225 protein-coding genes, 2 tRNA genes and 2 pseudogenes (1 of these 229 cut by a window edge) are annotated in these 230,686 nt (G+C 42.0%); 93 read left to right on the forward strand and 136 right to left on the reverse strand.

Annotated features, from left to right (window positions below; translation table 11 throughout):
• The 3 genes from G496_RS18705 to G496_RS0103240 form a co-directional block, all read right to left on the reverse strand.
• Window positions 1-268, reverse strand: a 268-nt coding sequence (locus tag G496_RS18705; protein ID WP_169725733.1) for a transposase, incomplete at its 3' end; no start/stop codon positions are given.
• Window positions 269-359: 91 nt separating this feature from the next.
• Entirely contained in the window at window positions 360-560 is a 201-nt protein-coding gene (locus tag G496_RS0103235; RefSeq protein WP_027178007.1) for a hypothetical protein, read from the reverse strand.
• A 10-nt stretch (window positions 561-570) separates the two neighbouring features.
• Window positions 571-1,245 carry a hypothetical protein gene (locus G496_RS0103240; RefSeq protein WP_027178008.1) on the reverse strand — a complete coding sequence of 225 codons (675 nt, stop codon included), beginning with the start codon at window positions 1,243-1,245 and terminating at the stop codon, window positions 571-573.
• 208 nt (window positions 1,246-1,453) lie between these two features.
• Between G496_RS0103240 and G496_RS0103245 the strand changes: the two genes are divergently transcribed.
• From G496_RS0103245 to G496_RS18710, 3 genes are all read left to right on the forward strand, one after another.
• Entirely contained in the window at window positions 1,454-2,593 is a 1,140-nt protein-coding gene (locus G496_RS0103245; RefSeq protein ID WP_027178009.1) for a histidine kinase dimerization/phosphoacceptor domain -containing protein, read from the forward strand.
• Window positions 2,594-2,680: 87 nt separating this feature from the next.
• Window positions 2,681-3,025, forward strand: a complete 345-nt coding sequence (locus G496_RS0103250; protein WP_027178010.1) for an STAS domain-containing protein — start codon at window positions 2,681-2,683, stop codon at window positions 3,023-3,025.
• A 105-nt stretch (window positions 3,026-3,130) separates the two neighbouring features.
• Window positions 3,131-4,138, forward strand: coding sequence for a hypothetical protein (locus G496_RS18710; protein WP_051294805.1), 1,008 nt, complete (start codon window positions 3,131-3,133; stop codon window positions 4,136-4,138).
• 241 nt (window positions 4,139-4,379) lie between these two features.
• On the opposite strand, the gene G496_RS0103260 is transcribed toward G496_RS18710, so the two are convergent.
• Genes G496_RS0103260 through G496_RS0103270 form a run of 3 tightly spaced genes read right to left on the reverse strand, consistent with a single transcriptional unit; the run spans window position 4,380 to window position 8,202 of the window.
• Window positions 4,380-5,945, reverse strand: coding sequence for a c-type cytochrome (locus G496_RS0103260; protein ID WP_245577855.1), 1,566 nt, complete (start codon window positions 5,943-5,945; stop codon window positions 4,380-4,382).
• Window positions 5,942-7,297 (reverse strand): c-type cytochrome, encoded by a 1,356-nt coding sequence (locus G496_RS0103265; RefSeq protein WP_027178012.1) that lies wholly within the window; start codon window positions 7,295-7,297, stop codon window positions 5,942-5,944. Before G496_RS0103265 ends, G496_RS0103260 begins: the two co-directional genes overlap by 4 nt.
• On the reverse strand, window positions 7,294-8,202 hold the full coding sequence (locus G496_RS0103270; protein ID WP_034632261.1) for a c-type cytochrome: 909 nt from the start codon (window positions 8,200-8,202) through the stop codon (window positions 7,294-7,296). Before G496_RS0103270 ends, G496_RS0103265 begins: the two co-directional genes overlap by 4 nt.
• 1,126 nt (window positions 8,203-9,328) lie before the next feature.
• On the opposite strand from G496_RS0103270, the gene G496_RS0103275 reads away from it, so the two are divergent.
• The 4 genes from G496_RS0103275 to G496_RS0103290 all read left to right on the forward strand — a co-directional run bounded on the left by G496_RS0103275 (window position 9,329) and on the right by G496_RS0103290 (window position 12,827).
• Window positions 9,329-9,781: a tRNA (cytidine(34)-2'-O)-methyltransferase gene (locus tag G496_RS0103275; RefSeq protein WP_027178014.1), complete on the forward strand. Its 453-nt coding sequence runs from the start codon at window positions 9,329-9,331 to the stop codon at window positions 9,779-9,781.
• Between the two features lie 169 nt (window positions 9,782-9,950).
• The gene (rfbB, locus tag G496_RS0103280) at window positions 9,951-10,967 is read left to right on the forward strand and encodes a dTDP-glucose 4,6-dehydratase (protein ID WP_027178015.1); all 1,017 of its coding nucleotides are present in this window, start codon (window positions 9,951-9,953) and stop codon (window positions 10,965-10,967) included.
• Complete coding sequence (rfbD, locus tag G496_RS0103285) at window positions 10,964-11,842, forward strand: dTDP-4-dehydrorhamnose reductase (RefSeq protein WP_034632264.1); 879 nt, start codon at window positions 10,964-10,966, stop codon at window positions 11,840-11,842. The genes rfbB and rfbD overlap by 4 nt, the downstream gene beginning before the upstream one ends.
• Window positions 11,843-11,972: 130 nt before the next feature.
• Window positions 11,973-12,827 carry a 4Fe-4S binding protein gene (locus G496_RS0103290; RefSeq protein WP_245577856.1) on the forward strand — a complete coding sequence of 285 codons (855 nt, stop codon included), beginning with the start codon at window positions 11,973-11,975 and terminating at the stop codon, window positions 12,825-12,827.
• Window positions 12,828-12,910: 83 nt separating this feature from the next.
• On the opposite strand, the gene G496_RS0103295 is transcribed toward G496_RS0103290, so the two are convergent.
• The gene (locus G496_RS0103295; RefSeq protein WP_027178018.1) at window positions 12,911-14,638 is read right to left on the reverse strand and encodes an aldehyde ferredoxin oxidoreductase family protein; all 1,728 of its coding nucleotides are present in this window, start codon (window positions 14,636-14,638) and stop codon (window positions 12,911-12,913) included.
• 182 nt (window positions 14,639-14,820) lie between these two features.
• Between G496_RS0103295 and G496_RS20375 the strand changes: the two genes are divergently transcribed.
• Window positions 14,821-15,423, forward strand: a complete 603-nt coding sequence (locus G496_RS20375) for a hypothetical protein (protein WP_051294806.1) — start codon at window positions 14,821-14,823, stop codon at window positions 15,421-15,423.
• Window positions 15,424-15,566: 143 nt separating this feature from the next.
• Here G496_RS20375 and secF read toward each other — a convergent pair whose 3' ends face one another.
• From secF to glgP, 8 genes are all read right to left on the reverse strand, one after another.
• Complete coding sequence (secF, locus tag G496_RS0103305; protein ID WP_027178019.1) at window positions 15,567-16,637, reverse strand: protein translocase subunit SecF; 1,071 nt, start codon at window positions 16,635-16,637, stop codon at window positions 15,567-15,569.
• A gap of 12 nt (window positions 16,638-16,649) precedes the next feature.
• Window positions 16,650-18,254, reverse strand: a complete 1,605-nt coding sequence (gene secD, locus G496_RS0103310) for a protein translocase subunit SecD (protein ID WP_027178020.1) — start codon at window positions 18,252-18,254, stop codon at window positions 16,650-16,652.
• A gap of 188 nt (window positions 18,255-18,442) precedes the next feature.
• Window positions 18,443-18,793 (reverse strand): preprotein translocase subunit YajC, encoded by a 351-nt coding sequence (yajC, locus tag G496_RS0103315; protein ID WP_027178021.1) that lies wholly within the window; start codon window positions 18,791-18,793, stop codon window positions 18,443-18,445.
• A 384-nt stretch (window positions 18,794-19,177) separates the two neighbouring features.
• On the reverse strand, window positions 19,178-20,410 hold the full coding sequence (locus G496_RS0103320) for an NAD(P)/FAD-dependent oxidoreductase (protein ID WP_027178022.1): 1,233 nt from the start codon (window positions 20,408-20,410) through the stop codon (window positions 19,178-19,180).
• 3 nt (window positions 20,411-20,413) lie between these two features.
• Complete coding sequence (locus G496_RS0103325) at window positions 20,414-20,857, reverse strand: 4Fe-4S dicluster domain-containing protein (RefSeq protein WP_027178023.1); 444 nt, start codon at window positions 20,855-20,857, stop codon at window positions 20,414-20,416.
• A 37-nt stretch (window positions 20,858-20,894) separates the two neighbouring features.
• Window positions 20,895-21,965, reverse strand: a complete 1,071-nt coding sequence (locus G496_RS0103330) for a glutamate synthase-related protein (protein ID WP_027178024.1) — start codon at window positions 21,963-21,965, stop codon at window positions 20,895-20,897.
• 15 nt (window positions 21,966-21,980) lie between these two features.
• Window positions 21,981-22,607 (reverse strand): thermonuclease family protein, encoded by a 627-nt coding sequence (locus G496_RS0103335; RefSeq protein WP_245577857.1) that lies wholly within the window; start codon window positions 22,605-22,607, stop codon window positions 21,981-21,983.
• A gap of 71 nt (window positions 22,608-22,678) precedes the next feature.
• Window positions 22,679-25,246: an alpha-glucan family phosphorylase gene (gene glgP / locus G496_RS0103340; RefSeq protein ID WP_027178026.1), complete on the reverse strand. Its 2,568-nt coding sequence runs from the start codon at window positions 25,244-25,246 to the stop codon at window positions 22,679-22,681.
• Between the two features lie 193 nt (window positions 25,247-25,439).
• Here glgP and dut point away from each other — a divergent pair, with 193 nt between their 5' ends.
• The 13 genes from dut (at window position 25,440) to proC (ending at window position 37,083) form a co-directional block, all read left to right on the forward strand.
• Window positions 25,440-25,907: a dUTP diphosphatase gene (gene dut, locus G496_RS0103345; protein ID WP_027178027.1), complete on the forward strand. Its 468-nt coding sequence runs from the start codon at window positions 25,440-25,442 to the stop codon at window positions 25,905-25,907.
• A gap of 39 nt (window positions 25,908-25,946) precedes the next feature.
• A complete protein-coding gene (locus tag G496_RS0103350) occupies window positions 25,947-27,146 on the forward strand; it encodes an aspartate aminotransferase family protein (RefSeq protein ID WP_027178028.1) in 1,200 nt (399 codons plus the stop codon).
• Between the two features lie 175 nt (window positions 27,147-27,321).
• Window positions 27,322-27,531 carry a hypothetical protein gene (locus G496_RS0103355; protein ID WP_027178029.1) on the forward strand — a complete coding sequence of 70 codons (210 nt, stop codon included), beginning with the start codon at window positions 27,322-27,324 and terminating at the stop codon, window positions 27,529-27,531.
• Between the two features lie 112 nt (window positions 27,532-27,643).
• Window positions 27,644-28,495 (forward strand): 50S ribosomal protein L11 methyltransferase, encoded by an 852-nt coding sequence (prmA, locus tag G496_RS0103360; RefSeq protein ID WP_027178030.1) that lies wholly within the window; start codon window positions 27,644-27,646, stop codon window positions 28,493-28,495.
• Window positions 28,496-28,520: 25 nt separating this feature from the next.
• Window positions 28,521-29,174 (forward strand): endonuclease III domain-containing protein, encoded by a 654-nt coding sequence (locus G496_RS0103365; protein WP_027178031.1) that lies wholly within the window; start codon window positions 28,521-28,523, stop codon window positions 29,172-29,174.
• Between the two features lie 110 nt (window positions 29,175-29,284).
• A complete protein-coding gene (locus tag G496_RS0103370) occupies window positions 29,285-30,316 on the forward strand; it encodes a murein hydrolase activator EnvC family protein (RefSeq protein WP_245577858.1) in 1,032 nt (343 codons plus the stop codon).
• Window positions 30,317-30,373: 57 nt separating this feature from the next.
• Window positions 30,374-31,654: a S41 family peptidase gene (locus tag G496_RS0103375; protein WP_027178033.1), complete on the forward strand. Its 1,281-nt coding sequence runs from the start codon at window positions 30,374-30,376 to the stop codon at window positions 31,652-31,654.
• 14 nt (window positions 31,655-31,668) lie between these two features.
• Window positions 31,669-32,925, forward strand: coding sequence for a divergent polysaccharide deacetylase family protein (locus G496_RS0103380; protein ID WP_027178034.1), 1,257 nt, complete (start codon window positions 31,669-31,671; stop codon window positions 32,923-32,925).
• A 122-nt stretch (window positions 32,926-33,047) separates the two neighbouring features.
• Window positions 33,048-33,998 carry an ABC transporter substrate-binding protein gene (locus G496_RS0103385; RefSeq protein ID WP_027178035.1) on the forward strand — a complete coding sequence of 317 codons (951 nt, stop codon included), beginning with the start codon at window positions 33,048-33,050 and terminating at the stop codon, window positions 33,996-33,998.
• A 95-nt stretch (window positions 33,999-34,093) separates the two neighbouring features.
• Window positions 34,094-34,999 carry an ABC transporter permease gene (locus G496_RS0103390; protein WP_027178036.1) on the forward strand — a complete coding sequence of 302 codons (906 nt, stop codon included), beginning with the start codon at window positions 34,094-34,096 and terminating at the stop codon, window positions 34,997-34,999.
• Window positions 34,996-35,790, forward strand: coding sequence for an ABC transporter ATP-binding protein (locus G496_RS0103395; protein ID WP_027178037.1), 795 nt, complete (start codon window positions 34,996-34,998; stop codon window positions 35,788-35,790). The genes G496_RS0103390 and G496_RS0103395 overlap by 4 nt, the downstream gene beginning before the upstream one ends.
• A 67-nt stretch (window positions 35,791-35,857) precedes the next feature.
• Complete coding sequence (ndk, locus tag G496_RS0103400; protein ID WP_027178038.1) at window positions 35,858-36,277, forward strand: nucleoside-diphosphate kinase; 420 nt, start codon at window positions 35,858-35,860, stop codon at window positions 36,275-36,277.
• A 2-nt stretch (window positions 36,278-36,279) separates the two neighbouring features.
• Window positions 36,280-37,083 carry a pyrroline-5-carboxylate reductase gene (proC, locus tag G496_RS0103405; protein ID WP_027178039.1) on the forward strand — a complete coding sequence of 268 codons (804 nt, stop codon included), beginning with the start codon at window positions 36,280-36,282 and terminating at the stop codon, window positions 37,081-37,083.
• A gap of 116 nt (window positions 37,084-37,199) precedes the next feature.
• Here the strand turns inward: proC and cbiB are convergent, their stop codons facing one another.
• From cbiB to rsmA, 9 genes are all read right to left on the reverse strand, one after another.
• On the reverse strand, window positions 37,200-38,147 hold the full coding sequence (gene cbiB / locus G496_RS0103410; protein ID WP_027178040.1) for an adenosylcobinamide-phosphate synthase CbiB: 948 nt from the start codon (window positions 38,145-38,147) through the stop codon (window positions 37,200-37,202).
• A gap of 239 nt (window positions 38,148-38,386) precedes the next feature.
• Entirely contained in the window at window positions 38,387-40,156 is a 1,770-nt protein-coding gene (gene rpoD / locus G496_RS0103415; RefSeq protein WP_027178041.1) for an RNA polymerase sigma factor RpoD, read from the reverse strand.
• Window positions 40,143-41,876 carry a DNA primase gene (gene dnaG / locus G496_RS0103420; protein WP_027178042.1) on the reverse strand — a complete coding sequence of 578 codons (1,734 nt, stop codon included), beginning with the start codon at window positions 41,874-41,876 and terminating at the stop codon, window positions 40,143-40,145. Before dnaG ends, rpoD begins: the two co-directional genes overlap by 14 nt.
• Window positions 41,877-41,950: 74 nt before the next feature.
• The gene (locus G496_RS0103425) at window positions 41,951-44,263 is read right to left on the reverse strand and encodes an endonuclease MutS2 (protein WP_027178043.1); all 2,313 of its coding nucleotides are present in this window, start codon (window positions 44,261-44,263) and stop codon (window positions 41,951-41,953) included.
• Window positions 44,264-44,374: 111 nt separating this feature from the next.
• The gene (locus G496_RS0103430; RefSeq protein WP_027178044.1) at window positions 44,375-44,821 is read right to left on the reverse strand and encodes a GatB/YqeY domain-containing protein; all 447 of its coding nucleotides are present in this window, start codon (window positions 44,819-44,821) and stop codon (window positions 44,375-44,377) included.
• A gap of 3 nt (window positions 44,822-44,824) precedes the next feature.
• The gene (rpsU, locus tag G496_RS0103435; RefSeq protein WP_027178045.1) at window positions 44,825-45,022 is read right to left on the reverse strand and encodes a 30S ribosomal protein S21; all 198 of its coding nucleotides are present in this window, start codon (window positions 45,020-45,022) and stop codon (window positions 44,825-44,827) included.
• A gap of 156 nt (window positions 45,023-45,178) precedes the next feature.
• A complete protein-coding gene (locus G496_RS21255) occupies window positions 45,179-45,355 on the reverse strand; it encodes a hypothetical protein (protein ID WP_169725727.1) in 177 nt (58 codons plus the stop codon).
• A gap of 16 nt (window positions 45,356-45,371) precedes the next feature.
• Window positions 45,372-45,704, reverse strand: a complete 333-nt coding sequence (locus G496_RS0103445; RefSeq protein WP_220095989.1) for an HU family DNA-binding protein — start codon at window positions 45,702-45,704, stop codon at window positions 45,372-45,374.
• Between the two features lie 162 nt (window positions 45,705-45,866).
• Entirely contained in the window at window positions 45,867-46,664 is a 798-nt protein-coding gene (rsmA, locus tag G496_RS0103450; RefSeq protein WP_027178047.1) for a 16S rRNA (adenine(1518)-N(6)/adenine(1519)-N(6))-dimethyltransferase RsmA, read from the reverse strand.
• A 148-nt stretch (window positions 46,665-46,812) separates the two neighbouring features.
• Between rsmA and G496_RS0103455 the strand changes: the two genes are divergently transcribed.
• The 17 genes from G496_RS0103455 (at window position 46,813) to dapA (ending at window position 63,981) form a co-directional block, all read left to right on the forward strand.
• Entirely contained in the window at window positions 46,813-48,123 is a 1,311-nt protein-coding gene (locus G496_RS0103455) for an NCS2 family permease (protein ID WP_027178048.1), read from the forward strand.
• A gap of 134 nt (window positions 48,124-48,257) precedes the next feature.
• A complete protein-coding gene (locus G496_RS0103460; RefSeq protein ID WP_027178049.1) occupies window positions 48,258-48,695 on the forward strand; it encodes a hypothetical protein in 438 nt (145 codons plus the stop codon).
• 192 nt (window positions 48,696-48,887) lie between these two features.
• Complete coding sequence (locus G496_RS0103465; RefSeq protein ID WP_027178050.1) at window positions 48,888-49,400, forward strand: adenine phosphoribosyltransferase; 513 nt, start codon at window positions 48,888-48,890, stop codon at window positions 49,398-49,400.
• Window positions 49,401-49,412: 12 nt separating this feature from the next.
• Window positions 49,413-50,171, forward strand: coding sequence for an S-methyl-5'-thioadenosine phosphorylase (gene mtnP / locus G496_RS0103470; RefSeq protein ID WP_027178051.1), 759 nt, complete (start codon window positions 49,413-49,415; stop codon window positions 50,169-50,171).
• A gap of 69 nt (window positions 50,172-50,240) precedes the next feature.
• Window positions 50,241-51,560 (forward strand): amidohydrolase, encoded by a 1,320-nt coding sequence (locus G496_RS0103475; RefSeq protein WP_027178052.1) that lies wholly within the window; start codon window positions 50,241-50,243, stop codon window positions 51,558-51,560.
• A 149-nt stretch (window positions 51,561-51,709) separates the two neighbouring features.
• A complete protein-coding gene (locus tag G496_RS0103480; RefSeq protein ID WP_027178053.1) occupies window positions 51,710-52,000 on the forward strand; it encodes a PxxKW family cysteine-rich protein in 291 nt (96 codons plus the stop codon).
• A 181-nt stretch (window positions 52,001-52,181) separates the two neighbouring features.
• Window positions 52,182-53,411, forward strand: a complete 1,230-nt coding sequence (locus tag G496_RS0103485) for a M20 family metallo-hydrolase (protein ID WP_034632272.1) — start codon at window positions 52,182-52,184, stop codon at window positions 53,409-53,411.
• Between the two features lie 26 nt (window positions 53,412-53,437).
• Entirely contained in the window at window positions 53,438-55,321 is a 1,884-nt protein-coding gene (mnmG, locus tag G496_RS0103490; protein WP_027178055.1) for a tRNA uridine-5-carboxymethylaminomethyl(34) synthesis enzyme MnmG, read from the forward strand.
• A gap of 165 nt (window positions 55,322-55,486) precedes the next feature.
• Window positions 55,487-56,515: a PilZ domain-containing protein gene (locus G496_RS0103495; protein ID WP_027178056.1), complete on the forward strand. Its 1,029-nt coding sequence runs from the start codon at window positions 55,487-55,489 to the stop codon at window positions 56,513-56,515.
• A 136-nt stretch (window positions 56,516-56,651) separates the two neighbouring features.
• Window positions 56,652-57,476 carry a hemolysin family protein gene (locus G496_RS0103500; protein WP_027178057.1) on the forward strand — a complete coding sequence of 275 codons (825 nt, stop codon included), beginning with the start codon at window positions 56,652-56,654 and terminating at the stop codon, window positions 57,474-57,476.
• 2 nt (window positions 57,477-57,478) lie between these two features.
• Window positions 57,479-59,002 (forward strand): apolipoprotein N-acyltransferase, encoded by a 1,524-nt coding sequence (lnt, locus tag G496_RS18720; protein ID WP_034632276.1) that lies wholly within the window; start codon window positions 57,479-57,481, stop codon window positions 59,000-59,002.
• Between the two features lie 18 nt (window positions 59,003-59,020).
• Window positions 59,021-60,140, forward strand: a protein-coding gene (gene prfB / locus G496_RS0103510; RefSeq protein WP_211233826.1) for a peptide chain release factor 2 whose coding sequence is annotated in 2 segments (ribosomal slippage) — window positions 59,021-59,095 and window positions 59,097-60,140 — 1,119 coding nt in all. Because the reading frame shifts where the segments join, the coding sequence is not laid out codon by codon here.
• Window positions 60,130-60,981: a GGDEF domain-containing protein gene (locus tag G496_RS0103515; protein WP_027178059.1), complete on the forward strand. Its 852-nt coding sequence runs from the start codon at window positions 60,130-60,132 to the stop codon at window positions 60,979-60,981. The genes prfB and G496_RS0103515 overlap by 11 nt, the downstream gene beginning before the upstream one ends.
• Before the next feature lie 12 nt (window positions 60,982-60,993).
• Window positions 60,994-61,818: a MinD/ParA family protein gene (locus G496_RS0103520; RefSeq protein WP_027178060.1), complete on the forward strand. Its 825-nt coding sequence runs from the start codon at window positions 60,994-60,996 to the stop codon at window positions 61,816-61,818.
• Window positions 61,819-61,910: 92 nt separating this feature from the next.
• Window positions 61,911-62,186 (forward strand): HU family DNA-binding protein, encoded by a 276-nt coding sequence (locus G496_RS0103525; RefSeq protein WP_027178061.1) that lies wholly within the window; start codon window positions 61,911-61,913, stop codon window positions 62,184-62,186.
• Window positions 62,186-63,079: a UshA-like (seleno)protein family 2 gene (locus G496_RS0103530; RefSeq protein ID WP_420705253.1), complete on the forward strand. Its 894-nt coding sequence runs from the start codon at window positions 62,186-62,188 to the stop codon at window positions 63,077-63,079. The genes G496_RS0103525 and G496_RS0103530 overlap by 1 nt, the downstream gene beginning before the upstream one ends.
• Window positions 63,080-63,102: 23 nt before the next feature.
• Window positions 63,103-63,981, forward strand: a complete 879-nt coding sequence (gene dapA / locus G496_RS0103535; protein ID WP_027178063.1) for a 4-hydroxy-tetrahydrodipicolinate synthase — start codon at window positions 63,103-63,105, stop codon at window positions 63,979-63,981.
• 110 nt (window positions 63,982-64,091) lie between these two features.
• On the opposite strand, the gene gad is transcribed toward dapA, so the two are convergent.
• Together gad and trmFO are read right to left on the reverse strand one after the other, a co-directional pair.
• On the reverse strand, window positions 64,092-65,489 hold the full coding sequence (gene gad, locus G496_RS0103540; protein ID WP_027178064.1) for a glutamate decarboxylase: 1,398 nt from the start codon (window positions 65,487-65,489) through the stop codon (window positions 64,092-64,094).
• 163 nt (window positions 65,490-65,652) lie between these two features.
• The gene (gene trmFO, locus G496_RS0103545) at window positions 65,653-66,972 is read right to left on the reverse strand and encodes a methylenetetrahydrofolate--tRNA-(uracil(54)-C(5))-methyltransferase (FADH(2)-oxidizing) TrmFO (RefSeq protein WP_027178065.1); all 1,320 of its coding nucleotides are present in this window, start codon (window positions 66,970-66,972) and stop codon (window positions 65,653-65,655) included.
• Between the two features lie 104 nt (window positions 66,973-67,076).
• On the opposite strand from trmFO, the gene G496_RS0103550 reads away from it, so the two are divergent.
• The 3 genes from G496_RS0103550 to G496_RS0103560 are packed head-to-tail and all read left to right on the forward strand — an operon-like array spanning window position 67,077 to window position 69,592.
• A complete protein-coding gene (locus G496_RS0103550) occupies window positions 67,077-68,051 on the forward strand; it encodes an ABC transporter ATP-binding protein (protein WP_027178066.1) in 975 nt (324 codons plus the stop codon).
• Window positions 68,048-69,004 carry an ABC transporter ATP-binding protein gene (locus G496_RS0103555; protein ID WP_027178067.1) on the forward strand — a complete coding sequence of 319 codons (957 nt, stop codon included), beginning with the start codon at window positions 68,048-68,050 and terminating at the stop codon, window positions 69,002-69,004. Before G496_RS0103550 ends, G496_RS0103555 begins: the two co-directional genes overlap by 4 nt.
• A 30-nt stretch (window positions 69,005-69,034) precedes the next feature.
• Window positions 69,035-69,592 (forward strand): HDIG domain-containing metalloprotein, encoded by a 558-nt coding sequence (locus G496_RS0103560; protein WP_027178068.1) that lies wholly within the window; start codon window positions 69,035-69,037, stop codon window positions 69,590-69,592.
• Between the two features lie 61 nt (window positions 69,593-69,653).
• Here the strand turns inward: G496_RS0103560 and G496_RS0103565 are convergent, their stop codons facing one another.
• Window positions 69,654-70,058, reverse strand: coding sequence for a winged helix-turn-helix domain-containing protein (locus G496_RS0103565; protein WP_027178069.1), 405 nt, complete (start codon window positions 70,056-70,058; stop codon window positions 69,654-69,656).
• A 242-nt stretch (window positions 70,059-70,300) separates the two neighbouring features.
• Here G496_RS0103565 and G496_RS18725 point away from each other — a divergent pair, with 242 nt between their 5' ends.
• From G496_RS18725 to tsaA, 6 genes are all read left to right on the forward strand, one after another.
• The gene (locus G496_RS18725; protein ID WP_051294809.1) at window positions 70,301-71,734 is read left to right on the forward strand and encodes an MATE family efflux transporter; all 1,434 of its coding nucleotides are present in this window, start codon (window positions 70,301-70,303) and stop codon (window positions 71,732-71,734) included.
• The gene (locus G496_RS0103575) at window positions 71,682-72,563 is read left to right on the forward strand and encodes a DUF2156 domain-containing protein (RefSeq protein ID WP_027178070.1); all 882 of its coding nucleotides are present in this window, start codon (window positions 71,682-71,684) and stop codon (window positions 72,561-72,563) included. The genes G496_RS18725 and G496_RS0103575 overlap by 53 nt, the downstream gene beginning before the upstream one ends.
• Before the next feature lie 200 nt (window positions 72,564-72,763).
• A complete protein-coding gene (locus G496_RS0103580) occupies window positions 72,764-74,050 on the forward strand; it encodes an alkaline phosphatase family protein (protein ID WP_027178071.1) in 1,287 nt (428 codons plus the stop codon).
• A 37-nt stretch (window positions 74,051-74,087) separates the two neighbouring features.
• Window positions 74,088-76,253 (forward strand): ATP-dependent helicase, encoded by a 2,166-nt coding sequence (locus G496_RS0103585; RefSeq protein ID WP_027178072.1) that lies wholly within the window; start codon window positions 74,088-74,090, stop codon window positions 76,251-76,253.
• 9 nt (window positions 76,254-76,262) lie between these two features.
• Window positions 76,263-77,231, forward strand: coding sequence for a thiamine-phosphate kinase (gene thiL / locus G496_RS0103590; RefSeq protein WP_027178073.1), 969 nt, complete (start codon window positions 76,263-76,265; stop codon window positions 77,229-77,231).
• Window positions 77,232-77,235: 4 nt separating this feature from the next.
• Window positions 77,236-77,631: a tRNA (N6-threonylcarbamoyladenosine(37)-N6)-methyltransferase TrmO gene (gene tsaA / locus G496_RS0103595; RefSeq protein WP_027178074.1), complete on the forward strand. Its 396-nt coding sequence runs from the start codon at window positions 77,236-77,238 to the stop codon at window positions 77,629-77,631.
• Window positions 77,632-77,781: 150 nt separating this feature from the next.
• Here tsaA and infA read toward each other — a convergent pair whose 3' ends face one another.
• From infA to G496_RS0103650, 11 genes are all read right to left on the reverse strand, one after another.
• Entirely contained in the window at window positions 77,782-78,000 is a 219-nt protein-coding gene (gene infA / locus G496_RS0103600) for a translation initiation factor IF-1 (protein ID WP_027178075.1), read from the reverse strand.
• A 206-nt stretch (window positions 78,001-78,206) separates the two neighbouring features.
• Entirely contained in the window at window positions 78,207-78,473 is a 267-nt protein-coding gene (locus G496_RS0103605) for an RNA recognition motif domain-containing protein (RefSeq protein ID WP_027178076.1), read from the reverse strand.
• A 347-nt stretch (window positions 78,474-78,820) separates the two neighbouring features.
• A complete protein-coding gene (gene ilvC, locus G496_RS0103610; protein ID WP_027178077.1) occupies window positions 78,821-79,810 on the reverse strand; it encodes a ketol-acid reductoisomerase in 990 nt (329 codons plus the stop codon).
• Window positions 79,811-79,937: 127 nt separating this feature from the next.
• Window positions 79,938-80,420, reverse strand: coding sequence for an acetolactate synthase small subunit (gene ilvN / locus G496_RS0103615; RefSeq protein ID WP_027178078.1), 483 nt, complete (start codon window positions 80,418-80,420; stop codon window positions 79,938-79,940).
• 13 nt (window positions 80,421-80,433) lie between these two features.
• Window positions 80,434-82,125, reverse strand: coding sequence for a biosynthetic-type acetolactate synthase large subunit (gene ilvB / locus G496_RS0103620; protein WP_027178079.1), 1,692 nt, complete (start codon window positions 82,123-82,125; stop codon window positions 80,434-80,436).
• Between the two features lie 12 nt (window positions 82,126-82,137).
• The gene (locus G496_RS0103625; RefSeq protein WP_027178080.1) at window positions 82,138-82,356 is read right to left on the reverse strand and encodes a DUF465 domain-containing protein; all 219 of its coding nucleotides are present in this window, start codon (window positions 82,354-82,356) and stop codon (window positions 82,138-82,140) included.
• A 347-nt stretch (window positions 82,357-82,703) separates the two neighbouring features.
• Window positions 82,704-83,207, reverse strand: coding sequence for a DivIVA domain-containing protein (locus G496_RS0103630; RefSeq protein WP_027178081.1), 504 nt, complete (start codon window positions 83,205-83,207; stop codon window positions 82,704-82,706).
• 15 nt (window positions 83,208-83,222) lie between these two features.
• Window positions 83,223-83,513, reverse strand: a complete 291-nt coding sequence (locus tag G496_RS0103635; protein ID WP_027178082.1) for a YggT family protein — start codon at window positions 83,511-83,513, stop codon at window positions 83,223-83,225.
• 263 nt (window positions 83,514-83,776) lie between these two features.
• Window positions 83,777-84,433, reverse strand: coding sequence for an HAD family hydrolase (locus G496_RS0103640; RefSeq protein ID WP_027178083.1), 657 nt, complete (start codon window positions 84,431-84,433; stop codon window positions 83,777-83,779).
• Window positions 84,434-84,463: 30 nt separating this feature from the next.
• Window positions 84,464-85,243, reverse strand: a complete 780-nt coding sequence (locus tag G496_RS0103645; RefSeq protein WP_027178084.1) for a hypothetical protein — start codon at window positions 85,241-85,243, stop codon at window positions 84,464-84,466.
• Between the two features lie 58 nt (window positions 85,244-85,301).
• Window positions 85,302-85,661 (reverse strand): hypothetical protein, encoded by a 360-nt coding sequence (locus G496_RS0103650; RefSeq protein WP_027178085.1) that lies wholly within the window; start codon window positions 85,659-85,661, stop codon window positions 85,302-85,304.
• Between the two features lie 179 nt (window positions 85,662-85,840).
• Here G496_RS0103650 and G496_RS0103655 point away from each other — a divergent pair, with 179 nt between their 5' ends.
• A complete protein-coding gene (locus tag G496_RS0103655; protein WP_027178086.1) occupies window positions 85,841-86,035 on the forward strand; it encodes a twin-arginine translocase TatA/TatE family subunit in 195 nt (64 codons plus the stop codon).
• 87 nt (window positions 86,036-86,122) lie between these two features.
• On the opposite strand, the gene G496_RS0103660 is transcribed toward G496_RS0103655, so the two are convergent.
• The 6 genes from G496_RS0103660 to G496_RS0103685 all read right to left on the reverse strand — a co-directional run bounded on the left by G496_RS0103660 (window position 86,123) and on the right by G496_RS0103685 (window position 91,741).
• Window positions 86,123-87,043: a hypothetical protein gene (locus tag G496_RS0103660; protein ID WP_027178087.1), complete on the reverse strand. Its 921-nt coding sequence runs from the start codon at window positions 87,041-87,043 to the stop codon at window positions 86,123-86,125.
• Between the two features lie 25 nt (window positions 87,044-87,068).
• Window positions 87,069-88,094 carry a hypothetical protein gene (locus tag G496_RS18730; RefSeq protein ID WP_051294810.1) on the reverse strand — a complete coding sequence of 342 codons (1,026 nt, stop codon included), beginning with the start codon at window positions 88,092-88,094 and terminating at the stop codon, window positions 87,069-87,071.
• A 67-nt stretch (window positions 88,095-88,161) separates the two neighbouring features.
• Window positions 88,162-89,073, reverse strand: coding sequence for a tRNA (adenosine(37)-N6)-dimethylallyltransferase MiaA (gene miaA / locus G496_RS0103670; RefSeq protein WP_027178088.1), 912 nt, complete (start codon window positions 89,071-89,073; stop codon window positions 88,162-88,164).
• Between the two features lie 5 nt (window positions 89,074-89,078).
• Window positions 89,079-89,588 (reverse strand): pantetheine-phosphate adenylyltransferase, encoded by a 510-nt coding sequence (gene coaD / locus G496_RS0103675; RefSeq protein WP_027178089.1) that lies wholly within the window; start codon window positions 89,586-89,588, stop codon window positions 89,079-89,081.
• Window positions 89,576-90,133: a 16S rRNA (guanine(966)-N(2))-methyltransferase RsmD gene (gene rsmD / locus G496_RS0103680; protein WP_027178090.1), complete on the reverse strand. Its 558-nt coding sequence runs from the start codon at window positions 90,131-90,133 to the stop codon at window positions 89,576-89,578. The genes coaD and rsmD overlap by 13 nt, the downstream gene beginning before the upstream one ends.
• Window positions 90,134-91,741, reverse strand: a complete 1,608-nt coding sequence (locus G496_RS0103685) for an MBL fold metallo-hydrolase RNA specificity domain-containing protein (protein ID WP_027178091.1) — start codon at window positions 91,739-91,741, stop codon at window positions 90,134-90,136.
• A 348-nt stretch (window positions 91,742-92,089) separates the two neighbouring features.
• Here G496_RS0103685 and G496_RS0103690 point away from each other — a divergent pair, with 348 nt between their 5' ends.
• Both G496_RS0103690 and G496_RS0103695 read left to right on the forward strand, forming a co-directional pair.
• Window positions 92,090-92,983 (forward strand): DMT family transporter, encoded by an 894-nt coding sequence (locus G496_RS0103690; protein WP_027178092.1) that lies wholly within the window; start codon window positions 92,090-92,092, stop codon window positions 92,981-92,983.
• Between the two features lie 451 nt (window positions 92,984-93,434).
• Complete coding sequence (locus tag G496_RS0103695; protein WP_027178093.1) at window positions 93,435-93,662, forward strand: hypothetical protein; 228 nt, start codon at window positions 93,435-93,437, stop codon at window positions 93,660-93,662.
• A gap of 83 nt (window positions 93,663-93,745) precedes the next feature.
• On the opposite strand, the gene G496_RS0103700 is transcribed toward G496_RS0103695, so the two are convergent.
• From G496_RS0103700 to G496_RS0103765, 14 genes are all read right to left on the reverse strand, one after another.
• Window positions 93,746-94,999, reverse strand: coding sequence for a hypothetical protein (locus tag G496_RS0103700; protein ID WP_027178094.1), 1,254 nt, complete (start codon window positions 94,997-94,999; stop codon window positions 93,746-93,748).
• Entirely contained in the window at window positions 94,999-96,942 is a 1,944-nt protein-coding gene (locus G496_RS0103705) for a DUF4962 domain-containing protein (RefSeq protein ID WP_027178095.1), read from the reverse strand. Before G496_RS0103705 ends, G496_RS0103700 begins: the two co-directional genes overlap by 1 nt.
• Window positions 96,943-96,959: 17 nt before the next feature.
• Window positions 96,960-97,943, reverse strand: coding sequence for an ExeA family protein (locus G496_RS0103710; protein ID WP_027178096.1), 984 nt, complete (start codon window positions 97,941-97,943; stop codon window positions 96,960-96,962).
• A 13-nt stretch (window positions 97,944-97,956) separates the two neighbouring features.
• Window positions 97,957-98,841, reverse strand: coding sequence for a polysaccharide biosynthesis tyrosine autokinase (locus tag G496_RS0103715; protein ID WP_027178097.1), 885 nt, complete (start codon window positions 98,839-98,841; stop codon window positions 97,957-97,959).
• A 35-nt stretch (window positions 98,842-98,876) separates the two neighbouring features.
• On the reverse strand, window positions 98,877-100,628 hold the full coding sequence (locus tag G496_RS0103720) for a GumC family protein (protein ID WP_027178098.1): 1,752 nt from the start codon (window positions 100,626-100,628) through the stop codon (window positions 98,877-98,879).
• A 14-nt stretch (window positions 100,629-100,642) separates the two neighbouring features.
• The gene (locus tag G496_RS0103725) at window positions 100,643-102,256 is read right to left on the reverse strand and encodes a porin family protein (protein WP_027178099.1); all 1,614 of its coding nucleotides are present in this window, start codon (window positions 102,254-102,256) and stop codon (window positions 100,643-100,645) included.
• 24 nt (window positions 102,257-102,280) lie between these two features.
• Window positions 102,281-102,856 (reverse strand): polysaccharide biosynthesis/export family protein, encoded by a 576-nt coding sequence (locus tag G496_RS0103730; RefSeq protein WP_027178100.1) that lies wholly within the window; start codon window positions 102,854-102,856, stop codon window positions 102,281-102,283.
• Between the two features lie 36 nt (window positions 102,857-102,892).
• Window positions 102,893-104,287, reverse strand: coding sequence for an undecaprenyl-phosphate glucose phosphotransferase (locus tag G496_RS0103735; RefSeq protein ID WP_027178101.1), 1,395 nt, complete (start codon window positions 104,285-104,287; stop codon window positions 102,893-102,895).
• 475 nt (window positions 104,288-104,762) lie between these two features.
• Entirely contained in the window at window positions 104,763-107,150 is a 2,388-nt protein-coding gene (locus G496_RS0103740; protein WP_027178102.1) for a tetratricopeptide repeat protein, read from the reverse strand.
• Window positions 107,151-107,215: 65 nt separating this feature from the next.
• On the reverse strand, window positions 107,216-108,724 hold the full coding sequence (xrtD, locus tag G496_RS0103745) for a VPLPA-CTERM-specific exosortase XrtD (protein ID WP_027178103.1): 1,509 nt from the start codon (window positions 108,722-108,724) through the stop codon (window positions 107,216-107,218).
• A gap of 153 nt (window positions 108,725-108,877) precedes the next feature.
• On the reverse strand, window positions 108,878-110,872 hold the full coding sequence (locus G496_RS18735; RefSeq protein ID WP_051294811.1) for a heparinase II/III family protein: 1,995 nt from the start codon (window positions 110,870-110,872) through the stop codon (window positions 108,878-108,880).
• A 34-nt stretch (window positions 110,873-110,906) separates the two neighbouring features.
• Window positions 110,907-112,187, reverse strand: a complete 1,281-nt coding sequence (locus tag G496_RS18740; RefSeq protein ID WP_051294812.1) for an O-antigen ligase family protein — start codon at window positions 112,185-112,187, stop codon at window positions 110,907-110,909.
• A 4-nt stretch (window positions 112,188-112,191) separates the two neighbouring features.
• The gene (locus tag G496_RS0103760; protein ID WP_027178104.1) at window positions 112,192-113,202 is read right to left on the reverse strand and encodes a sulfotransferase family protein; all 1,011 of its coding nucleotides are present in this window, start codon (window positions 113,200-113,202) and stop codon (window positions 112,192-112,194) included.
• Window positions 113,199-114,299 (reverse strand): glycosyltransferase family 4 protein, encoded by a 1,101-nt coding sequence (locus G496_RS0103765; protein WP_169725728.1) that lies wholly within the window; start codon window positions 114,297-114,299, stop codon window positions 113,199-113,201. Before G496_RS0103765 ends, G496_RS0103760 begins: the two co-directional genes overlap by 4 nt.
• Window positions 114,300-114,588: 289 nt before the next feature.
• Here G496_RS0103765 and G496_RS0103770 point away from each other — a divergent pair, with 289 nt between their 5' ends.
• Window positions 114,589-116,859, forward strand: coding sequence for a GGDEF domain-containing protein (locus G496_RS0103770; RefSeq protein WP_027178106.1), 2,271 nt, complete (start codon window positions 114,589-114,591; stop codon window positions 116,857-116,859).
• Between the two features lie 23 nt (window positions 116,860-116,882).
• On the opposite strand, the gene recD2 is transcribed toward G496_RS0103770, so the two are convergent.
• From recD2 to G496_RS0103800, 6 genes are all read right to left on the reverse strand, one after another.
• The gene (gene recD2 / locus G496_RS0103775) at window positions 116,883-119,081 is read right to left on the reverse strand and encodes an SF1B family DNA helicase RecD2 (RefSeq protein WP_027178107.1); all 2,199 of its coding nucleotides are present in this window, start codon (window positions 119,079-119,081) and stop codon (window positions 116,883-116,885) included.
• Between the two features lie 14 nt (window positions 119,082-119,095).
• Window positions 119,096-119,701: a recombination mediator RecR gene (recR, locus tag G496_RS0103780; protein ID WP_027178108.1), complete on the reverse strand. Its 606-nt coding sequence runs from the start codon at window positions 119,699-119,701 to the stop codon at window positions 119,096-119,098.
• 181 nt (window positions 119,702-119,882) lie between these two features.
• A complete protein-coding gene (locus G496_RS0103785) occupies window positions 119,883-120,194 on the reverse strand; it encodes a YbaB/EbfC family nucleoid-associated protein (RefSeq protein WP_027178109.1) in 312 nt (103 codons plus the stop codon).
• A gap of 38 nt (window positions 120,195-120,232) precedes the next feature.
• Window positions 120,233-122,212, reverse strand: a complete 1,980-nt coding sequence (gene dnaX / locus G496_RS0103790) for a DNA polymerase III subunit gamma/tau (RefSeq protein ID WP_027178110.1) — start codon at window positions 122,210-122,212, stop codon at window positions 120,233-120,235.
• A gap of 94 nt (window positions 122,213-122,306) precedes the next feature.
• Entirely contained in the window at window positions 122,307-123,230 is a 924-nt protein-coding gene (locus G496_RS0103795; RefSeq protein ID WP_027178111.1) for a branched-chain amino acid transaminase, read from the reverse strand.
• A gap of 240 nt (window positions 123,231-123,470) precedes the next feature.
• Window positions 123,471-123,779 (reverse strand): isoamylase early set domain-containing protein, encoded by a 309-nt coding sequence (locus tag G496_RS0103800; protein WP_027178112.1) that lies wholly within the window; start codon window positions 123,777-123,779, stop codon window positions 123,471-123,473.
• 343 nt (window positions 123,780-124,122) lie between these two features.
• Here G496_RS0103800 and G496_RS0103805 point away from each other — a divergent pair, with 343 nt between their 5' ends.
• The 5 genes from G496_RS0103805 (at window position 124,123) to G496_RS0103825 (ending at window position 129,208) form a co-directional block, all read left to right on the forward strand.
• A complete protein-coding gene (locus G496_RS0103805; protein WP_027178113.1) occupies window positions 124,123-125,292 on the forward strand; it encodes an aminotransferase class I/II-fold pyridoxal phosphate-dependent enzyme in 1,170 nt (389 codons plus the stop codon).
• A gap of 75 nt (window positions 125,293-125,367) precedes the next feature.
• Window positions 125,368-126,651 (forward strand): homoserine dehydrogenase, encoded by a 1,284-nt coding sequence (locus tag G496_RS0103810; protein ID WP_027178114.1) that lies wholly within the window; start codon window positions 125,368-125,370, stop codon window positions 126,649-126,651.
• A gap of 50 nt (window positions 126,652-126,701) precedes the next feature.
• On the forward strand, window positions 126,702-127,880 hold the full coding sequence (locus G496_RS0103815) for a cofactor-independent phosphoglycerate mutase (RefSeq protein WP_027178115.1): 1,179 nt from the start codon (window positions 126,702-126,704) through the stop codon (window positions 127,878-127,880).
• A gap of 7 nt (window positions 127,881-127,887) precedes the next feature.
• Window positions 127,888-128,328 carry an acyl-CoA thioesterase gene (locus G496_RS0103820; protein ID WP_027178116.1) on the forward strand — a complete coding sequence of 147 codons (441 nt, stop codon included), beginning with the start codon at window positions 127,888-127,890 and terminating at the stop codon, window positions 128,326-128,328.
• 94 nt (window positions 128,329-128,422) lie between these two features.
• On the forward strand, window positions 128,423-129,208 hold the full coding sequence (locus G496_RS0103825; RefSeq protein ID WP_027178117.1) for an amidohydrolase family protein: 786 nt from the start codon (window positions 128,423-128,425) through the stop codon (window positions 129,206-129,208).
• Window positions 129,209-129,291: 83 nt separating this feature from the next.
• On the opposite strand, the gene G496_RS0103830 is transcribed toward G496_RS0103825, so the two are convergent.
• The 6 genes from G496_RS0103830 to gpt form a co-directional block, all read right to left on the reverse strand.
• Window positions 129,292-129,771 (reverse strand): cytochrome c3 family protein, encoded by a 480-nt coding sequence (locus G496_RS0103830; RefSeq protein ID WP_027178118.1) that lies wholly within the window; start codon window positions 129,769-129,771, stop codon window positions 129,292-129,294.
• A gap of 542 nt (window positions 129,772-130,313) precedes the next feature.
• Window positions 130,314-131,855, reverse strand: a complete 1,542-nt coding sequence (locus G496_RS0103835; RefSeq protein WP_027178119.1) for an ABC transporter ATP-binding protein — start codon at window positions 131,853-131,855, stop codon at window positions 130,314-130,316.
• Between the two features lie 8 nt (window positions 131,856-131,863).
• Entirely contained in the window at window positions 131,864-132,784 is a 921-nt protein-coding gene (locus G496_RS0103840) for an ABC transporter permease (RefSeq protein WP_027178120.1), read from the reverse strand.
• A 47-nt stretch (window positions 132,785-132,831) separates the two neighbouring features.
• Entirely contained in the window at window positions 132,832-133,890 is a 1,059-nt protein-coding gene (locus G496_RS0103845) for an ABC transporter permease (protein WP_027178121.1), read from the reverse strand.
• Window positions 133,891-133,899: 9 nt separating this feature from the next.
• Window positions 133,900-134,973: a BMP family ABC transporter substrate-binding protein gene (locus tag G496_RS0103850; protein WP_027178122.1), complete on the reverse strand. Its 1,074-nt coding sequence runs from the start codon at window positions 134,971-134,973 to the stop codon at window positions 133,900-133,902.
• Window positions 134,974-135,076: 103 nt separating this feature from the next.
• Window positions 135,077-135,565 (reverse strand): xanthine phosphoribosyltransferase, encoded by a 489-nt coding sequence (gene gpt / locus G496_RS0103855; RefSeq protein ID WP_027178123.1) that lies wholly within the window; start codon window positions 135,563-135,565, stop codon window positions 135,077-135,079.
• A 588-nt stretch (window positions 135,566-136,153) separates the two neighbouring features.
• Here gpt and G496_RS20380 point away from each other — a divergent pair.
• On the forward strand, window positions 136,154-137,062 hold the full coding sequence (locus tag G496_RS20380; protein ID WP_169725729.1) for a GGDEF domain-containing protein: 909 nt from the start codon (window positions 136,154-136,156) through the stop codon (window positions 137,060-137,062).
• A gap of 14 nt (window positions 137,063-137,076) precedes the next feature.
• The gene (locus G496_RS0103865; RefSeq protein ID WP_051294814.1) at window positions 137,077-139,038 is read left to right on the forward strand and encodes a S9 family peptidase; all 1,962 of its coding nucleotides are present in this window, start codon (window positions 137,077-137,079) and stop codon (window positions 139,036-139,038) included.
• Here the strand turns inward: G496_RS0103865 and G496_RS0103870 are convergent.
• The 4 genes from G496_RS0103870 to G496_RS0103885 form a co-directional block, all read right to left on the reverse strand.
• Entirely contained in the window at window positions 139,015-140,448 is a 1,434-nt protein-coding gene (locus tag G496_RS0103870; RefSeq protein WP_034632294.1) for an FAD-dependent oxidoreductase, read from the reverse strand. The genes G496_RS0103865 and G496_RS0103870 overlap by 24 nt on opposite strands.
• Before the next feature lie 2 nt (window positions 140,449-140,450).
• Window positions 140,451-141,410, reverse strand: a complete 960-nt coding sequence (locus tag G496_RS0103875; RefSeq protein WP_027178126.1) for a glucokinase — start codon at window positions 141,408-141,410, stop codon at window positions 140,451-140,453.
• Window positions 141,411-141,578: 168 nt separating this feature from the next.
• Entirely contained in the window at window positions 141,579-142,442 is an 864-nt protein-coding gene (locus G496_RS0103880; RefSeq protein WP_027178127.1) for a motility protein A, read from the reverse strand.
• 12 nt (window positions 142,443-142,454) lie between these two features.
• Window positions 142,455-143,180 carry an OmpA/MotB family protein gene (locus G496_RS0103885; RefSeq protein ID WP_027178128.1) on the reverse strand — a complete coding sequence of 242 codons (726 nt, stop codon included), beginning with the start codon at window positions 143,178-143,180 and terminating at the stop codon, window positions 142,455-142,457.
• 239 nt (window positions 143,181-143,419) lie between these two features.
• On the opposite strand from G496_RS0103885, the gene G496_RS0103890 reads away from it, so the two are divergent.
• The 3 genes from G496_RS0103890 to G496_RS18750 all read left to right on the forward strand — a co-directional run bounded on the left by G496_RS0103890 (window position 143,420) and on the right by G496_RS18750 (window position 144,905).
• Window positions 143,420-144,019 (forward strand): Maf family protein, encoded by a 600-nt coding sequence (locus G496_RS0103890; protein WP_027178129.1) that lies wholly within the window; start codon window positions 143,420-143,422, stop codon window positions 144,017-144,019.
• A gap of 239 nt (window positions 144,020-144,258) precedes the next feature.
• A complete protein-coding gene (locus tag G496_RS0103895) occupies window positions 144,259-144,600 on the forward strand; it encodes a hypothetical protein (RefSeq protein WP_027178130.1) in 342 nt (113 codons plus the stop codon).
• Between the two features lie 17 nt (window positions 144,601-144,617).
• Complete coding sequence (locus G496_RS18750; RefSeq protein ID WP_051294815.1) at window positions 144,618-144,905, forward strand: hypothetical protein; 288 nt, start codon at window positions 144,618-144,620, stop codon at window positions 144,903-144,905.
• 106 nt (window positions 144,906-145,011) lie between these two features.
• Here G496_RS18750 and G496_RS0103905 read toward each other — a convergent pair whose 3' ends face one another.
• Window positions 145,012-145,611, reverse strand: a complete 600-nt coding sequence (locus tag G496_RS0103905; protein WP_027178131.1) for a hypothetical protein — start codon at window positions 145,609-145,611, stop codon at window positions 145,012-145,014.
• Between the two features lie 573 nt (window positions 145,612-146,184).
• Between G496_RS0103905 and G496_RS21615 the strand changes: the two are divergent.
• Window positions 146,185-146,298: pseudogene (locus tag G496_RS21615) on the forward strand (hypothetical protein); the annotation flags it as partial.
• On the opposite strand, the gene G496_RS0103915 reads toward G496_RS21615, so the two are convergent.
• The 4 genes from G496_RS0103915 to G496_RS0103930 all read right to left on the reverse strand — a co-directional run bounded on the left by G496_RS0103915 (window position 146,289) and on the right by G496_RS0103930 (window position 150,029).
• Window positions 146,289-146,870 (reverse strand): transglutaminase-like domain-containing protein, encoded by a 582-nt coding sequence (locus G496_RS0103915; RefSeq protein WP_027178132.1) that lies wholly within the window; start codon window positions 146,868-146,870, stop codon window positions 146,289-146,291. The pseudogene G496_RS21615 and the gene G496_RS0103915 overlap by 10 nt on opposite strands.
• A gap of 151 nt (window positions 146,871-147,021) precedes the next feature.
• Window positions 147,022-147,825, reverse strand: a complete 804-nt coding sequence (locus tag G496_RS0103920) for a sulfotransferase family protein (protein WP_027178133.1) — start codon at window positions 147,823-147,825, stop codon at window positions 147,022-147,024.
• Window positions 147,826-148,159: 334 nt separating this feature from the next.
• Complete coding sequence (locus G496_RS0103925; RefSeq protein WP_027178134.1) at window positions 148,160-148,969, reverse strand: ZIP family metal transporter; 810 nt, start codon at window positions 148,967-148,969, stop codon at window positions 148,160-148,162.
• 772 nt (window positions 148,970-149,741) lie between these two features.
• Window positions 149,742-150,029 carry a Nif11-like leader peptide family natural product precursor gene (locus G496_RS0103930; protein ID WP_245577859.1) on the reverse strand — a complete coding sequence of 96 codons (288 nt, stop codon included), beginning with the start codon at window positions 150,027-150,029 and terminating at the stop codon, window positions 149,742-149,744.
• Between the two features lie 197 nt (window positions 150,030-150,226).
• Between G496_RS0103930 and G496_RS0103935 the strand changes: the two genes are divergently transcribed.
• The 4 genes from G496_RS0103935 to G496_RS0103950 all read left to right on the forward strand — a co-directional run bounded on the left by G496_RS0103935 (window position 150,227) and on the right by G496_RS0103950 (window position 152,864).
• Window positions 150,227-150,448 (forward strand): ferredoxin family protein, encoded by a 222-nt coding sequence (locus G496_RS0103935; protein ID WP_281171249.1) that lies wholly within the window; start codon window positions 150,227-150,229, stop codon window positions 150,446-150,448.
• A 561-nt stretch (window positions 150,449-151,009) separates the two neighbouring features.
• Window positions 151,010-151,435 (forward strand): MarR family transcriptional regulator, encoded by a 426-nt coding sequence (locus G496_RS18755; RefSeq protein WP_169725730.1) that lies wholly within the window; start codon window positions 151,010-151,012, stop codon window positions 151,433-151,435.
• A gap of 65 nt (window positions 151,436-151,500) precedes the next feature.
• A complete protein-coding gene (locus tag G496_RS0103945; RefSeq protein ID WP_027178137.1) occupies window positions 151,501-152,076 on the forward strand; it encodes a flavodoxin family protein in 576 nt (191 codons plus the stop codon).
• Between the two features lie 8 nt (window positions 152,077-152,084).
• On the forward strand, window positions 152,085-152,864 hold the full coding sequence (locus G496_RS0103950; protein WP_027178138.1) for an MBL fold metallo-hydrolase: 780 nt from the start codon (window positions 152,085-152,087) through the stop codon (window positions 152,862-152,864).
• 60 nt (window positions 152,865-152,924) lie between these two features.
• Here the strand turns inward: G496_RS0103950 and G496_RS0103955 are convergent, their stop codons facing one another.
• On the reverse strand, window positions 152,925-154,532 hold the full coding sequence (locus tag G496_RS0103955; RefSeq protein ID WP_027178139.1) for an autotransporter outer membrane beta-barrel domain-containing protein: 1,608 nt from the start codon (window positions 154,530-154,532) through the stop codon (window positions 152,925-152,927).
• A 449-nt stretch (window positions 154,533-154,981) separates the two neighbouring features.
• Here G496_RS0103955 and G496_RS0103960 point away from each other — a divergent pair, with 449 nt between their 5' ends.
• A complete protein-coding gene (locus G496_RS0103960; protein ID WP_027178140.1) occupies window positions 154,982-155,365 on the forward strand; it encodes a YybH family protein in 384 nt (127 codons plus the stop codon).
• Between the two features lie 156 nt (window positions 155,366-155,521).
• On the opposite strand, the gene G496_RS20385 is transcribed toward G496_RS0103960, so the two are convergent.
• From G496_RS20385 to G496_RS0103980, 3 genes are all read right to left on the reverse strand, one after another.
• Complete coding sequence (locus G496_RS20385) at window positions 155,522-156,436, reverse strand: glycosyltransferase family 2 protein (RefSeq protein WP_051294816.1); 915 nt, start codon at window positions 156,434-156,436, stop codon at window positions 155,522-155,524.
• Between the two features lie 54 nt (window positions 156,437-156,490).
• The gene (locus G496_RS20390) at window positions 156,491-157,702 is read right to left on the reverse strand and encodes a glycosyltransferase family 92 protein (RefSeq protein ID WP_051294817.1); all 1,212 of its coding nucleotides are present in this window, start codon (window positions 157,700-157,702) and stop codon (window positions 156,491-156,493) included.
• A 231-nt stretch (window positions 157,703-157,933) separates the two neighbouring features.
• On the reverse strand, window positions 157,934-158,638 hold the full coding sequence (locus G496_RS0103980; protein WP_027178142.1) for a hypothetical protein: 705 nt from the start codon (window positions 158,636-158,638) through the stop codon (window positions 157,934-157,936).
• Between the two features lie 310 nt (window positions 158,639-158,948).
• On the opposite strand from G496_RS0103980, the gene G496_RS0103985 reads away from it, so the two are divergent.
• From G496_RS0103985 to G496_RS18770, 3 genes are all read left to right on the forward strand, one after another.
• Complete coding sequence (locus G496_RS0103985; RefSeq protein WP_027178143.1) at window positions 158,949-159,371, forward strand: GNAT family N-acetyltransferase; 423 nt, start codon at window positions 158,949-158,951, stop codon at window positions 159,369-159,371.
• 178 nt (window positions 159,372-159,549) lie between these two features.
• A complete protein-coding gene (locus G496_RS20395; protein ID WP_027178144.1) occupies window positions 159,550-160,563 on the forward strand; it encodes a FecR family protein in 1,014 nt (337 codons plus the stop codon).
• Window positions 160,564-160,706: 143 nt separating this feature from the next.
• Window positions 160,707-161,330, forward strand: coding sequence for a class I SAM-dependent DNA methyltransferase (locus G496_RS18770; RefSeq protein WP_051294818.1), 624 nt, complete (start codon window positions 160,707-160,709; stop codon window positions 161,328-161,330).
• Window positions 161,331-161,373: 43 nt separating this feature from the next.
• On the opposite strand, the gene G496_RS0104000 is transcribed toward G496_RS18770, so the two are convergent.
• The gene (locus tag G496_RS0104000) at window positions 161,374-162,312 is read right to left on the reverse strand and encodes a hypothetical protein (RefSeq protein ID WP_027178145.1); all 939 of its coding nucleotides are present in this window, start codon (window positions 162,310-162,312) and stop codon (window positions 161,374-161,376) included.
• Window positions 162,313-162,466: 154 nt separating this feature from the next.
• Between G496_RS0104000 and G496_RS0104005 the strand changes: the two genes are divergently transcribed.
• On the forward strand, window positions 162,467-162,910 hold the full coding sequence (locus tag G496_RS0104005; protein WP_027178146.1) for a GNAT family N-acetyltransferase: 444 nt from the start codon (window positions 162,467-162,469) through the stop codon (window positions 162,908-162,910).
• Window positions 162,911-163,137: 227 nt separating this feature from the next.
• Entirely contained in the window at window positions 163,138-164,304 is a 1,167-nt protein-coding gene (locus G496_RS20400) for a GGDEF domain-containing protein (protein WP_051294819.1), read from the forward strand.
• A gap of 5 nt (window positions 164,305-164,309) precedes the next feature.
• Here G496_RS20400 and G496_RS0104015 read toward each other — a convergent pair whose 3' ends face one another.
• The gene (locus G496_RS0104015; protein WP_027178147.1) at window positions 164,310-166,391 is read right to left on the reverse strand and encodes a tetratricopeptide repeat protein; all 2,082 of its coding nucleotides are present in this window, start codon (window positions 166,389-166,391) and stop codon (window positions 164,310-164,312) included.
• Between the two features lie 74 nt (window positions 166,392-166,465).
• On the opposite strand from G496_RS0104015, the gene G496_RS20405 reads away from it, so the two are divergent.
• From G496_RS20405 to G496_RS0104045, 6 genes are all read left to right on the forward strand, one after another.
• Complete coding sequence (locus G496_RS20405; protein WP_051294820.1) at window positions 166,466-168,166, forward strand: adenylyltransferase/cytidyltransferase family protein; 1,701 nt, start codon at window positions 166,466-166,468, stop codon at window positions 168,164-168,166.
• A 399-nt stretch (window positions 168,167-168,565) separates the two neighbouring features.
• A complete protein-coding gene (locus G496_RS0104025) occupies window positions 168,566-169,438 on the forward strand; it encodes a hypothetical protein (RefSeq protein ID WP_027178148.1) in 873 nt (290 codons plus the stop codon).
• A gap of 83 nt (window positions 169,439-169,521) precedes the next feature.
• Complete coding sequence (locus G496_RS0104030; protein WP_027178149.1) at window positions 169,522-170,529, forward strand: hypothetical protein; 1,008 nt, start codon at window positions 169,522-169,524, stop codon at window positions 170,527-170,529.
• A gap of 16 nt (window positions 170,530-170,545) precedes the next feature.
• The gene (locus G496_RS0104035; protein ID WP_027178150.1) at window positions 170,546-171,790 is read left to right on the forward strand and encodes a hypothetical protein; all 1,245 of its coding nucleotides are present in this window, start codon (window positions 170,546-170,548) and stop codon (window positions 171,788-171,790) included.
• Window positions 171,791-173,215, forward strand: a complete 1,425-nt coding sequence (locus G496_RS0104040; protein ID WP_027178151.1) for a hypothetical protein — start codon at window positions 171,791-171,793, stop codon at window positions 173,213-173,215.
• Window positions 173,216-173,369: 154 nt separating this feature from the next.
• The gene (locus G496_RS0104045; protein ID WP_156900587.1) at window positions 173,370-174,482 is read left to right on the forward strand and encodes a hypothetical protein; all 1,113 of its coding nucleotides are present in this window, start codon (window positions 173,370-173,372) and stop codon (window positions 174,480-174,482) included.
• Between the two features lie 100 nt (window positions 174,483-174,582).
• On the opposite strand, the gene G496_RS0104050 is transcribed toward G496_RS0104045, so the two are convergent.
• Window positions 174,583-175,740: an MFS transporter gene (locus G496_RS0104050; RefSeq protein WP_027178153.1), complete on the reverse strand. Its 1,158-nt coding sequence runs from the start codon at window positions 175,738-175,740 to the stop codon at window positions 174,583-174,585.
• A gap of 331 nt (window positions 175,741-176,071) precedes the next feature.
• Here G496_RS0104050 and G496_RS0104055 point away from each other — a divergent pair, with 331 nt between their 5' ends.
• Window positions 176,072-176,332: a phage regulatory CII family protein gene (locus tag G496_RS0104055; RefSeq protein WP_027178154.1), complete on the forward strand. Its 261-nt coding sequence runs from the start codon at window positions 176,072-176,074 to the stop codon at window positions 176,330-176,332.
• Between the two features lie 192 nt (window positions 176,333-176,524).
• On the forward strand, window positions 176,525-177,001 hold the full coding sequence (locus G496_RS0104060; RefSeq protein WP_034632299.1) for a phosphatidylglycerophosphatase A family protein: 477 nt from the start codon (window positions 176,525-176,527) through the stop codon (window positions 176,999-177,001).
• Between the two features lie 116 nt (window positions 177,002-177,117).
• Here the strand turns inward: G496_RS0104060 and pal are convergent, their stop codons facing one another.
• From pal to G496_RS0104135, 15 genes are all read right to left on the reverse strand, one after another.
• Window positions 177,118-177,717 (reverse strand): peptidoglycan-associated lipoprotein Pal, encoded by a 600-nt coding sequence (gene pal / locus G496_RS0104065; protein ID WP_027178156.1) that lies wholly within the window; start codon window positions 177,715-177,717, stop codon window positions 177,118-177,120.
• A gap of 235 nt (window positions 177,718-177,952) precedes the next feature.
• Window positions 177,953-179,329 carry a TolB family protein gene (locus tag G496_RS0104070; RefSeq protein WP_245577860.1) on the reverse strand — a complete coding sequence of 459 codons (1,377 nt, stop codon included), beginning with the start codon at window positions 179,327-179,329 and terminating at the stop codon, window positions 177,953-177,955.
• 12 nt (window positions 179,330-179,341) lie between these two features.
• On the reverse strand, window positions 179,342-180,247 hold the full coding sequence (gene tolA / locus G496_RS0104075; protein ID WP_027178158.1) for a cell envelope integrity protein TolA: 906 nt from the start codon (window positions 180,245-180,247) through the stop codon (window positions 179,342-179,344).
• Between the two features lie 53 nt (window positions 180,248-180,300).
• The gene (tolR, locus tag G496_RS0104080; protein WP_027178159.1) at window positions 180,301-180,723 is read right to left on the reverse strand and encodes a protein TolR; all 423 of its coding nucleotides are present in this window, start codon (window positions 180,721-180,723) and stop codon (window positions 180,301-180,303) included.
• A 3-nt stretch (window positions 180,724-180,726) separates the two neighbouring features.
• Window positions 180,727-181,452, reverse strand: a complete 726-nt coding sequence (locus G496_RS0104085) for a MotA/TolQ/ExbB proton channel family protein (RefSeq protein ID WP_034632301.1) — start codon at window positions 181,450-181,452, stop codon at window positions 180,727-180,729.
• Between the two features lie 42 nt (window positions 181,453-181,494).
• Window positions 181,495-182,250 carry an SIR2 family NAD-dependent protein deacylase gene (locus tag G496_RS0104090; protein ID WP_027178161.1) on the reverse strand — a complete coding sequence of 252 codons (756 nt, stop codon included), beginning with the start codon at window positions 182,248-182,250 and terminating at the stop codon, window positions 181,495-181,497.
• 23 nt (window positions 182,251-182,273) lie between these two features.
• Window positions 182,274-182,936, reverse strand: coding sequence for a histidinol phosphate phosphatase domain-containing protein (locus G496_RS0104095; RefSeq protein WP_027178162.1), 663 nt, complete (start codon window positions 182,934-182,936; stop codon window positions 182,274-182,276).
• Window positions 182,937-182,943: 7 nt separating this feature from the next.
• A complete protein-coding gene (locus tag G496_RS0104100) occupies window positions 182,944-183,426 on the reverse strand; it encodes a bifunctional nuclease family protein (RefSeq protein WP_027178163.1) in 483 nt (160 codons plus the stop codon).
• Window positions 183,420-184,796: a tRNA (N6-isopentenyl adenosine(37)-C2)-methylthiotransferase MiaB gene (miaB, locus tag G496_RS0104105; RefSeq protein ID WP_027178164.1), complete on the reverse strand. Its 1,377-nt coding sequence runs from the start codon at window positions 184,794-184,796 to the stop codon at window positions 183,420-183,422. Before miaB ends, G496_RS0104100 begins: the two co-directional genes overlap by 7 nt.
• Window positions 184,797-184,899: 103 nt before the next feature.
• Window positions 184,900-185,370, reverse strand: a complete 471-nt coding sequence (locus tag G496_RS0104110; RefSeq protein WP_027178165.1) for a Cif family virulence factor — start codon at window positions 185,368-185,370, stop codon at window positions 184,900-184,902.
• A gap of 15 nt (window positions 185,371-185,385) precedes the next feature.
• Entirely contained in the window at window positions 185,386-185,994 is a 609-nt protein-coding gene (locus G496_RS0104115; RefSeq protein WP_027178166.1) for an adenylyl-sulfate kinase, read from the reverse strand.
• Entirely contained in the window at window positions 185,966-187,051 is a 1,086-nt protein-coding gene (locus G496_RS0104120; RefSeq protein ID WP_027178167.1) for a phosphotransferase family protein, read from the reverse strand. The genes G496_RS0104115 and G496_RS0104120 overlap by 29 nt, the downstream gene beginning before the upstream one ends.
• Window positions 187,052-187,142: 91 nt before the next feature.
• The gene (locus G496_RS0104125) at window positions 187,143-188,078 is read right to left on the reverse strand and encodes a carbohydrate kinase family protein (RefSeq protein ID WP_027178168.1); all 936 of its coding nucleotides are present in this window, start codon (window positions 188,076-188,078) and stop codon (window positions 187,143-187,145) included.
• 102 nt (window positions 188,079-188,180) lie between these two features.
• On the reverse strand, window positions 188,181-188,495 hold the full coding sequence (gene cutA, locus G496_RS0104130; protein ID WP_027178169.1) for a divalent-cation tolerance protein CutA: 315 nt from the start codon (window positions 188,493-188,495) through the stop codon (window positions 188,181-188,183).
• Between the two features lie 8 nt (window positions 188,496-188,503).
• On the reverse strand, window positions 188,504-188,791 hold the full coding sequence (locus tag G496_RS0104135; protein ID WP_034632303.1) for a cytochrome c family protein: 288 nt from the start codon (window positions 188,789-188,791) through the stop codon (window positions 188,504-188,506).
• A gap of 145 nt (window positions 188,792-188,936) precedes the next feature.
• On the opposite strand from G496_RS0104135, the gene nth reads away from it, so the two are divergent.
• Genes nth through G496_RS0104150 form a run of 3 tightly spaced genes read left to right on the forward strand, consistent with a single transcriptional unit; the run spans window position 188,937 to window position 191,369 of the window.
• Window positions 188,937-189,584: an endonuclease III gene (gene nth, locus G496_RS0104140; protein WP_027178171.1), complete on the forward strand. Its 648-nt coding sequence runs from the start codon at window positions 188,937-188,939 to the stop codon at window positions 189,582-189,584.
• 1 nt (window position 189,585) lies between these two features.
• On the forward strand, window positions 189,586-190,716 hold the full coding sequence (tgt, locus tag G496_RS0104145; RefSeq protein WP_027178172.1) for a tRNA guanosine(34) transglycosylase Tgt: 1,131 nt from the start codon (window positions 189,586-189,588) through the stop codon (window positions 190,714-190,716).
• Between the two features lie 41 nt (window positions 190,717-190,757).
• On the forward strand, window positions 190,758-191,369 hold the full coding sequence (locus G496_RS0104150; RefSeq protein ID WP_245577861.1) for a YdcF family protein: 612 nt from the start codon (window positions 190,758-190,760) through the stop codon (window positions 191,367-191,369).
• Between the two features lie 11 nt (window positions 191,370-191,380).
• Here G496_RS0104150 and G496_RS0104155 read toward each other — a convergent pair whose 3' ends face one another.
• The 3 genes from G496_RS0104155 to G496_RS0104165 form a co-directional block, all read right to left on the reverse strand.
• The gene (locus G496_RS0104155; RefSeq protein WP_034632306.1) at window positions 191,381-192,730 is read right to left on the reverse strand and encodes a YhjD/YihY/BrkB family envelope integrity protein; all 1,350 of its coding nucleotides are present in this window, start codon (window positions 192,728-192,730) and stop codon (window positions 191,381-191,383) included.
• 80 nt (window positions 192,731-192,810) lie between these two features.
• Window positions 192,811-196,038: an AsmA family protein gene (locus tag G496_RS0104160; RefSeq protein WP_027178175.1), complete on the reverse strand. Its 3,228-nt coding sequence runs from the start codon at window positions 196,036-196,038 to the stop codon at window positions 192,811-192,813.
• Between the two features lie 117 nt (window positions 196,039-196,155).
• Window positions 196,156-197,007 carry a damage-control phosphatase ARMT1 family protein gene (locus G496_RS0104165; RefSeq protein WP_027178176.1) on the reverse strand — a complete coding sequence of 284 codons (852 nt, stop codon included), beginning with the start codon at window positions 197,005-197,007 and terminating at the stop codon, window positions 196,156-196,158.
• A gap of 236 nt (window positions 197,008-197,243) precedes the next feature.
• Between G496_RS0104165 and G496_RS18785 the strand changes: the two genes are divergently transcribed.
• The 5 genes from G496_RS18785 (at window position 197,244) to G496_RS0104190 (ending at window position 200,073) form a co-directional block, all read left to right on the forward strand.
• Complete coding sequence (locus tag G496_RS18785) at window positions 197,244-197,546, forward strand: hypothetical protein (protein ID WP_051294821.1); 303 nt, start codon at window positions 197,244-197,246, stop codon at window positions 197,544-197,546.
• A gap of 148 nt (window positions 197,547-197,694) precedes the next feature.
• On the forward strand, window positions 197,695-198,555 hold the full coding sequence (locus G496_RS0104175; RefSeq protein ID WP_027178177.1) for a P-loop NTPase: 861 nt from the start codon (window positions 197,695-197,697) through the stop codon (window positions 198,553-198,555).
• Entirely contained in the window at window positions 198,555-199,412 is an 858-nt protein-coding gene (locus G496_RS0104180) for an ATP-binding protein (protein ID WP_027178178.1), read from the forward strand. Before G496_RS0104175 ends, G496_RS0104180 begins: the two co-directional genes overlap by 1 nt.
• Before the next feature lie 12 nt (window positions 199,413-199,424).
• Entirely contained in the window at window positions 199,425-199,796 is a 372-nt protein-coding gene (locus G496_RS0104185; protein ID WP_027178179.1) for a CGGC domain-containing protein, read from the forward strand.
• A 34-nt stretch (window positions 199,797-199,830) separates the two neighbouring features.
• Complete coding sequence (locus G496_RS0104190) at window positions 199,831-200,073, forward strand: FmdB family zinc ribbon protein (protein ID WP_027178180.1); 243 nt, start codon at window positions 199,831-199,833, stop codon at window positions 200,071-200,073.
• Window positions 200,074-200,199: 126 nt separating this feature from the next.
• On the opposite strand, the gene G496_RS0104195 is transcribed toward G496_RS0104190, so the two are convergent.
• The 9 genes from G496_RS0104195 to lysS form a co-directional block, all read right to left on the reverse strand.
• Window positions 200,200-201,045: an LpxI family protein gene (locus G496_RS0104195; RefSeq protein WP_027178181.1), complete on the reverse strand. Its 846-nt coding sequence runs from the start codon at window positions 201,043-201,045 to the stop codon at window positions 200,200-200,202.
• A 5-nt stretch (window positions 201,046-201,050) separates the two neighbouring features.
• Complete coding sequence (gene lpxA / locus G496_RS0104200) at window positions 201,051-201,857, reverse strand: acyl-ACP--UDP-N-acetylglucosamine O-acyltransferase (RefSeq protein ID WP_027178182.1); 807 nt, start codon at window positions 201,855-201,857, stop codon at window positions 201,051-201,053.
• Complete coding sequence (gene fabZ / locus G496_RS0104205; RefSeq protein WP_027178183.1) at window positions 201,857-202,321, reverse strand: 3-hydroxyacyl-ACP dehydratase FabZ; 465 nt, start codon at window positions 202,319-202,321, stop codon at window positions 201,857-201,859. The genes lpxA and fabZ overlap by 1 nt, the downstream gene beginning before the upstream one ends.
• Before the next feature lies 1 nt (window position 202,322).
• On the reverse strand, window positions 202,323-203,351 hold the full coding sequence (lpxD, locus tag G496_RS0104210) for a UDP-3-O-(3-hydroxymyristoyl)glucosamine N-acyltransferase (RefSeq protein ID WP_027178184.1): 1,029 nt from the start codon (window positions 203,349-203,351) through the stop codon (window positions 202,323-202,325).
• Window positions 203,352-203,355: 4 nt separating this feature from the next.
• Window positions 203,356-203,883, reverse strand: a complete 528-nt coding sequence (locus tag G496_RS0104215; RefSeq protein ID WP_027178185.1) for an OmpH/Skp family outer membrane protein — start codon at window positions 203,881-203,883, stop codon at window positions 203,356-203,358.
• A gap of 93 nt (window positions 203,884-203,976) precedes the next feature.
• On the reverse strand, window positions 203,977-206,694 hold the full coding sequence (gene bamA / locus G496_RS0104220; RefSeq protein WP_027178186.1) for an outer membrane protein assembly factor BamA: 2,718 nt from the start codon (window positions 206,692-206,694) through the stop codon (window positions 203,977-203,979).
• A complete protein-coding gene (locus G496_RS0104225) occupies window positions 206,681-207,367 on the reverse strand; it encodes an ABC transporter ATP-binding protein (RefSeq protein ID WP_027178187.1) in 687 nt (228 codons plus the stop codon). The genes bamA and G496_RS0104225 overlap by 14 nt, the downstream gene beginning before the upstream one ends.
• Window positions 207,360-208,589, reverse strand: coding sequence for a lipoprotein-releasing ABC transporter permease subunit (locus G496_RS0104230; protein ID WP_027178188.1), 1,230 nt, complete (start codon window positions 208,587-208,589; stop codon window positions 207,360-207,362). Before G496_RS0104230 ends, G496_RS0104225 begins: the two co-directional genes overlap by 8 nt.
• Complete coding sequence (gene lysS / locus G496_RS0104235) at window positions 208,586-210,112, reverse strand: lysine--tRNA ligase (RefSeq protein WP_034632375.1); 1,527 nt, start codon at window positions 210,110-210,112, stop codon at window positions 208,586-208,588. Before lysS ends, G496_RS0104230 begins: the two co-directional genes overlap by 4 nt.
• A 284-nt stretch (window positions 210,113-210,396) precedes the next feature.
• Here lysS and G496_RS0104240 point away from each other — a divergent pair.
• The 3 genes from G496_RS0104240 (at window position 210,397) to G496_RS0104250 (ending at window position 211,209) form a co-directional block, all read left to right on the forward strand.
• Window positions 210,397-210,472 (forward strand) — tRNA-Asn (locus G496_RS0104240).
• 157 nt (window positions 210,473-210,629) lie between these two features.
• Window positions 210,630-210,947, forward strand: a complete 318-nt coding sequence (locus tag G496_RS0104245; protein ID WP_027178190.1) for a putative quinol monooxygenase — start codon at window positions 210,630-210,632, stop codon at window positions 210,945-210,947.
• A gap of 186 nt (window positions 210,948-211,133) precedes the next feature.
• Window positions 211,134-211,209, forward strand: a tRNA-Asn gene (locus tag G496_RS0104250).
• A gap of 376 nt (window positions 211,210-211,585) precedes the next feature.
• Here the strand turns inward: G496_RS0104250 and G496_RS0104255 are convergent.
• The 6 genes and pseudogenes from G496_RS0104255 to G496_RS21620 all read right to left on the reverse strand — a co-directional run.
• Window positions 211,586-212,605 carry an SUMF1/EgtB/PvdO family nonheme iron enzyme gene (locus tag G496_RS0104255; RefSeq protein ID WP_034632310.1) on the reverse strand — a complete coding sequence of 340 codons (1,020 nt, stop codon included), beginning with the start codon at window positions 212,603-212,605 and terminating at the stop codon, window positions 211,586-211,588.
• Between the two features lie 3 nt (window positions 212,606-212,608).
• Window positions 212,609-212,977 carry a hypothetical protein gene (locus G496_RS0104260; RefSeq protein WP_027178192.1) on the reverse strand — a complete coding sequence of 123 codons (369 nt, stop codon included), beginning with the start codon at window positions 212,975-212,977 and terminating at the stop codon, window positions 212,609-212,611.
• Window positions 212,978-212,989: 12 nt separating this feature from the next.
• Window positions 212,990-213,919 carry a hypothetical protein gene (locus tag G496_RS0104265; RefSeq protein ID WP_027178193.1) on the reverse strand — a complete coding sequence of 310 codons (930 nt, stop codon included), beginning with the start codon at window positions 213,917-213,919 and terminating at the stop codon, window positions 212,990-212,992.
• A 12-nt stretch (window positions 213,920-213,931) separates the two neighbouring features.
• Window positions 213,932-214,309 (reverse strand): hypothetical protein, encoded by a 378-nt coding sequence (locus tag G496_RS0104270; protein WP_027178194.1) that lies wholly within the window; start codon window positions 214,307-214,309, stop codon window positions 213,932-213,934.
• Window positions 214,310-214,319: 10 nt separating this feature from the next.
• A complete protein-coding gene (locus G496_RS21400; RefSeq protein WP_245577862.1) occupies window positions 214,320-214,829 on the reverse strand; it encodes a hypothetical protein in 510 nt (169 codons plus the stop codon).
• 468 nt (window positions 214,830-215,297) lie between these two features.
• Window positions 215,298-215,600, reverse strand: a pseudogene (locus G496_RS21620) (phage tail protein); the annotation flags it as partial.
• Between G496_RS21620 and G496_RS21405 the strand changes: the two are divergent.
• Entirely contained in the window at window positions 215,515-215,751 is a 237-nt protein-coding gene (locus tag G496_RS21405; RefSeq protein WP_245577863.1) for a hypothetical protein, read from the forward strand. The pseudogene G496_RS21620 and the gene G496_RS21405 sit on opposite strands and share 86 nt — an antisense overlap.
• Before the next feature lie 18 nt (window positions 215,752-215,769).
• On the opposite strand, the gene G496_RS0104280 is transcribed toward G496_RS21405, so the two are convergent.
• The 16 genes from G496_RS0104280 to G496_RS20415 form a co-directional block, all read right to left on the reverse strand.
• Window positions 215,770-216,927: a baseplate J/gp47 family protein gene (locus G496_RS0104280; protein WP_027178195.1), complete on the reverse strand. Its 1,158-nt coding sequence runs from the start codon at window positions 216,925-216,927 to the stop codon at window positions 215,770-215,772.
• On the reverse strand, window positions 216,911-217,342 hold the full coding sequence (locus tag G496_RS0104285) for a hypothetical protein (protein ID WP_027178196.1): 432 nt from the start codon (window positions 217,340-217,342) through the stop codon (window positions 216,911-216,913). Before G496_RS0104285 ends, G496_RS0104280 begins: the two co-directional genes overlap by 17 nt.
• Window positions 217,342-218,061 carry a hypothetical protein gene (locus tag G496_RS0104290; RefSeq protein WP_027178197.1) on the reverse strand — a complete coding sequence of 240 codons (720 nt, stop codon included), beginning with the start codon at window positions 218,059-218,061 and terminating at the stop codon, window positions 217,342-217,344. Before G496_RS0104290 ends, G496_RS0104285 begins: the two co-directional genes overlap by 1 nt.
• On the reverse strand, window positions 218,048-218,356 hold the full coding sequence (locus G496_RS21320) for a hypothetical protein (RefSeq protein WP_211233827.1): 309 nt from the start codon (window positions 218,354-218,356) through the stop codon (window positions 218,048-218,050). Before G496_RS21320 ends, G496_RS0104290 begins: the two co-directional genes overlap by 14 nt.
• Before the next feature lie 497 nt (window positions 218,357-218,853).
• Entirely contained in the window at window positions 218,854-219,384 is a 531-nt protein-coding gene (locus G496_RS0104300) for a hypothetical protein (RefSeq protein WP_027178199.1), read from the reverse strand.
• Complete coding sequence (locus G496_RS0104305) at window positions 219,362-222,550, reverse strand: phage tail tape measure protein (RefSeq protein WP_027178200.1); 3,189 nt, start codon at window positions 222,548-222,550, stop codon at window positions 219,362-219,364. The genes G496_RS0104300 and G496_RS0104305 overlap by 23 nt, the downstream gene beginning before the upstream one ends.
• 169 nt (window positions 222,551-222,719) lie before the next feature.
• Complete coding sequence (locus G496_RS21600) at window positions 222,720-223,088, reverse strand: DUF6848 family protein (RefSeq protein ID WP_342665372.1); 369 nt, start codon at window positions 223,086-223,088, stop codon at window positions 222,720-222,722.
• The gene (locus tag G496_RS18795; RefSeq protein WP_051294823.1) at window positions 223,034-223,492 is read right to left on the reverse strand and encodes a hypothetical protein; all 459 of its coding nucleotides are present in this window, start codon (window positions 223,490-223,492) and stop codon (window positions 223,034-223,036) included. The genes G496_RS21600 and G496_RS18795 overlap by 55 nt, the downstream gene beginning before the upstream one ends.
• A gap of 9 nt (window positions 223,493-223,501) precedes the next feature.
• A complete protein-coding gene (locus tag G496_RS0104325) occupies window positions 223,502-225,187 on the reverse strand; it encodes a DUF2586 domain-containing protein (protein WP_027178202.1) in 1,686 nt (561 codons plus the stop codon).
• Window positions 225,188-225,190: 3 nt separating this feature from the next.
• Entirely contained in the window at window positions 225,191-225,451 is a 261-nt protein-coding gene (locus G496_RS18800) for a hypothetical protein (RefSeq protein ID WP_051294824.1), read from the reverse strand.
• Window position 225,452: 1 nt separating this feature from the next.
• Window positions 225,453-225,995 carry a hypothetical protein gene (locus G496_RS0104335; RefSeq protein ID WP_027178203.1) on the reverse strand — a complete coding sequence of 181 codons (543 nt, stop codon included), beginning with the start codon at window positions 225,993-225,995 and terminating at the stop codon, window positions 225,453-225,455.
• Between the two features lie 10 nt (window positions 225,996-226,005).
• Complete coding sequence (locus G496_RS0104340) at window positions 226,006-226,443, reverse strand: phage virion morphogenesis protein (RefSeq protein ID WP_051294825.1); 438 nt, start codon at window positions 226,441-226,443, stop codon at window positions 226,006-226,008.
• Window positions 226,443-226,871, reverse strand: coding sequence for a phage protein Gp36 family protein (locus G496_RS0104345; RefSeq protein ID WP_034632323.1), 429 nt, complete (start codon window positions 226,869-226,871; stop codon window positions 226,443-226,445). Before G496_RS0104345 ends, G496_RS0104340 begins: the two co-directional genes overlap by 1 nt.
• 106 nt (window positions 226,872-226,977) lie before the next feature.
• Window positions 226,978-227,982, reverse strand: coding sequence for a major capsid protein (locus tag G496_RS18805; protein WP_051294826.1), 1,005 nt, complete (start codon window positions 227,980-227,982; stop codon window positions 226,978-226,980).
• A gap of 10 nt (window positions 227,983-227,992) precedes the next feature.
• The gene (locus G496_RS0104355) at window positions 227,993-228,580 is read right to left on the reverse strand and encodes a hypothetical protein (protein ID WP_027178206.1); all 588 of its coding nucleotides are present in this window, start codon (window positions 228,578-228,580) and stop codon (window positions 227,993-227,995) included.
• Between the two features lie 22 nt (window positions 228,581-228,602).
• Window positions 228,603-229,511: a hypothetical protein gene (locus tag G496_RS20415; RefSeq protein WP_051294827.1), complete on the reverse strand. Its 909-nt coding sequence runs from the start codon at window positions 229,509-229,511 to the stop codon at window positions 228,603-228,605.
• A 42-nt stretch (window positions 229,512-229,553) separates the two neighbouring features.
• Here G496_RS20415 and G496_RS0104365 point away from each other — a divergent pair, with 42 nt between their 5' ends.
• On the forward strand, window positions 229,554-229,823 hold the full coding sequence (locus G496_RS0104365) for a hypothetical protein (protein WP_027178207.1): 270 nt from the start codon (window positions 229,554-229,556) through the stop codon (window positions 229,821-229,823).
• Here G496_RS0104365 and G496_RS20420 read toward each other — a convergent pair.
• Window positions 229,813-230,686: the 3' portion of a phage head morphogenesis protein gene (locus tag G496_RS20420; RefSeq protein WP_051294828.1), read on the reverse strand. 539 nt of this gene lie beyond the right edge of the window; only the last 874 of its 1,413 coding nucleotides appear in the window; the start codon falls outside the window, past its right edge; the stop codon is at window positions 229,813-229,815. The genes G496_RS0104365 and G496_RS20420 overlap by 11 nt on opposite strands.

The following is a 230,686-nucleotide window of genomic DNA, read 5'->3' on the forward strand; positions in this document are numbered from 1 at the left end:
GATAAGCCATATTGACTTGTATTTCTTTGACAAGACGCCTCTCACTGCGAATTCCAAATATATACCCAATAAATAACATCTTAAAAAGAACAACTGGATCAATTGCTGGACGACCATTGTTCTCACAGTAAAGATGCTTGGTCTTCTCTCGAATAAATGAAAAGTCGATAAACTTATTTATTTTTCGAAGTAAATGGTTTTCAGGAACCAGCTCTTCAATTGTTACTAGCTCAACAGTGACTTGCTTTTGATCAGATTTTTTTAACATGCAAATAATATAAAAAAGTCCCCGCCAAAAGGCGAGGACTTTGTCATCAATCTGAAACCCCGAATTTATTCGGGGTTTTTTGTTTGCATTTTTAATCTTCTTCTTTCTTTTCTCGAACATTTCTCATTGTGACTCCAGCCAGACAACCGACCAGCATCCCAAGCCCGAGGGCACGTTGAAAATCCATAAAAAACCAACCGGCAATAGCTCCAAGCGAGCCTCCTACCAGTATCCCGCGCGCCATACACTCCAAAGTCCCTTCAAATTTTTTATTATCTTTTTTCTCACTCATATAATCCGCCCTAAAACATCATTACAAATTCTTCTGATTGCTTTGAACTCATTTTTAAAAATCTTACCGCAATACCAGGAAACTGATTTTTAACACCCCATGGCACAACTCTCTGAATAATACTTTCTATAGGAGTATGGTCAGATAGTTCTTTAACAATTAACCAGACTTTTTCACCTTCTTCCCATGGAGAGGTTGAATATAAGAATGCACTGTCAGCTGAAAGGTCTGTAGTTATGGATTTCTCACCGGTTCCACGAGGCTGCGACTCGCTTCGTAAAAGAAGTATATTTAATTTTTTAGATATCCGTTTGCTGCCGCGAAGTGAACGTGAAGGAAAGGAATTACATTCTGTATTGATAAATTCTTCAACGGTCATCCCGTCTCCTGAGAATTTACCAAAAGGAAGTCCCTTAATTGAACCTCCTGAAGAATGATAATTAACCCTTAAAACTGGAAACCGTTCTATCAGATGATTGGCTTCAACCTTTTCACGCGACCCGGAACGGACAATTGTAGCCACATCGATCAAAAAGCCATTATACTTAACCTGATTGTAATCCCTTTTAATATGACTGAAATTATCAACAACATCATAATCTACACCGATGTTGTTCAATAACTCGGTGTATGCCTGCCGGGCTTTACCCGGGATGGAGACAAGCATTACCCTTATTTTACTCAACATGCACTCCTCAAACTCCGCCTTATATACTGAGATAAACATTAACAGGAAAAACTAATTAACAACAATATGGTAATAAATTTTTTTATATGCTAATTTTAGGGTTACTGTTAAACAAAACATTATAGCTTGGCAATTGATAACATCACAGCCACTTACCCATTTTTTTACGCGGTGAAGATTCTGACTGAAAGGACAGCTCTGACAAATGCCTGAACAAATTAAAATACTTACAATTGATGATGATGAAAGTGTTCGCATGTCTATAGCACACTTTCTTGAGGATTGCGGTTATCTCACAATACAGGCTGTAAACGGAGAAGAAGGATTGAGTGTTTTTCAAGAAGAAAAACCGGATGTGATTCTTCTAGATTTGAGAATGCCCGAAGTCGACGGCCTGACAGTTTTGAAAAGAATAGCTAAAGAATCCCCACAGACACCGGTTATTGTTGTTTCTGGGACCGGATCTTTTGATGACGTAATTGCAACAATCAGGCTCGGAGCATGGGACTATATTTCAAAGCCGATTTTAGATCTTAAAAATTTAAATGATGCTATCAACAGAGCTTTAAACAGAGTCAGGCTTCTGGTTGAAAATGAAAGTTACAGAAAAGAGCTTGAACTGCGCATCAACAAAAGAACGGAAGAACTAAATCAGCGGACAACACAGCTGCAGCTGATGAATAAAGCTCTTTCTGAAGAAATAAGAGCGAGAAAAGAAACTGAAAAACTGGTCAGAGCTTCCCTCAAAGAAAAGGAAGTTATGTTGCAGGAAATACACCATAGAGTAAAAAACAACCTTCAGGTTATCTCCAGCCTTCTCAACCTCCAAAGTGGTTATGCATCTGACAAGGAGACTCAGAATCTTTTTAGAGAATGCCAAAACAGAGTCAGATCAATGTCACTTCTGCACGAAAGACTGTACAGGTCATCGGACCTTTCTAAAGTCAATATGCATGAATATACGCAATCTCTGGTAAATTTCCTTCTCCATTCATATTCAATCTCAGAAACAATCACGACGAAGCTCAATATCAGTGACATCAGATTGACCATTGATACGGCAGTTCCCTGTGGACTTATAATTAATGAACTGGTTACAAACGCACTGCAACATGCTTTTCCGGAGAAAAGAATCGGGAACATGAGTGTAATCCTCATCAAAGAAGACGATAAAATAGTACTTACCGTTGCAGATGATGGAATCGGGCTTCCAGAAAATTTCAGCCCGGATCAAAGCCAGTCTCTCGGTATTACACTGATTGATACCCTAGTACATCAGCTGAACGGTAAACTGGATATAACTTCCGAGAATGGAACGACTTTTAAAATAAGCTTTCCAGCCTGAGACACTCTTGCAGGAACCACCAATGAAGTGTACTTATTCATACAACCAAGTTCTGCTAAAGCTAACTAAAAGGATCAAGGATACAATATGGAACTCAATTTCAGACAGAAAGATGAAATAACTATAGTCGATATCAATTGTCAGGAACTCAATCACTCAGTCAGCCATGAATTTCAAAGGCTCATTGCTCCAACATTGGAAAATAAAAACTTCATCCTTGCTCTGAATATGAGCAAAGTTGATTTTATGGACAGTATGGGGATTGGAACAATTATTACTTTGCGGAACAGATTAATGAAAGAAAAAGGCAACATAGCCATGTTCAATATCAATGACAGAGTAAAAAAAATTATTGATATTGCCGCATTAAATAAAATTTTTAAATTATATGACACAGAAGAAGATGCAATAGCAGGACTTCGTGAAGATTAATTTAATTCAATTTATGACTTTTTTACAGGGAGCGGACTTTCAGTTCGCTCCCTGCTTTTTATCGTGCAGATTTTATAAAAATTTTAAGTTAATAAAACCTGAAGTATGAAACAAACAGAAAAATTATTTAAAGAAACCGGCAAACTGATCAAAAATGCCGGAACTATATCCTTTGAGCTTTTTAAAATAATGATTCCTGTTGTTATTGCGGTAAAGATACTTCAGGAATTCGGGTTAATAGGTTATATAGCCGCTCCACTTGGTCCGATAATGAAAACTGTCGGGCTCCCCCCTGAAACTGGCTTGATCTGGGCCACAGCCCTTATAAACAATATTTACAGCGGGCTGATAGTTTTTCTATCCTTGTCAAAAGATCTTGCTCTGACCTCTGCTCAGGCAACAATTTTAGGAGCAATGATTCTGGTTGCCCACTCTTTGCCTGTAGAATTAAGAGTTGTGCAAAGCTCCGGACCAAGAATAATTTTTCAAGGATTAGCCAGATTATTCGGAGCGTTTGCACTTGGTTTTATCCTTCATTTTATTTTTTCTGAACTGAATGTGCTTAATAACACCGCAACAGTTCTGCTGACTCCTGATAAAACCAATATTGATGAAACAATTCTGCAATGGGCCATAGGGGAAGCCAGAAATCTAATATCAATTTACTTCGTCATTCTTGGGCTTTTGATCGTAATGAGAATACTTTCAGCACTCAAAATTCTGACTGCCATGGATTTTCTACTTCGCCCCGTGCTGAAACTAATGGGTATTGGACCTAAAGCTTCAGCATTAACCGTCGTGGGCTTGACTATGGGGCTTTCATACGGCGGAGGAATGATAATCCACGAGGTAAAATCTGGCAAAATAAGTCATAAAGATGTTTTCTACTCTCTAACTCTAATGAGCCTTTGTCACAGCCTCATCGAAGATACATTGCTTTTAATGATGATTGGTGGCCATATCTCCGGTCTTTTCTGGGGTCGGCTTGTTTTTTCAATGCTCTTTGTCGCAATTCTAGTGCAACTGACCAAAATATTACCGGAAAAATGGAATGACAAAATTTTCTGGGTTAATACAGGATTAACAAACTATGCAACTAAACAGCTTGATTAAATGTATCCAATACTGTTCAATTAAGCTGAAACAAAAACGTACAAAAATACCACTAATGATTTGCAGCAACTATTGAATATGGAATTAATTTCGTTCCAAGATAGGCAGATATTTGCAGCAACTAATTTTTTAAAACCTATTAAAACAGCCACCTGCTATTCGCGTAACAAAAGTTAAGCCCCCTGACCGAAACTTGGTCAAGGGGCTTTTTATCAGGTTTAAGTATCTGTCTAATTTAACTCTAATTCTGTGCTGACATGTCGCACAGGCTGGCAACTAAATCAACCAATCCTTGCCGCGTAGCAAGAGGTAGCTGGCGATAAGGCTGCATAACCGTACCGGGATAGCCGTTGGTGATTATTTCCATGGAACGCTCCGGGCTGAGAGAGTAATAACGCAAATCCGGTGGAATAGGATGGAGCGTGGAACCAAACTCTGTGACGGCGCCATTTTCACCATGACAGGTGACACATGTATTTGCCCAAATAGATTTAGCCGCAGCTTTATCTCCTTTCGGTCCAGAAGATGCTTTACTAAAGATAGCAAAACGAGATTGCATTTCTGCTAAAAGATCATCAATCTTGTTACCGTCGAACATCCGAAAATATGGCATTCCAGTTCCTTCCACTCCCTCCAGAACGAGTTTGCGTAAATATTTCCGGTTCGCGTGGACCGCGGCAAGAACTTCAGGTTTAATCAGCAGGCGTCGCCCAGAAGGACCATCACCCAGACCAGTTGTGCCGTGGCAAGAGCTACAGCTTCCATCATAAATGGTTGCTCCATTGTCATAAATAGTATTCAGCTTAGACTGATAAATTTTAAGTGCTTGAGACTTAAACTGCGCAAAATCTTTATCCTGCGCCCTTTGCAGAGCTATAACCTGATTATTCTGGACGATCATCGTGGAATCCTGAAGAAACTGCCGTGCTGCCAGCATGGCCACAAAGATTACAGGTAGAATCCAGAGTAGATTGCATGTTGTTCCCAGTTTGCTATCATAGCCGGAGAACATCATCCAAGCGGCGATCATTGCGGCGGCTGTGCCGACGGTAACAGCTGTGAGCACCTGCCAATTAAAAATACTTGATACTGAAATCAGCAATGGGACTCCCACGACAACTTGAAACAGTATACCACCCAATATCCAGCAGCGCATCCGGACTTTTTTATCCTGATCACCTTTTGCGGTGACAAAAAGATGGAAGGCTGCCCCGAAAACTATTGCCGCACCTAAGACGTGCAGATAACGGAACAACCAATGTGGTATATATAATTCACTCAGGCCCATTTTATGTGCTCCGAATACGGCCCAGTCTCCCGGACGTTCCATCAGAGACATAACTCCGGTAAAGATAGCAGGGACCGTAAGCAAGGCTCCAAGTCCAAGAACTCCAGCCGTCAGAGGCAGAAGTGTTCCTGTGGTCATGCGGTGTTCAAATAGCTCAATCAACAGAAACGCCACGATGAGTAGAGGAATTATGGCGAGCCACGAGTATGAATAAAGTCCTGTAGTTGTATAGAACCCGTAGGAATATATGATCTGCATTACCAGCAGTGGTCCTACTCCAAGTACTACGGCTATACTTTTAAGCCCAAGATGGGGCTTAATGAAACTCCGGTTCCAAGACAGGCCTACGCCATCCGATGACAGCTTATTTTGCAGATAGAAAATAAGGCTCATCATCGCGGTGCCAAGCATTAACAACACGAACAGCAAATGTAGGCCGAAAAGAACGAACAGTATAAAATGCAGCCAGCCATCCGGCATAGGCATACTTAAGAAGAGATCAGTAGTCTGGCCCATCATTTGCCCTCCTTCATAAGTCTCGGACGCAATACCACATCCTTATTTGCATAGTAATAGAGATAGGTTGACATGCTCAGTCGTTCCTGATCTGTGCCTGTAAACGGCGGCATAAACGGAGCCAGTTGCTGAGTAATTGCTGTAATTGCATTGACTCCTTCCAGCGTTCTACCACGAAGCCGCTGACTGATACTGTTCAGCCCGTCCAAAGTGTGACAGGCTCCGCAGTTTGCATCAAAAAGAGCTTTGCCCGCAACAGCTGCCGGGGCTTGCACATCATTTGCTGCAATCCACTTCATGGATTTCAACATGCTTCGGCCTTCTTTTCGTGCAGCGACCCATTGTTCCAACTTAATCTGATTGGCAAACATGTAACCGGGCAGTAAATATGGTCCGCGCACAAATTCACGTACGCGCTCGAATTCTGTGACCATACCAAGACAGAGTATAATAGTCGGTATAAATAAAAACATGCTTGTTCTACGCAGTCGCAGCATTGCGGTCACAGCTGTGAGCACAATAAACAGTACCGCCACGGCGTTGACCAGTGGCAACAGCCAAGTGAACTGTGCCAGCTTTGAGGTTGCGACAGCATAACGCCAATGGGTCAAAAAGGTTTCCGGCACACGGCTAAAATAGATTACTGCACTTGCTCCAGTAACTATACCTGCTATCAGCAGTACCAATCCGCACAAGCGTAAGGCTTGACCACGATTTTTATCAGCCCCGTGATAACGCCATCCGAGCCAGCCTATAGCAAACATTGCTCCCAGAGCTATACCTGCCGCGATGCGTAAAATACATTGGGGTAGGAATGTAGGATTAAAATACGCCTGAACAAAAGTTCCGTTCCAAGGCCAGCCGTCCGGGGTGAGCATAAAGCCGAGAATTCCTGAAATTAGTACGGCTGATATCAGAGCGGCAACCACATATCCCCAGCCTAAAAGCATCAGCGTATATGGTTTGGACTCGGCTAAACGATCCCAGTTATAATAGTATATTAACAAAATGATTACTTCGGTGGTGAAGGCAAGCCATTCAATAAACCACGGCCAGAAGAACAAATGAATGAGGGAACCGATGCCCCCCGGAGCAAGAGCTCCGGTAATGAACCAGATACCTACACCGGTTACCGCACCAACAGAAGTTGTAATAATGACTATCGGCAGGAGCAAGGAATGGGCAATATCGCCCCAGAAACGTCCTTTTCCTGTTGCATGGAGAGTTTGAAACAGTGCGACCATAATGGTCAGACCGATAGCAACTCCATGGCTGATGACCACATGCAATACAGCGTCAAGAGCGATGGTCATACCATCGCCTAACCAAGGAATGTGCAGCAGAGGAAAGTTCATCGTACACCCTCCTCCTCTAACGGTATAATCCTTTTGATCTTATTGGGATGTGTAGCTACAAAATGTGGCCGGGGCTGCGCATGAACATATCCGGCTACGTCCAGAGCCTGATCTTTGCTGAGGCCCGGGCTTGATTTAGGCATAAAGCGCCAGGTGAAAACGGAGAAAGTCCGCACCCGGTTCATGCCGGCTCCATCGTTGAAAGAATGCTCGCCCCACAAAGGTGGTGCTATTTCGGTTCCGTGGCCGTTATTACCATGGCAACGCGCACAAACGTCTTGAAATACTTTCTTACCTGCAATTACGTCCGGCTTCCTTTTAAGTTTCAGATCATGATCTATACCCAACCAAGGTACATTCTCATATATGGGAATACCTTTAGAAATCCAGTGGTAGTAAACCATAAGAGACTGGATTATCTGACTGTCCAGAGCAGGAGCTTTACCGTTCATACTGCGTTCAAAGCAGCCTTGTGTTCGCAGTCCCAGATCAGCAGTGTAAGCCCTGCGGCCCCGATATGCGGGATACTTGGCGGCAACTCCTACCAGCGATAAAGTTTCGCGTGCCCGGCCTCCATCAAAATGACAGTTAGTGCATGAGAGATTATCTCCGACATATTCCCCAGCATATTTTTTAGTTTCAGTCATGATCTTGTAGCCGAGCATGACTTCCTCACGAATTTTGGCCGGGGCATCCTCAGGGGCTGGCGGGTTGAAAACCACGCTTAAGGGTCGACCCTGATCACTTTGTATGCTTCCAGTCGCATTATTGACGGTTTCCGAGGACGCAGTTGTATTTATTGAGTTTTGGATCGTAGGAGAAGTCCATTGAAAAAAAGATACCAGCCAAGCTCCAAAAAGCAGCAGTAGCACAACCAACGAGAGTGAAAAATAAAGCTTTTTCATTGTTATCTCCATTCCATATTGCAAAGATTTTTTACAGCGCATAAGGACTCGCGCCATATGGACCAAGAAATGGTCGAAAAGAACAAAACTGAAGAAGGAAAAAGCCTATGTCAGCATTTAACCGGAGACAACGTAACCTAACCATTTTACTCCAGCTGTAGTAGCCTAATTTCTTCATTTTAATTTAGTGAGAGCATGATATCAAGTACAGACTGCTTATTGTGAGCTCAGACGTGTTCCATTTCTTATTAAGACGCATATATCTACAATAAATATAACTTATTGAAGAATATTTTAAAAAATCCGAGGAGGCATTGACTTTTACATCTGAAAGATCTCGCCAAGATCGTCTGAGTGTGCAGTGAATGATCCTGCTTGTTCAGCTAAATGTTTTCAGACGTTTCCGATAATAAAAATTGTCCGATCCACGAATAATTCAGGTTAAACGTTATCGGAGATAGCGTGTTAAGCAGACAGCATTCAAATGTACATTATTGAATGACACAATATTGACGTCTTAAACTAAAAATTTTCATTCAAAAGCAAAGATTCTTGCATGGCGCAGTCTCAACATTTTTTTTCGTGTATTAAATATGTATAAATTAAACTGGTTATAATCTTTTAAGCTCACTTTGACATCTTTATTAAAAAATAAACATCTTTTGGCACATTAGATGCAATATAACAAATTAGGAATTCAGATTTAAAATGAGAAACCAACACCATTATAATTAAAAGGCAAATGCCATTAAAACAGAGGGTTTCCCTATGAAAATCTGTTCCGACTCAGGAAATCCACTGAGCTGCCCGTGAAGAAATGGTTAGACCGAAACGACACTAAAAGAATAATTTTACAGACAGCGTTATCGGCAGCCTCCACGACAGTTCGGTGATTTCCTTTTTATGAACAACCAAAAACAGCCTTCTACTGCTCTATAAAATTATGATCAGAACAACCAGCTAAAATAATTACTACATTTAAAGAAATTTAAGCTGCATCTCTTTAAAGCAAAAATTTAAATTTTCATTTCCATCCTTTCAATTAAGAAATAGTACCGGATTTTTATGATTGCCCTGCCGGAAAAGTACTGATATCAATCTGCTTTTTATAAATGAGTAGAAGGATATGAATAAATTCAGCATTGTACTTTTCGAACCGGAAATACCCCCTAATACTGGTAACATAGCCCGCCTTTGTGCCGGTACAGATACACCGCTCCATTTGATTGAACCACTTGGATTTTCTCTATCTGACAAATATTTGAAAAGAGCGGGATTAGATTACTGGCCAAACGTAAACCTTACCGTATGGAAAAACTGGGAACAATTCAGACAGAACGGTCCTGAAGGACGATTGGTCTTCACCAGTGCAAAAAGAGGAACAAATATCTTCAAATTTAAATTTGAAGCAGGAGACTTAATAGTTTTTGGTCCTGAAACCCGCGGACTTCCAATAGAATTTTTCACCGATGATTCCTCTTCAATAAATATTCCTATCAATAAAAAAATAAGAAGTCTCAACCTGTCAACATCTGCAGGCATTGCACTGTATCAGGCTATGAGTCAGCTTTTCAGTTGAAATATATCTTTTTTATCAAATGTTACAGTCTAAAATCTGTTAATATTGTCATCCAGCATTAGTAATGCTGTTTGTTACAGACATTAATAAGCATTAAAGTTGCATAACAGACCTGTTGCGGCTATGTTGTCCGCTGCTGTTGCAGCCAGAATTACAGAATGGAGAATTTATGAATATATTAGTTACCGGAGGTTGTGGATTCATCGGGACAAATTTTATTTTCCTTATGAAAAAGCGCCATCCAGACTGGACAATAATCAATCTCGATAAACTTACCTACGCAGGCAACAGGTTAAACCTGATAGATCTCGAAAAAGATCCCGGATATCATTTTGTTCATGGTGATATCTGTGATCAGGAAACAGTCCTTTCAACACTGGAAGAATTCAAAATTGAAGCTGTTGTCAATTTTGCGGCAGAATCACATGTTGACCGGTCCATAAATGATCCATCACCTTTTATTTCAACAAATATCAGGGGTGCCCAAAATATGATGGAATGTGCTCGAAGGGCTGGAATAACCAGATTTGTCCATGTTTCAACTGATGAAGTTTATGGTACACTTTCAATGGATGAACCTGCTTTTACAGAAAAGACTCCACTAGCCCCCAACAGTCCATATTCAGCGTCTAAAGCCAGCGCTGATTTTTTTGCAAGAGCCTATTTTGAAACATATAATTTCCCCATCTGCATAACCAGATGCTCCAACAACTACGGACCATATCAATTCCCTGAAAAACTAATTCCTCTTATGTTCACCAAAGCAACCTCAAACGAAAAGCTCCCTGTATACGGTGACGGACTGAATGTTCGAGACTGGATTTATGTTGATGACCACTGCACAGGTGTTGAACTCACTTTGTTGAATGGAACTCCGGGCAATGCTTACAATTTTGGTGGAGCCAGCGAAGTTTCAAACATTGACCTCGTCCGCAGACTCTTGAAAATCCTCGGCAGAGATGAATCATTGATAACTTTTGTTAAAGACCGTCCCGGTCATGACCGCAGATATGCCATGAATTTTGATTTTGCTGCAAAAGAACTTGGATTTAAACCTGAATACAGTTTTGAAGAGGGCTTATCCAAAACAATCGAATGGTATCAAACCAACGATGATTGGCTGGAAAAAGTTCGCAGTGGAACCTATCTGGATTTCATGGATAAATGGTATGGAGAGCGAAAATGATTAACCTTGAAGGTAAAAAAGCTGTAATTTTCGGTGGTAAAAATGGTTTGCTGGGGCAATCTGTTACTACGGCTTTAAATAAAGCAGGAGTTTCAACCATTGCACTTTCACGCTCCGATTTTGATCCATTGGATGACACATCACTGAACTCATTTTTAGACAGAGAATCTCCAGACTATATCATAAACACAATCGCATACACAAAAGTGGATCAGGCTGAAGAAGAAACTTCTCAGGCACATCTATTAAACACAACTCTGCCGGTAATGCTTGCCAGAGCAGCAAAAACTCACAATGCAGCCTTTGTTCACTACTCAACAGACTTCGTTTTTGACGGAACTAAAGACCATCCGTATACAGAAAATGATACTACAAATCCTGTATCAGTTTATGGGCAGACCAAACTTGCAGGAGAAACAGAAATCTTCAAACTTGGTTATGAAAAAGTATTCATAATCAGGACAGCATGGCTGTTCGGCCCGCATAAAACAAATTTTGTCCACAAGATACTTAATTTGGCCAAAGACCGTGACAACTTAACCGTTGTGCATGATCAAAACGGCTCTCCGACCTATACTCCGGACCTTGCTTTGCACACTGTGCAATTACTTGAAAGCGATTGCCACGGGCTGTATCACATCGTGAACTCCGGTAAATCAAGCTGGTGCGAACTTGCTGATGAGGCCATTAACTGCGCGGGAATTGATTGCAGAGTAGAACCTGTGCCCAGCAGTGCTTATCCCACAATAGCCACAAGACCACCATACTCCGTCTTGGACACACAAAAATTCACCGAAGTTACAGGCATTACACCACGCCCGTGGGTTCAGGCTTTGAGGGATTACGTTTATAACGATTTCAAGGAACTCGACTAAAAAATCAATGATGAAAATAAGTCCTCGCTTATTAAGAACCGCTCTTCAAGGCGGTATGACTTTGTTTTGCCTTTTTATAGGTTATCGTTTCTATCAATTTTACTTATGGGCTACAGGGGCAACTGATGTTTTGGTAAAAAAACCGGGAGCAGTAGAAGGTTTTCTACCAATAAGTGCTCTTATGGGTTTCAAACGACTGTTCACTGACAGAGTTTATGATGAAGTCCATCCAGCAGGATTGACTATTTTCATAGCCATACTTGTTATGTCCCTTATTTTTCGTAAAGGTTTTTGCGGACACCTCTGCCCGGTGGGCTTTATCCACAACATAACCAATAGAATTGGAAAGAAACTCAAGCTGACACGCCAGATAAAAGGCAAAAAGGAAATTTTCTTTTTAATTCCTAAATATGTCTTAATGACCTTCTTTCTATTTGGAGTCATTATTAAAATGAATTCCAATGAAATTAATGGGTTTATAAGATCATCATTCAACATTACTTCAGATGCACGAATGCTTCAATTTTTCATGCATCCCGGCTTACTGGCAGGCCTTGTGATTGTTGCGATTGTATTAATCGGGATTATCATTCCATATTTCTGGTGCAGATTTTTATGTCCGTATGGAGCCCTGCTAGGACTTATAGCAAAGCTTTCTCCGGTCGCAGTAAAGAGAGATGAAGACACGTGCATTCATTGTGGCAAATGCACTAAAAATTGTCCTGCTGGAATTGAAGTTGATAAAAAAATAATAGTTAATTCCCCAGAATGCATAGGCTGTACTGAATGTGTAGCAACCTGTCCGGTTAACAACTGTATGAATGTTGTGGATAGAATAAGCAAAAAACCACTTCCCTATGCAACTATAGGAATAGGATGCCTGTGCATTCTGCTTTTATACTACACAGTTGCCAGATTTACGGGACACTGGGACTCAACCATACCTTCTGATATGATCAGAAGATATTACATGATGTTGGGTTGAACCTGATATTAATATATTGATTTAACAAAAAAACGGGCTGAAGATTTCAGCCCGTTTTTTATTTTAGCTATAAGTAAGAATTACTAAACCTTGGCAGCCTGCAATTCTTCGACTGTGTAATCCCAAACGGAGTTATGAGGTTCCAGCTTCTCTTTACTAAAGAATCTTGGAAGCTGATCGTCCTTTTTGGTAAATCCAGCCTTAACATTAAATTCAAGCTCGTTTTTCAATGTATCAACACCAAGAGCAATAAAGTCATTGGCTGTAAACTCAATTCCATGATTGGCTGAAACCATATCACAAATACACTGTACGGCATCCTCTGTATCCAGAACAGCAAAAGCAACGAAAAGACAAAGTCCTAAAGAATCAATCGCTGCAGTGGCAATCTGTAAGTTCTTGGACAATTCAATCTGCCCTTCTCTGCTTAGTGGATCGACATCACCACCAACTTTCAGAATATTTGTTGCAACGGCATATCCAGCGGTATGGTCTCCTCCCATAGGAGTTGTAGCATAAGTTACACCAACACCCTTAACGGAGCGCGGATCGTATGCAGGCAGACTTTGCCCCTTCACTGTAGGCAGCCTGTCCACACCAAAAGCCTGACCGGCAAAATCGGTACCGTTACCAATTATGCGTCCCATAGGATCATCTGAACCTATTTTTTTGAGCAACTCAATAGCGCCTTTGCTGTCACCCCATGGAAGTATGCCGCCATCCATAGCCACACCTATTGTGCAGCCCATTTCAATGGTGTCTACGCCCTTTTCATCACAAATACGATCCATCAGCGCAATATCATCAATATCGCTTACCAGACAATTTGCTCCGAAGCCCCAGACGGTTTCATATTCAAAACCGGAAGTAACATAGTTACCGTCTTTATCGTTATAACGCTGCGAACATTGAATTACACATCCGGTATGACATCCCTCTTTAGTCTTACCGTTGCGTGATTCAATAACTTCAGCAATCTTTTCACCTGAAATGTCAGCCACTTTGTCAAAACGGCCATATCTGAAATTCTTAGTTGGTAATGCTCCGGCTTCATTGATTATGTTAACCAGAATTGAAGTACCGTAAGCAGGAAGCCCTTCACTGGTCACGGGATGACCAGTCAAAATTTCTGTCCAGCGTTTACGCGCTGCTTTAAATTTTTCAGGATCAGCAGGATTGCCACGACCCTTGGCAGCAGGATCGAGTATAACTGCTTTAATCTTCTTTGATCCCATAACAGCTCCCAAACCGCCACGACCGGCAGAACGGGCTGGATTTTTATGGGGATCAGAAAATTGAATAGTTGATGCAGTCAGACACTTCTCTCCGGCAGGACCGGCCAGTGCGGTAACAGCTTTATCGCCGTAAATTTTTTTTAAATCCTCATGAGCAGCATAGTTGTCTTTACCCACAATATCAGCTGCATCCTTGAAAATTACTTTGTCACTGTAAATTTCAACAAGAGAAAATTCAGAACCATTCTCCGGTTTATCTTCAAAAACAATTGCAAGAAGATCAAGCCTAGGCATTACCTGAGCAAACTGTCCTCCTGAATTACTTTCCTTGATACCCTTTGTCAGTGGAGATTTGGCTCCGCATGAAAGACGACCTGAGTTTGCAGCTCCTGAATTAGCCAGCAAACCAGTAGCCCAAACCAGTTTATTGTCAGCCGAAAGAGGATGACAATCACCAGGAACTTCGTTGTTGACAAGGCGGGAAGTTAAAGCCCGACCGCCAAGACCGGAATAAATACCCGGCTCTTCAAAACGAAATTCTTTGGTTCTGGTGTTGATTCTTAGGATTCTTGACATTCAATCCCCCGTTCAGTTTAAAAGTTAACTTCAAACGCGGATAAATTCTATAATTGAAGTTTTAAATTTACACTTAGAGAAATTATACGTACTAAAAGTAAGTTGTCAAAATAATTAAATTATATCTTTTTTGACATATATAATTTTAGCAATACAATCTTATAGGTGCTGGAGGTTTAGTAATGGAAGAAAAAAATACTATTACATTATTTGTAAACAAAAAATTCAGTAAAATAATGGCTTCTACTTTCACAAAAGGCGTCACTATCCCATTATACACAGGAAAAAGCATCGAAGATATTTTAAAAAATCAAATTGGGATTCCTGAAAGCGACGTTAATAACCGCATAAAGACTGTCTTTATTGATGGTCATCCAGTAGATGATATCTCCAATATTATTGTCAGCCCGTTTTCAACACTGTCCCTTGCTGCCGCCATGCCCGGAATTGCCGGAATCTGTATGGGAAGAAACAGCCCTGTTGCGGCTTTCAGGTCTGATATTTCAGCCGCGACTGATAATAACAACCATAAAGCAGAATATTCTAACATTACACTGAAACTGTTTAATACAACTATTGATATTGCAGGAGAATATGTACTCAAACATGGCTTGATATTTAGTCCATCAGAATTAAAAAATCTGCTTGAAGAGAAAATGAAACTCTATTTAAATGAAGAAATTAAAGTAGAATTTCAAGGTCAGGCGATAAGCATTGAAGCTCTTCTTTCAATTTTAAATGAGCTTGATGAAGATGTTTTGTTCAAAAAATTCGATTTAAACTGATTTTTAATTAAGAAGCTTCATTTTTAGCCATAAATATTACAGAGTATATTTAGAATTTAAAAAAATATTTTCAGTACAAATACAAAAAAGCGTGCCCCATTATGAGGCACGCTTTTAATTTTAAATCAATTTTATATTTCAGCCTAAGCTGATTCTACCGGTATTTCAGCATCGCTTGATCCCGGTCCAAATCCTATAAGGACTGGACTTGCAACAAAGATGGAAGAATAAGTACCAACACCGATACCTATAAGCAGTGCAAGAGCAAAATCATGAATAACTCCACCACCAAGAACAAACAGGGCTATAACAACCAGGAGTGTTGTACCTGATGTCAGCAGTGTTCTGCTGAGAGTCTGGTTGATACTGATGTTGATGGAATCAGCAAAATTGTCACCTGTCTTACTGCGAATATTTTCACGGATACGGTCAAAAACAATAATTGTATCGTTAAGAGAGTAACCAATAATAGTCAGCAATGCGGCAATAATTGTCAGATCAAACTCCTTATCCAGCATGGAGAATATGCCCACGGTTATGAGTACGTCATGTATTAACGCAACAATTGCCCCTAGTGCATAATTCAATTTTAGATACCAGCAACAACCAAGAGTTATTACCAGTGCTGCAAAAATCAGATAAGTAGTCGGAACACCAAACAATTGAAGGACAAAAATTCCACCGGCAAGGACCGCAGCCATAATTGCTGCAGCAAACCAGCGTTGCTCGAATCGTCCAGATATATAAATCGCGATCAGCAAAACAGCATAATAAAGAGCTTCAATAGCCTTAGTACGCAAATCGGCACCAACTTTAGGACCGACCATTTCCAGTCGCTGTATATCGAAACCGGTATTTTTAAGATTAGTTTTCAGTGCGGAATTAAGCCTTTCTCTTAAAACACTGGAACTGATTCCGGATTCAGAAGTACGAATTAAAACTTCATTATCATCAGCCTGTCCGAAACTCTGAACAACCAGTCCCGGAAGATCAACACCCTGCAAAGCCGCTTTAAGTGTCTTTACAGTAACCTGCTGATCAAATTTAACCTGCACCACCATACCGCCGGCAAAGTCAATACCATACTTTGGTCCGCCCTTGATCATCAGAGAACCGATTCCAAGCAGTATAAGCACGGCAGATAATATAAATGCCTTACCTTTTGAACCAATAAAATCAATTCTGGTATCAGGTTTGATTATATGCAATCCCATGATTCAGTCTCCTTAAATGCTCAAGGGTGCATCAGCTGCACGCTTGGAGTTGTACAGATCAAACAGGATACGGGAGACAAAAATCGCTGTGAACATCGAAGAAACAATACCGAGAGTAAGTGTCACAGCAAAACCTCGTACAGGACCTGTTCCGAACTGATACAAAATAACAGCGGCGATAACCGTTGTCAGGTTGGCATCGAGAATTGTCAAAGTAGCTCTGGAATATCCTTCCCCGACAGCGGCTCTGGCTGTCAGTCCACGTCTGATTTCTTCTCGTATCCTTTCAAAAATAATAACGTTTGCATCAACAGCCATACCGATCGTCAAAATAATACCTGCAAGTCCCGGGAGGGTCAGTGTAGCCCCGAAGGCAGCCAGCCCGGCAAGGATTAACAGGACGTTTATAACCAGAACGATATCGGCAACAAGGCCGGCAAAACCGTAGTATACAAGCATAAAGATCAGAACCAGAGCACTACCTACAACCGCAGCTGTCACACCTTTACTGATGGACTCCTGTCCGAGAGAAGGTCCAACTGTTCTCTGCTCAAGGATTTTAACAGGAGCCGGAAGTGAACCTGCTCTAAGAACAATTGCAAGGTCATGGGCCTCATCTGTTGAGAAACTACCTGTAATGCTTGCTTTTCCTCCACTGATTCTATCCTGAATAACAGGAGCGGAGTAAACTTTACCATCCAGAACGATGGCCATACGCTTTTTAACATTTTCCCCGGTAATGCGTTCAAATATTTTACCACCGCGCCCATTGAAACTCATGGAAACATACGGCTGGTTGAACTGGTCAAAACGGGTTTGCGCATCAGTAATATAATCACCGGTTAAAACGGCTTCGGATCTAACAACGATAGGCTTTTCAGAATAAGAGCCGTCAGCAAGTCTGTGACGGATAACAGTCAGCTCACGTCCCGGAGGAATGAGCCCTTTTTCAGCTTTTGCCATATCAACACTGTCATCGACCATTTTAAATTCGAGATGAGCTGTTTTACCGATAATTTTGATTGCCCGCTCCGGATCGTTAAGGCCTGGCAGCTGCACAAGAATACGATTGCTGCTCTGCTGTTTACGGATGTCAGGTTCTGAAACACCGAACTCATCAATACGGTTACGAATGGTCTTTACAGCCTGATCAAGAGTCTGCTTGGCAAAAAATTTCTTATATTCCGGTGAGGGAGTGAAAACATATTTAATTTTACCGCCCTGGGCATCCACCTTGCTTTCAACATTCAAATAATTGAACTGTTTTTCAAGGATTTCTTCCAAAGCCTGCTGCTGCTCTTTCTTGAGAAGAATAGCTTCGAGCTTATCACCACCAAGGACTTTCGGTTTTAAAACCATAACGCCTTCATCACGTGCCACGGCTCTCAAATCATCACCGACACGAACAAGCGTATTATCGAGGGCTTTCTTGACGTCAACACCCAAAGTCAGATGAATTCCGCCTTTGAGGTCAAGACCAAGACTTATTTTGTCTTCAGGCAGAAAACGGCTTAATGCTGTTTTCTGAACAGAAGGCAATGACGGCAAAACGTAAGCCGCTCCAAGCAACAGGACAACCAGAGTCAGAATAATTCTCCAACGAAGACTCCCGTTCATCTCCTCTCCCTTATGAATTCAGTAAGTAGGAACTATTAACACACAAAAAGGCAAGTGCCTTACCGGACTTCACCGGATCAAGCATCTTGCCTTTCAGGCTGAAAAAAACTTAACCAAATGAAAATAAATTTCTAATTAAGAATAAGTCAGCCTGACTTATTAACTCGATCGATAGAAACAAAATAAATCTATTTAGATTTATTTTCCTGTTTCCTGACTGGGTTGGCAAGACCGGCAACATAACCTCTATCAACTTTAACGCTGAAGCCTTCTGCCAACTCTACAGTGAGTTCATCACCTTCAAGAGCAGTAATTCTGCCGTACATTCCTCCGCCTGTGAGAATGCGGTCACCCTTTTTAAGATCAGCAAGCATTTGTTTATGCTGTTTAGCCTTTTTCTGCTGAGGTCTGATGAGCAGGAAATAAAAAATAGCAAACATAAGGATAAGAGGCAGAAAGGCTCCAAGCTGACCTGCAGGCCCCTGAGCAGCACCTTGACCACCGGCACCCATAGCATGGGCAACATTATCAAAAAACATTACATCCTCCTAAAAAGACAGAGTAATTAATAATTAGCTTTTAAAAACCAGAACGTTAATAATTAAACGCTCTGAACTTCCGACATTAACACTACTATAGATAATGTATCCTCTAAAAACAAATTCAGACGAACCCTCAAAAAAGCATTCGCTAAATAAAAATCCACAGGAAATTCATCCCGAGTGAGGACAAAGAACCTGAGAGATATCATCGTCTATCAGAAAACATTTTCATAGGCAAAACCATTTAATGGTCAAACCCCGCATAAGATCTGATAAAATATAAATAAGCATCCCGAGGCAGGACACAAAAGTTATAGTTATGTAACCCTGTATAACTATATTGTCGAGAATGATTTTAATAGTGACAACTTTGCGACAACTTCAGCTTTTCAGCAGATCAGGATAAAGGTTGTTTTCCGCAAAAAAGGACATGACCCCTTCTTTCAATAAAAATAAGGCTGAAGACCTATCAAATTTCAGACCAGAGCGAAGCAATCCTGAGTAAAGGCCTGCAAATCCCCTGTCACCAACGATGCAATAACCATTCAACTCATTATTTTTTATAAATAATTTTCTGAAAAGACAATTATCTTTATCAATATACTCAAGTTTCTCAACTTTTGGGGAATCAACCTCAACGGCTCCGCCTGCACTTATATTGATACCGAAAACGTTAATAGATCTTACAGGCGACTTATATACATTCTTGATATCCATATCTACTGAAGCCATGGAGAGACCGGCACAAACTCCATAGTTATAAGAAGATGCAAAAAAACTGCTACTTTTGTTAATCAAATTTCCTGATAAAAAAACAGATGCGTCCTCTGAGCTCATTATAAATTTGTTTTCACTTCCATAGCTCACAATTTCATCAATCCCGGAAATTAAAACAGGTTTACCGGGTGCAGCATTCACGATGAAATCAGCTTCTCTGAAAAGCCCTGTTCCCAGAAGAACTCCCTTAAGTTTATCATCAGAAGATTTAACAACTTTTTTAATAGTTGAATCTGAAAAAACAGTAACGCCGAAACCGAGCATTCTCTTTTCCAAAATCTCACTACAGTTGTTATCAAACAGCTCAGGAAGTAGATGCCCCTGACAGAGAACAATTACCTCAATTCCATTTAATGACAAAACTTCAGCTATACTCAGGGCCTCAACTCCGTCTCCCAGAACTATAGCTCTTTTGGAAACAGATATCTTTTCTCTCAGATTCTCTATGTCCGTTAAAGAAAAAGCATCATAATAATTATCCTGCAAACAATTAGCAAAATTATGTTGTCGAGACCGGTTACCTGTAGCAAGCAGCAATGAGTCGTAGGATATCTCAGTTCCACTACTCAAAAAAACTACTTTTTTTTGAGTATCAACCAATTCAGCAGAACAGTCTAAACACAATTCAACACCGCGTTCAGTATAGTAATCAAAATTGCGTATTGATAACTTTTCATAACTCACCCGCCCACTCAAATAATAAGGAACCATAGCTCTACTGAATGCAGGAAATTTTTCTTTTCCTATAACGGTTATTGCACCGTCAAAATCATAGCGGCGAATTCCTTCTATGGCACCGACAGAGGCCGGTCCATTGCCTATAATAACATATTTCATGCCTCACCTTTCCTCATATACAAGAGCTGCATTGGGGCAGGCTTCAACGCAGGCAGGACCTTCCAATCTTTCTGAACATAAATTACAGACTGCCACATGGTCACCTGCTGGAGAAATAAACACAGCTCCATAAGGACAGGCCGCAACACAAGAGAAACAGCTTAGACACTTAGCTTTATCATATTCAACCGTTCCTAAGCTGAAATCACTTTTCAGCGCTCCCGAAATACACGATTTAACACACTCAGGATCGGCACAATGTCTACAGTTCACGGCTATACTTATTTCTTTATTATTAAAAACTTTAATTTTTGAAACTAAACCGGTCAGACGCTCAGAGCAATATGCTGTCTTTAAATCTCTCGATTCCGAATTCACGGTGAGACAGGCTATTTCGCAAAGCCTGCATCCCATGCAAAAGTTCTTTTGAGGATATATAAGTTTCATTTGTGGACCATTTTTATAAAATTAAAAATCGGACATTTTATTTTGGAAAAGAAAGCAGATCCATTCTACCTTTCAAAGAATGGATAGAGTCAATTTTAAGATTTTTTTTCAACCTTAAAACAGGTTTCATGAATTCGTAAGCAAGGGACTTGATTAGAGGAGTTTTTTGTTCCGGGTTCAACCTTTTGACCAAAGTATCATCAGTTGCAGCCAACCCCCAGGGACATAAATTTTCATTGCATCCCTGACAGCCAGTACACCCCAGCTCTTTTAAAACGGGAAATTCAAAATCAACGGCGTCAGCTCCAAGCAGAATCAATTTCAAAAAATCCGCAGGACTCTTTGCACCACAGCCGGTAGCAATAATTAAACACCTGTGTCTGATATTCAAAGTTGTAAGTTCCTTATGCAATTCGACAATAAAATCAACTTCAGAATAATCAGAATCAATTGAACTGCGGCATAGTACAGGCTCTGAACTTCGCTTTACGACTTCAACAATCTGTTCAATTGCTGAGCGCAAACAGGAGTCCTTAACAGTACGCAATATGTACTCCTGACCGCCGTCAGAACTAATTATCTTTCCATCCACCATGTATGGTAAACTCAAACTCTCCGCCGCTTTTTTTATGGACAAGCTGTAGTTGTAATTAGCAACACATTTTCCACTTAGTGAAAACAAGATAGGAATACTAAATAACGGATTATCTTTCATCAAATTTTTATTATATGAAGCGACGTTCTGTATGAAATCGTCTTGAAATATAACTTTTGCTAAATCATCTTTAAAATGAATTGAATCAAGATCTAAATTTAGCTTGTAATATTCACGAATAGAAATTCCAGAACAACTGGAATAAAAAGAATTATCACTTGCAGCTGTCATATGTTCATTATGCATTATAGATATTGCACCTTCCGGGCACATGGCTTCACATCTGCGACATCCTCTGCACAAAAGATTATTATGAACAAAACCGGAGTAATCCTTATGCTCATGAGCACCATAAGAACACTGCCCGATACAGACTCCGCACCCGATACAAAGATTAAGATCCCTATGTATACTGAACTCCGGTAGAGAATCAGCTAAATTTTTAAAAATCAAAATAACTCCGTACAATTACTTTTCATAAGGCCAAAATCCTGAATTACGTGCAGGAGAATATCCAGCAAGAACAGCCTGCTCAAGATTCTTAAAAAATTTCCGGTGATGCTTGCTTATTTTCCAAGCGATAGAAGATGACACAGGAAAACATCTCCAGCTTTTTGAATTACCGACCCATTTCTCTCTGGCAAGAGCAGCATTAAAAATTCCTGCCCATAAACCGCAACGGTCTTTAACGGCCTGGCACTGAGCCAAAAAAATTTTATTTTCAAGGACAGGAGAATTGCCTTTATGTTTATAAAAAAGTGCATTTCCTGTTCTAAGCATAACCTTGTTTACTAAATCTCCACCAGAAGTATATACCCAGCCAATGACTCTACCGTATCGGTCTGTTGTCTCAGTTTCAATGCGCACCATCTTTCGACTTATCAGCTCTTTCAAAGCCATCCATGACTTTTGGGCATAATAACCGTTAGGACTTTTGTTCTTTCCAGTTTCAGGGGCATCGATAGAAGCAAGCCTCACTTTAACACCTGAATCGAGAAGAAAAGTATCACCATCATAAACATAGGCGACCTTTCCCTCAATATCGGCACTTGCAACACTAACATGGCAAAAAAGCGCGCAAAGAATAAAAACCAAAAAAACGGAGCCCCGAAAGACTCCGATTTTTTTCATCATAATAGATAAAATTAAATTTATCTTTGTTCTCATTATTCGGTCCAATGTATGAGTCCAAGTGAATGAGGATCAAGAAGCAGAGGATGATGTGGAAGAACTCTGACAGTGAATCCGAACTTCCCGGCTTCCTGAGGCAGAACTTCACCCTGATACAGATACCAGCCTGATCCCATATCTTCTTCAGGAGTCATCTGTACCGTCTGCCTGCCGAGAAAATCATTATCCTGACCCACCGGACCAGAATATATCTCAACCTGTACGTCTTCTGTTTTTAAACCGTTTAAAAATACTTCAGCACTTACAATAATAGGTTCCTGAACATAAACTTCGGTATGAGCTTCCGCGGTTATGTTTCGAACTTTAAGGCTGGACCACTTTGTCATAAGATCCATGCGCCATGCAGCAAGGTCCTTGGCTGCTTTAAATCCATCCTTCTCCATAACTAGATAGTTGTTATGGGCAGGAAGATAGGCAGTATGTACATAATCTTCAACCATGCGGTTGGCATTGAAAACCGGACCTAAATTAGAAAAAGCCGTCTTAATTTTAGCAATCCAATTCCGTGGCAGATTTCCATGGCCGCGATCATAGAAATCCGGGATAATGTCATTTTCAAGAACTTTATATAGAGTCTGACTTTCAACAAAATCCTGATAGGCATGGTCCGTATAATCTTCTCCCCTGCCAATTGCCCAGCCGAGGCTGTTATCAGGTTCAAAGGCTTCATCCCACCATCCATCAAGAGTACTGAACTGCAAAACGCCATTGGCCATGGCTTTCATGCCACTAGTTCCACAGGCTTCCAGAGGTCGGCGTGGAGTATTCAGCCACACATCACATCCCTGAACCATATAACTTGCAATCCGCATATCATAATCTTCAAGAAATACCATATTCATACGGCATTCTTCCCTGCGGCAGAGCTGTATAAGATCCTGAATAAGCTTTTTACCTTCATTATCTTTGGGGTGGGCTTTACCTGCAAAAATAAACTGAATAGGACGTTTTTTATCAGACACTAGCTTTATCAGTCTTTCCTTGTCACTGAGGATAAGGTTAGCCCTTTTATAAGTAGCAAAGCGCCTTGCAAAACCTATTGTCAAAGCCTGAGGATCAAGAACTTCATCAGCAAGTTCCATATCTTTTCTGCGCGCCCCGATACTGGAAAGCTGTTTACGCAATCTTTTACGGACAAAATCAACCAGCCTTTCTCTTAAGCGCTCATGAGTTCGCCACAATTCAGCATCAGGAATGTTGGCTGCCTGCCGCCAGACTCTTTCACAATCAGGGTCTTCCCGCCAGTTTGTGCCGAGATAACGGTCAAAAATCTGCCCGAGATCAGAGGCTACAAATGTGGGCATGTGAACCCCATTAGTAATAGCACCGATAGGAACATCTTCTACCGGATATTGCGGCCAGACTCTTTTCCACATATTCCGTGAAACTTTTCCATGAAGCTTACTTACCCCGTTATTGAAACGGGAAAGTCTCAATGCCAGAACGGTCATGCAGAAAAGTTCTGAGTCATCTCTGGGATCTTCACGTCCTAAAGCCAGAAACACTTTGTAAGCAAGTCCCATTGTTGAAGCATAAGTTTCGAAATAAGGCCTCATCATTTCAGGCGGAAAACGGTCGTTGCCCGCAGGAACAGGAGTGTGCGTTGTAAAAATACTTGAAGAAGCCACAAGCTCCATCGCGGCTTCAAATGATAGGCCATGCTCAGTCATATATATTCTGATTCTTTCAAGTCCGGCAAAAGCTGAATGGCCTTCATTCATGTGGATTACTTTAGGCTCCAGTCCTAAAGCGGCCAAAGCTTTGATTCCTCCTATTCCAAGGAGAATTTCCTGCCAGAGCCTCATTTCCAGCTCGCCACCGTAAAGCTTTGAAGTGACTTCTTTAAAATACGGCGGGTTCTCAGAAATATTTGTATCAAGAAGATAAAGCTTAACTCTACCGACATTTACCTGCCAGATTCTGACATGTAACTGCTCACCTTTAAGGTCCACAGTGAACCTTACTTCTTCACCATTATCATCTTTCACAACCCTGATAGGCATCTCTTCAAAATCATGATTGGGATAACGTTCCTGCTGCCAGCCATCCTGAGTCATATACTGTCTGAAATAACCATGCTGATAGCATAATCCTATCCCCACCAGCGGGATATTCAGATCACTAGATGATTTTAAATGGTCTCCGGCCAGAATACCCAGTCCGCCGGAGTATATCGGTAGCGAAAGTCCTATTCCGTATTCAAAGCTGAAATATGCCACAACAGGCTGTGAAGTATCATCATCTTTAAAATCGAAAGAGCTTCCCTGTTTGGATAAATAATTTTTGTGGATACGTATTGCTTCATCAAGACGCTGCAAAAAGAATTCATCTGTAGAAAGTTCTTCGAGCTGCTGCTGTGGAAGATTATTTAAAAACGCTACAGGATTCTGCTGACAATCCCTCCAGAGCTTTTGATCTATAGAGGAAAAGATACTTGAAACATCACTGTTCCAGACAAAAAGAAAATTGTAGGCAAGGTCCCATAAAGGTTCCAGCTTTTTCGGCAGGCGAGGCACTACACTGTATACTCGAAGCGGCTGCATGATAATCTCCTTATTGTGACCGACAGTCCGGTCTATTAAAGTATTACCGCATTATTTGGCACTTAATTTATTTTAATGCCTTATCCTTCTGTTTTTTTCAAGACAGTATCACAATTTTTCAAATACAAAGTTGACACTTCAGGACCATTAGGAGCATTGTGCTCACTTCAAATCCCTAAAGGAGCCTGTAAGAATGGTTAGTGGTTTCAAAATAGATATGAAAGTCAAATACCTGCACAAGGTCGCAGCTGAATCTCCAATTGAATATTCGACACAAAGTTCAGCCGGAATAGACCTTCGTGCCTGTATGGAAAATGATTTTCAAGAAATAGCCCCGGGTGAAAGATTTGCCTTTCATACCGGTATCGCTATTGAAATCTGCTCCGAAGGAGTCGCCGGCTTTGTTTATTCACGAAGCGGACTCGGAACAAAAGAAGGCCTTACAGTCAGTCAGGGAGTCGGTGTAATCGACCCTGACTACAGAGGTGAAATAATCGTGTCACTACTTAATACATCTGATAAAAATCGACGAGTTGAGCGCGGACAGCGCATTGCACAGCTCGTTTTGATGCCCTACCATCACGCCCGCATTATCCCGGTGGAAGAACTTGATGAAACCGAAAGAGGCTGCGGTGGTTTCGGGCATACTGGCAAACAGTAACATTAATACCGCACAAATAAAACAATTCAGGTTAATAAAATGAGTAAACACGATAATCTTGTAAAAAAAGTTAATAATAATATCTGCAATACTTACGGAAGATATCCTGTCAGCATTTCCAAAGCAAAAGGGGCCAGACTTTATGACCTTGACGGAAATGAATATATTGACCTTCTCTCAGGGATTTCAGTCGCAAATCTGGGACATTGCCGTGAAGATCTTGCAAAAGTAATGGCTGAACAATCTCAAAAACTTGTTCAGGTCAGCAACCTTTTCTATCAGGAAGAACAGGCTGAATTAGCTGAAAAACTTCTTAAAACCAGTGATGCCGGAAAAGTTTTCTTCTGCAATTCCGGAGCCGAGGCAAACGAAGCAGCTATCAAACTTGCACGGCGGTACATGAGAAAGGTTAAAAATAAAGAAGCTTATGAAATAATTACCCTGCAGGGTTCATTCCACGGCAGGACTCTGGCCACACTGACAGCGACAGGACAGGACGGTCTTATCAAAGAAGGATTCGGCCCTCTTCCTGAAGGCTTCAAAAGTGTTCCAGCCGGTGATATTGAAGCCATGAGAAATGCCATCAGTGATAAAACTGCGGCAATTATGGTGGAAATGATACAGGGTGAAGGCGGAATTAGGCCTCTCGCACCGGAATATGTTACAGTTCTGGCAGCTCTGGCCAAAGAAAAAGATGTACTGCTTATTGCTGATGAAGTTCAATCAGGATTATGCAGAAGCGGTAAATGGTGGGCCTTTCAGCATTATGGAATAACACCTGACATTTTTACTTCGGCAAAATCTCTGGCAAACGGCCTCCCAATGGGAGCCATGTTTGCAACCGATACTGTTGCCACTGGTTTTGAACCCGGCAGCCATGCTACAACTTTCGGCGGTGGAGCTCTGGTTTCCAAAGTTGCTTCAAAAGTTGTGGACATCATGAACGATGAGAAAATTGCCGAGCGTGCAGCAAAGCTTGGTGAGCAGTTTAAAAAAGAAGCAGCAGAACTTATCACCAGACATCCTGATAAAGTGGAAACTGTAAGGGGACTGGGACTGATGCTGGGTATTCAGCTAAAAATTGACGGATCTTCAATTTTTGCTGCTTTAAGAGATAAAGGTTTCATACTCAACCTCACAAAAGGAACAATACTCAGGCTGCTGCCTCCACTGACGATTGATTTTGAAGACCTCAGAACTTTCCTGAAAACTCTTGATGGTATACTTTCTGAAAATTAAATCATTCTTAAATGATTTGTCTTCAAAACCTTAATCCCATAAAAACATGGCTATCCGTAAATTATTTTTTACGGATAGCCTTTTTGATTTTATTCAAGACAGCCTTGACCCCTGTTAACGGCAAAGTTATCTTAAAATGAATTTAAAATCACAATCCTTAACAAGGGATTTTTTTATGGATATTTCTACAATTCAGGAGTCAGCTCATATAGGACCGGAACCACCTTCGGCTTCACCGGCCAGTGATGAATCCAGAAATTCAGAGAGTATTGGCAATCTTGAGATCAGCCTCAGCAGGGCCCACGAAGCAGAAAGGGATTATACAACAAGTGTAATGCTTAATATGTATACGGGCAAAGGTTCTCTTATTGACGAGATTGCATAATTAACTTTTTTCTCATTATGCTGACATTCCTGCCGTAACCTGTTATTTAATTACGCACTTTTTGTTTTTCAACTCATAGTAAAGGTTCAAAAAATTTAAATCGGGAACTATAATGTCTCAACTACTGAAAATTGAATTTACCCTTCCGGAAAGTGAAATTGACTCCTGCTCTGTTTTTCTTGGCGAAAAAGCCGCCCATGGCTGGGAGGAAATTCCTCTCGATGACGACAGCATATACTACACAATCCACCTGAAAGATCACCCTCTGGCAATGAATATTGTAGATGAGATTAACAAAAGATGGCCTTATAGCGGATGCAAATTTGGCGAAATAGAAGAAGAAAACTGGGGACTGGCATGGAAAGATTTCTTTGTCCCACTTATGTGTGGAGAAGTTTTTGAGATTCTTCCTCCGTGGATGACAGACCAAAAGCATGAACACATGACTCATATCATTATTGAGCCGAAAATGGCTTTCGGTACCGGCAGTCATCCTACAACTTCGTTGTGTCTTGAACTTATCGGAGAGCTAAAAAACAAAGGTCGTATTAAAAAATCCATGAACTTTATGGACCTTGGTACAGGGTCTGGAATTCTGGCAATTGCAATGGCTAAAATTGGAATGAAAGGTTCAGGAGTGGATATTGACCCTCAAGCGGTTGTTTGCGCTCGTGAAAACATAAAAGCAAACAATGTCGAAGATAATATAACTCTGGCAGTAGGAAGTGCTGATGCTATTTCCACTGACGCAAAATATGATATTTTTGTTGCTAATATCTTATCAGGTCCCTTAATGGAATTATCGACAGATATAGTTCCTCATCTCAAAGAAAACGGGATACTGATACTCTCCGGCTTATTGGAGGAACAATCCGAAAAAGTTGCTGAAGCGTACATGAATCTGGGACTGCCTGAACCAGAACAATTTGTAGAAGGTGAATGGGCCGCTCTGCTCTGGTCATAAAACTAAAGAAATTAAATTCAAATTTATGAAAAGAGAAGTACTACTAAAACAATTTTATCAGGCTCTCCGGGACAGGCTTGGGGCTGGTCAATGGTGGCCAGCAGAAGATCCGTTTGAAATTGCAGTTGGGGCGATTCTAACTCAAAATACCAACTGGAATAATGTAGAAAAAGCTTTAAATAATCTAAAAAAGCAGGATGTTCTGAGCCCGAAAGGGATTAGAAGTCTGAATATTTCAGAACTGGAACAGCTGATCCGTCCATCTGGTTTTTATAGAATGAAGGCTTTAAGATTAATAAATCTGCTTGATTTCATGGATGAAAATAATATTTCCGATTTATCTGATCTGGCTGCTTATGACGTAACAAATTTACGCGAAAAGCTGTTGCAAGTTAAGGGAATAGGGCCTGAAACGGCTGATTCCATACTGCTGTATGCCCTTTCGATGCCTGTTTTTGTTGTAGACGCATATACCAAAAGAATTTTCAACAGACATGCTTTGATTCCTGAAGAAATAGAATATGCCGAGCTTCAGGATTTTTTTATGGATGTATTGGAAAGGGATTCTCAATTTTATTGTGAATTTCACTCATTAATAGTGCAAACTGCCAAAAAATGGTGCACCAAAAATAACCCAGACTGTGAGCACTGCCCGCTGGGATCTTTTTTGGATAACTGATCACTAATGGATTTTTTACCGCTTTGAGAATCAAAATATTCATCACTATACTCCTCTCCTGCTGCATTCTTGTCTCTCCGAAAATAACGGAGAAGGCTTTTTCCGATACCGTGGCAAGCAAATTAAAAGAGGAAATAAAAACCAGCAAATCAGTCGCTAAAAAAACCAAAAAAGAACTTTTGCGCCTTACCCGTAAAGAACGCTCTATGTTCGGTGAACTGGCTAAAATTGAAGATGATATACAGGATCTCCAGAAAAAACTGTTTAAACAGGAAGATAAATTACAAAACCTGAATGAACAGATTAAAACAACATCTCAAAAGCATCAGGTTCTTCAAACCGAAATGGATGTAATCACGTCCAACTTAAGCAAAATGCTTGAAGCTCTCTGGCCTGTTCATACTAAACGACTCGAAGACAAGCTGGGGCAAATGGAAGGCTGGGAGCAGGCTGACAGAAAATTTACCTGGCTCAGCTCACTCTACTCAGATGCCAGAACCCAACTTGAAAAAGCAGAGAACCAACAAAAACTAATTCTTAAAAATCTGGAAGAGCAACGCAATCTAAAAAATTCAGAAACTGAAGAGTTGCAGGAAATCAATAAAACAAATGACAACCTTCTGGAAAATAAGCTGGCTCTGCTGTCTGGTATCCGCAAAATAAGAGCGCAGAAAATTTCAAGAGAAGAAGAATTAAAAGACATACTTACAACCATCAACAAACTTAATTACAAGCTAAAAATATTATCCAGCAAAAAAATAGCTGCCCACAAAGGCAACCTGCCATGGCCTGTAAAAGGAACAAAAGCTGTCAGCTTTAACCCCTCTGCCAAACCGCCTGTGCGTGGAATAGGTTTAAAAACAGCTGGTAATATGGATGTAAAATCAATCTTCTGGGGAAAGGTTGTACACAACGACACCCTGAGAGGATTCGGAAGAGTTGTCATAATCTATCATGGCTATAACTACTATTCCCTCTATGCATACTTGTCGCAAAGTTTTGTTAAGCTTGGTCAGGAAGTTGAAAAAGATGAATTAATAGGTAAATCCGGCTATTATCCAGGCATAAAGGATACCGGCCTGTATTTTGAATTGCGTTTTCATCAGAAACCCGTTAACCCGCTAAAATGGTTAGCCCACTGATACTCTTTTAATTTGAGAACCGGTGGAAACAGTTCATACACCAGTTGGAGGCTATAGATGAGAATTACCATGTGGATGGCAACCATCCTCTGTCTTTTTATTCTTGCGGTTGCTCCGGAACCTACCCGCGCCGTAGATAACAGCCAGTTTCAGCCGCTGCGTAAATTCAGCCAGATTCTGGATTTAGTTGAATCCTATTATGTAAAGGATATCTCCAGAAAAGAACTTATCGATGATGCCATGAAAGGCATGCTTGAGCAGCTTGATCCTCATTCTGCGTATCTTGATAAAAAAGATTTCAAAGAGATGCAGGAAATAACAACCGGAGAGTTCAGCGGCATTGGAATAGAAATCAGTATGGAGCATGGTAAACTTATCGTGGTCTCCCCTATTGAAGATACACCGGCCTACAAAGCAGGACTCCTTGCCGGAGATATCATTATTGAAATAAACGGCAAGACCACCCAGAATATTTCTTTGCAGGAAGCCGTTGGAATGATTAGAGGAAAACGTGGAACTAAAGTAACCCTCACCATTCTGCATAAAGATTCCCGCAAACCTGAAAAGGTCGATATTGTCAGAGATTCAATTCCGCTTGTAAGCGTAAAAAGTGAAATGCTTGATAATGGAATAGCTTTCCTGCGCATCACCCGCTTCAACGACAATACGACAAAAGAATTACGTGAAGCACTTAAAAAGATACGCTCTAAAACTAAAATAAAAGGCGTAGTTCTGGATTTGCGTAATAACCCCGGAGGACTTCTGACTCAGGCAGTATCAGTTGCTGATACATTCCTTTCTGACGGACTTATTGTTTACATTCAGGGTCGTGAAAAGAGCTCCAGAAAAGATTTTAACGCAGCTTCACAATCAAATGATGTGACAGCTCCGATGGTAACTCTCATCAACGCCGGATCAGCTTCCGCATCTGAAATTGTTGCCGGAGCTCTTAAAGATCATAACCGCACACTTCTGATAGGCGAACGCTCATTCGGAAAAGGCTCTGTTCAGACCATATTCCCAATGCCTGACGGAGCTGGAATCAAGCTTACAACAGCTAGATATTATACTCCAAGCGGACGCTCAATTCAGGCTGAAGGAATCGACCCTGATATTGTCTACCCGTTTATTCCGCAAAAAGAGGATGAAGAAGACTCAAACCGTTTTATTGTCCGTGAGCAGGATCTTTCCAGACACCTGATTAACGGTAATGGAACAGTACAACATGGCCAGTTTACTTTGAGTGACAGGGCTAAAAAAATGCTTTCGCGAGACAACCAGCTCCGGCTTGCTCTACAACTGGTCAAACAGCTTCCAAGAATTAAACAGATTGATTAAATCAGGAGTTTAAAGTGGAAGAAAGCCACTTTGAAAAGAAAGATTCATATACTGAAATCCCGGCTGAAAAACAGCCGGGATTTCGGAATTTATTGGGACGACCGACAATTCTTGCCGCTTTGACTATTTTAATAGCAGCAATAATATGCTTTTCCATTGCAGTATTAATTTTTGGTCCTGACGCGGATTCAAAAGCTGATCTATCTAAAATTCCTAATGAAAAGATATCGCCAGCCAACAGCACACAACAATATGAAGAAGTCCAGAAAAACAACCTTGAAGATCTGGTAAAAAGAGCTGACCTTGCCCTCATAAGAACTCTTGAAGAAACTGGCGTGGATATGAAGCAACTCCAGTTGGAGGATGTTACTCTCAAGAGACATGAAGGAAGGGATTATCATTATCAGCAATTGAGATTCCCTGCAGTCAATAATCGAGATTCATTTATTCAGAGCGTAAAGAAAAAGCTGACCAGTCTTAATGCCGATGCAAAGCTTGATAAAATTGACTCTAATTGCTGGATGTTAAGCATTGAGGGAATTAATACTCACAAAATTTTCATGGATAAGGCCCGGAAAACTCCAAGCCTTTCATTTGCAGAAAGCCCAAAAATGGCAATTGTTATTGATGATATGGGTGAAGATGTACCCTTGGCAGAAGGATTAGCCGCAACAGGATTAAAAATTACTTTTTCGATATGGCCATCCAGCTCGCATGCAAAAAGAATCGCGGAACTGGCACGAAGGAACGGCAATGAAATAATGATCCATATGCCCATGCAGCCTCAGGGATATCCAAAAGTTAACCCCGGCAAAGATGCCCTGCTTGACGGGATGAAGCATGACAGAATCAAGGCTCTGGTAAATCAGGCAATTAAGAATATTCCCGGAGCAGTAGGCATGAACAATCATATGGGTTCCAGATTTACAGAGAACCTGTACGGAATGAAAGCCGTAATGCAAACATTGAAAAAGCATGGCATTTTCTTTCTGGACAGTAAAACAACGCCAAACAGTATCTGCCGAAAAGCCAGCGCAATTTATAAGCTGCCAATGTACGAAAGAAACATCTTTTTAGATAATGTCAAAGATGTCTCAGCAATTGAATTCCAATTGGAAAAAGCTGAAAAAATAGCTCTTAAACACGGGCAGTCAATTGCCATAGGACACCCCCATCACCAGACTCTGGAAGCAATAAAAAAATGGGCCAAAAATAAAGATGCCAGACTCTACATAGTCCCAGTAGACAAGCTGGTTCCTATAACCAATTAGTATTTAATTATAAATTTAATATTTTTAATAAATTCTAAATTTTGTCTAGAGACTTGACTTTTTTTTATATAAAAGTGCAAGTATTAGCTGTTTCGAATTCATATTTTAAGGAATGATCAAGGATGAAAAAAATACTTCTTTTCATGGTGCTGCTATTTATGGTCATGGTCCCTGTGATCCACTCTGCACAGACCCAAACAATTTCTATAAGCCAGATTGTCGAGCATCCATCGCTGGATGCCATGCGCAAAGGCTTTATGGACAGATTAAAACACGCCGATGTAAATGCAATTTATAATGTTCATATTGCTCAGGGAAATCAGGCCAATAATATTCAGATTGCCAATCAGATCAAAGGTGAAAAACCGGATCTCATTCTTGCCATAACCACTCCATCTTCTCAGGTTCTTGCACAAAAAATTAAGGATATACCGATACTCTTCACAGGAGTTACGGACCCGGTTGCTGCAGGACTTGTAAAAAGTTTAAAGCATCCCGGATCAAATATTTCAGGCATGACGGACTTAAGCCCGGTAAAAAGGCAGGTTGAACTGATCGAAGAATTCATTCCGAAATTAAAAACTATTGGAACCATTTATAATGCCGGAGAAGAAAATTCTGTTGTTCTGACAAAAATATTGAAAGATATTTGTGATAAAAAAGGAATAAAAGTCGAAGAGGCCACAATCGCAAACTCCAGCGCAGTATATCAGGCTGCCAAAAGTCTTGTGGGAAAATGTGATGCCATTTATATACCTGTAGATAATACTGTCGTTTCAGGACTTGAAGCCCTGATTAAAGTCTGTAGACGCAACAGACTGCCGCTGTTTTCCGCTGACACGGACTCTGTTAAGCGAGGTTCTGTAGCAGCTCTTGCTATTGACTATTACAGTATGGGAGAGCAGACAGCGGATATGGCGGTTAGAATTCTGCACGATAAAGCTGAAACTGCGGATATGCCGGTAGAAACATTAAAAAAATTACAGCTGTATGTTAATGCAGATGCTGCATCAAAAATGGGGATAGAAATTCCTGACTCTGTCCGTAACAGAGCAGATAAAATTTTTAAATAGCATTATTTGCCAATTATCATAATTAAGTGTAAAGGCGCGGAGGGTTCCGTGCCTTTCTTTTTTTTAAACATTAAAAAAACAAGCTGAAGTCAATGATAAGCTCATACGCTCTTTTCGGGGCTCTTGAACAGGGTTTCGCTTTTGGTTTAATGGTACTCGGTGTTTATCTAACATTCAGAGTCCTTGATTTCCCGGATCTTACTGTAGACGGCAGCCTCCCTCTTGGAGCCTGTGTAAGTGCCGTTGCCATTACCAACGGCTGGTCTCCGATAGTTTCTATTTTTTTTGCAATGTGTGCTGGTTTTGCAGCAGGAGCAGTTACCGGTATTTTAAATACTAAATTCAAAATACTACATCTTCTGGCTTCCATACTGACGATGATTTCACTATATTCTGTCAACATCCGTGTGATGGGAAGACCGAACATTGCCTTGCTTGGTAAAGATACCCTTATTGACGAATTTTTAAATTTCAGCGGATTACCTGCTTATCAGGCTACACCTATCCTGTTTGCAATAATTTCATTAATTGTTGTTACTATTCTCATCTGGTTTTTAAAAACTGAACTGGGTATCGCCCTGCTCGCTTCAGGCGACAACCCGCAAATGGCTGTCAGTATGGGAATTAATAAAGATTTGATGATAATTTTCGGGGTTGGCATTTCCAATGCTTTTGTTGCTGCATCAGGAGCACTTGTTGCCCAGAATCAGGGTGCAGCTGATGTAAATATGGGAATTGGAACAGTCATAGCAGGACTGGCCTCAGTTATCATAGGTGAGACCCTGTTCGGTAAGAAAAACATTTCTATGGCTATGATTTCAGCCCTGCTGGGATCTCTGGTTTATAGGGTCGCCATTGCACTGGCGCTCGGATTAAGGTTCGGGGATTTTGCTTTTACTCCAAGTGACCTGAACCTGGTCACGGCAGCCTTAGTTGTTCTGGCCTTAGTTTCCCCAAGATTGAAAAGTAAATTCGTAAGCAATAAAAGAGCAGCTCAATGATCTCTGTTAAAAATATCGAAAAAACATTCAATCCTGGAAGCATCAATCAGGTTAAAGCTTTGCGCGGTGTGAATATTGAAGTAAAATCCGGAGAATTTATCACCATCATAGGTTCAAACGGAGCTGGTAAATCAACCTTTCTGAATGCCATTGCAGGATGCTTTCCCATTGACAACGGAAGCATACTGATAAATCAAACCGATGTAACAAAATGGCCTGAGCATAAAAGAGCTGCATGCATGGGCAGAGTTTTTCAGGACCCGCTTCTGGGAACCAGCGCATCGCTTTCTATTGAACAAAATATGGCTCTGGCTATGAAGCGTGGAAAATTCAGGGGATTATCTTTAGGAGTAAAACGCGAAAACCGAATTAAATTTCGCGAAATGCTTTCCACCCTGAATCTGGGTCTGGAAGACAGACTGGAAGACAAAGTCGGGCTTCTTTCAGGTGGCCAGCGTCAGGCTTTAACGATGCTGATGGCCACGATCACCAACCCTGATGTACTGCTGCTCGACGAGCATACTGCTGCTCTTGACCCTAAAACAGGTAATAAAATTTTAGAAATTACTGACAGTGTCGTGCGTGAAAACAAACTGACGACACTCATGGTTACCCATAACCTGACTCAGGCCATATCTCTGGGGGATCGCCTGATTATGTTTCATATGGGTAAAATTATGATAGATATTTCCGGAGAAGAAAAAAAGAACCTTAAAGTCGAAACTCTGCTGGAACGGTTCTATACACTTCGGGGCGAAGATATGGCTACTGACAGGATGCTGTTTTCCTGATTGGTCATATCATCAGTAGGACTGCAACCTACTGACATTTTAACAACCTTATTGGAGGAATATTGCAATGTCTGAACTTACTTTTTCTATTATCAAACCCGATGCTGTTGAACGTGGACTTATAGGTGATATCCTTAAAATGATCACCGACAGCGGACTTAAAATCAAAGCTACAAAAATGATACGCCTTTCCAAAGAAGAAGCTGAAGGCTTTTATGCTGTCCATAAGGAACGCCCCTTCTTTGGTGAGCTTGTCGAATATATGACATCCGGTCCGGTTGTTGTTTCCGTGCTGGAAGGAGAAAATGCAATAGCCCGTTATCGTGAACTTATGGGCGCAACCAATCCTGAAGAAGCAGCAGAAGGCACAATTCGTAAAACATTCGGACTGAGTATTGAAGCTAACTCATGCCATGGTTCAGACGGAACTGACACCGCACAGATCGAAGTACCCTACTTCTTCAGTAATCTTGAAATGGTGAATTAATTATGAGCATCAAAGTCGGATTTATTGGAACCGGTAACATGGGCACTGCCATTATTAAAGGAATGGCAGGAAATAAAGATATTGAACTGCTTGGATTTGATCTGAACAGTGAAATTCTTGAAAAATTAAACAAAGAATGCGGGCTGAAAGCCAAAAGTTCTGCCCGTGAACTGGCAACCGAGTCAGACTTTGTTGTTTTAGCTGTAAAGCCACAATATGCTGAAAATGTGCTCGAAGACATTACTCAGGAATTAAACGATAAAAAATGCCTCATATCCATCGCAGCAGGACTTACTGTTGACCGTTTAAAAGAGTTCACCGGTAACTCATGTCCAGTGGTAAGAGTCATGCCCAATACCCCTGCACTGGTTAACGAAGGTGTTTTTGCAGTTTGTATAGACGATAAACACTTAACCGATGCTCAGAAAGAGTTTGCAGGTGTAATGTTTGAATCCCTCGGTGATGTTCACATTCTCAGTGAAAAACAGTTCGATGCTTTTACTGGAGTTATAGGCTCAGGACCAGCTTATATCTTCTACTTCATGGAAGCTCTTATTGAGTCCGGAGTTGAGCTTGGACTTACTCGTCCGCAGGCTACAAGCATGGTCTCAAAACTATTTGCAGGCTCTACCAAGCTCGCGATTGAAAGTGATAAACATATCAGTGAACTGCGAGAAATGGTCACATCACCGGCAGGAACAACAGTTGAAGCCCTTGTTCATCTGGATAGAACAGCCACCCGTGCCAACATCATAGACGCAGTCCACAAATGTTATGAGCGCAGTATTGAACTTGGTAAGAATTAATCTGGATTTATAACCGGCTAATTCAAACCAGCAATACCAGACAATTGAAAACAAAAAGCGAAGTTCTAATTTAGAACTTCGCTTTTTTTATTTACCAAACAAATTAAATTATAAAACTAGAGCATCCAGACTATGCTGAAATAGATGTAAAGCAGAACAGCACAAATCAATCCTGAAAAGCAGATTAATCTGAGTAACCTTTTAATTTTCAGAGAGCTCCACAATTCCCCTTCAGGGCCAAGAACTGGTTTCTCTTTTGCTTCTCCAAAATATACAGCTTTACCACCCATTGTGGCGCCAAGAAGCCATGCCGCACTGCTCATGGGCCATCCGGCGTTAGGGCTTTCAGTTTTAGCAGCGTCTTTAAGGACATTATCCCATGCTGCACGCCAGTTAAGTCCAAGTATACGTCCGGCACCCATCATAATCATGGCTGTGATTCTTGCAGGGATGAAAGCCAGAACATCGTCTGTTTTAGCGGCAAAAAAGCCAAAATCACGATATTCCTCAGTCTTGTAACCCCACATGGAATCCATAGTGCTTACTGTCTTATAGACCCACATTCCGGCTGGGCCTGTAACAACGAGGAAGAAAAATGGTGCAACAAAAGCATCATTGAGGTTTTCACTCGCAGTTTCAGCCAGCACTTTACGCATTTCATTTTCATCAAGTTCTGAAATGTCACGGCTGACCAGTTTGGCCAGTTCTGCACGGGCATTTTCGAAATTACCATCATCAAGCAATTTGGCTACCTTGTGGCAGTCTTTCAAAAGACATCCCAGCGCAAGACCTGAATATGCAAGATAAAGAGCAATAAGAACCCCTATAAAAGGAATTGAAACCAGAAGCTTTACAACTCCCCAGATAATGATGGCAAAACCGAGAACAGCCACACCACCCATTATTTTAGGAGAAAGCTTGGTTGACCTGGCCCATGCTTCATAGCTTTCGATCATCTTTCCGAGAAAACGTACCGGATGGGGAAACCACAATGGATCTCCAAGGAGATAATCAAGGACAAAGGCAATCACAGGAACAAAAAATACTACAGTAGAGTTGTCCATCGAACTGTTTTCCTTAGTTGGTTTTATCGTTAAACATTAGTCCATGTCTGATGGCTTTCCACCAATCATCAAACAGGCAATGACACCATTTGCTGAAAAAACCGGTCTGTCATGGTTATTTAAAAATGCAGGCAGGGATAATTCTTCAGCCGTATTCAAGTGAATAATTTCACTTGGACAGGTCGCAATGTAAAAAAAAACAGCGGCGCGGTCTAGAAAAACCGTGCCGCTGAATCATTCTAGTTTTCATAATAGGATTTTAACAATGCACTCCGGACAGGATGCCTCAACTTTCTTAAAGCTTTGGCTTCAATCTGTCTGATACGCTCACGGGTAACGTTAAAAAGCTTTCCGACCTCTTCGAGAGTATGATCGGACTTTTCACCAATACCGAACCGTTTACGCAGCACCTGCTCCTCACGAGGAGTCAAATCCGAAAGAACTGTGGCGATCTGCTCACCAAGTTTTGTGCATACAACTTCTTCTGCAGGAGCAGTAGCTTTTTTATCTTCAATAAAATCGCCAAGACTTGAATCTTCTTCGTCACCAATTGGTGTCTCCAGAGAAATAGGTTCTTTGGCAATTTTCAAAACTTTTTTAACTTTTTCAAGAGGATAATCCATACGTTCTGCAATTTCTTCAGGGGCCGGATCGCGTCCGAGTTCCTGAACCAGATAACGTGAAGTCCTGATGAGTTTGTTAATTGTCTCTATCATGTGGACAGGAATACGAATAGTTCTAGCCTGATCGGCAATAGCCCTTGTAATAGCCTGTCTTATCCACCATGTTGCGTATGTTGAGAACTTATAACCACGCTGATACTCAAACTTGTCTACAGCCTTCATCAGGCCGATATTACCTTCCTGAATAAGGTCAAGGAACTGCAAACCACGGTTTGTGTACTTTTTAGCAATAGAAACAACAAGACGAAGGTTCGCCCTGATCAGTTCCTGTTTTGCATCCATGGCAGCACGGTTACCACGTTTGATACGCCAGAGGACTTCTTCAAGATCATAAACATTATGACGGCATTTTTCCTGTAACCTCTCAAGAATTTCCATTTTACCGGAAATCATTTCCTTGAAAGAGAAAAATTCGTCCACTGTCAGGTTCAAAGAACCGGCGGCAGCAACAGGATTCATTTCTCTGGCATCAATCTGCCTGAAAATTTCACGAATCTCCTTCTGTGTCTTTCCTGTTGAAAGGATATATGCAGAAAGGTCTCTCTGGCAGTTATGCATCTGCCGGACATAGTCACCCATTGTTTCAATAATTCTATCAATGAGAGTTTTTTCCAGTTTAATATCACGAAGACGGTTAACTATATCTTCTTTGTACTGGACAATCTCATTTTGAATTTCAACAGACTCTTTGCCCGGATAACCAATCATATCAAGCTTGTCGTACAGTTCCTGCTTGCTGTCAAAAATACTTCTGATTTCTTCAAGCAAATGAATGACGCGCTGGCGCTGGTTCATTTCATCTTCTGAGGGATCGTCTTCTTCGATGGTTTTAACAACATCTTTCAACTTGATATGAGATTCGGAAAGATCTTCACCGACTCCGACAAGCTCTTCAATTGCAACCGGTATTTCAACAAGCGCATAAAGCACTTCCATTTCACCGTTTTCAATTTTTTTAGCAATCTTGACTTCGCCTTCACGATCAAGCAGTGGAACGGCACCCATTTCACGCAGATACATTCTGACAGGGTCAGTACTGCGCGTTGCATAATCGACCGAATCCTCATTGTCAGTTATGGTGATATCAACACTATCCAGATCGCCATCACCAACGGTGGTACCATCAAGGATATTCTTTTTATCATCATCATTATCAACAATTGCAATGTCGAGCTGATCGAAAATTTTAATTACATCTTCGAGCTGTTCAGAATCATTGAATTCAGCCGGAAGACTTTTGCTTAATTCTTCAAGAGTCAGAAAACCTTGTTTCTTACCCTTTGAAATCAGGGTCTTAATAGCCTGAATTTCCTTAATGTTGCTCATCATCCCTCCATACAGAGTCGTTCAGGGCTTTGAGGTATGCCTCAACACGTTCCCGGTCTCCCTGCGCCTGAGCCTGGCGTAGAGCATCCATGAGCTGCTTCCTGCCCACCGAGAACCTTTTCTTAGCAATTACCCGGCACAGATGGCGCCATTCATTTGAAAGTTCATCGCCTTCAAGTGAAGGTTGCATTCTGCACCCGGTCCAGAAGCTTTTTTCTGAATTATCAAGATAAGGCAGTATGTCCTCCCCGCTGTGAGCCGCTATTTTTGACCACAGTTTTTTGCCCCAGTGCGAGGACAGGACCTGACTGACACCTCTCTCAAATAATTCCTGCACAAATTCGGGATGCCTTACGGCAAACCTCAAGAAATACTTATCATCATTTTCATGTGAACCTACCGGAACAATCCGGAGTCCACTCTGACGCTCAGACTTCTTCTCAATAGAAGCTGAAGCGCCGGAACCGGAAAGAACAGATCTGAGCCCGATTTCAGCTACACCTAAACCGGACGCAAGTTTAGGCAGATAAAAAGCCTTTAAAGCATCTGTAGAAAGATGGCTTATAAACTTTTCCGCCCATGCCATTATCTCCTTGGGGGCATGCCCCGCTTTAAGAGTTGCGATACAGAAATCAAGTCCGTCACGCGCCTCATCAAGAAATTTTTGAAAACCTTCAGCACCTTTAGTCTGCAAAATGCTATCAACATCTTCACCGTCAGGAAGGACAACTACACCGCATGCCACTCCTTGAGCCAGAATCATTTCAGCACTTCGCAAGGCGGCTTTCATTCCGGCAGAATCTCCATCAAAAACAAGATCAACTCTGGAACAGAATCCTGAAAGCCTTTTAACCTGATCGGGTGTCAGTGCTGTTCCCAACACTCCGCAGGCATTTGTGTAACCGAACTGATGCAGTGAAAGAACATCCATATAGCCTTCAGTTAGTAAGGCCTTTTTTGTACGGGCAATGGTTGTCCGGGCCTGTGACAAGCCGTAAAGATGATCTCCTTTTTTATAAATAGGTGTATCACTGCTATTTAAATACTTCGGTTCTCCTTCAATAATTATTCTTCCGCCAAAAGCAATGATCTTTCCTGATAAACTTTGAATAGGAAAGATCAATCTACCTCGAAATCTGTCATAAGTGCGTCCCCTGTCATTTTTTGAAAGGAGTCCGCCCTTAACTGCATGATCAATAGTATATTTTTTTGATACTAAAAAATTTTGTAACCCCTGCCAGTCATCAGAGCTATAACCTAGTCTGAATTTTTCAATTATTTCAGAGTTTATACCTCTTTTTAACAAATACTCTCTGGCAGATCTTCCTTCTCTCATCTCAAGCATTCTTGAAAAATAAGAAGCTGAGATCTCGTGCATTTCAGTAATGATTCTGCGTTCAGAGCTTCTCTTGGCCGCATCAGGATCAACTTTTCCCGGTTTAAGCTCTATACCGGCTTCAGCTGCCAGCTGTTCAAGAGTTTCTGAAAAATCCAGCCCGTTTATACGCGAATAAAAATCAAAAACATCTCCGGAGGCCTGACATCCGAAACAATAAAAAAAACCTTCTTCACTGTTAACGCTCATTGAAGGTTTTGTTTCCTGATGAAATGGACAAGCCCCCATCCATCTTCCGGAGACCGGTTTTAATTCGACATACCTCCGCACGATATCGGCAATATCGAGCTTTTCCTTGATGGCTTGTATAACTCCTTTATCCAAAAAAAGCCTCCGCTTTTAACAAGGGATAATAAAAACTACAGCCATTCTTCCAGATAACACAACAATAAAATTCACTAATACAGTTCGACCTGAGTCATTCCATCACCACCCTGATCTTCAGGGGCAAGGGAATAACCGGAGACTGATGAATTATCTTTGAGGAAGGAATGAACCTCACGACGCAAAGCACCAGTGCCTCTGCCGTGAATAATTTCCAGATTTGTCGCTCCCCTCAACAGAGCCTGATCAAAAAACTTTTCGAGTTCACTTATTGCAATATCAGCACGCATTCCCCGAAGGTCAACCTTTAAAGTCATATCTCCTCTGGGGGCGGACTCTTTTTTTTGCTTTATATTTAGATTACCGGGTACCGGTTTCGAATTATCGCTTTCCACAGGGCCGACCTGAGAAGCAGGAATCCACATAGCAACTCCGTCCATGTCAATTTTAACTCTGTTTCTCCGATCATCTTTTTCTAAAACAGTGCCTTTGCGATTCCAGCCAAGGTTCATCACTTCTGAACCTTCAACAACCTCTTCAAATGAAAATGGTTTAACCTGTTTTTCATTATCAGTGTTATCACTTATACTTTCACGCAGCTGGGCCATTTTCTTCAAGGCCTGTTTTCTGCCAATCCTACCGTCCTGCCACTGTTTAAGCACGGACTGAGATGCAGCTTTGACCTCATCGAGGATAGCAACCTTTTCCCGGCGAAATTTTTCTTCAAGTCTGGATCTCTTGATTTTCAATTTTTCCAGCTCAATCTTCATATTATCAAGTTCTTTCTCACGTTCAACAGCAAGACTGTTCAGCCGGTCCATAACTCCACTGGTATCGGAGCCATCAAGTAATAAATACTGTTCAGCCTTTGAAAGAATAGAGCTTGGAAGTCCATGCTCTCTGGCAACATCTATAGCAATAGAAGCGCCCACCTGATCATAAGCAAGTCTGAAAAGAGGCTTTTTGGTTGCAGGATCAAAAAGAACACTTGCAGCCCTGACATGCTCTGTCGCAAGGGCATAAGCCTTTAAAGCCGGAAAATGGGTAGCTGCAAAACATGTTGCGCCTGTTCCCAGAAGACCGTCAACTACCGCCTGAGCCAGAGCAGCACCCTGAGTTGGATCAGTTCCGGCACCGAATTCATCCATTAGAAAAAGAGTGGAAGAATCTATCTCAGGCCATATTCTGCTGAAAGATCTTATTTGTGCTGTAAATGTGCTGACATGGTCTTCAAGAGACTGCTCATCACCCATTATAGCAAAAATGGATTTATAAAGTGGTATGGTGGAATTTTTTTCAACTGAAACAGGGAGCCCGCTATACGCCATAATAGCAATCAGTCCGGCTGTTTTGAGGGTAACTGTTTTACCTCCGGCATTACCACCGCTGATAATCAGAATCCGTTGTTCCTGATTCAATTCAATATTAACAGGCTCGGCATTTTCACCGGATGCTGCCAGCAGAGGATGCCTTGCACCAACTAATTTGATAGGAGATTCCGGTTCAACATCCAGCACAACTCCATCTGTATCCTGAGCAAAGGAATTTTTGGACTGGAGGACATCAAATTCAACAAGAAAATTATATGCGGCCAGAGTTTCATCAAACTCTGAACGCAGTAATCCTGTCAGATATTTAAGGACCTTATGCTCTTCTTCTTTTTCTTTCTGCTTTAGTTCCTGAAGAGTGTTATTCAACTCAACAAGAAACATCGGCTCAAAATAGCATGTTTCCCCGGTGTTGGAATAGTCGTGTATTATACCCGGAAAACGGCCTTTAAAGTTGGATTTTAGAGGAAGAACATATCTATCGGATGAAATAGTCATAAATTCATCCTGAAGATAATGGCTCAAATCTTCGCCGTGTATAAAATCTTTAACTTTTTTGGCACATCTCTGTTGCAGCTGACGCAATGAAATTCTTAAATCATAGAGTTCAGGAGTACTCTCATCTTTTATATTGCCATCAGGATCAATACAACGCTTTAACCCGGCAAAAGTCTTTTCCGGCCAAGAGATGTCTTCAGTTAAAGCTTCCAGTTCATCCCAGCCTCTTTTGGCGGAAATAGAAAGGGCATCTCTAACAAGAGAAGCCTGTTTTAAGGTATGAACAAGAGCAAAAAGAGCATCAACGTCAAGGACGGCTCCGGCTTTTTCAAGATATGCGAAAAGACCGTCAAGCTCGGTAAATCCACCAAGCCTGAACTCCGTTTCAGCAAAAAAAGAACTGACCTGACGAAAACGCCGGGCCATACGGTTAATTTGATCGACATCCTGTAAAGGAAAAATATTCAGACAGGCTTTTTTACCTGCTGAGGAGACACTGTAGTTGGAAAGAGCTGCCAGAACTTTTGGAAATTCGAGCAGTTGAAGGGATCTTGGCTCCATGTGAATCCGAGGTAATTTTTGATGCGGTTATGGAAATGTCCCTAAAAACAAAAGCAACAATCGCCCCGGAAAATCCGGGGCGTGCTGCTTATAAGACAAATCTATATACTGTCAGGATGCGAGACGGGAACGAACAAGGCCACTTAAAGCCTTTCCATCCACCTGTCCCTTGTAAGCCTGCATAATAGCCTGCATAACTTTACCCATATCCTGCATTGAAGAAGCTCCGACATCAGCAATAGCCTTATCAACAGCTGCTCCAAGCTCTTCAGGAGTAAGTTCAGGAGGCATATAATCCTGCAACGCTTCAACTTCAACAGCCTCGGTTTCAGCCAGATCCTGCCGGCCGGCACTCGTATACTGCTCAATTGAGTCTTTGCGCTGCTTTATCTGCTTGGCTACAAGTTCAAGAACCTCGTCGTCATTCAGCTCACGGCCTACTTCGACCATCTGGTTCTTGACCGCTGTCTTGAGGTGTCTCAACACAGCTTTTTTTACGTCATCCTTGGCTTTGTAAGCCACAATATAATCTTTTTCGATCTGCTCAAGGAGAGTCATTGGTTAACCCGCCATTTTACGCATTTTTTTAACAAGCCTTTTACGAGCTGCAGCTTTTTTCTTCTTGCGCTGAACGCTTGGCTTTTCATAGTGCTGACGTTTTTTAAGTTCAGAAAGCACGCCTGCCTTCTCTACCTGCTTTTTAAAGCGGCGGAGAGCTATTTCGAAATTATCTGAATCTTCAAGATATACTCCGGGCAAGGAAATCACCTCCCTTGGACAAATCTCGCTAATAGTATAAGCGGAAACAGAATTAACTATCCATGCATTTCAGGAATGTCAACCTGTTTTATAAAAATAAAAACAGTCCGCTTTCTAGCTAGAAAACGGACTGTTCGGGCACATGCCCAGCGAAAATTAGAAACCTTTGACTTCTTTTTTTGCGTCAATCCATGATTTGATAAAGCAATAAGCTAAGCCGACGCCCAAAATTCCAATTACGGCATAAAGAATTCCGAAAAAGATAAAATGATCAGGCATCCACCAGGGTAAATCCATGGGAAGAGGACTATGAACAGTTTCACCATGCAGCATTTTGAGCCTCCTTATTTTACTTTACAGCGTCTTTAAGAAGCTTTCCGGGACGGAATTTAACAACCTTGCATGCGGGAATCTTAATTTCTTCACCGGAACGGGGATTGCGGCCAACACGTTCTTTTCTTTCATCTACCTGAAAAGTTCCAAATCCGGTAAGAGTAAGCTTACCTTCATTAACCAGAGTTTCCTCGACGGTATCAAGAAAACAGTTAAGACAGCGTTCAGCATCAGCTTTTGTAATGTTTGCTTTCTCCGCAATCTTTACAACCAGTTCAGCCTTAGTCATCAGTCCTTCCTCCTTAAAACGGGAATAAGTTATAGCGGCGCAATAAAATGCGCCTGCCATTTATAAAGCCTGCTCTTCAGGCTGTTAACTTCAATTAGTTACGACAGACGCTCCGCCTTGGCGATCTTATCTCAGGGCACCGGTACCGACAATCTTTATATTGCCTCCGGCAAAATTACCGATTCCTCAACCCTGAATGGAAACCTAAAACAAAATTTTGCCCTACAAGTCAAGAGGGAAATCATTTTTAACGCAATTATATAAACCTTGAAACTGTAGAGGAGACAAGGCTTCCGGCCGATCAGAGAGCTTCAAACCCTCAGATTCGAACCATTCTTCAATATCAGAAGAAATATATGATTTCAATATGTTACCCAGCTGTTTACGCCTTTTTTGAAAGCAGAAACGTATAAGCATCGCAAGTCCCGAAGGATTCTCAGGTTTTTTATTTTCGGGCAATGAAATAAATCTTACCACACCGGAATCTATTTTGGGTCTCGGCACGAAAACGCTCGGTGGAACTTTAAAAAGATATTTAGTTTCGCAAAAACTCTGAACCCATGCTCCAAGACCACCATACTGCCTATTACCACATGAAGCTGTCAGCCTCTGGGCAACTTCATGCTGAACCATGAAAACGCACATATCAACTCCGCTCCGGCTGACAATATCCCAGATAAGTTTAGAAGCCACATTGTAAGGAAGATTGCCAACAATCTTCCAATTGCGGTCTTTCTCCAGACTGGTCCAGTCAAACTCAAGAGCATCAGCCTGAACAACTTCAGCTTCAGGAAATTTCATTTCAAGCTCAGGGGCCAGATTGTAATCTTTTTCTAAGAGCATTAATTCACGGGGTTCTGAAAGTCTTATGAATTCCGTCAGAGCTCCCTGACCGGGCCCTATTTCAAGGACTCTGTCTTCTTTTGAGATTAACAATGAATCAACAATCTTACGGGCAATATTTTTATTCTGCAAAAAATTCTGCCCTAAACTTTTTTTTGCTCTGAACTTCTGCGACACGCAGTCCTCCCGATTTATAACTGGTTCCCTCTGATATAAGCTGTATGAGATATCAGCCCAGTCGCTGTGGATACGGTAATCCAAGAGACTTGTAAATCTTACAATGACGACTTAAAGTTTTATCTAAATACACTTTACGGGGGAAACCATGAGCAACCTTATCTCGGACTTTTTTAAATTCGAAAAATATCAGACCAGCCTGTCTCGTGAAATGATCGCAGGTATGACGACTTTTGCAACAATGGCTTATATCATAGTCGTCAATCCAAAGATTCTAGAAGCCGCAGGAATACCATTCGGCCCGAGTATGGTTGCAACAATTTTAAGTGCTTTTTTTGGAACAATGGCAATGGGTCTTTATGCAAACCGTCCTTTTGCTCTGGCCCCCTACATGGGAGAAAACGCATTCATTGCGTTCACGGTTGTCAAAGTAATGGGCTACTCATGGCAGACAGCTCTCAGTGCAATTTTTATCGGTGGACTTCTCTTTGTAATTTTTACTGCATCAGGGATCAGATCATGGCTTATAACGGCCATACCTAAAAACCTGAAAAATGCTTTTGTCATCGGTATAGGATTATTTCTGGCCTTTATCGGACTGAATACAACAGGACTGGTCACACTGGGTGTTCCGGGAGCACCGGTACATCTTGGAAATGTTTCGGACCCATCTGTTATCTTAGCCGCAATATGCTTTATAGTGACTGTCATTCTTATGATCAGAAACGTTACCGGAGCAATAATAATAGGCATCCTTATCACTTCAATTGCCGCTTTTGCGACAGGAGTATCACCTGCCCCGGATAAAATTTTCAGCCTGCCGCCGTCCATTGCCCCAATCGCTTTTAAACTCGATCTTGCAGGCGCTTTCACCTGGGGATTTATATCCGTTATCCTGACCGTATTTGTCATGGATTTTCTGGATACCATGGGAACAGTATATGCAGTATCATACCGTGCAGGACTTTTAGATGAAAATGGAGACCTGCCACAAATAGAAAGACCACTTATGGTTGATGCCGTGACTACGGTTCTGGCTTCACTTTTAGGCACAACTACAACAGGGGTTTTCGTTGAATCTGCTACAGGGATTGAGGCCGGAGGAAGAACTGGAATGACTGCGGTGACAACAGCTGTTCTTTTTCTTGCAGCGTTGTTTCTTTCACCATTCTTTATTTCAATACCGGCCTGTGCATACGGCCCAAGTCTTATCGTTGTCGGAATGCTGATGATAGCACCATGCACCGATCTTGAAGTAAAAGATATGAGCGAACTTGTTCCGGCTTTTCTGGTCATTATCCTGATGAGTTTTACCTACAATCTTGGCATAGGTATGGTTGCCGGATTTATTGCTTACCCGATAATGAAAGCAACTACTGGAAGACTCAAAGAAGTCTCTATAGGAATGTGGGTTCTTGGACTTTTATCAGCTCTTTATATTGTCGCCTGCCCTCATTAATTAGAATTTAAGAAATTTATTCCAGATAAAAAACAGCCGTTTAATATTAAGTTTTTTAAACAACGGCCGATTTTTATATTTAAATATTCAGTTAATCTTAAATAACATTAAGTTAAATAAAAGAGGCATAGGCAATGAAAATCGGCAATACCCTTTCATCCGGCTCAGGCATAGGAACCATGCTTGTCGGCGGCAAAGACGAAGCCACTGACAAGCAATCCATGACTATCAAAAGCAAAGATACCGTTTCGATATCTGAGGAAGCCAAAAGTCTCTCCAAGGCTCTGGATGGAACCGGGGCTCTTGGTCAGGACAACGACTCATCCGATAATAAAGAAGCGCTGATTAAAAATCTTGAAAAACAGATTAAACAACTTCAGAAAGAAATTGAAAATATAAAACAGCAGAACCTGCCTGAAGAAGAAAAACAAAAACAAATTCAGTTAAAACAGCAGGAACTGAGCCAGATGCAGAGTGAACTTGCCGAAATACGTGAACAAATGTCTCAATCTTCAGGATCAGACATCATGGGGGGAACTTCGGCAAACGGATTCGCTAATTCGCTGACCTGATTAACAGTCTCAGCTCCTGATTAAATTAATGTGAACTGCCCACGGTGAAAACACCGTGGGCAGTTCTTTTTTCTTCTCCATAATGGCTGAATAAACCAGCTCTATACTGCCAAACCTCAAGGGTCACAGCTTTGACAAGTTCAATTAAACAAATTAATCACCTAAACAATATCAAAATTTGGAGGATTCAAGATGAATTTAAGAGAACATATCCGCGATATACCTGACTTTCCCAAAGAAGGAATTGTCTACTTTGACATAACCCCCCTTCTTGGTGACGCGGATGCTTTTAAATATACTATAGATCAAATGGCTGAAAAATTCAGTTCGTTCAATCCAGACAAAATAGCAGCTGCTGAGGCTCGCGGATTTATTTTCGGTGCTCCACTCGCATACAAAATGGGCATCGGATTTGTACCCATAAGAAAACCCGGCAAACTGCCCTATGAAACAATCTCTGTTGATTATGATCTTGAATATGGAACTGACACCCTTTGCATGCATGTCGATGCGATTAAGGAAGGAGAACGTGTTCTTCTGATTGATGATGTTCTGGCTACAGGCGGAACAGCACAGGGTATGGTCAGCCTTATTGAAAAAGCCGGTGGCAAACTTGCAGGAATCGGATTCCTTGTTGAACTCAACTTCCTTGAAGGACAAAAGAAACTCAACGGCGTATCACATAAGACACTGGTTGAAATATAAGCGGAGACAATCATGGCTGTAGTAGGCATTATCGGTGGAAGCGGACTGGATAATCCTGATATACTCAAAGATTCCAAAGACCGTATCTGTGAAAACAAATGGGGTTCTCCAAGCTCTCCTGTAAAATCAGGTACAATTGCCGGGCAGAAAGTCCACATAATAGGAAGGCATGGCAGAGAGCACACCATTCCACCTACTTTTGTTAACAACAGAGCCAATATTCAAGCTCTTAAAGACCTTGGATGTGATTGCATACTGGCAACAACTGCGGTTGGTTCACTTCGTGAAGAAATAAATCGGGGCCATCTTGTAATAATGGACCAGTTTATTGACTTCACAAGACATCGTCCAATTACATTCCATGAAAGCTTTGCTCCGGGAGCACCGGTTCATACACCAATGGCTGAACCATTTGCTGCGGATTTAAGAAAAACGCTCATTCAGTCATGTCTGAAAAACAATATCACCAAACATGACAGCGGTACTGTCATTACAATTGAGGGTCCAAGATTTTCCACAAGAGCTGAATCAATGATGTTCCGTTCATGGGGGGCAGACATTATCAACATGAGCACAGCCCCTGAGGTCATTCTGGCGAACGAAGCAGGAATCCCTTATGCAGCGGTGGCAATGTCTACGGACTATGATTGCTGGAAAACAGACGAAGCCCCTGTCACCTGGGAAGATATCCTTACTATCTTCAATAAAAATGCAGAAAATGTCACATCTGTACTTATTGAGGCCATCGCTAAGATTGGCAATAAAAACTAAGTCATGATGTTTTAAAAGACACAGCCGGAAACTTTGATTTCCGGCTGTAATTTTAAGGGGAATCAAATAGTGACTAAAGACTGCGATTTTCTGATATACGCCGAATTCATAGTTACAGCTAATAATAATGACGAACAGATAAGAAACGGATGTATCGCCGTAAAAGACAATACTATCGTTTATGCAGGAAAAGCTGAAAAAATTGAAAATATCTGGAAAGCAAAAAAAGATATAAAACTTGGTAACGCAATACTCCTGCCGGGACTTTTTAATTCTCATACTCACGTCCCTATGACACTCCTCAGGGGAGTAGCAGATGACCTTCCGCTGATGGACTGGCTAGTAAATCATATTTTTCCTGTAGAGGCTCAACTGACAACAGAGCTTATCACCCTTGGTTCCATGATTGGATGCGCTGAAATGATCGCCAGTGGAACCGTCGGCTTTTTAGATGGCTATATGTACGAAGACAGGGTTGGAAAAGTTGCCGAACAGGCAGGGATCAAATGTGTTCTCGGCGAAGGCTTTTTTGAATTTCCTTCTCCTTTTTTTAAAACTCCGCAGGAAGCATGGGAAACAATTCGCTCCCAGCATGAAATGTTTAAAGAATCTGATCTGGTTCAGACATCTGTTGCTCCACATTCAGTCTACACAACAACACCTGAGCAGCTTGAAGAAAGCTTTGAACTGGCTTCAGAACTCGGGATACTGTGGCAGACCCATTGTGCCGAATCCGAGTCCGAAACAGCAATGACCTTAGAGAAATACAAAGTCAGACCTATTGAGCTGCTCAAACGACACGGCTTGCTCAGTCCTAGAACAAGGCTGCACCATTGCGTTGAAACTACGGATGAAGAAATTGATATTTTAGCAGAATCAGGTACTAGAATTTCCCATAACCCACAGAGCAATCTAAAATTAGGCTCCGGTATATGCCCACTTAAAAAACATCTAGATGCAGGAACAGGTGTCGGGATAGGCACGGATGGAGCTGCCAGCAATAATGATCTTGATATGTTTGAAGAGCTGCGTACGGCTGCGCTCCTCCAAAAGGGCTATTTAAAAGACCCTACAGCCATCCCCGCTTCAACGGCTCTGTCGCTTGCGACATCAGGGAGTGCCGAGAATCTTGGTTTTAATGACAGTGGAAAAATTGAAGCAGGTATGAAAGCTGACATTATAGCTGTAGACGCCAAGAGACCACACATGATGCCTATTTTTAACCCAATGTCTCACCTTGTATACTCAGCAAAGGGAACAGATGTCATTTTCAGCATGTGCAACGGGAAAATTCTCTATGAACACGGGCAACATACAACACTTGATATGGATATTATAAGCAGGGAAGCTATTAAAGCTACCAAGTGGGTAGAAAAACACTTGCCCTGAATCCAATTGACAGGCATTATTTTGCACCTTGCTGACATTTTTCTTGACAAAACATACCAAGACTGCATAGGGAAATGTGCTTTTCGGTAATAATATGAGATTAAAAACGCTTTGAATGAAAAAGCGATCTGCCAAAGAGGAGGCGTTACATGTCCAAGACTAAAACCAAAATTACTGTGCTCGAAGGAGCTGAAATGACCGCTGACGGTCTTTCTTACAATGGAGCTATTCTCAGCCCTGTAGTTGAGAAGTGTGAAGGATGCGAACGCGCAGTACCCTTCGAAGACCAGAAATTCTGCCCCAGCTATGCACAGCCCGCTACCAAGTGGAAACACGGTGTATGCAACTTTGCAACACACGTTCGTGCTACAGTTGACAAGGAAGGAAAGGTAAAGGTCAACCCGCTGAAAGCTTCCAAGCGTGCAGCACGTGGACGTTAGTATCTTTTTTTCTCGCAAAAGCAGCCCCGGCTGTTTTTAAATGCGATTTTTCTAAAACAAAGAGCCGGAATATTCCGGCTCTTTGTTTTAGAAACCACACTGTGAAAATTCAGATATCTATCATTAATATTTTGAAATATTTCATAAACATCAAAAAAATGACCAAGTCCGGAGTCGAGATATGTCTGCCGAAACTGTTCTTAATCATATAGCAGATCTTGAAGATGCTGCTCTTGAACTACATACAAGTCTTGTGGCTATTCCAGCCATCGGCCCGGCAAATGGCGGCGATGGGGAAAAAGAAAAAGCAGACTTTCTGACTGAATATTTAAAAAGACACGGATTTGAAAATTTAAAATTTTTCAGTGTCCCTGATGATAGGGTAACATGTGGATATCGCCCGAATATCGCCGCAATTATTCCCGGAAAGGACACGTCTAAAACACTGTGGATAATTTCACACATGGACGTTGTTCCGGAAGGTGACCGTTCATTGTGGCACACCGATCCGTTCAAACTAGAACGTAAAAAAGATAAAATTTTCGGACGCGGTGTAGAAGACAATCATCAGGGTATGGTCAGCTCGATCATTGCCGGAAGAGCCTTTCTTGAAACAGAAACTGTTCCTGATGTAAATCTGGGCATATTAATTGTCTCCGATGAAGAAACAGGAAGCAAATATGGTCTTGCCAATATTGCGACCGAACATGCAGATATTTTTTCAAAGGACGATTTGATCCTTATCCCTGACTTTGGAACTGAAAATTCGAAACTTATCGAAGTTGCTGAAAAAAGTTCCCTCTGGCTTAAGGTGACTGTTGAAGGAAAACAGTGCCATGCTTCCAACCCTGAAGAAGGCATAAACTCACTCGTTGCAGCTTCTGCAATGATCGTGGAAATTCCTGAACTTCAATACTATTTTGATGATGAAGATGACCTTTTTTCACCACCTCATTCCACTTTTGTTCCAACCAAAAAAGAAGCAAATGTTTCAAGTGTGAACATTCTTCCCGGTAAAGACATTTTTTATGTAGACTGCCGCATTTTACCAAACTACAAGCTCAATCAGGTTATAGATAGAGTGATGAGTATGGGAGACTATGTTGGCGAAGAATACGGTGTAAATGTAACCGTTGAAGTTGAATCAAAAACTCAGGCCCCTGCTCCAACACCTACTGATGCGGAAATAATAACTAAGCTTAAAAAAGCCATCAAAGTTGTTTATGACGTTGACGCAGTTCCTGGTGGAATAGGCGGTAATACCGTAGCAGCATTTCTTAGAGATAAAGGTTTTAACTGCGCTGTATGGGCAACAATACTTAATCAGGCCCATCAGCCAAATGAAACAGGCTCCATATCCTGCACTCTTGACGATGCCAGAGTTATGAGCCTGCTCGCTTTGAACGACTAGTCTTATAGACAAAGACAATTACAAAAATGATAAGAAAACAGCCACCACCGGAAATATTCGACCTAATAGTTGTAGGAGCTGGACATGCAGGATGTGAAGCAGCAATGGCAGCTTCCAATCTTGGACTCAAAACACTCCTAATTACCATCAATATAGACCGTATAGGACACCTTTCCTGCAATCCAGCCATAGGCGGGCTTGCTAAAGGCCACATGGTCAAAGAAATTGATGCACTCGGTGGCTGCATAGGACGCTGGGCGGATGAAGCAGGAATTCAATTCAGAATTCTAAACACCAGAAAAGGACCTGCGGTAAGATCTACCAGAGCACAGATAGACAGAACCCAGTATATGAAGGTTGTTCAGAGAGATATTTTTGCTCAGGATAATCTATGGGTCCGTCAGGGAATGGCTGATTCGCTGATACTTGAAGATGGTAAAGTTACTGGAATTGTATCAGAAATCGGTGAAAAATTTAATTCACGCTCTGTTCTTCTTACTACCGGAACATTTCTTCAAGGCCTTATCCATATTGGTCTGGAACATTTTCATGCCGGACGTATGGGTGATCCCGCATCAGTCGGCATGTCCGCGAGCCTCAAAAAAGCAGGAATAGAGCTTGGAAGGCTTAAGACAGGCACTACACCCCGCCTTTTAAAAGATTCTGTGGACTTTGATAAACTAGAAGAACAGCCCGGAGACAATCCGCCGGTACCGTTCAGCTTCAGGACCAATAAAATCAGCATGCCGCAGGTTTCCTGCCATCTGACTTATACAAACGAAAAAGCTCATGAAGCTATCAGGTCCGGCTTTGAACGCTCTCCAATGTTCACTGGGATAATTAAAGGAACCGGAGCAAGATACTGCCCTTCAATTGAAGACAAGGTTGCACGCTTCCCGGAAAAAGATCGGCATCAGATTTTTATAGAACCGGAAGGACTTAACAGCCCTGAAGTCTATCCTAGTGGAATTCCTACCAGTCTGCCTCTCGATATCCAGAAAAAAATGGTTCATGCCATTACAGGACTGGAAAAAGCCCAGATAGTCAGACCGGGATATGCGATTGAATACGATTATGTTCCCCCGACCCAGCTTCTGCCGACCCTTGAAACAAAAGCTGTTTCAGGGCTTTATATGGCTGGCCAGATAAACGGAACCTCAGGTTATGAAGAGGCCGCCGCTCAGGGAATCTGGGCAGCGTTGAATGCATTCTGCTCCATTACAGGGAAAGATCCCTTTCTACTTTCACGAGATCAGGCCTACATCGCTGTTCTGGTTGATGATCTTGTTACTAAAGGAACTCTTGAACCGTATCGCATGTTTACTTCCAGAGCTGAATACAGGCTGTTGCTTCGTGAAGGCAATGCTGATTTGAGGCTGACAGAAATAGGCCGTGATTTGGGACTGGTAAAAGAGGAGCATTGGAACCTTTTCAAGCATAAAAAAGAAATGCTCGATACTATCGTAGCCAGTCTGAACAACATCAGCATTAAACCGGATACTCCGACCAGAGAAGCTATCAGGGAACTCGGTGGAACTCCTCCCGGAAAATCAGTTCCACTCGCATCAATTCTGCGCCAGCCGGAACTTGATATTCATGACATGAAAAAATTCTGGCCTGAGATTGAAAATTTCCCCGAAACAGTTTTATCGGAAGCTGAAACTCAGGTTAAATATGAAGGATATCTGGTCCGTCAGCAGGAAATGGTAGAAAAATTCCACCGCCTTGAATCAGTATCAATACCGGAAAATATTGTTTACAAAGAAGTATCAGGTCTAACTGCTGAAGCCGTTGAAAAACTTGAAAAAGTCAGACCGATGACTCTCGGACAGGCAAGCCGAATATCCGGCATAACTCCAGCTGCTGTTGCCGGCATAGAAATACATATGAAAAAGATGGGAGTGCTATAAGTTCTCTCATCTTAAACAGCTGACTTTATTAATCCAGCAAAGTAAACTTAACCAAAGTATGAGGAATTTTTAAATTGAAATTTAGGCAGACAGTATAGTAGCATACTGATAATTTCTTTTTTAGCTGCAAGCTTTTCCGGTAACATCAACCAGCGGATTTAAAAAGTGGATCAGGAATACGCCTATCAAGTTCTGGAAAGTTTCTCACGAAATGGACTGCCTCCGCATATATGGTATCTTCTTTTTGGAATCTTATTTGTTGTAGCCGTCCTGACAATAATAATCCTTTGGTTCAACAACAAAGAATTACGTAAAAAAGTAAAACAATTTCCTCCCAGCTGGATTACTGACCAGACTGAAATTCGCCAGATTCTGGATACGGCACTTTTAAGCCGCTCAAAAATAGATATAAGTTTCCATTCTGCATCAGAAAAGCGTAAAACAATTCCGTGTTCAATTCTTGAAAGTGATCCTGAACTAAAGCTGGAGTTGCCTGTTTCAGGAAAACAATCTGAAATAATGCTTGAAAAAAATGTTGATATTTTTTTTAGCATTCCCACAAGGCATAAGGGACAATATATTTTTTATAAATTTACCTCTCAGGTAATTGCTTGTGATAATACCGGCTCCCATATTTCCCAGTGTGTAATAAATACCCCGGACCATCTTGAACAGACTCAGCATAGAGAATACCTGCGAATCTCCCCTCCTTCCAGATTATATGACTATGTAAATATCCTTCCCGAAATGAATCCATTCACAAAAGAATGTATTGAGTATGTTACAACAAATGGTGAAATTGCCCCAGAAGACATCTTCGGTGAAGATTCGCAAATTATTTTAGGAGATATTTCAGGAGGAGGATTATCTCTTGAAATCACTAAATTTGAATCTTCAAAAGCCAAAGATTTTAATTTTGCCAGAGGAAAAAATTTTCTAATCCTGCTCGGATTGGTTGATACGGGGTCAAAAGGTATTTTGAGATATCTGTTTTTGTGCAAAATACGCAGATTCTATCTTGATCATGTTCAAAATAAAGCTCAAATCGGCTTATCTTTTGAGAACTTATTTTCAGGATTTGATGAAGAAACAGGAAACCCTAAATGGCTGAATCTTGAAGGTCAGGGATGTAAACAAATTGATGACTGGGCATATAATGTCTATCTTGAATTATACCGGGAAGGTCTGGATTAGATAAATATTACTCTTCCTGTTGACAGTTACCAAGATTGATCTTTATTTAAATATTAAAACCAACTGGAGTATCATTTTATTTTTATAATATACTCCGAAATCCGCAAATTAAACCTAAATAGTGAGGAATACTCTCTTGGACGAAGGCTCTGAGGGGCGATTATGGCCCAAATTTCTTAATATATTCAAAAAACATGATCCACGTCTCGAAGAACATATTCTCGAGGCAAGTGAAGATGGTGAAATCAGAAGCGAGGTTGTTTCCATCCTTTTGAATGTTCTTGAACTAAAGGACACTGAAGCACAGGAAATAATGGTTCCGCGAACTGATATAATAGGTGCTGAATATGAAGGTGGTATAAAAGAAGTAGCCCGCCAGATTATTACACACAGCCATTCCAGAATCCCTGTTTACAGGGACACCAAAGACAATATTCTCGGAATTGTTCACGCTAAGGACATAATCAGGCATCTTCTTGAAGATGAAACTGATTACGACCTCTCTGAATTGATGCGCGTTCCTTTTTTTGTTCCCGAGAACACCAAAGTCAAAAAACTTCTGACCGAATTTCAGTCTGGAAGAATACACATGGCTATTGTTCAGGACGAATATGGTGGAACATCCGGGCTTATAACGCTTGAAGATGTTCTTGAAGAAATTGTCGGTGATATTGAAGATGAATATGATGCGGAACGTCCCGATGAGATTCAGGAACTTGAAAATGGTAACCTGATAGTTTCAGGCCGGGTTCCTCTCTACGATATTTCAGAACGGCTTGATCTGCAGCTCGATTCCGAACATGTCGAAACAATAGGTGGCTATCTTTCACAATTAGCTGGAAGAATTCCCGCAAAAGGTGAATTCATTACCCTGTCTGGTTTCAAATTCACAATTCATGACGGGGATAATAAACAAGTCAGCTCAATTCTGATAGAACCGATAAATAAACTTCCCGAGTAAGAATGCTCCTTCCAATAATCATAACAGTTTTAAGTGCAGGTTTAGGGTACGCAAACCCTATCCTGCATTTTCCCATAGCTGTACTGCTTTTCCCTATAGTTTTAAGTTATCTCGGCATGAGAGCCGAGACTCCCGGCAGAGCCTTTAAACATGGTTGGATCTGCGGTAGCTTTGCATGCCTTGTCTGCATGTACTGGATAGCTGTTCCCATAGGTCTCTACGGGGGCATATCATGGCTGATAGCCTTCCCCTGCCCTGTACTTGTTTCAATGTTTGTAGGACTTTATTACGGCTTATTCTCATGGGCTATGTATCTGGCCTGTAGAAAAATGTCTCCCCTTCTCCTCTGCATTTTCAGCGGAATTTTCTGGGCGGCAATGGAAACAGCTCAGGGAGTTCTTTTTACAGGCTTCCCGTGGATGAATCTTTCCTCAGCTTTTTCATTCTGGCCGGAGACAATACAGGGTGCAGCATATATAGGGGCTTACGGGCTTTCCGGAGTTATGGTTATTTTAAGCACAAGCCTGCTGTTTATAAAAAGTTCCAAATCATCTGTCGCAATTTTTTTAATATGTCTGGCAGCGTTATCATCAGCTAGCTACCAACGCATATTTTCTTCCACGGCTAAAAACAGAGTGCAAAATGCAACTGAAGCTGTAGTAGGAGTTGTACAGGGTAACATTGATCAAAGTAAAAAATGGGATGAATCTTATCAGGAAGGAACTCTTGAAAAGTACATCAGATTATCTGAAAAAATTCAGAATAAAGTCGATGTTATTATCTGGCCTGAAACAGCAATGCCATTTTTTATTCAGGACCCCGGTAAATTGAGGTTCAAACTTTTTCAGTTTGCCAGAAAAATAAAAACACCTATTCTGACAGGCGCTCCGGGGTACATCATGCACCCTGACCAGAGAAACTACTCCCTGTATAACAGGGCTTATTTTATTGATACCAGACACCAAATTGTTGACTGGTATGATAAACACCACCTTGTTCCCTTTGGAGAATACGTTCCTTTAAAAGATTACCTTCCCATCGGTAAACTTGTAGAGGGAGCCGGTGATTTTATACCAGGTAATGAATGTGCCCCGATACTGACAGATCGTCTTGCTATGGGTATACTGATCTGTTACGAAGGTATCTTTCCTGAACTTGCCTGGAAAAGAGTTGAAAAAGGAGCAAACCTGCTCGTAAATATCAGTAATGATGCATGGTATGGTAAAACATCAGCACCATATCAACATCTTAGTCTGGTAGTTTTAAGAGCTGTAGAACAGGGGCGCACCCTTATCCGCGGAACAAATACAGGAATTTCATGTACCATTGATCCTCAAGGCATAATTAAAAATGCTTCTGAATTATTTGTAGAGGATCAATTTTCAGCCAAAGTAAAACTGTTCAATGAAAAAACATTTTATAATTTTCATTATGAATTCATAACATTATTCCCGCCTGTGGTGACTGTAATAATCATGATCTGGCTCATTGCAGTTTCCAGAAAGAAACGGGATAAAACATCATAACCGCAAATATAGAAAAATATGCTTCAGTATTCAGAACTAAAACACAACGCATTGGAACTTTTCACTAAATACGAAACTCTCTGGGGGCGTCTTTGACCATGAACAAAGCAGTGAACGCCTTCAGGAAATTGAACACGATCTAAGTAAACCCGGGGCATGGGATAAACCTGATGAACTGACCCCGGTACTTAAAGAAAAAAGTGAACTCACTGAAAAAATAGATTCATTTACAAAGCTGCAAGCAGCCAGAAATGACACTAAAGAATGGCTTACTCTGGCTGAAGAAGATCAGGAAGAAGAAATCCTACAGGCTTTCTCAGAAAATATAGATAAGTTACAAAAACTGATTAATCAGACAGAACTTGCTGCTCTGCTGTCTGGACCAGAAGATAAAAGTACTGCTATTTTTGAAATTCATCCAGGAGCTGGTGGCGTTGAAGCACAGGACTGGGCGGAGATGCTCCTTAGAATGTATCTGCGCTGGTGTGAAAAACGAAACTGGAAAACATCCTATCTAGACCTCCAACCTGGTGACGAAGCTGGAATAAAAAGTGTAACTGTTCAGGTCGAGGGACTTTATGCCTACGGTTTCCTCAAAAGTGAGTCAGGAATCCACCGTCTGATCAGAATTTCACCTTTTGATGCCTCTGGGCGCAGACATACTTCCTTTGCGTCAGTAGATGTGTATCCTGAAATAAGTCAGGACATTGAAATCGATGTCAAAGATGAAGATCTCAGAATAGATGTTTTCAGAGCAAGCGGTCCCGGCGGACAGCATGTTAACAAAACTAATTCAGCCGTCAGGATCACACATCTTCCGACAAAAACCGTAGTCCAGTGCCAGAACGAAAAGTCTCAGATTAAAAATAAAGAGACTGCGATGAAAGTTCTTAAATCCAGACTATATGAACTGGAGCTGAGAAAAATAGAAGAAAGCAAGCGTGCGGAATATTCTTCAAAAGACTCAATAGGTTGGGGCAGCCAGATCAGAACTTACACTATGCAACCATACAGGCTGGTAAAAGATCACCGTTGCGGAGCTGAAGACGGCAATGTCGAGGCTGTTCTTGATGGTGATCTGGACAACATAGTCCGCAGCTACATGCTTCATGCCTACGGTGGAGAGAATGAACGCTGAATACATAGCGGAAAATGAATCTTGTCTGCTGGAAGAAATGCTTTCCATCAGAGATCTATTCTGTACTTCAGATCAAATCGTCAACGGAATGGTCCAGCAAAAAGCTATGGGCATTCTCAGACTTTGCCCGGGAATGACTCTTGAGGCATGGGAAATTCTGGCCCAGCAGCATGGGCTTAATGACTGGATAACAGTACCAGTTGATGAAGACGCTCTTCCGCATCTCAGACATGTTCAATCTGTTCTGGCAAAGCTTTCTTACGAAACCGAACATGACCCATTGACCGGGCTTTCGAACAGGCGTGTTTTCGAAAGAATTCTTGATCAGGAAATAGAACGTTCTCAGCGAGGCAAGACATCAGTCAGTCTGGCGATTCTTGATCTTGATAATTTTAAAGCTGTAAATGACACCTACGGTCACCTTAAAGGTGATGAAGTACTGATAGATCTTGCTGATTTGATTTCACGAAACTCAAGACGCTATGACCTTGTTTCCAGAATTGGCGGCGAAGAGTTTGCGGTTATTATATCAGGAGTTGGAATTTTTAAAGCTGAACAAATGCTCGACAGGCTTCTTGCACAAATTAGAGAACTGGAATTTTCAACTCCGGACGGTACAGAAAAATTTGGAATCAGCTGCTCTGCCGGAGTAACATCTTATAAAGGTCTGGTTGAGATAAAACCGCATGAACTGATAGATGAAGCCGACAAGGCTCTTTATGAAGCTAAAAATGCAGGTAAAGACTGTGTAATGACTGCAGATCCTGTTGATCTTCAGGCGGTTACAAAACAAACGCTGGTTCATGCCAACGAGAAAAAATTCCTTTTTACGGGGAAATAGGATGGTATTTAAATGATCAACGCCAACAAGACGTTGAGTATGGCCATAATGAGCGGAAAAGGTGGAGTAGGAAAAACTAATATTTCACTTAACCTTTCTTACGCCCTGAATGCAGGTGGAAACAGTCTTCTTCTTATGGACTGTGACCTTGGGCTGGCCAATCTTGACGTCCTTCTGGGAATTTCCCCGGAAAGCAACCTTCAGGACCTGCTGACAAAAGGAACCGCCCCTTCGGACGTTGTTATTCCCATGGAACCGGGAAGAAAACTTGATATTCTCCCCGCGGCATCAGGTGTTCCTGAACTGGTTGAAATGGATGAAGATATGCAGGGTATGCTTTTCAAAAAGCTTACCAGCCTTGTAGGACGCTACCAGTATCTGATCATGGACCTCGGCGCAGGTATCAATAAAACTGTCATGTCATTTGCTTCGATGACCCAATTAAGACTTGTAGTCGTTACTCCTGAACCGACTTCACTGACAGACAGCTATGCTCTGATTAAGGTTCTGGCCACCCAGCACGGGGTCAAAGACTTTTTCATAGTAGTCAATCAGGCTTCTTCATCAAGTGAAGCAAAGGAAACATTCACCAGATTAAACCTTGCCTGTCAGAAATTTCTAGATATTACCCTGAAAAGTATTGGTTTTGTTCGTTATGACCAGAACGTGCCTGAAGCTGTGCGCCGGCAGACGCCATTAATTAAATTTGCTCCTAAATCAAATGCCAGCCGGGACATAATCAATATAGCAGTTAAAATTCAAAAATTACGCATGGATAATATGAATCTGATTGCCGAAAAGCCCATAATGAGTAATTTTCCTTTAGTTGGAAATTAATAAATTACTTGACGAAAAGGACAACTTTTCGGCAAGGTTGTGATAGTAATTAATCATAACTTGTCACACTCAACCTGACTTGGGAGAAGACAATGAACAAAAGTGAACTGATAAAAACTCTTGCCGAACAAAAAGGCCTCCATGTTGACGATTCAGCTGAAATTGTCGGAGCCTTTGTTGACTCTATCAAAGAAGCTCTTATCAGAGGAGACAGAGTTGAAATCAGAGGTTTCGGAAGTTTTAAAATTAAAGAATACAGGGGTTATGTAGGAAGGAATCCTAAAACAGGTTCCGTAGTGGATGTTACCCCTAAAAAACTTCCTTTCTTCCGTCCCGGTAAAGAACTTAAGGAATATCTTAACGATTAATGTTTTTTAGAATCTTTTTTCTGTGGTTAAGTGTCAGCCTGCTGTGGATATCTCCCGTGCAGGCTGACGATTATGTATTGTCTTTAGCTTTTACAGCCAATACCTTCGGTAAAGTGAACCCCTGCCCCACATGAGGCGGGAAAACCATTGGTGGACTGGCCCGGCGGGCTGGCTATCTTAATGATTTAAAGGCGACAACCAAGGACCACCCTTTATTGATCCTTGGCGGGTCTTATGAATTTCTGCTTCCGGAAGGAAAACCAGATCAAGATAAAAAGAGGGATGCTCTGGCAAAAATCTTTTCTTATCTTGATTATGATTTTGGCATGCTTTCGCCTGAAGAAAGCAGCTACCTTTCAAAATCACCATCTGGAATACCAGATGGGTGGAAATATTATTCTCAAATTACTTTCAAAAAATTTAAAATTGAGAATGGAAAAACCGTTGGTATAATTACATTTCCAACCATTGAGGATGATAAATCCAATCAAATTTCGGAAGCCCTTGCAGCCAGAATGGTGAGCTGCTTTAAAAAATTTAGAAAAGAGGCGGATATTCTTATCGGGATGAGTCCCTGGGGCTACTTTAAAGAAAAGTCGCTGCTTAAAAACAGTCAGTATCTGCAATGCCCTCTTGATATCCTTTTAGGAAGCGGTAAGGGACCGGGACTGACGGGACAGTTAGTTGCAGAAAACAGCACACTTTGGGTCAGATGTTATCCCACGGGAAAAGCTGTAAGCAGAGTGGATATAATTAAATTTCCAGATAAGAATTCGGATTTTAAATGGAAGTTTGGAGAAAATATTCGTTGCCTGATTCAAAGCCTATTGAAAAATACAAGAGAAGACCCTAAGGTTCTCAACTTACTTGTAGGAATTTCCGACGAAAAGTAATCCGTGACATTCAGGAGGAAAAAATGGATTTCCAAGGAGCATTTACTGCTCTAGTCACACCTTTCAAGAATGGTAAGATCGATGAGGAAGCTTACCGTGAACTGATTGAGTGGCAGATTGAACAGGGGATAGATGGTCTTGTTCCATGCGGCACAACAGGTGAAGCTGCAACAATGACCCATGAAGAACAGGGTGATGTTATAAGAATCTGTGTGGAACAGGTAGCCAAAAGAATACCTGTAATTGCCGGAGCTGGTTCCAACAATACCCGTGAAGCTGTAAACCTGACCCTGCTTGCAAAACAGGCCGGAGCGGATGCAGCGCTTCAGATTACTCCGTACTATAATAAACCCACTCCTGACGGACTGCTTGCACATTTTAAAGTTCTTGCTAAAGAATCTTCTATGCCGTTTATTCTTTATAATGTTCCGGGTAGAACAGGCCTTAACGCCAAACCGGCTACCATTGCCCGCATAGCCCGTGAAGTTCCGGAGGTTATAGGTGTAAAAGATGCCACGGCAAACATGATTCAGGCATCTGAGATGATTGAACAGTGTCCCGAAGGTTTCACCGTGCTTTCAGGTGATGACTTTACCGTACTACCTTTACTTTCGCTTGGTGGTCACGGTGTTATTTCGGTTGTCAGCAACATTGTTCCGGCAATGATGTCTGACATGTGCAGAGCTTACCGTGAAAAAGATACTGCAACAGCTATGGAGCTGCATTACAAAATGCAGCCACTCAGCCGCAGCATGTTTATTGAAACAAACCCAATCCCGGTAAAAACAGCATTGGGCATGATGGGCAAAATGGAAACATCTTTCAGATTGCCTCTTGTTCCGCTTGAACCTGAAAATGAAATCAAGCTGAAAAACGCCCTTTCCGAAAACGGAATTATCTAATTTTTATTTTGAAAAACCTTAAAACCCCCGACGGCACCAGCTGTCGGGGGTTTTATTTTGTTGCTTAAATTTACTGTATTAATTTAAGATTCTAAATTTCAAAAAGCTCGTCAACTGTGCGAATATCCACCACCCTCTTCCTCATCAAGAGAAACGCTCACGGGATGTTTCTTAAAGTGTTTAATACATCTTTTTATATCTTCTACCAGCAATTCAGCCATGTCCATACTGAATCCATGTCTGACTAGAATACGCATCACCACTGTATCCGTCATATCATCTGGCAGTGAATATGCGGCAATCTGCCAACCTCTTGATCTTATTTTATCCGACAAATCAAAAAGCGAAAAACCAGGGTCCACTCCTTCCTTTATAGTCCAGCATACAGCCGGTAACCCTTCGCTGCGTTCACCATTATATAAAATATCAAATAAATCTAATTTTTTAAGTTCCTTGCAAATATATTTAGCGGATTTATAGCAGGCTTCATGAATCCTTTCATAACCTTCTCTGCCAAGCCTCAATAAATTGTAATATTGTGCAATGATTTGTCCCCCAGGCCTTGAAAAATTCAGAGCAAATGTTGGCATTTTACCACCAAGGTAGTTCACATTGAAAATCAAGTCTTCAGGAAGCTCATCCTTATCACGCCAGATTGCCCAGCCAACACCCAATGGGGACAATCCATACTTGTGGCCGGAAGCATTGATTGATTTAACCCGCGGCAGCCTGAAATCCCATTTCAGATCAGGGTCCATAAAAGGAGCAACAAAGCCACCACTGGCGGCATCGACATGAACCGGAATATCCAATCCAGTATCTTTTTTTAATTGATCCAGAGCAACGCATACAGCCTCAACAGGCTCATACTGGCATGTAAAAGTAACACCTAAAGTAACAACAACTCCTATGGTATTTTCATCGCACCGTTTTAAAACTTCATCAGGAGACATAATAAGCCTCCCCTTCTCCATGGGGATCTCTCTAATCTCCACATCAAAATAACGGGCAAACTTATGCCAGCATATCTGAACCGGCCCGGTAACAATATTGGGTTTCCTTTTTTCCCAACCTTCTCCAATTTTTTCACGCCAGCGAAACTTCATTGCAAGCCCGCCCAGCATTGCTGCTTCACTTGATCCTGTGGTTGAGCAGCCGATTGTATTTTCAGCTTCAGGGGAGTTCCACAAATCAGCAATAATATGTACGCATCTTTCTTCAATCTCTGCTGTTTGAGGATATTCATCCTTATCAATCATATTCTTATCCAGACATTGATCCATCAGCTTATGGATTTCCTCATCCGCCCATGTCTGGCAAAAAGTAGCCAGATTCTGTTTTGCGTTACCATCAAGCATCAGTTCATCACTGATTATCTGATAAATATTGCGGGCTTCATGCTCACTGTCAGGTATCCTGTATTTAGGCAGACGCTGGGAAACATCATTTGATGCGTAAATATCATCAGTAATTTCATCCATAATCTTTTCTTTTTCATGCAAAGACATAATGTGTAACTCCTGATATATTCTAATTTAAGATGTGATAACTAGCTTATACATTATTTCTAAATAAAATTCTCTATACTTATTAAGAAATAAAAAAAGTGATTGCAGTACATCATTTTATACCACAATCACTTATGTTTTTTTAATATACTATATTAAACTGCTATAATTTATTTTCATTTTTCCACTTGTCAAAAGATTCAATAGCCCTCTTACCGTAGAGTTCTTTCCTGACCCTCTTGGGAGCTTTTTTATTAAGCGCCGGCATCAGTCCGAATTGAACATTTGATGGTTGGAAATTCTTTTTTTCTTCACGAAGATGTCCAAGTAAAGCACCTATTGATGTATCCTGAGGCGGAAGCGACGGTTCCAATCCTGTAATCCTGCGAGCAAGAAGGAGTCCTACCCACAACCCGCAGGCCGAAGATTCAAGATATCCTTCAACACCGGTGATCTGGCCAGCCAGATGAATTCTGCTGTCAGATTTTAACGACAGGTCTTCAGACAGTACCGAGGGGGCATTAACATAAGTATTACGATGAATACTTCCAAACCTCAAAAATTCTGCATCTTCAAGGCCCGGAATCATTCTGAAAATACGCTTCTGTTCGGGATATTTTAATTTGGTCTGAAAACCGACCATGTTAAAAGCAGTTTTATCACGATTCTCAGCCCTTAACTGCACAACAGCATAAGACTGTTCTTCAGTTCTGGGATCAATAAGCCCTACTGGTTTGAGCGGTCCAAAGGACAGAGTCATATCACCACGCTCAGCCATAGTTTCTATAGGAAGGCACCCCTCAAAATGAATTTCCTTTTCAAATTCACGGGGAACAACCTTTTCCCCTTTTTTCAACTCTTCCAGAAATGCGAAATACTGTTCCTCTGTCATCGGGCAGTTTAGATAGTCATCATCTTCAGGCTTATAGCGGGAACCGAAAAAAGCCACATCCATATTCACAGATTCACGACTTATTATCGGAGCGATTGCGTCATAAAAATAAAGCTTGTTATCCCCGATAAGATTGGAAAGACTTTCCACCAAACCAGCACTGGCCAACGGTCCGGCGGCTACAATAATATGCTGATAATCTTCAAAGCCCGGTTCATTCAAAGAAACAATTTCTTTACGAATTAAATTGATATTTTCCTGACCTTCTATAACTTCGGTCATTCTGGTGGAAAATAGTTCACGATCAACAGCAAGAGCTGATCCGGCAGGGACTTTAGTTTCTTCTGCAATCTCCATGACAATGGAACCGAGAGCAGACATTTCTCTTTTCAAAATACCAATAGCTGTACTCAGATCACCAGAACGAAGGGAATTGGAGCAGACAAGCTCAGCCAGCCCGGCTGAAGTATGTGCTTCAGAATAACGCTCCGGTTTCATTTCATACAAATCCACTGACACGCCTGCGCGCGCCAGCTGCATTGCACTTTCACATCCGGCAAGTCCTCCGCCGATTACAGCTACTTTATTCACATCTAGCTCCAGTCTGATTGTATTTTTACGACATCTAACTTAAGATACAGTATAAGTTAAGTTTCCATTACATTAAATTATTCGTGAGCGCGAGCCAGCAAAATATGACATCTCCCTTACTCAAAATAGAAGGTCTGACTACAAGCTTTGCAACCCCGGCCGGGGTCGTGAAAGCTGTGGATAATGCCACCCTTGAATTGAATCAAGAAGAAACTTTGGCAATTGTAGGAGAATCCGGTTGTGGTAAAACAGTTCTTTCCCTTTCAATAATGGGACTGATCGCCGATCCTCCGGGCAGAATTACTGCTGGTCAAATAACATATCAGGATAAAAATCTTACAGAACTATCCGAAAAAGAAATGCAAAAAATTCGTGGAAATCATATCTCAATGATTTTTCAGGAACCAATGACCTCACTAAACCCGGTATTTAAAGTTGGTGAGCAAATTGCTGAAGTGTTGCGCCAACACCGTGGTTTATCACGCAAGGAAGCCGCTAAAGAAGCCATAATAAGCCTTAAAAAAGTTGGAATACCCAATCCGGAAACAAGAGCGGAGAGTTTCCCGCATGAAATGAGTGGCGGGATGCGGCAGCGAGTTATGATTGCAATGGCCCTGGCTTGTAATCCCGAAATACTTATTGCTGATGAACCCACAACTGCACTTGATGTAACTATTCAGGCCCAGATTCTATCTTTGCTTGAAGAAATAAAAAATAAAACCAGAGGATCACTTATGCTGATCACTCATGATCTGGGGGTTGTTGCCCGCTATGCAGATAAAGTCGTGGTCATGTATACAGGTCAGATCATAGAATCTTCCAACAAAATTGAACTTTTTAAAAATCCCATGCACCCATACACCCAAGGACTTTTATCATCAGTACCTCGCCCCGGTCTTGATGAAGAACTAATCCCCATCCCCGGAGCTGTACCGTCTCTGGGAGACCTGCCACCCGGATGCCGTTTCCATCCCCGCTGCTCTAAAGCTATGGATCGCTGCAAAACGGAAGAGCCTCCAGTCTTCACAAAAGATAACAGACAGGTACGCTGCTGGTTGTATGAGGATTTCTCCAAATGAACAAAATGCTTCTCGAAATAAAAAATCTCTATAAATACTATCCCGTAAACTCAGGTTTACTGTCAGTTAAAAAATCGACCATAAAAGCTCTGAATGGAATATCCCTTAAGTTACGCAAAGGAGAAACCCTTGGACTGGTCGGAGAATCCGGTTGCGGGAAGTCTACACTTGCAAGAATAGTCACAGGTTTAGAATCACCTGATAAAGGTGAAGTTCTTTTTGAAGGGAAAAATATATCATCATGGCCGCGCAAAAAGCTGAGTTCTAAAATTCAGATGGTTTTTCAGGACCCCTATTCTTCTCTTAACCCCCGGCAGAAAATTTTTAATGTAATTGCCGAGGGTATGAAGATACACAAAACAGGGTCAGCTTCTGAAATTAAAGACAGGGTAAAAAATCTTCTTGAACAGGTTGGCCTTTTACCAGAACATTCCAAAAGATATCCGCATGAATTCTCCGGAGGCCAGCGGCAAAGAATAGCGATTGCCAGAGCCATTTCACTCAATCCTGATCTTATTGTGTGTGATGAACCTGTTTCCGCCCTTGATGTTTCTGTTCAGGCGCAAGTAATAAGACTGCTGAAAAAAATACAGACGGAGTATGAGTTAAGCTATCTTTTCATTTCTCACGATCTCTCTGTGGTCAGTTATATCAGCGACAGAATTGCTGTTATGTATTTGGGTAGATTGATGGAGACTTCACCGGCAGGATCATTATATTCAAATCCGTTGCATCCATACACAAGGACTCTGCTGGATGCTGTACCCATACCAGATCCTGACCATATTTATAAATCTGATGTCCTTTCAGGAGATATTCCCAGCCCTGTAGATCCACCAAAAGGCTGCCCTTTTCATCCCCGGTGCCGGGAATCAAAGCCGGAATGTTCTTTAAATTTTCCAGAATGGAAGGAAATTGAACCCGAACATTTTGTTTCCTGCCACTTATATTAAAACTATACTCACAACATAAGGAGTTTAATCATGATTTCCAGAGATGAAGCGTTCGATCTCTTAAAAGCGAACACCCCGGAAGAAAATTTAATCCACCACGCCCTTGAATCAGAAGCTGTGATGAAAGCTCTTGCTGCCCATCTTGGACAGGATGAAGAGCTCTGGTCGATCACAGGTTTACTGCATGACCTTGATTACAGCTCCACAAAAGATTCTCCTGAAAAACATGGACTGACCGGAGCAGAAATGCTCAAGGACAAACTTCCAGAGGAAGCTCTCTACGCCATTAAAGCACATAATGGAGAAATGACAGGGGCAGCTCCTAAATCTCAATTTGACTATGCGCTGAGATGTGGTGAAACTGTCACAGGTCTTATACACGCAAACGCACTCATAAGACCTGAAGGCATGCAGGGAATGGCTCCTAAAAGTCTAAAGAAAAAGATGAAAGCAAAAGCTTTTGCAGCCAGTGTTAATCGTGAAATTATCAAGGAATGCGAAAAACTTGGTCTCGATATTACTGAATTTTTTAAAATTTCAATCACAGCTATAGAAGACATAGCTGATCAGGTCTCACTGAAAGGATAAGATATTTTTTAATGCTTAATACATCCGGGGAACCCTGTTTTCTAATTGCAGGGTCTCCGGGTTAATCTTTATCATCCTGAGATTCTTCTTTTTCATCAAAGTCTTTGTATGGCTGAATATCCCAGGGAAAAAACTCTCTGGCTTTGACCAGAGCATAACTTTCCACATCAGCCTGCCATTTCTTATATTCATTCAAAATCATAATACCCAGAGGAGTTAGATTATAGCCGCTCCGTCCTCTTGATTTTTCAACAATATGATCTCCAAGAACTTCTTCAGTACTCTTGATTCTACCCCATGCGGCTCGATAAGACATGCCAAGCTTTTTGGCAGCCTTGTTGAGAGACCCAAGTTCATCAATAAGTTTTAAGAGCTGAGCCCTGCCGAGGCCGAACATTACACCTTCATCATTTTCAAGCCACAGATTCATACGGACGCGAGCGCGCAGGGATTCTTCTTCACTCATTGGAAATCCTCTAAAATGGTTACATATTGTCAACTAATCTATGCATTTTTTAACATAATTATTAAAAAATTTAAACCACGGGTTGCTTTTACTGTGATCATAACTAAGTTTTCAACTTCGGCTTCGATAATTACATTTGAAGATAAACACAGCTGTCAAATATAATCTTGCCTCTCTCACCGGACAATGGCATAGACTCGGGCCTACATTAAATTTGAACTGTTTATGGAGATAACTCCTCAATGAATCAAGAGTCTGTCAATATGTCCACTCATCCTTACAGGACGATCTGGACTCTTTCATGGCCGCAACTGATAATGATGGTATTCCATCTTCTCATCGGACTTGTCGATGTATGGGTTGCAGGTAGAATAAACAAAGATGTTCAAGCCTCAATGGGAATGATCAGCCAGTCTCTGGTATTCTTTCTCATTGTCGGAATGGCTGTTGCCAATGGTTCCGTAGCCGCAATAAGTCAATCCATAGGTGCAGGGCTGAATCTGAGAGCAAAACGCTATGTCGGGCTCAGTGTTCAGCTGGGTATTGTACTTGGAGCTATAATTCTGCTGATAGGATATCCTATCCGAAACAGCATTCTATATGTTTTACAGGTTCCGCCAGAACTTGACCATATAATGAGATATTTTATCAGGGTATTTTTATTTCTATTACCCTCTTACTATATGCTGATCGTATCAAATGCAATTTTCAGGGCTCATAAAAGAGTAATGCTTCCGCTCTACTGCATGATTATTGTGACAACTACAAATGCCATAGGCGACCTTGGATTCGGACTTGGAATGTGGGGTTTACCGAACTTCGGATATCAGGGACTGGCTTGGTCAACATTTTTCTCCATTTTAGCGGGAACAATTTTTGACATCATTGCCCTGTTTAAAACCGGGATGTTCAGTTTCAAACGGCTACCACCTTTTAAATGGGTAAAAAAAGCAGGACCGTATCTGATCAAAGTGGCATGGCCGAGCGGACTGATGCAGATTGTCTGGCACTCCGGGTATATGGTTCTTTATTCAATAACTGCAACCTTGCCCAATGACAATATTACAGCTTTAGCTGGTATGGCAGCCGGAATCAGAATTGAATCAATTCTTTTCCTTCCGGCATTTGCCTTCAGCTTCACATCGACAATTCTCATTGGCCATTACCTTGGAGAAGGAAGACCTGACGAAGCCAAAAAATTCGGGCTGCGGATACTCGGAATTGCAATAGTTTCTCTAAGTCTGTTATCATTGGGAATGTGGCAGATTGTTGAACCGGTTACGTCTTTGATAGCTCCGGACTCACTTGTTAGGGCCGAAGCAGTCAATTATCTGTTTTTCAACATGATAGCTATTCCATTTACAGTAACCTCAATGATTCTGGCCGGAACTTTCAACGGAGCCGGCGCAACTGTTTATAACCTCATAATATTTTCATTTACTATCTGGGCACTGAGGCTTCCGTTGGCCTACGTGTTAGGACATGAAATCATGAATTCCCCAACAGGAATCTGGATTGCAATGCTCGCCTCTCAGATTGTACAGTCCTCCACAATGTTCTATGCTTTTCTAACCAGAAACTGGCAGTCATATAGCATGATGAACGGAAAAAGAAGGAAAATTGATGCAGAAAGAATTCAAAAAGATATCTCTAAATTGTCAGGAAACATTCGCTAAAGTTCTATCTGATTGTCCGGAAAGAACTTCTGAATATACCTTTGCCAACATTCTTGGATGGACCGATTTTTATGGTCTGGAACTTGGATGCGGCGATGATATGGTATGGATCAGAGAAACTGAACCGGAACTTAAATATTGGGCTCCAATTGGAAACTGGGAAAACGTAAACTGGGAAGAATGTGAGCTTTTAAAAAAATCAGGAACTTCTTTTACAAGAGTCCCTGAAAAACTGGCACTCATGCTTCAGGAAAAATTGGGTGATTCCCTGAAGATAGAAGAAAATAGAGGCCATTTCGATTACATATATTCCGTTCATGATCTTATTGATCTCAAAGGGAATAAATTTCATAAAAAAAAGAATCTGTTCAACCAGTTTAAGAAAAAATACGATTACGAATATAAAGAAATCACTCCTGAATGCATTGAGGAAGTGTTAGAAATGCAGATGGAATGGTATCGCTGGCAGGAAGAAAACAATTACTCTGATGCTCTTGAAGCTGAAAATGATGCAATTTTCAAGGTTCTGAAAGAGATTGACACTATAAGTAATCTGACTGGCGGAACAATCAGAATAGATGGCAAAATCATAGCCTATACAGTAGCAGAAGCTCTTGATGATGAAACAATTGTCATCCATTTTGAAAAAGGAGACACTAGATATAAAGGTGTGTATCAGGCCATCAATCAAATGTTTTTAGCTAATAACGCAGCACATTTTAAATATGTTAACAGAGAGCAGGATCTCGGTGAACCGGGATTAAGGAAAGCCAAAGAATCCTACAATCCGGTTCATTTTAAAAAGAAATTTGAAATTACTGTACTCTGATTAAAAGATTCTATGCTCTGCTTTAATATCAGGGCATAATGCTGACAGTAAAAATGCTTGCAGGACTTCAATTATTAATTGAAGTCCTGCAAGCATTTAAAATATAAGCTGCAAATCAATTTTAAACCAAATTGACCTTGCGACCTTTGCCAGTTTACGACCTGTATTAATGATACAATAAAATATACTAATACGAATAAATGCTGCTTACATCTAAAAAGACACCCAAGATGGTTGTTTTAGGGCTGGACGGATTACCACTAACTCTTGCCAGAAAAATTGCTCCTGAACTACCTAATCTTAAAAAGATTATTGATCATGCTGTAGAAAACCATGCGGAAATTCCAGAGCTTTCACCTGTAAACTGGACTTCACTCTACACCGGGGTTGGTCCGGAGAAGCATGGTATATATGGTTTCACTGAAATTGATCATTTAAATTATAAACTTTCCATAACAGATTTCAGCAGGGTAAAATCGAGAACCATATTTGATAAACTGGATGAACGCGGACTCAGGACAAGATCAATTAATCTGCCGAATACGTATCCTGCACGCAAAATAAGAGGAATGATGATCTCAGGTTTTGTTGCACATGATATTGATAAGGCTGTTTATCCACATTTCCTTGCTTCAAGACTAAAAGAATCCGGGTATCTCCTTGAAGCTGATACAACCCGCGGAATAATGGACCCTTATTACCTGCTCAAACAGGTCTATGCCACTCTTGAATGTCGCATGAAAGCACTGGATATGCTGTTTGATGACCTTGGATGGGATCTATTCATTTTTGTACTGACTGAAACAGACAGGCTGTTTCATTTTTTTTATCCAGCCTTTGAAAATGCAGACCACAATCTTCATAAAGATTGTCTTGAATTTCTGAAAACATGGGATGCCGCAATTGGAATATTTCTAAAAAAATATGAAAATATCCCCGGCAAGAAAAGACTGCTTGTTCTAGCTGACCATGGGTTTACCTCCCTTGAAACAGAAATAGACATTAATGCATGGCTCAAGCAAAATGGATATCTAAGCCTTAAACACACCCCGGAAAACCAATGGGATGCATCAGCTATATCCGACAACTCTTCAGCTTTTGCTCTTGATCCTGGGCGCATATACATTCACACTAGAGAAAATTTTTCCAGAGGCTGCGTTGATAAAAGTAACGCAAATTTCATCGCAGAAAAAATACGCAGTGAGCTGATTAACCTGAGTTTTAACGGAACACCGGTTTTTGAGCACATATATACCGGAAAAGAATTATACGGTCCTGATGCAATTGGTGATGTTCCCGACCTTGTATGCCGAACAAAACCCGGATATGACCTGAAAGCCAAATTCGACCGAGACGAAATTTTTGGATTTTTCGGAAGAACCGGAACCCATACTGTAGGAGATGCATTCTTTTATGACTCCCAAGGAAATGTGCCTGAAAGAATGCGTGATACAGGGCAAATGATTTTAGACTGGTTCGGAATTTGATTTTTTCTAAATGACTAAAAAAAGATGTGCCTAAAATATGATAGATTTTAAAAATGAACTGAATGAGGCCCAATACGATGCCGCCACACATCCTCAAGGGCCTGTGCTTGTTATAGCAGGTGCTGGTAGCGGTAAAACAAGAACAATTGTTTATCGCCTTGCATGGCTTGTCGAACAGGGAGTAGCTCCGGACTCAATCCTGCTGATGACATTCACCCGTAAAGCCGCTCAGGAAATGCTTACCAGAGCTGAAACCATTCTAGGCAGATCACTGCACGGGACAAGCGGTGGAACATTTCATTCTTTTGCATACTCGGTTTTAAGGCAGAACGCCCTTACGGCTGGTTTTCCCAATGGGATGACCCTTATGGATCGCGGAGACTGCGAAGATATTATCCGGGATGTAAAATCAGAACTCGGCCTTGGTAAAAAGGACAGATCTTTTCCGAAAAAAAACACCCTGCTGGACATTATAACCAAGTCTCGCAACAAAGAACTTTCAATAGATCAGGTTGTAACAACAGAAGCATATCATCTCACCTGCTATTCACAGGAAATTGAAGAAATCGCAAACGCTTATAAAGTATACAAACAGCAGCACGCGCTTCTTGATTACGATGATCTGCTCTTTTTTCTGGAAAAACTTTTAGCTGAAAATGATGTAATCAAAGAGCAGCTCAGGGCCAGATTCAGATTTATAATGGTTGATGAATATCAGGATACGAACCTTGTTCAGGCTCGTATTGTCAGACTGCTTGCAGGTAAAAACGGAAATATCATGGCTGTTGGTGATGATGCACAGTCTATTTATGCCTTCCGTGGAGCTGATGTTTCAAATATTCTCAACTTTCCACAAATTTTTGAAAACGTTAAAATTGTCCGACTGGAACAGAATTACCGTTCTGTCCAGCCGGTTCTTGATCTCACTAATGCTATTCTTGAAGGGGCAGAGACCAAGTTTGACAAAAAGCTCTTCACCAACAGGACAGGTGGAAAAACACCTGAACTCATGGTTCCTTTAAGTGACTACACCCAATCTTCCAGAGTAGTCGACAAGATCATAAAATTACAAAAAAAATTTGGACCGGAAGGTGTCGCAGTCCTGTTCAGAGCTGGATACCAGAGTTATGGTCTTGAAGTGGCCTTAAAACGTATTGGAATTGAATATAAAAAATATGGTGGATTAAAATTTAACGAAGCAGCACATATCAAAGATGTCCTTGCTTTCATGCGTCTGGTATCAAATCCGATTGATATTATATCATGGCAGCGTTCTCTCGGACATATTAAAGGAGTTGGACCTAAGACAGCCAAAAAAATTGCTGATGCCGTCATATCTGCAAATCAGTCGGCAGTGGAAAAATTCAAGAAAAAATATGCACTGCTCGGGGAATTATTAACCGACCTTGACGGACTGCGCCAGAAAAATTCATCTCCATCAACGGCTCTTGAAGTACTTCTACCCCTGTATAATCCAATTTTGGTAACAGAATATCCAGACGATTATCCACGCAGACAGGCAGGACTTGAACAGCTATCACAAATAGCAGCAAACTATGAAAGCATGGAAAGCTTTCTGGCTGATTTATGTCTTGACCCTGAACCGCTATCTCAGGACAACGAAGAACAGAGAGAAGCTGTAACTCTCTCAACAATCCACTCTGCCAAAGGCCTTGAGTGGAATGCTGTAATTATACTAGATCTTGTTGAAGACCGTTTTCCTTCGCGCAAATCAATGCAGAAACCTGCTGAATTTGAAGAAGAAAGAAGGCTGCTTTATGTGGCCTGCACAAGGGCCAAAGATGAACTTTACATGAGTGCTCCTGCAAGTGTTTCACGACAGAATACCGATTTCAGGGATCCGGCCATACCGAGCCCATTTTTGCGTGAAATCAGCGACAGCCTCTACGAAGAATGGCAGGAATCATATTCCGGTGGATTGGCCAAGAAAAAAAGGACCCCAATTGACAACTATTCAGCCTCATACCCTTCTATGAATGGTTCTGCTGAATCGGAAATTGAAGCTGGAAGTTCTGCGCAAGCATCAGCTAAAAAGATATCTCCAGCTAAGCTTGGTTACTGCAATCACAAAATATTTGGCCGTGGTAAAATTGTTGAACGGGTGGAACCTGATAAATATAGAATTAATTTCCCCGGATTCGGTTTGAAAGTCATTGTGGAAGACTATCTTGAAATGCTGTAGGCCTTAATAATGAAAAAAATTACTTCTGAAAAAGATTTCCTGAAATTAATTGATTACCATTTTCCCTATGAGAATGGTCATGTCACTTTAGGCAGGGGCGATGACTGCTCGATAATCAGTACCGGAGGTACAGTATGCCTCAGCAAAGATCTATTTCTGGAAAACATACACTTCAGAAGATCATACTTCAGCCCTGAAGATATCGGTTATAAATCTCTTGCCGTAAATATAAGTGATATAGCCGCAATGGGTGGCACCCCGAAAGGATTTGAGCTGGGGCTGATTATTCCAGATAATCTTGAACCTGATTTTTTAAATGCTTTCCTGAAAGGAATGGCTGATCTGGCCAATGAATACAACATCATTCTGGCCGGAGGCGATCTCAGCAGAGGTCCTCTGCTTGGAATTTCCATAACCATATGGGGAGAACCTGAATCAGGATCAGAATTAATCAAGCGTGGTAACGCCCAACCCGGGGATATTCTTTTTACCCATGGCCCTGTAGGACTTGCATATTGCGGCCTCCATATACTTGAATCGAGACCAGATGATATTAAAAATTTCCCTGAATGTGTAAGAGCACATCTCCATCCTGAAATGCGTGTTCATACAGCCGTAAAGCTTGCTGCAAGCAAGGTTGTAAAAGGTATGATGGATATATCAGACGGACTGGCCCGAGATCTGCCAAGATTTCTAAATGCCAGCGGCCCTTACGGAGCAGACATAAAATTATCTGATACTGACATCCACCCTGAAATTAAAAAATTTGCACAGCTGAAAAATCAATTACCTCATGAGCTGGCTTTTATCGGCGGTGAAGACTATGCTTTATTGGCAGCTGCTTCAGCCGATAATTTTAAGAAATTAAAAAATAGTTTTAAAAACTTAGTTGAGATCGGTATAGTCAGCAGGACACCCGGAATAAGACTAAACGGTAATTCTTTTAATAAAGCTGGTTTTGACCACTTTTCGAGGTAATATCATGGAGATAACTCTTTCGCCGATTGCGTATATCAATTCTACTTTGAACGACAAGAAAGAATGCCCTAAGCAGGGACATGAAGGCGGGATAGAAGCTCAGGTTATAATAGAGCCTGAGTATCTTGATGCAATGAAAGGATTAAAAGAAGGGTCGGAAATAATTCTGCTGACATGGCTTCATAAAGCAGACAGAACTTGTTTGGAAGTTCATCCCAGAGGAGATTCATCACGCCCTAAACGAGGTGTTTTTGCAACCAGATCGCCAGACCGTCCCAACCCGATCGGAGTGCATAAAGTTACCATTAAAAAAATAACTGAAAACACCCTTACGGTTTATCCGCTGGAAACTCTTGATGGAACACCAATCGTGGATATTAAAGTCGCAATGAGAAAGTAATACACTTCCAATACCGGAGCAAAATTAAATATAATTTGCTCCGGTTGGAAATATCCGCCCTTTTATTTCAGCAGGAAAGTTAAGCAGAATCAAATTTTGAAAATTAACTTCAAGAGTTCAAACCTGCATTAATTTTGATAAAACAGAGTATTAGCGGGGGCGATATGTGATGCGACCACGAGTCAGGTCGTAAGGTGAAAGTTCAACTGTTACCTTGTCACCAGGCATGACTCTAATTCTGAATTTACGCATTTTTCCTGAAATATGCGCAAGCACAACATGTCCGTTTTCAAGATGAACTCTGAAAGTAGCATTAGGTAAAGCTTCTTCTACAACGCCATTAACTGCAATTCCTTCTTCTTTGGCCAAAGGATCTCCTTTTGTTTATGATCTAAAAGTCTGAAAGAGCCCGCAACGCAAAGCGCATACGGGCTCTTATGCCTATTCACAGAAAATATCCGCGAAAAAAAATAACTGCCGATATAACGAAAAACTGGTTTCAGCGTTTTGATTCGACTGTCAATAATTAAACTATCGCGAAAGCCCGTGAAGGCTTTATAACAAAATAGGACAAATTACCAGCGTCTAGGACGAGGCTGACGCGGACGGGCTTCATTCACTTTGATGTTACGTCCGCCGAAATCAGTGCCATCAAGAGATTCAATTGCGCTATCAGCACCCTGATCTTCCATCTCAACAAAACCAAATCCACGAGGACGTCCGGTTTCGCGATCGTTGATCAATTTAACAGATAGAACTTCTCCAAATGCAGCGAATGCATCACGAACTTCGTCTTCGGTCATGCTCCAAGGAAGGTTGCCGACATAAATGTTTTTCGACATTCTCAAAACTCCATAAAACTTTAAACTTTGAAATTCAGTCAGACAGCCGAACCCTGCTGGACCATTTACCCCCACCAACACATCGCGACACATTGATATCCAACAACGAAACCGTTTCCGCCGCTCCCAACCAATACAGCCCTTTACAGCCCTAGCAGGCCCACAATGACCTGGGTGTAGGAACTGATATCTGACTATCTAATAATGCACGATTACGCTGAAAATAATTACAGGTCAAGTACTATATAAAAAAAGGGCTGTAAAACAGCCCTTTTTTTCATTTTTATACTAATATTTCACAACTTCTGCATGCAATAAAAAATTGCAACAGTAATTATGAAAAGTTGTTACTTCTTAAGCCAGCTCATCATATTACGCAGGTTAGCACCTACTTCTTCAATCTTGTGTTCACGATTGATGCGGCGCAGTGCACTGAAATGAGCTTTACCAGACATATTCTCAACAATAAATTCTTTAGCAAAGTCACCCTGCTGGATTTCTTTAAGAATTTCTTTCATTTCCTTACGGCTTTCTTCGTTGATAACTCTGGGACCACGAGTAAGATCACCATATTCAGCAGTATCACTGATGGAATAACGCATATTGGAGATACCACCCTCATAAATGAGGTCAACGATCAGCTTCATTTCATGCAGGCATTCGAAATATGCCATTTCAGGCTGATAACCAGCTTCTACCAGAGTTTCAAAACCAGCCTTGATCAATTCGCTGAGACCACCGCAAAGAACGGCCTGTTCACCAAAAAGGTCAGTTTCGGTTTCTTCACGGAAAGAAGTTTCAATAACACCTGAACGTGTTGCACCGATGCCTTTTGCATATGCCATAGCAAGATCAAATGCCTTGCCGGAAGCATTCTGGTAAACAGCTACCAGAGAAGGTACAGCTCCACCTTCAGTATATGTACGACGAACAAGATGACCGGGACCCTTAGGAGCAATCATGATTACGTCAACATCTTCTTTAGGGATGATCTGTTCAAAATGGATGCAGAAACCATGAGCAAAAGCAAGAACATTGCCAGGCTTAAGATTCGGAAGAATGTCGTTTTTGTAAACAGCAGCCTGAACCTGATCAGGAAGCAGAATCATAATGATATCAGCAGCAGCGGCAGCTTCAGCAGCACTAACAGGTTCAAAACCATGTTCTTTAGCCAGATCATAGTTAGGACCGCCAGGACGCTGACCTACAATTACTTTAACACCTGAATCGCGCAGATTCTGAGCATGAGCATGCCCCTGACTTCCGTAACCGATGATGGCAACGGTTTTATCTTTAAGTAATCCTAAATCTGCATCCTGTTCGTAATAAACCTTCATTTTTTTCTCCTAATTAATACTTTAACATCCGGACACGAAACCTGAATAGTTTCCCGTATGATACAACCCGCAGAAGGCTGATCAGACGTAGTAGCATATCTAATGCCGGGATATTGATTGAAATTTATCAGCCCTGCATTGCGCGCTTCATAGCAACACTACCTGTGCGCGCAGTCTCTTTGATTCCAAAACGGACCAAAAGGTTGATTAAAGCCTCTATCTTGCCTCTGTCGCCGGTAACTTCGATGGTTAGTTCATCAACGCTGACATCCACAACTTTACAGCGGAAAATATCTACTATCCTCAAAATTTCCGCTCTTTTCGTATCTTCAGCATTCACTTTTATCAAAACCATTTCTCTGTCAACAGCTTTGTGCTCTGTCAGGTCGACCACCTTAATGACCGTTATCAGCTTTCGCAACTGTTTAACGATCTGTTCAATAATTTGTTCGTCACCGACAGTTGCAATAGTCATCAGCGAAACACCATCTTCAAGAGTAGGTGCAACATTAAGTGATTCAATGTTGAATCCCCTACCACTGAAAAGGCCGGCTACTCTCGACAGAACGCCGGGCTCGTTTTCAACAATGACAGAAAGAATATGTCTCATTTTGCCATCCTCCTTAAACGAGCAGCATTTCTGTTAAAGAACACCCTGCTGGAACCATTGGATATACATTTTCCTCAGGGTCAACAATAACGTCGATAATAGCAGGCTTTGGAGTAGCAAAAGCCTCCTTAAGAGTACTTTCAAGATCCTTTTCTTCAGTGATCCTGAATCCGGCTGCTCCATACGCTTCTGCCAGCTTAACAAAATCGGGCTGTGCGTCCATACAGGTTTCAGAATAATTTCTATCATAGAATAGTTCCTGCCACTGGCGGACCATCCCAAGATAGCGGTTATTCAAGATAACAATTTTAACAGGAAGATTATTTGCTACAGCTGTCATCATTTCCTGAATATTCATTTGAATAGAACCGTCTCCGGCAATATTCACCACAAGCCTGTCGGGATAAGCTATCTGAGCTCCGATTGCTGCCGGGAAACCATATCCCATAGTCCCCAGACCACCGGAAGACAAAAATGACTTGGGCTTTTTGAATTTATAAAATTGAGCCGCCCACATCTGATTCTGGCCGACTTCTGTAGCTATTATCGCCTCGCCTTTGCTGATCTCGTAGATCTTTTCAACAACATGCTGCGGTTTAATATATTCACCGCCCTTGTTATAATGCAAAGGATGTGCAGTACTCCAATCCTGAACCTGCTTTACCCATCCGGCATGGGCGACTTCAAAATCAGTTGCTCCGATAACCGGTTCAAGAGATTCCCTTAGTGCCATGAGGAAACTTTTACAGTCCGCGACGATGGGTACATGAACGTGAACGTTCTTCTGAATTGAAGTAGGATCAACATCAACATGAACAAAAGTTGCATTTGGTGCGAATTCCGAGACTTTGCCGGTAACACGGTCGTCGAACCTCGCTCCGATGGCCAGAACGAGGTCCGCCGTATTAACAGCCATATTTGCAGCATAAGTGCCGTGCATTCCCAGCATACCCAGCCAGAGCGGGTCATCGCCGGGAAAACCACCAAGACCCATAAGGGTGGCAGTCACCGGAATGTCCAGATTTTTGGCTAGCCAGATCAAATCTTCCTGTGCTCCGGAACTGATAACTCCACCACCTGCATAGATTAAAGGTCTCTCAGCTTTTCTAATAAGCTTGGAAACTTTTTTAATCTGACCGTAGTGCGGGTTCAGGTTGGGATTGTAGCTCCGTAGCGACACATCCTCAGGCCATTTGAATTCCGTAATCTGCTGCATAATATCTTTCGGCAGGTCGACCAGAACCGGTCCGGGTCTACCGGAACGGGCAAGATAGAAAGCCTGTCTTATAGTATACGCCAGATTATTAATATCTTTGACCAGATAATTGTGTTTGGTGCAGGGACGGGTAATTCCGACAATATCTACTTCCTGAAAGGCATCATTACCTATCAGTGCAGTCGGAACCTGACCGGTCAAAATGACGACCGGGATGGAATCCATATAAGCAGTAGCTATACCAGTAACGGTATTAGTTGCTCCGGGACCGGAAGTAACGAGGCATACGCCTACATCACCTGTTGCCCTGGCATAACCGTCCGCAGCATGAATAGCTCCCTGCTCATGACGGGCGAGAACATGCTTGAAAGGAAAATTTGGAAGTTCGTGATAAATGTCAAGAACAGCACCGCCAGGAAAGCCGAAAACGACATCTACCCCTTCTTTTTTCAGACATTCCAATAATATCTGAGCTCCGGTGAGCTCCATAGCTGACTCCTATTATTTATTCTTGTCGAGAAGAGCATGCAGTTTTGTTTTTCCTGCAAGTTTCTTCTTTTTCAATTCCTTAAGTTCTTGAGTTTCAGTTGCACTCAAATAAGGCTTGCTTTCCATTTTCTGTATAATGACATCATAGCTTTTATGTTGATCCCATAGAGCCTTAACTTCACTATCCTGATCCGCTAGCTGTTCAATCAGTTCTAGGTCCTTAGGTTCCATTTGCAACTCCTTTCCATAGGTTTGGTAGTTATCTATACCAAGTGCTTTCAGGATCTAAACCCTTCCAACACGAATTCGCTTGTCAGTTTATCAACAGAGTTTTTACGGCCTTGCATCCGTTAGAAAGCTCTTCATTGCCTTTTAACCGCTTTTAATTACGATAAAATCAATGACATTTAATCAGCATATGCAGCGTTTTTCAGACGCAGTTGTACACAAACGCAGTTCGCTCTTATATTCATCCTTAATAGAAAAACTAGCATACCGAGTACACCCCGGGACAAAATTTTTCCAATAAGGTCTTAATTTATTGAATAAAAGCACAAAAATCTGCGCCATGTTTATAATCACTTGGCCTTTTTAAAAAATTTAAGTTTTGATTCCAGAGCTTCAACTTTCTCCACATCAGGGTCACCTATTTCAAGCACCCTCAGATGTGATTCAAGCAGCCCTTTCAACTCAACCTCAAATCTGGTTCTCTGACGCTTCAATTCATTAATATCTTCATGAATCTGGGCCAGACGATTGTGAGCCTGTTGTAGAATGGTTTCAGCTCTAGAGTGAGCTTCGTTAATTATGACCTCAGCTTCCTTACGGGCAGTTTCTTTAAGGTCATCCACCATTTTCTGGGTTGTCATCAAAGTATCACGCAGTGTTTCTTCCCTCTGCCTGAACTCGGCAATAGTGGATTCCCTGCGGCTGATTTTCTTTAAAAGCTGCTTTTTATCGTCGGCCATACCACCAAGGACTTCGGCAACTTCAGCCATGAGCTGATCTACCTCAGACTTGGAATAGCCAAATAACGATTTTGAAAACTTAATATTGAGCAGGTCAATTTTGGAAAGGCTCATAAGACTCCCCTGACGTTACATTCCATACGCCAATCTTATAAGGTTGTTAATCAAGGCGATATTCACAACTTGAATAACTATGAGCACAATAATAGGAGAAAGGTCAAAACCACCTACAAAAACAAAAGGAAGATAATGTCTTACCTTTTTGTAAACAGGTTCAGTCAAACCGTATAGGAAGCGAACAATAGGATTATAGGGATCAGGATTTACCCAGGTAAGCAGGGCAGAAATAATAACCACCCACATGTAAAGATTGAGCACCATTCGAAGAACATTGGCAATAGCAAGAATTACATAATCCATTTAAAAAACTCCTGACAAGATCGCAGAATACCGACTTCCAGCCGACTTTTTCATCTGGTTTTAAATTGTCACACCAAGCCCCAAGAATCAACACTTTTTAACTTCCTGGAGAAAATCAATCACATAAAAATCACACGGATGGAAATCCTGAGACAAATTTGTACTTTTCGGCAACTGATATTTTTCGAATAATTGACAATTTCGCCTCAAAGAAACCAACTGTTTTTATTACATACTAAAAAAGCACAAATATATAAATTGCACTATGCCTTACAATTTGCAGTTTTAAACTGCTCCATTAAAATTCGATAATCTGTAATGTGCATATCTGAATCAAGATCAGCATTCCGGTAAGCCCAAAAAGCAACACCGGCAGCTTTAGCACATTCTTCATCAATCCATGTGTCACCGATATAAACAGCATTTTCGGGAGTTATCCCCCACTTTTCAAGGATGTAATAAACTCCATCAGGATGAGGTTTACTTTTCGGCAGCAGAGTTGAATTCACTTTCAGGTCAAAAAAATCCTGCAGCTCAAATTTATCCAGAATATAATCAAGAGAGTCCGTTCTGTTTGTATTTACAGCCATAAGGATAGAAGCTGATTTCAAATATTCCAGAAACGGTACAAGATCTTCAGCCAGTTTAATATAATCACTTGCCTTTTCAAACATAGGATCTTTTCGTATGGCAAGGGCTTCCTCATGAGACTCTTCGGGAATAATATACTTTATTGATTCAAAAACAGTATGAGCGTGAACATATTTAATTTCTTCGTCAGTCAACGGCTTTAAGCCGAATTTCTTTTTAAACTGGTTATAGTACCAGATATTAGAGTTGATAGAATCTATAAGAACCCCGTCACAATCAAAGATAATTCCTTTGATTTTTTTCAAATAATCCAAAGAGACTGATTCCATAATAACACGCCCTGTCTTTCAAATTTAACTTTATTCAGCAATAACGGCAATCCTGAGTTCACGATCCAGCCATGGTTTACCCTCTTCACTTTTTTCGTAACAGAGGAACTTATAAACAGGAGCATGAAATTCTATATCAGCACCATCAATTTCAGATTTCTCAAAAGGTATACCCCGATCTTCCCATATTGAAACAGCTTCATTATCAGAAGTTACAAGCACTGCTCCATCCGGGAGGTAGGCTGAAAATCCTTCTAAAGTTTTTTTCCATGGGAAAACAAAAGCTGCGCTGGCAACCACTGGAGCATTGGAAATAACTTCACCCAGCATTCTTTCTTCAGAATCAATTTCATCAGCTGCAAGACCAAGTTTTTCCCCGAATCCAGACCACGAACTATTAAGATTCTTCTCAATATTGGAAAGCTCGATAATTTTTTCTTCGTAAGCGTAAGATAAAGCAATGAGAAGCTGCGCTTGAATCAAAGCAGGCTTATAATCAACTTCCGGTTTAACGTTATCAAGCCTATCCATCAACTCAGCTTCAATACTTCTATCACTTTCAACATTTGCGCGAGCCGCAACCTGTCCGATATACGAAGCCATTTCTCCCGGTCTTTTAAAAAGCTCACCATACTGCATGAACTCATCGACCATTCGTTTACACAGATCAGGTTCCATTGGAAATCCTGAAGGTTTGAACGAAGTGCTATCAACATCCTTATCAGGCTCCATACCCGGATTAAAAAGAAGGATTCCTTCGATATTAGTATCAACAAGTTCTTTATGCATCTGCGGGAAGTAAACAAGCATATCCATTCTCCATGATAATTAGGGAAAAACTATTTTTAAATAAGCCAACAGCTCGATATCAATCATTTTCCTCTGGTGAATATTTACTGCATACGCCATCACACTCAGGCAAGGCAAGCATGCATATATCACCGTGTAGGGCAGAACATTCAGGATAAGAAGCATCACGTCCTGCACACGCCATGGAAATCAATCGTTGATCAGCAACTCTTTCATCCCAGATTCCGGATACAACTTTCTCGTCAAGTTTAAAAGCTTCAGCCTGACGAAGCAGTTTATCATACTCTTTTTCCATAAAAAGCAGAACTGAGCATCTCCAGCGTATTTCAAGTCCCGGATTTAAAAATTCTTCATATATGCACTTTCCCTGAATATAGAATTTGCAACCTATACCGGGAAGTCTCGATATTTTAGACACAGGCGATATTCCCTGCCGGTTCAACTTCCGGCTTTTTCATTTATTCAGAACTGCCTATTTAGGCTGGGACCTTTTGTAAAGAACAATTTCCCCCGCTACAAATGTGACTGAAGGGACTTCTTGACCTGCCATTGATGCGGATGTAAAAGGATTTCAACTATCTCTTTCTGGAGGAAAAAATGTTCGGATTAGGAATGTCGGAGATCCTGATAATATTGTTGATCGTTGTCTTTATATTCGGGTATAATAAACTGCCTGAAATAGGCAGCGGGTTGGGACGTGCTATTCAAAATTTCAAAAAGGCTTCCAACGAGCCGGATGAGATTGACGTTACTCCTGACAACGATAAAGAATCTAAAGAAAAAAAAGACTGATCAATTCAGTCAGAACATAAGCCCGGAACCTCTCAGTTCCGGGCTTAACTTTTATGTCCTAAAAATTTTCTATTTCCAAAAAACGGCCTAATTTTCATTAATACCGTTTATTGTATACGACAGTCCTCTTTGTGGAAGATAATCACCTAAATAACTTTTCAAAAGCCATTTATCTGCAATCTCCATGGTCCAGAAAGCAGAGACAGCTGTGGGTTTCATATCTAAACCACCAAGTTCAACTTCCTGAACTGCGGCATCCCATCCTCTTAAAACCCTGCCGAACTCTCTAACTCCTTCCGGCGAAAACCATCCAGTAATTTCAAGAGTGGCCCGGGGATTCATATCTGCAGAAGACTGGATTGAGCTGAAATAATTTTCCCATAGTTTGCTCCAGACCTTATCAAGATCGAGACCGTAAGATTTCCAGCTTTGTCCACCGGAGACAGAAAGTGAACCGCTCCAGCTTTTCTTGCCAGCTTTATTGATACTCACGGCAATATCCGCCCCTTCAGCAACTTTTTGAACACCGAAAACAATCATAAGCCTGTTAAGCTCATCCAGATCATCAGTCTGCTGGTCAGTTATAGAAGTCTGTAAAGATGCTTCAACTTTCTTGGAATAAGTTGAAAAAACACCAATTTTCTTTAAATATCCGCGTAAAGCCTTGCGGTTGACATCAACATTTACTCCAACAGAAACACCGTTTTCTTCCTGAGATACACTTTCATCACGATAACCGCTTACAAATGTATCCTTTCTGTCGCCCAACCACTTTTTAAGAACTTCGGACCTTGCGGGATCAAGCTCGCCGGGAATCATACGCAAAGCTTCAGACATAATAGCCTGAGCAAAAGCCAGATCAACAGCTTCATTCCTGATTTCAACTACAGTCTTTTCTTCTTCAGCAGGCTGAAAAACCTGCACCTTTACAGCATAGGCAGGGGCAACCATTAAAAAAACTAAAGCAGCAGAAACCAATAATTTTGATAATATATTTAAATAATTCATTACTTACTCTGTTCCGGTTAACTGTTTATTCAGGCTTGTTTTCCTGCACAAGAGGCTCTTCGATAATATTTGAATCAACAGAAGGCTGAACTGATGAACCTGTTCCAGAATTATCTATACCTGTTTCTTTAACTTCGGCATCTGAGACATTATTATTCTCTTCCGCCGGAGCAGTAACAAGCACAGCCACCGCACAATTTGAGGTAATCAATTCATTTTTTAGAGCCTGCCTGACTTTAAGACTGTCCTCGCGGGAGAGAATAAATCCGGTTCCATCATTTACAGGATTTCTTATAAGTTTCACAGTGACCGGGTTACTCCCTACACGGGTAAAAACATCTGTAGAGCTTGAGTCTGTATAATATCCAACTAACCCTTTTGATAAGACGTTCGAACGGCTTACCAAAAAAGCTCCGTAAACGCCTATTCCGTCAGAGTCATAAATAACTGGCAGTAAAGCTGGCGTAACAGCTACTGAACGGGCATCAATAATAATTCCGCTATATACCGCTCCCAGAGCATCCACGTCCGGAGAAAATAATCCGTTTTCCAAAGTTGAATTATTAGCAAAATTTAAAGAAGGAGCTATTCCGGAAAGAAAAGGGACTGACGCTGGATAAAGGACTGACGAAAATTTTCCACGCAAAGAAAGGGAAGCCTTGACCTCAACTACACCTTCATCGTCAACTTGAGTCTCCAGCAGAGAATTTTGAACAAATCCTCTTAGCTCCACAGATAATTTATAATCATCTTCTAAATTACTTCTGACGTTTTTTCTACCGTCAATGGAAGTATTGAGGATTGCACTCAACAGATTTCTACGAGCCTGCACTCCAGCCTGCCGCACAGCTAAAGCTTTAGTTCTGTGCGGGTCAATAGAATCCTGCATGGGAACAATTGATGACGATCCTGAGGCAGTGCCACTACCCCAATCAATCTGCCCTTTTCCAGACTCATAAATAAATCCCCCTCCGGCAATAGCCATTGAGGAAAACATCATCAAAAGTATTAAGCTAGCTAAAACCGTTGAAGAAAATTTTCTGATTTTCATATAAAATATTTCCGTTAGCGACCTGTTTTACTTAACTAAATAATAAGAATCAGCCATTCTGTAAATTTCAGACAAGCCAATTTTCAACTAAGTCAGATACTTCGTTAAGAGATCCCGGTGAAAACCAGTTGATTTCAGAATCACGTTTAAACCAGGTAATCTGCCTTTTGGCATAGGCTCTTGTGTTTGCCATCCATAACTTTTTTGCTTCTTCAAGAGATAAATCTCCCCTGAAATATGAAAGGACTTCAGAACAACCAATACCAGTCCAACCCGGTGCATCAGGGTCAGGACACTTTTCCCATGCTTTGCGGACTTCTTCAATGGCTCCAGCTTCAATCATCATATCAATCCGTTTAGCAAGCAAAGGAGTAAGTTCATCAAGATCAACAGCTATCCCCACCTTTAAGCTGTCGTAAGGAGAAGGAGGCTGAACCCGATTATGCCACCATGAAAAAGTTTTTCCGGTAGCCTCAAAGACTTCCAAAGCCCTTGCATTACGCTGACGATTATTTGGATGCGTTTTGGCCGCATATTCAGGATCGATACTTTCAAGCTCTTTAAAAAGAGCCGGTGATCCTTCAGCTTCAAGACGTCTGCGTATATTCTCACGCACCTCTTCCGGTATATCAGGAATAGGTGCAAGCCCGGAAGTAAGGGCCTGAAGATAAAGTCCGGTACCCCCGACAAGAAGTGGAAGTTCCGGTTTAACTTCCTCAATTACACTCTTTGCCATATCGACAAAAGAAGCGGCTGAAACCGCTTCAGTTGTTTCAAGCATACCATATAAATGGTGCGGGCATACAGCTTTATCCCGTTCATCAGGTTGAGCTGTTATAATCGGAAAATCTCTATACACCTGTCTGGAATCAAAATTAACTACCTGCGCAGAAAATTTTTCAGCCAGACCTAGCGAGACCGCCGTTTTACCAGCCCCAGTCGGCCCCAGAATACATACAATTTTAGCTGCTGATGACATATAACTTAATCAAAAGTCCCTGCTGGAACCAGCCTTTCTACAACTTCATCAAATATCTGCCTTGGAACAAGTCCCCTGATATCACCGCCATTCACGGCAACATCTTTTACAATAGTAGAGCTTAAATACATCCACTTATAATCTGTCATTAAAAATACTGTCTGAATTTCCCTGTTGAGCCTTCTATTCATAAGAGCCATCTGAAATTCATATTCAAAATCTGAAACAGCTCTCAAGCCGCGGATTATCACTGAAGCTTCACTATGCTCAACATAGTGAACCAGAAGCCCGGAAAAAGCTTCAACCGTAACCCGTGGTTCATTAGCAAAAATACGGGTTGCCATGTCAACTCTTTCTTCAAGATTGAAGCATGTATTTTTGGAAGTACTTCCGGCAACACCGACAATAACCCTGTCAAAAGTCTGCAATCCACGCATTACAAGACTGTAATGACCTCTTGTAAAAGGATCAAAAGTTCCCGGGAAAACAGCAATTGTCGGATCTACTTTTTCCATAATAATATCCTTGTCTGGCCATACAGCCTGTCAGTTAACAATTCCAGCCTGCCTGCCACGCATTCAGGAGGTTCAACCTGAGCTTCCACTTCGGCAAGAATGAAACCTCCCTCAGCAACCCAGCCGTTATCCAGAATTCCTTCCAGAGCTTTCGGCAGCAGATCGTGTCCATAAGGAGGATCTACAAAAATAAGTCCGTAAGGTTCTTTGGGCGAAGATGATAACAGCTTGAAAAGATCTGTTTTAAGAACCTTCCAGTTTTTTCTATCCTCTCCCAGATCAACGAGGTTTTCTTTAATTAAAGCGGCAGGGCGGGCACTCTTTTCAACAAAAAGAGCAAAAGCAGCTCCACGGCTTAAAGTTTCAATGGCAAGACTGCCGCTGCCGGCAAACATATCAGCAACTCTCAATCCGTCCCATTCAAGCCCTCTCGACTCAAGCATAGAAAAAACAGCATGCCGGACTTTGGAAGTTGCCGGACGATATCCCGGACCACTGGCAGTTTTAATTACCCTGCCACCATATTTTCCGCTGACTAATCTCATTTACATTTCCGATATCAATTCAATTATCTGCCGATTGATGTCCAACAGCTTCTCACGAAGATCGGACTGGTTCACATAAGGCTGTGCTTTTATTTTATCAAGCCTCTGTCTGAATTCTATAAATAAATTTTCAGAATCTTTAATAAGAAATTCCCAGTCCACTTTAGGATGTGCAATGGCTTCATCAATAATAGGTAACATTTCCTTGCCGGGTTTGAGCATAAGCTCTTCCTTGTACTCAGGAATATGTACTTTAAATCCGAATTCCTTCTTTATGAGCTGGGCAAGGGTTTTCTGGCTTTTAGGCTCACCATGGGTCAGGATTATGTTCATTGAAGGGCTGTTAAAATTTTTAAGCCATTCAATAATTTCAGTCTGACCTGCGTGACCGGAGAAACCGTTAATGGTAAAGATTTTGGCATTGACTTTAACTTTTTCACCAAAAATAGTTATATCTTCAGCTCCATTTACAATTCTACGCCCCGGTGTTCCAACACCCTGATAGCCTACAAAAACAACACTGGCTCCAGGACGCCACAGATTATGTCTAAGATGATGTTTTATACGTCCGGCGTTAGCCATCCCGCTTGCGGATATAACTACGGCAGGACCTTTGGTATTATTTATAGCTTGGGAATCAGCTGTACTCAGGGTAAATTTCAAATTAGGCAGATCCAATGGATTTTTACCGGACTCCAGAATCTTCGTTGTGTCAGTATCATAAAATTCAGGGTGCTTACGAAAGATTTCAGTGGCCTTGATCGCCAGAGGACTGTCTAAGTAGACTGGCATATCATCCGGCAAAAGCCCCTGCTCATGAAGGCAATGGAGTGAATAAATTATCTGCTGAGAACGTTCGACTGCAAATGCAGGAATTACGACCTTCTCTTTATTTTCATAACTGTATCTGATGGCTTCAGCCAATTCATTCTGACTGTTCGATGAATCTTTATGATCCCTGTCACCATAAGTAGACTCAAGAACCAGATAATCAGCTTTCTCAATGATGCTCGGGTCGTTGACAATCAACTGATCTTTATGACCTAGGTCTCCTGAAAAGACCAGTTTGGTTGCATCACCATTTTCTCTTATACTTAATTCTATCACCGCCGAGCCTAAGATGTGACCAGCGTCATTGTATCTTACACTAACACCTTCAGCAGGAGAAAATTCTTCCTTGTACTTAACTGTAGTCATCAGTGGAGTTGCGGCCTCAGCATCCTCCTGAGTATACAGAGGCTTAAGAGGAATTTGCCCTTTACGCAGCCTTTTTCTGTTACCCCACTCAGCTTCCATTTCCTGAATATGTGCACTGTCCAGCAGCATTATCTCAAGGAGTTCACGGGTTGGATCGGTCATATATATAGGGCCGCTGAATCCAGCACTTACCATTGCCGGGATAAGCCCCGAATGATCAATATGAGCGTGAGTTATCAGAATAAAATCTATGCCCTTGGGATCATAATCCGCAACATTGCGATTTCTTTTTTCAATCTCTGCGTTACCCTGATGAAGGCCGCAGTCAACTGCAAATCTTGAGCTTGCTGTCTCAATTATATAGCATGAACCTGTGACCGTTTTGGTCGCACCCATAAACGTGATCTTCATTCGGCAAATCTCCCTGCTGGAAAGACATAATATCCATACGGATAATGAAAAATATCCATTATCAAAAAAAATAAAACTGCACAGTTACATGCACCATAAATGAATAACCCGCAACCGACTCAACTGAATGGATTTAAATTTATCACGCACGCCAATTAGTATACGCAGTAAATCAGCACTAGATTATAATTTTGACCTGCAATTTAAATACGATTGGTACCTCCGTAAAGATTTACAGACTTTGTTTAGGTTAACTTATTCAAAAAATGTAGACATTCTTTTTTATTTGCTGCCTAGCCAGCCCCATAGTACATTTTATCAATAAAAACATTTACCAACTACATCTACATGAAAAATCAAAACAAAGCTTACCTTTTTGGGATATCAGCAGTACTAATCTGGTCTACAGTAGCTTCAGCGTTTAAAATATCTTTAACTTATCTCAATCCGATTCAACTTTTGCTATATGCAAGTGCAGCCTCTTTGCTGGCATTATTTGCAATAATAATGTCTCAGGGAAAACTTAACCTTATCTTAAAAACAAATAAAAAAGATGTACTGATCTGCTCTCTACTAGGAGTACTCAATCCATTCATTTATTATATAATTCTCTTTAAGGCTTATGACCTTCTTCCTGCACAGGAAGCTCAATCATTAAATTATACATGGGCTATCACTCTATCCATACTTTCAATTCCACTATTAAAGCAGAAGATGTCTTTAAAGGAATTACTTGCTATAATGGTGTGCTATTTAGGAGTACTGGTAATTTCAACAAAAGGTGAAATTACAAAAATGGAATTTGCAAATACAACAGGAGTAGTATTTGCATTACTAAGCACACTGATATGGTCCTTATACTGGATTTACAACACAAAAAGCAAAGCTGACCCTATTGTAGGATTATTTATTAGCTTCTGTGCAGCTCTGCCACTGATATTTATAAGCACGTTAATCTGGTCTGAATTACCTCCGGTCAACTTAAAAGCTATTGCCGGGGCATGCTATGTAGGGCTTTTCGAAATGGGAATAACCTTTGTATTATGGCTCAATGCTCTTAAGCTCACAGAAAAAGCTTCCAGAGTGAGTAATCTTATCTTTTTATCTCCATTCATCTCACTTATACTGATACATTTTATAGTTGGCGAAAAAATACTCGTATCAACTATCATCGGCCTGATGCTGATTATTGCAGGTAATGTAATCCAGATTTTAGGGAAAAAATCTAAAAAAGCTTATTAAACATGAAAGGCCGGGTTGGAGGATCCCGGCCTTTCATGTTTAAGGAGTGATGATGAGGAATGAAGACTGTATGTAATCCGGACGGCCACCAGTTTTCTTGGGGGGTAGGGAGGCAGGTAACCGCCCGGTTGATTTACTATTAGCACCAAGCGTGCCAAAACAATATTTACTATTATTTCAATATATTAAACGAATGACCACATATTAGTAAAATCCAAATGCACATAAAGGCTGGCTTTTGTGCAGATAAGTGCAATATTATGTGCAGTCATTGTGCACAAAAAATAATTTTTAATGCACCCATTAATTAATAAATTGATTTCTTAACCTCACCTTCACAGTTTTTTCATAAACCGCTTGTATATGAATAATTATTGTGTTTATTTAGAAGATAAGGTTTTTCAGAAAAAATTAATAATACTTTTTCATCACTATAAAAAAGGAGCAATTTATGAATAAACCTTTAAAGGACGTTTTCCTTCATCAGGAAGTAATGGAACGCATGGAAGATGCATGTAAAAAACTAGATGTCAGCAAAAGTCTATTCTTGAATGTATTACTAAGAGAACTTTTTCAAAAAGCAGACCCGGAAGATCTTTTTTATAACAGAGTAAAGTTGAGCACACCGGAAGATAAAATAGAAATAGACTTTAATTCCAAAGAAAGAATAACCCAATAATTTTTACTTACGCCATAACAGACAATATCAATTAATTTTTTTAAAATAAAATCAACTGATTTTTTATTACCCAAGCCCGCAATCTAACGGGCTTTTTTTGGTTCAATTCTTTTATAATTTCCTGACAACTTCACCAGCCATACCGATCTCAAAAGATTGGAAACCAAATATACGCTAAGAATTGAATATACTGATAACAGTGGAACAAAATTTAAAAAAACAACTCCAGCCATCATCAGCAACATAATGATGGAAGACCAAAAATTCACTTTCAACATTAAAAAGCTCAGTTCACGGACCATCAATGAATTAGCATCAGCGATGACAGCCTGATCAATAACCGTAGCTATCAGCATAATATAAAAAATGAATACAGCCCCATCAGCATGAAGCCTTACCCCGTAAGGAGTTAACCCTATAGCCCACCATCCAATAGCAGAAAACAGAAATATCAAAGTGAGCAGAGCTGAAACCTGTTTACGGAATTTAGAAACATATCCAATAAAACTGATTGAATCACCGTTCTTAACCAGACGCGACATTTCCGGAAGATGAAATTGAGATAATGTTCTTGGAAAAAGCTGCACCACCCCCAAGACACTATTAATAAGCCCAATAATCCCGCCGTAGATTTCACCTGCTATTTGGACAACAAGAGGGGTTAAAAGCAGCATTCTTCCACCGCTTACAAAATTATTAAGCCCAAACTCCAAACCGTGACGCATAACACCGGGCTGAGCATTAAAAAAGTTCAGTTTATTCTTTTTCAACAACCATGTTGTGAGGCAGATTGCTGTTAAGGTGACTACTGCACAAGGAACGGCATAACTAAAATATGGAGCAAATGGATACTTCCTACCGAACCATAAAATAACTGCGATGCCTGTAAGAACCAATAATTCAGCAGCAAAAAGTATGTGATATCTTTTTAAGGCCAGCATAAACCTTCTAAACAGCATAAATAAAGACCAACTGACCAAGACAAAAGAAGACAAATCAGGATTGAAAATAAACCCCAGATATCCAAGAAAATAAATAATTATGCAGGATGGAATCAGGCTGAAAAAAGAAAATTTCGCAATAGTGAATAGAGTCTGCAATTTCGCCAATCCATCAGTCTGTGGGACTCTTATCATGATCATGCTGGACCACCCGACGGCGGTGAAATAGCCAATCATAAAAATGATTGAAAGATCATTGGCGAAACGCCCCAGAAATTGAAGCCCGAAAAAATGCTCCACAAGGAAATACAAAAATATTCGCTGGGCACCGGGTAAAGCAGTTGATCCTAGAAGACTCAAGGTCTTAAAACAAAAAAGTCCGCTGAGCTTGGACATCAGCGATTTTCCTGCTCGAAACTGACTTTCATAGTTTTAAAATCAATACCATACCGACCATACTTATCTTCAACAACTGCATAATCTTTATCAGCATCATAGGATTTCAAAATATTGCTATCCACACATCCTTCAGCAGACTCGGCGATTGCCGAAATAAACTGAGCTGCTCGTGAATGGGGAGCTTTCATGGAAAGCAGCATTCCGGATTTAGGAATTTTCCTGCCCATTGGTATGGTCAGCACAAGATAACGCTTGAAATCAATTTCTGTCCCAGCAGAACTTTTAGTATTCATAACTAGATCAGACGAAAAATCCAGACAAATAGAGTTAGCGTATTTTCTGGCCTTTCTGGTTAAATGCAGCAGCGACATAATATCAGTATCAGACTTAGTACGAGCAATATCCCGTACCACAACAACTCTTCCATCAATTACAACAAAAACCCTGTTCCACGACCGGACTCCTGCCAATGACGGATAAAGAGATGCAAAGTCAGCGCTTATAATTTGAAATCTTTTTTTAAGTACTACGGTTGGAGCATTAAGATAGATCTTATCATCTTTCAGCGGTTGAATCCTAAACCACTCTCCTCCCTCTCCTGACTGCCCCAAGTCTCCAAAAGTCAACACATTATGACTGGATGAAAGTTTGGCTTTCACATACCCATCGTCCTGTACAATAGGCTGTCTTCCCAGCCACAAACTATAACTGCCGGCATCAGGATGTATATGTGATCCGGCATATACTTTTTTAGACTGAGCCAGAAAACCCTGAGGAGGGCCAGCCTTATAGAAACACATCTTCGCGTCATCTTTCCATGAAGATCTTGTAATTAGAAAGCCCAGATTATCAAACCACTTGAAGAGCGGAAGATCTTCAGGAGAAACAGATTTTATAGAAGGATCATACCAAATTATATCCTGCCATAACGCAGGACGTCCGTTGCGCTCCTCTTCAATCTTAGCGGCAAGCCACTGAGCGCGGCCATCTCTAAAGATTGAGGCCAGACAGCGTAAGATAGCTCCCGGACCTTTATAATCAACTATGGCTGAATCAGCATAGTCCAGATTATATTTAAATCCCGGAAGGGATGAATAAAGTCTGTAGATTGAAGTGTTTCTAAAAAAATCTGACGACTCAATCTTATCCAGACCAAGAGCCGGAGATACTGCCATATAATAATTTAAAAGCCAGAGAGTTCCATAGCTCCAATAACTGACGCCTTCATGTGAAGCTCCGTCAGGTGAAAGAAGAGATAGCACATTGTCAAAATTTTCTTTAGCAGCGGCAAGCCATTTAGCAGCTTTTGGGGTTTCGCCGTATAAAGCTATTCCGGCAACAGCGAGGGCTGCGGTGTTGACATAATTATGATTTTGAAGAGGGCTTCTGGTCCACCAGATACCATTAGTACGGATGAGATCGTAAAAAATACCAGCATGCTTTAAAATAGATGCTCGGACTGATTTTTTGAGAGATAAAGGCAGCTTGTCATATAGCCAGTCATAGGTAACAGATAAAGCAAACAGGCTGTGTGCAGCACCGATATCATTATCTGAGGCCCAATTTGGGGCTTCCACAAAAAGTTCCAACAAATGCTCTATATTGCTCAGCACAGTCGGATCTTCTGTCATCAAATAATAAAAAGCCTGATTTACAAGTGAATCAGCAGGACGGCGCAGTGTATTGCTAGTATACCTGATAAGTGTTGATGGAGTTCTGCCCCCTATCAACCCTTTGGATCTTAATTTTATATTATTCAGCCAGCTGGAATATGGTTCACCTTTAATGACTTTTCTCAAGCTGGAGATTTTTTCAGCAGTAACGTAAAGTCTGGGTCTCGTCTTAAAAATTTTATAAGGTGAAGCTGCATGCGAACTTGTAACATTGCAGAGCATAAAAAGAACTGCCACGGCTAAAACAAAATGAGAAAACAACCGCATGGTCACCTCTTAAACTATCAGGATTTTTTCATACCCTTAACCGCTTTAATCAGCTGTACCAAAGTTCGTTTAACGATATCCATGGACTTTTCAAGACTGGCAATTCTTTTCTCAAGAGCTTCAATATATTCCTTTGAATTATCAGTATAATACGGGTCGTCTTCATCCCCGTGACCTTCAAGCAGTCCGCTCTCAATTCTTTCCTTTGAAAAAGCTTCCACAACATCTGCTGTAATAGGATTCACATCATCAGCAAAGCCGTAAACAAGTGAACCTTCACAAATTAAATTTATATTGCGCGGGATGCCTTTTGAATACTCATACACTGCTTTCAGTGCATCATCTGTAAAAATAGCCTGAGGATCTTCAGCCCCACCCTGCCGCAGTCTATAGAAGATGTAATCAATAACTTCCTGCTCACGCAATCGTGAAAGATGAGCACTTACAACTATTCGTTGAACAATCTGACTGTATTTAGCTTTACGCAGTCTGGCTCTGAAACCTGACTGTCCGACCATTAAGACCGATAAGAGATTTTCTTTGCCAGAATGAATATTTGAAATCATTCGAACCTGTTCAAGAGCCACATTACTCAAGCTCTGGGCCTCATCAAGAACAAGCAGAACCTTTTTCTCACCTTTTGAATAAATTTTAAGCAGATATTCCTGCAAGGCTTCAAGACAAGAAGATGGAGTCGGATTATCAGGAACTGTTCCTTCAAATTCTCTAAGGATCATCTCGATAATTCTGTCTCCGGCAACAGCGGTATTAAAAAGGACTCCTACAATCGTATCATCACTTAATTCTGAGATAAGCTTATATATGATAGAAGTTTTACCCGTCCCGGCATCTCCGGTAAGAAGAATAAGACTGTCCCCGCTCATCAACCCGTACTCAATATGAGTCAGTGCCTGCTGATGCCACGGGCTTAAATAGAAATAATCCGGATCAGGGATTATCTTGAACGGCTTTTCCTTCAGTCTGTAGAAATCAAGATACATGCAGTAATCCGCCTTAATCGTTTTCGAGATTCTCTTTGTTTGCCTTGTTGAGAACAAGACCAATAATATTCCTTCCTTCAAGAAGATTCAAAGCTTTCATAACATTTTCTCTTGAAGTTTTCCCCGCTTCAACCACAAAGATAATACCGTCAACGTAAGTCGAGAAGACCAGAGCATCAGGTGCATGCAACAGATCAGGGCAGTCAAAAATTACATATCTGTCAGGATACCGCTGCTTCATCTCAACAATAAGTTCCTGAAGTTTTGGAGAACCCAGAATTTCCGTAGATCCTCTTATAGGTTCTCCGGCAGGAAGAAAAGTCAGTTTATCCAATCCCGGTTTTATAAATAACTCATGCACCGGTACATTTTTCATCAGATGATCACTGAGCCCGCGAGTCATTTCCATTCCGAGATACTTATGCAGAGACGGATTACGCATGTCAGTGTCCACCAGCAAAGCAAACTGGTCAAGCTCACGGGCAATACTTATGGCAAGATTCAAAGCTGTAAGAGACTTACCTTCACCCTGTGCCGCACTCGTCACCATGATGACGTTATGATGGTTCTTCTTAGTGCGGTGAAAAATTTGAGTTCTCAAAAGGTTATATATATCAGTAAATTCAGGTGAACTGCTGGAAGTCAAAACCCTGTTTTCGGTAAGACATCTGACATCAAGATCAAGATCACAACTCTGACCGGGTCTGGAACATGAAATATTAGCAGATTTACCGGCTTCGCTTGTTGTATCTGAATCTTCAGCTGCAACAGTGGTTACAATTGCGTTATCATCTGATTTCTCTTTTAAAGTATCACCCTCATTAAATGAAAATGCATTCTGAGAGTTGATTTCCCTATTTTTTTTGGCCTTCTCTACAGCCTTGAGCAGTTTGCTCATCTTGAAACCCCGCTATGGACTTTAGGTACTAACTCCTAAAAATTTAATGAAATCTTGCGAATAAGTTTAACTGCAAGAACATCCAAAGGCATATATAAAAAGTGAATTGCAGCCAGAGCCAGAATGAAAATTGCTATACACCCAAGCGTAATCAATATTTTTTTTCTGGACTGCTTTTTAAGTTCTTTAGCTGTCACCCAGTATGGGACTGTGGTCAAAACAGGTAAACCTGTAATCTGAGCCAGATCATCTGGACGTCTTACAGAACGATCCATAAATTCAAGAAAAGTTCCAACGCCAACGCCAACTCCGACTGACAGGACAAAACCCACCAGAATTAAAGCCAGCCTATTAGGACGTACAGGTTTTTCAGGAACAATAGGCGGATCAACAAGTGTAAATCTTTCAGCAAGCTGGCTCTGTTCAAGACCTTTAGCTTCTCTGGCAGCCAGCAGTCTGGTGTTTGTTTCCTGATATTTTGCCTGCGCATTATCATAATCGCGCAAGAGTATCTTATACTGCTGTTCAACCTGAGGAGTGTTTACAACTCTAAGGCGATATTTATCATACTGGGCTTTGATTTCAGCATAAACTCTTTTAGCCTCTCCTATTTCAAGTTCAGTAGAAGCTATCTGAGTTTCGATTTGAATGTACCCCGGATTATCCGGGACTTCTCCGGATTCCTGAAGATAAGGCTCCTGCATGGAAGCATCTTCCAGTCTTGCAGTGAGAGCATCAATTTCCTTGCGCAGAGCAATGACATCAGGATGTTTGTCTGAATACTTTTCTTTTAAAGCGGCGAGATCCTGTTCCTTAAGATCAATTTCCCTCTTGATGTTATCGTAACTTTCAGAACTCTGAACCTCAGCACCTAAAGCTTTGATCTGCCGTTTAATAGCTATCACTTCAGGATACTTATCAGAATACTTTGACGATAAGCTGAGATATTCCCGCCTAAGCTTCTCAAGTTCTTCTTTTGAAGTGACAAATCTTTTGCCTTCATTGGAAATAACCCTCAGATGAGGATCAATACTGGCAAGCTGTCCCTGAAGATACACTTTTCTGTTCCTCAAAGTTGCCAGCTGCTCCCTAGAATTATCCATCTCACGCTGAAGGCGTTCCATAGAATTCATGTTATGAACAAGAAGCTCAGGAAGTTCGTTAACATGCTTTTTCTTAAATTCAGCAATCTTGCGCTCAAGCTCAAGCACCTCGGACCGCAGCTCTGAAAGTTGTAGCTCAAGAAAATTAAAAGTGCTTTTAGCCTTCTGTTCACGCTCTTTCAAATTTTCTTTAAGGTAAAGAGAAGTGAGCACGTTGGCGACCTGTGCAACCTTCTGCGGTGTACGACCCTCATATGAGAGGACAAAAGCAATAGTTGCACTTCCGGGACGTCCTGAATACTGGTTGGTGACATCAGCGGTAATCGGTTCCATGATAATATCGTCACGCATCTTGGAAATAATTTCTTCCGTTGTGTACTTACCCACAAGCTCAGGATAAAGATCAAATTCTTTAATAATATTTAAAAGATTTCCATGACTTAAAACAACCTGAGTAATGGATTGCAATCTTTCTTCAACAAAACCAGTAACTGTGGTCTGCACCAGCTCCTGCGGAATCTCCTGATCCTCAATCAAAATAGTTGAAGAAGATTTATAAACAGGAGGAAGCAGGAAAGCCACAGCCCCTATAATAATAAAAAGTATAGCTCCCGGAAGGATAAACTGAAGTTTGCGCCTTCTTAATACATCGAAATAATAAGCTATATCCGAACTCTGTTGCATCTTATGCCATCCCTCTATCTAAGTTCAGTCGGAAAGGCATAAGAAATACCTATCCATGACTTAAAACGCTGACTAGTTTTTTCTGTTATTCTATTATAGTTGTCTGTAAAATTAAGCCCTAAGAATAGTCTCCAGTCTTTATCCATGTCCCAATTGGTGACGGACTGAAAAAAAGTTCCTCTGGATTTATGATCCTCGGTTGCTCCAATTCCCTCGCCTTCAAGCAACCAGTAGCTCGCTACAAAGCTTTGAACCACATCTTCAGTAAACTTGTAGCGGAAATAAATTTCTGCTTTATCCATAATCTCATTTTCACCATATCTTCCCGGGCGCACCAGCCTTTCAATGGAAGATCTAGCATTATACATGGGCCGATTGTATTCAAGCTCAGCTCGGAACTGGTACATAAAATCAGTACCATCATCTCTATCATTCTCGCTGGAATAATTTGAAAAAGTTATTCCGGGACCACCTTTTAAAGAAAATTTCCAGGATTCGGTGAAAGCATGCTCAACACCGAAAATAGCCTGATTTGAATACTGATCTCCATTAAGATCGTCCATTTCTCTGGTGTAATGGGTCAAAACATTCAACTGCCCAAGGAAAAATGAGGTTCTTTCATCTTTCAGGGCATGAGCCCATACGGTACTTAGTGAATGGTTTATATAGTCAGAATCAGAGGCCCGTTCATAGTCAGTTTTATCTATGCTGTAAACAAAGCGCACCTTATCTCTAGGCGTAATGACCCAGTTTAATTCAGGTGTAGCTACAGTTGAAAGTATTATGGACGGATCGAGATGAACAGCTCCGACTTCGGCAGTATTCTGGTCAAGGTTATGGCGTCTCCTATGTTCAACAGTCAGAGCACCATCCAGCACGGGGTTGAATCTGTACTCACCTGAAACAGCCAGATTGTAATCATACCTGTCGAGTCCACTGTGTTCCATAAAATCACGATAAATAAAGTCACCCCTGAAATGAATCTTTGAGTCTTCATTTTTAGCATCAAAAGTAAGTGCCGGTTTATAAGTGGTAACCAAATCACTTATATCCCTATAGTCAACGTTGCTGTCATAGGTTTCAACAATAGACAACGATGGTTTGAACCTTACCCGCTTTCCTGAAAGGCCGAGCATCCTCTTAGGAGTGGTAAAAAAGCCTCCATCTTCAGAAACACTTTCTTTACGAATATTTTCTTTGTCCCCAGGAAAAATGGAGACTCCACCGGAACTTGTTACAAATTCAGCAGGCTCATTATGAGCAGTCGAACTCTTTACATCGGGGGATTTATGATCTTCAGGTGTTTTATCTTCATAAACAGGCTCGGCTGCTTTTTTCTCCATAACCTGTGCAACCTGATGAGATGGCCTAGGTTCAACAAAAGCTTTATAGCTTGGCCCGTTGGATTCTTCTGAAACTATTTTATCAGCACTGAGCACAACATCCACAACATCTCTGCGCACGCTCTGCCCAACAGAGTATTTCGGTATGGATTTAAAATATACCGGATGAACAACAGGCATTGCAACACTGTACGTAGGGCGTGACTTACCGGCAATAACAGAGCACACAGGTATCAGCATCAGGCTGAATACTGTTATCAAAAATATTTTATATATGCCGGTCATGACTAAAATAAATTCCAATTCTGCTTAAGGGACAATTATAGTATCGCCTGGCTCAAGGTAGATGTTTGATTTAAGATTTTCACCATCGGCTATTTCGTCATAATCAAAATGAATGGCTTCCTGCCCTCCATTAGAAAGATGTCTGACCACAATAATGCTGCCCGATTCAGCAAACGGGGATAAACCTCCGGACATTGATAACGCTTGGACAACTGTCATTTTCTGGCCCAGTATAAAAACACCGGGGTTCTTTACTTTACCCATGACAAAAACTTTGGGGCTGATAACCTTGCTCAAGATGACTGTTACGGCAGCGTCAGGAACGTACTCAGAAATTCTTTTCTTAATTTCTTTTCTAACCTGAGCAACAGTCAGACCACCGGCTTTAAGGTCTCCCACAAGCGGAAAAGAAATATTACCATCAGGGCCGACCACGACCTCGCGAATCAGATCTTTGTCACCCCACACGGAAATCTCAATTACATCCTCAGGCCCTAACTTATATTCTGCAGCACTTCCGGTATCAGCACCGGCAATAGCCGGACTCAGAGCCAACAAAGATATAAATGTGCAGCAAACAAAAAATCTTAAAATTTTCATAACCTTACCCCTTTTCAGCGACAATATTTCCGACAATTACTTCTGACGCCACGCCCGTCTGAAAACTGTCTTGAAAATAATTTCAAAATCAAGAATCAAAGACCAATTACGCAGATAACTGATATCGAATTCAATTCGGTTTTCCATATCCTCTTCAGTCTGAACTTCACCCTTGTAACCACTGACCTGTGCCAGTCCGGTTATACCGGGCTTGGATATATGTCTGAGCATGTATCCCGGTATCCGTTTACGATATTCTTCATTCATTTTAACAGCATGTGGCCTTGGACCAACAATCGACATTCTACCTTGAAGAACATTTATAAACTGTGGAAGCTCATCCAGACTGTTTCTACGTAAAAAAGCTCCAAACTTTGTAACACGCGGGTCATCACGGGTTACCGGAACAAAATTATACCCGTCTTCCATAACTTTCATCGTTCTGAACTTGTATATTTTAAAAGGCTCTCCACCCAGACCGTATCTCCATTGCTGAAATAAAACCGGTCCCTTGGATGTCAATTTAATTCCGGCTGCAACAAAGAGCATAACCGGAGAAACCATTATAAGTATCAGCGACGATAAAATGACGTCTTCCAATCTTTTGACAATACCACTCACACCCTCAAAAGGTGACGACCGCATAATTATAGCGGTTCTTCCAGCTACATTGGCAACGTCACCACCCAACAGATGAGCAAAAATAGACATATCGGGAAAATAGTAAACCTGAGCTGCAGAATCTTCCATATCCGCCAGTATCAATTGAATTTTTTCTTCTTCACGCATGGGCATTGTCACAAAGACAACGTCTATGTTGTTTTCCCTTACATAATCTCCAAGGTCATCAACATGCCCGAGACACGAATCAACAGTTTCATCACTGGCACTTCCGCTTTCAAAAAAACCGGCAAATTTCATCCCCGACCATGGGTTTTCAGATATCCAGTTAGCAATATTAATACCAGTTTTACCTGTACCAGCTATAACAACCCTGCGAAAAGCCTCTGAATCAATCACCGCCGGTAAGACAATTTTTTTGACCAGAATACGCTCAAGACACATTACAGCAGGCCAGACCATCACCCATAGAAGTATTACACGGCGTGAGTAAACCTGCGAAACTTTAAACAGATAACCGGTAACAAGCATACATGTAAAAGCGATCAGAACACCAAAAACGATACGGTTACATTCAGTTACTGTTTCTGATCTTGCCCAATTTCTATAAACCCCGGCAACTTTCAGTCCGAATAAAGAAAAAATTGTTGCAACTATTATCAAAAGAGCTATTTGGGGGCTTTTGCTATCAATAGAATCAGGCCAGAAAAAACTATATAGACCAATCAAAAGACCGATACCAAGACAAATATCGAAGATACGATGTATATAAGTTAACAAAAAACCTGGCGATTTTGAAAATACACTCATAATATTACACTGTCCCCGTCAGCATTATATTTTCAAGACAACTTTTGCTAATTCCTTAACTCAAAACAGGGAAATCAAATTATGCAGATTAACTCTTTAAATTAAAGGCAGCAAACGAACTAAATGACTCTATATTCGGCTTGGACAAAGTCTATTATTTTTTAGACATTTTCTAAATTCAATTCCCCGAAAAGAATCGGTACTTTTCAAGTTGCTGACAAGTTTTTATTATATCATTTATCATTCGACTTTATAAGTAGTTAACAAGTAAAAATTTACTGGTTTTAATCCAAACAAGTAAAAAAACTGTTCCACTTACCCCTCTTGCGCCGTAAGAATATAAAATACAATTCTACAGCCCTTTCACAGTATTACGTAAAAAATAAAGGCAGCCGAGTAACAAGTAATTTCGTTACTCAGCTGCCTTATAAAGTCTTTTTTAAATCAAATAATAGTTTAACTTTCTAATGTGGAATTATTTGTCTCCATTAGAAATACTGTTGTATAAGTTTTGAGCAGCTTTCTTTTCAGGGAACTCAATATTCTTTTCAAGCAGCGATTTCAAGGTACTTTCAACCTGCTTATCTTTACCTTCTCTCAAATAAACTAGAGCCTTATGATACAAGGCTGATCCAAAATCAGAAGCAACCTGCAAGGCGGAGTTCAGCACATGCAACGCCTGCTTGTTATCTCCTTTAAGATAAAGAACATAACCCAGCGTATCTAAAGCTTCCGGGGTCTGTGATCTTGCTGCGATTCTGGCGAATTTTAAAGCTTCATCCATACTGGAGCTGTTTTCTGAATAATGGGTTGCCAGCAGATAAGCCAAATTATTTGCAGCAGGTTCAAAGTTAGGCTTGCGCTCAAGCAATTTTGAATATGCTTCACGAGCTGAATCATAATCAGCGGCCTGTTCATATAAAAGGCCAAGAATAAAACGCGGAGCCGGATTATCAGGAGTTTTAGCGACACTCTCACTGAATTTTTTAATTCCGCCATCAATATTTTTTGATTTCACATAGATATCACCTATGCGCATATAAGGAACCATCCATTCAGGAGATAAGCTGATAGCTTTTGAAAAAGCTGATTCAGCTTCATCAAGATCATCCCTTCTGAAATGGATATTACCCACTAATTCATAGAGTCTCGCATTATCGGGATATTTCTGGAGTAAGGAATCGCAGAACTTTAAAGCTGCTGTATACATATTGCGATCAAGCAGTACTCTAACCTTACCCTGAATAGCCATTAATGAATCAGGAGCTATCTTAAGGGATTTATTGTAGAATTTATCAGCACTAGCATAATCTTTTTCCTGCTCATAAAAGGAAGCAAGTTTCAGATATCCCAGAGGAGATTTTGGGAATTTCTTTATCATTTCTGCATAGGCATGCTGAGCAAGATTCAAATCCTTTTTTAACAGGTAAATGTCGCCTATAGCAGAAAAAACATTTATATCATCAGGACGTTTTTCTTTTATCCTCTTTAATTCTAAAATAGCCTGATGCCAGTCTTTACTTTCAAGATAAGCGTTAACAAGAGATTCACGGGCCGGAGCATATCCGGGATCAATGGAAATAGCCTTTTTAAGATTTTCAATCCCGATAGCGAGATCGTCATTTGCAATGTGTGCTTTAGCTAGAAGAACATATGCCGGTGCGCTCTCAGGGTTATCTCTGACAACCTGCCTGAATTCCGCAACTGCCGGCTGACCACTGCCTTCAAGCAGATAAATCTGTCCCAAAAGATAATGGGCTTCAGAATCCTTGGAATTAAGTTCAATAACTTTGTTAAGGACAGCAACGGCCTTGTCCGGCATATTTATGTCGAGATAGATTGTTGACAGTTTTTTCCTGAAAACAACAGAATTTGAGCCTTCCTGATCGAGATCAACTCCAGCATTTAAGATATCAATCGCTTTATCAAACATACCTCTGGACATATAGAAGTCGGCCAGAGCTGATCTGAGTTTTAATGAATTTTCATCAATCTGAAGACCTTCTTTTAAAAGATCCTCAGCCTCTTTCATTTTTTTATCTGACACAAGCAGTCTTGAATAAAAAATGCGATATTCTTCATTTTCTTTATTCTGCTCAAGCAGGCTTTTCATAAGTTTTTCTGACCGGTCAAACATATTATTTGAGGCAAAAAACTTGCTGGCAAATAATATATAGCGCGGGGTCTTGCTATCCAGTTCAAGAAGTCTGTCAACATATTTTACGGATTCATCTTTCTGATTATTCTCCGCAAAAAGTGTAGCCAACCTCATCAAAAGCACTTTACTTGAAGGAATAGCTTCAACACCTTCAATTAAAGCCTTTTCAGCAGTAGGAACATCACCCTTCAAAGAATAAAGCCGACTCAAAGCAAGATAAATATCGGCATTACCTGGATCATCATTTTTAGCTGAATCCAAAATATGCAAAGCTTCAGCGTAATTTTTTCTCTGAATCATGACAGAGGCCAAAACAAGGCGTCCGGAAATATTCTTTGAATCAGAAGCAAGAACAAGCCGGGCTTTTTCCTCTGCTTTATCAAATTCATGAGCTAAAAGATAAAGCCTGCCCATTTCGATCTGGGCTTCAATGAGCGCAGGATTGGAATCCGTAGCATATTTAAAATTGATGAAGGCATTCTGGAAATTACCTTCCTTTAAAAACAATTTTCCCATCAAAAGACGGCATTCTGCACACTCCGGATCTAATGCCAAGGCATTTTTCAATTCAAGCCTTGATTCCACCGTCTTGTTTTGTTTGTAATATCCAAGAGCTTTATTATAAAAATCTTCGCGCCGTTTCTCACAGCCGGTTGCAATAAGGATGCTGGCTACAGCACAAAAAAGCATTATTTTTTTAAACATTTAAGAACCCCTAAAAACTGAACTTATAATTTTTTAATAACAAAACAGGCCCGAATTTAATCATATCAGTCAGGAATATACGGATGCAGTCTCACTGAAAAATTTTTGATAAATCTATCAAGAATTTTCTGTGCATCGCTAACTTTTTCATTCTTACCAAGTAACATTTCCACCCTGACCAGACCTCCATCGGTCCTATTTTCATTAATCGAATCCAAAGCAAGATAACCTTTATTCATATATTCGTTAGTGATTATTCTGCCACGCTGTTGAAACCAGTATAAAGCCAGAAGTCTATAGCCGGATTTTTCCAGAAGCATCCGACGGACTTTAAAATTCCTTCCTGATTCAGGATCAGGTGGAAGGTCCTCAGATACAGATAATGCCCAGCCCCCACCGCCAAGGAGACAGCTTACAGGATTGTGGGCAGCCCTCTGTGGTTCCTGATAATTATACCATGATACAAGAACAAGGATATCCCGCCCGGTGCGCTCATCGGCAAAAACACCCGAGAAATAGTCATCAGCACCGAGTGATTCAATAATTTCTTTACTGAAAAATTCTCTTTTTCCTTTAAAATCATTAAAATGAAGGGGAAAAGAATCAAAAGACAATCTGCTCGGTACAATTCTGTTTCCCATGTAATGACTGTGAAGAAAAAATACACCGATAAGCAGAATGGCCACGGCCCAGATATGCAAAGGAACCTTTCTGATATTTCCTGAAAAAAACTTCCTGCGGCTTTTGTCTGAGACAGCCTGAGAAGACGAAAACAGGTTTAACAGCAAACTTAGACAGACCAGAATTATTATTGAAACAAGGTAAACAACAATACCTGAGGCTTCATGGAAAAAGTTAGTAGCGGTCTCAATAGAAACACTTCTTGCAAGAAAACCTACCAAAGCAATCCTAAGAGCGTTCGTTGCTATAGCCGTAGGAATAGTAGCGATTAGAACTATTATGCGCTGCCAGACTTTTGAATTGAACCAGTACCCCATGAGCAAGCCGAGAAGTATTGTCGGAAAAACATACCTCAGCCCACTGCATGCATCTACAACCTGCAGTTGTATAATACCCAGATCAATAACATTGCCCTCTCTGAAAACAGGGACATCAAAGAACTGCATGATTCTGACTGAAAGGTCCGAAGAAATCAGTCTTAGTTTGAAAGTCAGCAGGCGGTTTATGAACGGCGGCGGCGGAATTGCAAAAGCTAAAATAACAAATGGATAAAACATAGCCATTAAAGATTTCCAGCCCAGTATCAATAAAAACACTGCAACCAGCGACAGCCACATGGAAAGAAAAACAACAGCATCAACTGCCGCAGATTTTCCCAGAAAATATAATCCTATTGAAATAAATATAAAAATATAACCTGATTTAACTGCAGGATCTCTTGCAAAAAAGGCCTGTTCTCTTTTCTGCCACGCCACATATAAAGCAAGAGGAACAACCAGCCAGCAATATGAGTAGTCCCCACTCTCCCAGCGTCTTATAAGCGGAGAAAATGAATCAGAATAAACCAGTATCCAGGAAGCACAAAAAACTATGAAAGCTATAACAGAGCCCACAATCCGTCCTGTAAAGTTAGGTATGACCAAAAAAGGAGCAGAAATACAACTCAACCCCGGCCGTCAACGCATTTGAGTTTATTTAACAAATAACAAATCATTCAGAAACAATTAATTATCAATACATAAAACATACAGTTATAGAAGAGCTTATCATCTCTCAGAATCAGCTATCTTTTCAATTAAAAATTCTACCCTGAGAACAGATGAATTTTTAATTTCCTTTGTACAAACAACAACAGAGCATGGTTCCTTGGCTCCATAAGAACGTGATATCCATCCAAGCGGAGGGTCTTCCTGTCCAGAAATAATCTTTATATCTGAATTTTTTGGAAAGCTCATTGTCATTCTCCAACCGCCATTTTCAGCAACAACAATACCGTTTGAAGGATTTGATAAGCAGCATTTTTCACTGAAATGCCAGAACTGTTCAACAGTATGTGATGATGAACATTCAAGGCGGTCTTCAATTTTAACTATTGAATTTCTCCGCTCAAAAGAAATACTGCGTTCAACTGTCACAGGATCGGATAACCGGGAATATCCGTTATGCATTCCAGTGAAACTTTCAATCGCACCACCTAAAGAAATTTCCAAGGGTTTTGCTTCAGCTTTATCTCTCCATAGAAAATTACCACCAATGACACTCTGATCTTCACCATCCACTCTAATGGTGTTGTGCGCCGAAGTTCCTCTGAAATAATCCCTCCATTTTCTGTCTGTATGATAAGCGTATGTACCGGGATCAATTAAAAATTCATTTCCCCCGGCAGACAGATAAACGGATAAAGCATCAGCATGCCCGTGGGCAGCTAATGATCCCAACCCCAGAGGGCCGCAATCCACAAGAATAAAAATTTCATCCGCTTCATTGAAAGAACTTCCAAGAAGATAATATCCACCGTGTCTGAAACGTCTGCAACGGCTCATAGCACGGTCACCGGCTTTGCGTTTCTTTACAGCCGCAGGATTCCTTCCAAGCAGACTTCTGGTTTTTAAATCCTCTTTGCCCACTCTGGCTCTTAGTGATTTGCGGATAAATAAAATCCCACCGGTTGCAAGAAGGGATTTGTATGGGCATTCCCCGTAAGGGAGAAGTCCGGTTACAAACCCGTCATCGGCATCGCCTATCATCGGGACATTGCCTTTGCTGTCCATTATCGCACCGATAAACGAGATCATTTTTCTGACAACAGATAAATAGCCTTCTGAAAAGGACTCCCGGTGTGATGTCCATGCAACAAGCAGAAAATCAAGTACAAATTGCTGATAAGACACAGCTTGTTCCGCATCAATGCCATCAAGATGAATCTGTCTGCGGACCTCTACTTCAAGAATGTCTCTGGTCAGAATCCTCCACTGAGAGCAATCTTCCCAGTAAGGCCATGTCGCACACGCTGTAAATAATCCTGCAGCTTCACCTATCAGATGGTTATTCGCCGAAGATCCTTTTGAAAACCATCCGCGTATAAAATCCATGTGCCTGTATATGGATTCAAGCCATTCTTTTTTGAAAAATCTGCCGTCTTCGTCTTTAAAAATTTTCGAATCCTTGCCACCTATATACTGCCATGCCAGCGCCCAGTTTATAAGGCGGATAGCCAGCTCAAGAGAGCTGGACCACTGGGGACCGTATAAATAAGGGCACTGTTTTAGCCATGACCGAATCATTTTTTTTACAGCATCAAGATATTTATCATCTCCTGTAAGGCTGTAAGCCCGTGCAATAGGCACTACCTGCAAAAACCTTGAAGGCTCCCAGAGATACTTGCTGTCACCAACAATTGCTGTATCTCTGTAATCAAGAGTCTTACCGAATTTCAAAGGAGCTTTTATTCCAGTTAAAGGATCTGTATTCCAATCAGGCTCTATACACGGATAAAGATGCTCAAGCGAAAACAGGTGCATCCCTTTTTCAAGCAGATCATCCGCAATTTTAACACATTCTTCACGACTGTCTGCAAGAGCGTCAAAAGGAAGCCATCTTCCATCATCTTTATCTAGTTTAGGAGAAGCGACTCTTCTTACTCTAAAAAGACCTATTCTCTGTAATCTTGAATAAGCAAGATTTCTGAATCTCCAGCAAATTTCAGCCGGCCCCATTGCTCTCAACCGGTAAAAAAACCAGAGAGCTTTGGCAGAATTCATAAAACTCCCCTTTACTTTAAAAATACTAGGCTGGTTACCCTATCAAACGACTTTTTTTCGCCTTCATATCCAAAGCATGGGCTTCTTCAATCTGCATATCGGTCTGCTGTTGTTCATGGATGGGCAATTCAATATATGAAAGTACAATGTAGTACATCTGCCCGAGTCCAAATCTTACAACATAGCTGTTACTGACGCAGTTCATGAAAAATACGGCGAAAAACAGGGCAAGGAAAATATACTTTTCCCTACCCTCAAGTCGTCGAATTTTTTGAAACATAAAAAATTGCATCAGAATAAATATTATAAATCCGATAATTCCGGTCTGCATCAGAACTTCAAGCAGGTCATTATGGCTGTTCCAAACATCGTCACCGAGATTGCTGCTGTGGATATTTCTTCTGTTACCTATACCAGCACCTGCAAGTTTTCTATCAAGAGAAAAATTTGAAAATTCGGTGAGGTTATGCATCCAGATATAAGGACGCCCAGAACCGAATCTTTGAGCTGAAGTTTTACCTTCAGCAGCATCAACCATGTCGAAAAAGATTGTATATAATACAGCAGCAGACATTACACCGATAATTCCCACTGCCACAGTAATAATAATCAAAGCTTTTTTATTAATTCTAAATAGATAGTAGTAAACAAAAACAGCTAATCCCAAGAAGCACGTACGCACAAAACTGTTATACAGACAATATAATGCAAGCATGGATAAAACTGTAAAAAAGACTACAGTAAACTTTCTCTTTGACATGGGCTTAAGCTTTGGATCAACGGTACATATAACTGCGTATATGCATATAATCATAAGCAAAAATGTCATGCAATGGGCCATATTATGCGGGTTTACATACACACCTTGAAATCTGTGCAGACCAGTCCAGTACATAACTCTATCAAGTCCCTTACCCTGTACAATAAGAAAAGCACTTGAAAATACTGGAATTGCATAGCCAAGAATCATAATATACAATAATCGTGTATATTGTTGTCGATTTCTTACAATATTTTTCATTACAATATATGTAAAAAACGGCAGTGCAAATTTTGCAGAATCTTTTATATCAGCTTTATCAATATAAAGGACATAGACAAAGAGGCACCATATTATAAAAAAGACTATAAAAAAATCTATTACAGACACATTAATCTGTTTGGTGAATATTAAATTGAGAACATAAGCAGCTATAAGTATAGCGCTCGCAACAACAGCAAAAAATTCTGTTATGTTCAAACCTACTATTTTCCAGCCCAGATCAACAAACATGACGGGTCTGAAAAAGAAAAACAGTGTCAGTAATAAATTCATATTATCAGCAATCTTTTAAAAAGGGTTTCAATCTGCGTATCAGGTATGGCAAAAGTGGTCCACGCTTATGCCTGTTCAAAAACAAGCCTTTTGTCACGGCAAATGGAGCCGTTAAAAAGAGCCACAGGATCTTAAACTTCGAGCACGCTACTTTTTCAATTTCATAACCAGCCAATTCCATCTCTTTACCTGCAATAATCTGCATCACAGCTACGTCAATATACGAAAGCTGTTCTCTCCACTTACCAACAGAACTTGAAAAAATGCCCTTTTGCCCTGCGTTGAGAGATGATGAATTATTGCAAGAGACATTCAGCATCTCCGGATAAAATTTTTCCTTTAACCCCGCACAAAGATTTCTAACCATTTTCTCTGGTTCGGTTACGAGATCTTCATACTTCAATATGGTTAAATTTTCAGGCGGAACCTTTTTTTCAAGTCCGAGTATCTTTTCCATTGAAGACTTCCATTGCAATGAAGTTATCACCGGATGATAAAGACTTTTAAGCCTTACAGCTTCCATTCCCTTGCGCACTTTCCATTTCTCTTTATACGAAAGCATAAAGTCACGAGGATCGCGTACACATGCTATAATATGCGCATCAGGATAAAATGAAAGAATATCGTCAATATTGTAAAGGTCTCTCGGAGTATGATTTCCCCAGCGTAATTTTCCGGCCTCGCGAGTCTGAACATCCATAAAAACATTCAGCACATCTTTATAATCAGAACAATCGGAAAAGGCTTCAAAATCAAGTGGTCCTTTGGAAAGGTCTTCTACTCTTTCCTGATCTTCAAGCATGTTGTAGCGACCGTACATATCCATCAGCCGGTTATATATCTTTTTTAAGACATCAAGATCAGGCAATTCCCCTAATTCTTTCCTTGATGAATAAATATCATCAAAAAAATACCCTTCTCCGGGAATATAAATTTCCGGATGCCCCCCAACTATTCTAGCTGTTAAGGTTGTTCCTGAACGAGGTGCGCCAACTATGAAAACAGGTGCTTTCAATTTAAAAAATCCTCCGCAATAGCCATATATATCTTTTTAATTTCAAAGCAGACTTTATCGGCTTCATATTTTTCATAAGCTGTGTTTCTTGCATTCTTTGAAATCGCTAAATATTTTTTTTCATCTTCAAGAATACTTATAACACCTTCCGCAATTGCTTTAGCTGTAACTTCCGGGATAACTACAGCAGTCACTCCGGGTTCAACAACATCGGTTATCCCTCCGGCTGCGGGGACGACTGAAACCAGACCTGAAGCCATGGCCTCCAGAAGCGAGACCGGGCATCCTTCTGAAAATTTAGTGGGCAACACAAAAATATCAGCTTTTTCAAACAATTTCTTTTTTGCTTCGCCTGTAACATAACCTGCAAAATGGACATTTCTGAGATTAGCAGACTTTTTTTCAACAAAATCTTTATCTGGTCCATCACCGGCAAAAATCAAGGAGCTTTCAGGATATTTCTCATTAATGAGGCTAAAAGAATCTAAAAGCTCATAAACACCTTTACCTTCAACAATTCTGGACATGAATAGCAGTACAGGCCCTTGGGGGTACCGCTTAAGGCAATCAGAAACGGACTGCTGTTCAAACATTGAACTGAAGACAATTAATTTTTCGGAAGGAATTCCCATTTCAACCAGTGTATCTTTATAACCGGAGGAAAGAACTATTATTTTACCGGCAAGACCAAGCAGCCATTTAAAGAAAAAAGAACAGATTCTTATACTGCTTATTCTGGAGACAAACTCAGGCTTCCAGCCATGAAAAAAGACAAGCACATGACCTTTATAGCCAAAGCAGCGCAAAATGAATAATGGGCCGATTTCCCTCAAAAAAGATTTAGGGTTTAACGAAGGGTTTAAATGAACCAGATCAAAACGATTGAAGCATAACAGAAAAGTAAGGGAAACAAGATCAACCAACGGTTGCAGATAACCGACAATCCCTGTCTGCCACGGTTTTCTTCCGTAGGAAAAATGCCTGATGTCTATTGCACCATTTAGTTTATGTGAAAGCAGGCGGAGAGTATCAACTACCCCGCCATGATGGCCAAGATCTCTTGAGACCATCAACAACTTAAGATTTTCCCGACCCAAACTGATCTCCCGGTTAAACAGCTTTCTCCAACGGGCGCAACAGTAACCGAAAGAGTTAATTTCATCCATAGCAGCACTAAAATTATAACAAAATATTTCAGGCAATCATACCGATTAATAGAATAACCGTAAGAGTACGCACTTTAAAACCGCCATATTAATTTAAACCAAAAGTAACATCTCCGTAACATAAATGGAATTTTCCAGAGTAGGATTCAGCCCCACAGAATAAAACCGCACAGCAATTCAGCAACCAAAGTATATTTAATTTCAATTCAAGGAGCCGCAGATGCTTCAACTTATAAAAAAGACCGGATTTTCATTATCAGGGCACAAGGATTTGAAAAAAAATTCACTGACAGGCCCGGGAATAGGCAGCCTGATTCAAAACGCTAAGAAGCTAGATATACTATATTTTTCAATTAACGATTTTCCTATTTTTGAAAATATGTACGGCCATGAATGGGTAACAAGGGTGGAAAATGAGCTTTCCGAAATTCTTAACAGGGAAGGCTTAAAAAAATTAAAACATCAGAACTTCCACATATTCACCTTTAATCATGGCGAATTTTTTATTCTTAATCCGTTGGAGCATACTCATAGTTCAACTCTGGAACAACTCGCCTACGAAATTAAAGTAGCTATAGAAAATGCTCTAAAATCAGATCAAATAAGTAAAATTGGAAATACCGTAACCATTAATTCAGGATACAGTGTATACAAAGCATCACATTCTGATGATAGCTCATGGATAGGATTCCTTTCGGCAATAGGCGACGCCAGACTTGAGGCTCAGAAAAAAACAGATTTCGGGAACCTTGAACTGGGAGAAGAATTCCTGAAGGTACTCAAAGAAAAGAGCATAACCCCTTTATTTCAGCCAATTATTGATCTGCAAAATCAGGGAATTCTAGGTTGGGAGGCTTTGTCCAGAGGACCAAAAAACTCTCCGTTTCACTCTCCTCTCACCCTTTTTGATATGGCAGAAAATCTCGGAAAACTATTTCCACTTGAAAAAATATGCCGTGAACTGGCAATCACAGAATTCGGACAGGTTCTTCCACATCAGAAACTATTTCTAAATATTCACCCGAGAACAATTGGGGACCCTAATTTTTCTCCCGGTGAAACAATCAGACTCCTGAACAGATACGGGTTGCAACCCGAAAATATTGTTTTTGAAATAACAGAAAGGCACAGTGTAAAAGACTTTAAAAATTTTCATCAGACCATGGAGCACTATAGAAATCAGGGCTACAATATAGCTATTGATGATGCCGGGACAGGTTACTCCGGTTTATGCACCATAGCGGAAATCAAACCTGATTATATAAAATTAGATAAATCGTTCATTGATAACATTGATACAAATAAAGTCAGCCGTGCTCTGATTGAAACATTTACCGACTTTGCCAACAAAATAGGCGCAAGAGTCATCGTTGAAGGGATAGAAACAAAAAGTCAGGCTCTTGCTGTTACTGATATGGGAGTTCATCTGGGGCAGGGATATTTTTTTGCCAGACCGGGTAATCCCAGACCTTCAATACGAGAAGAAGCACTGCATATAGGGGCTTTTTCAAGAATAAAAACCGAAACAAATGTCTGCCGACTCCCTGTCTCAACCCTTGTCCGTAAGACTGACTCTGTAGAATATGACACTCCTGTTCCACTGGTTCAAAACATCTTTGATCAGACAGGCCCTGTCAGCAGTGTAGTGGTTGTTAATAACTCAACACCATTCGGGCTTGTAATGGATTACAACCTTAACCGACACCTTTCTGGAAAATTCGGAGTGGCCCTCTACTCAAACAGACCCATAACCGCTGTTATGGATAATAAACCTCTTATTGTAGATCACCTGTCACCTGTAGAGCAAGTTTCAAAGCAGGCAATGGCAAGAGAACGCCAGAAAGCTTATGATGATATAATTGTAACCCGCAATAACGAACTTATTGGAGTCGTGTCAGTTCAGAAACTTCTGGACACACTTGCCCATGCTCAGGTTGAAATGGCCAGAGGCACTAACCCCCTTACAGGGTTGCCTGGAAACCTTGATATCGAGCGTGAAGTTGAAAGGCGGATGAAACTGGATCAAAAGTATAGCATTATATACGCAGATCTAGACAACTTTAAAGTTTACAATGATACATACGGGTTCAAGAACGGCGATAAAATAATACTGCTGATTGCAAAAATTCTTGAATGGGGTGTTTGCAAGCATGGTTGCGAAGATGATTTTGTCGGCCACATAGGCGGAGATGATTTTGTAGTCATAACACATCCTGAAAAGGCTGAAAGAATCTGTCAGTCCATTACCAGATGTTTTAAACGCGCCGTAAAATCAAGCTATAATAAAGAGGACGCTTCAAGAGGCTGCATGGAAGGAAAAGGACGAGATGGTAAAGCAGCCAGATTTCCACTTGTTTCCGTTTCACTGGCCATTCTCGACTGTGATCAGAACCTGTCATTAAGCCATATTGCAGAACAGGCAGCATCCCTAAAAAAATGGGCTAAATCAATTGAAGGCAACTGTTTCGTCCGTGAACGCCGGAAAAGATAAAAAGCCCTTCAAGTTATCGGAGACTATAAAGAATTTTCTTCAAATATTCTCTTTATCCTGTAACGGAGATGTGTAAACCTTTTACCTGCGGTCACGTTATTAAGTCCTATCTGAAAAGCTTTATTGCCACCGACAAGAACTGCCAGCCTTCTGGCTCTTGTCAGAGCAGTATATAAGAGATTGCGCTGCAATAAAAGATAATGCTGGGTAACCACAGGCATAACAACCGCCGGATACTCACTTCCCTGCGACTTATGCACACTTACAGCATAAGCAAGTGAAAGTTCATCGAGCTCGGAGCTTTCATAATGAACAATATTGCCATCAAATTCAGCCGTTAGCTCTCCCTCTTCTTTATCAATATAAAAAACTCTTCCGAGATCACCGTTAAAGACTTCTTTTTCATAATTATTGCGAAGCTGAAGTATTCTGTCACCAACTCTAAATTCGGTATTGCCTCTGGTGAGCACAGCTCCTTTAGCAGGATTGAGTTTCTCCTGAAGGACCTGATTAAGTCTCTGGGTTCCGACCTCTCCTTTATGCATGGGAGTCAGAACCTGTATATCTGTCATTGGGTCAAGAAAATAACGTTCCGGAATCCTTTCACAAACACTCTGGACAATCATATCCTGTACTTTCTGCAGATTTTCCTGAGGTATCCAGTAGAAATCTGATTCAGGAGCTTCCTTGGGATGATTCAATGGGAACTCACCGTCATTGATGCGGTGAGCGTTGACAACAATATAGCTTTCCTGCGCCTGCCGGAAAATATGGTTTAAAACAGCACTTGGAACCTGCCCGCTCTGTAAAAGATCTGAAAGGACATTTCCCGGTCCGACTGACGGCAACTGATTTACATCGCCGACAAAGATAACCCTGCATGTAAGCGGAACAGCCCTCAACACAGCCAGACACAGCTGACAATCAAGCATTGAAGCTTCATCAACAACTAAAACATCAGCTTTAAGTTTCTGGTCTTCATTGTAAAAAAAACCTCCGGATTCCGGGGTAAACTGGAGCATGCGATGAATGGTTGTCGCCTGACGTCCGGTTGCTTCCGAAAGACGTTTAGCGGCCCTTCCGGTAGGTGCGGCAAGTTTGACTTTAAGCCCCAGCTCTCTGAGAGTGGTCACAACTGCTTTTGTGATGGTGGTTTTTCCAGTTCCCGGTCCACCGGTTATAATAAAAAATTTATTGATACAGGCATCAAAAACAGCTTCACGCTGCTCATCAGAAAGTTGAAAACCTAATTTTTCTTCAACTTCTGGCAAAACCTGTTCAACTTTTTCCCTGCTTACAGGTGAGGGATGGTTAACCAGACCATGAAGCCTTTTGCAGATTTCTTCTTCAAAGCGGTAGAAATGCATTAGAAAAACAGCCTGCTCAATATCCTGTTCTGGCAGGTCTTCTATGCGGATTCTCTTTTTGTTTTCGAGATTATCCAGACCATCTTCCACTCTTTCACAATCCACTCCGCCAAGTTTGCCGCAGACATCCGCCATGAGCTTATCCTTTGGATAAAACATGTGCCCGCCACGTTCACTGACAGAAAAAAGAGTGTAGATAATTGCAGCCTCGATCCTTTCAAAAGAATCAGGGGCAAAACCAAGCTTAAGAGCCATTGTATCAGCGGTTTTGAATCCTATGCCTCTGATATCATAGGCAAGTTCGTAAGGATTTTCGCTAATTCTGGCTACCGACTGTGAACCGTAAAGATTGAAAATTCTAGCTGCGTAAGTAGGTGAAACATCATGGGAATGCAAAAACAGAATAAGATTTTTAATTTCCCTCTGGGAACTCCATGATTCCTTTATAACATCAAGTTTTTTTTGAGATATACCTTTAACTTTGAGCAGTTTTTCAGGCTCATCATCTAAAATATCAAGCACATCAATACCAAAAGTGGAAACCATCTCAGTTGCAATGGCCTCTCCCACCCCTTTAATGGATGATGACTTTAAAAACCGTATAACACCGGCTTCAGTCGCCGGGCGTACTCTTTCATGATAATCAGCTTCAAACTGTCTTCCAAATTTTGGATGCTGCTTCCACCTTCCGTGAACAACGATGTTGTCACCAGCAGCAACACCGGGAAGTATCCCGACAACAGTTATCTGTGAAGATTCTTCCTTAGAAGCAATTCGACAAACTGTATAATTATTATCTTCATTATGGAAAATTACGTTACGAACTTCCCCGGTTAATGAATCTTCTTCAGCCATAGAGGCCACCTGCCCTAAAGTTTCTGGCGGTACTCCAAAGACTGCCGCAAAGTTTCCTTATCTGTATATTTTACCTCTGAACCTATGGGGATACCCTGCGCCAGACGAGTCAATTCAATATGCGGAAACCGCTCATCGAGCACATTTTTCAGGTAAGATACAGTTGCTTCAGCATCAACAGTGGCCCCGAGAGCAAGGATTAATTCCTTCACTTCTCCCTTTTCAAGTCGCTTAAAAAGCAGCTCGAATTCAAGATTCCCCGGCGAAACTCCGTCCAGAGGAGAAAGCAGGCCTCCAAGAACCAGATAATAGCCGCGGTAAAGGCCCATTTCTTCAATAGACAGCAAGGAATCCCATTCTGACACAAGACACAGCTGTTCACGGTTACGCTCAGGGTCAGAGCATATAGGGCACGGACAGGTTTCAGTAATGCTTGCGCATTCTTCACAGATGCAAAGTTTTTCACGCAAATCGATTATGCTTTGTCCAAGTCCCGTGACTTTTTCACGAGGCATCTTCAAAAGGGTCAGAGCTATACGCATAGCGGACTTAGGCCCTAATCCCGGCAAATGAGCAAGCTGCTGCGCAACTTCTCTCAAAGGAGCTGGTAGATTTTCCATTTTTCCCTGATTAATCAGCTTGAGAGCAGATTCAATGAAAAGATTTATACCCTATGGGAAATAACACATCCACAGGACATATTAAGAATCAGTAAAAAAACCGCACATCCGCCCCCATAAACGAGGCGGATGTGCAAAAAATGTAAGCATATATCGCAATAAAGCAACAGGTCGATATGAACTAAAACATACCCGGAATATTCAGACCACCGGTAATCTGGCCCATTTCAGATTCCATCATTGCTTTAGATTTTTTAAGAGCCTCATTAACCGCAGACAAAACCAGATCCTGAACCATTTCTACATCACCGGATTCAACAACTGTAGGGTCAATAGTGATTGAGCGTACTTCCTGAGCACCGGTAACCTTCGCGGTAACCATTCCTCCACCGGCAGTAGCTTCAACTTCGCGTTCTTTAAGTTCATCCTGAAGTTTAGTCATTTTGCGCTGCATAACCTGAGCCTGACGCAGCATATCGTTCATACCTTTCATTATATTCTCCTCCTGATAAAATTCAAATTACAATAAATTTACTTTTTCCTGCGTTCAACAGAAACAATTGAAGCTCCGAATGTATCAATCACCCTTGCTATATCCGGATGTTCCTCAACCTCTTTCCGCAAATCACTGCTGGATTTGCGTGCGGTCCCTTTTCGTATTTTAAACTCGATAACGATATCGGGTCCGAAATATTCTTTAGAAAACCTCTTGATTGCGGACAGGCTTTCACTGTCAGTAATCTGATCGTGATGGAAAGGATTAGTGCAGGTCAAAATAAGTTTATTGTCGACCAGCTTACCATTACATTTTTTTAACCCGATCAAAAAACCGTTTGCCCCGTTTTCAGCTGCATACTTTAAAAAACCATCAAAACTCTTCTCTCCTGAGATATCTGAAGAGACAGCTGGCCCTTTTACAACCCTACTGGTTTCTGATGCTTTTTCAGCTGAAAATTCATGCCCGGTATTATCAGGCATGGGAGAAAATTCTTTATTGTCTGCTGCATTATTTACAGCAGTAACAGAATTAGAATTTTGCAACGTGTTAGAATCATTTAAAACAACAGAACTATCACCCTCAGGATTATTTATATCTGCCGTTAGCCCACCCGTATTAGGCTCCGTTGAAGAGGAATCTGAAGATTCTCCTGCAGAAGAAGATGAACCTGATCCGTTTTCACGCTGAGCACCGGAAAAACCGCGCCCCTGCCCGGACATCATTCCGGGATTGACCGCATCCATGTTTCCGGAATGAGCAGCCTTGCCGTTCGGACTTCCCGACTGGGGTCTGGAAAGATTTCTTCTATGCCCCGGGGTTTCAGCATTGGAATTTCTCGGAGCTGCAGATCCGGGTCTGGCCTGATTCTGTTGCCCGGCTCCACGCGAAATCATGGAACCGCATTTCTCCATGGAAATGAGATCAGGAAGATTGGCCATGTTAAGAAGCAGAAGTTCCAGAGCCAGAGCAGGTTCAAGACTTGTTAAGACCTTTCTCTGTCCGTCTACGGTCATCTGCCAGCAGGCATGGACAAAAGAACGGTCAAAAATTTCAGCCCAGCGCATAAACTCCTGCGCTTCAGCTGAGGAAAGTTCAAGCAGAGGAACGGCTCTCTCCCCCGATTGTCCGATAAGAAAAAGATTGCGCCAGAATGAACCTAGCTCCCTTATGAAAAATCCAAGATCGAGTCCCTGATCAAGAACCTGTCGGACAACTTCTCCGACAAGGACAAGGTCACGATCGTGAATGGCCTGCATAAGAGTGAAAAAAACATCCTTTCCTGCAAGTCCCAGAATACTCCTGATGTCAGCTTCAACCAGACGGTCATTACCAAGAGCCAGAACCTGCCCAAGCAGAGACATGGAATCCCTGACACTGCCTGCTCCTCTTTTCGCAATAAGAGAAACAGCACCTTTCTCGTAGTCTATATTTTCCTTGTGCAGGATATTTTCCAGATGATCAGTCAGTTCCGGCATGCTCAGCATTTTAAAAGAGTAATGCTGGCAGCGGCTGATAATGGTGGCAGGAAACTTATGAGTCTCAGTAGTAGCCATTATAAATGTGGCATGCGGCGGTGGTTCTTCAAGAGTCTTGAGCAGAGCATTGAATGCCTGAGTCGTCAACATATGAGCTTCATCTATTATGAAGACTTTGTAGCGACATTCAATAGGAGCATAGCCTATATCCTCTTTCAGTCGTCTGGCATCTTCAACTTTACCGTGTGACGCAGCATCAATCTCGATAACATCAACGCCTATACCGGCAGTTATCTGTTTGCAGTGCACACATTCGTTGCATGGTTCAGCTGCAGGACCGTTGGCACAATTCAAAGCCTTGGCAAAAATTCTGGCTATTGTAGTTTTGCCGACCCCTCTGGTTCCGCTGAACAGATACGCCGGGGCAACTTTATCCTGCGCTGCTGCGCGGGAAAGTATTGTTTTAACGGCTTGCTGCCCCGCAACTTCAGCAAAAGTCTGGGGACGATATTTAGCGGTAAGGCTGGCTGTGCTCATAGGTAGCTCTGAAACTCCGGGAATTTATTAAAAAGTTCGTTCCGGAACGAAAACGTCCCGGAACGAAAACATATCTGAATCAAATTAATTAAAACTAAATTTCGTAATAATCGAGCCACTCGGAGTAATCGGAATTAGCACCTTTGACAATATCAAAAAACTCTTTCTGGAGTTTTTCAGCAACTGGACCGCGGCGTCCGGCACCGATTATCCTATTATCAACTTCACGGATAGGTGTAACTTCAGCAGCAGTACCGGAGAAGAAAGCTTCATCGGCTGTGTACAGTTCATCACGGGTGAAAAGCTGTTCCTGAACTTCATATCCCAATGATTTCATCAGCTTCATAAGGCTGTCACGAGTGATACCACGCAGAACCGAGGTCAAAGGAGTTGTCTTGATGACTCCATCTTTGACTATAAAAATATTTTCGCCTGTAGCTTCAGAAACGAATCCCTGCGGATCAAGCATCAATGCTTCATCATATCCGTCAGTTACAGCTTCCATCTTGGCAAGAACCGAGTTTACATAGTTACCGCAGGCTTTAGCTTTAGTCATCATAGCATTTACATGATGCCGGGTAAAAGAAGATGTTTTAATGCGGATACCTTTTTCAAGAGCATCTTCACCAAGGTAAGCACCCCAGTACCATGTTGCGATACAGACGCGTATAGGACAGGTTCCGGGATGTACTCCCATTGAACCTTCGCCGATGAAAACAAGAGGTCTGATGTAGGCTTCTTTATGACCATTTATACGCAGAGTTTCAATAATAGCGGTTTCAATCTCTTCCACGGAGAAAGGTATTTTTATTCCGAGAATTTTTGCCGAGTCAAACAGACGGACAACATGTTCCCTCAGTCTGAACACAGCCGACCTTCCATCAGCAGTGTTGTAGGCACGTATTCCTTCAAAGACACCAACACCGTAATGAAGAGTATGAGTCAGAACATGAACCTGAGCTTCATCCCACGGAACGAATTCACCATCAAACCAGATTTTTTCTGCTTTTTGTACCATCATATCCCCCTTTTAATACATCTCTATAATCTAGTGTGTAACCAATTTTACAGTCCGGATTATTTTTTTGATGAAGAGGATGAAGCTAAAAAAAAGAGTCGCCAAGGTCAAGAAGGATCAACTATAAAGCAGTCCAGATTCCAGATGAATTCATATAAAATTCAATAAGAACTTCCACAGCTGTCAGAAAATACAGCCATCAGCCCCTTAATTAACCAGTTCTGGCTGGTTATGGCTGAATCAGACTGAAACAACCGAATTATCGGTATCAGCGTATGGAGAAGGTTCATAACTGTCAGCGTCAGTATCATTAAGCCAGTTTTCATGACCAACCAGATACCGGAACTGATAATCCTGATTTGTAGCCAGATCCACTGTTACGGTATATTTACCGGACTTCAGTTTTTTCATGGGAGTTGTGCTTGTATCCCAGTTGTTAAAGTCACCAACAAGAAAAACAGACTCACCATTTTCCACTTCATCTTTCGGGAGTTCAAATTTAACTTTGCAGACGGGCTTTGTCTTAAGAAATTTCTTGGTTATTGCCATTTCTTCCTCCAAAAAGCAGTTCGTTGTATGGATCTAAACAACCTGTAGTTCATAAAGATTATTATTTTTATAGATACTCCATATTTTTTTTCAATGTCAACTAAAGCAGATATTTTTATAAAAATGTAACATCATACAAATTTGTTTATTATATTTTATGTGTCATCTATTTAAAAATAATCCTTTTTTTTCTAAAAAATACATTTTTGGCGTATAAAATACTTTTTCCGTAATAAATGGTGCTTAAAAATTTTTATAACCATCTACACATATTAACTTTGACAGCAAGATTAGGCATGGTTAAAAAGACGATTCAACAATCTAATTGTCAGGAGACATAACCATGGACAACTTCCCGAGAGTTCACCGGCTGCCCCCCTATGTATTTGCCACGGTGAACGAACTGAAGATGCAGATGCGCCACCAGGGCGAAGACATCATTGATCTGGGTATGGGCAACCCGGATATTCCCACACCTAAACACATTGTAGATAAACTGGTTGAGGCGGCGCAAAAGCCCGTAAACCACCGTTACAGCGCGTCCAAAGGTATTAAGGGACTGCGCAGGGAAATGGCCAAGTGGTATCGCAACAGATACGGCGTCGAACTTGATTATGACCAGGAAGTGGTTGTTACCATGGGCGCCAAAGAGGGGCTGGCGCACCTTGCACTTGTTATGCTTTCTCCGGGTGACGTTGTTTTCGCCCCGGATCCGTCATACCCCATCCACCCATACGCGTGTATTATCGCGGGTGCGGATGTAAGACGTATTCCGATGGCACATGACCGTGATTTTATTGAAGACCTCGAGCTTGCTATGCGCCAGACATGGCCCAAACCAAAGCTTTTAATAATAAACTTTCCGCATAACCCGACCGGCATAACCACCGATCTGGCCTTTTTCCAGCGGATTGTTGATTTTGCTAAAGAAAATGACCTGAAAGTAATTCATGATCTGGCTTACGCCGATTTTACCTTTGACGGATATGAAGCTCCAAGCTTCCTTCAGGCCAAAGGCGCAAAGGACGTAGGTGTTGAATTTTTCTCACTTTCCAAAAGCTACTCCATGCCCGGATGGCGCGTAGGGTTCTGCTGCGGTAATGTTGAGATGGTTCAGGCGTTGACAAGAATCAAGAGTTATCTTGACTATGGACTCTTCCAGCCTATTCAGATAGCCGCCAGCGTTGCTTTAAGCGGCCCTCAGGAATGCGTGAGAGAAATCATGGACGTCTATGAGGATCGCCGTGACGCCCTGTGCGAAGGACTGAACCGCATAGGATGGCCCGTAACACCACCGAAAGCCACACAATTTGTCTGGGCTGAAATTCCTGATGAATTTAAAAAACTCGGTTCGGTGGAATTCTCAAAGCTTATGCTCAGAGAATGCAAAGTCGCCGTTGCTCCGGGACTTGGTTTCGGACATTATGGAGACCACCATGTCCGTTTTGCTCTGGTTGAAAACCGCCAGCGCATCAATCAGGCGATAAGAGGAATGAAAAACCTGTTCGGTTAAACACAAATTAAACAAGGCGAAGTCCGGACCACGGGCTTCGCCTTTTCTCACTTAAAACCGCCATTTGAGGTGTAAATGCAGACCGTAAAGTTAGCCCTGGCAGGCTTCGGAACCGTAGGAACCGGAGTAGCCAGAATTCTTGAAGAGAACGAGGAACTTCTTTTAAAACGCAGTGGAATAAAATACGTCATCACATCCGTACTGGTGCGTGATACAGAAAAACAAAGAGATTATATTCCCGGACCGGAAACAAAATTCACCACAAATCCAGAAGACCTCACGGCTGACCCGGAAGTTGATGTTGTTGTAGAACTCATGGGCGGAATAACTTTAGCTAAAGAGATTGTTGTAAAAGCTATAAAATCCGGAAAACATGTAGTCACTGCGAATAAACATCTTCTTGCTGTACACGGCATAGAACTGTTCAAACTGGCAGAAGAATACGGCGTGGGGCTCTATTATGAAGCCAGTGTTGCCGGCGGTATTCCTATTGTTGAATCAATCAAAGAAAGTCTGTGCGTTAATAAAATCAAAAATATAGTCGGAATCCTTAACGGAACTGCAAACTATATTCTCTCCGAAATGACGACCAATGGTCTGGAATTTGATACAGCTCTTTCTCAGGCTCAGGAACTGGGCTATGCAGAAGCCGATCCTACTTTTGATATTGAAGGCATAGATGCAGCACACAAACTTGTAGTGCTTATAAGACTCGCTTACGGTGAAGACTACCCACTTGAGGAACTGCCAGTAGAAGGGATCAGCAAAATCACCGGGCTGGATATTAAACTTGCCCGTGAATTCGGTTACAGAATTAAATTAATCGGTCAGGTTCGTGATGTCTGCGGAAAACTGGAAGCCGGAATTTTCCCGGCACTTGTAAAATATACACTTCTTCTCGCCAGAGTCGGTGGAAATTACAACGCAATCAGGGTGGAAGGAAACGCAGTCGGTCCAGCTTTCTTTCATGGACAGGGAGCAGGAGCTCTGCCTACCGGAAGTGCTGTAGTCGCGGATATAATGACTCTCACTAAAATGGATAAGCCCAATAACACCGGATTCTACAGCTCCGATCTCAAAAAAGCAGATATACTCCCACCGGAGCACGCAACTTCCGAATATTATTTCAGATTCACTGTTGCAGATAAGGCCGGAGTCATGGCCGCAATTTCAAAAATACTGTCTGAGCACAATATTTCCATAGCTCAGGCTGTTCAGAAAGGTGATGCTTCAGGTGTTAACGTTCCTATAGTTTTTCTGACTCACAAGGCCAGAGCTAAAGACGTAAATGACGCCTTAAAGATAATAGATGATATGCCGTTCATAGCTCAAAGCACTATAAGTCTCAGAATTTTATAATTAATTTATTAAAAATATCAATCGAACAAAGAATAAATCGGAAGTTTAAAATGAAACTGCTTTTCCTTATTGAAGACGGAATGGGCGGATGGCCCCTTGATGAGCTGAATAACAAAACAACTCTCGAAGCCGCAAGAACTCCAAACATGGACAAGCTTGCCCGTAAATCCATCATGGGCAGATGTAAAACTGTTCCTGACGGAATGGCTCCGGGATCTGACATTGCCAATATGTCCCTGCTTGGTTTTGACCCGCTCAAATATCACACCGGACGTGGCCCCATTGAGGCTGCAGCTCAAGGTCTTGATCTGGATAAAGATGATCTCGTTTTCCGAATGAATCTGGTTAATCTTACATCACTGGATGAAAATGGGACAATGCTTGATTACTCTTCCGGGCACATCTCTTCTGAGGTCTCAATCCCGATTGTGGAGAAGCTTCAAAGAGAGCTTGGTTCAGAGCTTGTCAGATTCTATCCCGGCATCCAATACCGCCACCTTCTGGTTATAAAAGGCGGAGCTAAACTTGCTGAAAATGATATTGAAATAAGACCTCCTCATGATCTGACCAACAAATCGATCGCTGAAGATGTTGCGGCCTTCAAGGCCAGCAAAATTCTTGAGCCTATTATTTTTAAAGCACACGAAATTTTAAAAAACTCCGGCACAAAGGCAGTTTCAATCTGGCCATGGGGTCAGGGCAAGCCCTTGAACCTTCCTAATTTCAAAGACAAATTCAAAAGAACAGGGGCAGTAATATCTGCCGTAGACCTTGTAAAAGGTCTAGGACGTGCTTCCGGGCTTGAAGTAATTGAGATCGAAGGAGCCACCGGACTCGTAGACACTAACTATGAGGGAAAAATGAAAGCTGCTGTAGACTTTTTAAGTCGTGGAGATTTTGTTTTTCTTCATCTTGAAGGCCCTGATGAATCTGGTCACATGGGAAGTGTTAAAGATAAAATTGCTTCAATTGAAAGGTTTGATTCTCTGGTGTTGGGACCGCTATATGAAAAATTTGGTTCAGACTGTGCCTTTCTTATCGCCTGCGATCACTTTACTCCCATAAAAATTAGAACTCACGATGCTGAGCCTGTTCCTTTCATGCTTAATTACCCCGGAAGTGAGGACTCAGGTCTTGACAGCTTCAGTGAAAAGAACTCTGCTTCAACAGGGTTAAACATAAATAAAGGTGACGAACTCATGGAATGGGTTCTCAAAAGAATATCGTAATAATAAGATGAATAAAAAAAATGATTTTCCAACACCTGAGTCATGGTTGAACCATAGTGTATCCTATGGGGAAACAGATGCAATGGGTGTCGTGTATTATGCTGAATATCTGCATTTTTTTGAAAGGGCCAGAAGCCTTTTCATACGTGAAAGAGGTATGAGTTATTCCGATGTTGAAAAAAGGGGAATTTTTCTCCCTGTACGCGAAGCCAACTGCCGTTACCGGTTGCCGGCTCACTATGATGATCAGCTTCAGATTCGAGTTGGAATAAGTGAATGGAGAAGAGCCTCAGTACTTTTTGTCTACGAAATTTATAATTCAGATAGAACTAAAATCATCGCTACCGGAAGCACGGAGCATGCTTGTGTCGACCCTGAAAGCCGCCGACCGGTGAGAGTCCCTGACTGGCTTAAAGAAATATTCACAATACCTTCTCCGAGCAGTTAATTTAATTTAACATAATTTTTATACAGCCCTGAACAGGTTTGTTCAGGGCTGTAATTCGTTTTGCAATATAATTTATAAAATACGGAGGACTGCTATGCGTATTGATGTCCACACTCACGCTATGCACCCCAAAATATCGGCCAAAGTAGTTAACAAACTGGATGATTACTATCATATTCACCCAGTAGGAAACGGTCGTGTTGATGATCTTCTTAAAAGAGCTGAGAATGCAGGGCTGGACAAAGTTGTAATCCATACCGCGGCGACAGAACCAGCTCAGGTTATCCCGGCAAACAACTGGTCCATACAGATGATGGAATCTGATCCGCATATAATTTCATTTGGGACCATGCATCCTGATTATCAGGAACCGGAAAAAGAGTTCGCCAGACTTGAACGCCATGGCATTAAGGGATTAAAATTCCACCCTGATTTTCAAGGTTTCTGGATGAATGATCCTAAATTCTATGAAATTTTAGAGATGATTCAGGGAAGATTTATAGCAATGTTCCATGTTGGAGATAGAAAACCTCCTGAAAAAAATCCCTCATGCCCGATCAAGCTTGCAGAAATTCATCGTAACTTCCCGGACCTTACTATAATCGCGGCCCACATGGGTGGAATATTTCACTGGAAATGGTCAGCTGAATATCTGGCCGGTTCAAATGTTTACATGGATACATCAAGTGCAATGCCGTACATTGATGACGACTCTTTACAAACAATTCTAAAAAAACATCCGCATGAGAAGCTCCTATTCGGAAGCGACTACCCTCTTTTTGATCCGGGCGAATCAATGCGATTTTTACAACAGAAACTCCACCTGACTGACAGCCAGCTTGAAAGGCATCTCTGCTCTGCTGAAAAACTGTTCCAATAATATAAAACTCCCGCCGGCATCAGCCGGACGGGAGTTTTCTCGCCCCAATGATTCCCTGAGGAATCAAAGATTTTTCTACCTGCTTATTTTTTTACATGACAGATATTGTTTGCACACGGGGTGATCTGAAGATCTGTCTTTCCTTCCTTATTCAGCTTTCTGTGACAGCCACGACAGCTGCGATCACTTGTAGCTGTGTGGAAAGCCTTAAAGTATGAATTATCCTCTCCCTTGTGCTTGAGCTCATCATGACAGCCGGTACTAGCACAGCTCTTGATAGCACTCTTACCATCCCATGTATGGTGGCATTTCACACAGTTAAGACTCTGATGGTCAAAATGTGAAAAATTCACAAGAGGAAAACGTGTAACTCCAAGAGGAGCAGGACGTTTAAACTCAAGATTTACAGGAAAATTAACAACAAGCTTAGGGTTGGTGACTTCAACGCTTTCATCAGAGATGTGGGCTATTTCATCACTGATATGATTGTTGCCTGTAGCGTAAATCACAATCAAGACGGCAAAGACAACCGCCATGACCACATAAACAAAAGGCGTCTTCATAGAAATCCTCCTCATAAAAGTGGTCAATTTGTACTCAATTTCAGCTTTTTTTTCAATAAAAATGAATAGATGATAAATATCCGCAGAATGTATAGACGGAGTGCAAAGTTTCTATTAATATAACAATGCGAAAAAATTCACACAATGTAAAATTAAAGAAATACATTAATCCAGCAATACAACAATAAGAAAAACAATTGTAATGCAGGCACTATCAAAACATAGCAACTAAAAAATATCTTTTAAAAACAACTTTTCTAACGATGTTAAAATCCATATTTTGTGATTCAATTCACATACAACATCAAAGATGATGCAATACGCATCCAAGAAAAAGCTTCTTTTTAGATCACTTTATCATTATTATTTATGCTCAAACGTGCATATATATTTTTAATATAACTTTATTGAAAAAAAATAAGATTTACTGGCTGAAAAAAGACAATTTTGAATCTTTCCCCAATTTTTAAAAAGAGAGATGAGCAATAGCAATCCTGAAACTGAAGAAATAAGTTTTCAGGATTAAGAGATAGATTATAAAATTATTCCCTGACACCGGCCATCATTAGACCGACCTTATCCACTTTTTCAGTATCGTTAACAGAGAACTGATCCATAATCTCACCGCGATACATAACAGCTATACGGTCAGACAACTGCAAAGCTTCATTCAAATCACCGGTAACAAGCAGAACTCCAGCCATCTTGCGAGCTTCAAGAAGACGGTTCCAGACTTCTTCTGTTGCGGAAATATCCAGTCCCTGAGTTGGCTGCTCCGCAACAATCAAATGAGGCTCACGGTAAAGTTCACGCGCCAGAACAAGCTTTTGCAGATTACCGCCGGAGAGCTGCCAGGCTAAAGCCTGAATACGTCCGGGCCTTACGTCATGGTCCTCAACAAGTTTTTTAGCAACCTCTGCGGCTTTATCTCTATGCAAAACAGGACCGGAACAAAATCCCTGCCGGGTTGTAAGCAGTAAGTTATCAACAAGATCAAGCTCACGGGCGGTAGCCAGATCAAGTCTGTCTTCAGGAATATATGATAGAGAATGATTCCAGGTCATTTTAGCAAAAAATTCTCTCCACGCCTTGCCCATGATAAAGACAGAATCCTTGGGTGGCATTCTGAGTCCACAGACGCCTTCAACAAGAGCCTGCTGACCATTACCGGCAACACCGACAATACCCACTACCTCGCCACGGTGAACTTCAATATTTATATTCTTCAGTCCTAAGCCGTTTAATGATTTAACTTCTAGAACCTTATCACCGATTTCAACTTCATTTCTGTCTATTTCAAGAAGGACTTCTTTTCCCACCATTCGGCAGGCAAGATCAGCCTTTGATGTAATCTTTTCACGAGGAACTTCAGAATCCACACATCCGCGCCTCAAAATAGCTACTTCATCAGCAATGGCCATAACTTCTTCCAGCTTATGGCTGATAAAAACAATAGACTTTCCCTGCCTAGTCATAGCCCATAATGCTTCGAAGAGCCGGAATGTTTCGCGCGGAGTAAGGACAGCAGTAGGCTCGTCAAAAATAAGAACCCTGCTTTCACGATAAAGAAGTTTTAAAATTTCAACCCGCTGCTTCTCACCCATAGAAAGCTGGTTTATTCTGGCGTCAGGATCAATCTCAAGTTCGTAGTCTTCCGCTAGTTTTTTTACCCTGCGGCTCATTTCCTTAGGATTAACAAAAAAACCGCCTTCCTGCCCCAGCAAAACATTTTCAGTGACAGTCATGGAATCAACAAGCATAAAATGCTGATAGACCATACCTATACCGGCATTAATCGCATCCTTGGACGACGAAAAATCAACACGCTTCCCGTCAACCTCAATATGCCCTTCGTCTGGCTGAAAACGACCGGCAAGCATACTCATCAAAGTACTTTTACCAGCTCCGTTTTCACCGAGAAGAGCTTTAATACGCCCGGGATAAAGATCGAGTACGATTTTATTATTAGCAACAACTTTGCCGAACCTTTTGGTTATCCCTTTAAGCGAAACAATGGGTGAAGATGAAGCATATTCAGCAGGGGAACCGGATTCAGGACGAATAAATTTTGTGTTGTCAGTCATTTAAATACCTAACCTTCAGGCTCTATATTGATTCCGAGATGAGCCGGGGCATCCGAACCCCTTCCACGCCATGCTGAAAAAATGAGAACAAAAACAGTCAGAGCATAAGGAAGCATCAGAAGCAGTGAAGAAGGAATATGGGTTCCTATGGCTTGAAGCCTTAATTGGAAGGCCATAACACCACCGAAAAGATATGCGCCGAAAACAGCCCTTCCCGGTCTCCAGAAAGCAAAAATAACCAAAGCAACGGCTATCCAGCCTCTTCCTCCGGAAAGATTACTGGTCCATAAATGCGTATAAGCAAGACTGAGATAAGCACCGCCGAGACCAATAAGAAAACCACCGGCCAGCAGCGCCACCCAGCGCAAGCGGACTGATTTCAGCCCTGCTGCCGAAGCCGCCGCCGGCTTTTCACCCACAGCAGTGATGGCAAGACCAAGGCTGGTGCGGTTCATAAACAGCATGAAAGCGATAGGAATGATGAAAGAAATATAAACAAGGATGTCGTGGGAAAAAAAGATTTTACCTAAAATCGGAATGGATGAAAGCAAAGGAATGCTAAGAGCAGAGAATCCCGGAGCAGGCTGGCCGATAAAAGGTGTTCCGAAAAAGTCCGAAAGTCCAAGGCCGAAAATAGTCAGAGCAAGTCCTGAAACGACCTGATTTCCAAGACATGAAATGCAGACCACTCCGTGAACAGCGGCCATCAGCAGTCCGGCCAATCCTCCGCATAAAAAGCCGATCCATGGATTTCCAGTAGTCATACTGGCAAAAAAGGCCGCAAAAGCAGCTACACTCATCATGCCCTCAACACCTAGATTCAATATGCCGCCTTTCTCAGTCATTATCTCGCCAAGCGTGGCATAAAGAATAGGTGTCCCAGACTGTACTGTTGCCGCCAGCAATGGAACTATAAAACTTTCAAGCATGCTTATTACACCCGTATAGACTTTTCATTCACAGGGAAATCCGACCCTTAATTTTTCTTCACAAACTTATACGTAAGTATAAACTGTCCAGCCAGAACCGTCAGCAAAATCAACCCTTCCAGAATTGATCCGAAAGCCGCGGGGACCTGGAGTTCCAGTTGTAAATTTTCAACTCCGACCCTGAGAGCAGCCAAAAGATAGGCAGCCACACCGATGTATAGAGGTTTCAGCCTTGCAAGCCATGCAACAACAATAGCTGTATACCCATACCCGACCATAACACTGGGTTGAAGCCTGTTTACTACAGCGGAAGTTTCAATAAATCCTGCCCATCCGGCCAAAGCACCTGAGACAACCATTACTAAAACGGTCAATCCACCAAAATTCAGCCTTGAATACAAAGCAACTCTGAAACCTTCACCGGCAATTTTAATCTCATATCCCAGCCGTGAGAAACGAAGAAAAGCCCACATGGCAAAACCGGCAGCAATGCAGAAAACAAATCCCCAGTGAAGGCGGCTATCACCGATCTGACCTATTACAGCCGAAGGTGAAAACTCAGCAGTCATCGGGAAACCGTATCCGTTCGGGTCTTTCCATATTCCGAAAACAAGATAATCAAGCAGAAGTATAGCGATATAATTCAGCATGAGAGTGCTGATGATCTCGTTAACCTTCAATTTCAATTTTAAGACAGCAGGAATATATGCCCAGAATGCACTTAATAGTCCTGAGGCAATAAACATAAGGGGCAATAAAATATAAGCTGGCGAATCAGGAAAAGTCAGTGCAGCCCAGGTAGCTCCGATTGTTCCTAAAGCAAACTGTCCTTCGGCACCGATATTCCAGACCTGCATTCTGAACGCGATGGCTACACCAAGAGAACATAGAAAAATCGGAATAGATTTAAGAAGAGCATCTTCCAATGCCCATGAAGCACCAAAGGAACCCTGCCAGAGTACCATTAGCCCGTCCAATGCCGACTTGCCCTGAACTTTGAGTAACAGCGCGCTCAAACCTAAGGAAAAAACCAGAGCGCCCACGACAACTATCGGGGCGCCCCAGTTCCAAGGCTCATCGCGCTTCTGCAAACGATAACCTAACATATAAATTCACTATTCCGTGGTTCCGACAACGCCCTGAACAAACCAGGTCATGCCGAGAAGGTCTTTATCAGCCATAGTAGTTCCGGCCGGAACCTTAACCTTTCCATCCTGACCATTAATAGGTCCGGTAAAGACATGGAAAGAACCATCTACAATCTGCTTTTTAACAGCATTGACTTTATCCTTGACGGACTGCGGCACTGCAGAGCTCATAGGAGAAATACCTACAACACCCTTGTCCATTCCTTCCCACAGGGATTTTCCGCCTTTCCATGTTCCGGCACGAACCTGCTCAACAGCTTCCTTCATAAGCGGGCCCCAGTTCCATACAGCTGCTGTAAGGTGGGCTTTCGGAGCCATGGAGGACATATCTGAATTGTAGCCGATTGAATATTTGCCACGTTCCTGAGCTGCTTCCTGCGGTCCGGGGGAATCCTGATGCTGGGCAATTACGTCTGCATTCATATCAAGAAGGCTGATAGCGGCGTCTTTTTCAAGAGCCGGATCATACCATGTTTTACTCCAGACAACTCTTACTTCAGCTTTAGGATTAACTGACTGTACACCGAGGGTGAAAGCGTTAATACCGCGAATAACTTCAGGGATAGGATAAGCTGCAACATAACCGATAATATTGCTCTTGGTCATTGAACCTGCAACGATACCGGTAAGGTAGCGGGCCTGATACATGCGTCCGAAATATGTGCTCAAATTTTTTGTGGTCTTGTAACCGGAGCAATGCATGAAGGCTGTTTTAGGAAATTTTTTAGAAATTTTAACCATTGCATCCATGTAACCGAAACTGGTTGCAAAGATAATATCGAAGCCTTTACGTGCAAAATTCTGAATAACACGTTCAGCATCAGTTCCTTCATGTACGGATTCTACATAAGCTGTCTTGAGCCATGGCAATGGATCAATAGCTTTACGTCCGAGATCCTGTGCATAGGAATAGCCTGCATCTCCAACAGGAGAGACATAAACAAATCCTGCTTTAACTTCTTTTTTCTCTCCAGCAAAAGCTGCCGAAGCAAGTACTACTGATAAAATTGTCACAATGATGAAAAACATAAGTTTACGCATCATCTTACTCCTTGAAAATTGAACAAATTCGGCCCCTCCGGCCTGCCTCAATCCTCTTCGGGAAGGGCCAACCCCACCCCCGAATAAAAAAAACTTATGGATATCAGGACTCAGAGTTCTTGATTATCGGCTGCACAAACTGTGTTTCAGCATCCCATGGAAAAAGAATCCAGGTATCCTGACTGACTTCAGTTATATATGTGTCAACCAGCGGACGGCCTTCCGGCTTGGCATAGACAGTCGCAAAATGAGCATCGGGAACCATATCCCTGACAATTTTAGCAGTCTTTCCGGTATCGACAAGATCGTCCACAAGCAGCCAGTTTTTGCCGCTGCCTTCAAATCCTTTGAGAACCGTGGCTTTTTTAGTCTGCGTTTTCCAGTCGTATGTTGAAACGCAGATAGTGTCTATAGTTCTTATATCAAGTTCTCTGGCAAGAATTGCTGCCGGAACAAGTCCACCTCTGGTAATTGCCAGTATACCGTCAAAAGGACCTTTATCCAGCAATCGCCATGAAAGAACACGACAATCTCTTTGTAATTGTTCCCAGGAAACAGGGAATGTTTTTCTATACCTGTCAGCCCCTGACACACATTTCTCCTTCAGATGAATAAATATAAAAATTAACCTGTCGGGCAATTATCAGAACATCTTGAAAAGCTGTAAACACAAGCTTTGTTCAAAATTCAACATTCTATAAAAGAATGGTCCTGCCACTACTCATACCAAGCGGTCTTCCACCCGGCAGATTGTTGAAAAAAATTAATCAATCATTTTGAAGGACGAGACCCTATCTCAAGGATTCTGACAGGGCAACATAAAAATATACTCCAAAACAGTTCAGCCATTTTGTTCATACAACATTAACCCTATGCCGGTCAAAACCGGAAACATGATCCAGAGTTTAACATAATTAAAATCAGCATAAGCTTTTTATTAAAAATTCTGATTTATGTTTTGAAAGCAGTAGAAGCAAAATCATCATCGTGTTATAGACTGAATATGAATAATTATAAAACAAAAAAGAACTTTTCTGCCGTGACATTCAAACTTGCTTTATGCTTGTGCCTTGCAGCAATCTTTTTATTTCATAATTCAATTATAGAACAAAATAATTTCAACGTTTTTGAACATGATATCAATCTATTGCATATAGAAACATATAAAATAATGATTTCCATGATCAATAATACAGATAGTATTCAGGAAGAGGCTGACAACTTCAACAAAACTCTCCATGAAATTATGCTGACAGCTAAAAAGGAAGACTTTCTTAATAAAACTGTTTCAGAACAGACAGATTTGAATAAAGTTGCAGCAGACTTTCTTTCAAAAGTTTCAGCTATAGCCATTGGCACTGATAATTTCGAAAAATTAAAATTAAAACAGAATATTGAAGAAAAAATTGAAGAAGTACATCAAAATGCCAAAAATTCATTTACACGCCGAATAAAAATGACCGCAAAAGCAGGTTACGCAATACTCATTGCTATATGCCTTCTCATGGCTGTTCATTATTATTTTTCCTTTACTCCATTGCGTGACCGACTCAAAAAGCTGATAAATGATAAAGATAAAGCGATGAGAACAATGAGAGAAATGTCACATCGTGATCCACTGACAAATCTACCCGGAAGAACAAAATTTTATGAAGAGAGTCAAAGGGAAATTTCAGCTGTTGACCGTTATGGAACTGATCTGTCTATTCTTAAACTTGACATAAACGGTTTTAAAGAGATTAATCAGACCCATGGACAACAGGTCGGCGATAAAATTCTAAGTGAACTATCAAGGCTTCTGCGTAAGAACCTGAGGCGTATTGACAGTCTCTACAGATTGAGCGGAGACAAATTTATTATTCTTGCCCCTCATACCTCAGGAACAAACGCCCACAATCTGGCCGACAAACTAGGACAAATTATCGCTCAAAATGATTTCACAGGCAAAATCAACATTACTGCAAACTTCGGTATAGCCCATTGCCAGCCCGGAGATGATTCAGATGCTCTCTTAAAAAGAGTTGATTCTGCCCTAATAACCTCTAAACAAAATGGCCCCGGCAATATATCCTTTTCGATTGACACCTGAGCCAATACCCTAAAATGACAAATAAAAAAGACTTCTATCAACCTGCTTATACAGGAATGCTACTGCTTTTACTTGTCCTGCTGACATCATGTGCTGGACAAAATACAGCCACAGAAACCCCAAAAGAAAATGTACCGATAATTCCCCTGAAAACATTTTTTAAAAATCCGGGTAAAGCAGCATTTACCATCTCACCTGACGGAAGCACCATAGCATGGCTTGCCCCGTGGAAATCACGGATGAATATATTTGTTAAAACTCTTGGAGAGAGCAAAGCACATAGAATAACATCCAGCACCAATAGAGATATTTCCGGTTATTACTGGGTCGGAAACAAGCACATTGCCTATGCAAGAGATTTCGGCGGAGATGAAAATTTTCATACCTTCTGCGCGGCGATTGACGGATCTGAAACAAAAGACCTGACTCCTTTCAAGAATACCAGAACCGGACTGGTTGATGATCTTGAAAACGACGACAGTCATATTCTTATTGAAATGAACAAAAGAGATCCCAGAATATTTGACGTATACAAGGTCAACGTGTTGAACGGTAAAATAAAAATGGTTGCCAAAAATCCCGGCAACATCAGTGGCTGGATGACAGATAATGACGGCCGGGTAAGAATAGCAATTGCAATTGAGGGTACAAACAATGTTATTCTTTACAGAAAAAACGAAAATGAAAAATTCAAACCAATAATCAAAACGGACTTTAAAACATCTTTTGATCCCATCTTTTTCAGCTTCGACAACAAGGATTTATATGTCTCAACAAACATCGGTCGTGATAAGACCGCAATCTATCTTTTTAACCCAGATACAGCAAAGCTTGAGCACCTTATTTTTGAACACCCGGATGTAGATGCGGACATCCTGCTTCGCTCAAAAAAAAGGAAAGTCATAACCGGAGCAGGATATTATACCGACAAAATGCATCTGGTGCTGTTTGATAAAAAAAGGGAAGACATACAAAATTTTCTGGAAAAGAAGCTTAAAGGATACAGCGTAGTCCTAACCTCTCGCAATCGTGATGAAAATCGTTATATTGTCAGGACTTATTCCGATAAAAGCCACGGTGCAGCATACCTTCTGGATTATCCTTCCATGAAACTGACAAAGATAGCTGATGTCAGCCCTTGGATTAACGAAAAGATGATGTCTGACATGCAGCCAGTTTCTTTTGATGCCCGTGACGGTCTCAAAATTCATGGTTACCTTACATTGCCGCTATATGGCAGCCGCAAAAATATTCCTGTGGTAATTCTGCCTCACGGCGGTCCCAGTGCCAGAGACATGTGGGGATTCAACCCCGAAGTACAGTTTCTTGCCAACCGTGGAATGGCCGTTATGCAGGTCAACTACCGAGGCTCTACAGGATATGGTAAAAATTTCTGGAAAGCCGGCTTCAAGCAGTGGGGTCTGAAAATGCAGGATGACCTGACCGACGCAGCGCACTGGCTTATCAAGAAAGGAATTGCCGACCCTAAACGTGTCGCTATCTACGGGGCTTCATACGGTGGGTATGCAACTCTTGCAGGACTAGCTTTCACCCCGGATCTTTATGCCTGCGGAGTTGATTATGTGGGACCATCAAATCTATTCACCCTGCTCCAGACTATTCCTCCCTATTGGGAACCGGCAAGAATTCAAATGTACGAAATGATCGGTAACCCGGTGATAGATAAAAAACTTTTACGAAAAGTATCACCTGTTTTTCATGCCGATAAAATCAAGGCTCCACTTTTCATAGCACAGGGAGCAAAAGACCCCAGAGTAAAAAAGGATGAAGCAGATCAGATAGTCAACGCTCTAAAAAAACAGGGAATCAAAGTAAAATACATGGTCAAAAAAAATGAAGGGCATGGCTTCCACAACGAAGAAAACAGGTTTGATTTTTATCGGACTATGGAAAAATTCTTTGCGGCACACCTTGGAACAAGAAGTGAAGAATTATCTGCCCCTGTAGGAAAATAACAACTTTAAAATTTTACGGATACCGGGCGAGAAAATTTTCTCGCCCGGTAAAACACCGGCAATTTTCTTATTGATTTCAGAATAAGTAGGATACGGATGGATTGCCCCGGCAAGAGTTGAAAGACCAACCTTGCCATTTAAGGATGAAATCCATTCTCCAAGCAGTTCTCCTGCGTGATGCCCAAGAATCTGGACACCTAAAACTTTACCCCTGCGCCCTAGCAGAAGCTTTATTATTCCTTCATTGCGACCTTCTGTTACGGCCCTGTCATTCGATAAAAAATCTTCTGTTATAACTCGATATTTCAGTCCGTCTACTCCGGCCATTTTTTCATTGTATCCGATGCAGGACAGCTCCGGTTCACAATAGGTGCACCTTGGCATCCAATGATAATTAACTTTTCGTGGAATCCTGAAAACAGCATTCGCTATGACAATTCCTGCTTCATACCCCGCGGCATGAGTGAACATGTGCTTACCGACAACATCACCGGCAGCATATATATTCCTGCTGGATGTTCTCATGTAACTATCAGTGTCTACCCCGCTGCTCGAAAAACGCACTCCGGCATTATCCAGCCCAAGTCCGGAAGTGTTTGCAGTTCTGCCCATTGCTACAAGCAGAGAATCTCCAGAAATAACTTCAAGCCCGGCAGTTTTTTTTATAATAACTTCAACCAGCTGCCCGGAACTGCGTACAAGTTCAATATTTGAATCCAAGTGTAAATCAACACCTTCTGAGACAAGAATATCACCAACCATCCCGGCAATGTCCTCATCTTCCCTGCTCAGTATCTGCCTGCTGCGCTGAATAACTGAAACTTTGCTGCCAAGACGCACAAAAGACTGCGCCATTTCAACAGCAACAGGACCGCCACCAAGGATCAAAAGATGCTGTGGCAGTTTATTTAGAAAGAACATGTCTGAAGCAGTATTATACGATATATTTTCCAGACCGGGTATACTGGGAATTTTCGGAGAGCTTCCTGTTGCAATCAGCCATTTTGCAGAACTGAACGTCTTATTTTCAACCTGCACATTATTCCTGTCCAAAAAAGAAGCATTTCCGGCAAACACATCCACCCCAAGAGAGGTGAACCTTTCCACTGAATCATGCAGCTGTATTTTTCCGATAACATCTGAAATTCTCTGCCTGACGGCGTTGAAATCAACGGGTAACTGCTCAACTTCCGGCAGGCCCAACTTATGGGCCTCAGTAATCAACTTTCGGGCATTAGCCGTTGCTATCAAAGTTTTACTGGGGACACATCCACCGTGAAGACAGTCTCTGCCAAGCTGCTCCTCTTTATTAATAAGAAGAGTCTTAACTCCAAGCTTTGCAGCCCCTGCGGCAGCAGTCAGGCCGGCCGCCCCAGCACCGATAATTCCAAGATCATAGTCAAATGACATAATCACAAACCACGGCAGAGCCTTAGGTAGCCTCTATAAGCCGCACCATAAACTCCACTGTTCTGGTTATCGTTTAAAAATACAGGAATAGTGCATAAGAAGTCATACATTTTTTCAGCGTTCCTGAACTCTTTTAAAAATTCGGGATGCTCACATACATAAGGATTTTTAGCCGCAATTCCTCCGGAGATAAAAAGTCCTCCTGTGGACATCACGGACAAAGCGTAATTCCGGCAACTTCTGGCATAAAGTCTTGAATACCATTCCAGCGTTTCACCGCCGGCCGCCATTTTTAGACCGATTTCTTTAGGGGATAAATCCTCTCCGGTTAAAAAAAGATGAAGAAGCTGGAGTCCTGTTCCGGTCAGCACAACGTCTCCATAACAATATGAAATATTTTTTTTGATGCGTATAAATTTTCCAAAATCAATTTCATCTTTACCTTCAAAAGCAAATGAAGCATGCCCAGCCTCCGAAGGTACTGCAATATATCCACCGTTTGAGACCGGAACCAGCGCACAATGCCCAAGGCCTGTTCCGGCTCCGACAACACCTACAGCACCGGAATAATCCACTTCCGCATCCTGCACGGACTTTATATTTTCAACGGCAGCAGTTCTACAGGCATAAGCCTGTGCCACAAAATCATTAATTACAATTGCCGTGGCGAAGCCATAATTTTTATTAACAATTGTATCCACTCCCCAATCCAGATTTGTGGCTTTGCAGACGGCCTCATTTTTTACCGGCCCGGCTATGGCAATAACCAGAGCATCAAAGTCACCCCCGGAACAGGGGAAATTCTTAGATTTCAATTCAAGAAGAAGTTCGTCGAACGATTGAACCGCAAGGCTTGAAAGCCACAAACTATCTTTTAAGTGCAGATCCCCATCATTCTCGGCTTCAAAGACAGCAAATCTGCTGTTTGTGCCGCCGATATCAACTACAAAAATTTTTTTCATCCCCTACCCGCATTGCTTAATATAAATTTGTTTATTTATAATTTAAAAGTACACCAGATTTTTTTCAAGCGCATCAACTAAAGGTCATCTTTCACAGGTATGACACAAAAAGCGGCACCTGAAATTCAGATGCCGCTTTTACTAAATTTAAAAAGATACAGCTATTGACTATGAGGCCTTAACCAGTGGAACCTCATGCAGGATTGTATCCTTCTCAGCTTTCTCTTTCTTTTTCATTTTTATGTAACGTCTGGTCAGCTTTCTGAGTTCTTCAGATTTCTGCTCACGATCCTCAGGACTAAGGAAAGCAATAAGCTTGCGCTCCAGTTTAAAAGGATTCTGTTCCTGCTTAATGGCCAGAATTCCTTCAAGAATCATTTTTTGGTTTATAAGCTCATTTCTGGTCCTGTGCCTGATATTTTCAGCAATCGGAGCAAAAATCATATTGCTTAATATTACACCATAAAGAGTTGAAATAAAAGCAATTGGGATATGTTTTAATATCACTTGAGGATTTTCTATACCCATCAACAACCCAATAAGACCTATAACCGATCCGGCCACACCGAATGCCGGAGCAAATCTGGCCATTGTGTTGAAAATCCTTTCACAACCCATTCTGCGCATATACAAAAAGGACATTTCCGTCTTGAGGCAGTCTTTAATTTCTTTTTCATCAAAATTATCAACAAGCAGCATCAACGCATTTTTAAGAAATGGTAACTCTGTTTCCTTTCCGGCCTTCTCAAGGGAAAGCATTCCATCCATTCTGGATTTAACGCTTAAACCTATCAGGCTGCTCACAACCTCATCACGACTAATTTCCTCGTCAGCATAGCATACTTTGGCTGTTTTAACTGCGGAGGCAATCTCTTCATAAGGATAACTGAGCAATAAGGAAGCAGCCACACCGGAAAGGACAATGGCGAGTGCGGCAAAATTCCAATACATAGCCAGCCCGCCGCTAATCCAGAAACTACCGGCGAAAACCAGACCTGCTGCCAATATTCCAATTAAATTCTTTTTATTCATAGCCGGTCTCCTCTAAGAATCTTTGTTTCCGGTATTTAAAATATATATTTCCACCCTACGGTTGTTTCCTGACACTTTCTGAACAGCTGACGGTAACTCCGGCTTTGTGGCCCCCCTGCCGCTCACCATAAACCGTCCGGGGTCAATTCCCCCGAATCCTATTAAATATTCAGCAACCTTTGCAGCCCGATCTGCTGAAAGCTCAAATGCTGCGGTTCGTCCGATTTTTGAAATATCAGTGTCATCACAATGACCAATGACATGTATAGCGTGTCGATTAGTTTCCAGAATGCCAACTATTTCATCAAGATACTTGCGTGAGATACCATCGAGTTCAACTTTTCCGGGTGCAAAAAAAGTATCGCCGCGCATGACGATTTTTACTTCACCGTCATCACCTGTATTTACGCTGACCGCACCGGAACTACTGCGAAAGAGCGATTGCTGTGGAGGAAGCTCAACCTTGCTGTCCGGTGAAGCCCCGGCTCTATGCATGGAAATACTGTCAATAAGACTGTCCACGGGACTGCTCGAGACACCACTTTCAGCGTTACCGCTGAATATGACTTTAATGTTCTCTTTGGACTGGCTGTAAATAAACAGCACAACAAAAAGAACAAACATAACCATCATCAAGTCAGACCATGGCACTGACCAGTCATTTATACCGCCAGAAGAAGATTCAGATGAATCCAGTTCTGCAAGGCCGAGTTCTTCTAAAAATTTATCATCACGCATCATATTCTCCGCACAACCTGTATGCTGTTTGATGTTATTGACAATCATACAGCAAAGCATGTGCCATGCACGATAACTTTAGTTAATAACTATATTTTTTGGTTTAATAAGAGTGGAAATCTAAAGAAAGCGTCAAAAAAATGATAAGAAATTCCCGAGAATTTACAGTTGTTCCATGGAGACAAATAATCTACTTATCGAAATACAAAAACACATGAATAATTAAAGGTGACAACTATATGATATTTAAGACAATGAAACCTTTCATCCTAGCTTCCGGTTCACCAAGAAGGAAAGAACTGCTGGAAAACACTGGAATAGTCTTCACAATCCACCCTTCCACAGAAGCAGAACCGGAACCGCAACAAGGTCAGCTCCCCGAAGAATATGCCAAGAGCCTAGCTCAAGCCAAAGCTGAAAGCATTTTCTCGCAAATGCCCGGAAACTATGTTCTGGGTGCGGATACTGTCGTGGTTGAAGGTCAAAATATTCTAGGAAAACCCACAGATAAAAATGATGCCCTCAGAATGGTTTCCTCATTACTGGGGAAAACACATAAAGTTATAACCGGATGCGCAATCATAACGCCTGACGGAGAAATAAATAAATTCCATGCGATAACAGAAGTTGATTTCATCAACTGTGATACAAAAATTATAGAAGCCTATGTAGCAACTGGAGAATCATACGACAAAGCAGGAGCCTATGCGATTCAGGGAAAGGGAGCCTTTCTGGTAAAAGAAGTCAGAGGCTCATACTCCAACGTAGTTGGGTTGCCTTTGGCGAAAGTAATAGAAACCTTAGTATCTTACGGAGTTATCGTTCCGGGAGATGGATAAAGATTGTACATTCGGGGTGTGTTACTGCGGTGGGTATCAAGGAATGCACACAATTAAAACTCAAGATTACATGAGCCAACGAACTTATTCCGATGGAACCTTGTAGTCATTCATAAATTTTCTTTGGTAAAAAAACATTTTTGCACTTCAATCTCATTCGTTTAGATGTTGACCTTTTTTTGTATATAGATTTATTATTTTTTCAGTAAAACCACCACACATATTCCCTAGAGGTAAAAGTGAAAAAAATAATATTTTTGGCTTGCTTATTACTAATAATATCTCTCTTTGGATGTTCAACTCTAGCATTAAAATCTAAAAGCCAAGACATGCATAATATGACAAATGATCAGTTAGTTGAGTTTTATTATGAACTTAATGATGCTATAGCAGATTTAGATCGAGACTTAGATTCAGTTCATAGCACTCCTCACCGTGTCACATTTTCGCAAGCAGAAGCTACTGGACAGGCAGTTGGTGATGGTGCTGTATCTGGATACTATAAAGGACAAATTAATAATTTAACCCGTGTCAGACGTAATGTTTTAATGGAAATGCGAAAACGAAACATCCAACCTTAATCTATTAGGATTTCTTAATGTTTGGCATAGGTGGACCTGAACTCAAAGCTCTTTTCGCTCTATTACTTTATTTTATTCCAGCCATATGGTCATCAAAAGTAGCTAAAGCTAAAGGTCGTAGTGGATTTGTTTGGTTTTTTATTGGATTACTGTTTTGTCCTTTGGGTGTAATCGCTGTGTACTTAGTACCAGCCAAAGCTGGTGGTGATTATATAGACTGTCCATATTGCGCTGAAACAATCAAAAAACAAGCAATCGTCTGTAAACATTGCCATAGAAATCTTGTCGATGCTTCACAGGATTAAATATATCTGATAGATAGCCCCAAATAATAATGCCTATTTTTATGATCTGTTTTAGGTCACTCGTTTTTATCTAGCATCAAAGATAACTGGCTGAATATATTTTTATTCAGTATGCATTTTTAACATAAATATACTTTTGCATTGCATAGTCATGTGGATATTTACGGACTGCTTTATTTTTTGCTGCATTATTTGGAATTTGTGACATATAATTTTTTGCAGCTACTTGTTTATCATATTCATATTTTTGCATTGTATAGTCATACGGATGTTCTCTAAATGATATTCCCTTAACTTCTTCGTCACGTGTTGTTTTCATATAATTTTTTGCAGCTACTTGTTTATCATATTCATATTTTTGCATTGTGTAGTCATACGGATGTTCTCTAACTGAGAATACCTTAACTTCCTGGTCACGTGTTGTTTTCATATATTTTTTTGCAGCTACTTGTTTGTCATATTCATATTTTTGCATTGTATAGTCATACGGATGTTCTCTCTTAGCAATATCAAAGATTTCAATATCTCGAACACTCCTTAGGTAATTATAAGCTACAATCTGTTTTTTATAAACATATTCTTGCATTTGTATGTCATTGGGATATTCTCTTTTGGCAAAAGCTCTTATTTCACTTTCTACAGATGTCGCTAATACGCAATTTGCAAAAAACAAAAAAACAAAACAAGTTAATAGTAACTTTTTCATAAATCCCTCATGAAAGACATCATAAATTTAAACTTAGTGTATAATACTTATTACACCGTTACCATATTAATTGTCTAGTGTAGCCATACTTCAAATTATAACCAACACCTCACCACCATAATAACATTTAAGCTTGGCATCCCCCCTCGCCCACAGGATACCCACCAAATTTTATCACCAAAATTTGAAGGAGAATCTTTATGGCAATCCATTGCAATCCACTGTCTCAGATGCTCTATTCGCATACCAGAAAACAGGCTCTTAAAGATATACACCTGATCAACATAACAGAACAGGCCAAGCAAGCCTGATTCAAATTTACTGTAACAGTTTTACGTACCCTGTATGGAGGATACATCAAATCACATACCGAATTAGCCGACTAAGGCTAAAGCATTGAAGGCATGCTCCATGACTTGTTTACTATCTGCTTATGGGTAAAGATTGTACATTCAAAGTATTTTACTAGGATGGTTTCTACTTGATTCCGACTGTGAAAAAACGATATTTGAGCTGAATAAAAACAAATTTAAGGCTCAGTTTAAATTTCTAATTGATTAAAGGGCAACGGATTTATTCGGACGATTAGGTGGAGAAGAATTCGGAGTGATTTTGCCAGAAATATCTAAGGAACAGGCTATAATGGCCGCAGAACTAAAAGAATATTTTTACACACATCATAAGTAAACAAGCTCAATATCAGGTAAATTTTCATACACGGCATCATAAGTACTATAAGTTTCCAAGACTTTAACAACTAAAGGATGAGGATCGGGCCAGATTTCAGGTAAATCAGCTTCTTCTTTTAATAAAGTTGTAAAGGCTAGTTGCTCAATCGGAACTTTAAATTGAGCGTCTATACCTATTTTATTGCCACGAGGATCAACCCGATACCAGCCATGCTTTTTTAAATATAGCGCAACAAGACCATGCAGACAAAATGGGGCTCCATCACCTTTAAGACTTAAACGCTGATAGCAAAGTCCGGCAGGAATATTACAAGCCCTGAGGATAGCCACAAGAAGGTGACTTTTAGCATAACAATACCCCGTCCCATAACGAAGGACATCGGAAGCCTTGCAGGTCACTGGATTCATAGAATAATCATAACTATGCCTGATATTGTCTCGAACCCACTCGAAACACCTTTTAGCAATGTCCTCATCATCAATGTGAGATCCCCTGAGATTTTTTGACAGGTCTGCCACACCCTTATCATGAAAGTTAATATACTTTGTATTGTCCAAATACTGTTGCATGAAACTCACTCCAAGATCAATCATGGATATTTTGTAGTAGGAATAATATACTAGGTAAACCAGTTGCACCCCACACACATATCCCCAACAAGAAGCTTAAAAAGATAATGCTTCCTACCATATAACCAGTACGACACAGTAAAAGGTACTTCTACTTTTCCAAAAGTAATTTAACATACCCGGAAAGCTCTTTTTCAGGAATGTGGTCCACTTGTAAAAGTTCCCAATCTGTATAGCCGAGGCCTTGCAGAACTGCACGCTGCTTGCCGAAATATTCTACATCTTCCGTAGTAAAGTAACGCTTCCAATTATTAAATGTTCCTGTTCTAAAAGTATGGGCGTACTTGTCGTCCACAGTTCTGTTTCCAGAAAGTTCCATGTTCAGATAGTTGGACAGAGCTTTGGTATCACCAGTGATATAATCCTCATATTTCAAAATATGGTGATGTACATCTATCCTTTTGCAGAAAGGAAAAAAACCTCCATTAAATGAAGACACTTTCGACATACTGCTAGTTAAGTTCACATGGAAAAGAGAATCAAAAAAATTACACATACTGAGAAAAGAAACCGAAGCCGGATTTTGCTCCTTTTTTTGTAAAAAATTAATCCAGGATGCAAACAGGCTTTTATCAGTGACCATGCGCTTCAAGTCAAAAGGATAATACAAAAGAACACTTATCCAAACATCCCGAGGATCTCTATGTATAATTATGCGTTTATCGAATTTCAGAGGAAAAGCATTATTAATAATCTTAGCAAGTTCCTGCTTTTTATTTACCCAATGATCAAAGACAATTTTGGTCACTGTATGGGCCGCTTCAGGCTTAATTTCAAAAGGCTCAACAGTTGTGGGCTCGAATATATACTCCACTTTTCCAGAGAGAGACTGAAAAATCTCTTGTGAAACAACTGTTGTTCCGGATTTTGATGTCCCAAGAATAAGAATGTTCATTTCTGAAAATCTTCCTTGAATGTATTTTCATCTGGGTATCTAAAAACGCCGCCAATAAGCCGTCAATAGCCACCTCAATCATTGGGGAGGCAAAATACTCACCAATTAGACGCATATGCTAAGGTCACGAAATAACACATAATTAGAAATTATACACATCCCGTAACATATAATCTAAAATTAGCATAGAGGAGGAAATATTCCAGAGTGGTAGTAATCATCGTAGGGAATAACTGTAAATTTTAGAATGCCAGCCCTTACAAATGTTAATAAAGCACAATAGGCACCGAGAGATCAATACACATAGGACTTTTCAATTTTACGGTAATATACCCTACCCCAGCGCAACATCGAGAATCATCATTACTGCGAAACCGACAATACAGCCCATGGTTGCCTGATCTCCGTAACCGGAGGCCTGAGATTCCGGGATAACTTCTTCGACAACAACAAAAATCATAGCTCCTGCGGCAAATGCCAGTGCATAGGGTAAAATTGGTCTAGCTATTATGACTGCCGCCGCACCGATAACCCCGGCGATAGGCTCGACAAGACCTGAACCCTGACCGTAAATAAAACTTTTCATTCTTGAAAAACCAGCTCGGCGAAGTGGAACTGAAACTGCTGTTCCTTCCGGAAAATTCTGAATACCGATACCCATTGCAAGCGCAATTGCACCGCCGATGGTGGCGGAATCATATCCTGCTCCGACAGCTCCGAAGGCAACGCCGACAGCCAGTCCTTCCGGGATATTATGCAAAGTAATGGCAAGCACCAGAAGAATAGAACTGTTCCAGCTGGTTTCAACTCCTTCAGCTTCCGAACGTGGAGCGTTGATATGCAGGTGCGGCAAAAATTTATCAACCAACCTTAAGAAGACTGCCCCCATGACAAATCCAACCGCAGCCGGAACAAATTTTAAAGCACCCATGTGCTCACTCATTTCAATAGCCGGAGCAAGCAACGACCAGTAACTTGCAGCAATCATTACCCCAGCGGCAAAACCGAGCATTATATCCAGCGTCCGTTTGCTTATATCCTTACCGATAAATACCACAGCTGCTCCAAGAGCAGTCACTCCCCATGTAAACAAGGTCGCTATCAGAGCCTGCATTACAGGCGAAAGAGTCATAAAATAATCCACGATCAACCTCCTGAAAATATTAAAAACATCGAGGCACGTTTTAAGTGTAGTATGCTTTAATTATGTTTAAAGCACAAACTTTCAAGATTAATATCAGTGCAATAAATATCAGGACAGCAATATTTGCTTGGACGACACTCTACCATCCCGAAGACCGTAAAGCATTTTCAGAAGCCTTACCCACCAATTTTGATGACCAATCAGCAAAAATTTGATGATCAATTTTTAGCTTCATTATTGTAGCTAACTACTAAAATAGACCTGATAAATTATTTTTTAAAATAAAATTAACCACCTTTGGGATGCAGTGAACTATTTCCGTATGTCGATTTTGTTTGAGTATGCCCTCATAGTAAACAATTAGCTAAATCCTCATAAAATTAGGAAATGACATCTTCGTTCACTATAATTATTTTGTAGAATTGAGGGTTGTTATTTAGATAACTGATGGGATCATTAGCCACGGCATTAAAATACAATAAAGCTGCATATACGTTTTTAAGCCCGTAATTCGATGAATATTACAAATTCAGGACCTCAACTAAAAATATAATGAATTTTAGACTTAAAAACTTGCTATGGCGAGCTGCTAAAGACTCTCAATGTGAAAAAATACAGACAGGCAGAATAAACAGAAGGCTATTGTTTGGCAGGTGCGAAAAAAGCAGGCTGATTTTTAAATATTATAACAATTCAGGGTTCTTAATACAAAAAATTGTTATTGCTAGCTCTCAAGTAGAAAATGAGAGCCAGCAATGCTCAAAACACAGTTCTAGGCCCACCAGATCGAACGGGCAGGAGGGTTGCCGAACGTTGTGAAGTCATCACCAGACTCTTTAAGCACTTCGTCCAACTCTTCGATTGTAAAATCGTAACCATCCTCAATAGCAGCTGCCACAAAGGCTTCTTTAGAGGGAATGGCGTTGTACTTAGCCTTTACCTTTTTATTCTCTCCACCTGTGGTAAGCAGACGCTCAACTTCTTTTTTAGACATAACTATGCCCCTTGTAAGCAACAAAAATAGAGGTATGGCTTTTGGTGCGCAGAAAAATAGACGCACGTTTAGCCTGACTTAGCCGATAAAATTCATTTACATTGGAGAGTTACTTATAGTCAAGCTACACTTTTGTCTTGTAGTTTAACAATTTTAGCATCAGACATACTTATAAAGTTTCTAATGTATATAATTTTCATCTAAAAAATATATATTGCATGTTTTAATTGACATAATAATACAATGCTACAACAATACAAAACATATTTAATCAATATCATCACGTTAAAGGAGAAAATATGCATAAAATAGACCCTGAGGAATGTCAGTTTTGTGGAGCATGTCAAAGCGTCTGTCCTGCTGATGCTATAGTACACCCTGATAGAAAAAACTATTATGAGATAAATGATAACTGTGTTGATTGCGGAGCCTGCGAAGACGAATGCGGCTTCAATGCAATAAGCACAGATAGCTCAGCAGAATAGTTTTAATCAGCTTGGCATACTATTACAAAAAGGCCTAATGAATTAAAAACGGCATTTAAGTAAATTAAATGCCGTTTTTAATTGCGCTAAAATGCATAAAATTTAATAAACCAACAATGCCATCATATAACTTTAAGATATATACCAGCTAATGTATCTCATTTGATAATTTTTATAGCTTAAATATTCTGCAACACTTAGCCCCTACCATATCGACCATCAGGTTCGATTATTGTGGTACTGCTTCAATTAAAAATTATTTTAGGCCATACGATTATAATATTAGATTGAATATAGTTTAACAAAATGCTCTTACTATAACCATCCCCATCTTTTCTTAAACCTCACGGACTTTACGAATCCTCACCACGAGCAAGACTAAATCCAACAAAATAGCCCGCGTCTAGAAAAACTTTTTAGAGTCATAGAGACTTTTATACCCCTCCTAATTGAATGACAAAAGTGTATCTCAAATTTTGTCTTGACTTTTTGTTAGGTATACTTACAATAATTCTTATGAATAAACTGAGAAACAATTTTGAAGAGGTACAGTGTACCTTGATGGATCTGGTTGATACTATCAATGCGCAACACAAGGGAGGTGTTGATTTCGGAACAGGACAGCGACTTTACCCTGCGGAAATTCATACCATTGAAGCAATAGGAAATTATCCAGAGATCACTGTTACAAAGCTTGCAGAACTTATGGCTGTCTCCAAACCGACTATATCTGAACGCATTAACAGATTATCTCGAAAAGGACTCGTCAGCAAAATAACCCTAGCTGATAACGCCAAAGCAGTCCCGCTGATATTAACAGAATCCGGAAAAGTTGCTCTCAAAGGACATGAGATGCACCATCAGCGAATGTTCGATCTGTTTGTTCAAAAGTACGGAGATGATGCTGAAGACATTCTGAATAGATTTTCTTTCGCTTTTAAAGAAATGCGTAAACTTGCAGAAGAATTCAGCTGTGGTGATATTTAAATATAAGTTGGACTGATTTTTTTTAATATTTTTGTTAGGTCTACAAACAAAAAAAGGAGAAGCACATGAAAGTACTGAATCTTTACCATTCACAGACACAAAACACATTAAAGGTTGCGGAAACGATTGAAAAAGCTGCAAAGGATGCCGGTTGCGATGTCAAAACAATGCAAGCAAAGCCGGGAGCAGATAGCGTGCAGCTCCTTGAGTATGATTTAATTTTTATCGGATCTGGAGTTTACGCATGGCTACCCGGAAAAGCGATGATTGAATGGCTAGGTGAACGCGCCAAGGAAAACATGCAGGAGTTTGGAGGGACTGGCCTTTTTAAACCGGGATCACCGCGCTTGTCCGGTAAGTATTATGCTGTCTACTGCACCTTTGGCGGAAGTCATACCGGTATCAATGAAGCCATCCCAGCGGTTAAATATATGGGCCAACTGTTCGACCATCTTGGTTTAACCAATGCCGCAGAGTGGTATATTCCCGGGGCCTATCACGTTCCAAAACTCAAGCACCATAATACCGAAGGAAGGCTGGGAGATATCAGTAACCGTCCAAATGAAAATGATCTGGCTTCCATTACCGAAAAGGTTAAAGGACTGATTGAATCACTGAAACCTTCCATTACCGCGGTTTAAGTAATGCTATGGTAAGCAAGATATCAATTCTGCCGATTTCAGACGGATATCATATTTATACTGAACCACGGGAACTCCTTTTCCCAAAAGTCAGTGCGGAAAACATTAAAAATATTCCAGCTCGAAGCAATGATTGGAAAGAGTGGAAAAGTCCTTATACTCCGACTCTGATTACGGATGGGGCACAAAAAATTCTTGTGGATACAGGTGCAGGGAAGCTGGTTCCAACGGCGGGCCAGCTTCACAACAATCTTAAAAAAGAGGGCGTAACCCATGAAGATATAGATACAGTTATTATCACCCACCTGCACCCGGATCACATTGCCGGACTTCTTATTGATGACAGTAAGATGATCTTCCCTAATGCCAACCTACTGCTGTCCGAAGTTGAATTGAATTATTGGAGCAGCAACCCTAAGCTTGATGAAATAAATATTCCTCATGAAATCAAGAAAATGATCCGTACCACAGCCGAGCAATTTCTGACGCGATATTCCAGTAAAATTAAAGCTGTTCCGATGGACTTCAAAATCACTCCGAATATAAAACTCTTTGCTGCTCCGGGGCATACTCCCGGCCACATTGGTGTAGAGGTGAACGATGGTAACAAATCAACTCTTATCGTTGGTGATGCTTTTCTGCATCCGCTCCATATCGCAAATCCTGGATGGACCGCCTCAGTGGATATTATCCCCGAAACGACCATTCGTACCCGAAGACAAATTATTAAACGCTTAAGAAATGAAGCATGTTCAATGTTAGGATTCCATTTGCCCGTCAGCATTTAAAAATTATAAAAATACGGCAACTATTTAGAATACAAATTAAATTGCAACGACACTATAAAACTAAGCTTTAATATATCGTCCTAAGCTATAGTAACGCTTATCTGATCCGGCATTAATGATGCTTGATCTAATGCGTGAAATATTGGTCTGATTATTTTTATTGTTAATGTTTATTTCACTCTGCCTTGAGACATCATATATTGATATGAAATTGTCACCGGACCCCAGTGTTACAGAGCTGTTATATTTAACACCTATAATATCCAAATCGTTATTTCCATTCCCTATAGTAAGTGAACTACTATCATCGACAGACCTTGATTTAATCTGATTATTACCATCACCTATTGTGACTGAACATTCATCTTTAATAAGCTCAGTTGAAATTTTATTGTTGCCGTCTCCAACCGTCATTGAGCTACCCTGCCAGACACTATCGGTATCAATCTCATTATTTCCATTGCCGATAATCACAGCACTTTGGTCACTAACACTTTGAATGCCAATTTCATTATTTCCATCACCAAATTTTATGGCACTGTTTTTCGTAACGTATACGGCATCCATAACATTGTTTCCGTTGCCCATAGCTATGGAACTGTTTTCACTCACTCTTGTAGTATCAATTTCATTGTTGCCGTCGCCAAAGAGAATAGAACTGTTTGCGTGGATACCGTTAGTTTTCAAAAAATTATCTCCGCTACCAGCAATCACGGAACTATTGTTTCGAATACCTCTGATATCCAACTGGTTATCTCCATTCCCTATTTTCACAGAGCTGCCATTCCAGACGTTTCCTATATCAATTTTATTATTTCCATCACCTAGGGTCATAGAGCTGCCCTGACCCAGGTTGTTAAATTCAACAGAGTTATCACCTTCTCCCATATCAACATGCGAAGCTGTGATATCATGTCCTCTCAAGCTGTCATTGCCAGGACCGGTAGCTATAGTATTTCCAGCAACACTCCGCGCTAGAATAATTTCATCATCACCATCCCCACCGCGTAGAGTCGCATTATCAGCAAAATTTATAATGGAATCGTTACCAGCTCCGCCATCAACTTCTGAACCACGTAAATTTATAAAAATATCGTCCCTGTCAGTACCAGTAAATGTATCCGTGGAATCTTTGCGCACAGTCTTATTACCAGAAGCATCATAAATATGAACTTCACCACTGCCCCGAAAGGTCACTGATACTCCACCATCATCCGTATCGGTAATGCGAGCATCATCACTAATCTCCAGATCAAACTGCAAACCACTGACGGTAGTTACAGTTGCAGAGTATGTATCCTCCACTCCGGCATCATTTCCAAATATATCTGGAGGTTGAATTTTGAGACTCACCGTTGTTCCCGAAGAAGACGAGACGCTGATTTCATCACTGCTACCTGAATCTCCATGGTTGTACCCTGCCATTTGCATCTCAAAAAAATTATGCAGAAACTCACTGGCATCCCAATCGGCACTCTTTTGGACCATCCCCTGCCATGAGTCTTGTTCTAACTTACTAAACAAATCTGCTCCATCAGCAGCATTTGCTATGGGCTGACTAAACAACAAGGAAGAAAAAGATGGAGAAGCATTCTGCTGTTCAGAACCTTTCCATGAATTCGTTAAAGAAAGTATCTTCTGGCTACAGGCAGATGTAATTTTCTGCATATCGTTTCTCCCATTAAGTATGTTCGTTTGGGATTATGCACCTTTTTCACCGAAACATTTTCCCCTCGGAAAAAAATACCGGCTTATAAAAATTTCTCATATTTAATAATAATTATTCATTCCAAATAATTATATCCAGCAGCCTAAAAAGGTCACAATCCAAAAGCTTTCTTAGCTAAAATCAAGCATTTTTTAGGCCAGAAAAGAAATTTGAATGAAGGGCTATAGCGCTTTCAGAGAAATTATTATTTTATTTATCATGTAAATAAACATGAACCACAACTATTGCAGAATGGGATCTAAAATTTTTACTTATAATTTCGAGCAATTGATTTTTTACAAATACGCTGCAATTAATTCTTAGCCAGCAAGCGGTACCGACCTGAAAAGAATAAACGCACTTGCGGCTAATTATTATAGAAAAAAACTCTAACCATAGGAAAATAAAATTGAACAGACATCCAGTTGAGATACAGATAGCAAAGGCTGATAAGGCAATAATAGCAGAAGACTTTGACACATTAATAAACATCTACACCGAAACAGCAGTACTGGTTGTGGAACCGGGTAGAACAGTCCAAGGCAGGGATGCCATTCGCAAAGCTTTTGAAGCAATAGCCCAATATTTTAAAAACGGACTTCAAGTAAAACAGAATGGGATGACTATTCTTGAATCTGGAGACACAGCTCTGGTACATGCGAACACTGTTATCTCCGCACCAAATCTACCTGAAACGGAACGTAAGGCCGTATATGTGTTTAACAAAACTAAAGATGGAACATGGCTTTGCTCCATAGATAATTCTTATGGAAACGATATCGTTAAAAATTAAAAAAGAGTAACAACACCAATCTAAGGCAATTGCTCTCGTGCAGTAGTTTCCAGCAAAACAAAAAAAGGATTGGACTCAAAAGCCCAATCCTTTTTATATTATGTATTAATTATTACTATTTTCATTTTCCCAACGATCAATGCTCTATCTAATACCTCACAGCTCATTATAATATTTGGTTATTATCTCTCTAGCTTCCTGTTTCGAGGAGTGATCGGTTTTATCGTTTTCTATAAACTTACGCGCCGCTTCCTGCCACTTGAGATTTATAGCTTCTTTTTCAGTATCAATTTTATGTATTATCAGACCGTCTTCAATCTGGGTTATATATCTTTTATCAACATAAAGACTTTTTAAACCGAGATCATATAGCAGCTCATTGACCATAAACAATCCTGTAGGGCTGGTCTGATCGTGCTGCCGCGCTTTTTTGAAATCAACATAACCTTCAATATTCCCATCACTGGTTCCAATGTGTTCTCCCCATGTAAAATCCGGAAAATACCCTCTTATCATATCAGAAAGATCAACTCTTAAAGTATAGTCTCCGTCTTCAACCCCGAATGAACCATATTCTTCATTCCAGTACCCCAGAGTTTCAAAAACCCTTTTAGGAATACAAAACAACCCTCCCGGATGTGACCCGTTTTTAAATAAAAGACGATCAGTGCCACTTATCAGAATTTCAGAATAATCTGTTTCGGAATTGAATATGGGGAAAGACAATAAATTCAGGCTCGAATACTTATTCATAAGGAAGACAAATTCTCTCAGCCAGCCTTTTCGCTGGATGACAATGTCATTATCAATCCTGATGTAATAGTCAGCAGGTTGTAAATCCCAGCCATAATTAGTTGAGCAGGAAGGCCCCATATTATCTTTAAAACGCACATGATTATGCACCAGATTCTTCTCTTTTAAATCATTCAAAACAGAAGAAGTTTCGTCAGAACTATTATTATCAACAACTGTCAGACAAAATGGGAATCCTGAATTTTTGTGCAGGGCCAGAATGGATCTCACCGTACAATCAATTCTGTTAAACGCAGTCATAGTTATATTAACAAGCATTCAGGAATCCACCATAATTCATTTTCAACATTTTAAATTTTAAGATACCTGTAATTAATTCTGTAAAGAATTATCCTTAAACAACGCCCTTACAGATTCTGGCACTTCGGCAGACTGTTTTTCAGCAACTTTAATCAAATCTTTTAGGTAATATTTCAATCCACTGCATAATTTAATATTACCGGTATATTTATAACAATAATATAAAATTATATATCCTTCCCACCAAAATCTATCCTTTAAGATATTTTGAACTACAGCTATAGACTTTTCTGCTTCACCTTTGAGCAACAGAGCTTCTGCTTTTAGCTGGGTGAGTTCCAAGTGATCAGGATGCAGCATTTCAGCCATCACAATCAATTTTAAAGCAAAATCATAGTATTTACGGCCTATAGCTTCTGAAACAGAATCTATAATTTCATACAGCTTCTTTGATTCCAGACCATGATTATTAAGTTCTGAAAAAACTTCGACTCTACCAAGTTTCATCAGCCTAGCTAATTTGGAAGCAAATAAAACAACACTTTCATCAGGTTCTTTTTTATATGAAATATGCCTGAAAAAATCTTCCCAAAGGTTTTCATGGGGCAGATCATCATGATTATAGTGCCAGCGATCAACTTTGTTCTGATACTCACGCTGACCCCGGTAGATGTAATGATTAAGCTGTATAAGCTGCGTGCTTACAGGGCTGTTGTTACCGTGAACAGGGATGTAGAATTCATTTACAGCATTACGACCTGCAACATAACTAAAAAAATGAGGGCTTAGATTCGCCCTTTCAACATACCTTGGCTGAACAATAGACTTGATAGTTGAATTTGGCATCTTATAAGTGACTAATTCTTTTAAATGCAGAGCGATTGGAACAGGCGGATTATTGATATAGCCGCTCGAACCGAACATAACCCAATTGATAGCCAGAGCGGCGTAGTCTTCATAGCAAACCAGTAAAGAGTGAATATTCTCATTCTTTTTCAGAACAATAAATTCATCAATGTCAATAAAAGCCAGCCATCTGAAATCAAAACCGTGATTATCAAGACAATGCTGATATGCCTGCTGCTGCGGGGAAATACCCTTTATTTCATAAAGCTGAACAAGGCCGCATTCTATATATTCTGCTAAAGTCTCGCGTAATGGAGTCCTGCTTTCATTGTCATAAATAATAAACTTTTCAACACCAGCCAACACATGAAACTGAATCCAATCTTTTATAAAATAATTCTCATCACGAGCTATAGCACAAATCCCGATATAGTTCATAAGTGGGAACTCCAATATCACGGCACAAGTTAATGATATAATGAATAATATTATTGAAGCTATACGGGACAATTAAAGTATAAGCAATAAGTACAATAAAATCGCACACTCAAATAGAGGTATAAGGAGATAGGTCAAGCATGTTTTCGAAATAAAATATGTCTGACAGAAAGCTGATAATAATTTGCAAAGATAATTATTAAAATTCAAAAAGAAAGGATCAAGCTCTAACTATCCTTGATGGTGGTTTCCTTCTATTGAAGCCATAACCATGGAGCATAAAAATATTTTATCCTTGAGGTCTACACCGTTATCAAGTGTTGTCACAGTTATAACGTATTCGTTTGTAAAGGAATTATATGTATAATCCGCATCTACTAAAATTTTTCCAGCAGTACTGTAAATAGACCATCCATCCTTGGTAGGATAGAAATACTTTTTACGCTTCAAATCTGCATCATAAAAAAAATAGGCATATTCTTCGGAACCATCATTAAGTTTTATTGATGTCTTTTCAGCGTATCCGGCTACCCCATTGTCTGCATAATGATAGGCATATCTGGTTGAAGTATAACTATCTGTTGTGCAAAGCTTTGGGGCGGAATCTCCGGTTTCACCATAAGAGATATTGAACACTTCGTCTTTACCGATCAGAAAAATAATCTGCCAGTCTAAAATACCTTTATCTCTTAAGTTACCAATATATTTATCTCCAACCCATACGGAAGGTTTCTGTATCCACTTATCAAGATCACCTTTTACTATAAAACTGTTTGAATTTCGCAGAAAATCTTCAGCCTGATCGTATGTTATATCAATGTCTCCAGATGTCTCACTTGACCAGTTAACAAAACTGTTTCCAATATACAGGACACCGATCAGAACAATCAAAATGCCCAAAAAAATTTCCCATATTGTATCAGAATTAATTTTCATCAGCAGACTCACGACTTCTCAATATTTATCGGCATTACAATTGGCATAATCTTAGATACTCACTTAATTAAATTTTTTAATCATATTTCACTTCTCAACTATTGTCTGTCGGTCAAAACACCTACATCTGTTTGAGCAATCGATAAATTATCCACTGGATAAATTTCTAGCACTAGCTATAGGCTTTCATTTTTAGATTCTTGGCTGTATTAATTAGAAGTTAACTCAAAGATGCAAGATGCATGATATTCTGTCTCAAATGCCTTGCTAAAAAACTTCCACAATAACTTAAAATATATTAAAAGAAATTATGAATATAAAAATTAAGAGTGACTGCACTGATATCGACTGGAACCTTGTAGTTGAAATTCTAAAAGCAGTCGGGATGGGTTATCATGAACCTGAAATTCATTCCAAGGCATTTAAAAACAGTCAGGTTGTTGTTTTCATCTTTGATGATGATAAGCTGATCGGCTTTGGAAGGGCTATTTCCGATGGAGCATATCAGGCTGCAATTTACGATTGCGCTATTCTGCCTGATTATCAGGGGCATAAACTTGGAGCATTGATAATTGATTCTATTTTAGAAAAATTAAAAGGATATAACATTTTATTGTATGCTTCACCCGGTAAGGAAGGATTTTATATCAAGCAGGGATTTAGTAATATGAAAACAGGAATGGCCAGATTTGTTAATGAAAATAAAATGCGTGCTAAAGGATTTATTGAGTAAGAATTCTCTACCAGAATATAAATATAGCCAGCTTAAACGCTGGCTTTTTTATTTATAAACGACTTTATGTATGATAAAGTTATAATGTATAACTGCTGGATATTCATTAAATTATTGTTATGCTTCAATACAAATATTAAGATTGTTTAAAATTACGATATGTATGGAGGAAAAAGTAATGGTTAAAGTTATCAGCTGCACGCTTTGCTCTGCCATATTAATTTTGGCTGTTACTGTTTCCTTATCTTATGCTGCCTATTTTGAGGAATTACAGGGAAAAGTTGAGCTGCAACGAACTGGACAGGATTTTTTTGTCACAGCAGTTTTAGGTCAAAAAATAAGTCCGGGCGATGTTATTAAGACCGGAGCTGACGGTAAAGCCTTGATACACCTTGACGACGGTTCCTCCATAAGCTTCAGCGACAATTCGGAATTTGTACTTGGTGATGAACTTGAGCAGGACAAGAGTATTATAGGAACAATTCTGCGGGGAGCATTCAGGGCAATATTCGTTAAACAAAAAGGCTCACGTTTAGGAACTCCCACTGGATATGTCGGGATAAGAGGGACTGATATAACTGTGACCCAGAACGGTGAAGCCGGATTTTACTTTCTCGATGAGGGACGTGTTGATGTTCACATAGAGAAAAACAGCAGTCCACTTGAAGCTGGCCAGATGACCGCAGCTTATGCCGGAAGAAATCCGCTGCCCCCATTTTCTTTTAACGAATCAAGCGGTCTTTTAAAAGCACATGAAAAACTTAAAAACATAACTTCCATAGCCATTCCGCCATCGTTGAAAGAACGCTCCCAACTAAATGAAATTCTTGTTCGCTGGATTATAAACTATTCTCATTATCTGGCAGATGCCGGACGCCATCACGATGCTGAAACAGCACTGATGATCGCCAAAGAAATAACTGAGGACAAAAATGTTGAAGGTGAAATTTTATTACAAATTGCATCTTTATATTTCTACTATAGAAACGATGCAAAAGAAGCTCTTAAAATATATGATAAAATAATCGAGGAATACACGCATAATCCTAAATACGAAAATGCCCTGTACTGCGCGGTCCGCTGCTCTCTCCTCTTAGGAAAGCAGGCTAAGGCCAAGGGATATGCTGACATTTACCGACACAGATATCCGCACGGCCAGCATATTCAGAGCGTTGAAAGTTTAACGGAATAAAGATATACGCACTTTAATTAAAACGTATTAAAGATTAGTAACACTGATTTCAGTTTACAATCTAACCACGGCAACAAAATCTGCCTAACAAAAAAGACACTCAGATATCAGAATTACCCCTGCTTGATATAAAGGAGACCACCTTGTCAAAAGACGCATTTGTAGAATCTGCCAAAGTTTGGGACCAACGCTCAGAAATCACTCGTATGGCTGCAGAATTTAAGTCTGAAATTGAAAAGAACTATACCTTCAAAAAAGACAGTGTTGCGCTTGATTTTGGATGTGGAACAGGACTTATCGGGTTGCCGCTTGCACCTAAGGTACAAAAAATGTTCATGCTCGATAACTCATCATCAATGCTTTCTGTTTTACAGGATAAAATTAAAGAATCCGGTCTGAAAAATATAATTGTTTCGAACTCGCCCCTGCGTGAAACAACAATGCCCGGCAACACCGTTGATCTCATCGTATCGTTTATGGCCATGCACCATATTGATGATATCAATGCATTGTTCAGTGATATGAACTTTGCACTCAAGAATGGCGGCTCCGTAATCCTTGGCGACCTGCTAACTGAAGATGGTAGTTTTCATGGAGATCAGCCTGTTCCACACAGCGGTTTCGATCCTGAAGAGCTAGTCCGCATACTGAGCACTAATGGTTTCAATAATCCTAGATTTTTTCAAAATGGAGTTGTCAGCAAACAAAATCAGGATGGTTCACTTAAACAATATGGAAAATTTGTACTGATGGCTGAAAAGAATTAGCCTCGGCATAAATAAATTCAGACAAAATATCTGCGCCCCTGATTTAACTGAACTTCAATCTGAATTCAGCTTCAAGGATTTTTTTCGCCCGTAATTCATTAGCTTCATACAGCTTTGAATTAAAAAGTGACTTATGCCCAGTCCAGTGATCCATTACCCCTGATAAACTCTGATGGGCGCAGATATACCCGGCATGATGCACATCTCTAAACCAGGCCATACCGGTGTCATACTTAATGCCGAGATAGCTTTTATATTCTTCCCATGGCTGATCTTCTGCTGTTTTACTCATTACCCCTTCAAAAACATGAGCGCCGAAAGGTCTGGCCGAACCAAAAGGACTTGTGATTGGTCTGGCTTTTTTTAAATTTATGAGTGCGCACCACTCGTTTACCCTGCAGCTAGGCAACGGCCATGGTTTACTATGAAGTGACGGGCAGACCATATAATTGACGGCATCAGTTGGCAGATATCCCTTGGGATCTTTAGCCATAGCAACAAATTCTTTAAGATCCGGACGAAATTCAAGATATTTTTCAGGAGAACATTTTTTATGATGATAAGCTGGACACTGTACACATAATCCAATTTCGCCAGCTGCAATGCAGTCCCCTATTCGATCCATTAATAAACCGATTGCGTCTCCTTTAAAATAAACATCATTATGGATAATAAGAACATAATCTTTATCACTATGTTCCCATCCATACTGATATCTAATGGAATATCTGTATTTCTCGTCTCCTAAAAGACTTTCATCTATATTATTTACCCAGCGCCATTCCTGAGGCTTATACACTGTAACATTGGGCAACATTTGCAAAACAAACTGAGGCCCGAGATTTTTAGTTTCATCAGGCCTGTCAGCAACAAACCAGATACGGTCAATCCACTTTCTACTGTGCTTTATAAGTGAAAGTAAAGAAAGTGCTGTCTGATAAGGTTTACCATAAGCATTGATAAGAACATCAATTTTCTGCATGTATTTATTTTAACCTAAGAAATTTAAATTCGGAAGCACAAACTACGACATTCAAAGAGATGCTGAAGCTCTTTATAAATTACATATAAAACTTTACAACTGAAACTTCCAAACACTTAAAAAACTATTAAAGAATCTATAGACACTCAAAGTTATGAAAATAATAGCAGCTAGCAAACAGAATTACTCTGAGCTTATTCAAATTTGGGAATCATCTGTCCGGGCAACGCACCACTTTTTAACGGAGAATGATATCAGAACGTTGCGCCCGCTTATTCTTGAAGAATATTTCAAAGCGGTAAAACTAGTATGTGCTAAAAACAGCGATGATGAAATTATTGGTTTTTGTGGGATATCTGGAAATAAGCTTGAAATGTTATTTATATCGCCTGACTACATGAGACAGGGTGTAGGCTCAAGTTTATGTCGCCATGCCATACAGGTATTTGGAGTAACAATGGTTGACGTGAATGAGCAGAACGAAAAAGCAATTAAATTTTATAAAACCATTGGATTTCGAATTATAGGAAAGTCACAATTTGACGGTCAGGGTATGCCATTCCCTCTACTCCACATGACCTTATCACAGCAATCTTGAAAACTGATTTAAAATTAAGTCCTTAAATGAATTATTAACAATTCGAGGTGTAAATATTATAAGCATTGCTCATGATTATATATAGCAACAATTAATATAATTATGTAAGCTTATATTTTACCTTCCCGTAAAACAAATAATACGATGTTAATGTAAATTGGTCTATCTGGCAAAGATAACTATAAAAAATACACTGTAATCATTAACCGGCATCAAAGGCTTACTGAATGAGAAATCTCTATGGAAATACTCAAGACAGCATAAAAATTTGCGACAAGACCTCAGCTGCTTTTGAAATTCCAATGACCACACTTGAACAGATTAAATTCCTTTTTTGCCCCACAAAAAAATTCCTGCAACAGAAATATACGGATTACCGGCTCAATGCCATAGTTGTAATCACAGTTTGTACACTTTTATGGGCTTCCCTCTGGTACTGGGACAGGATTATTGATCCTGTGGGAGCAGAAAAGACACTATCACTGCGCTTACTCTTTTTGACTAATTTCTTTTTCATATTTGTTTTTATCTTAGCAAAAAAAATATCCCGCTGGTTAACAACTTGTACTATTGCAGTATGCCTAATAAGTGAATTGCTATTTATCGAAATTTTAAACCGTTTGAATGGTGGTATGACATATGGACTTGCAGGATTCATGTACTGCATGCTTGTTGCTGTGCTGCTTTTTAAATGCTTTTCCATACTGACAAACTACAGCTATACTATTTTGTCATCCGCGTTACCGCATCTTGCTGGTACATTAGGATTTGTCCATAATTTTCCACATTTACACTACGCATTGTTAATTTGGCCGGCAGCTTTACTGGCTGTCATCATTCAAAGTGTGCAGGCTCATGATTACCTTCTGAGATATCATCTTGAAAACGAGCTCAAGGAACTTTCAAATACGGATCCATTAACAGGAACAAAAAACCGTCGTTATTTCATGAACCTTCTGGATTATGAAATACACCGGGCTGTAAGAACAAATCTTAAATTGTCTTTATTAGTACTTGATATAGATAGTTTTAAAAACATTAATGACACCTACGGACACCCCACAGGAGATATGGTCATCTCTCAGATTGCTGAAAAATGTTCCCAGTTATCAAGGGATATTGATATCGTTGCCCGCATGGGAGGCGAAGAGTTTTCCATATTACTGCTGGGAAGTAATATCAGACAGGCCGAGAATGTCGCCGAACGTATTCGTAGCAGCATAGAAGATATAGTTTTTGAGGATCCCAAAAATAAGTCTTTTAACTGCACTGTCAGCATTGGAATTGCTGAACTTGAAAGTCCACATGAAAGCGGACATGACTTATTCATCAGGGCAGACAAAGCCCTGTATGAAGCCAAGAAAAACGGACGAAATAAAGTTGTAACAATCTAAAAAAACTATAAAAAGCACATCACAATTTCAAGAACCTTGTCTATTGATTTTTCTTTTATTCTGGCAGTTGTTTTGTAATGATGATCAAAGTCAGGTTGATAATAAACATCAATAGTTTTTCCATCTTCAGCAAGAAAGATATCTTCCGTATCAGCATAAAAGCATCCGATTCTATGACACATATCTTTCAACATAGAATTAAATCTCAATGAAATTGCCGTTCTCTCACTTATAGAAGGCTGTACGGCCACCAACTCATCAAAAAGGGAAAGATCTCCCTCATATACTTTATCTTTTGTAATCACATCAACTGTATTTTTAGCGCATTTTTTTCTTTCAATCAGGCTTGGAAGATCTATACCATGAACAATCACATTGGTTAATTCCTGCAGAATTAAAATTCTTTTTTGATACGTTTCAATTAAAAACTCGCAGAACTGAACATAATCTAGATCAGATTCGTTCTTAAGAAATTTTCTATAATAGTATCCAAACTCTATATCCCCCTGCCCGAACTTGAGAACCACATACTGGGGCTTATTTTCTATTGCAAATTTTTTAATTTTTTCGAAAAGACCGAGCTTTGATTTTGAGCTTCCTATCCCGGTGATAGTCGCACCTCCAAGAGAAAAAAAGACAGGATTAAAGCCACGCGCTACAAAATGGTCTGGACGATATAGTGTGGTAACCACACTTGAATCCCCGAATACGGCTATAGTTTTCGTACCTCTATCTATTGAGAATCTGCCAATTTCATTTAAAGAATAATTTTTGGCACTAAGAAGCAGACCATGGAAAAGTTCTATCCTATCAAAACATGGCAGAATATCATCTGTCATATATTTATCGATATGCTCCATTGCGGAGGAGGCCATCTTGGTAAAAGAAGGCAAGTGCTGGTAGATGCCATAACTTATATAAGTATTATAGATATATATAATATTGGAGTACAGACTCGGACACCCTTTATACTTATCCCGGAATTTACGCACAGCATTTTCAAATTCACCATACAACCCAAGAGACAGTAGAGACCGCAATTTCCATACAGAACAAATAACTTTATCAGGATAGTTAGCTTCTAAATCTGAATATCTGGCATAGGCTTTTTCATAATCCTTGTTTCTAAATGCAATATAGGCATACCTTTCTTTAGCCTCAAAGCTATCAGGAAACATTTTTATGCAATTTTCAAATATCTTTTCTGCAGCATTATTAAATTGTTTTTCAAGTAAAACATGACCCTGTCCGATATACCCAGTAGGAATATTCGGAAAATCATCAATCAATTTAGAATACCGTTTAAAGGCTTCGTCATACTCAAGCTTATTGAAAGCTACTTTAGCATAAAGATTATCTATACCAAGATTTTTAGATAAATTCTCTTTGCAAAATTCAAGAAGTTCTTCAGCTTCAGCCAATAACTTTTGTTGGAATAAAACAACAGCAAGCCCGATATATGCACTTATTTTTTCATGATCTATACTAATAATTTGACTATACCTGATATACGCTTCTTCATAATTATGTTTTTTTAAGGCAACATTAGCGTAACGGTCTTTAGCAAAAAGATTATCAGGGAAATTGTTAACGCAAATTCCTAAACATTCTTCAGCTTCATCAAAAAAATTAAGAATAAGCAGGACATTACTTAATCCTAAATAGCCTGAAATGTTTTCGGGGTGATCTTTAATCAAAGAAGAATAATAAATATAAGCTTCGTCATAATCACCTTCAGATATGGCTATATGTCCAAGCCTTTCTGTCAAACGCAAATTCCCAGGAAAAAGCTTCTGACAATCTTTCAGAACTGATTTTGCATCGGATAATAACCCCTGCTTTAAAAGAACATTAGCAGAGCCTATATATCCTGAAATATTTTCGGGATTCTCATTGACTAGAGATGAATAGCGCACGTAAGCATCATCGTATGCTTTTCTGCTGAAGGCTGTGAATGCCAAACGCTCTTTTACCCCGACATTTTTGGGAAAAAGCTTTAAACAGCTTTTAAAAACATCCTCTGCTTCAGTAAATAAATTTTGTTGCAGAAGAGAATTACCTTTTTTTATATAATCAATAGGATTCAACGAAAACACCATTTTTTAATTTATATTAAAGAATAACCGCAGGCTGACTTTTTAACATTACTTGAAGGCATAAAATGAGAATAAAATGCTACGGCTGTGCTGTCCCTTCCTGTCAATTGTGCAGCGAGTACATTGATAAAGATTATCCAAAAGAATGTGGACCAATCGCTGATTTTTCTGGTGGAGCGGAATTTCTGGCTGATATCAGCTGGAGTGAATCCTTATACCTATCTTCTATTCAGGCCGCTCAGGAAATATGCAGGAACCGTGGTGCGCACTTTCTACTAGTTTTTACCCCATCCTTATCATGGGTTGAGAATCTCTCTGAACACGAAAAATTCCTTACATCAATAAAATTCGATCCTAACGAAATAGGCAAAGAATATGTCGGCGAGCGCATTGAATGGCTGCGAAACTATTACCTGAACAAAAGTATTATATATGGAGAATTAAAATCATTCAACGAACAATATATAAACAATATTTTTGAAGATGTTAAAGTTGCACGTGATTCAAATGGATTTCCTTTTCAAGGAGAGTTTAAAAGCAAATGGGTAAATGTAATTGCAGGGAAAAGACTTACAACAGAGCAACCTGAAAAAGCTGACAGGACTATACATGTTTTCGGGGCTTCAGAAATATACGGATTCGGATGTGAGGACAATCACACTATTCCAAGTTTTATTCAACATTCAGTAAATGCCTTAAAGCATAATAATCCTGAAACCAGTACCTGGATCGTTCAAAATTATGGAGTCCGAGCCGCGACTCTTAACTGCAACCTCATGAGAATATGGAATGCTGATATTTCTTCAGGTGATATTGTAATTGCTTTGAATAACAGAATGTTCATTCCGTCTGATGGTGCAGATGACTCTACTCCAATTAAAGTCCACAAATTCTATGATATTGCTGAATATAAACGCTACGGAATACAATTTTTAGACTTAAGAAAAATTTTCGAACGTCCCCACGGCTACGGTGAACTTTTTTTTGATCAGGATCACTTTGCATACAACGGAAATAGAATATTCTCACAGAAAATTTTCCATAATATTCTGCCAGTTATATGTAGCAAAAATCCTATCGCAAAAACTAAAAAAATTTCCCCAATAAAAATTGCAAATACGAATACTTCCGAGATATTGCGTCCTGAGCTTTCAGCCTATCTTGATTTTTTAAAAGATAATATTTTTATTTCTGACAAGAAGAATCCTGTAATCGGGGCAACCGTGATGAACGCAAATCCTTTTACAGCAGGACATGCGCACCTTGTAAACATAGCGGCCTCCCAAGTTGATCATCTTTATATTTTTGTGGTTCAGGAAGATAAGTCTTTTTTCCCGTTTGAGACCAGAATCAGGCTTGTAAAAGAAGGGGTTAAAGAACTTAAAAATGTGACAGTACTGCCTTCAGGATCATTCATGGTTTCAGCTGAATCATTTCCTGAATACTTTAATAAAGAAAATTGTCAGGATTTACATATTGATGCCACGCAGGATATTTTACCATTCTGCACCCACATAGCACCATTACTGGGCATAACCCGTCGATTTGTCGGAGAAGAACCTCTGTGTAAAATTACAGCTCAGCATAATAAGCATCTGAAAAGAATCTGCCCGGATTATGGAATAAAACTTATTGAAATACCGAGAATAAAATTTAAAAATCTAATAATAAGTGCTTCGTTGGTGCGTGAACTATACAAAAGCCAAGACTGGGAACACCTATACCAATTAGTACCGGAATCAACTTTTAAACATCTTTTAAAATAAGCATACCCAGACTATAATGGGATAATAACAACTCCATAACTTCATTGAATCGATACTTAACGAGCAGATAATTTTTCATATATCCTAAAGCTCTCCTGAAATATCCGGGAGAGCTTTCTTTGCTTTACAATAGTTATCAATTAATAAGTTATTTTCCGGTTAACCAATTGTGAATATTAAAGCCTTCCAAGCGCTCAGGCCAAAGCATATTTCAAAAAATACGCATAATTTAAAACTCGCAAAAGTAATTTTACTTAAACTTATATTAAGCTTAAATCTATTCAAACCGCCAAAATCATACAAATTTGTATTGTCGTTATGCTCTTAATAATATATTAAAATTTAATAATTCGATTCGCTATTTTTATCTGATCCCTTATTAAAGGAGGATATCATTCAATGCGCTATATGGTATTACTATTGACAATATTAAGCTTCTGCTTTGGAAATACAATAAAGGCTGAGGCAACAGATCTGCCACGTCTGCTTATTATAGGCGATGATTCAAATCCGCAGTCGCTCCCGAGATATTCCCGCCCTTTCAATCAGGTTATAGACGCAATTTCACAATCCCTTTTGAATGAAGGCTTTGATGTAAAAGATGAAGCCGCCCTATCAACTGAAAACGTAGACAAAACAATAAGAAGAAATGAGTCGGAAATCATAAAAAAAGCGAAAGAGCTGGGCATTGATATAGCAATAATTTTTTCAATCTATCCCAATAAACAGATTACTGACAATACAGTCAGGGTCCAGCCCCGGGTTAACGGGCGGCTTCTATCTGTTTTTGACGGATCACGCATGGGCAGCTTTAATTTGAAATCCCAGACTTCAAGCCCGGTAAAAAAACCATTTTCACATAACGAAGAAAGTGAAGCTGTTGCTGATATTTCAGATATATTAGGACGTGAAGTGGGAGAAGTTCTTGCCCAAAGACTCAGTCAATATGTTGATTCTGAAGGAGGAAGATTGCAGGAATGGGATCTCACAATCGATGGATTCAACAATTATCAAGTTATGGATATGGAAGACATCTTCAGAAAATTCACTGGATATGATGCCCATCGAGTAAAAACAAACGCTGCCAGTTACAGAAAACACAGTGAATTTTTTTATAAATCAAGTGCAGACTCAGCAAAACTTAAACGCGATTTCACACGGATGCTGAAAAAATTGGGGCTGAAAGGGACAATCACAATTTCAGGACTAAAAATTACCATAGCTAAAAATAAGGGACTTAAAAGCAGAATTCTTCAACAAAACAGCTGGTAATTTTTTATGATTACAAGTGCAGCTTGAAGACAACATATACTCTTAACTAAAATTTTTCATACATTGTTCAGGGGAGGAATGGTATGAAGTGTAAAAGCATTTTTATTATTGCATGCTCCGCATTATGCATGCTGATGACAGGTTGCGCCTTAAAACGTCCACAACCCAATGCGGAAGTTAAATTTGAGGTTCCTTCAAAGCTATCTATTGTTAAACAAGGCTCCCTGGTCAGAATAATACCGACAAACAACAGCAAACGTGAAACTCCGGGCTTTGCAGCTGAATTAGCCAGAAAATTGAATCAGGCCGGCTACTTGAAAGTCGGTAACGGAAAGAATCCCAAATATATTTTAAGCCTTGATACTTTCTGGGCAGACCGATGCGATAATAAGAGGGATATAAATTACAACATCAGATACTACGCTAAAACTAAGGTTTATAAAAACGGAAGCAGCCACGAATATATAACTCACGATTACGGAGCTTCTTATACCTCTTCCCTTATCGGAGCCGTTGCAATTTATGAAGTAAACAACATTGAACCGCTGGCTTACTTCAATGTTGCTGCTGAAGATACAAAATGGATTCGTAATCAGAACAAACACCAGACCAGAATAGCTTGTGACACGAAGAGACAACGCAACAAGCTCATGGCAGAAATAGTTGTAAATATAAACAGTCTGCTGTCAAAAGAACGAAGAGATGTACCCGTAATACTTCCATCCGGAGGAGACTTTGAAGCCAAACAGCTGTTAAGGGCAAACCGGATCAAGCCGGCAGAAGAAAGGTTAAAACCGCTTCTTCCGCCAGCCAAGTTATCCGAACTTTCTACAAGGCTTTACGACCAATGGAATGAAGAAGCTAAACAGGATGAAAAGCCTGAAAGAAGTATGCCTGAAGATCTTGCCAATTATTATCTGTTTTACATGGCAAAAGAAGCCGGTGGTATAACTGAAGATAGCGCCAGAATTATTCATAATGCCTACACGTCCATAATTCTTCTTGCCGATGATAAATCACTGATAAATGCAGCAGCAGACTCTATGTCCAGACTGGAGGAAACAGCTAACCGTCTGGGAATCAGACTTTAGGTTCCGGGGGACAACTATGAACATTACCATAAAACATATTTTGTTATGCCTTTTGTCAATCCTTACATTTTCTGTTTTATACGGCTGTAATGCCGAAAAAAGAATGGTTTACGCTGACTACATAATGCCACCCAAAGTAGTTTCGGATGTCAGTAAAATTCAAACCATGATAATACCTGAACCTGAAATCATAATCAGAGGATCAGGTATAAACAGAAGGACATCCCGAATAATATCTACAATATTCGCCAACACCATTAAAAATGATTTCAGTTCAAAGCTCTATTACAATGGATATATAAAAGCTGCCGACAATATCTATTGCAATTCAAAAGGATTAAGGGAGATAGGCAGAGACCTGTCCGGGTCAAAACATGGCTATGATATAAAAATCGTCCCGCCGGCAAAACCAGCCAGAATGATCATCAAAGCAAATTTCAGCTATGACAGGACAGAAGGTCGGGACAGAATAAACACTACACTTACCACGACCAATTTCACAACTAGATATACTGATAAAGGAGTTCCGTTCTCCAAAGTGTCATCACAAAATTCAAGAGTGGTAACAAATCTGGTTCCTTTCATTAATATCAAGGTCAAAGGCTCTTTAAGCTGCACCATATATGACAGCAATAACAAGGTCATATATTCCAGAACATTCAGTGACCTTGAATTTGAGAATAAATCAGGCGGAGATTCCGAATCAAATGCTGAACCACCCTACCCGGCAGTTGCGCAGGAGCTATTCACCAATACAGTCAATCAGATAACAACTGATATTTCACCACATAAAGAAACTCGGGCTCTCGTTGTGAATGAAAAAGGAGATTCCGCTGTAGTAGCCCTCATTAAAGGAACAGCTTTTTATGATGCCCTGAACAGGCTTGGTAATATTCTTGATAAGGAAAGCGCACAAATAGAAAAAGAGTCATCTGAAATAAATGCAGAATATGACAAACGCATAAACGAAGAACCTGATGCCGATAAACAGGCTGCATTGGAACAGGACCGAAAAGCAGAACTGGTTGAAGCTACAAAGGACTTTTCTCCTGATTTTGAAAACATGGGAATAATACTGGAAATCCTCGGAGATAGAAATGAAGCCTTGGAATATTACTCAATCGCTTCAGACTATAACCCTGAAAACCAAAGTGCGAAAGATTCACTAACCCGTGTACAAGAACTGGTTAACGCTTCCAGCAGCATTGAAAATCCAAATAAACTGGACAACTACAAACGTGGCAGATTTCAGGAGAACTAAATGCGAAACAGACAATTATTTATATCAGCATTAATTGCATTATTATGTCTCACAGGCGGATGCGTTCAAAAAGTAAAAGTAAACCTTTTAAAACCCGGTGAGATAAAACTGACAGGGCTTAGTAAAATAGCAATCCTGCCATTCAACTCGATTGAATCGGACATACCCGCCGGAAAATACTCCGCTGGCAGCAGAGTCTGTAATCTGGCCCGCAAATGCGTAGCAGATGCACTCTATAAAAAACCTTATTTCCAACTCGTTGATCTGAATCTGGAAAAAAAGATATCCAGAATTAATCAAAATGCCAGATTAAATCACCGACTTGACGGGATTCTTTACGGTCAGGTCTGGTGGCAGGTTTCCAATGAATATAAAAACTATATTCCCAAAAAAATGACCCTGACCAATCGTCAAACCGTAAAATACGTATGCGGGACTGATGATGACGGAAACCCGATTTATTGCCGTAAAACTCTGATTAAAAAAAGATGGGATGAACTTTATAAATCCCACTACCGTGCGGTCACAGCAAGTCTGATGATGAGCCTTTCCGTGTATAGAATTGATAGAAACGGAAAAGTTGAAAAAGTTGCTCACGTTTTTGAAATAGGTAAAAAACCTGCTGTTATCCAGAATGGTGAATATAAAACAAGTTTAAAGATAATAGGATTTAAAGAACAGGATAATAGGGATAAAACTCTTAAGACAGAAGAAGGATTCGGATTTAATGCTTTAGCTTCTCTCTTCAATATGACATCCAAAACAGAAAAAAAATCTGTTCTTGAAAAAGATGTAACAAATAATAACAACAGCATTCCGGCATCACTCAATATGGAAAACAGTATCGCGCAGGCAATATCCAAAAGGCTCACAAGTGTTATACAACCGCATATGGAAGAATTCGATGTTGTTATGCACGGCAAAGACAAAAAAACCCAGACCCTTTTTCTCACAGGAGCATATCAGGGGCTTACAAAATACCTTGCCCTGGTCATCACAGATGGAAATGAAGATCTTGCAGATGAACTTCTGGAAGACCTGACTTTTGAAGAGACTAAAAAACAGGCTGTGCTGCATAAAATGAAAGCCGATTATGAATTAAGTCAGGCGGACGTTCCCGCAGCTCAAAGAGAACCGTTCAATGCTCCCTCAGATCAGGAATTAACTGAAGAGGCAAAATCTGAACTTGGTGGGATGACCAATGAAATTTATAATCTTGCCCTTGCCTTTGAAGGCACAGGAGACTTTGAAAGGGCTCTTGAAATATACCGCTATGGATTTAACGAATTTGAAAGTTCAGATCAGGATATGGCTGATGGTATAGGCCGCTGCTCTCTTGCTCTTGACATGTCAAACAGGGCTGATGAAGGACTCTGTGATCTGGAAAATGAAAAAGTTAAAACCAATCTTGGCCACGGGAATTAACATGCCGGATACCTTTATTTTAAAAAAATCAATCCTACTGACAATATTGATCTTATTTTCAACGGTATCTTTATGTAATGCCTATGAAAATATCGGTGTTTCAGTATCATTAAAAGGTCACAAAAGTTTTAAAATAAAAAAACAGACCAAACTTATGGCCGAGAAACAGGCTATCAGCAACTATCTGAAAAGAGTGAGTCCGGGATCAATAGGCGGAAGATGTGAAAAATCACTCATTGATGATAGAGCGGCCCTGATATTAAGAACTTCTTCTCAGGGAATATCTCAGGTCGGTGACCATGTTGAAGCTTCATACCTTGTCCGCGTGGATGACACTAAGATAAACAGACGACTGGAGGAGCTTGGCTGCGGAGCACAAAGCGGAGCAGTTGATGTTGTAATGCTGATCATGGAAGAACCGCCAAGTCAGGCTGATATTTCCATGATTTTAAACGGAGCTGATGCCAGCGGAACAAGGAAATTAAGAGGTCTTGGACCATTTGTCGTATTTTACAGTTCCTATCAGAGAGCTATAAGAGACAGCATAATTGCCGGGGCCAATAAAGAAGGACTTAAGCTGACCAGACTTGATACCCTTCCTGAATTTGAGCGGATGAAAATGTCTGATGACGACCCTATGGTCGGGGTCTATTTTGATACTGATTCAGAAGAATTTGCTATTAATCATCGACTCTTGAAAAGCGTTGAAAACAAATTCTCCCAGAAAGAAACAATTATCCTGTATTATCGCATCAGCTCACTCTACTTTGATCAGGTGACAAGAAAACTGAAAGCAACCATAGCGATTTCATTGCATGACATAAACGCAGGCGAAACAAAATCAGTAGGAAGTCAGGATTTTATGGTTATTGTCGCTCCGGGGCAACCTGGTATGGCAATCCGTGACGGACTTTCTGAAGTAGCCTCAAATGCTGCAACTCTGCTTATGAATGAAGCACGCATTGAAGCCCTGAGAATGGCTTCCAAAGCACAGAATAAAGCTATGAAGTCAGGCTCTGGTACGTCTGTGGTAAAATTACAGCTTAAATCCAAAAGGAATATGTACAGAGTTAAAACAACTCTTTCTTCAAAAACTGTGACTTCCGCAAAAATTGAAAACAACTATCTGGTAATAACTCTAGCAAAAGGAATATCCGTTGACGATTTTGTTTTTGGAGAACTGCTTGGTACACTTGATAAAATGGGAATAAAAATAGTGGATGAAAACATAAAACTGAGTATCGGAAACAACCTGATAACAGAGTAATATAAACCCAAAAGTAAATGAATGATGAAGGCTCCAACTTTTTTTGGAGCCTTCATCATTTTGTATATAACGATTCAAAATTGATTGATTCTAAAATCGACTATTGCTGAACTTCACTATGCCCTTCTCTCATAATAAGCAGAGATGAAATAGGAATTATCCCACCAAGGACTCCCATAAGCCCGATCACCATAATTTTGCTTGCCCAGTCGAATGAAACAAACTGCATTGCAAGTGAACCACAGATATAAAAAGTGAAGGTAAGTAAAGCAGATGCTGTACCGATATCACGATCAACAGTCTCAAGAATCATATGGTTGCTGACCGGCCTGCTTACCCCTATGGAGAAGGTACCAATAAACATCGTTATCCCGAAACTGACGGGGTCCGCGGCAAAAAGGCAAGTTCCAAGGCCGGAAATAAGAATACCAAGCAGCGAAGCTTTGAGAATCGCTGACGAAGAATAGCTGATACACAGCCGTGAGCAGGTAAAAGATCCAGCCATAAAACCAAATGCATTAAGCCCGAAAAACATTGCAAACTGCTGCTGTGTCAGGCCGAACGTTCTGGTGTAAATATCAGCTGAAGCAGCCACAAATCCAAAAAATCCTATTCCCATAAAAGAAAAAGCAAAGCAGTACGTGCTGAACTTTACATTCTTAATTACAACCAGATATCTGGACAATACAGATAGAAACCCGCCCTTTGTTTTCTCCACAACCGGCTCTTTGAATACAAAAGTGCCATAAAAAGCGACAAGGGCAAGTACTCCCTGAACAAAGAAAATCCAGCGCCATGATGCAAACTTTAAAATAGCACTGCCGAGCATGGGAGCAAGCATTGGACACAAAGGAATAATAACTCCTATGTATGCCAGAAGCTGCTGCCTTTTTACACCGGAATATAAATCCTTTGCCAGAGCCATCGAAAGAGCTGAAGCCGCTCCGGCTCCGGCAGCCTGAATGACTCTTGAAGCTATCAGCATGGTTATTGAGACAGATGAAGCACATAGAATACAGCCGGCAATAAAAGTACCCACCCCGCAAATAAGAATAGGTTTCCTGCCGAATTTATCAGATAACGGTCCGTAAACAAGCATACATAAGCTCAGGAACAAAATAAAAACTACCAGCGAAAGGTTGGCTACAGCAAGATTGACTCCGAATTCCTGCTGTATAGTAGGTATAGCTGGCAGATACATATCCGTAGACAATGCTGGAAAGGCCGCGAGCAAGGTGATGAATACAAAATTAGACATAATTTTCGCAAATCTGGGTATTGTAAAAGATTAAAAAAACAGAATTGAAAAGGGAAAAGCAAGCGTCAGCTAACTAGTGGTTAAAAAGTGGGCAGTCAATCTTAATTCTTAAAATTTGTAAACACAATTTTTTAAGTACCCTCCCCTCATAAATTCTGGACCCTACCCTACCATCAAGAGTAAAACCCTACCCTCAAATACAGTATAATGAGCATCAAATACCAAACCAGCTGTGTTTACTTTATTTTTTCTGCGTAGATAATAGAACCATAAAAGCTGAGGCAAAGCTCGTAATGTTTTAATTCAAAAGACAAACAACAAGGGGTAGGAAATGTCTCTCCAGTCTATTACTAAAATCACGCAGGACATTGTTCTTGAGGGTAATCATCCGGCCAAAGTTGTAGCTGAAAGAATCGGGAAACCATATTCAACTCTTCTTCGTGAAATAAATCCTTTCGACCAAAATGCAAAACTGGGAGCAGACACACTCCTTGCGATTATAAAAGCAACAGAGGAAGTTTCACCACTTGAGTATATGGCAAAAGCCATAGGTTATACTTTGATACCCAAGAGAAGTGCCAGAAACGCATAAAATGAATCCGGCCATTAAGATGAACAAATAAAATTCCATTTAACTGGAGCTGTCTGGTGAATTTATATTTAAAGACAGGCGGGGCAGGATGAAAATTTCCGGTTCCGCCTCATAATAAATTTCAGCGGCTAGACTTAATACACTAAAAATATTTTAGCTGGACTTTAAGTTTTGGTGGTACGATAATAGCTCATGAGCGAAAATCAACAATCACCAATGGTTAAAGCGGCAACAGTCATTTCTACACTTGGTCCGGTAGGATTCCTTCCGAAAGCACCCGGCACATGGGGATCAGCAGTAGCTGTAATAGTATCCCCTTTCCTTTTTTATCCATTCACTTTGCCTGTAAGAATAGCAATCCTTGTCCTACTCTTCATCTTCGGAGCACTGGCGTCCACCCAGGCTGAAAAATCCCTTGGAACCAAAGACCCCGGATGTGTAATAATTGATGAAGTTCTTGGACAATGGGTCACATTCACACCATTTGTTATAATGACCGGGTGGCAATTCATAACTGGATTTATTCTTTTCAGAATTTTCGACATCCTCAAACCATGGCCTGTCCGACAGTCCGAAAACTGGCTAAAATCCGGCTGGGGAATAATGATAGACGATGCAATTGCCGGAATATACGCTGCAATATGCCTCTGGCTTATAAGAATGATCTGATACTTTTAATTCTTAAAAGATGAGCCTGATTTGTTTTGAGCTCAAAGACTGTCACAGAAACAGAAAAAGCCCGCAATCTCTATGATTACGGGCTTATTTATTCAAAGGGCAGACTGCTAATTATAGTTCAGATTAAACTGAACACGACGGTTCTGAGCCCATGCAGTTTCGTTATGAGCCGGATCAAGAGGCTTTTCTTCACCGAAGCTTACAACACTGAGTCTCTGTGGTTCAACTCCAAGAAGAATAAGAAATTCATATACAGCTCTGGCGCGACGTTCACCGAGGGCAAGGTTATACTCTTCTGTTCCACGCTCATCACAATAACCCTCAATAACCATGGATACGTTATCAAACTTCTTAAGAATCTCAGCTTTCTGCTGCAACAGATCACGGTATTCAGGTTTGATTTCAAATGAATCAAAATCAAAATGAATCAGATTTCCAAGATCAGTCATTGCAGCTTTAAATTCCTGCTGCTGTTTCTGTTCTTCAGCTTTTCTTTCAGCTTCAAGCGCTTCTTCTTTCAACTGCTGTTCCTGACGAAGCCTTGCTTCTTCTTCAAGACGGACTTTTTCCTTACTCTGCTGCTCCTGCATCTGTTCTGCAACAGCGGCAGAAGGAGCTGAAGACTCAACACGCTTCTTTGCACATCCGGCAGCAAAGCCGAGTACTAAAGTAAACGCCAAACACAACATCAATGCTCTTACTTTCATTTTTCCTCCTGAACAGGCTACAGTCGTAACAGAATTTCGCCCTACTGTAAGTTCTGAATTAATTTATCCATTTGACATTAAATTGTTTTACAAAAAAATCAAGCAATCAGAAAAACATCTCTGTTAAACTTTCTAAATGAAGAAAAACAGCAAAAAACTCTCATCACATAATCGATTTTCAGCATACATATAACAATGAGACGGATAAGGAAAGGGTGTTGAAAAAATAAGTCTACTATTTAGACCCCAAAGGACCTTTCCATGCAGGAGAAGTTGCTTCGCCCTTTCCTGTCGGGACCAGCATTGCGGGATCTCCATGTCTGGTAGTCATATAAATTTTATATCCACCTGTCCGGCTGGAAGTAAAAGCTATAAAGTATCCATCAGGACCAAAAGCCGGGTCTTCATCATTACCCGGACCGAATGTAAGCTGCTTCTCAGCGCCACTTAACATGTCATGCACAAAAATGCGATGTCCTTCCGAGGTCTGTCTGGAAAAAGCCACAAACCGGCCATCGGGACTTATTGTCGGATTAGTATTATATTTACCGTCATAAGTAACACGCGTTATTTTGCCAGTATCCATGTTAAGCATAAAAATATGAGGATTTCCATACTTACCTGAAACAAAAACCATCTTCTTTCCAGTTTTGTCAAAATCCGGTGAAACTTCAATTGCCCAACTCTTTGCGAGCGGTTTGTCCGGTTTCAAGTTTGAATCAAGCAGATAAATATCGGAATCACCATTAAGAGTAAGTGTAACAGCAAGTCTGCCATCAGGAAGATATGTTGGAGAAATAACAGTGTTTCCGGGAAGATTCTTCTGATCTATACGCCCGGTGGAACTATCCCACATGCAGAGCAGATGCTGCCGTGCCCCAAGACGGGTAAAAGCCATTTTTTTACCGTCAATGGACCAGCATGGGCTTAAATTCACTCCGCCAAGGTGACTCACCTGCTGAAGTCCTCTACCCTGAGGGCTGACAGTAAATATTTCTTTGTTGTCACCGCTTTTACGCACAAACGCTATCGTAGATTCAAAAAATCCTGCATGACCGGTCAACTGCTTCATGACATGAGAGCAGAATTTATCGGCTATACCTCCAAGCAATTCCTGTTTTACCTGCGAATAACGCTTTCCAACGACGGTTCTTCCATTAAAAGTACCTATAAATCTAAGGCTGACTTTCTTTTCACCGTCAGGCATTACTGTCCATCCGGTAGTTAAAGCGAAATCAACCTTGGAAAGTCTGAGAGGCTTTAAATCAACCTGACCGGGTTTGACTCCTCTAGAAGGATCACCACCAAGTATCTGCCCGAGTGGTACGACATTCAGAAAAGGCAGAAAGGAAATATCGTGTCTCAATTCTTTATCGAAAGCCTTAGCTTCTATCGGAAGCGGCAGTTCGGAATTGCCGCGACCTTTATATCTTCCCTCGTCAAGAGTTCTCGGAGGCAGGATTACAATATTAACCTGACGCTGCCCCGGTCCGAAGATATCGACTGTCAGGGTATCCTGACCAAAGGCGGTGGAAACACCGGATGTGCCGCAGATAATCAGGCAAAAAAAGCAGCACGTCATTAATGTTGAGATTTTGTCTACTATTCGCATTTAGATATATCCCTAATTATCAAGATCATGCAGATTGAAATTGACAACTATTTTTTTGATTGAATTTCCGGGAGGTTCAGGCAGGACCTCGGTATCTTTTAAAGCACTGAGCACAGAATCATCAAAGTCAGCATTTCCGGAAGACTTAACAATTCTCACCCCGGTAATAGTGCCATCAGATTTAAGAGCGATTTCCACAGCAGCAGTCATTTCCTGCTGATGACCGCCAAAAACGGGAAAACGCCAGTTTTTCTTAACTTCCTGCCGAACAATCTGACCATATACCTGAACCAGACCTGTGGCAGAGGCTGTCCCATCTCCTTCAATTTGAGCAGCATTAGCCTGAGCTTCTGAACGAAGTCCAGCAAGTTCCCGGGCAACTGCGGCCCTTTCAGCCTTTTCTTTTTTATCAACTTCTTTTCTAAGATCAGATAACGCTCCGGCAAGCAGATCCTCACCACTTGGTTCAGGCTTTTTGGCCGGTGCTGTTTTTTTAACCGGAGCTGGAGATTTCTTCTTCACAGGCTTCGGTTTTTTCTCAGGAGTCTTTTTCTTAGTCGTACTATGAGTTTCAACTTTTTTGGGAGAAATAGGCTTAGCTTTTGGCTTGGCTTTAGGTTTTGGTGGAACTTTTGGCGCAGGCTTTTGCGTGGGTTCAGCCTTAACTTTTGCCACAGGAGCTGCTGGCTGTTTCTTGGGAATACTTACAGCTTCGGGCTTGGAGACTTTTGCCGGAGCCGGAGCCGGAGCTTTTTTTACAACAGGAGCTTTAGGAGCCGGAGCAAGACTGACCAGATCAACCTTATATATAGGCTTATCAAGCGAAATTTTAGTAGGCGAAGAAACAGACCACGTTAAAGCCAGTGTTATAAGGCCAACGTGGAATAAAATGGAAAAAATAAAACCAATAATACGCATCAGGAAATCCGCCGTGTGAAAACCGGAGGAAAATAAAAACCAATCATTAACCCTTACCTTTTCCTGTCCGGCTTATCATCAGGTTCAGCCACTATGCCCAACTTTTCAATTCCGGCGGATTTAATTTCACCCATGACTTTAACAACATCCCCATAGGGAACCTGCTTATCAGCCCGGAGAAAAAGCATTTTATGCTGCTTTTTAACCAGATTCACAAGATGGGATTCCAGTTCATTAAAAGCTACTTTATATTCATCAATAAAAATATCACCGTTACTGCTTATTGAGAGCACGAGATGGTCATCATCCTGCGGCAGAGAACGCACCGTTTTCGTCTGAGGAAGATCAACTTCAACACCCTGAGTCATAAGAGGAGCTGTAACCATAAAAATTATCAGCAAAACAAGCATGACATCAACAAACGGGGTCACGTTGATCTCGGCCAGCATACCCTGACCATGAGTTTTAAGAGCCATAAACTACTCTCCGGAGTCCCTGTCTGATTGAGCTGACTTTGGGTCCGCCCATGAAACTTCACGTTCAACACGGTTTAGAAAAGAACTGGCGAAGTTAACCATTTCAGTTTCAATGCCAGCCAGAACACCAAGGAAAAAGTTGTAGGCGATTGTAGCAGGGATAGCCACGGCAAGACCTATGGCTGTAGCAACAAGGGCTTCAGATATTCCCGGTGCAACAGCTGCAAGAGCTGCGGTTTTGGCCTGCCCGATGGAATGGAAAGAATGCATAATTCCCCAGACTGTACCAAAAAGTCCGATGAAAGGAGCTCCATTGGCACAGGTTGCAAGAAAAGAAAGGGATGAAGTGAGTCTCTTCATCTCCGAGCTTACTCTCTGCCGCAGAACCCTTCGTAAAGTATCCTTGATAAGTTTACGCCTGTGAGCTGGAGGAACGCTTGATTTTTCAAGTGAACGAAATTCTTTCACCGCGGAAGTACCAATACGGTACAATGGAGAAGAACGATCACTGCTAATCTGTTGCAAACCGGAAGAAAGAGAATCAGCGTTCTCCATAATTCTGTTTCCACGCAAAACCATTCTTCTGGCCCTGCCAAGCGATATCAGTTTGCCGAAAATTATAGTCCAGCTCCATAAAGACATCGCCACCAGCAGGCAGAGAATCCCTTTGACCACTATAGTGGCAGATTCCAGCATTGCCAGAATATCACCTTGAGGCATTAAATCCATCACCTTAGCACGCACCTGTTGTTTTATGGACACAAGTCCTGATTAAAATTCTTTTCTCAAAAGTTCGTCTGCTATCAGCGGAAGAATATCTTCTGCCGGAGCATCAAAACTCAAATCACATATTGAAGAATAAGCGGAACCATTTTTATTGATTTCAATCAATTTCCCACCATTCTTTTTAATCTGAGACGGTATCATATTAGCAGGAGCAACTTCACCGGAAGTACCAACAATAACTGCCAGATCAGCTCCACCAGAATAAAAATCGCCTTCTTTCATGGCTTGCTCGGGAATCCTTTCGCCGAAAAAAACAAGATCAGGTCTTATAAGACCTCCACAGCTTGTACACCGCGGAGGTTCAAGCCCTTTACCTTTTCTCTTTGCGACATTGTAATGAAAGGGTTCACCACATTTCATGCAGTAGAAACTGCTGCAATTACCATGAAATTCTATAACATTTGAAGAACCGGAACGCTGGTGCAGGTCATCTATATTCTGGGTTATAACCGCCTGTATATAACCGGAGCTCTCCATTTCAGCCAAAGCAAAATGAGCATTATTAGGCTCTGCTTTAACGACAAAAGCAGCTGTTTCATCCAGAAACTTCCAGACGGCTGCGGGATTTTTATGAAGAGCTTCTATTGATGCGACCTTCTGCGGGTCATATCTGGCCCAGAGGCCTCCCGGACTTCTAAAGTCCGGTATCCCGCTTGCAACAGAAATTCCGGCGCCTGTCAGAGCAACAGCACAGGAAGCACTGCGTATCATAAATGCGGCTTCTTTGACTACTGAACTCACCGGAAAAACTCCTGACCTGCCTCTCAGCCTTTCTTACGATTCATCATTCTCTGAACAAGCTGGCGTGAATTCTGTTCAGCCTGCTCATATTCTTCAAAACTCATACCTGCTCCAAGAGCAACCTTGCGCCTCATATCCAGACCGATGAGATCTCCCGGAGCATGTGCATCATTATTTATGACCAGCTTTGCGCCATACTTGCGAGCCAGTGAAACAACATGACCGTTGGTCAGGCTATGCCCTTTACGGGTTGTAATCTCAAGACAGATTCCCCGTCTGGCTGCAAGTTCGACTTCAACCTCTGAAATAAGGCCGGGATGGGCAAGAATATCCACTCCGGCTTCAATAGCTGCCAGATTTGTTCCTTCAGCGACAGGTTCAACGACTGTTTCACCATGCACAACAACGTGGTCCGCACCTTTTGCACGGGCGCGCTCAACAAGGTCGCCGATAAGTCCCGGAGGAACATGGGTGAGTTCTACACCGCAAAACACATTTATATCAAAAAAATGCCCGTCATTTCTGGCAAAAGGCAGGATGTTGTTTAGAATCAATTCAAGATTGCTGGAATCAGCATGATCAGAGATTCCAATGGCCTGATATCCGGCTACTCTGGCCCGTCTGACAAGTTCAGCCGGTATAAGCTCACCATCGCTGAAAACCGTATGTGTATGAAGATCAATCATAAAAAACCTACATTTTATATTTAAAATCGTCCGGAGAAAGATTTTCAAATTCTTCGGACCAGTCATCACTTTTAGCAGCAGATTCGTCCTCAGGGTCATGCGTTCCAGCCTGTTCAAGGACTTCAGGTGAAACAAGCACAGGAGCCCCTGATCTCAAAGCAACTGCAACCGCATCAGAGGGACGCGAATCAAGTCGTTTAATCGTCTCTTTATGAGAAATCAGAATTTCTGAATAAAAAGTGCCTTGGTCAACTTTTAAAATCTCAACAGAAACAACCTCTCCATCCAGCATATGGATAGAATCGAGCAGAAGGTCATGGGTCATGGGTCTCGGGAATTCAACTTCATTAAGGACAAGTGAAATAGACATGGCTTCCATAGCTCCTATCCATATAGGTAGCATAATTCCTGATTTATCATCCTTTAGTACAAGGATCGGAGATTCGGAATCTTTATCTACTGCCAGTCCGTACACCTGCATTTCTACCATGGATTTCCAACCTTCTTCCCGAAAAGGGAATGATTCTTGGCCTCGGTAATAAGCACCTTAAGCAGTTTTCCTCCAAGAGAATCATCATCTGTGATTCCTGAAAGAGGAACATTCACAACTCTTCCCCATGGATCTTTGCCGCGCCAGTGGATATCTCCTTCCCCCTGCTTGCGGCTGGGACGCTCAAGAAGAATTTCAGTCTCACGGCCGACACATCTTTCTAGAGATTCTCTAGTAATATGGTTTTGCCTTTCCTGCAAGCGGGTAAGCCGTTTTTGTGCAATATCGTCACTTACTTTAGGTTTAAATTTTACCGCTGCAACACCGGGTCGATCTGAATATTTAAAAGAAAAACTGCTTTCAAAACGAACTTTTTCAAGCATTTCCATCGTATCTTCAAAATCCTCATCAGTTTCACCGGGGAAACCGACAATGATGTCTGTACTTAAAGAAATTTCGGGACACGCAGCTTTAAGCCCGTCGACAATTTCAAGATATCTCTTACGGTCGTATTTACGCCCCATCCTTTTAAGTACGGAATCTGATCCGGACTGCATGGGCAGATGCAGCTGAGGACAAAGATTAGGAAGCTCGCCAAAAGCGGTGATAACTTCAGGAGCAATATCTTTAGGATGTGAGGTGGTGAATCTGATTCTTTCAAGACCGGCTATTGCTGAGATTTTATAAAGAAGATCAGCAAAGCTCACCCCTGTCCCGCCGCTGTCCATACCAAAGCTGTTTACGTTCTGACCAAGCAGAGTAATTTCACGCACACCGGATTCTACAAGGTTTCGGCATTCTTCAATTACCTGTTCGGGATCTCTGGATTTCTGACGTCCGCGAGTATAGGGAACTATGCAGTAGGTGCAGAAATTATCGCAGCCCTGCATTATATTTACAAAGGCCTGCCCGGTGATTGTTCCGATTCCCGGAGGGACAAGGTCCTGATACGGGCTGGAATCTACTTTCTCACGTTCAGGATAATCCGTAAGAAAATCATTAAAGATTAATTTTTTGTTATGGTCCTCGGCCAGCTCTTCCAAAGCCTGTGGAGCTTTGGCAATGCCGTCACTGCCGAAAACGAGTCTGACAAAAGGAAATTTTTCAAAAAAACCATCTCCTATCTGCTGGGCGACGCAGCCACCGACAGCAACAAAAGACCCCGGTTTGGTGCAATAACCGCCAAGCCTTCCAAGGACACTGTAAACCTTTTGTTCAGGCTTCTCCCTGACACTGCATGTATTGACAACAAAGACTTCGGCTTCGGATTCTTCCACAGCTTCCCATCCCCGGCTTTCCATAGCTCTTATAAGCCAGTCGGAATCGTGGACATTCATCTGACAACCAAATGTGATTACATTAAATTTCATGTGGCGGACATAACTCATTCGTAAATTGTGGTAAAGCAAATCAATACCGTCATGGTTGGATTTAAAAGGATCTAAAAGACTATTTTACAGCAGCTAAAGCAGCTTAACTTTCAGGACGTCCGTAATCTTCTTTCAAAATTTTCAACTTCCCGGAAATTCTAACAATGATAAAATGTGGCCAGGCAATAGCTTTTTTGTCCTGTGTTCTATAACACCAGCGAACTCTAGCCTCAACTTGATTGTCCACATTTTTAATATAAGTAATTCTAAATAAATTTAATTTAAAACCATCATCCTGAAGTTTGCTTATGGTATCAGGTAAATTATTACAAAATTCTTTATAACTCATACTCGAATTGGAACTTAAAAAAAACTGATGCAGATTTGAATCTTCTGTATATAATTTTTTTATTCCTTTAAGATCTCTTGCATTATAAGCATCTTTATAATCATATAATAAATTATAGACCTGTTCTTCAGTCTGATCTTTAGTCTGATCATTTGAATCACTGAAAGCTGATGCAGGATACACAGTCAGAGCAATTAAAATTATCAGAAAAGCATAAAATTTCATAAGCAGCCTCCAGATTCAGCATAGTCCGTTTATGTTACGCCATTTTTTCAAGCACTCATCAACATTATGCATAACATGGTCTGCATTAATACTATCTGTCAACACAATACATTCAGCAGCAGAATTTTTTTCAAAAGAAACATCAACCCCTATAACATCACCAAGTCCCTTAAACTGCCTGCCGGTCCTCTGTCTTTCGAGAGCTTTTTCATAAAGTCCGGCCATAACCAGCCCGGCCTCTCTTCCTGCTTCACGTTTCATGGCCATATCAACAGGACATTCCAAATAGACTTCCGCAAAATTTCTTATTTTCTTTCTTGCGTAATCACGCCATTTGCGGAGGTATGCAGAGCCATCCATTATAACGCACTGACCACTCTCAACCAGTTTAGCAGCGTCTTCGACAAAAAGTTTATAAGCAAGCTCCCTCTCTTCCGGAGTGTACTTTGGTTGAGCTATATATTTTTTGCGACGTTCATCCATGGAAAGGTAAAAAACCTCCAGACCGTCATTCTTCAATTTCTCAACAAGCTTCAAAGCCACGGTACTTTTCCCGCATCCCGGAAGCCCTGTTATCCATGCCGCCCACTTACGGTCAGCGCATATACTTTTCGATTCCGGCATAATCAAACACCTCATCTTCCAAAACGTTCACAACCAGATTAAGGAGAGCTTTTCTTACTTCGGCAGGATGATCCGGGTACCAGACAGGAGAGGCTATAACCAGCCCCCGGAAAACGATAAAGGGAGCCATAACTTCAAGAGCCTCCATGTCACCTGTGCGGCAGAAATATTCTTCCATGAAAGCCAGATATATTTTTTTAAAGTCAGGCGACAGTTCACTTTCACCGTAAAGACCAAACAAAAGGTAATTAACAGCCATTGTGCAGACATCCCCGGCAGCTTCACCCCATTCCCCGCGACTGCGATCAAGAACACTGAAGCCATTTTTGCCACCTATGAGGACATTCCAGGGATGAAAATCTCCATGCACAGCGCAAAGCCTGTGAGAATAATACTTCATCAACTTCCAGCGCCAGTCTATGAGTCTTTTTTCAAGCCGCTTAAAATCACTGCATGAAAAAAAATCCCAGTCATCAGGAAACGCTTCATCCACAATACCCATAATGCATTCACTGCTGCCGAGAAGCTCCCTTATCCTTCTTTTATATAAATGGGGGTCATCTTTTTTTTCACTGTGGACTTCTGCCAGCCAGCCCGCCATCTCTTTTGCTGTTTCAAGATCTTTATCCGTAATTCCGGATTTCATGATACGGTCAAGATCATGAAAATAGTCGTACCCTTCAAGCTTTTCATTCATTATAAAAAACTCTTCAGGTGAATTCATTGGCACCATCCGGCCTGCACGGTTGATATACCCAAGACCGACGGGTTTAACATGGCGTTTCATTCTAGCGGATGTTTCGTATTGAAAAAGAAGGACAGAGGCCCTGTCCCAATAGAATTGATGGCCGAAATTATCGCCTTTCATTACAGAAAGCACGGCTTCATTTTTCTGCCCGTTTATTTCATAAACAACAAGAAGAGGCTTTCCGTATCCGAAACTTTTCATCCCCTGCTTATCAAGTGAACCTATTTCACCATAATCAACAAGTTTTGTTCCGGAACCGAAAGCCTCTTTCAGATATTCTTCAAGACGTTCAGGATTAATTTCGATCATTATATCCTCCGGCATAACCATGTTTTGGTTTAGTTCCGGGGAATAACGATCATCGGATAAATCTACCCGAGATAATCGCAGGTATTTTTTCCTATTTTATTTCCCCGAAATTTTCCTTGTAGCGGGCCCAGAACTGATCTTCTGTGTAACTGTGTTCCTGTGTTCCAAGCTGCTCAACACAATAAACAGATGAAATTGCGCCGATATAGGCTGAATTTACAACTGATTTGCCCATAACCAGACCTTTAATGAGGCCTGCTCTGAAGGCATCACCGGCTCCGGTAGGGTCTTTAACTTCAGCAGCTTTGGCAGCCGGAACTTTTGTTTCACCGTTCTTATCTACCACAACACAACCGTGTTCGCCCAGTGTTGTTATAATATATTCGCAGTAATCAAGCAGCTCATCACGACTTTTACCTGTAGACTTCATTATCATCTCAAGTTCGTAGTCGTTAGTTACAAGAATCTTGCAGCCTTCAAGCATAGCAATCATCTCGTCACCGCTTAAAGCAGGAATATTCTGGCCGGGGTCAATTATGAAAGGAATTTTCTTCTCACGGTAAACATCAGGGAGATTCTTCATGTCATCAAGGTTACCGGGGGAAACTATCGCAAGAACGTTGCGGGGGTCCATGTGGGCAAAATTATATTCGCAGGCATACTTCATCGCTCCGGGGTTGAATCCGGTTATCTGGTTATCAGCATTGTCTGTTGTAATGTATGCTCCTGCAGTAAACTCATCATCCACAATTCTGATTCCGTTAAGCGGGATATCATGTCCCGTAAGCCATGATTCATAACCTTCAAAATCTTTACCGGCTGTTGCAAGAATAACAGGACGCTCACCAAGAAGAGCTACACTGTAACCGATATTTCCGGCTGTTCCTCCAAATCTTTCATCCAGTCCGTCAACCAGAAAGCAGACATTAAGGATGTGAATTTTCTCAGGAAGTATATGGTCGGCAAAACTACCGGGGAAGCTCATAATCCTGTCATAGGCCAAAGAACCGGAAACAAGAATCTGCATAGATTAACTCCTTTATTATATCATATCGAATATTACAGCATTGAAGCCATTTTTACGGGACACTATGCATTCTGCACGCTTCATGTCAACAACATGAACTGACTACTGTGTTTCCCTGCCTACCCACTCAAGGAAATCACTGTTGCCTCCACTGATATCAAATGCAACAATACAGGGGCATTCATAACTGTGAATCTCTTTAACCGCAGCGGTGAGTTTTGGAACCAGTTCTTTTTTTGTTTTGGCAACCATGAGAACTTCATTTTCATTTCTAAGCTCTCCATCCCAGAAAAACATTGATTCTATAGAAGGTACCATATTGACGCAGGCAACAAGTCTCTGCTTCATCAACTCGGCACCTATGCTGCGGGCTTCTGCAATATCAGGTGCTGTTATATATATTATGCTGATATCCATGGCTGTACCTAATTACAGAAAGAACTTCCTTCAGGCTTGGCATTTGAAAGAGTTTTGCTGACTTCTGCAATTTCTGCGGCATTAAGGTCTGCGCCCATTTCAACCATGCGCTTAACATTTTGCGTCCAGCCGGCGAGATCCTTTTTACCAAGTTCACGACAGATTCTTTTCAGAGAATGACAACCGCTGCATTTGCTGGAAACAAGATTGCTGTCTGCTCCTGAGACAGCTGAAATTCCGAAAGTAAAAACGATAAGTAACAACGGCAGAATAATAACGGGAACAACTTTTTTCATACTTAATCTCCTTGAATTTATAATTCTAAAAACACATATATTGTATTGCCGCTAAAAATTAAACCGTTTAATGAAGTAAAACTCAAACTTGTAAGGGATAAACATTAATGATAGCGCAAAGCCGAAACTTAGTGCGGAGTTGATCATGGCAAAGAAAAAAGTTCTTGAACGGGCTGAAATAATATATGACCGGCTGATCCGTAGATACCCGGACCCGCAGTCTGAGCTGACATGGAAAACAGAATGGGAGCTCCTTGTCGCAACAATTTTATCAGCCCAGTGTACTGATGTTCGAGTCAACAAAGTTACGCCGGAATTGTTCAAACGCTGGCCCGGTCCTGAAGAACTGGCCCTGGCAGATGTAACTGAAATTGAAAAAGTGATCCGCACTACCGGAATCTATCACAACAAGGCAAAAAATCTTTCTGCCACAGCAAAGATGGTTACTCATGAATATTCAGGGAAACTTCCCCGGAATATGAAAGAAATGACCAAACTTCCGGGTGTTGCCAGAAAAACGGCAAACATAGTTTTATCAAATGCAATGGGAATCCATGAGGGAATTGCGGTAGATACCCACGTCAAAAGACTTTCAAACCGCATGGGGCTTACTGAAAGCAGTAATCCGGCTGTAATTGAAAAAGATCTTATGCCGCTTTTTAAACGTGAAAACTGGGGTAATGCAAATCATATAATGGTATTGTTCGGACGTGAAGTATGTTCCGCCCGTAAACCAATGTGCGAAGACTGCCCTTTAAATGATATCTGCCCCCGCATAGGGGTTGGGAAATAATATGACAGAAAACAAACCAGGACATTTTAAAATACACGCAACGGACGGCAATGCCCGTCGCGGAACTCTGACCACAGCCCATGGAACAATTGAGACTCCGGTCTACATGCCTGTAGGCACTCAAGGCAGTGTTAAGGCTGTCAGCCCCCGTGATTTGAGAGACATCGGTTCTCAGATTATTTTAGGCAATACCTATCACCTGTATTTAAGACCCGGAGACGAACTCATCGCCCGGCGTGGCGGACTGCATAAATTTTCCACATGGGACCGCCCCATACTCACTGACAGTGGCGGTTTTCAGGTCTTCAGCCTTGAATCAATACGCAAAATTTCTGAACAGGGAGTTGAATTCCGTTCATACATAGATGGCTCAAAACACTTTTTTTCACCTGAAAAAGTAATTTCCATCCAGAAGAATATCGGTTCCGACATCATGATGGTCCTTGATGAATGTGTCGGCTACGGTAATGACCGTGAATACACTGACCGCTCACTTGAAATGACCACCAGATGGGCCAGAAGATGCCGCGAAGCATACCCGGTAGGCTCAGGTGACCAGCTCATGTTCGGAATTGTTCAGGGAGGATTCCACAAGGACCTCCGTGAAAAAAGTCTTGAACAACTGGCGGAGATTCCATTCGAAGGGTACGCAATCGGCGGATTAAGCGTTGGCGAACCTATCCCGGATATGTATGACATTCTGCGCCACATAGCTCCCAAGCTGCCTCAGGATAAACCGCGTTATCTCATGGGGGTCGGAACCCCGCTTGATATTCTGGAAGGCATTGCAGACGGTGTCGATATGTTTGATTGTGTTCTGCCCACCAGAAATGCCCGCAACGGAACTCTTTTTACCAGTATGGGCAAGGTCAACATTAAACGCGCCGAATACAGGGAAGATGATTCTCCACTTGATCCCAACTGCGATTGTTACACCTGCAGGACTTTCAGCAAAGCTTATCTTCGTCATCTCTATACGGCAAAAGAGCTGCTGTCCTACCAGCTTAACTCCATACATAATTTAAGATTCTTCCTTAAACTTACGGAGCAGGCCCGTGCAGCGATTGAAACCGGAACCCTTGCCGATCTTATTAAAAGATACCAGTCTGTTTACCCTGTTCCTACAAGATGAAAAAAATAATTAAAGCAATAATGACATTTACCGGGGGCCTGATGATTATCGGGTCCCTTGCTTTTTTTATTTATATGTATTTTGCAGCGGAGATTCTTACTACGCATGACAGGCTGGAAAAAAGTGATGCCATAGTTGTTCTGGGTGGAAGTTTCTATAGACCTTTTTATGCCGCAGACCTTTATAAAAAAGGATTTGCTCCACAGATATATTGCAGCAGACCTTATGTCCCGGACGAAGTCAGACTGCTAAGATCAAAAGGTATAAAAAGAAAATATCAATGGGAAATTTTAAGGGAAATCCTTATAAAAAAGGGAGTCCCTGAAAACAGCATCATTTTTTTCGGAACAGCCAATGTCAGCACGGCAGATGAGGCTGAACAATTGAGGACACTGCTCGACAAATCCGGGATTAAACACGGTTTAAAGCTTATCGTGGTGACATCACCACTGCATACCTTTAGAGCAGGTCTGATATTCAGAGCAACTTTTCCTGAATCAACAATCATCATGGCTGGGGAACCATATGATAAACCGCCCAGTAAATGGTGGACAGATTTCAGATCGGCCCGTTTTGTGGTGCTTGAAACAGCTAAACTGTTTTTCTACACATTTGGAGGAAGCTTCAAAAGCTCTTCGATCTCCTTCAGATAATAGGATTTAAACTATGAGATAGGCCCCAGAGTCTCTTCCATAAGTTTTCCGCAATCTTTCAGGGTAAGATCTTTACCACTGCCCATTATGGCAGTTTTGATATCTTTGATAATACCGTTCACAAAATCCATTTCAGGTGATTTTATATTAGCGGCCACGCCTCCTCCGTATGAGGACAGAGAACCAAGAAGATAAGTTACCGTGATTCTTTCCGGAGTGACGGCAAAAGCATAGACATTGTTCTCAAGATCATTCCCTGAAACAAGAATTCCCTCATCCACCAGCATCTCAAAAAGCGTAGTGATAAAACTCACAGGGATACCCATCTTTTCCGAAAGCTCTTCAACTGAGTACGGAGGTTCAGCCTTCTCAAAGCGTCTGCTCATAACGGACAAAGCTAAAAGAGAAAATTTCTGTAAATCCTCAATACTTGAGGCGGATACAAGACGGCTTTGCCTGAAAGTCACAACATTTTGAACCCCATAGGCAATTTCAGCTCCAAGAAGAACAATGATCCAGCTTATATATAACCAGAGCAGAAAAAGAGGGAGCTGGGCAAAACTTCCATAGATAGCATTATATTTGCTGACACCAATCTGCCAGTTTATATAGGCCCACTGGGCTGTCTGCCAGATGGTTCCAGCGACTATACCGCCGATAAGAGCTGCCGATATCCTGACTTTGGTATTCGGCATAAAAGCATAAATAAAAGTGAAAGCTATCCAGATGGTCAGAAACGGAGCCAGATATATCAAACCTGATTCCAGAACACTCATTCCATAAATAGTCTCAATTTTGCTGACTACGACCTGCTGCTTCACCGTTACTGAAATACTGGTAGCTAAAATAACAGCCACCGGGCAGATAAGTGTAACCGAGAAAAAATCAGTAAATTTTCTCCAGAATGTTCTGCCCTTTTTTACCTTCCAGATAAGATTGAAAGCCTTTTCAATGGCCCCGACTGTGGATAAGACGGTGAAAAGCAGAGTTCCCATACCTATCCAGCCGAGAGTTTTTACATTCGTATTGTTGATATACTCTAAAATTCGAAGAACAACCTCTTCTCTGCCTGCGCTTATTTTAAGGAGGATGTCATGAATAAATTGCGAGTCCTGAGCTCCCATACCCTTTGCAATGGAAAATGCTACTGCGAGGAAAGGAACAATTGAGAGCATGGTGGTAAAAGTGAGAGCAGATGCCCGGATCATGCATTGATCATTTAAAAATCCATGCAGAACAAGATAGCCTATACGAAGGATTTTATTAATGATCCTAACGAGAAAAAAATCCTCAGACTGGCTGGAATCCCACAAATCTTTATGAAAATATTCTTTGAATTTCACAGATAAAGATGAACCCACGGCAAAGCACCTCTCACTCTTATTTATTAACTAAGCAAATACATTCTGAGGTCTAAGTATGCAAGCAATCCGTGTTATTTTTAAAAAAGAGCATCCTTCAAAAAGTTGAACGACCGTCCCGGAAGTCCTAAAATATCTTCAAATACATTGTCCCAGCGCATCAGCCCTTTGACTTCCACATGAGGCTTGCTCAGCTTTCCTGTAATATCGACATCTACCCCTGAAATAGCTGAAACAATAGTATTCAGAAGCTTAAGGTATAAATCCGGGATACTTAATACATCAACCTTAAGCCTTACTGAAATATTATCATCAGGGATATTAAAACCACCCTTTGCAGTGGCTGTAATAAATCTTGTTTTTAACAGGAAATCACGAATACTGAATCGGCCTTCATCAACGCCTTCAATTGTACCTCTAGCCAGTGAAAATTTGGTCGACTTGATTTTATTCTCGGATTTTTCATCGGCAGATTTTAATTTGTAAGCACCATCCTTGATATTAAAGACCAAATTACCATTGAGGGTATCTACAAAATCTCTATTAGCAGAAGAACGGCCTGTTAGATCAATCTTAGCATTAGTCAATCCTTGAACATAATCACGCCCGACAAATTCTTTGAAAAAAGGCCCTGCCTGAAATTTTTGCCCGATAAGATTCAGAGCTACACCCACGACCCCTTTTTTAAGTCCTATAGAAAGTTTTCCGCCAAGATCGCCTTCATGAAATTTAGATTTAATATCTGAGATTGAAATCAGGGCATCCTTCATACTTACATGGGCTGTTATATCTTCCGCTGAAATGTCAAATATACTAAAAGCTTCACAGGAAACATATCCGTCTGCCCTGATAGAACTTAAAAATTTATCAGGAAACTTCCATTCAGGTATTTTTTCAGAAGCTGTGGAATTTTGTGCTGCGGCCCCAGAGTCAGCTTCCTCATCAGGCGGCATGAACCGATCAACATTCACATTGTCCGCGGTGAGCTTAAAGCTGAAATCAGGCTTGGTATAATCTTTAAAATCAACCAGACCGAAGGCTGTAGAATTATCAAGAGTGAAACGATCTATATCCAGATGAAGGGCTTTGCCGTTCAGCTTGAACGCTGAATGAACTTCAACGGAATCAAAAGCATCATCACTTTGAGTTTCCGGTTTATCTATTTCAAATAACTCATAAATATTACGACATGGAACTTTTGCTATGGTAATTTTACCGTCAGCTTTAAGTTCATTATCAAAATCTGATAAAACAGAATCTATGCCGACAGAAACTCCATTGCTGCTTAAAACAGTATTACGGAGTTTAATTTTTTTATTTTCTGAAGAATATCCGAGCAGTCCTTGGATAGTTACCGGCTTTTTAAGAACTGGAATGCCTTCCCCGGAAGCTGAAACTTTAAAATCAGCATCATTAAAATCCATAAGAAAATTATTTTTACGATAGGCATAATAAACATCACCCTTGAAAAAACCGGACAAATCTACATGTGGTTCATCACCTGCCAGTTTGAAATCAACACTCAGATTTTTTCCCTTAAAGCCGCTCCTAGTTTTATTTTTTGCCAGACCCTTAATAGAAGAAATGACTTCAGCCTGCTTTATCGAAATATTTTTATACTCGTTAGGCGCAACCTCATCCGAGAGCAGAATACGAACATTCTTAAAAACAGATTTCACGCTTGAACGAAAATTTTTACTTAATTCGGAGATTGTCTTCCCATTTGAAGTAAGACTGACTTTTTCTGCTTCTCCTAAGCCGGACAAAAATTTAACTTCACTCTCATCTTTATTGAGGCTCGTTAATGAAAAAGGTGAAATGCTACCATGCCCTTCAAGAATCATCTGATCTGATTTTTCACTTTCCATCATCAATTTTGAATTCATGGAAAACAGTCCATCATAAAACTTTCCGGAGCCGACACGGACATCAAGCACAACAGGTCCGGGAGAGACTTTGATTGCAACCTTGTGCAAGTTAAAACCGCCGTCAATGATATGCCCAATGCCCAATTGTCCTTTGCACGGAATCATTCGCACATAATGAGCAATGCTGTCGTTATATATTTTTTTATTCTCAGCAGGGATGGTCGCTTCACTTTTAGCTGAACCTGAATCCGAAACGGCAAAAAACAAAGGTTTATATTTATCAACTTTTAAATAATCAGCATCAAGGTTGAATTCACACCATGGGTCTGAAAAATCCTTCAAATAAAAATGGCCGGTACAGTGTGTTTCATCAAGATTGAGATTTATATCATTAAACTGTGCACCTGATTTGGAGACATTGAATCTGCACGACAAATTTGCACTGGAAAGGACACTATCATCTACTTCAGGGAGTTTATGAGCAAAATACCTGTTAAAATAAATACGGGGATCAAATTTAGTCGATTTAAGTGTTCCTTCGATCACAGGCTGGCTATACAAACTGCGTCCTGTTCCTGAACCGGAAAGGGTTACGGCATTCCCTCGAACAACCAGACCATTGATATTCACACTTCCTTCAATCGGATCAAAGTCAAGCCTTGCTGTGGCTTGAAGAGTATTGTTACGTCCGAAAAGAACGGCACTATCAGCCTCGGCATAAATAGACGTATCTGAAAATTGGATCTTCTTTTTATCCACAGAAAAAGCAGCAAGACCTTTAAGGTGGGCCTGAGCGTTAATTCCGAATAAGACAGTCTGAAAATCTGCTGAAATATCAAAAGCTACCGGCTGATGCCTGCCAACAGGTCCTGTCCGTATATCAATACCGGATAATTCAAATTCAGTATTATGTGTGCTATCTTTATATACGCAGGTAGCATTATCCACAGTGATACCCGGTATTGAGACTGAGTTTATAAAAAATCCATCATGATCGGCATTATTTATGCCGGAAGTATTTTGTTCAGTATTTGAACTCCCTGAAAACGTAGGAAAATTAAAATTGCCGTCAGAATTTCTGGTAATATGTATTACAGGATTTTTTAGCTCAATAGTATCAAAATTAAGATCTCCTCCCAGCAATGGAAGAAGTTTGACTCCCATATTTATTTCACCAACAGAAATCTGTTCACTGGTACCGTTTTTGTCACTGAAAACCCGAACAGGGCCGCTTTTTAAACCAAGCCAAGGATAAAATCTAAGATCAAGATTTTCTTCAATAACCACCCTGCGATCAAGAGTTCTGCTTAAATAATCTTCAAGAGTTAATCTGGATGCTCCGGACTCAAGAAAATAAACACCTCCTATGATTGCACACAGGAGGAGAATATCCACGAGCAGAAATAATATCCAAAAAATTTTCTTGAGTTTAAGAGCCAATTACATCACCGGGACCTGCATAATCACAGGCACTTTTAAGGAAAGGACAATGTTATATATAATGATTCAATCCCAACGATAAGTAAAGCAGGCCAAAACAGGTCCCACCGGCAGCAGTTAATTTTCTTTGCAAAACAATGATGTTCTTATGGGATGCCCGGTGATCTCAGCAACAACAGGACATTTTACTTTGAAAGCATAGTAAACACCGGGGACTGATCCCCATAATGCTTCAAAATTCCCCTGCCCCTTACTAAGGATAACTCCGGCTTTTTCAAAGCGTTTAACAAATTCATCAGTGCAGACGGGCAGAACTGTGCCGGGAGTATCCACTCCGCTGGTTATGACTTCACATATATCCATCATACCAACAAGTTTTGCATCTTCAAAAGTTGCGTCATTTAAAATATGAGAACCTCTGACCACATAGGTGACTTCCACACCCTTCTCTTTCAATAAGCCGACCAGAATAGTATCAAGACCAATCTCACCGGCATTATCCCCGAGTATCATCAGCTTTCCTGAATTAAAAACCTTATCCAGAAATTCCTGATACAACTCCCGGTCAATTCCCTTTTCCATCTGGTCCAGCTCGTCTTCCCAATTAAAATTACCGGCAACACTGCTGTCCATGTAATTCCCCAGAATTGAAATCCCCATTGCTGCCAGAAGGACGTCGTCACTTTGCAGAACCCGTTCCCTGACTTCAGGTAAAAGCTCCAGAACTCTAGCGTTGGCTTCATCCTTGTAGTCTTTAAAAATATCAATTCCCCCGATTAGGGATGATGTTTCCCTGAAAAAACGACCAACCAGCTCCGGGGGTGAATTTGTTAAATCCGCTTCTGCAAATCCTTTGGCCCACGCCTTTAGAACTTTCTCATGGATATCAACTTCACCGGGGCATGCGGTACGGACTCCACGCAAAGTCATATTCAAAAAACATGGTAAACATTCGAGGTGGGTTTTCACAGTAAATCCTTTGCAATATTTTAAAAGACTTATTTTTAGCCCGCTATTCAAAAAAACGGGATTATTTTTAGCCTTTGCTGGTTTTATCTAATAAGTAAAAATTTAATTATTGCTTATTTTTTAGCATGTTACACTTGGAGGCACATCTTTTGCTATGTTTAATTCAAGAAATTAGCCAACCGGCATGAATACTAATGTCCGTGAAGCCTCAATAATAAAAAACGAGGAGTATAACAATGACAGGATTCAACGGTAATCAAAATAACGGCAGAGGAATGGGACCATGCGGAGCCGGAATGGCCAACCGCAGAAACGGATCCGGTATGGGACGTGGTGGCAATTCCGGAATGGGACGTTGTATGAGGCCCGGTTCCGGACGTGGAATGGGCATGGGTGCAGGTATGGGACGTGGCATGGGTATGGGCTTCCAGTCTGCCAATGCAGCAAACTATACCAACACTGAAGAAGAACAGCTGAAGAACAGAATTGCTGATCTTGAAGCAGAAATTGCCGAATTAAAAAATAATAGCAACAAATAATACAGTACAAAAATAACTGAATAGGACAGGCTGCTACAGTTTTCATCCATAAAAAATTCACGGTCGGAATTATGCCGGACATGCAGATGATTACAAGTGGCAGCCTTAAGCAATTGTAACAATAATTCACACAAGCGGGATGAATTTCATGAGGATAGCAATAGCAAGCGGCAAAGGCGGAACCGGTAAAACCACTGTCGCTGTAAATCTGGCCGCCTACCTTGACTCACAGGATATTGATACCGGATTTATCGACTGTGATGTTGAAGAACCTAATGCACATTTTTTTCTAAAGCCCGAGCTAGGACCCGCCAAAGAAGAAACTCTCCCTGTTCCTGAAATTATAACAGATAAATGCCTTGGAGAGTCCTGCAAAAAATGTATTGAGCAATGCCGTTTTAAATCGCTCATCTGGATGGTCAGCGAGGTTCTGGTATTTGCTGAACTGTGTCACGGATGCGGATTGTGCGAGCTGGCATGTCCTGCTGATGCGATAACCGAAGGAAAAAGAGTTGTCGGGACAACTTCCACAGGAAAAGCTGGCGATATAAATTTTGCCACAGCCCTTTTGAAAATAGGTGAAGCCATGTCGCCCCCTCTCATCAAGGCGGTAAAAAAGGCAGACAGCAAAAGTGAAGTGGTTATTACAGACTGCCCTCCAGGAACTTCCTGCCCGGTGATAGAAGCAATAGAAGGCTCTGATTTTGTAGTTCTTGTTACTGAACCAACTCCTTTCGGACTGCATGATCTTGATCTGGCCGTTCAGCTGCTGAAAATACTCAAATACAAATTCGGAGTTGTTATCAACCGTTCAGGCATGGGCGACAACAGTGTTGAAGAATATTTGAACAAGAACAATATTCCTCTTCTCGGATCTCTGCCTCATAGTCGCGACGCCGCCTCAACCTACTCTTCCGGTGATCTGCTCTGGGATAAAATTCCCGGATTCAAACAGGAATACGAAAAAATCTGGAATTCAATAATCAAACTCACAAGCGGAGCCGCATAATGAAACAGATAGTAGTGATAAGCGGGAAAGGCGGAACCGGTAAAACAAGCGTAGTGTCAGGGCTGGCATCGGTAGGACCCAAAAAAGTTCTTTCTGACTGCGATGTCGATGCTGCTGACCTGCATCTTATTTTGAAACCTGATGTTCTGGAAACAAACGACTTTTTCAGTGGTGAACGTCCTGAAATTTCAGCAGATAAATGCACTTCCTGTGGTCTTTGTGCTGAACACTGTCGTTTTGATGCTATTTCGGATGATTTTCAGATCATACCTGAAAAATGTGAAGGCTGCGGGGTCTGCTCTTATGTCTGCCCTGCTGATGCCGTATCAACATTACCAAGAAAATGCGGACAATGGTTTATTTCCGACACTCGATTCGGAAAGATGGTTCACGCAGCACTCGGTATAGGCGAAGAAAATTCCGGTAAGCTGGTTACCACGGTGAGAAACGCCTCTGCTGAAGTTGCAGAAAAAGAAGGAGTTGAACTGGTACTGGTAGATGGATCACCGGGTGTTGGTTGTCCGGTAATAGCATCACTGACCAATGCCGACATGGCTCTTTTAGTAGCTGAACCAACGGTAACAGCAATGCATGACCTTGAGAGGGTCCATTCATTGACTAAACATTTCAGGTTACCGTCTATGGCCATTATCAATAAATGCGGGCTTAATCCCGAACTTGAAGAGACAATTAGAAAATTCTGCACTGAAAACGATGTCACTCTGGCAGGAGAACTGCCCTACGACAGAACTTTCACCCGTGCCCAGTTGGAGAAGAAATCAATAGTTGAATATGATCCAGACGGTCTGGGTAAAAAGATCGAACAGATATGGAATTCAATTGAACTCAAACTCTAAATGGAAGGGAAAATGTCTGAAGAAAAAGTTCTGGTAATAGGTTGTACTCATACCATGGATACGGCCTGTATAGGATGTTCACGCTGTATGGTGGGATTCAACCGCAAGGCGGGAGAATTTGAGAGGTATGATGATAGTGACGAGCTCACAGCCATACTTGGATGCGGAGGATGTCCGGGTAGCTCTATTGTGCAGCGCATGGCTTTAATAAAACTCTGGAATGGACCCATGGGTGAAGTTCCGACAAAAGTACACATTGCCCCATGCATTGCCATGCACTGTCCTCACAAGGATACCCTTATTGAAAAAATTCAGGCGAAAGCCGGAGTTGAAGTTATTATTGGAACACATCCGTTTCAGCCCAAGGATATCTTTGCTGTATAGGCAGTTGCAGTTATAATTTATAAAGGATGATATGATGCCCATTTATGAATACAAATGTCTGTCATGCGGAGAATTATATGAGGAAATCACACTTGGATCGCAAAATGGTAAGTGTCCATTCTGCGGTTCAGGGGACAGAGAAAAAGTTCTTTCTCCAAGTTCAAGTCTGACTAACTCAAATAAATCTATCCCCGGAAAAGGTGATACAGCCTGTTGCGGGGGAAGCCCCGGAGCTTCAGGTTGTATTCCGGGATCATGTTGCGGAAAGAACAGGTAAAATAACGGCTGTGAATACTAATTCACAGCCGTTTTTGTATGCCTGATAAAAATATATTTTAAAATTGTGAGAACTTGAATTAAGCAGGAAGTAAAATAAATAAACTTAGTTAAGGAAAAAAAAACCTTATTGATCCACTGAATTTGCTGAAATCCAGTCTTCGGTGAGGCCGACTATAGAAATTCCTGCTTTATCTGCAAGTTTAACAGCTTCATCAAGATCAAAAAAAAGACTCTTACCGGCTTCAACTCCAAGACATGTTGCACCGGAGTCTTTCATCAGTTGGATGGTTCTAAGACCGATACTCGGCATATCTATCCGGTCTTCCTGTCCCGGTTTGAAAACTTTAACGATAGAACAGTTTTTACCACCAAGTTTACATCCGCGGCGAATCGCTTCATCCGTTCCTTCAAGAGCCTCTACTGAGCAGACTATCCCCTCACGGACAACAATTGTCTGCCCGATATCCATCCGGCCTAATTCATGGGCTACCTTCCAGCCGAAAACAAGGTCGGAAGCCTCAATCTCACTTGGTTTGCGATTGCTTATAAGCCCTTCCGGAGTCAAAAGATCCGGCGCAAAAGAATGCGGACCTATGACTTCCATATCCTCAGATTCAAATTCCGAGGCTATTGCCCTAAGCAGGGCATCATCACCCTTTGTCGCCAGCTTGAAGATAATTCTGGCAGCACGAAAATCAGGACGAACATCAAGAGCTTTCGGCTTGTTGATTGTTCCAGCCATAACCACATGGGTGACATGATTTTTTTTGAAATATTTTATGAGCTTGGTAAGTTGTCCCAGCTTTAAAAAAATAGAGTCGGAAACACTGTCCGAAACCTGTTCGTTGGAATGCCCTTTAAATAAAACAGCCACAACCCTGTGTCCCTGGGCTGCGGCTCCTTTTGCAACCAGGAGGGGGAATTGTCCCCCTCCCGCGATTAGTCCGATAGTCGTCGGTTTTTCAATCATACTGATTAATCAACAGGATAATTACGAACTTGAGCAGGACAAATGCCACGCTCACTTTCACGAATAAACTTAATAAGATTAGCAACTTCTTTTGAATCAGGAAATTCCGATTCAGCCATCTGCAATGATTCCTCACGAGTCAGGCCGGAACGGAAAATGATTCTGTAAGCTTTCTTCAACCCATTACAGGTGGGGGTATCAAAACCATGCCTTCTAAGCCCTATGGTATTAGGACCATGCAGCAGAGCTCTAACTCCGGTAGCAAGCATATACGGCGGAACATCTTTAACAAATCCGCCCATAGCTCCGAGAAACGCATAATCACCAATTCTAACAAACTGATGAATACCGGACATACCGCTGATCATAACTTTATTTCCAACTTCAACATGTCCTGCAAGGCTGGAAGCATTAGCCATAATCACATAATCTCCCACACGACAGTCATGTGCAATGTGAACGTAAGCCATCAACATGCAATTGCTGCCGACCGAGGTATAACCGTGACCCTGAGTGGTTCCGCGATGTATGGTCACATATTCGCGGATAATGTTATCATTACCAATTTCAACAGTTGTAGGCTCATTTTTAAAAGCCAGATGTTGAGGCGGTCCACCAAGAGTTGTATGGGAATGAACTGTATTTCCACTGCCCATACGGGTGTATTCCTTGATCTGTACATAAGAATCAAGAGTGCAGTTATCACCTATGACAGTATTGTCATCGATAACACAAAATGGACCGATGGAGATATTATCTCCAAGTTCGGCCTTGGGACTGACGATAGCCGTAGGGTGGATATTGTTTGCCACTACAGGCTCTCCTTATCAACGATTGCAGCGGCAACCTCAGCTTGCGCTGCTACTTCACCATTTACTGTCGCAACAGCAGACATCTTCCAGATGTGCATTTTATGACGCACATTTTTTATTTCAAGGTCAAGTCTGTCTCCCGGAACAACAGGTCTGCGAAATTTAACCTTGTCTATTCCGGTAAACAGAAAGATCTTACCTTCAGTATCAATTTCTCCGGAATTCAGAACAATCAATCCTCCGGCCTGAGCCAGAGACTCAATAATCAGAACACCAGGCATAACAGGAAGTCCCGGAAAATGACCCTGAAAAAAAGGTTCATTAACCGTTACATTCTTATAAGCCTTTATTGATTCACCTTTTTTAAGTTCGACAACCCGGTCTACAAGCAGAAAAGGATAGCGATGCGGAAGCATCTTCAGGATGTCTCTTATATTCAAATTTTCAAGTACTTCAGAACTCATACTATTTTCCTTGGTTCAACATTTCTTCCAGTTTGGCAATTCTCTTTTCAAGAGAAGAAACAGAGCGACTAATTTTCGGCAGTTTCTTTATAGAAGAATAAGATCTGAGGTAAGATCTTTTATCAAGTAAAGGGGAACCACTACCGATAAATCCTGGAGCAACATTATTTGACACTCCTGCCTGAGCACCAATTATAGCGCCATCACCGACAGAAATATTGTCTACAAGACCGGCCTGAGCTGCTATAACAACTCCGTCACCAATCTTCGTGCTCCCTGCCACACCAGACTGAGATATCAAAAGGCAGCTGGAACCTATCTGAACGTTATGAGCAACCTGCACAAGGTTATCGATTTTTGTTCCGGAACCGACTTTTGTTACATCGAGAGCGGCTCTGTCCACAGCGGCATTTGCGCCGATCTCAACCTGATCTCCGATTTCAACATTCCCGATCTGGGGAATTTTAACATGCTGTCCGGAAACCTGAGCATAGCCGAATCCATCACCACCGATAACAGCACCGGGCTGAATAATAACTCCAGCTCCGATTTTTGTACCGGCCATGATAACACAATTAGGATAAATAATGCAGCCTGCACCGATATTACAGTTTTCGCCTACATATACTCCCGAAAAAATTTTAGTGCCTGCACCAATAACTGAAGAAGCTCCGACAAAACAAAACGGATATAAAGTAGCTGTTTCGTTTACTTCAGCAGTTTCATGTACAAAGGCCAGCTCATGCTGTCCCTCAAGGCAGCCTTGAGGCTTGGAAAATATATGCATCGCACGGGCAAGATCCTGATACGGATTTTCACTGATCAAAGCTGATTCAATCTGCTCGGCATATTTCTTTTCAACCACAACAGCTGCAGCCCTTGTGGACTGCAACTGCTGTTCATATTTTTTATTCGCAAGAAAAGACAACTCGGTAGGACCAGCCTTATCAAGGGTATTCACGCCTGTGATATCCTTATCTATACCAGCCACCTCAAGACCGAGTAATCCGGCTAGTTCTGATAAAAGCATTGGACTATTTTACTCCACCGGCTTTGTAGGCTTTGTTGAATTCAACCATAATTTTTTTAGTAAGATTAGCTCCTTCATCAACATACAGGAAGCCGGCACTGGCATCAAAAATCATAGAATAGCCATTATCTTTTGCATACTTATTCACAACTTTTTCAAGAAGAGCTGAAACAGGTTTCAGCATTGCATCCTGAGCAGCCTGAAACTTTCTCTGGGTAACACGTGCAAGATCCTGATAATTACGGACCTTAGTCTTATATTCGAGCTCTTTATCCTGTCTGGCTTCCAGAGAAAGAACAAGGGCCTGTTTCTTAATTTCAGCCTGAAGACTCTTCAATTCTTCCTGTTTGGACTTAATCTCTTCAGTAGAATCTTTAAATTTAGCTTTGAGCTTAGTCTGGACAGCCTTACCAGCGTCAGAATCTCTAAGCAGAATGCCCATTGAAGCAGCTCCTATCTTTTGCGGTGCAGCAAAAGCATTCACCTGAAAACCAAGAACCAGAACCAGAACTGCAAACAAAACCTTGCGCATTTTATAATCTCCTTTATTTACCTGACATTATTTTAATACTCAAAGGTCACGTTCCTAAAAAACATATCCTTCAAGAGTCAAGCCTTATTTCTTTTAAAAGAATTGTCCCATAGAGAACTCAACTTTATGACGGCCACTGTCTTTAAGCTCATCAAGAGCATAGCCGTACTCAATACGAATCGGCCCCATAGGAGAGAACCATCTGATACCGGCACCGATGCTTTTATACATTCCAAGAAGCAAAGCATCACCATCATCCTGTTTAGTATCGTAGAAGAAGTTCTGACCATCATCCCATGTGTTACCGATATCGAAGAAACCTACACCGACAACACCATACTCTTCATTAATCGGAAATAACAATTCGAAGTTCATGAACGCCTCTTTGTTACCACCGATCCTATCACCAGAGTCGGGATCTCTGGGTGAGATCTTACGAGAGGAATATCCGCGGACGTCATTAATACCGCCAAGATAAAATCTTTCGTAAACAGGGATATCACCGTCCCCGAAGTTATCATGAATAAATCCCATCTCTCCACGCCAGTGAAAAACAAGTTCCCAGAAGACCGGAGTAAAGTAGTTCGATTCAAGCGTATACTTTACAAAGTCATCATCACCGGCCAGCGGACCACCACCCATTTCAACAGTAATCTTGTTCAAAGTACCCGTTGAGGGGTTGTAGGCCTTGTTAGTGGTATCACGCTTAAATCCGGCGGTAACAACACTGGACCAGCGGTACCCTTCATCATCTTTAATAGTGGAAGCAGCATCATCATCAACATCAGATATATAATAGTTATCCAAACGATAGTTGGTAAAGAAATCAGTATATTCACCAACCGGATAACTGGCCATTATGGTTCCACCGATGGTCTGCTTTTCATAATCGGTGAAATCTTCACTACGCCAGTAGGTCTGGGCTCCGCCGCCCCACTTGCCATCATTAATTTTAGGATTAAAGAAGGTCAATGCGTAACTGATATTACGAGAGCTCCATCCACCGTTAAGACCAAGATCCCATCCCCTTCCGAAGAGGTTATGCTCAGTAATACGGGCAGAGACAAAAACCTGATCATAAGTGGAGTATCCGATACCACCACTGATCATACCGGTATTTTTGTCCTTAACTTTTACTTTAAGATCCATTTCAGAAGGATCGCCAGTTGGAACCGGCTCAATGTCCACTTCACTGAAGAAGTCCAGTTTATTCAAACGGACAATCGAGCGCCTGAGCTTCTCTCCACTGAAAAGATCACCGTCAGCAAGCCGAAGTTCTCTTAAAATAACATTATTTCGGGTCTTGTCGTTTCCTTCAATCAGGACCCTTCTAATATGAACTTTCTGTTTTTTGGTCAGGACAAATGTGACATCAACAGTCTTTTCATCAACATGTTTATTAAACTGAATATTGGCTTCGGCGTAAGCGTATCCGTAATTTGTATAATAGTCGGATAACTTCTTCATGTCGTCACGGAGAATTGAACGATCGAGGTATTCACCATCAGCAGCCATATCGTCAGCATCAATTATTTCACGGAGCTTTTCCTGTTTGACGATCATATCGCCCTTGAAGCTGATTTTTCCGAATCTGTATCTGATTCCTTCAGAAACTCTAAAGGTCACATAAATACCATCTTCTTTGATATCAACATCAGGCTGTCCGACCTTAGCATCAACAAACCCGCGGTTACCGTAAAAAGCCATAATAGCGGCAGCATCACGGTCCAGAAGTTCTTCTTTCAAAACCCCTGTCTTTGTAAACCATGACAACCAGCCACGCTCAGTAAGTGCCAGCTGATCTTTTACTTCATCAGGATCAACCTGCTTGGCACCTTCAATCTTGATACTTTCAATATAAAGCTTCTTGCCTTCATCTATTTTGAGAGTAAGTCTGGCCTGCGCTCCGGTACCTTCAACGTCATAAGTAATTTTGGCATTATAATAACCTTCCTTACGATACATTTCACGCAAGGTATTGAGGTCATCCTGCAAAACTTTAGGGTTGAGTACTGCGCCTTTTTTGGTATTAACCGCAGCGATAATATCGTCTTTATCAATAGCATCCGCACCCTGAACTGAAATAGCCTGAATGCGTGGCTTCTCATCAACTTTAAAAATAATTTCCTTGCCGCCGCGGACATCTTTTACTGCGACCCGAACATTATCAAAATAACCTAGAGCATAAATATTTTTCAAATCGGCGTTTATTTTTTCCGGAGTAAAAATATCACCTTTTTTTAAGCCGGTACGCATAAGAATTACATCTTTATCAAGGACTTTGTTACCTTCAACCTTGATATCTGCAATTTTATCCTGACTTAAAAGCTCCATTTTAATTTTCGAAACAAGTTCATCAACAGCAGGAAGGAGGTTTATAAGCCCCTTGCGGGAAACAAAAAGCGGAACAACCGGCTTGAGCCCAAAAGCTTCAACCAGACGGACATCAAGACTGATTTCATCACCAACTTTATTAAAACTGCCGTAAATGGAATAACCGGAGTTTGAAAGCAGTGCGACTTCTTTAGCCGCAGAAATATCGAGATATTCATAGCCCTGCTTATCAATTATCTGACTTACTCTATCATGTGGAGCAACTTTAAATCCAACTTCGCTAAGCCTGTCGGCAATAAGCGTGGGCAGACTGCCCTTAAGGTATTGTGAATCAGCATCAGCATTAACTTCAAAAGAGAGGACAGCTATTGATACATCTGAGGGGGACTCAGCGGCCTGAGCATAATCCGGCGCTTTGCCGAATATAAACAAAAAAGTTGCCGCAATGAGGAAAATCAGAAATTTAGTTCTGGGCATACAGTTCTCCGGACCGCAACTCCAGCCGGCGTTTCATAATACCGGCCAAATCCATATTATGGGTAACTACAATCAGTGTCATTCCTAACTCATCATTAAGGGAGGCCAGAACATCCCCGACCATGGCCCCCGTTTTCTCATCAAGATTCCCTGTAGGTTCATCAGCAAGTAGAACCCTGGGTTTTAAAAGTATTGCCCGGGCAATGGCAACTCTTTGCCGTTCACCACCGGAAAGGGTCGTAACCCTGTGCTCAAGTCTGTTTTCAAGACCGACCAGCTTTACAGCCTGTCTGGCCATTTCCAGAGACTCGCTTCTGCATATACCTGAGACCATAGCCGGAAGAGCAACGTTCTCCATTGTGGAAAACTCCGGCAGCAGGTGATGAAACTGAAAAACAAAACCTATTTCACGGTTTCTGATAACAGCTCTCTCATCAGGAGACAAAGTCTCTAAAGTTCTTCCGGCAAAGGTAACTTTCCCTTTGCTGGCAACATCAAGTGTTCCGAGAATATGCAGCAGAGTGGTCTTTCCAGACCCTGAAGCTCCAAGAACAGCCAGAGATTCTCCACTATTGACTGCAAGGTCAATATTATCAAGAACTTTTATACTGTCAGTAGGACCTTCGAAATCTTTGCCCACTCCTTCCAGCAGATAAAGATTACTGTTACTCATATCTCAACGCCTGTGCCGGTTGCAGTTTGGCTGCCTGTCTTGCCGGATAAAGTGTGGCAAGAAAACAAAGCAGCATTGCAGCAACACCGATTAAAACCAGATCAGTTGTATCCATCTGCACCGGAAGATAATCAACTGGATATACATTGCTGGGTAGCTTAATAAACTGGTACTTTTTTAGCAACAGGGCCACGGGTATACCTATAAGGTATCCTGCAGTTGTACCAATCAGACCTATAAGTGTTCCCTGCAACATGAAAATTTTCTTTATACTGCGGCTTTTTGCCCCCATGGACATAAGCACTGCAATATCTCTTGTCTTCTGCATTACAAGCATAACCAGAGTTGTAATGATGCTGAAAGATCCAACAAGGACGATCATGGCCAGAATAATAAACATTGCCGATTTCTCAAGCTTGAGTGCGGCAAAAAGGTTGGCATTCATCTGCTGCCAGTTTCTTATGCTGACAGGGTATCCTTCCAGTTCCGTTTTAAGGTCAGCACCAATCTTGTTTACATTGTAAACATCGTCAACCCTGATTTCCAGCCCTGAAACAAAATCACGGTTGAATCCCATAAGCTCTTGTGCAGCGAGATTACTGATATAAACCAGTGAAGCATCATATTCATACATACCGGTTCTGAAAATTCCGCCAACTTTAAAGACAGTAATCTTAGGGGTAAACCCGGCCGCGCTCTTTCTCCCTGTAGGTGAAAGCAGATTAACTGTGTCTCCAATAACAAGACCAAGCCTTTTAGCCAACTGTGTTCCAAGGATAATTTCCGGAATTACAGATTTTTCCTTAAGGGAATTCATAGAACCGGAAATTATGTCTCCGGGCAGGCTGAGTACTCCGGTAGCGGAATCCGCATCAACTCCGCGCAATACGGCTCCTTTAACAGAACCGTGTGATGAGAGCATGACTTCAGAATAGATAAAGGGCGTAACTCCCGTTACGCCCGGTACCTTTCGAGCCTTGTCTATTATGTGATGGTAATTTTCGAGCTTCCCGCCGTAAGCGGTAACAATCATGTGCGCATTAACACCTAAAATTTTATCCCTGAGGTCATTGGAAAAACCATTCATAACCCCGAGGACAACAATAAGTGCGGCAACTCCAATCGCTACTCCGCATACAGCGAAAGCCGAAATAATAGAGATGAAAGAATTTCTTCTCAGTGCGAATAAATATCGCAATGCTACATAGAGTTCAAATTTCATGCGCCACCATTTCCGGAACCGATTTCGGTTCTCAGAAGCGGAAATAGTATAACTTCCCTGATGGAAGGACTATCAGTCATGAGCATTACCAGACGGTCAATACCAATACCCTGACCGGCTGCCGGAGGCATACCGTATTCAAGAGCACGGACATAGTCTTCATCCATGTAATGGGCTTCTTCATCTCCTGCATCTTTTTCCTTAACCTGTTCAAGGAACCTGCAACGCTGGTCAACAGGATCATTAAGCTCGGAAAAAGCATTGGAGATTTCACGTCCGGTAATGAAAAGTTCAAACCTGTCTGTAATATCAGGATTCTCTTCATTTCTACGTGAAAGCGGAGAGATATCCGTGGGATAATGATAAATAAAGTGAGGCTGAATTAATTTAGGTTCGACCAGTTCATCAAAAAGTTTGGCCTGAAGCTTACCGAGTTTTTCACCCTCGACAACTTTTTCACCTATTTTTTTAACAAGCTCTTTACAGCTATCATAATCATTATACTGCTCAGGAGAAATACCACCGATCTTTTCAAGAGACTCATGGAAAGTCATTCGGATCCACTTTCCGGGAGTCATATCGATAAGATCGCCCTGATATTCAACTTTAGTATCCCCGTTAACGACCTGACAGACATGTGAAAACATCTGTTCGGTCAAATCCATAAGATTTTCAAAGTTTGCATAAGCCCAGTAGAATTCAAGCATTGTGAATTCCGGGTTATGGCGAACGGAAATACCTTCGTTGCGGAAGTTACGGTTTATTTCATAAACCTTTTCAAGCCCCCCGACCAGAAGACGCTTAAGATAAAGTTCCGGCGCAATGCGCAGGTAAAGCTTCATATCAAGAGCATTATGGTGAGTTTCGAAAGGTTTAGCCGCAGCTCCACCGGGGATTGGCTGCATCATGGGGGTCTCAACTTCCATGAATCCCCTTTCATCAAGAAAACGCCTCAAAGCACTTACTATCCGGGTACGTTTCTGAAAAATTTCACGGGCACGCGGGGTTACAATGAGATCAACATACCTTTGGCGGTAACGAGTCTCAACGTCCTTTAGTCCGTGATACTTTTCAGGAAGCGGACGCATGGACTTCGAAATAAGGTCAACACTTAAGGCCTTAACGGTAAGCTCGTCTGTTTTGGTTCTGAAAAGATCGCCTTCGACACCAACTATATCGCCGATATCAAATTTTTTAAAAATGGTGTAAAGTTCGGGAGTTATATCATCCCTTGCAACATATACCTGAATTTTGCCGCTGCGGTCCTGAAGATGGAAAAAGGCAACCTTACCAAAAGAACGCAAACCGACAATTCTTCCTGCAATGCGGAATTTCTTGTCCAGTTTTTCGAGCTCTTCCTTATCGGTTTCACCATAGTTATCCCATATATATGAGACTTCCGTATCCCTACTGAAGTTATTGGGATAGAGTGGCACTCCGCTATCAAGCAAAGTACACGCCTTCTCAACCCTTGTCTTCAGAACCTGATTTAGTTCATCACGAGCCTGCAGAGCTTCGAGCATGGGCATAAAATCCTGAACATGCTCTGATTTTGTTGCAAGCTTGATCTGTTTCTTCTTTTTACCGCTCAAGTGATTAAATCTCCGTAACCGAATAAAGTCTAGAAAATTGCAAGACCCGTTGACTGCCTATGCTAATTACCCTTTGTCGTCAAGATTGTACATATTTTATGCTCCCATTCCTTTTATTCATTTTTTTTGCTTTTTTTTCAAAAAGGACTTGACCTTCATGTGACAAATCCGTAGAAAGCATCTTCGTTGCACGGCAAAAGTGTGACTTCAAATATTCCCCGGTGGCTCAATCGGCAGAGCGGGTGACTGTTAATCACTAGGTTGGGGGTTCAAGTCCCTCCCGGGGAGCCAGATTTAAACAGGCTGTTTTCTTAATTTAAGAAAACAGCCTTTTTTTTATGCGTATTACATTTATACATATAATAAAGTTGTTCCCTTGAATTATAACAATTAAAGAACATACATATATATTATACTCCCGGACAATCTAAAGGAGAATTCAAGAATCATGAACAATAATTTAGTTTTCACGGTACAGTTTGACATCAAACCCGAGTACATCAGCATATTTGAAAAATCCCTACTACATATCCTTAATAATATGTCCGCAGAGGACACCTTTGTTTCCTGCTATCTGGATAAAAATCTCAGCAACGAGACACGGTATATTCTTTATGAAATATGGAATGAGCCCAGTGTTGAAGCCTTTATTGAGAATCAGGGCAGCAAAGAATATCGTACTGAATTTAATGAAAATATAGACAACTGGACCAGCTCAGAAAAAAAAGTGACAATGCTAGCCCCTGTACAGGAATGGCATAAATAATTTATACTCTGAATGTCCTGACAGGAGCAATAAGAACAATTACTTTGAGCATAATCTAAATATGCCTTTAGTTTGACTCTAACTCTCAGAAATATTTTTTAATTTTTTTTAGAAAAGTTCTTGACGTTAGTCGATCAAATCCGTAGAAACCTCTTCGTTGCACAGCAAAAGTGCAGCCCCGAATATTCCCCGGTGGCTCAATCGGCAGAGCGGGTGACTGTTAATCACTAGGTTGGGGGTTCAAGTCCCTCCCGGGGAGCCAGATTTAAATAGGCTGTTTTCTTAATTTAAGAAAACAGCCTTTTTCTTTTCAATGAAGAAATCATACCTGCCTTAATAAATTCCACTTTATTATTCCTCGAAAAAAGTCCTCTGACATCTTGTAAGTGGACACCCTACCTGAGAATTTTGGACATCTTACTTGAGAAAAATCGTTGTCTTTGTTCTTCACGTTGGCATTTATCCTGCTATGCGTACATAAATGAGTATAAAAATCTTTAACCTTTCCCCCAGACTTCAGCGCTGAATCCTTTAATATTCTATTATGGCGGAGTATGCATACTCTGCCATATCATTTCATTTTTGCTGGATTATTAATCTACCTTCCATGCGTCTTCAGTCTTTCAGATGTCAGTATATCAGGAAACAAAAGCGGGGCGAAACCCGATGTGTGTGCTCGCGTCCGAGCGAGCGTTGTTCAAGTTCAACGCAGACACGCCAGCATTCGCAGCATCGCTCCAGCTGCCGCCCCGGATGGGAAATTTTTCTCCGTCAGTGTCATACCACAAACCACCGACCGGATTGGAGTTATTAAATGTCGGGTCAATCAGAGCTTGCATCATGCGTTGCTTATCCGAAACAGAAACCTGATAAGCGGCTGTGGATGTCAAGCCTTTCCAAGCACCGAAATAAGTATTACCTGTAGGCTTCAAAGCATCAGTACCATCCACTCCGAGTTTGGTCGTGCCTGCATCATCAGTGATAATCACGCCGGAATCGATCCAATCTCCTTCAGCTGCATTGAAGTTGTTATCTTGCTGGAGATAGAACTTTCCGCTGACAGTCTTCAATCCTCCGACCCACTCCCAGACATTGCCAACCAGCTCACAAATCCCGGCATGGGTGTTGTCATGCCGCCAGGTGACGGGTCCGGAACCGGTGAGAGTACGCGCAGTTCCGTCAGTATCACCGGGAATACCAGCATCCTGACGAACCCCAGTTTCATGCGTTTGATCATAGGCCCTGCCATAATTGGTGTTTCCTCGCGGCTGAAAACCGTTCTTGATGCACAAAAGAGCAATGGCCGCCCACTCCCAGTTGGTCATGAGGTGCCATCCAACCCCCTTAGCTGTGCAGTACCCTGATGCGGTGTCGTAATTGACAGACGCCGTCGGATCAACACCAGGAAGAGATACCGCTCTGCCCTCTTTGACCAGAGCAGGGTATTGACCGATAAAAATTTCACTCTTCTCCACGCCATCAACAATAAAAGCGGGATGAAGTCCGGTGCCAAGATCGGCGGCCACATCTTCGACGTTAAATGCTGGAATACGAACCATGTAGCTAGGATAACCCTTGTCATCATAAAGAACGGTAACTCGGCCACCTGTAGCAGCTTCTACGCTGGCACGCAGCGAGTCTTTGGAAAATACAATCATGATTTATCCCTCCTGGGAATTATTGGTAGTTGAGATATACGGCCACAGAGTTATGCTCACCGTGGTCATATCCAGGGGAGCAATCGCCTGTTCGTAAAGCTGGTTGTCCTGATCGTCGAGCACGGATTCACCGCCTTCGACTTGAGGTCTTTCAGTCACGATTTGCGCGGGGATGACGAGGCTCGCAATGTAAGCCCTGCCTTTTACGGCTCCTTCAACCAGGTTGCCCTGACCGTCCTCGCACAGGTCAACGATAACAGTTTCGCGACTCTGTCTCTGGGCGCAATCGATCTGTATGTTTCCCATTGTAACAACTTTACCCTGAACATTCGGTTCAAAATAATTCCCCGTACCAATGTATTTTTTTTGCATCAGGATATCTCCTTAGTCATTCAGTCGACTTACGGTGTAACGCACCTCAACCCGATCGGCAGCGCCGGCCAGATAGAGCTTAAATCCATTTGACAAACGATCAGCGACAAACACTTCACCAACCTGCTCGCGGCTGCCTTCATAAGAGATCACTTCTACGTCCACCTGATAGGTCGCATCTGGCAACGCATTAATTCCCACTAATTCAAATGCGGGACTTTGGGCCAGGCGGGGCCATTGTGGTTCCAGGCGACGGGTGTCAGAGATAGATACATCCTCCAATTGCGGAGCACTGCCCTCGGTTGAGCCTGCTGGAATGGTCAACCGAGCGATCTCAATACCATTATCCGGCATACCCACACCTAATTCAGTACAATCACACTGCACTGATCCATCTTCTGCCATATATAAGTAGGCGTAGCTGATTGCTGCAACGTCGCCGGTATTGCTCGGTACTGTGGCAGTATTGGTTAAAGCTGTGACAGAGTAGACCCTGCCATGAGCAAACATAATTCCGGGAGTCAGATTCAGATTGCGGGTAGCGTTGGAGCTTTTGGATACAGAGCATCCATTTTGTACTCCTCTATTATAAATGATGGTGTTGCCCTGCTGCATTCGTGTTTTTGTCAAACGCATGATTTCACGGTTAGCTAAGCCCGCTTCGGACATCGCTGCCATGATTGTAGCTACCACCATGTTCTGCATGTCCGGGTTCATGCCATCAATGTCGGCGGACATCTCATTAAGACGCGCTCCGATGGTTTTGTCGTCGCCACGCGCCCCGGCAACTTCTCCTTGAATCGCGGTCAAAGCGGTAGCGAGTGCAGTGTCATTTTCCTGTGCTGCACCGAATTGCTGATTGAACAATGCTACCGTAGCCTGTGGCGGCTGACCCGTAGAGTCGGTTTCTGGCAATGCAATTTTTTCGTTTGGTAAATTCATAATTATTATCTCCTAGAAGAGGATACGGATGCTCACATCGAATGTTTCATCCGCACCGAAAGCCTTGGCCGGGAAGGACTTGAAAGCCATCACCCGTCCTTGTCTGTCGAGCAGAGCGGCTTCGGAAATAGTTTTTCCTGCCAGATTGGTGGCCATGCCTACAGCAGTGGTAGACAGAGCATCAATTTGTTCCACTCTGGTTAACGGCACTCGGTGTATTTCATTAAACAACGCTAATCGATTTTCATATTCTATCAACGAACGAACCCCAGCCTCTGTTGTGCCACCATCGCCCAACGCGATGAATCCGGCAGCGTCAGCCGAGGCACCTCCAGCTGCCTGAGTGGCCAGTCGTTTTCGATAGTCTATTGCCAGTATTGCTTCTGCCATATTTTCCTCCTTATTGTATTGTTGCGAACGTTGTCTCAGCAGCTATGGATTCACCGATGCGCCACGTTCCATCCAAAGAGCATCCGGTCGCTCCCACTCGCCACGATCCATCCAGAGGATGATAGAGCTTACCCAGACGCGGGGCATAGCGATCAAGCCCAAGCCAGCGATCTCCATCCAGATGTAAATTTTCATTTAACCGGGCAACACGTCCAAGTCTCCGCAAGCCGTTCAGACGCCAGTACCTGCCGTCCAAACGCTGAGTGGAACCCATACGATGGGTTGCCAATGGAGTGGCGGCACGCAGGGTCGGATGCATGGCAGCCTGGCTGCACAATCCGTTACCGCCAAGGCGACGCCGACCGTCCAGTGCCCATGGAGCAACTACCTGGCCAATGCGCCAGGCCGTGCCTAACCGGCGCGATCCGTCCAGAGACACGAATCGGCCCAGCCGCGAAGGGCGCAGCGGATAATCACAAGCCCAGGCCTGACCGGTTTGCAGATCGGCTTTGCCAGCCATGGAGGCCGATTGCCGGACCTTAGTTTTGCTACCGGTAAAGGCGATGATTTGACCTGGGCCGAGCCGCCAGGAGCCGTCCAGAGACAACCACATGGTGTTCAGCCGAGGCAGGACGCGCATAAGCGCATCGCCGGGAGTGGCCGTAGTTGTTAAAGCGCAGATGTCGCGCTGACCTATGGCTCGTTCCGGCAGAGTTGTCGCCACATCCGAGAAACGCCAGGAGCCGTCCAGATGGCGCTGGCCGTCCAGAGCGATCTGCACGATTCGGCCCAGCCTCCAGGAACCATTGAGGCGTGCTGTCAGCTCATGGCGGGGTGCCGCTGCCGCAACAGTGACCAGACTGGAGTACAGCACTTTGAGGTCGAATTCGGCGAAGGTGGATAACCAGACCAGAAAAACGGGCATGGACCGAGCCGGTTTATATTCGTAAACAACGTCGCGGACCTGTTCGTACCAATTTGAATCAACAGCGGTGGCCACATTGCAGCGCACACCGAATTCAGCCCATTGCAGATTGTTTAAAATCGCTCTGGCCAGCCTCCAGGTTCCGTCGAGTTGCAGCGATCCATCCAGACGCGACATATTTGCTACCTGATCTCCCGGCTCAATAATTTGAACGGAAATCCCGAGCATAGAGAGAATTTGCTCAATGCCAGCCCGGCGACCGCCTAAACGGTGAAAGGCCATGGCTCGGCTAACCCGTGTGCGCCACATATCGTCTGACTCACTGTGCAACCGTCGCAATCCCCGACTGTCAGCGTGCCTTCCCAGATACTGCCTTTCGCATTTATCAGGGCTGAACTGGTCCCGCAGCCAGCGCATGGCAGTCAGAGTCTCGTCGAGAGTGGCAGCTCCGCCTTCGCAGAGCGCAGAGAGCATCCCCGGCGTGCGTCCGTGGATCAGCGGCCAGCGCAAACACTGAATATATCGCCACATGGGGCTAACGCTCATCAGCCCACCTCGTAGTTAGTGTCAGGCTGTCGAGCACGGCCAGACCGTCGGCAGGCACAACCGTGTCTGCAACAGGCGATGAAAATTTGATGTTCTTAATAGTGTCGGCGGTGGACATGATGGTGCTGATCAGTAAGTCCATGGGTACGTCCTGCCCGATCTGCAATGGGGCAACACCGAGGTCGTTAGGGTCTAGAAATAAAGCCCGAACCCGCGAATCTGCATCCGTCAGTATCTGCGTTTCATCCCCAGAAACCAAAACAAGTTCCGCAATGATGGCCAGATGGACCGGCCGAGGACCACGCACCAGAGCATTATCGTTGATCGGTCGATTCTCCTCGACAACTTCGTCCACAGCCTCCAGCAGCTCCTGGGTCGGCAGACCGGCAGAGCCTTTGACTATGACGTCAACAGTGCCCTGACCTCGTGGATGGTTGTCTATTATGGCAGCAGCAATCACACCTGGTACACTGAGAGCCCAGCTTTTATAAGCATGCAACGTGGTCCCGCTTACATCCTGCCAAGCTAGGCGATAGCGCTCCTGCAACTGGAGATCGGTCTCGACATCAACGCCTTCAGTCATCAACCAATCCGATTCGTTGGTCACTGAGCCGATGCCGGGGATGGCAATGACTATTTCCCTGATCTGTCCGGGAGTAACGTTGGAGGCTGATCCATACTCCTCGGCCTCAACCGGCGCGAGGACGCGCTCCTGTCCCTCGGGTAAAATTACTTCAGTAGTGATTGCGAAACGATAGCTTATCCCTTGTCCATCAATGGGCGTGCGCATGATGCGCCCTCTCGGTATGATAATATTTCCCAGCTCCACATCATCCCTGAAAAAGACAACCGTACCCACGGTTTTGGTTGCTGGTTTGCGGGTCAGGCCTACCTGGGCTGCGTGCAGATCTAACCAAGCTCCAGTGGCAGATTCTGGAAAAGCCTGATTGAGAATGGAGACCAGCACCAGATAAAGCTGATATAGGCACCAGTTCCAGATTTCGAGCAGTCCGCGAATGACCCCCTTGTTGAGATTAAGACGAGCGGGCAACCAACCCTTGGCTGCGTATTTATTCTGGACCGCATTGATCCTGGCAAACATAGCTTCGCGGATTTCATCGAGAGTTTTTTTAACGGGCACTGACATCACGCACCACCAGAACTATATCGTTTAGACCACCAACGGAAAAAACCAGATTGTAGCAATGATTGATATCAATGAATTGCCACTGAGCTTGGGCCGTAATCCCGGCTTCATTCCAAGAGACCACGTTACAAGTAGGCGAAGTGGGCACGATGAGCGGGTCATCCTGCAGCCGCTTGACAACTTCGGCTTCAAATGCGATCCGCGCGGACAAACTATTCTCCTCCTTGATCCACTCATGAAGTAAAGAACCGAAATTAGTGTCGTAAAAAAGCGTACCCAGAGGCGTGCTCAACCGCAGTAGTACATCCTGCAGCCCGGTATCCACATCAGAACTCAATATCAATTCACCATTGGCGGCCACGCGGGGAACCAATCCCTCAAAAGCCAGTGCTATATCGTCAGAAAAAACAGACATTAGTCTTGCTCCAGATCGCCGTAGATCTTACCGCTGACATATAAATCACCATTTACTGTTGAGGTACCATTTATGGTCTGAGGACCATCCAAAACATAACTCCCGTTTTGTTTTGTATGAGCTGATTTAGTTTCATTTCCCGGAACACCGCCGGTTCCACATGCGTTCAGGTCGCCAATCTGGTTTATGATAGGAGCCTTAATTGTTGCATTTTCACCGGCAATTATTGTCCACGACTTACCAACGGTTATCTCATCATTTTCGCCGATCTTTCCGGAGCGGTTGGCCGGAGTCAGGGTGATAACATTGCTCTGAGCATCAATCTTAATGGATACGCCCGGTGTCTGCTGAATGATAAAAGCATCCACCTCGCAGTCTGGGGCCTGATTATTCTTCCAACGAAAATTGCTGATTCTTGGAAAATCCGGGTCACCATCATAGTATTCGAGATCGCAGAGTGTGTCGGGTGCCGGAGGGCAGACTATTCCGCGCTTGGCACCGCCCCATATAATAGGAATTTCAACATGAGGTATCACCGGCTCGTTGCTGTTTACTGATTCGTCATTGCGCAGAGGCTGAACGTCAGCCCAATAACGACCATCACTGGGGTATGTCCGCACAACCTTGGCCTTGCGGACTACGCGATAATAAGCGCGCAAATCAGGCATGGCGAGTTCCACCACGCGCTTGAGAAGGGTCAGCAGATTAGTATCGGCCATATTCTTCTCCATAGCCCAGCCTGGTGCGTGCCGAAGTTGGTGTTATTTCATGGAGCACCCGCAGAGCCCGGAATTGATCGTCAATACCGCGCCGGGTATCCTGAAGTAAAAATTTATGGGAGTGCAGCATGTCAGGAAGCAGAAAAGTCTCCACCTCTCCCATAGAGTGAGGAGCCGCAGAGGGGATATGCCTGATCAGCCCGGCTGCAGTAGCTATTTCGGGCATAGACCCGTCTTCATCATGGTCGCCCCAATGCACGCCGTCAGCCCCCAGCCAGAGCGCCCAATGAGACATATCCAGGCCGTGTGCCTGCTCAGCGGATCTGGCCACCTGGCGGGCGAGTTGCCAGACCGAAACCGTAGACGCGACCACATGGCGCAGCTTTACGCCAGTTGAATCAATCTGCCCTACGGGCAGCCCGGACTGCCGGACCGCCCAGGCGATAACCGCTTCCGGGCTTTCGTTTTCCCAGGTCTGGCAGATTGTTGTGATAACCAAAGGCAGCGCGTTGCAGACACAACGTACCCGGAGCTGGTCGCGTCGCTCAGCGCCTTCCGTGCTCGAAACAGTTCCGGTCCATACTCCTGCTGGTTGATCTCGATATCCAAACGATAGTTTGACCGGCTGGCCGATGGCGATGCTTTGGACCAGTTGACCATGTGCATCCGGCAGCTCGACCACCGCACGCGATAAGGGGCGATGGCGCTCGGAATTGATCAGGATACGCGGGGCGCGGTCAGCAAGGACGGCACCGATGCTGATCCGGGTACGCAGGCCGGACAATGTAGCCATTACTCCACATCAACCATCAGTCGCTGATCCACATCAACCTCTGCGGCAGATGTTGATGGCGCGGCCCCGGTTGCGGCCGCGCGCACTTCAGTTTTGACCACGGGAGGATTGTGCTCGGAAAATTTGAGACTCGCGTTGATGATATCGTCCTGATCCGTCTCGCTGGATTCCAGACCGTCAAAGACCACCTCACTTATGCCCCGAGCCAGTAGGTGCGGGTTGGCCACCCGCAAGACCATGGGATTGCCGCTGCTGTCCTGCCCACTAAACCAGCCGTTAATAATCCGTAGTTTGTCGTAGCAGGTGCTTTCATCCTCGCTAGTCAGGGCTAGCGACAAGATTATAGAATCATCTTCCCAGCCGAGTGGAGTCTTGGTTTTGCCGGACAGGCCATCCTGTTCGGCAAGATCGTAACGGACCTGACCTCGAACACTCAGAGAAGTGAGCAGACCTGGCAAACAGATTCCGTCCAGAAAAATGGCACCATGGGCAAAGGAAAGTACGGCATCAGCCATCGTGTTCCTCCACAATCGCTAAGAGTTCGCGGCGGAAATCGTTTACGTCCGACACGCCAGGCAGGTTTAAATTTTGAATGGAGATGGTGACATTTTTTCCGTGGTCCTTACCCCTGGGCAGCGTAACAGCCGAATTATGTCCTGCCGGAACTGGTCTGCTCGAATTGGCTACATTGGGCAGCTCCGGGGACGGAATCTGCGGCATCTGCACTGATTCTGCCTGCCAGGACGCTGAGGCTGATAAATCCGGCAATGTCGGAGCCTGAATATCTTGAGCCTGCCATGCAGCATTGGCCGTAAGGTCAGGCAGGGCCGGAGCTTGCACAGCCTGCGTTTGCCAGGCTGCACTGGCTGAAAGATCGGATAGCACTGAAGCCTGAACTGGCTGTGTCTGCCATGCGGCCTTAGCGGCCTGGTCGGGCAGAACCGGAGCCTGAATCGACTGTGTCTGCCATGCGGCACTAGCAGCCAGATCGGGCAGAACCGGAGTTTGCACCGGTTGTGTCTGCCATGCGGCCTTAGCAGCCAGATCGGTCAAGATCGGAGTCTGAACCGGCTGTGTCTGCCACGCGGAATTTGCAGTCAGGTCGGTTAAAACCGGAGCCTGCACCGGTTGTGTCTGCCATGCGGCCTTAGCAGCCAGATCGGTCAAGATCGGAGTCTGAACCGGCTGTGCCTGCCATGCGGCACTAGCAGCCAGATCGGGCAGAACCGGAGCCTGCACCGGCTGTGTCTGCCATGCGGCCTTAGCAGCTAGACTGGGCAGTGCCGGAGCCTGCACCGGTTGTGTCTGAACGACATGTGCGGGCGGGATCTGCGGTTGTATTTCAGCATTGGCCGCAGCAACCGGACTCACTGCCAGAGATACCCCGGCCAGTGCTCCGGCGGCGGTATGGGCCAATCTGGGTGCGATTGTTTGAGCTCCAGCGCTCAGACTGCCTAATATAGATTGGTTACCGACAACAGGTTCTTCCGTATCATTAGAAAACGGCCACAAATCTCGGATTTTATCAAAAACAGATGTCACTGCATCAACCGGTGCCATGATCATGCTTTTAATGCCGTCTACCAGTGTCCCTATTAATTTTGCCCCGGCGTCTCGCAGAGAGAGACCGTCAAAAAATGATGTGATGCCGCTGAAGGCCTGAATCAGCCAACCCACGGGAGTCAGATTGAGAAATGCCCACTTAATGCCGTCAGTCATCATGCTCAGACCGCTTAGAACACCGTCCCATAATCCGCCGAAGAAGGAGAGTATGCCCTGAAACACACTGCCGATAATGGTCCCGAAAGAAGGTAAATAGGATGCCAGACCGACCAGTGCCTTGAGGACCAGCCCGACAATTTTGATGACGAGCGTCAACGGAGTCAGGGCAATGCGGATTGCCGTACCCAGCACCCAGAACGCCGCCCGTACCACAGAGCCGACAATCGTGCCGAGCGTCCGCCACGGTCCGGCGTCCGTTGCCGAAATTACCTTGCCAAACATTCCGGAGATGGAGCCCAAAATGGAGAACAGTGAGGAAAACGCATCTCCCAAAGCATTGATAACAGGGAGAAAAGCACTGCTGATCATCGACCAGACCCCGGACAGAGCGGAGCTGAAGCCCTCAGACACGGCCATAACGCGATAAATAACACGTGAAATGATGGTTACAACACCGAGTAGCCCGGCGGTTTCAATGTCCGCAGCCAGTTCGCCCTTGATTTCCCCAACACCATTCTGCACGCTACCCAGTACCGCGCGCACTCCGGCGGCAACCAGAGAAACCTTGTCCCAGATCCCGTTAAAAAAATCCGCAATGCCTCCAAAATTTGTTTTGAATGCGAGCCAAAGTGCAGCCACAGCCGCGATAACCAGCCAGATAGGCCAGGTGATCGCCGCCACGGCAGCCCCCACCGGAGCCATAGCCACAGTTACTGCGGACATGCCCGCCGCCAGCAACCAGGACGCGGCCGCATACGCAACAACAGCCAGCACACCCATGGCCAGCACAGATGTGATCTGGATAATGGTGCGGCCCACCATAGTTCCGGCTAGCTTTTGTAACCCGATAATCAAAGGAGATAGCGCGCTTATGATCAAATTGAGCGTTGGAGCAAAAGCATTGCCGATGATCTCGACCAGATTGTGGATTTGCTGCCCGATCTTGGCCATAGTTGCACCAAGGTCATTATTCATAGTCTCAGCCATCTTGCGTGTGAAACCATCGCCTTGGGCCATAGCTGCAGCTACATCACTGATTCCGCCGCAGAGCTGACTAGTTTTGGAATAGAGCAGGTCGAGGTATGCAACAGCTTCATCCGTACCAAAGGCCTTCTTGATATCCATCTTCTCGGCGGCGGACATGGTGGGACCAAATTTGCCCCGAAGCTTATCCAGAATGGCCGTTGTCGAGAGCAGTTGCCCGTTGGAGTCCAGAAAGGACAGACCCAACTTTTCCCCGGCACCAGCAGCTGCATTTAGAAATGCTTTGTACTTGGTTGCTGCCTCAGCACCAGGCATGGTGGCCTGCAAGGTACCTAGAATGGCCAACTGCTCTTCCAGAGGAACATTGGCATTGGTCGCTGTTGCTCCCAACGAGCTGATAGACTGTGACATCTGCGAGCCATTTGTTTTGAAGGACTTCACGCTGGCCGCGATTCCGGCTGAAAACATCTCCCCGAACTGCACATCGCTCATCTGTGAGTAATAGCCTTTGTAGATGCCGTAGCCTGTGGCAAAGAGGCTGGTCATCTCGCCGACTGTGGCCTTGGTGGCCTTGGCTGTCAGCGCGGATAAACTGGTGAATCCGGCAACCCCGGCATCGGTTAATGAGCTGATACCGCTCTTGATGTCGTATGCCGCGTAGAGAAAATCGGGCTTTGTCGTGCCGCTGAACTCATTGGAGAAAGCAGTGGCGGCATTCTCTAGAGCTGCAAAATCTCGAATACCGACGCTACTCAATTCCCCCAGTGCTTTTTGCGTTGGCACAGTTGCCATAGCCGTTCCAGCAAGAGAAGCAATAACGCCCCCGGCCACAGCCACCAGAGGCAGCATACCCTTGGCCAGATCTCTCATGCGCGAGTCCAGTGCGCTGGCAGATGATCCAACTTTACCCATCTGCGCCTGAATGCTTCGCAGCGGCTGTGTCACCATATCCACCAGCGACATACTCGCAAGAACAGAAAAAACTTCCATTATTTTGCTCCCATAATCTTTGCCATCATTTCCCAGTAGCGCCTCTCTAGCCATATTGCTTCGGATAATGCATCAAGCAACTCATCCCAATCGTCTGGCGGATTGCGGTGAAGCCAATGCCGAATTAGGGCCGCCCATTGCCCCATGGGGTTTTGAGCAACCCTCTCAATTAGTTTCCCAGTTCGCCGAATCCGACAGATTTAAGTAGCTCCCCGCCGAATGTGGCCGAAAGGCCAGGGTATGCCTTGAGGTATTCTACCAACGCTTCTTTATCCTCGGGATGCACTGTGTCAGTAAGTAGAGTGCGATAACCGCGCGCTGCGTCTTTAAGTGCACTCTTCTGCATTCTGGCCACCTGCGGGGCTGATGGGCGTTTGAACCTTACAGAAATGCATATATCGTCTTCGGCAAAACGGTCATAAAATTGGTGTTCCAGGGCTACATATTTTTCATCACTCATAATGTCCTCGTGTAAGTTAAAGATTAAATGCCCAAAGAGCCGTTGCGACCACTGGTGTAGGCGGGTATTCCATTCCATTTGATTGGTGAGAGAATAATAAAATCAAGTTTTACTGTGCCCGCATTGTCGTCTTCCTGCTGTGAAGAGGTATCCACTTTAGTGATCAGTACGTCCGGCAGAGTGTCGGTGATCACCGGCTGATCCTGGTTGGCATAGCTGATCACGATGACGAATGGGGCCTTGGTGTATACACTGCCCCCCAGTCCCACACGCAGACGTTCAAACTCGTCTTTATCCAGGGTACCCGAGCCGGTCGCCTTGTAATTTTTGCGTCCGAAAGCTCTGGGGATAGAGCCTTTACCATAACGGGCCTCAATGCCGCGTTCGTCGGTATAACCGATGTCGGTCAAGCCCACGGTCACGCCGTGGGGTAATTGAACTTCAACGGACTCCCAGTCGTAAAGATTGCCGTTAATAGCCATATTTTCTCCTTATGCTAAACGTGGATCGAATGCCGATCCAGCGTAGTAGTAGCTGGCGAAGAGCTTGATTTCGCGGATGATCGGGATGCCAACCAGCTTCAATTCCACTGCCAGTCCGTTATTCACGATATCCTGACCATCAGGAATATTGACAACATATCCGGCCAGTTCGCTGGGGTATGAAGCCACCATGGTATTCAGACCGTTTTCCAAATTGGCTTTCAAAAAATTAATACCTGCTGCGCCGTCTTCACGCATAGGATCGCCCGATTCGTCGTAAAGCGATTTCAACGCTTGAATGCGCGAAATACGCACTCCTTTGAACACCGTGCGCACCACCGGAATATAGCGATAGTCACTTGTATCTTCGGCCATGGTGCGTGCATCGCCAAAATAAACGGACTCCAGTCCTGCATAACGCTTGCCGACTATGTAACCTGCCGCTTCCAACACAGCGCACTGGGCGTTGTTCAGCGCGTCGGGCAAACCGGCCTGCGAGATTCCGCCATCCCGTACGCGTCCCGGAGCGCGGCAGACCGGGATGGAGATTATCCGCCCGGCCAGTAACCCGGCAAAATTGCGGGTCAACGAGCGACCGATACTGTCAGCCACCTCGCCGAAATCAACACTGACAGCCACAAAACGGTGCGCGAAACCGTCCCGATCCGCGACCATGGCCGCCACCCAGTCGTCGAGGTCTTCACCGTCATAGGGCAGCCTGGCTTCACAGATGAAAAATGTCGGACGGTGGGCATTCCATAGCTGATCAGCCTGCACGCCCAAAGCGGACCAGTCCGAAGAATCGGATGCGCCGACGACGTAGACAAATTCAACATCATACAGTTCCAGAGGGCGTTCCAGCGCGGATACAACAGCACTGATCGACGGCACCGGGGCCTGTACCTCAAAGCTATAAGCGGTGCCGAGCACGTAGCTGTCGACAGCCAAAGTCACGGTTACGCCCGTATCGCCCACGCTGATAGTGCCGTCCATAGGCATGGTCCTGGACAGGGAGTAGCTGTCGCCGCCATCCAGACTGATTTGGTATTGGGCCTCGTTCAGCGTCCCCGCCTTGGTGACCCGGATAATCACTTCAGCCCTGGCCAGGGGCGAACCGCTGACGGCAATAGCAGGACCGTCACCAACCTGAGCTACCGGCCCGATGGCTGCACGGATGGTCGCGGTGTAGCGGTCACCGTCAACCAGGTCTTTGCTGTCATCCAGCACCAGAGTTATCCCGGTCTCACCGATGGCGATCTGCCCGTTGGCCGGGGTGGCCGTGGGAGCATCCCAGGTGGTGCCGTTGTCCAGGCTCAGCTTGTAGGTGGCTGTGCCCAGAGCACCAGCAGTGACGATTTCGACAATGGCGTCCGCATTGCTGCCCGGCACGCCGGAGAGCGTGCCCTCCGGCCCGCTGCCGCTATGCCCGACCAGACGGGCGTATCCGCCTGCCTGACCTGCTACCGGCACGGCCAGCACAACCGCAGACTGCCCGGCCATGGCCAGGACGTCCCGCAAGCGATCGGTCAGCGGCCCGACACCCAGCGTGGCTTCAGGGTCACTTGACGGCCCTAAAATGTATCCTTTGCCGACTTCACCGGCCGAACAGCAACCGGCCACGATGCAGGTGCCGTCAACGCCGCCGGGCACCAGCCCGGACACGCCGTCAACAATATATTCAAGCACATCTCCCATTGCTTACCTCCCGCCGCCCAGCGGCCGCTTCCGAAAATTGTCCAGCGCAGCATCAAATTCGGCCCGAGTGAGCATTTTCCCCTCGGCCCAGCGATTGGAACGCATCAGTCCGGCCAGCTGCCAGGCAGGAATATCAGCACCCAATGTTTCGACCGCGACCAGAGACTCGGCCTTTACTGCAGCCGCATCAGGTGGTTCCGCAGCCACGCGCTGGGATTCATCCTTGGACACATCCACACTCTTGGCCTGTTCTTTCTTTGCCATTTTATTCCTCCGAATATGTTGGAGTTACTTCCACGTCTTTAATCAAGGCGACGTCATCGTCTCTGGTAACCAGGCTTGTGAATCTCAAATGAAACACTTTTGTCAGCTTTTTCTTTATGCTTACTTCGACCAGCTTGGAGCCGAATCCGTTTGACTCGACCGCCTCAATCTCAATTTTTACAATGTTATTATGCCCGTCAGCGATCTTGCGCGGGAGGTCTCTGTGCAAACTGTGCGCAAAATCTTTGAGCCAGTTTTCATCGTTGGCGACGATGGCCAGTCGCACCGGGGTGATGACCTGATCAAGTGCTTTTCGGATCGTACGATGGGTGTACTCTTTTTCTGGGGTGGGAAATTTGGACAGGCTGCGGCGATATGATTTAACAGGCGCTTTTAAAATCTGGATTTCAATTCGAGGCAGAGGCAGCAACGCATCTTTGATGACCATCGGGGCTTCATAGATTCGCTTTTTGTAGTCTGATTCATAAGGCAGCCCGGCGGCCATAGCCGCTGTGGTAAGGATATCAAAAATCAATTTTCTCATTTTGTATGTCCTATACTCCGAACATTGATTTCAGGTGTTCAACCATCAAAGCCTTGATTTCGGCGCGGTCTTCGTCATCTATGCCCAGATACGGACGAGCAGGCAGCTTTACTTTATGGCCACGCCCGGCTTCTCCGCCGAGCTGGTGGATGCGGGCGTAAACCTCATTGGAGCCAACACACACCATTTGCGGAGTGGCCTCATAATCAATGCTTTCCATTAAAACTTTATTTTTCACCAACGTTTGACCACTTTGCTTTATTGCTCGTTGGCTAGGCTTCCACTTTTTCCCATCAGGCCCTATGCCAGTTTTAAATCTCTGGACAACAGATGTTCTTAAGGTATCCCCGACTGCATCCATCAACTCCTGCGTGCGCTGAGACTGGTGGATGGCCGTGTCTATACCACGCATAAATTTGCTCATATCCATCTTAAAACTGACACCCATCAGAATCTGCTCCAGTCTTTAAATTTGCGGGGCGGGGTTACAACGATAACGGTGTCATTGGGCTGCGCGCTCGTTGCTTCAGGTGGGGCGAGCCTGATTTTGCCTAGCCTGATCTGATCCATTTCCTTTTCAGCCCGTTCGGCCTGTCTTTGCAGTGGCAGGAATTCGTTATCTGAGCTGTTCTCATCAACAACAAGTGAAGTAATGGCACTGACAGAGCGGTAAGCAGACAAAGTTGCACAGATCCGCTTGACCGTGGCCGGGACATCATTAGCCGTCACGGTATAGCCGCCGGACACAAGCGCCTCGGACATTTCAGATTCAACATTTGCCATGGTACGGGCTACTTTCTCTGCATCTATTTTATCAACAGCAGCCAGATAATCAGCAAGCAGGTAGTCTGTTAGATCGCTTCTTGTGCAGTACATGTGCGCCTCATTCACGTTTTGAACTAGTTTTAAACTAGTTTAATGAGTTTAAAGCGGGGCGACATATTCAATGCGGCCCCGCTCGGCTTAGAATTGATTTTGGGAGCTAGTCGGCTTCAGAAACTACTACGGCTTTGCAGGTAGAGCCTGGTGCCACGCCCGGTAGCGGTTTCGAATTACTTATATTCTGGAGACTTCCAGCCTTTTCATCTTTGACTGCCTTCAAAAACAACGGCAGGGCCTGTAAGTTAGCATCAAGATCATCAATGGCCGCGTATTTAAGAACCGTATACTGCGGGGTGACCATCCGGATCTCGCTGTCGGGAACCTTAGGAACGGGATTGCCGTCCTCACCATAATAAACCTCACTCATCTCAAGGACGACAAACTTGCCTATCTGAACGCTACCGTCTTCTTTAATGCGCATGGGTGTGCGCGAATCCTTATTCTGATCCACTAAGTCAAGTAGATGGCCAAAGGCTGTTATCCCGGCGTAAACCTTTCTTTGGCCTGGATAACCGGCCGTGGTAAGTTTGTTATCCATCTGGCGTAACAGAGAAAGCACAACGGTGCGGGACACGTCATCTGCATTCCAGAGATTTTGTTTGGAAACTGCCACTTCCTGAATAGAAGAACTTCCGTAACTAACGGTATAAAGCTTGGATTTTGCTGAATCGACCTGCAACTGATAGCTGATTTTGCCATCAAACAGTGCCTGTGAGCACAAGGCCTCGGTCGTTAGGTTGGTGGATTCACGAAGATCAACAATTTGGCCATTAGCATAGTTACGCAGACTTTCATCTGTCAGCATCTTCAGATTGCTGAGCATCACCGGATCTATATCGGAAAAAAGCTTGACCGGCAGTGGTTCAACATAAACAGCTTCCAGATTGCCACTGGCGACGTTAATAGGCTGGCCATTTCTGGCCACAACGGGCATATTTTTGATAACCTTTTTCAATTCTGCCAAAGGTATAACCGGGGAATGTATGCAACTACGGTTGGTGAAAACCGTATCTTTAATGGTCTGGGGTTGTGCGGCTACAGTCTTAAGTACATTACGGATAGCGGCCGCCGTATAGAATCTCCTGAGTCTCAATTCAAGGGACATAATTTGCTCCTTATCCTACGGGATAAATGTTGATTGCTTCAAGCAAGGCCAGTTGGTCCGAGGTCGGGGCGAACCCGTTTACCGATATCTGTCCGGTCACGACTTCACCGAAGACAACAACGGCAGCTTCAGTGTCTCCAACTTCGGCCACGTGCTTAAGCACGCCGCACGGGCTGGGATCGTGATCAGCTGTAATAGAGGTTTCAGCTGCCGGAGCTGCTGCGAACGAAACAGCCCAGGCTCCGGTCGCATAGTCCACGCTTCCGCTGCCTGAACCGGTGGAAACCAGCACACCACCTCCGTTATCGGTAAAAGTCTCGACGCCATCGGTAATACTCAGGGAGCCGGGCATCATTGATCCCAGCACGCCATTGAAAGCGGTTACGGCTCCGTCTCCAATACCGACAACGGTTCCAGTCACAGTTTCTTCAAATTCCAGCAATTCGCCGTCAGAGTTACGGCTCATCAAAGCCCCGGCTGGTATTTCCGCAGTCACTGCGTCTGGAAAGTCATAAACTCTGGTTATGCAGTTCTTCCCGGCTTCGACCTGGACTTCACTCAGGCTTTCAAATCCGATTGTTGCGTTATGATCTGCCATTGTTTTTATCTCCTGTTATTCCCTACATTTTAGCGGCGAGGTCGATTGCGTCATCATCACCCTGGGACTGGGAAAAGTTGCTGCCGCTGTCGTTAGTACGCCGTGCGAATTCACTAAGCGTCCCCAGAACCGGGTTGCTTTCCAGATCGCGCAAATAGGCCTCACGCGGTGTCACCTTTTCATTCTGGCCGTCTTTGGAAAAATCCATAGTTGCACTCTCGTCAGCCATGGCACGAGCAAAGTTGAGGGTCTTTTCCTTATCGCCGGGCAAAAGCTTGTCTTCCTTGATCAAGGCATCAATGCGGCCTTCTAATGCCTTATCAGACTGAGCCTGTTTGAAGTCTGCCAGTTCCTTTCTTGCTTCCCTGGCTTCATCCTCGGCAGCCTTGAGCTTGTCGGCGGCTTCCTTGTCCTTGTCGCCATCCTTGAGTTTCTTGATTTCGTCCTTAAGCCTTTCGATTTCGGCCAGAGCCTGTTCAAGGTTCATACCTTCCTCCTTGGGCGTTCTGCCCTCGTTTGCGGTAAATTCGTATGTTTCCAGTTCAGCTGATACTGAAAATTCAATGTCCTTAAGTCCTTCCACAGCTGGCAATGCTGCACCCAGAAAGGCCACGTGGCGCAACCGTAGATTCTTATCCACGGAGATCGAGCGTTTTTTATATCGGCCAGATTTCAATGCCTCGACAAATTCCGGGGCCACCTGGGCAAAGTCACCCTTGAGGGTATCGCCCTCCACCCATACCTTGCTCACCCAGCCGTAGGCCGGGGCGGTTTCCTTGGGATGCCCAATCACTGCCGGGGCTTCTTGCCGGTTCGGGTCGTATTGCCCGGCAATCCTTTGCAATTCTTCCGGAGTCCAGACCCGGCGTCTCCCCTGGCTATCGGTCTGGGTACCGGTGCGAAAAAGTTCCACGTTATGAAGTGTCGCCATATGTATTGACTCCTGTATTTATGCGGTCTAAGATAAAGTCTTATGAAATATAAATACGGCTTTGAATCCATATTCGATCATGATCCCACCCCTGAAGAACTTGACCTGTTCGGCATCAGGGGCGAAGGAGATGTTCCGCGCTATGCCCAGCTGGTTAAAGAAGAGGAAGAGCCTAACTTTGTTGATTTGGCCCGTCTCTATCACCACCGTGGCAAAGATGCTGAAGTGAAAAAATACCTTTCAAAGATCGAAGATCCGCAGTTGCGCTTTGATACCGAATACGGCTTTCACGATTGCGCGATTACCCCCTAATCCGCCTACGCCCCAAGATCGTCAGGCGGTTATAAATTTCGCTTTCATCCTTGCCGCTTATCTTTGCCAGAACTCCGGTCACCTCATCCGTGTATTGAAAACGATCTATTGTTGAATGGATTTTCTCCATCTCTTCCAGCAGCTCCGCATTGTCTTTGACGCCCAGATCGTCCAGCAATTGTCCAAACTCTTTAAGCCAGTTCCCATATCCCCAACCTTCGGCCTTGACCTTCTCAAGGTGGACCGGTGTAGCTCCCATCTTCTCCAGCATCCGGGGATAGGTTCGCCGGGAAACCCATTGGTTGACGATCTCCATCATGCGATAGCTGTGGTGGTCTCTCGAAGGTCGTACCCGCTCTAAAACCTGATTGTTATGCATCATTTCGTGCCAGAGCGATTCAAGCGCATATTCCTCATGGAAATGCAGCTGCTGCCCTTTGCCAATCTTCTTGAAAGCAGACAATAGATCTTTACTGGGTGTCATCATGCCGGGGAAATTCTTCGTTGAAAGAAAAATAGTTCCCTGTGAGTTCGTGGCCATAAAGTAGCTGGCGCTTTTAAACTGCACACTCTTGATAGGCCTCTTACTCATGTCACCCAGATCTTTAATGATGGTGTCCACCATTTCTTGTCTGGTTTTGACTGTCGGCCTAGCTTGCGCCGCCTGCTTCTTCGGTTTCGGAGTGTCCTCCCTTTTCCTGCTTTTGATGATACGGGCCAGATCATCGGGGTACTTGTCATAATCCGGCTCAAAGGCATCTTTGCCCACGTTCCGCGCCCAACCTTTGTCGGGCATGGGGTTGACGTTAATCTCGCTACCGTCTGGCAGTTTAACCATTGTCGGGCCGGGAAATTCATTCTCA

Source organism: Maridesulfovibrio bastinii DSM 16055, from assembly GCF_000429985.1.
Lineage (GTDB): Bacteria > Desulfobacterota > Desulfovibrionia > Desulfovibrionales > Desulfovibrionaceae > Maridesulfovibrio > Maridesulfovibrio bastinii.

Bases quoted from the DNA above. Each gene is read 5' to 3' on its own strand.
- tolR (WP_027178159.1), bottom strand. From the start codon at position 180,723: ATGGCTCTTAAAACTCATGGTCAGGGTATGCTGGCCGAGATCAACGTG.
- recR (WP_027178108.1), bottom strand. From the start codon at position 119,701: ATGGAAAATCTACCAGCTCCTTTGAGAGAAGTTGCGCAGCAGCTTGCT.
- G496_RS0103685 (WP_027178091.1), bottom strand. From the start codon at position 91,741: ATGAAGATCACGTTTATGGGTGCGACCAAAACGGTCACAGGTTCATGC.
- G496_RS0103575 (WP_027178070.1), top strand. From the start codon at position 71,682: ATGCAGAAAGAATTCAAAAAGATATCTCTAAATTGTCAGGAAACATTC.
- G496_RS0103885 (WP_027178128.1), bottom strand. From the start codon at position 143,180: ATGCGTGATGATAAATTTTTAGAAGAACTCGGCCTTGCAGAACTGGAT.
- G496_RS0103845 (WP_027178121.1), bottom strand. From the start codon at position 133,890: ATGTTAGGTTATCGTTTGCAGAAGCGCGATGAGCCTTGGAACTGGGGC.
- G496_RS0104035 (WP_027178150.1), top strand. From the start codon at position 170,546: ATGAACATTACCATAAAACATATTTTGTTATGCCTTTTGTCAATCCTT.
- G496_RS21405 (WP_245577863.1), top strand. From the start codon at position 215,515: ATGGCTCGGCTAACCCGTGTGCGCCACATATCGTCTGACTCACTGTGC.
- G496_RS21400 (WP_245577862.1), bottom strand. From the start codon at position 214,829: ATGGCTGGCAAAGCCGATCTGCAAACCGGTCAGGCCTGGGCTTGTGAT.
- G496_RS18710 (WP_051294805.1), top strand. From the start codon at position 3,131: ATGAAACAAACAGAAAAATTATTTAAAGAAACCGGCAAACTGATCAAA.
- G496_RS18795 (WP_051294823.1), bottom strand. From the start codon at position 223,492: ATGGCTATTAACGGCAATCTTTACGACTGGGAGTCCGTTGAAGTTCAA.
- G496_RS0104025 (WP_027178148.1), top strand. From the start codon at position 168,566: ATGCGCTATATGGTATTACTATTGACAATATTAAGCTTCTGCTTTGGA.
- G496_RS0103245 (WP_027178009.1), top strand. From the start codon at position 1,454: ATGCCTGAACAAATTAAAATACTTACAATTGATGATGATGAAAGTGTT.
- G496_RS21320 (WP_211233827.1), bottom strand. From the start codon at position 218,356: ATGTCTCATTGGGCGCTCTGGCTGGGGGCTGACGGCGTGCATTGGGGC.
- thiL (WP_027178073.1), top strand. From the start codon at position 76,263: ATGAAAAAAATTACTTCTGAAAAAGATTTCCTGAAATTAATTGATTAC.
- G496_RS20415 (WP_051294827.1), bottom strand. From the start codon at position 229,511: ATGGCGACACTTCATAACGTGGAACTTTTTCGCACCGGTACCCAGACC.
- G496_RS0103770 (WP_027178106.1), top strand. From the start codon at position 114,589: ATGCTTCAACTTATAAAAAAGACCGGATTTTCATTATCAGGGCACAAG.
- G496_RS0103320 (WP_027178022.1), bottom strand. From the start codon at position 20,410: ATGAAATATGTTATTATAGGCAATGGACCGGCCTCTGTCGGTGCCATA.
- G496_RS0103365 (WP_027178031.1), top strand. From the start codon at position 28,521: ATGAAAAGAGAAGTACTACTAAAACAATTTTATCAGGCTCTCCGGGAC.
- G496_RS0103735 (WP_027178101.1), bottom strand. From the start codon at position 104,287: ATGAGTGTATTTTCAAAATCGCCAGGTTTTTTGTTAACTTATATACAT.
- pal (WP_027178156.1), bottom strand. From the start codon at position 177,717: ATGAAAGTAAGAGCATTGATGTTGTGTTTGGCGTTTACTTTAGTACTC.
- G496_RS0103980 (WP_027178142.1), bottom strand. From the start codon at position 158,638: ATGAAAATTAATTCTGATACAATATGGGAAATTTTTTTGGGCATTTTG.
- G496_RS0103485 (WP_034632272.1), top strand. From the start codon at position 52,182: ATGTCTGCCGAAACTGTTCTTAATCATATAGCAGATCTTGAAGATGCT.
- G496_RS0103705 (WP_027178095.1), bottom strand. From the start codon at position 96,942: ATGCGGTTGTTTTCTCATTTTGTTTTAGCCGTGGCAGTTCTTTTTATG.
- G496_RS0104255 (WP_034632310.1), bottom strand. From the start codon at position 212,605: ATGATTGTATTTTCCAAAGACTCGCTGCGTGCCAGCGTAGAAGCTGCT.
- G496_RS0103720 (WP_027178098.1), bottom strand. From the start codon at position 100,628: ATGCAACAGAGTTCGGATATAGCTTATTATTTCGATGTATTAAGAAGG.
- fabZ (WP_027178183.1), bottom strand. From the start codon at position 202,321: ATGAGTTCTGAAGTACTTGAAAATTTGAATATAAGAGACATCCTGAAG.
- secD (WP_027178020.1), bottom strand. From the start codon at position 18,254: ATGAACGGGAGTCTTCGTTGGAGAATTATTCTGACTCTGGTTGTCCTG.
- rfbD (WP_034632264.1), top strand. From the start codon at position 10,964: ATGATTAACCTTGAAGGTAAAAAAGCTGTAATTTTCGGTGGTAAAAAT.
- G496_RS0103445 (WP_220095989.1), bottom strand. From the start codon at position 45,704: ATGGCAGGCGCATTTTATTGCGCCGCTATAACTTATTCCCGTTTTAAG.
- G496_RS0103740 (WP_027178102.1), bottom strand. From the start codon at position 107,150: ATGTTTAAAAAAATAATGCTTTTTTGTGCTGTAGCCAGCATCCTTATT.
- G496_RS0103355 (WP_027178029.1), top strand. From the start codon at position 27,322: ATGGATATTTCTACAATTCAGGAGTCAGCTCATATAGGACCGGAACCA.
- G496_RS0104355 (WP_027178206.1), bottom strand. From the start codon at position 228,580: ATGGCAGATCATAACGCAACAATCGGATTTGAAAGCCTGAGTGAAGTC.
- G496_RS21600 (WP_342665372.1), bottom strand. From the start codon at position 223,088: ATGGAATGGAATACCCGCCTACACCAGTGGTCGCAACGGCTCTTTGGG.
- proC (WP_027178039.1), top strand. From the start codon at position 36,280: ATGAGCATCAAAGTCGGATTTATTGGAACCGGTAACATGGGCACTGCC.
- G496_RS0104265 (WP_027178193.1), bottom strand. From the start codon at position 213,919: ATGAATTTACCAAACGAAAAAATTGCATTGCCAGAAACCGACTCTACG.
- G496_RS0104245 (WP_027178190.1), top strand. From the start codon at position 210,630: ATGAACAATAATTTAGTTTTCACGGTACAGTTTGACATCAAACCCGAG.
- G496_RS0104285 (WP_027178196.1), bottom strand. From the start codon at position 217,342: ATGTCTGTTTTTTCTGACGATATAGCACTGGCTTTTGAGGGATTGGTT.
- G496_RS0103715 (WP_027178097.1), bottom strand. From the start codon at position 98,841: ATGAGCAAACTGCTCAAGGCTGTAGAGAAGGCCAAAAAAAATAGGGAA.
- glgP (WP_027178026.1), bottom strand. From the start codon at position 25,246: ATGCAGCCGCTTCGAGTATACAGTGTAGTGCCTCGCCTGCCGAAAAAG.
- dnaX (WP_027178110.1), bottom strand. From the start codon at position 122,212: ATGAGCACAGCCAGCCTTACCGCTAAATATCGTCCCCAGACTTTTGCT.
- G496_RS0103645 (WP_027178084.1), bottom strand. From the start codon at position 85,243: ATGCTTGTTTACTTCCCGCAGATGCATAAAGAACTTGTTGATACTAAT.
- rsmD (WP_027178090.1), bottom strand. From the start codon at position 90,133: ATGAGATTAGTCAGCGGAAAATATGGTGGCAGGGTAATTAAAACTGCC.
- G496_RS0103430 (WP_027178044.1), bottom strand. From the start codon at position 44,821: ATGACTCTCCTTGAGCAGATCGAAAAAGATTATATTGTGGCTTACAAA.
- G496_RS0103985 (WP_027178143.1), top strand. From the start codon at position 158,949: ATGAATATAAAAATTAAGAGTGACTGCACTGATATCGACTGGAACCTT.
- G496_RS0103295 (WP_027178018.1), bottom strand. From the start codon at position 14,638: ATGTCAAGAATCCTAAGAATCAACACCAGAACCAAAGAATTTCGTTTT.
- G496_RS0103550 (WP_027178066.1), top strand. From the start codon at position 67,077: ATGACATCTCCCTTACTCAAAATAGAAGGTCTGACTACAAGCTTTGCA.
- G496_RS0104070 (WP_245577860.1), bottom strand. From the start codon at position 179,329: ATGCGAATAGTAGACAAAATCTCAACATTAATGACGTGCTGCTTTTTT.
- prmA (WP_027178030.1), top strand. From the start codon at position 27,644: ATGTCTCAACTACTGAAAATTGAATTTACCCTTCCGGAAAGTGAAATT.
- G496_RS0103455 (WP_027178048.1), top strand. From the start codon at position 46,813: ATGAGCAACCTTATCTCGGACTTTTTTAAATTCGAAAAATATCAGACC.
- yajC (WP_027178021.1), bottom strand. From the start codon at position 18,793: ATGTTTTTTGATAATGTTGCCCATGCTATGGGTGCCGGTGGTCAAGGT.
- coaD (WP_027178089.1), bottom strand. From the start codon at position 89,588: ATGGAAAAAGTAGATCCGACAATTGCTGTTTTCCCGGGAACTTTTGAT.
- G496_RS0104000 (WP_027178145.1), bottom strand. From the start codon at position 162,312: ATGCAGAAAATTGATGTTCTTATCAATGCTTATGGTAAACCTTATCAG.
- G496_RS0103350 (WP_027178028.1), top strand. From the start codon at position 25,947: ATGAGTAAACACGATAATCTTGTAAAAAAAGTTAATAATAATATCTGC.
- mnmG (WP_027178055.1), top strand. From the start codon at position 53,438: ATGATAAGAAAACAGCCACCACCGGAAATATTCGACCTAATAGTTGTA.
- G496_RS0103265 (WP_027178012.1), bottom strand. From the start codon at position 7,297: ATGAACTTTCCTCTGCTGCACATTCCTTGGTTAGGCGATGGTATGACC.
- G496_RS0103840 (WP_027178120.1), bottom strand. From the start codon at position 132,784: ATGCTTGAAAGTTTTATAGTTCCATTGCTGGCGGCAACAGTACAGTCT.
- G496_RS0104270 (WP_027178194.1), bottom strand. From the start codon at position 214,309: ATGGCAGAAGCAATACTGGCAATAGACTATCGAAAACGACTGGCCACT.
- lpxD (WP_027178184.1), bottom strand. From the start codon at position 203,351: ATGCTTTTATCAGAACTAGCCGGATTACTCGGTCTTGAGGTGGCTGGT.
- G496_RS0103250 (WP_027178010.1), top strand. From the start codon at position 2,681: ATGGAACTCAATTTCAGACAGAAAGATGAAATAACTATAGTCGATATC.
- G496_RS18730 (WP_051294810.1), bottom strand. From the start codon at position 88,094: ATGAAAATCAGAAAATTTTCTTCAACGGTTTTAGCTAGCTTAATACTT.
- G496_RS0103630 (WP_027178081.1), bottom strand. From the start codon at position 83,207: ATGAGCCTTTCCAAAATTGACCTGCTCAATATTAAGTTTTCAAAATCG.
- G496_RS0104225 (WP_027178187.1), bottom strand. From the start codon at position 207,367: ATGAGTAACAGTAATCTTTATCTGCTGGAAGGAGTGGGCAAAGATTTC.
- G496_RS0103260 (WP_245577855.1), bottom strand. From the start codon at position 5,945: ATGATGGGCCAGACTACTGATCTCTTCTTAAGTATGCCTATGCCGGAT.
- G496_RS0103385 (WP_027178035.1), top strand. From the start codon at position 33,048: ATGAAAAAAATACTTCTTTTCATGGTGCTGCTATTTATGGTCATGGTC.
- G496_RS0103425 (WP_027178043.1), bottom strand. From the start codon at position 44,263: ATGGAGCCAAGATCCCTTCAACTGCTCGAATTTCCAAAAGTTCTGGCA.
- G496_RS0103275 (WP_027178014.1), top strand. From the start codon at position 9,329: ATGAATAAATTCAGCATTGTACTTTTCGAACCGGAAATACCCCCTAAT.
- G496_RS0103465 (WP_027178050.1), top strand. From the start codon at position 48,888: ATGAATTTAAGAGAACATATCCGCGATATACCTGACTTTCCCAAAGAA.
- G496_RS0103815 (WP_027178115.1), top strand. From the start codon at position 126,702: ATGAAACTGCTTTTCCTTATTGAAGACGGAATGGGCGGATGGCCCCTT.
- G496_RS0103920 (WP_027178133.1), bottom strand. From the start codon at position 147,825: ATGAACATTCTTATTCTTGGGACATCAAAATCCGGAACAACAGTTGTT.
- G496_RS20385 (WP_051294816.1), bottom strand. From the start codon at position 156,436: ATGCTTGTTAATATAACTATGACTGCGTTTAACAGAATTGATTGTACG.
- G496_RS0103625 (WP_027178080.1), bottom strand. From the start codon at position 82,356: ATGGAACCTAAGGACCTAGAACTGATTGAACAGCTAGCGGATCAGGAT.
- G496_RS0103725 (WP_027178099.1), bottom strand. From the start codon at position 102,256: ATGACCGGCATATATAAAATATTTTTGATAACAGTATTCAGCCTGATG.
- G496_RS0103270 (WP_034632261.1), bottom strand. From the start codon at position 8,202: ATGAAAAAGCTTTATTTTTCACTCTCGTTGGTTGTGCTACTGCTGCTT.
- G496_RS0103805 (WP_027178113.1), top strand. From the start codon at position 124,123: ATGGACAACTTCCCGAGAGTTCACCGGCTGCCCCCCTATGTATTTGCC.
- G496_RS0104100 (WP_027178163.1), bottom strand. From the start codon at position 183,426: ATGGTAGAAATGCAGGTGTACGGACTGGCAGTAGATAAAGATTCCGAA.
- G496_RS0104050 (WP_027178153.1), bottom strand. From the start codon at position 175,740: ATGTCTAATTTTGTATTCATCACCTTGCTCGCGGCCTTTCCAGCATTG.
- G496_RS0103850 (WP_027178122.1), bottom strand. From the start codon at position 134,973: ATGCGTAAACTTATGTTTTTCATCATTGTGACAATTTTATCAGTAGTA.
- G496_RS0104280 (WP_027178195.1), bottom strand. From the start codon at position 216,927: ATGTCAGTGCCCGTTAAAAAAACTCTCGATGAAATCCGCGAAGCTATG.
- G496_RS0103480 (WP_027178053.1), top strand. From the start codon at position 51,710: ATGTCCAAGACTAAAACCAAAATTACTGTGCTCGAAGGAGCTGAAATG.
- G496_RS0103875 (WP_027178126.1), bottom strand. From the start codon at position 141,410: ATGAAAAAAATTTTTGTAGTTGATATCGGCGGCACAAACAGCAGATTT.
- recD2 (WP_027178107.1), bottom strand. From the start codon at position 119,081: ATGGCTGAAGAAGATTCATTAACCGGGGAAGTTCGTAACGTAATTTTC.
- miaB (WP_027178164.1), bottom strand. From the start codon at position 184,796: ATGAAATTTAATGTAATCACATTTGGTTGTCAGATGAATGTCCACGAT.
- G496_RS0103640 (WP_027178083.1), bottom strand. From the start codon at position 84,433: ATGGAATCAGTCTCTTTGGATTATTTGAAAAAAATCAAAGGAATTATC.
- G496_RS0104115 (WP_027178166.1), bottom strand. From the start codon at position 185,994: ATGCCGGAATCGAAAAGTATATGCGCTGACCGTAAGTGGGCGGCATGG.
- lysS (WP_034632375.1), bottom strand. From the start codon at position 210,112: ATGCTCGAAGCTCTGCAGGCTCGTGATGAACTAAATCAGGTTCTGAAG.
- G496_RS0104005 (WP_027178146.1), top strand. From the start codon at position 162,467: ATGAAAATAATAGCAGCTAGCAAACAGAATTACTCTGAGCTTATTCAA.
- G496_RS0103560 (WP_027178068.1), top strand. From the start codon at position 69,035: ATGATTTCCAGAGATGAAGCGTTCGATCTCTTAAAAGCGAACACCCCG.
- G496_RS0103700 (WP_027178094.1), bottom strand. From the start codon at position 94,999: ATGTCCAAGCTCAGCGGACTTTTTTGTTTTAAGACCTTGAGTCTTCTA.
- G496_RS18805 (WP_051294826.1), bottom strand. From the start codon at position 227,982: ATGTCCCTTGAATTGAGACTCAGGAGATTCTATACGGCGGCCGCTATC.
- G496_RS20400 (WP_051294819.1), top strand. From the start codon at position 163,138: ATGAGAAATCTCTATGGAAATACTCAAGACAGCATAAAAATTTGCGAC.
- G496_RS0103945 (WP_027178137.1), top strand. From the start codon at position 151,501: ATGAAAGTACTGAATCTTTACCATTCACAGACACAAAACACATTAAAG.
- G496_RS20380 (WP_169725729.1), top strand. From the start codon at position 136,154: ATGATCAATAATACAGATAGTATTCAGGAAGAGGCTGACAACTTCAAC.
- miaA (WP_027178088.1), bottom strand. From the start codon at position 89,073: ATGTCATCAGCAGCTAAAATTGTATGTATTCTGGGGCCGACTGGGGCT.
- G496_RS0104110 (WP_027178165.1), bottom strand. From the start codon at position 185,370: ATGAAATTTTATGCTTTTCTGATAATTTTAATTGCTCTGACTGTGTAT.
- G496_RS18740 (WP_051294812.1), bottom strand. From the start codon at position 112,187: ATGAATTTATTACTGACACTGTTTTTCTTTTTCAGACCCGTCATGTTT.
- G496_RS0104335 (WP_027178203.1), bottom strand. From the start codon at position 225,995: ATGAGAAAATTGATTTTTGATATCCTTACCACAGCGGCTATGGCCGCC.
- G496_RS0104030 (WP_027178149.1), top strand. From the start codon at position 169,522: ATGAAGTGTAAAAGCATTTTTATTATTGCATGCTCCGCATTATGCATG.
- ilvN (WP_027178078.1), bottom strand. From the start codon at position 80,420: ATGAGACATATTCTTTCTGTCATTGTTGAAAACGAGCCCGGCGTTCTG.
- G496_RS0103890 (WP_027178129.1), top strand. From the start codon at position 143,420: ATGATATTTAAGACAATGAAACCTTTCATCCTAGCTTCCGGTTCACCA.
- tgt (WP_027178172.1), top strand. From the start codon at position 189,586: ATGACAGAAAACAAACCAGGACATTTTAAAATACACGCAACGGACGGC.
- G496_RS0104340 (WP_051294825.1), bottom strand. From the start codon at position 226,443: ATGGGTGTCAGTTTTAAGATGGATATGAGCAAATTTATGCGTGGTATA.
- gad (WP_027178064.1), bottom strand. From the start codon at position 65,489: ATGTCTTTGCATGAAAAAGAAAAGATTATGGATGAAATTACTGATGAT.
- G496_RS0104095 (WP_027178162.1), bottom strand. From the start codon at position 182,936: ATGATTGATCTTCATACACATACGGTTTTCAGCGATGGTGAGCTTATA.
- G496_RS0103810 (WP_027178114.1), top strand. From the start codon at position 125,368: ATGCAGACCGTAAAGTTAGCCCTGGCAGGCTTCGGAACCGTAGGAACC.
- G496_RS0103460 (WP_027178049.1), top strand. From the start codon at position 48,258: ATGAAAATCGGCAATACCCTTTCATCCGGCTCAGGCATAGGAACCATG.
- G496_RS0104195 (WP_027178181.1), bottom strand. From the start codon at position 201,045: ATGATTGAAAAACCGACGACTATCGGACTAATCGCGGGAGGGGGACAA.
- G496_RS0103585 (WP_027178072.1), top strand. From the start codon at position 74,088: ATGATAGATTTTAAAAATGAACTGAATGAGGCCCAATACGATGCCGCC.
- G496_RS0103395 (WP_027178037.1), top strand. From the start codon at position 34,996: ATGATCTCTGTTAAAAATATCGAAAAAACATTCAATCCTGGAAGCATC.
- rpoD (WP_027178041.1), bottom strand. From the start codon at position 40,156: ATGAGCAACATTAAGGAAATTCAGGCTATTAAGACCCTGATTTCAAAG.
- G496_RS0104150 (WP_245577861.1), top strand. From the start codon at position 190,758: ATGATTATCGGGTCCCTTGCTTTTTTTATTTATATGTATTTTGCAGCG.
- G496_RS0103520 (WP_027178060.1), top strand. From the start codon at position 60,994: ATGATCAACGCCAACAAGACGTTGAGTATGGCCATAATGAGCGGAAAA.
- G496_RS0104365 (WP_027178207.1), top strand. From the start codon at position 229,554: ATGAAATATAAATACGGCTTTGAATCCATATTCGATCATGATCCCACC.
- G496_RS0103830 (WP_027178118.1), bottom strand. From the start codon at position 129,771: ATGAAGACGCCTTTTGTTTATGTGGTCATGGCGGTTGTCTTTGCCGTC.
- G496_RS0103880 (WP_027178127.1), bottom strand. From the start codon at position 142,442: ATGAATAAAAAGAATTTAATTGGAATATTGGCAGCAGGTCTGGTTTTC.
- secF (WP_027178019.1), bottom strand. From the start codon at position 16,637: ATGGGATTGCATATAATCAAACCTGATACCAGAATTGATTTTATTGGT.
- G496_RS18800 (WP_051294824.1), bottom strand. From the start codon at position 225,451: ATGGCAAAGAAAGAACAGGCCAAGAGTGTGGATGTGTCCAAGGATGAA.
- G496_RS0103235 (WP_027178007.1), bottom strand. From the start codon at position 560: ATGAGTGAGAAAAAAGATAATAAAAAATTTGAAGGGACTTTGGAGTGT.
- G496_RS0103795 (WP_027178111.1), bottom strand. From the start codon at position 123,230: ATGGTACAAAAAGCAGAAAAAATCTGGTTTGATGGTGAATTCGTTCCG.
- G496_RS21255 (WP_169725727.1), bottom strand. From the start codon at position 45,355: ATGCTGCATGGTGAAACTGTTCATAGTCCTCTTCCCATGGATTTACCC.
- G496_RS0104215 (WP_027178185.1), bottom strand. From the start codon at position 203,883: ATGCGCAAGGTTTTGTTTGCAGTTCTGGTTCTGGTTCTTGGTTTTCAG.
- G496_RS20390 (WP_051294817.1), bottom strand. From the start codon at position 157,702: ATGAACTATATCGGGATTTGTGCTATAGCTCGTGATGAGAATTATTTT.
- G496_RS0103555 (WP_027178067.1), top strand. From the start codon at position 68,048: ATGAACAAAATGCTTCTCGAAATAAAAAATCTCTATAAATACTATCCC.
- G496_RS0103870 (WP_034632294.1), bottom strand. From the start codon at position 140,448: ATGTCATTTGACTATGATCTTGGAATTATCGGTGCTGGGGCGGCCGGC.
- G496_RS0104120 (WP_027178167.1), bottom strand. From the start codon at position 187,051: ATGATCGAAATTAATCCTGAACGTCTTGAAGAATATCTGAAAGAGGCT.
- G496_RS0103580 (WP_027178071.1), top strand. From the start codon at position 72,764: ATGCTGCTTACATCTAAAAAGACACCCAAGATGGTTGTTTTAGGGCTG.
- G496_RS0103950 (WP_027178138.1), top strand. From the start codon at position 152,085: ATGGTAAGCAAGATATCAATTCTGCCGATTTCAGACGGATATCATATT.
- G496_RS20375 (WP_051294806.1), top strand. From the start codon at position 14,821: ATGGAAGAAAAAAATACTATTACATTATTTGTAAACAAAAAATTCAGT.
- nth (WP_027178171.1), top strand. From the start codon at position 188,937: ATGGCAAAGAAAAAAGTTCTTGAACGGGCTGAAATAATATATGACCGG.
- G496_RS0103690 (WP_027178092.1), top strand. From the start codon at position 92,090: ATGAAAAATCAAAACAAAGCTTACCTTTTTGGGATATCAGCAGTACTA.
- ndk (WP_027178038.1), top strand. From the start codon at position 35,858: ATGTCTGAACTTACTTTTTCTATTATCAAACCCGATGCTGTTGAACGT.
- dapA (WP_027178063.1), top strand. From the start codon at position 63,103: ATGGATTTCCAAGGAGCATTTACTGCTCTAGTCACACCTTTCAAGAAT.
- G496_RS0103915 (WP_027178132.1), bottom strand. From the start codon at position 146,870: ATGCAACAGTATTTGGACAATACAAAGTATATTAACTTTCATGATAAG.
- G496_RS0103515 (WP_027178059.1), top strand. From the start codon at position 60,130: ATGAACGCTGAATACATAGCGGAAAATGAATCTTGTCTGCTGGAAGAA.
- cbiB (WP_027178040.1), bottom strand. From the start codon at position 38,147: ATGGACAACTCTACTGTAGTATTTTTTGTTCCTGTGATTGCCTTTGTC.
- G496_RS0104190 (WP_027178180.1), top strand. From the start codon at position 199,831: ATGCCCATTTATGAATACAAATGTCTGTCATGCGGAGAATTATATGAG.
- G496_RS0104290 (WP_027178197.1), bottom strand. From the start codon at position 218,061: ATGGCCGATACTAATCTGCTGACCCTTCTCAAGCGCGTGGTGGAACTC.
- G496_RS0104175 (WP_027178177.1), top strand. From the start codon at position 197,695: ATGAGGATAGCAATAGCAAGCGGCAAAGGCGGAACCGGTAAAACCACT.
- dut (WP_027178027.1), top strand. From the start codon at position 25,440: ATGGTTAGTGGTTTCAAAATAGATATGAAAGTCAAATACCTGCACAAG.
- ilvC (WP_027178077.1), bottom strand. From the start codon at position 79,810: ATGAAGGTTTATTACGAACAGGATGCAGATTTAGGATTACTTAAAGAT.
- G496_RS0103565 (WP_027178069.1), bottom strand. From the start codon at position 70,058: ATGAGTGAAGAAGAATCCCTGCGCGCTCGCGTCCGTATGAATCTGTGG.
- rfbB (WP_027178015.1), top strand. From the start codon at position 9,951: ATGAATATATTAGTTACCGGAGGTTGTGGATTCATCGGGACAAATTTT.
- G496_RS0104180 (WP_027178178.1), top strand. From the start codon at position 198,555: ATGAAACAGATAGTAGTGATAAGCGGGAAAGGCGGAACCGGTAAAACA.
- bamA (WP_027178186.1), bottom strand. From the start codon at position 206,694: ATGCCCAGAACTAAATTTCTGATTTTCCTCATTGCGGCAACTTTTTTG.
- G496_RS0104055 (WP_027178154.1), top strand. From the start codon at position 176,072: ATGTCTCTCCAGTCTATTACTAAAATCACGCAGGACATTGTTCTTGAG.
- cutA (WP_027178169.1), bottom strand. From the start codon at position 188,495: ATGGATATCAGCATAATATATATAACAGCACCTGATATTGCAGAAGCC.
- G496_RS0103525 (WP_027178061.1), top strand. From the start codon at position 61,911: ATGAACAAAAGTGAACTGATAAAAACTCTTGCCGAACAAAAAGGCCTC.
- G496_RS0104085 (WP_034632301.1), bottom strand. From the start codon at position 181,452: ATGGATTTAATGCCTCAAGGTGATATTCTGGCAATGCTGGAATCTGCC.
- lnt (WP_034632276.1), top strand. From the start codon at position 57,479: ATGCTCCTTCCAATAATCATAACAGTTTTAAGTGCAGGTTTAGGGTAC.
- G496_RS0104040 (WP_027178151.1), top strand. From the start codon at position 171,791: ATGCGAAACAGACAATTATTTATATCAGCATTAATTGCATTATTATGT.
- G496_RS0103710 (WP_027178096.1), bottom strand. From the start codon at position 97,943: ATGTATCTTGATTTCTACAGACTGAAGGAAAAGCCGTTCAAGATAATC.
- G496_RS0103825 (WP_027178117.1), top strand. From the start codon at position 128,423: ATGCGTATTGATGTCCACACTCACGCTATGCACCCCAAAATATCGGCC.
- G496_RS0104125 (WP_027178168.1), bottom strand. From the start codon at position 188,078: ATGCAGATTCTTGTTTCCGGTTCTTTGGCCTATGACAGGATTATGAGC.
- tolA (WP_027178158.1), bottom strand. From the start codon at position 180,247: ATGCGTATTATTGGTTTTATTTTTTCCATTTTATTCCACGTTGGCCTT.
- G496_RS20405 (WP_051294820.1), top strand. From the start codon at position 166,466: ATGAGAATAAAATGCTACGGCTGTGCTGTCCCTTCCTGTCAATTGTGC.
- G496_RS0104305 (WP_027178200.1), bottom strand. From the start codon at position 222,550: ATGGAAGTTTTTTCTGTTCTTGCGAGTATGTCGCTGGTGGATATGGTG.
- G496_RS0103635 (WP_027178082.1), bottom strand. From the start codon at position 83,513: ATGGATTATGTAATTCTTGCTATTGCCAATGTTCTTCGAATGGTGCTC.
- tsaA (WP_027178074.1), top strand. From the start codon at position 77,236: ATGGAGATAACTCTTTCGCCGATTGCGTATATCAATTCTACTTTGAAC.
- G496_RS18755 (WP_169725730.1), top strand. From the start codon at position 151,010: ATGGATCTGGTTGATACTATCAATGCGCAACACAAGGGAGGTGTTGAT.
- G496_RS18735 (WP_051294811.1), bottom strand. From the start codon at position 110,872: ATGAATTCTGCCAAAGCTCTCTGGTTTTTTTACCGGTTGAGAGCAATG.
- G496_RS0103655 (WP_027178086.1), top strand. From the start codon at position 85,841: ATGTTCGGATTAGGAATGTCGGAGATCCTGATAATATTGTTGATCGTT.
- G496_RS0103325 (WP_027178023.1), bottom strand. From the start codon at position 20,857: ATGAAACTTATATATCCTCAAAAGAACTTTTGCATGGGATGCAGGCTT.
- G496_RS0103955 (WP_027178139.1), bottom strand. From the start codon at position 154,532: ATGCAGAAAATTACATCTGCCTGTAGCCAGAAGATACTTTCTTTAACG.
- G496_RS0103835 (WP_027178119.1), bottom strand. From the start codon at position 131,855: ATGACTGACAACACAAAATTTATTCGTCCTGAATCCGGTTCCCCTGCT.
- G496_RS18785 (WP_051294821.1), top strand. From the start codon at position 197,244: ATGACAGGATTCAACGGTAATCAAAATAACGGCAGAGGAATGGGACCA.
- G496_RS0104045 (WP_156900587.1), top strand. From the start codon at position 173,370: ATGGCCGAGAAACAGGCTATCAGCAACTATCTGAAAAGAGTGAGTCCG.
- G496_RS18725 (WP_051294809.1), top strand. From the start codon at position 70,301: ATGAATCAAGAGTCTGTCAATATGTCCACTCATCCTTACAGGACGATC.
- G496_RS0103375 (WP_027178033.1), top strand. From the start codon at position 30,374: ATGAGAATTACCATGTGGATGGCAACCATCCTCTGTCTTTTTATTCTT.
- G496_RS0104260 (WP_027178192.1), bottom strand. From the start codon at position 212,977: ATGCAAAAAAAATACATTGGTACGGGGAATTATTTTGAACCGAATGTT.
- G496_RS0103865 (WP_051294814.1), top strand. From the start codon at position 137,077: ATGACAAATAAAAAAGACTTCTATCAACCTGCTTATACAGGAATGCTA.
- G496_RS0103785 (WP_027178109.1), bottom strand. From the start codon at position 120,194: ATGAAAGGTATGAACGATATGCTGCGTCAGGCTCAGGTTATGCAGCGC.
- G496_RS0103905 (WP_027178131.1), bottom strand. From the start codon at position 145,611: ATGAAAAAGTTACTATTAACTTGTTTTGTTTTTTTGTTTTTTGCAAAT.
- G496_RS0103695 (WP_027178093.1), top strand. From the start codon at position 93,435: ATGAATAAACCTTTAAAGGACGTTTTCCTTCATCAGGAAGTAATGGAA.
- G496_RS0103730 (WP_027178100.1), bottom strand. From the start codon at position 102,856: ATGAAAATTTTAAGATTTTTTGTTTGCTGCACATTTATATCTTTGTTG.
- ilvB (WP_027178079.1), bottom strand. From the start codon at position 82,125: ATGGAGCTCACCGGAGCTCAGATATTATTGGAATGTCTGAAAAAAGAA.
- G496_RS18750 (WP_051294815.1), top strand. From the start codon at position 144,618: ATGTTTGGCATAGGTGGACCTGAACTCAAAGCTCTTTTCGCTCTATTA.
- G496_RS0104230 (WP_027178188.1), bottom strand. From the start codon at position 208,589: ATGAAATTTGAACTCTATGTAGCATTGCGATATTTATTCGCACTGAGA.
- G496_RS0104185 (WP_027178179.1), top strand. From the start codon at position 199,425: ATGTCTGAAGAAAAAGTTCTGGTAATAGGTTGTACTCATACCATGGAT.
- G496_RS20395 (WP_027178144.1), top strand. From the start codon at position 159,550: ATGGTTAAAGTTATCAGCTGCACGCTTTGCTCTGCCATATTAATTTTG.
- G496_RS0104060 (WP_034632299.1), top strand. From the start codon at position 176,525: ATGAGCGAAAATCAACAATCACCAATGGTTAAAGCGGCAACAGTCATT.
- G496_RS0103800 (WP_027178112.1), bottom strand. From the start codon at position 123,779: ATGGCAATAACCAAGAAATTTCTTAAGACAAAGCCCGTCTGCAAAGTT.
- mtnP (WP_027178051.1), top strand. From the start codon at position 49,413: ATGGCTGTAGTAGGCATTATCGGTGGAAGCGGACTGGATAATCCTGAT.
- G496_RS0103820 (WP_027178116.1), top strand. From the start codon at position 127,888: ATGAATAAAAAAAATGATTTTCCAACACCTGAGTCATGGTTGAACCAT.
- G496_RS0103660 (WP_027178087.1), bottom strand. From the start codon at position 87,043: ATGAATTATTTAAATATATTATCAAAATTATTGGTTTCTGCTGCTTTA.
- G496_RS0104325 (WP_027178202.1), bottom strand. From the start codon at position 225,187: ATGGGAGATGTGCTTGAATATATTGTTGACGGCGTGTCCGGGCTGGTG.
- G496_RS0104135 (WP_034632303.1), bottom strand. From the start codon at position 188,791: ATGAAAAAAGTTGTTCCCGTTATTATTCTGCCGTTGTTACTTATCGTT.
- G496_RS0104345 (WP_034632323.1), bottom strand. From the start codon at position 226,871: ATGTACTGCACAAGAAGCGATCTAACAGACTACCTGCTTGCTGATTAT.
- G496_RS0103605 (WP_027178076.1), bottom strand. From the start codon at position 78,473: ATGTCGAAAAACATTTATGTCGGCAACCTTCCTTGGAGCATGACCGAA.